Here is a 230,686-nt window from a genome sequence, read left to right as displayed (position 1 = left end):
TGACGGCGATGCGCAGCTGGTGCAGTTCGCGCAGGGGCTGGACCCGGCGCGTGCCAGCCAGGGCGTTGCGCAGGTGCGTGCACTGGGCCTGCAGGCCTATGCCGAAGCGACGCCCGGCGAGAGCGGGCAACGCCTGCGGGTGCGATTGCCGCGCGACCCGGCGACGCTGGATCCGGCGTTGCAGCAGCTGCGCGGGCTGGGATACACGCCGGAACTGGTGATCGGGCCGTGAGCGCCGCCGCGTCACTGCCGTACGCCTGGGTGCGCAGCCATGGCGTGATGCTGTCCGAAGTTGGCGGCGAGTCGGTGCTGCTGGGCACCGCCGACACCGCGGCGTGGGCCGTGGCCGAACTGCGCCGACGGCATGGCCCGCTGCCGTTCCAGGCGCTGGATGCCGCGACCTGGCAGCAGCGGCTGGGTGAGCAGTACCGTGACGGCGGCGATGCCGCTGCCGTGGTCGGGGCTGCTGAAAGTGAAGTGGATCTGGACCGGCTGATGCAGGACATGCCGGAGGTCACCGATCTGCTGGATGCACAGGACGATGCGCCGGTGATCCGCATGATCAACGCGCTGCTGGCACAGGCCGCACGCGATGGCGCCAGCGATCTGCACATCGAGCCGTTCGAGACCCATTCGGTGGTGCGCTACCGGGTGGACGGCACCCTGCGCGACATGGTGCAGCCACGGCGCGCACTGCACGCGGCGCTGGTGTCGCGCATCAAGATCATGGCCCACCTGGACATCGCCGAGAAGCGGCTGCCGCAGGACGGGCGCATCGCGATCCGGGTGGGTGGGCGTCCGTTGGACATCCGCGTCTCCACGGTGCCGACCGGGCATGGCGAGCGCGCCGTGCTGCGACTGCTGGAGAAGGATGCCGGCCGTCTGCAGCTGCAGCGCCTGGGCATGGCCGATGACACCCTGGCCACGTTCACCGGATTGATCCGGCAGCCGCATGGCATCGTGCTGGTCACCGGCCCGACCGGCAGCGGCAAGACCACCTCGCTGTACGCCGCGCTGGGCCAGCTCGACAGCAGCACCAGCAACATCCTCACCGTGGAAGACCCGGTGGAGTATGACTTCGCCGGCATCGGCCAGATCCAAGTCAACGCGCGTATCGGCATGAGCTTCGGCACGGCGCTGCGCGCGATCCTGCGCCAGGATCCGGACACCATCATGATCGGTGAGATCCGCGACCTGGAGACCGCGCAGATTGCGGTGCAGTCGTCGTTGACCGGCCATGGCGTACTGGCCTCCCTGCACACCAACGACGCGATCTCGGCGGTGACCCGCCTGGCCGACATGGGCGTGGAACCGTTCCTGCTGGCCTCGTCGCTGCGCGGCGTGCTGGCGCAGCGGCTGGTGCGGCGGCTATGCACGCAGTGCCGGCGCGTCGAGGTGGACGACGAGGGCCGTACCATGTGGCGTGCGGTGGGCTGCGCGGCCTGTGCCAACAGCGGCTACCGGGGACGCACCGGTATCCACGAACTGTTCGTGGTCGACGACCGCGTGCGTGCGCTGATCCACGAAGGGCAGGGGGAACCCTGCGCTGCGCGAGGCGGCACGACGTGCTGGCATGCGGACGTTGCGCCAGGACGGTCAGCGCTGGGTCGACAGCGGGGTGACCACGCTGGAAGAGATCCTGCGCGTCACCGGCGACGACTGAGGCTTGCATGGCGCTGTTCGACTACCAGGCCGCCAACGCGCAGGGCCGCATCGAGAAGGGTCAGCTGGACGCCGACAGCCCGCGCGGCGCGCGCCAGCTGCTGCGCGGTCGTGGCTTGACCCCTGTGCAGGTAAGCCCGGCGCGCAGTGCGGGCGGTGGCTGGGGCGCGCGGAGGCTTTCGGCAAGCGAGCTGGCGTGGGCCACGCGTCAGCTGGCCAGCCTGTTGGCTGCAAGCCTGCCGCTGGAAGGCGCGTTGAGCGCGGTCATCGAACAGGCCGAGCGCCCGCATGTCGCGCAGGCGCTTACTGCCGTTCGTGCCGATGTACGCGCTGGCCAGCGCCTGACTGTTGCATTGGCAGCGCGGCCACGCGATTTTCCGCCGATCTACCGGGCACTCGTGGGCGCGGGCGAAGACTCAGGTGATCTTGCGCGGGTGATGGAGCGCTTGGCCGACTACATCGAAGAACGCAATGCGCTGCAGGCCAAGGTACTGACGGCTTTCATCTATCCGGCGGCGATCAGCCTGGTGTCGGTGGCGATCGTGGTCTTCCTGCTCAGCTATGTGGTGCCGCAGGTGGTGACCGCGTTCGTGCAGGCACGGCAAACGCTGCCGATGCTGACCCAGGTGATGCTGGCGGCCAGTGCATTCGTTCGCAGCTGGGGAGTGTGGGCGGGGCTCGGCATCGCTGCGTTGGTGGTGGCATGGCGGTTGGCTCTGCGCAAGCCCGAGCTGCGCCTGCGCTGGGACGCGATGCTGCTGCGGGTGCCGATGGTCGGGCGTTTCGTACTGGGTGTGAACAGTGCGCGCTTTGCCTCGACCCTGGCGATCCTGCTGGATGCCGGTGTGCCGCTGCTGCGTGCACTGGAAGCGGCGCGACAGACCCTAGGAAACGCGCTGCTGGCGCGCTGTGCCGATGACGTGTCTGCGCGCGTGCGCGAAGGTGCGGCGCTGGGTGCTGCGCTGAAGGTGCAGAAGGTGTATCCGCCGATCCTGGTGCACCTGGTGGTCAGCGGTGAGAAGACCGGCTCGCTGGCACCGCTGCTGGATCGCGCTGCGCAGACCATCTCGCGCGAGATCGAACGTCGCGCGATGGCACTGACTGCGCTGCTGGAGCCGACCATGATCCTGGTGATGGGCGGCGTGGTGCTGACCATCGTGCTGGCCGTGCTGATGCCGATCATGGAAATGAACCAGCTGGTGCAGTGATGCGCAACGGACATCACGGGTAGCGCCGCGCCATGCCCGGCGAGCGCGCAGCGCGGCACGCTTCCGATTCTCCACACAATCCTCCACACCTTTTTTCGATCTTCCACAGGTTTCTTAAGCGGCCTGTCATCGGCGCGGACCAGCATGGACACGTCGCCGCAGAGTGGGCTGGGAGGCCCTCGGCGGCAGCAGGCGTGTAGTGACCGTTCCTCCCTTGGTGTTTCCCTTCGCAGTAAACCCTTCAGGAGAAGATCATGAACAAGTACAAGACCCTGGCCGCGCTGGTTGCTACCGCGCTGCTCGCTACCGTTGGCGCCGCCTCGGCCCAGCAGTCGCTCATCAACGGTGGCGGCGCCTCGCTGCCGGCCGACCTGTACAAGGGCCAGGCCGACAGCATCCTGCCGGCCAACTTCAGCTACGCCGTGACCGGCTCGGGCACCGGCAAGAAGGCGTTCCTCGAGAACACCATCGGCCTGTTCATCACCAACGGCACCGGCAACGTGCATTTCGCTGGCAGCGACTCGGTCCTGAGCAGCACCGAGATCACCAACTACAACAACTCGGCGCTGGCCTCCACGCTCGGCCCGGTGCTGCAGCTGCCGTCGGTCGCCACCTCGGTCACCGTGCCGTACAACAAGGCCGGTGGTGATCTGAACCTGGACGTGGCCAAGATCTGCGGCGTGTTCTCGGGCAAGATCAACGACTGGTCGCAGCTGGACAGCGCCCGCAGCGGCGCCATCAAGGTCATCTACCGCGGCGAAAGCAGCGGCACCAGCGAGCTGCTGACCCGCTTCCTGACCGCCGCCTGTGCCACCGAAGACCTGAGCGCCACCCGTCTGGTCGGCGGCAAGTTCCAGGTCAAGTCGACCTTCGCCGATCTGTTCACCCGCGATGCGCAGAACAACCTGCCGGCCTTCCTGGAAGCGGCTCCGGCCACTGGCGGCACCTCGCTGTACAACCGTGTCTACCAGGTTGCCGGCGCCATCGGCTATGTCGGCCCGGACGTGATCCCGAACCTGCAGGATGCGACCAAGATTGCCAAGGTGAAGGGCTTCTCGCCGGATGAAGTGAGCGTTGCCGCTACCCTGAATACCGTCGCCCCGCCGACCGGTGCCGACATTGCCAACCCGGCCAAGTGGGTGCCGGTGTTCACCAACCCGACCGCCGGCTACCCGATCGCCGGTTACACCAACCTGGTGTTCGCACAGTGCTACCGCACCCTGCCGCAGCGCCAGGCTGTCCGCAACTTCCTGGAAAAGCACTACAACCTGGGCGTGGATGGCAACAACGATGCTGCCGTGCGTGCGCACGGTTTCATCCCGCTGACCCAGACCTGGCGTGAAGCCGTTGCCAACAACCTGATCTCGGCCACCCCGGCCACCGGTCTGGGCAACGCCAGCACCTGCGCCGGCATCGGCCGTTGATCCACCGAACCTGCTGAACAGGGCGCCGACCGCGAGGTCGGCGCCTTTTTTTGTGGTCGCGCCGAATGTGAAGAAGCTGTCGTTTTTCCGGCGCGGACAACGTCTATCTGATAGTGCCCGGCGATGCCTGCGGGCAGTCGAATCTCTCCTATGCCGCAGACCGTCCGTCGGTCGCTCGAGGTCCTGATGTCGCACCTGCACACGCCTGTTCCGCACACTGCGCCGCACCGCCATCCGATGGCCTGGGCCATCGCGCTTGCGCTGGGCGCCACGCCCATGCTGCCTGCGCAGGCGCAGCAGGCATTTTCGCCGGGCTGGTTCGCCGAGCGCGGTGCAGCGCAGGGCGCAGCCGCGCAGAGCGGGCGCATGCCCAACGGCGTGCCGATCCAGTTCCAGCTGCCGGCCCAGCAGCAGGACGCCGCCCGGCAGAAGCTGCAGCAGTCGATCGACAATCTGGGCACCGCCGCGCAGGCCATTGCGCTGCAGCAGCGCTTGCAGGAGCAGGCGCGCACGCAGCAGCGCGCCGCCGGGTTCGTGATTGCTGACGGCCTCGGCAAGGACGGCCTGAAGGTTGATGAGAATCCGCTGACCCGTGGCTGGGTGAATGCGCGCGAAGCGATCCAGTCGCAGGGCAGCGACGGCAAGGTGCAGGTCAGCATCGAGCAGACCGCCGACCGCGCGATCCTGAACTGGGAAACCTTCAACATCGGCGGCAACACCACGCTCGATTTCAAACAGAATGCGGACTGGGCGGTGCTGAACCGGGTCAACGATCCGAGCGCACGTCCCAGCCAGATCCTGGGCCAGCTGAAGGCCAACGGCACCGTGTTCGTGGTCAACCGCAACGGTGTTGTGTTCGGCAACAACAGCCAGGTCAACGTGGGCAATCTGGTCGCGGCAGCGACACGGATCAGCGATGGCCAGTTCCGTGACAACGGCCTGTACAGTGGCGACAACAACACCGCTGCGCTCACCGATGCCTTCGGCAAGGTCCTGGTTGAGCAGGGTGCACGCATCACCACGCAGGCGCCTGCCTCGGCAACCCGCGCCGGTGGTTATGTGCTGCTGGCCGGCCACACCGTGGAGAATGCAGGGCAGATTGAAACGCGCAAGGGCCAGACGCAGTTGGCCGCTGGTGACGCGTTCGTGATACGACGTGGTGTGGGTACCGCGCAGAACACCGCATCGACCACAGCCGGCAACGAGATCGCGCCACGCATCGCGGCCGGCAGCAATGCCGGCAGCGTGCGCAACAGCGGCCTGATCCAGGCGCGCGAGGGCGACATCACGCTGGCCGGGCGCAGGGTGGAACAGGCCGGCGTAGCCGTGGCCACTACCACGCTGGACCAGCGCGGCACGGTGCACCTGCTCAACGCCATCAGCGACCGTGCCGGTACGGTCACCCTGGCCAGCGGCGCGACCACGGCGGTGCTGATCGAAGACGATGGCAAGAACACGGCCCTGGACAGCCGCCGTGATGCGTTGGTCAAGGCTTCGGCCGAGCAGGACCTGCTGCGCGGCGCCAGCAGCACTGGCACATTCGACAATCTCTCGCGCATGCAGGACCGGCGTGACCAGTCACGCGTGGAGATTGTGTCCGGCGGCGACGTGAATTTCCAGGACGGTTCGCTGACCGTGGCCACCGGCGGTCAGGTGGTAGCGGAAGCCGCACGCCGGACTTACGCCGGCAATGCCGCGCGCATTGATGTGTCCGGTGCGGTGGGCGTGCGGGTTGCGATGGAGAGCAACAACGTCCAGGTGAAGGTGCAGGGCAACGAACTGCGTGATTCGCCCGACAACCGCGACAGCGGCAAGCTGATCAGCAGCGAGGTCTGGATCGATCGCCGCCAGCTGCAGCACGTGGCCGCAGGCACCGGTGGCAACACCGCCGAGCGCTGGTATGCCGGTGGTGGCCTGCTGGAAGTCGGGGGGTATCTCGACAACCAGGGCCATTCGATCGGCGAATGGGCCGCGCAGGGCGGTACCGTGCAATTGTCCGGCAGCGAAGTGGTCACCCATGCCGGCTCGAGGATCAACCTGGCTGGCGGCAGCCTGGATGTGCAGAGCGGTGCCATCAAGCAGAGCTGGCTGCGTGGCACCGACGGTCAGCTGTACCGACTGGATGATGCGCCGGCCGAGATGCGGTACGACGGCTTGTATCGGGGCTTTGAAGTAAAGCAGGAGCGCTGGGGAGCCACCGATGTGTTCCGCAATCCGCTGATCGGTGCCGAACAGCGGGTGGAGAACGGCTACACCGTGGGCCGCGACGCGGGCCGTCTGCTGGTGTCCGCGCCCAGTGCGGTACTGCAGGGTCAGGTGGCGACCGATACTTTCCAGGGTGCGCAGCAATCGAAGACACCCGATGCTGCGCGCGACGGCTACGCACAGGCGCAGACCGCCGTAGCGCGCAATGCCCAGCTGTGGCTTGGGCGCTACGACGGCAACGGCAGAAACGCGGTGTTCGACACACAGGTGCGGATCGTCGATGGCGGGCTGCCTGCCGCCGACGTGTCCCTGCAGGCGCCGCTGCAACATGAACAGCGCAATACGCTGTGGCTGGATGCCAACCAGCTCAGCGCGCAGCAGTGGGGACGCATCGATCTGGCCAGCGGTGGCAGCATCGCGGTGGAGGGTGCGCTGCGCCTGCAGGACGGTGGCCAGCTGGTGCTCACGGCCGCCGATGTACTGCTGGGGGGTGACATTCAGATCGCTGGTGGACAGGTGCAGGCGGGCAATGAACTGACCCGCGTGGGCGCTCCCGCCGCCTGGCTGCTGCAGGGCGGCCGTTCGCACGTGGCCCTGGCGGAGGGCACGCGCATCGATCTCAGTGGCCGCTGGGTGAATGCGTTGCTGGAACCGGCGTCCAGCCCGGGCATGGCGTGGACTGACGGCGGCAAGCTACGGCTGCAGAACAGCCATGATGTTGTGGTGCCGGGCAGCGACGTGCGCGTCGATGGCGGCGGTCGGGTTGATGCAAAGGGCAAGGTCACGATCGGCAAGGGCGGCGACGTCAGCCTGCAGGCAGCGAGCGTGGCCGACAGCAGTGGACGGGTCGGTCGCCTGCAGCTGTCCGGCGACGCACGCTTGAGCGCGCTCGGCGGCGGCAGCGGTACGCTGTCGTTGGGCGATGGTGGGCGTATCGTGATCGGCGGGCAGCCGGCCGACGGCGCACTCACCCTGCAGGAGACCCTGTTCAACAAGGGCTTTGCCAGCTATGACATCAATGGCCAGCAAGGTGTGGAGGTGGCGGACGGAGCCATCGTCGCCGTGCGCATGCCGGGCCTGCGCCTGGCCGAAGCAGCGATGCAGGCACGCGACCGGCACGACGCATTGCAGGTCTGGTCGGCCCCCCTGTACAGCGCGGATCCGATCACCGGCAGGTTCAGTCAGCGCAACGGTGCGAGCCTGACGCTGCGTTCACAGCAGGGCGAGGCCGGTGGTGATCTGCGCATCGGTCGCGGCGCCCTGGTCAGCGTGGATGCCGGTCAATCGATCACCCTGCGCGGCGCGGGCAGCATCACGGTTGATGGCAGCCTGAAAGCGGCGGGTGGCCGCATCCGCCTGGATGACATTCGCGAACCGACCAGCCTGTTCGATTCGCAGCGCAACGAGCGCACCTACCGCATCGGTGCACAGGGTGTACTCGACGTCAGCGGTGACGCCTTCACTGCGCGTGATGCCAGTGGCCGCCTGCGCGGGCAGGTGCGCAAGGGGGGCAGCATCGAGATTGGAGGCGCGCTCGACTGGGACGGCCAGGACAACGTGCCTGACCGGCCGGTGGATGCATTCGTGGTGGTTGAACGCGGTGCGAAACTGCTGGCCAACGGCAGTTCGGCGCAGCTGGACATCGATGGCGCCGGCCGCCAGGATGTGGCCAGCGATGGCGGCACCATCGTGGTGCGATCGGCCAATGCGCTGTACTTGCAGGGCGCTCTGCAGGCCGCTGCAGGCGGCGCCGGCGCGCAGGGCGGAACCCTGGGTATCGCCTTCGGAGGCAGCATCCATGCGGGCGGTGCCAGCGAAGATGTGTTGGCGCCGCGCGCCATCGTGCTCAGCCAGGACGATCGAGAGCAGGCCGTGCCGGCGAAGCTGCAGTACGGGCACGCACGCCTGTCGGCGGCGCAGGTCGGTGCCGGTGGTTTCGACAATCTTTCGCTGTTCGGCAACGTGCGTGCCGAAGGTGATGTGGAACTGCGCCTCGGCCAGAGCCTGCGCTTCCAAGGTCTGCAACAGGATGGGCTGGGCATGCTGCAGGGCGGCAGCGCTGGCGGCCTGCTTGCGCTGAGCGCGCCCTACGTGCGCTTGGCGCAGAGCAGCTGGTTGAGGCTGCCTGGCGATACCCTGGTCGGTACCGCTGCCGTGGCGGTGGATACCGGTCGCCAGCATCGCTTCAGTGTGGATGCGGACCTGATCGACCTGCGCAATACCACCTGGCTGGCGGGGTTCGATGACGTGCAACTGCGCAGTCGCGGCGATCTGCGCTTCCTGGGCAGTGGCGCAGCGCTCGGCAGTACCGGCGCGCAGCTGATCGCGCCGCGCAGCCTGGACGTAACCGCAGCGCAGCTGTACCCGGTGGCCGATGCGGGCGGCGTGCTGGCGGCCGGTGTGTCGCAGCCGGGCAGTGCGATCAGCCGCTGGGATGATGCCGAAGGCATCGTGCGCATCCATGGTCTTGGCGGGGCGGTTCCAGTCCTGCCGTTGTCGGTGTCCGGCGGCCTGTCAGTGGTGGCAGCGACCATCGAGCAGGGCGGCATCCTCCGGGCGCCGTTGGGCGCCATCACCCTGGGTGGTACCGATGCCGACGGGCGCCGGGCCGGCTCGGTGACGCTGCTGCCCGGAAGCGTGACCTCCACCAGCGGCGCGGGGCTCAGTGTGCCGTTCGGTGGCACCGTCGATGGCGTGGACTGGCGCAGGGACGGCAGCGCCCATGCCATACCGCCGGTAGGCGGTGTCGCGCCCGGCGCGGACCCCAAGGGCATCGCCATCATCAGCAGCCGTACCGAGGTGGCCGAAGGGGCGCTGCTGGATCTCTCCGGCGGGGGCGAGTTGACCGGTGCTGCCTTTGTCAGCGGGCGCGGTGGCTCGGTCGACATCCTGCGCCATGCATTGGCCGATGCCAATCCGCGTTATGGCTTCAGCGAATCGGCCAGTCCGGTATATGCGATCCTGCCCGGCTACACCGGCAGTGCAGCGCCGCTGGGATTGAGTGACGGCTCGCTGGACCCTGGCATTGGCCAGCAGATCACGATTCCCGCAGGCGTGCCTGGATTGCCGGCTGGCACCTACACGTTGTTGCCGGCCAGCTTCGCGCTGCAGCAGGGCGCGTTCCGGGTGGAGCTGGGGCGCACCGGCGCGGTCGGCATCGGTGCACCGCTGGCCACCGGCACCGGCTCCTGGATGGTCGGCGGACACACGGGGTCGGCGCTGGGTGGCCTGCGTTCGCCCTTGCTGACCGCGTTGCTGCTGACCCCGGCCGATACCGTTCGCCGGCATTCCAGCTACAACGAGACCAGCTACAACGCATTCGTGACCACGTCGGCACAACGGTTGGGCACGCCGCGCGGCTGGCAGACCGTCGATGCCGGCACGCTGCGCCTCGGGCTTGGCAATGGCGCCGGCAGGGACAGCACGCCCGCTGTGAGTTTCCAGGGCCAGACCCGGTTTGCGCCGGCGGCGGGCAGCGCCGGCATTGGCGGTTCGGTGGAAGTGAACCTGGTCAACCGGCTGGGTGAACTGGAAGTGGTGGCGGCCGGTCGCACGCCCAGTTCTACTGGCAATGGTGCCACCATCGAGGCGGACGTGCTCAACGCGTTGCAGCCCTCGCGCCTGGTGCTCAACGCACAGGTCCGCGCGACCAGCAACCAGCGCCTGCAGGTGGCCGGTGTCGGCCAGAACCTGGTGTTGCGGGACGGCGCGGTCCTGCGTGCGCCTGAGGTGATTCTGGGGGCGGTGGCCGGAGGCAAGGGCGTGCGCGTGGAGGCAGGCGCAGGCGTCGACACGCTCGGTCGCGGCGCCGCTCCGTTGCCCGACAACGCCGGTTTCTACTACCAGGCCGAAGGCGGAGTGATGGTGGTGTCCAACGGGCGCACCGATCTGCTGGCCGCGCCCTTGCGCGAGGGAGCCGATCCGTCGCTGGTCAGCTTCGACATCGGCACCTGCGACCCGGGCCGTCAGTGTGCGGGCCAGGCACGATTGGTGTCGGAGGGAAGCATCAACGTCGCCACCAATGGCGGCCTGCAGCTGCGCGACACGGCCAGCTACGGCACCCGCCAGCTCGGCGTCAGCGTGGCGGCGATCAATCTGGGCAGCGACGATGCCATCGCGCAGGCCGCCGCGGCCGCCGCTTTGCCGCCGGGCATGCTGATGAACCAGCAGGTGCTGACGACCTTGCTGCGCGGCAATACCGCCACCGGCGCACCGGCACTGGAGACGCTGAAGCTCTCGGCGGCCGAGTCAATCAATGTATTCGGCAGTGTCGATCTTGATACGCGCGACAGCGCGACCGGCAAGTCGAGCCTGCGCACCCTGGTGCTGGGCGCACCGGCCATCCATGGCTATGGCAACAGCAGCGACCGTGCGCGCATCTTCGCCGGCAACCTCACCTGGGCCGGTGCACTTGCGGCAAGTGGGTTTGCGGATTCGAATGCCGCGCAGCCCGGCGGGGCGGCGATGGTCGACCGCCTTGGCAGTGGCCAGCTGGACATCATTGCCGATACGTTGCGGCTCGGCCCGGCGCCACAGTCGTGGCCCGCCTCGGAGGTCGTGGCCGGACGCCAGGTCCTCGGCTTCGCCGGGGTGAACCTGCGTGCCGCACAGCAGGTGGTCTTCGCCGGCAATGGTGCGTTGAATGTGCATCAGTTCCAGGGCGCCTACGACCCAGCCAAGGGCTGGACCTACAGTGGCGGCAACCTCGATATCCAGGCACCGCTGGTCACTGCCGAAGCAGGCGCGAAGCTGGCGGTGACTGCTGGTGGCACGCTGCGCGTGCACGGCGCAGGCGCCTCGACGGCGGCCGATGCTCTGGGCGCAGAATTGACGCTGGACGCCGACGATATTCTCCTCGACACCCGTATCGCGCTGGCCTCGGGCCGCCTGGCGGCCACGGCGGCCCGCTCGGTGCAGCTTGGCAGCAGTGCCAACCTCGATCTGGCCGGGCGCAAGGTCAGCCTGTTCGATGTGGATACCTACAGTGTCGGCGGTGACGTCACGCTGACAGCAACGGAAGGTGACGTGCGCAGCGACGCAGCATCGCGCGTCGATCTGTCGGCGCAGAACAACCGCGCGGGTCGCCTCACCGTGACCGCGCTGGGTACTGCCGGCGGGCATGTCGACCTGGCAGGACGGCTGCTTGGCCAGGCCAGCGGCACGCTGGACGCAGGTGGCAGCCTGGTGCCGTATGAGAACGGTGAGCTGGTGGTGCGCGCACGTGAACTGACAGACTTCAGTGGCCTCAACCAGCGCCTTACCCGCGACGGTGTCACTGGAGCGCGCAGCTTCCAGATCAAGCAGGGAGACCTGCTGATCGGCGACGAAGTGAAAGCGCGCAAGGTGGATATCAGCGTCGACGGTGGTGCGCTGCGGGTGCTCGGGCGCATCGACGCCAGCGGCGACCAGGTTGGCAGCATCCGCCTGGCCGCGCGCGATGGCCTGCAGTTGGACGGAAGCCTGGACGCCCACGGCAGGGCACTGCGTGTGGACAGCTATGGCAAGATCATCGACAGCCCGAACCGTGCCATCGTCGAGCTGGAAAGCCGCGATGGGCGCGTGCAGCTGGGTTCGGCGGCGCGGATCGATCTTCGCAGCGGCACCGGCGTTGCCGTCGGTACCGGAGCAGGGCAGAACGATGGACGCGCCCGCGGCACGTTCGTGCTGAACGTGCCGCGAGTGGGCAGCGACGATGCCGGCGTCGATACCGGCAGTGCCGTGCAGGTACTCGGCGCGCGCGATATCTTCGTGACCGGCGTGCGCCGCTATGACGACGCACCCCTGGCTGACACGGCGGATGTGAACGGCCGACGCGGCCAGCTGGTTACCCAGTCGTGGCTGGATACGGTGGTTGACCCAGCCAACACTGCATGGATGAATGCCGCGCTGGGCAATGCCGGGCTGTCGGCACGGCTGGCCACACTGGGGACCGTGCGCCTGCGTCCCGGCGTGGATGTCGTCGGCGCGATCTCGTCCAGCAACCCGCATGGTGATCTGACCGTCAGCGGCGATATCGATCTTTCCGGCTATCGCTACGGCCCGCAGGCCAATCGACAGGACCCCGCGCGACGCGGCTTCGGGGAAGCGGGTGCGTTGCGCCTGCGCGCAGCCGGCGACCTGTTCATCCATGGCAGCATCAACGACGGCTTTGCGCCGCCACCTGCCAGCCCGGATGATCGCGGTTGGCAGCTGGTGCCCGGACAGAGTTTCGGTGCCGGCATTACACCGTTCGGCAGTGACATCCTGGTGCCCAATGACAACGTCGTACTGGAGGCCGGCACGCGCTTCCCGGCGGGTGCCGTGCTGAACTACGCGATCGCGGTGCGCGATGCGGTCCTGCCTGCCGGCACCACGTTGCCGGTGGAGATGACGCTGGGGCAGGCACTTACGTTGCCGGCAGGCTACGTGCTGCCGGCCGCGGTTACGCTGGCCGATGGTCAGGTGCGTGCCGCAGGCAGCGTGCTGGCGCAGGCGCTGCAACTGCCCGCCGGCTCGCGCCTGGGCGCGGGCTTCCAGCTGCGCAGCGAGGCCAGCGTAAGGGCCACGACCTGGCCGGCCGGCGCGCGATTGCCGACGGAGCTGCGACTGGCGGCGCGCACACCGCTGGCACGAGGTTCGCTGATTCCGGCAATGACCACGCTGGAGCTGGCCGGCGGTCAACCGATCGACCTGCGCCCGGTGGGCAGCGATGGTCGACAGGGACGCAACTGGGCGTTGGCGCAGATGTTGCCCGAGGGCACCACCTCGTGGGATCTCACCGCCGTTGCGGGCGCCGATACCGAGGCGGCCGACCCGCGTGCGCGGCGCAATGGAAGCGGCGATCTGGTGCTGGCCGACACCCACTACGGCGTTGTGCGTGCGGCGACCATGGTCTCCACGTTCGTGCGCGAACAGCGGGTGACCGCCCTGGGTGCGCAGCGCGAAGGTGTGGATGCAAGCTGGGTCGGCAAACCGGTGAAGGCGCTGGCCGAGCATCTGGGCAAGCCTGAGTCTGCGATCTGCGCGACTGGCAGCAGCTGCGAGGCGGCACCTTACTTGTTCACGGCGCAAGGTGCCGATGAAATGGGCGATCCGTCGCTGGTCGGCATGCCCGTGAAGGAAATTGCCGAGATGTTCGGGATGACCGAAGAGGAGCTGTGCGGTTCGGTCAGTTCGGGCATCTGCGTGATGCCCGGCGAGATGCGTGATGTGGCGACCGTGGGTCAACCGAAACATGGCACGCCGCTGTGGAGCGTGCTGCGCACCGGCAGTGGCGACCTGCAGTTGATGGCCGGCCGCGATCTGTCGATGCGCTCGGTGTACGGCGTCTATACTGCGGGAACGCCGACCGCGCTGGGTAATGGCCTCGATGCCCGTTTCCAGTCCGAGCGCGCGTCGCCGTCCGGACGCGAGGCACTGCTCGGGTTGCAGCAGTCCAGCGGTGACTATGACGCGGCACTTGCCGCCTATCGCGCGTGGTATCCGGATCACGGCGGCAACCTGAGCATCGCGGCTGGCCGCGACGTGACCGGGGCAACATGGGGTGCGCTGTCGTCGTCCGGCTCGGCGGCGGGTGACCTGGCCAACCACGCCAGCAGCGCGGTTGCCAACTGGCTGTGGCGCCAGGGCACAGGTGCGGTTGCGGGCGTCGAGCAGCAGCCTGTCGCCTGGTGGATCAACTTCGGCACTTACGCCAATGTGTCCACGTTCTCCAACCCCAGTCCACGCATGGTCGGCTTCACCGGCTTTGGTACGTTGGGTGGCGGCAATCTGGAGATTGATGCGGGCAGGCATGCCGGTGTGACCGATGCCAAGGGTGACGCGCTGAAGAACACAAGCAGCACCCGTTTCTCCACCGCGATCAACGCAGCCGTGGGCTCGACCGGACGTGTTGATGATGGGCGGCTGGTGCTGACAGGTGGTGGCGATCTGAGCCTGCGCGCCAGCGGTGCACTCAACCCGAACCTGATGGCCACTACGATCAATCACGTCAGCAACGAGCAGGACCTGGAACTCAATGGCACATTCACGAACCTGCGCGGCAGCCTGAGTCTTGAGGCCTCCCGCATTGGCGGCAGTGCCGTCGGCATCTCCCAGTACACTGATCCCAGCAGTGGCCTGCGCCCCAGCGATCCGTTCCGCGCTTTCGGTGGCAAGGCGATGGGTGGTCCGGTGCTGGTGCTGGGCGACGCCGTGGCAAACCTGCACGCCCGGGGCGACGTCATCCTGGGCGGCGTCGCCGATGCCGGCCGTGTGGTGCAATTCAATGCGCCGCAGGTGGCGCTGGCGGGAGGCGGTCTTGCGGCGGGTACTACCGGCTTCTCGCTGTGGACCGCGGCCACGGCAGTAAATCTGGTTTCGTTCGGCGGCGACGCCACCCCGCTGACAGCGCATGCCAGCACCCCGGGGCAGAATCTGCGATCGGAATCCACCGGCGACAATTTCGCCTACTGGATCTATCCCTCCAGGCTGCAGGTGCAGGCCACCAGCGGCGACATCAAGTTGGGCGAAGGCGGTGAGAACAACATACTGCTTACCGCTCCTTCCCCTACGGGCAGCATGCAGTTGCTGGCTGGCAATTCGATCATCGCCGGCGATCGGTCACCGTACATCAGCAGCTCTGGTGCGGACACTCGCCTGCCATCCCCGTTCGATCCGGTGTTCACCGCACGGGACGCGAGGGGCACCGAATTGCTCGGCAACATTTCGCCCGATGGCATCAATGCTCGGGTACCCACATGGGGCGATGCCATACCGCTGTTCGCCTTTGGGCCGAACCGTCCCATGGCGGCGGTGGCACGCACCGCCGGGGGCACGCCGAACCGCTTCTACGCAGGCTCGGGCGACATCATCGGTCTGCGCACGGGCGAACAATGGATGCTGAACGCCGCCGGTGGCAGCCGCCGCACCGTTCGCGAGTGGATTGATGTGGCTGCGCCGGTGCAGCTGCGTGCAGGCCAGGACATCCTGTCCAGCACCGTCCTTGCGTTGAACAACAGTGCCAGCGATGTCACGGTGCTGCAGGCCGGGCGGGACATCGTGCATGCCAACGTCACCGTATACGGCAGCGGCAATGTCGATGTCAGCGCCGGCCGTCAGCTGCGCCAGGAAGACCGCGGCAGCATCGTCAGCCGCGGCGGCCTGGTGCAGGGCGACACGCGCCCGGGTGCCAGCATCGCGATGACCGCCGGCAACCAGCAGGTCGACTTCGGCGCCGTGCGTGCACGCTACCTGGATGCGACCCGGCTGGCCGATCCCGCGCAGACACTGGCGTCGCAGCCGGGCAAGGTGGTCAAGGTCTATGACAAGGAACTGAAGCAGTGGCTGCTGGAGCGTTTCAACATCAGCGCTGACGGCGCGCAGGCACTGGCCCTGTTCGACACACTGCCACAGGAGCAGCAGCGCATCTTCCTGCGCCAGGTCTACTACGCCGAACTGCGCGAGGGCGGCCGCGAGTACACCGATGCGGATGGCCCGCGCGTAGGCTCCTACCTGCGGGGCCGCGAGGCCATCGCCACCTTGATGCCGGACAAGGATGCAGCGGGCAAGACGATCCAGCGCACCGGCGATATCGTGATGTATGGCGGCGCCGGCGTACGCACCGAGGCCGGTGGCAACATCGAGCTGATGGCGCCGGGCGGGCAGATCGTGGTGGGCGTGGTTGGCGAGGCGCCGCCGGCAAGCGCGGGCCTGGTGACCCAGGGGCAGGGCGACATCCGGCTGTTCAGCCAGGACAGCGTGCTGTTGGGCCTGTCGCGGGTGATGACCACCTTTGGCGGTGACATCCTGGCCTGGTCCGAACAGGGCGACATCAATGCGGGCCGTGGCTCGCGCACCACGCTGGTGTATACCCCACCACGCCGCCTGTACGACCGTTGGGGCAACGTCAGTCTGTCACCGCTCGCACCGGTCAGCGGTGCCGGCTTCGCTACGCTGGACCCGATTCCCGAAGTGCCGCCGGGCGACGTCGACCTGATCGCGCCGCTGGGCACCATCGATGCGGGCGAAGCAGGCATCCGTGTCTCGGGCAACATCAACCTTGCCGCGCTGCAGGTGCTCAACGCGGCCAACATCCAGGTGCAGGGTGAGAGCAAGGGCCTGCCGGTGCTGGCCACGGTGAACGTCAATGCGCTGGCGTCGGCCAGTGCTGCAGCGAACAGTGCAAGCCAGGCCGCACAGGACGTGATGCGCAAGAGCCAGGACGACGCACGGCGCAACCAGCCGTCAGTGATCAGCGTGCAGATTCTCGGCTTCGGCAGCGGCACCAGCAGCATTGCGCCGCCGGCGCGCGGCACGACCGCCAACAGCGGCTACGACGCCAACAGCGCCTTCCAGTTCCCGCAGGCAAGCCGCGACGAAGGCACGCAGCGCCGATAGGCATAGCACGCCCCGGTAGGTGCCGACCTTGGTCGGCACGCATTGCCCGATGCAGCGCATCGGGCTGCAGCATCGGGCCAGCCGCCAGGGAACGGTGGCGGCCCCAGCCAAGACGGCACGGAGGGCAGGGAGCGGCCATCAGCGGTGAGGACCACCGACACAGCGCCGCCGGGTGCAGGAGAGCACCCGGCGGCAGGAGGGACGCGCGCATGTGTCACGGTAGATGCCGACCTTGGTCGGCAGTAGATCCTCGCCATGCGTGGATGCCCGGACAGCCTCAGTGCCGACCAAAGGTCGGCACCCACCAGAGCAGGCGTGGCAGCAGGAGCCGCCCGGCCGTAGGTCCACGCCATGCGTGGATGCGCTACCACGACCGAATCCTACAACTCCAGCACCCGCCGGTAACTCAACGGCCCACGCCCATCGCGCAGTCCCAACCGCAGTTCAAGTCCGGTGGCCGGCAATACCTCGCCCTCGCTCGGCAACACGGCCCATCCCGTTCCAGGCTGCCACGCCCGCACCTCGAACCGCTGCACATCGCGCGCCACCGCAATGCCCTTCGACGGATCCGGTGCGGGCAGGGGATACCGGTCCGTAGCCGCACCACTGGCCCGCCACAGCGTGCTGCCCTGCCGCCACCAGCGCACCCGCTGCCAGTGCAGCCCATCACTGCCGACACTGCGGGTGATCTCCAGCGCGAAGCTGCCATCCGGGTGCCGCTCGCTCACCAGCGACGGGGGCAGCAATCGCTGCGGACGATCTGCCGGGCGCACCGCGCCATTCATCAGCGCATCGTCGGCACGCATTTCAATATCGCGCTGGAACTGCTGCAGCACGCGCAGCGCCGTCGTGGTCCCGGCATCGGCCTGGCGCAGGCGCTGGTCGCTGTTGGCCACGCTGTTCAGCGCACGCCAGCAGATCAGCGCCAGCACGCCCATGATGGTGATCGCGATCATCACCTCGATCAGGGTGAAGCCGCGTGCGGCGCGCCTCATTGCGCCGCCGTCCACGGCAGCTGCATCCGCGCCAGCGACTGTCGCGGTGCATCTTCGGCCACCACGGTCAATTCCAGTTGCGGCTGCCCGTCGCTGCCAGTGCCCAGATGCTGCAGGACCAGGAAGCTGCCGCGTCCCTGCACACAGCGCTGCCGCGCATCCTGCGGTGGCTGCCCGGCGAGGCGCAGCTCCTGCCAGCGGTCCTGCGCGCACAACAGCGCCAGGCGACGGTCGCGCAGCCGTGACTGATCGTCGGTCGCCACTGCCACCGAGCGCATCACCGCAGCCAGCGCAATCGAAACGATCGCCAGTGCGATCAGCACTTCGATCAGGGTGAATCCGCGCATATTCCGCTTCACTGCACGACCTGCAACTGTCCGCTGCCATCATCACGAAGACGCAGTGCGCGGCCGTCCAGCGACAGTCCAAGCTCCCAGGCGGTACCGATCCACTCCGGGCTCAGCTCGATGGCGTTGGTGGGCTGCACCACGATGCCTGCAGCCTGCCACTTCTGTGGACGCAGCAGATCATCGCGTTCAACGGTGACCCAGCGGCTGCCTTCGAGGCGGCTGAAACGATAGCCGGCTGCGTCGGCCTGCCAACGCAGGGGGCGGCCATCGATGCGGGCCTCGTCGCGCGCCACCTGCAGGCGCTGCGCCAGTCGTTCGCCTTCCTGCCGCAGCTGGCGCGCGGGGTCTAGCAGACTGCCCAGGCCCAGGCCGATGCCTGCCGTGCAGATGCCGATGATCACCAGCACCACCATCAGTTCCAGCAGGGTGAAACCACGCGGGATGCGTCGCATCGACATTGCCTCCTGTCCCTTGCCGATGCGTGCCAGCGTAGGCCCGCATGATGAAACAAAAGCGTCAGCCGCACCTGCTAGCGTAGGCGGACACGAACGTGGCGATGATGTGGAACATGGACGGCAGGCGCTGGGATCGGAATCGGATGTTGACCCTGTTGGCGGCGACGCTGCTGCTGGCCGTGGTGGCCTATTGGAGCGTCACCCTGTCTGCGGTGGCGCCAGCGGCGGCCGCAAGCGAAGCGCATGCCGAGGCGCCGGTACGGCCGATGTTCGATGCAGTGGCCAGCCTGCCACTGGTGCGGCTGCTGTCTCCCGGCGCGGTGCAGACCGAGGTGGTCGTGCTGGGCGTGATGGCGGGTGACCATGCGCCATTGGCCCTGCTCTCGGTAGATGGACGCCCAGCGGAAGCGTATGCGCCCGGCCAACGACTCGGACCCTGCACGGTACTGGCCAGCATCAGTGCCAGCGCAGTGGAACTGAACCAGGCCGGGCAATCGCGCAGCCTGCCGGTACCCGCGCTGCCAGCGGTGCCGACCGATGGCATCGTGCCCGCCAGCTCCCTGTAGAGCCGAGCCCACGCTCGGCTGCGTCTGGAAGAACAGTCGAGCAAGGCTCGACTCTACAAAATCCAGTGGAGCATGGCTCGACTCCACAAAATTCTGCCGAGCGCGGGCCCGGCTCTACAGCTGCGCAGGCTCAGCGCGCCGGACGCTGCGGTTCCACCGAACGACCAAAGGCATCGCCCATGCGCTGTCGTGTGCCTTCCAGGTTGTACTGCATCAGCTGGTTGCCCGGCTGCCGCATCAGGCGTTCGGCTTCAGGCAGCGCCGGTGACTTCGCCGATTTCGGCGCCGGGGCCAGTTTGCGTTGCAGGCACTCCCAGGCGGGGATGCGCTCGCCGTTGACCTGTACTTCGATGCAGGGTGCGGCATCGTCCTGTTTCTTCGCCTCTACGGCCCAGGCCGATGGCAACGCCAGCAACAAGGCAAGGGCGAGGGTAGGGCGAAGGCCCGCCTCCAACGACTCACTCATCTTGAATCTCCTACGACAACCGACGTTCTGCAATGAAGACGTGTGGCGGGGGCAGTCTCCGCCCGCGAATGTTCCGGCGCTGTCAAAAGATGACAGTGCTGTCACAAAACTATTGGCGGCTTTGACGCGACGTACACGTCCTGTTGATAGACCCACGCGCCGCTCCCTGGCCACTCCCTTCGATACGACGCGATGCCTTCGATGACTCCTGTTCCGTGCCGAGCCGTCCGCCTTCCGCTGCGCCTGCATCCGCTGGTGCTGGCTCTGGCCGCGATGCCGCTGCCATTGTTCGCGCAGGACGCGGCGCCTGCGCCCAGCGTGAACATCAATGAATACATCGTGCGCGGCAACACCGTGCTCGATCCGCGCCAGATCGAACGTGCGGTGGAGCCGTTCCTCGGCCCGGGCAAGACCCTGGCCGATGTCGAGAAGGCGCGCGATGCCGTCAATGCGCTGTACCAACAGGCAGGCTACCAGTCGGTCTACGTCGAGCTGCCCGAGCAGCAGGTCAGTGGCGGCGTCGTGCTGCTGAAGGTGCAGCAGACGCCGATCGGGAAGCTGCGGGTCGTAGGCACGAAGCACGAATCGCCCGAACGCATCCGCGAACGCGTGCCGGCACTTGCCGAGGGCAAGGTGCCGGACTTCGACCAGGCGCAGAAGGAACTGACCGCGCTGAATGAAGGCGGACGTCGCCAGGTGATGCCGCTGGTGCGCGAGGGCCAGGTGCCGGGCACGATGGATGTGGACCTGCAGGTCGAAGAGAAGTCGCCGTGGCGTGTCAGCGCGGCGCTCAACAACGACCACAGCGCCGACACCGAGAAGCTGCGCCTGAGTGCATCGCTGGCCTACGACAACCTGTGGAAGCGCGGGCACAGCGCCAACATCGGCGTGTACCTGGCGCCGGAAGATACAAAGCAGGCCAAGGTGTTCTCGGCCTCGTACATGATGCCGTTCGAAGGCACGCCGTGGAGCCTGGAAGCGTCCGGCTACAAGTCCGACAGCCGCGTGCTGAACGCGGGTGGGCAGGTGGGTACCGGCACCGGTACCAACGTGATCGGCAACGGCCATTCGATCGGTCTCAAGCTCAACTATCGACTGGCCGGCAGCAGCCAGTGGTGGCGCCAGCTCAGCCTCGGCGTGGACTTCAAGGACACCGAGGAAGACACGCAGATGGGCAAGGAGAGCCTGAAGACGCCGCTGAAGTACGCGCCGATCACCCTGGCGTTTGTCGGTGTGCGCCAGGGCGAGCAGGATCAGTTGAGCATCAATACCCAGCTGGTGGCCGGTACCCGCCGCCTGTTCGGCTATGGCAGCGATGCCATCGGATTCGGGCAGAAGCGCTACTGGGCGGACCCCAGTTTCATCGCGTTCAAGGCCGATGTGGCCAACACCCACACCTTCGGCAGCGATTGGCAGTGGTACGCGCGCGGCTCGCTGCAGGTGACCGACGCACCGCTGGTGTCGGCCGAGCAGTTCGCCGCCGGTGGCATGTACACCGTGCGCGGCTATCTGTCGGCCGAGGCGATCGGCGACTACGGCGGCCTGGCCAGCCTGGAATGGCGTACCCCGGCGTGGTCGCTGTGGAGCGGCACGGATCTGCGCGTCTACAGCTTTGCCGACGCCGCCTACCTGCGCCTGCGCCAGCCGCTGCCCGAGCAGCGTGACAAGTACAACCTGGCCTCGGTCGGCCTGGGCGCGCAGCTGCGCCTGGGTGAGCACCTGCAGCTGCGCCTGGACTACGCCTGGCCTTATGCCGATGGCCCGGTCACGCGCAAGGACGACCCGCGCCTGCATTTCAACATCAGCACCAGCTACTGACCCTTCCCTTGAACATGCGTTCTCCGGAGACCCTTCGCATGGACCGTTTGCTTTCCCGAGTGTTGTTGCTGCTGGCCGCGCTGGTTGCGCTGCCTGCTGCTGCGGCCGATGCCAATTGGTGGCAGGCCGAATGGAAGTACCGCAAGCCGATCACCGTCGACGCCGGTCCGCAGGGCGCGGGCCTGGCCGGTGACCCGGGCCGCACGCCGCTGCTGCTGCGCCTGCATACCGGCAACTTCGGTTTCGACGGTACCCAGGACGCGGGCAACGACCTGCGCTTCGTGTCGGGCGATGGCCGCACCGTGCTGGCCCATCAGATCGAACAGTTCGATCCCAAGCTGGGCCTGGCCCTGGTCTGGGTGGACGTGCCGGCAGTCAGCGCCGCGGCGCCGCAGACGATCTGGATGTACTACGGCAACGAGAAGGCCCCGGCCAGCGGCAACGGCCAGCAGGTGTTCGACCCGGACTACACGCTGGTCTACCACTTCGCCGAAGCCAATGCGCCTGCACGCGACACCACCGCCTACGGCAACAATGCCGGTGCTGTGGTGCCGCCGTCCGAAGGTTCGGTGATCGGCCGTGGCGTGCAGTTGGGCGCAGGCCCGCTGCCGTTGCCGGCCAGCGCCTCGCTGGCACAGGAAGCGGGGGCGCCGTTGACCCTCTCGGCCTGGATCAAGCCGGGCAGCAACAATGCGGCGCAGGCAATCTATGCCCGTCGCGATGGCGCCTCCGAGCTGGTGGTCGGTATCGAGAACCGGGTGCCGTTCGTGCAACTCAATGGCCAGCGCAGTACGCCGGCACAGCCGATTCCGGAAGGGCAGTGGGCGCACGTGGCACTGACCGCGGAGAAGGGTGCGCTGCAGCTGTACCTCAACGGCCGTGTAGTGGCCCAGCTGAGCGGCGAGCTGCCGGCGCTGGGTACCGCGCCGGTGGTGGGCGCCGATGCCCCGGGTGCTGCACAGCCTTTGGCCAACTTCGAAGGCGCTCTGGATGAGCTGCGCATCTCGCGGGTTGCACGTCCGGCCGCGCTGCTGCTGGCCGATGCCACCGCTCAGGGCGCCGACTCGCGCCTGATCAGCTACGGCGCCGATGAGCAATCCGCCGGGCAGAGCCACTTCGGCTTCATTCTCAAGGCGATGCCGTTCGATGCCTGGGTGGTGGTCGCCATCCTTGGCCTGATGATGCTGCTGTCGTGGGCGATCATGATCGCCAAGAGCCGCCACTTCGGCCGTACCAGCAAGGCCAATGCGGTGTTCACCGAGAGTTTCGGCAAGCTGTCCGGCGTGCCGCTGCGCACCCTGTCGGACATGGATCGCCAGGGCAAGGCGCCGACTGCGATGCACGATGGCTCGTTGTGGCGCATCTACCAGGTGGCCATCGATGAAATGCAGCAGCGCCACCAGCGCGACGGCAACAGTGGCTACCTGAGCGGCGCCACCATCGCCGCGATCCGTGCCTCGATGGATGCGGTGATGGTGCGCGAGCAGGAAGCGATGGCACGGCGCATGAACTGGCTGTCGACCACCATCGAAGGTGCGCCCTACGTGGGCCTGTTCGGCACCGTAATCGGCATCATGCTGGTGTTCGTGGTGGCGGCGATGGCCGGCGCGGTGGACATCAACTCGGTGGCGCCGGGCATGGCTGCAGCGCTGCTGTGTACCGCAGCCGGCCTCGGCGTCGCGATCCCGGCGCTGTTCGGCTACAACTACCTGGGCGCGCGCGCCGAGGCGATCGGCGCCGACATGGCGGTGTTCATCGACGAGTTCGCCGCGCGCCTGGCCGAAGAGCAGGACGGGCGCGGCCCGGCCGCGGTCCAGGGCTGAGGGGCGCGCCATGGGCCAGAAGGCGAAGTTCGGCATCAAGAAGCGCGAGAAGGGCATCAACGTGACGCCCTTCGTCGACGTGCTGCTGGTGGTGCTGGTGATCTTCATCCTGACCAGCAACGCCTCCATCCCCGGCATCGAGGTCAATCTGCCGAAGGCCAGCAACAGCGTGGCCCTGGAAAAGCCGAAGACCAAGGCGATCACCATCGACCCCAGTGGCCAGGTGTTCCTGGATGCCTACCCGGTGACGATGGCCGAGCTGGAAGACCGCCTGCGTACCGAGCGCGCGACCACACCGGATTTTCCGGTGATCGTACGCGGTGATGCGCAGGTGCAGTACGCCCGCGTGGTTGAGGTACTGGACCTGCTGCGGCGGCTGGAGCTGGCCCAGGTCGGCCTGGTCACCGGCAAGGCGCAGGGCTGAGGCATGACGGCCCATCAACCCCCTCGACCGGAGCCCGGGATGCGCGGTCGCCAGTTGCTGGTGACCGTGGCACTGGTGCTGGCCGCGTTGCTGGTGCTCGGTATCGCGGTGTGGTGGCTGTTGTTCAAGGACACCGCCAGCACCCGCCGGCCGGTGGTGCAACCGCCGATGTTGGCGCTGCCAGCCCCTCCGCCGCCGCCCCCGCCGCCCCCGGAAAAACCCCCGGAGCCGGAGACGCCGCCGGAAGAGACGATGCCCGAACCGGAGCCGCTGGATCAGCCGACGCCGGCCGAAGAGCCGACGCCGACGCCGGATAACAGCGATCCGGTGACGATGAATGCCGACGCGCAGGCCGGTGGTGACAACTTCGGTATCCAGTCCGGCAGTGGTGGCGGTTCGTCCGGCGTTGGCCGTGGTGGCGCCGGCAACGCTACCTACGGCCGCTACCTGGGCTACCTGATGCAGCAGGCGATCTCGCACGACGACAAGGTCAAGCGCCTGGCGTTCCAGCTGCAGGTGAATGTGTGGCTGGCCAACGACGGCCGCCTGGAAAAGGTCGAACTGGTACGCGGCAGTGGCAACGAGGAGGCCGACGCGGCCGTGCTCGATGCCCTGCGTCGCATCGGCAAGGTTGACCAGGCACCGCCGCCGTCACTCGATTTCCCCGCCCGCGTCCTGATCCAGGGCCGCCGGCCCGGGGCCTGACTCCGACTTCCGTGATTTCCCTTCTTTCGATGAGAACCGTGATGAACGACCACGTCCGCGCACGAACCGACTCCCGCCGCCCGCGGCCGGCCCGACGGGCGCTGCTGTGCTGCGCCGTGCTGCTCAGCCTGGCCGCCCCGGCCGGTGCGATGGCTGCCGAAACGACCATGGTCAAGCTGATCAAGGGCCTGATCGCCAGCGGTGCACTGAAACCCGAAGACGGCCAGGCGTTGCTGGTGCAGGCCGAGGCCGAAGCGGCGGCCGCACAGCGCACTGCAGCCACGGGCAGCACCGCGGCGAGCGGTGGCGTGGCACTGGAGGCCGGTGACGTGCGCGTGCCGTACGTACCGCAGAGCGTGCGCGACGGTATCCGTGACGAAGTGCGCCAGGACGTGATGGCGCAGGCGAAGTCGGAAGGCTGGGCGGCACCCAACGAAGTGGCCGAGTGGACCAAGCGCATCAAGGTCACCGGTGACATGCGTGTGCGCAGCGAGTCGCGCTTCTACTCCGAGCGCAACAGCGACATCGTGAGCAACTGGTCGTCGATCAACGCCGGCAACGGCTTCGACACCAACACCAATACCAACCTGCAGCTGCCGCCGCTGCTGAACACCCGCCAGGACCGCCGCAACCTGTGGCGCATCCGTGCCCGCCTGGGCATCGAGGCAACCATTGGCCAGCACACCACGGCCGGCGTGCGCCTGGCCAGCGGCAGCAGCAATGGCCCGGTGTCGACCACCGAGCAGCTCGGCGGCGGCCTGAGCAAGAAGGACGTGTGGCTGGACCAGGCCTGGCTGGCCTACAGCCCGGCGGACTGGGTGACGGTGCGTGGCGGCCGCTTCGGCAATCCGTTCTGGACCAGCGACACGCTGTTCTCCAGCGATCTCAACTTCGATGGCCTGGCCGCGAACCTGAAGTATGACTTCGATGGTGGCGACCTCGACCTGTTCGGCAACCTCGCGGTGGTGCCGCTGGAGTACACCTCCGACAGCTCGCCGAGCCAGAGCAAGGTCAAGACTCCGAACGAGAACAAGTGGCTGTCCGGTGCCCAGGTAGGCGTGAACTGGCGCTTCAACGATGACAACGCGCTGCGTGCCGCGCTGGGCTACTACGACTTCAAGAACATCAGCGGCCGCCTGTCCTCAACGTGCTCGCTGTATTCGGGCGCGGTAGGCTGCGACACCGACTGGTCGCGCCCGGCGTTCATGCAGAAGGGCAACACCCTGATGCTGATCCGCAACATCGCGCGCAATCCGGTGGATCCGGCCGGTACGCCGACCCCGCAGTATGTCGGCCTGGCCTCGGCCTTCCGCCTGGCCACGCTGAACCTGCGCTGGGATACACAGCTGGCGCAGGGCATCGGTCTGCGCCTGGATGGCGACTACATCCGCAACCTGGCCTACGACAAGCAGGCCATGTTCAGTCGTGCCCAGAACGGCATCGTCAACAACTACGGCGCCGGCGATACTGTCGGCATCGATACCTTCCGCAGCGGCGACACCGCCTGGATGCTGCAGGCCACCTTCGGTGCCACCGAGCTGAAGGAGAAGGGCCAGTGGCAGGCACTGCTGGGCTACAAGCACATCGAGGCCGACGCGCTGCCCGACGCCTACAACGATCCGAACTTCCACCTGGGCGGCACCAACGCCCGCGGTTATTACGTGGGCGGTGCCTACGCGCTGGACGCGCGCAGCTGGATCAGCGGCAAGTGGATGGCGGCCAAGGAAGTGTCCGGTGCGCCGCTGTCGATCGACGTGTTCCAGCTGGAGTTCAACACCGGCTTCTGAGTGGCGGGCGTGATGCGGATCACGTAGTGCGTGGCGGGGGCGCAGCGATGCGCCCGTCTAAGGAAAGGAGACCACGCGTTGTTCAAAAGGAGGAGTGGATGAGCCGTCGCAAACTGTTCGAGAGTCCCGAACCGTCCAGCCAGATGCTGGGTGTTGGACCGGCCTATGTTTCAGTGGAGGGCCTGCGCCAGCACCTGGCCGAGTTCCTGCTGTATGCGGGCCGGCCGGTGGTGATCATGCGCGGGCGCAGCGAAGTGGGCTATTTCCTGCCGGCGCGCTGCTGGCGCCAGCGTGACGATGATCCGCTGGCGGCGGCTGCCGCCGACCAGCTGCTGGATGCGGCCGGTTTCCAGGCCGAGGACATCCAGCAGGTGGAGCAGGAATTCAACGCGATGCGCCAGCGCACCGTGCTGCATTCGCGGCGCTGAGCCTTCCGTAGAGCCGAGCCCATGCTCGGCTTTTCGGGCGGGTGCACGCGACGTTGGCAACAGCCCCTGCCGTTGCCTTCGGCTCTACAGTAGATCCACGCCGTATGTGGATAGGCCACACTCGGCCGCAGCTACAACGCCAGCACCTGTCCCGGTTCCAGCGCCTGCAGAAACGCGTCGTCATGCGACACCACCACCAAAGTGCCCGGGAACACCCGCAGCACCTGCAGCAGGTGCATCCGCAGCGTCATGTCCAGGTTGTTGGTTGGTTCGTCCAGAACCAGCAGCGCTGGGGGCTTGGCCGCCATCAATGCCAATGAAAGCCGCGCCCGTTCGCCACCGGACAATGCGGACACGGGCGTCTGCGCCGTGGCATCGCCGCGGAACAGGAAGTCGGCCAGGTGCAGCCGGCACTGGGTCTGGCTCCAGTCCGGCATCTGGGCAGACAGCGCCTGGAGAGGCGTGGCCTGCATCGGCAGGTCCCGGTAGTGCTGGTCGAGCAGGGCGATCTGATCAGCTGGCGGCAGCAACCAGTCACCATCACGGCGGATGCTTGGGTCGCCGCACAGCGCGCGTGCCAGCGTGGACTTGCCGCTGCCGTTGTCACCGGTGATCGCCAGGCGATCGCCGACATCCAGGCGCAGATGCAGTCCACCCAGCACCGTTTCCGTGGCATGCGCCACGCTGGCGTCGGTCAGCTGCACCACCACTCCCTCACGTCGCCAGCCGGCCGCCAACGCGAAGGTAGGCTCGATGATGGTCTCCCGCTGCAGGTCATTGCGACGAGCCACGATGTCTTCCTGCTGCTCACGGATCAGCAGTTGCTTGCTGCCGGCGGTGGTATTGCCACGGCCGAGCTTGGTGGCTGAACGCACGCCGCCCCACTTGCGCTGTTCCACCTTGCGCACACCGCGTTCCCGCGAGCTGGCAGCGCGCTGCTGTTCGCGCATCAACGCCTCATGGGCCTGGCCGCGCTCCTGATCCAGCTGGCGCAGCTGCCGGTCGCTGGCCTCGCGTCGCTGCTGCAGGTCCGCCCGATAGTCGCGGTAGCGGCCGCCGAAGTGGCTCACGCGCCCGCCACGTATGTGCCAGAGCTCATTACAGAGCGCATCGATCAGGGCTTCATCGTGGGTGGCCACCAACAGCGCGCCATGGAACTGGCGCAGGCGCGCGATCAGCGAGCGGCGTGCACTGCGGTCCAGGTGATTGCTGGGTTCATCCAGTAGCAGTACGTCGGGGTCGGCATCAAGCGCGCGGGCGAGCGAATGGCGCATCTGCTCGCCGCCGCTGCGAGAGGAGTCATCCAGTACGTGCTGCGGCACGTAGGCGATGCGTGCGCCATCGCGCCGGATGATGGTCCCGCCACTGGGCACCAGAGTACCGGCCAACATCTGCAACAGGCAGCTCTTGCCGCTGCCGTTGTCGCCGATCAGGGCGATGCGGGCACCTGAGGGCAGGTGCAGGTTGACGTCGGCCAGCAGGGCGCGGCCGTTGAAATCCAGATCCAAAGCATGGGCACGTAACATCGCGTGCGGTCCTCCTGTTGCTGCGCGCTCACTGCATCCGAACGCGGACGCGCAGCTTGGAACAGGGGCGAGGCCGGAACAAGCGAGGAACCGGCCAAGATCCGCCGCAGGTGGGCCAGACCTCCTTCAGCCGCGCTCACTGGTGATGCGCGCACCTTCACGCATCACCAGCGTCACCGGGGTCTTCTCCACCACCTCCAGCAGGCGCTGCCATTGCGCATCGCTAAGCTCAGCGCTGGCGTGCAGCACGCGGTGCACGTGGAAGCGTCCATCTTCGTCGCGTTCCGAGCGCAGCTCGGCATGGAACTCGCCCAGTTCCCAGCCCTTGCGCTGCGCATACATGCGCAGAGTGATGGCGGTGCAGGCCGCCAGCGAGGCCAGGTACAGATCGAAGGGCGCGAAGCCCTTGCCCTGGCCGCCCAGCGAGGCGGGCTCGTCCGCGTCCACATCAAAGCTGCCATTGCTGATGTGGTGCAGGTAGTTGTCGCCGGTCGAAACAATGCGCGCGTAGGCCATCACATTCTCCATCTGTCTCTAGCGTCGAGCCACGCTCGACCAAACCCACTGTAGCGTCGAGCCATGCTCGACTGCTCCAAAAGGCGGCGTCGGCCAGGACCGGCGCCGCCACCCGATCACTCGGTACGATCGTACGAGAACTGGATGCCTGCCGTACCACCGGTTTCGATGAAGAGGTTCATGAACGCCGGCACCGTTTCTGAGCGGGCCCAGTCGCGCTGCAGCTCGCAGAACAACTGCGGCACGCTGATCAGCTGGCCCCCGGCCTGTTCGATGCGGCGCAACGCGGCATCATGCGCCGCCAGCGAAGTGCCACCGACGGCGTCGACCACCACATACACCTCATAGCCTTCCTTCAACGCGTCCAGGGCCGGGAAAGTCAGGCAGGCCTCGGTCCACAGTGCGGTCATGATCAGCTTGCGGCGGCCGGTGGCTTCAACTGCCTTGCGGAACTCGACGTCCTCCCAGGAATTGATGGTGGTGCGGTCGTAGGTGGGGTAGTCGCCCAGCACCTTGCGCAGCTGCGGAATCGGCGGCTTGTTCAGGCCGGTCTTGACGTTGACCGTCGAATGCACGATCGGCAGACCGTAAGCCACAGCTGCCCTGGCGGTGCCGACGATGTTGTTGACCAGCAGCTGGCGGTCCATCGAGGCGATGGAGTTCACCTGCACCGGCTGGTAGTCGATGATGATGAAGGTGGAATTCTGCGGCGTCAGCAGATGATCGCTGGCCGGGTCTCGGATCGGTTCACTGGACATGATGGGTCTCCGGTTGAAAGGAGTGCCGACAGCGGGCCGGCACCCGGGGGCAGCTCAGCTGCGCTGCGAATCCAGCTGCTCCTGGTTCTTCTGCACGTCCTGCGCCTTCAGGTAGCTCTCGATCAGCAGCTGGTAGTTCGGGAAGATCTTCGTGTAGACCTCGGCCCACTGCTGGGCATCGTCGCGGTTCCAGGTGCGCTGGATCTCCGAGGCCACCGCAGCGGTGTCCATCGGTACCACGCCGGCCTGCACCACGCGGGCCAGGGTGATCTCTTCGGCCATCTTCGAATAGGTGCCCGAGGCATCGATCACCGCGAACACCTGGTAGCCATCGGCCACGGCGGCGATCGACGGGAAGGCCATGCACACGCTGGTGATAGTGCCGGCGATGATCAGCTGCTTGCGGCCGGTGGCCTTCACTGCAGCAACGAATTCCGGGTTGTCCCAAGCGTTGATCTCACCCTTGCGCGCCACGTACTGAGCATGCGGGGCCGCGTCGTGGATCTCCGGGATCAGCGGGCCGTTCGGGCCCTGCGGGACCGAGGCGGTGGTGATCACCGGCATCTTTGCCAGCGTGGCCATCTTCGCCAGCGCAGTGGCGTGGGCGCGCACGCTGGTGAATGGCATGTCACCGATGGTCTGGAACAGGCCGCTCTGGTGGTCGATCAGCAGCATCGCGGCGTTGTCCGGATCGATCACCGGGCGGGCACCGTTGAAGTTGGCGGGGGTACTCATGGTCAGTCTCCTGGGGAAGGTGGGCGATGGCCCGTTGGCGCGGCGGGTCATCACCCGCCGCGCGGAAGCGCTCAGTGCGCGATCCGGCCGAAGCGGCCGCTGTTGAAATCGTTGACCGCCTGGCTGATCTCGGCCTGGCTGTTCATCACGAACGGGCCATAGCCCACCACCGGCTCGTCGATCGGCTCGCCGCTGAGCAGCAGCACAGTGGCGTCGCTGTCGGCGTCGACGAACACGTCCTCGCCGCTGCGATCGAAGGTGACCAGCTGCGCCTCGCCGACCGGCTGGCCGCCGTTGATCCGGACCGAGCCCTTCAACACCACCAGCGCCAGCGTGCGGCCATCGGCCACCGGCAGTTCGGCGTGGTGGCCCTGCTGCAGGCGGATGTCCCAGACATCCATCGGCGTGTGGGTACGTGCCGGACCGGCGTGGCCGTCGAAGCGGCCCGCGATGACACGCACGCGGCCGGCGCCCTCAGGCAGATCCACTGAGGGGATCTCTGCGTCAAGCAGGGTCTGGTAGCCCGGTGCGCCCATCTTGTCCCGCGCCGGCAGGTTGACCCAAAGCTGGACCATGTCCAGCGTGCCGCCACGCTTGCTGAATTCCGGCGTGTGGAGTTCCTCGTGGAGGATGCCGGAGGCAGCGGTCATCCACTGCACGTCACCCGGGCCGATGGTGCCGCCGGCCCCGGTCGAATCGCGGTGGGCGACCTCGCCCTCATAGACGATGGTGACCGTCTCGAAACCGCGGTGCGGATGCTGGCCGACCCCACGCGGGGTATCGCTGGGGGCGAAGCTGTACGGGCCGGCATAGTCCAGCAGCAGGAACGGGCTCAGGTGCTGGCCGTGGGTGTTGTAGGAAAACATCGAGCGGGCGGGGAATCCATCGCCCACCCAGTGCGGGCGGGGGGCGCTGTAGGTACCGGTGACACGCTTCATGGCGATCTCCTGGCCGGGGCTGCCGGCCGCTGTTCTTCGTTGCAGGAGACGATATCGCCGCGACAATTGGGCCGGTAGACGCCAATATTTGCCGTCATAGTCCTATCTGGTGAACAATGGCGGCAGGCCGTGGGCCGCAGGAGATCGCCCCGTGTTCATCGCAGATATCCGCCGTTGTGACCTCAACGACCTGTTCTATTTCGCCATGGTGGTCGAGCACGGCGGCTTCTCGCAGGCCGGGCGGGCGCTGGCGATGCCCAAGTCGAAACTGAGCCGGCGCATCGCGCTGCTTGAAGAACGGTTGGGCGTGCGCCTGATCCAGCGCTCGACCCGGCGTTTCTCGGTCACCGAGGTCGGCCAGGACTACTACCGCCATTGCAAGGCAATGCTGGTCGAGGCGGAGGCGGCCGAAGAAGCGATTGCGATGTCGCGCGCCGAGCCGCGCGGCACCATCCGCCTTGCGTGCCCGATCGCGATCCTGCACGCGCGCATCGGCCCGATGCTGGCCGACTTCCTGGCCCTGCACCCGCAGGTGACGGTGCAGCTGGACGCCACCAACCGCCGCGTGGACGTGGTGGGCGAGGGCGTGGATGTGGCGATCCGGGTACGGCCGCCGCCGCTGGAGGACAGCGATCTGGTGGTACGCGTGCTGGCACGCCGGGTCTGGTGCACCAGTGCCAGCCCGGCGCTGCTGCAACGGTTGGGCACGCCGCAGGTGCCGGCCGACCTGGCGATGATGCCGACCGTCGATCTGGCCTCGCCCAGTCAGCAGCATGTGTGGGAATACAGTGGGCCCGGCGAGATCCAGGCCAGCGTGCATCACCGCCCGCGCCTGGTCAGCGATGACATGATCGCGTTGCGCGCAGCCGCGGTGGCCGGGGTCGGGCTGTTGATGCTGCCGCGGATGATGATCACCGATGAGCTGGAGAGCGGGGCGCTGCTGCCGGTGCTCCCCGAGTGGGTGCCGAAACACGGCATCGTGCATGCGGTGTTCCCTTCGCGGCGTGGGCTGCTGCCGGCGGTACGCGCGTTGATCGATTACCTCGCCGAGCGTTTCGAGGCGTTGGACGAACCGTAGGCTCCGCATCCACATCCACGCATGGCGTGGATCTACTGGATCCGGCGCTGCCTGGGAGATCCACGCCATGCGTGGATGATCCTGGTGCCGCGCGACGGGCTTTCGCTTGCCGCCTGCGGCCGCGCAGCCCACAATCCATGTCCGGACCGTCGCCATCACGCCCATCATTCCCCGGTCCGGCTTTGGCACCTATGTCTCCCAATGCCCTGGCGCTGGTCGAGCTGCTGATCCGCGAGCGCCGTGCGTTGTCTCGCTTCATCGCGCGCTATCTCGACCCGGCCAGTACCGAGGACACCCTGCAGAACCTGTACCTGAAGGCCAGCAGCGTGCCCGGTGATCCACCGATCCTGGAGCCGCGCGGCTATCTGTACCGGATGGCCTATCACCATGCGCTCAACCGCAGCCAGGCCGACGCCCGCGAGCGGCGCGCGATGGCCGAGTACGCCGCCGACATGGCCGAGGCGGGCCACGACGGCGAGGCGCAGGCACTGGACCAGGCACAGCTGCGCGAGATCACCCAGACCATCCTCGCGCTGCCAGCGCAGGTGCGCGAGTGCTTCGTGCTCAACCGCTACCTGGGCCTGAGCGAGCGCGAGATCGCGACACGACTGGGTATTTCCAAGAGCCTGGTCGGCAAGCATGTGCTGCGCGCGGCACTGTTGATCCAGCAGCACCAGCAGGGAATGCATCGATGAGCGGCGATTGCCGTGGGCAGATCGCGCCCGCCGTTGTCACAACAGGAAAGCGCACCCGTTCGTGGTGCGGCAGGCCACAACCATGACCACGTCCGAACCCTCGCCGCGTCAGGCCAGGCAGGCGTTGCGCTGGGTGATCCAGTGCAGTGCAGGCCCGCTGCCGGAACGCCATCAACGAGCCCTGCAGCGCTGGCTGCGGGCCGATCCGCGCCATGCGCTGGCCTGGCGCCAGCAGCAGGCCTTCTGGCAGGGGTTGGATGCCGCCGGGCCCGACGTGCTGGCGGCGCTGCCCGAGCTCACCACCGATCGCGAGGGCCTGCGCTCGATCGCGCCGCGCCGTCGCCTGCCATGGCTGTTGGCCAGCGCCGCCGCTGTGGTGCTGATGGTCGCGGCCGCACCGCAGGCGCTGTTGCTGGCGCGCAGTGACCTGCGCAGCAGCGATGCGCCACGCGTGGTGCAACTGGAAGACGGCAGCACCGCCGTGCTCGATGCGGGAACCGCGCTGGCGCTCGAGTTCGACGGCCAGCAGCGTCGCCTGCGCCTTCTGCGCGGGCAGGCCTGGTTCCAGGTGGCGCACGAAGCTCGCCCGTTCCAGGTCGAGGCCGCGGGCGGCCGGGTCCGTGATATCGGCACCGCCTTCAGTGTGTCGATGCAGGACGCCACGGTCACCACCCAGGTCAGCGAGGGTGTGGTCGAGGTGCGTCCGGGCGATGGCAGCGTACAGCGCCTGCATGCGGGGCAGTCACGGGCGTTCCGTGACGGTCGCTGGCTGCAGCCTGTGCGGCTGGAAGATCCCGAGGCCGTGGCGCCATGGCGGCGGGGCGAGGTAGTGATCGATGATCAGCCGGCCACGCAGGCCATCGCCGATCTGGCGCGCTACCGTCGTGCCCCGGTCTGGGTACTGGGTGGGCAGGGTGCCAGCGTACGGGTCAGTGGCTTGTTCCACCTGCAGCAGCCGGAGACGGCCATCGATGCCGTGGCCGCACAGGCTGGACTGCGCGTGCAGCGCTTGCCCGGCGGCGCGTTGGTGCTGTGGTGAGGTGCCGCCGGTTCATGGCGGAATACGCGGCATGAAAAAAACATGAAAAAGCCGTGGGCACCTGCAGTGCCCCGTTGTCTATAGAGGTATAGCCAGAGCGAAACACCGTTTTTCCTCAAGCCAGACACACCACCGGCACCGGATGTGCCCGTGGTCCAGCCACGCTTGAGGAGTTCCTGTCCATGCCGTCCACGGCATCCGCCTGTCATCGTCGCGCCACCGTTCTGGCCCTGGCCGTTTCCACCGCATTGCTGCCGCTGGCCTGGGTGCCGGCCGTGCAGGCACAACCGGCGATCGTCGCGCCGGTGCGCCAGTACGCCATCCCGGAGCAGCCACTGGCTGATGCCGTACGTGCCTTTGGCCGCCAGGCCGATGTGCAGGTGGTGTTCCGCAGTGACCTGGTGGAGGGCCGCCGCTCCAGTGCGGTGAGTGGCGAGTACAGCCAGATGCAGGCCCTGCAGCAGCTGCTGCGCGGCAGCGGCGTGCGCGCACAGCGTGGCATGGACGGTACCTGGAGCCTGCGGGCCGCAGCGGAGGCGGGTGAAGGGGAAGGGGTGCGGGTGACCGAAACACTGGACGTGGCCGGTCGCCTTCAGTCGGAAGGGGGTGAGGCGCGCGATCGGCGCGGCTACGATGATGTGTTCGCGCTGGACCTGACCACGGCGTATTCGGGGCGCGACCGGGTGGAGCGCTATCGTGGTTCCAATCCGGCCGACGTGGTCAAGGATCTGGTCGGCGTGTTCAGCGGCGATGCGCGCAACAGCGGCGCGCTGGACGTCAACATCCGTGGCATCCAGGGGCCCGGGCGGGTGCCGGTCAGCATCGACGGTGGCGAACAGGCGCTCACGGTCTGGCGCGGCTACAACGGCGTCAGCAACCGCAACTACATCGATCCCAACCTGATTGGTGGCATCCAGGTCATCAAGGGGCCAGGGCTGGTGCGCGATGTGCACAGCGGGATCGGCGGTGCGCTGGTGATCAAGACCATCGACGTTGACGACATTGTTGCTGCCGGCGAGCGCTTCGGCGGGGAGCTGAAGATCGAAGGCAGCAGCAATGCGGTGGCACCGCGCCTGCCGCGCCTGCACACCGGCGAGGATTACCGCACCGTGCCGGGGTTCCCGCAGGGCTCGCCGAACTCACCCTATGACGACCGCACCCTGGTCGTGCCGGTGAAGTCGCGCAGCGGCAACAACCCCTTCGATGGCGAAGACCAGGCCTGGCGGTTGGCACTGGGCGTACGCGGCGACAACGTCGACCTGATGGCCGCCTACGCCTGGCGCAAGCGCGGCAACTACTTCTCCGGCAGCAAGGGAAGCGCGTACTACGACCAGGACCGGCGCGAGCAGTACGAGTACCAGGGCATCGACTACATCACCACGCTGGCGCGTTACTTCAAACCGGGCGATGAAGTGCCCAATACCTCCAGCGAACAGGAGTCGTGGCTGGTCAAGGGAACCTGGCAGATCAACGACGATCAGCAGCTGAAGGCGACCTGGCGGCGCACGCTGTCGCACTACGGCGAGATCATGCCGTCGCGCATCCTGTCCGCGCCCGACTACGGGCGCATCCAGTGGCCGCTCAGCCGGGTTGCGTCCGATGCCTGGAACCTGGAATACCGCTTCCAGCCGGCCGGCAGCCGCTGGCTGGACCTCTACGCCAACCTGTGGCGCACGGAGACGGACAGCGATACCTACAGCGCTGGCGGCTTCCCGAACTTCGCAGTGGGTAATCCGGCATGGAACCCGGACGCAAGCCCGATCCTGCGCAACACCGCGCTGGCCAACGCGCGCAACGACCGCACCGGCCTGATCCTGAGCAACCGCTTCGCCCTGCATTCGACCCTGGACCTGACCGTGGGCGGCAACTGGCAGTACGAGAAGCTCGGCTCGAGCGATCCGTACTTCGGTACCACCGATGGCTGGCGCATGTTCCCGCGTGCCGGGCGCCGACAGGAGGGCGAGGGCTACCTGACCCTGGAGTGGCGGCCGGTCGACTTCCTTACCCTCAATGCAGGCGTGCGCTACAGCCGCTACTGGGCCTTCGACGATTTCCTCGAGGCGCACCCCGAGCTGCTGACCAAGGGCGTAGGTGGCAAGGAAGCGCAGTACACCGTAAACGAGTTGCCGCCCCGTCCCGCCAATCTGCAGGCCCGCATCGACGCGTTGGAAGCACGCCGCGCCGTATGGGAAAAGCGCGGCATGGGCTGGTTCATCGATGACAGCATCCGTGCCTTGCTGGCACCGTACGAGACGCCGCGTCCGGTCAGGTACACGCGGCCCTGGCTGCCCGATGCCGATGGCAACTACACCCGCGCCGGCAATCCCTGCCTCAATGGCGAAGTGGCGGCCATTCCCGGCGTGCAGCCGGTGTTCGCCGGCAGCGACCAGGTCTGCAACATCGGCAACAGCGTACAGTCGCAGCCGGTCGATGCACGCAACAGCCGCCGCCGCGACCATGCCTGGCTGCCGACCTTCTCGGCCACTGCACACCTGTCCCCGGCCGCCCGTGCCTACGTGCGTTACAGCGAAGCGGTGCGCTTCCCGAGCATGTTCGAAAGCACGATCGCTTTCTCCGGCAGCCTCAATCCACTGCATGCGCTCAAGCCCGAGCACGCCTACAACTACGAAGTGGGCTACGTGCACAACCTGTCGGCCCTGTTCGGCAACACCGCCGATGCCGACGTCAAGCTGGCGTACTACGTGCACAAAACCCGTGACGTGATCGAGCGCGATGGCAACTTCCTGTTCGACAACATCGACAAGCAGACCATCCGTGGCATCGAACTGCAGGCCCGCTTCGACAACCGGCGCTTCTTCACCGATCTGGGCATCACCCGCACGTTGGAAAACGAGGTGTGTGACGAGAGCACGGCGGTGCTCCTGGATGCGAACCGCGGCCTGGTCCCGAACTGCGTGCAGGATGGTTTCGTTGGTGGCTACCTGCTGACCCAGGCCATTCCCAAGCTGTCGATCAACTGGTCGCTGGGCACGCGCCTGTTCGATGAGCGCCTGGAGCTTGGCAGCCGCATCGTGCACTACCAGCGCCACGAGAACCCTGATCTGCAGGCCTACCGTGACCGTTTGCTGAGCGGTGGCAGCGGCCTGCTCTGGCAGAACGTGCCGTTCACCTGGGGAAACATCACCACCGTCGATGCCTATGCGCGCTGGCGCTTCAACGAGCATGCCAGCGTCGAACTGGTCGGCAGCAACCTCGGCAACCGCTACTACGTCGATCCAGCCACGCGGTCCACGCTGCCGGCCCCGGGTCGCACCCTGAAGCTCGGCGTCACCGCGCGCTTCTGATCTCCCACCTTCAAGCGTTGTACCCGTAGTTCCCTCAACCAAGGAGCAATACCATGAAAGTGATCTCCCGTTCGGTTCTCGCCGTTGCTGCCTCGCTGGCTCTGGTCGGTGCCGCGCATGCTGCCGATATCGTCGGTGCCGCCAGTGCCAAGACCGATGCCGAGCTGTATGTGGCGGTTGGCGAATCGCAGGTCAATGGCGGCCCGCACCGCGCTGGCAAGGCCGGTATCGGTGTCGGTACCGTGTCCCAGGCCAAGCCGGTGGACTTCCAGGGCCTGAGCGCCTACTCGGCACCGACCACCGTCAATGGCGTGACGGTACGTACCCTGGCCATGCCGATCACCGGCGCACCGGGCAGCCACGCCGGTATGGGCCACTTCAACTTCGTCAAGGTCGGCAGTGGCGATGTCTGGTTCGGTGAGTGGTCCAAGGATGGCGCCGCCGGTGGCTTCAACAACCGCCAGGTCTACTTCGTTGGTGACCGCGCCGGCACCACGTTGCCTGCTGGCGTGGCGTCCTACACCGTGGCTGGCCTGAACAAGTTCAACGGTAGCAACCTGCTGAGCGGCACCTTCGACGCCGACTTCGGCGCCGGCACCCTGGATGGTGCGCTGTCGGGCAACGGCCTGAACCTGGCCATCGTTGCCAACATCAACAGTGCCGACGCATCGTTCGCCGGTTCGGCCACCGCCAACGGCAGCGTTGCCGGCACCACCCAGGGGCAGTTCTTCGGCGCCAACGCGGCCGCCCTGGCCGGTATCGCCACCTTCAGCGGCAACAGCCAGTACGACACCGCCTTCGGCGGCAGCAAGAACTGATTGCCACACCCCTGACGGGGCAGGGCAGGGACAAGCCGCGATCCGCCAGTCCCTGCTTCGGCCCGCTGCATGCACCACCACGGATCGACCATGCGCCATCCCATCTTCCTTGTCGTACTGCTGCTGGCGGCCGCCGACGTGCGCGCCCAGCAGGACGATCTTCGCCGCGTGCTCGAACAGGGCACCGACCTGCGCCACCAGCAGCAGGACCAGCAGCGCCTGCAGCAGGCCGAGTCGGAGCGACCGACCATCACCATCGACGGCCAGACCCTGCGCGTGGAGCGCACGGTCGATGATCTGGGCCAGGCGCTGTACCTGTCGCTGCAGCATCAGCAATGGGGCGCCGCGCAACGCTTCCTGGATGAATACATCGAACTGCCTGGCCACGACCCGTTGCTGCGCCACTATGCGCAGGGCGGCCTGGCGCGGGTGGCCGGCAATCACCATCGCGCGGCCAACGAGTACGAGGCGCTGCTGGAGGCACAGCCGGATTTCCTGCCGGCCCGCCTTGAACTTGCGCGCGTCTACGCCGAAGACCAGCGCGATCGCGATGCGGTGGCGTTGTTCACGGCGATCGCGGATGGCATCAGTGCCGATGACCCCGCCACCGCAGGTGTACGCGGACGGGTGGACGCCTATCTGGCTGCGCTGCAGGCGCGCCAGCGCTGGAAAGGCGCGCTGTCCGCCGGCCCGGCATGGAGCGACAACATCAACCGCAGTTCGGCCAGCCGCACCTGCCTGTTCGGGGTAGGCGACACCTGCATCATCCAGCGCAATCTTCCCGATGCCCAGCGCGCCATGGGCCTGGACTACGACGGTAACCTCGAACGTCGCTGGGCCTTGAAGGGCCACCATGGCGTGTACGTGCGTGGCCTCGCATTCGGCCAGGCATGGCGTGGGCACAGCGCCTACAACGAGCTCAATGCCAACGTGCAGGCGGGTTACAGCTGGCGTAGCGCACGGCATACCCTGCAGATCGCCCCCAGCTATGACTATCAGGGCCTCGGCAACCGGGCCCTGCAGGGCGGCAGCGGGCTGCATGGCGAATGGCAATATGCGCTGGACGCGCGCAGCCTGCTCAAGCTGGAGGCCGACTGGAAGCGCCAGCGCTATCGCCAGCGTGGCCTGGCCGCCAATTACGACGGTGAGCTGGCCGCGGTGTATGCCACATGGTTCCGTGCGCTCAACCCGCGCTGGACCCTCTTTGCCGGGCTGGACCTGAGTGACAGCAGCGCCGCCAACCCAGCCAACGGCTACCGCCAGCGCGGCGTGCGGCTGGGTGCGGCGCGGCAATGGAGTGGCACCACCGCCACCGTATTCGTCTCGTTGCGCGAGCGCGACTACGACGCGTGGAGTCCGCTGCTGGAGGCGCGGCGTGAGGACAGCGAACAGAACCTGATCGCCATCGTGCGCAGCGAGCGCCTTGCCGTGGCCGGGCTGGTACCCAGCCTGAGCCTGCGCTACGCGCGCATCGACAGCAACGTTGGCTGGCTGTACAGCCACGACCGCAGCCTGCTCAGCCTGAAGTGGGAGCGGGCCTTCTGAACACGCCGCTGCAATGCCGCGGTGAACGGGCCGTGGCCGCGATCTTCATCCATCATCACGCGCTCTTGTAGCCCGGTTCGCGCATCCTGCGGGCGTTGCGGCAGAGCTGGGCCGCGTGTATCGAGGAGCGCCGGTCGTGCTGGAAGCGGGCAGCAAACCAGAGGGCCTGAAAGGGCTGCGTGTACTGGTGGCGGAGGATGAGTTCGCCATCGCGATGTTCCTGGTCGACTATCTGGAGCTGAAAGGCGCACAGGTGGTGGGGCCTGCCGGTGACCTGCAGGCGCTGGGGCAGCTGGTCGATACCCATCCCATCGATGTGGCATTGCTGGACATCAACCTGGGCGGTGAGCAGGTCTATCCGCTGGCCGACCGGCTGGCCGAGGCGGGTACGCCCTTTCTGCTGACCTCCGGTTACGACGACAACCTGCCCAGCCGCTTCGCCAGCGCGCCGCGCTGTACCAAGCCTTATCACATCGAAACCCTGGTGCAGCAGCTGGCCGGGCTGGTGGCGGCGCCGCAGGTCTCTGCGGGCATCGCCTGATTGCGCGGCATGTCGCGTCGTCCTGAAGGCATCCACGCCGCCAAGCTGCGTGGCTCGATGCCACCTGCGCCGCGCCTGCATGCGCGCCACGATGGCATGGCCGCGCGCATCGCCCGTCACGACTGGTCGTCCACGCCATTGGGTGCCTGTGAGCAGTGGCCGCCCCACCTGCGCGCCACCGTCGACCTGATGCTGGCCCATGGCTTCCCGATGATCGTGCTGTGGGGCGAGCAGCTGGTGCAGCTCTACAACGATGGTTATGCCGAGATCCTGGCCGACAAGCATCCCGGCGGGCTCGGCCAGCCGACCCGCGAGTGCTGGCCCGAGGTGTGGCACATCAACGGGCCGCTCTATACCCGGGTTTGGCAGGGCGAGACGCTCACCTTCGAAGACAAGCTGTACCCGCTGGTCCGGCGCGGCCGGCTGGAAGACATCTGGTTCACGATCACCTACAGCCCGATCCGCGGCGAGGAAGGGCGGATCAACGGCGTGCTGGTGACCATGTTCGAAACCACCGCCGCGCATCTGGCGCTGGCCGCGCGCGAGCGCGAGGAACTACGGCGGCGCGAGAGCGAGCGGCGCCTGGAGCTGGCCTTCAGGATGCTGCCGGTCGGCCTGTGCATTGTTGATCTGCAGGGCCGCATGCTGCTGTCCAACGATCAGATGCGCGCCTATCTGCCCACCGGCAAGGTGCCTTCCAGAGACGCCGACAACCAGCATCGCTGGCACGGCTGCCATCCCGATGGCACCCCCATTGCACCGGACGACTTCGCCATCGCCCGCGCAATGCGCGGCGAGACCGTGGTGCCGGGGCTGGAGTTCCAGTACCTGCATGATGATGGCCGCGCGCGCTGGACCCGGGTCGCTGCCGCGCCCCTGCGCGATGGCGACGGTGAGGTCAGCGGGGTATTTGCCATCGCGGTGGACATCGACGACCTCAAGCGTGCCACTGAGCGTCAATCGGTATTGCTGGCCGAACTGCAGCACCGGGTGCGTAACATCATGTCGACCATCCATGCCATTGCCTGGCGGACCCGCGAGTCGGTCAGCAGTGTGGATGAATACGCTGAACGGTTGTGCGGGCGACTGATGTCGCTGGCACGCACGCAGAGTCTGCTGACCCGTGGTGCCAATGCCGGCGTCTGCCTGCGTGGCATGCTCGACGAGGAGATCGCTGCGCAGACGCCGGCAGCGGCCGCCTACCGCCTGCAGGGCGAGGACGTGCTGCTGCCGCCGAAAGCAGCCGAAGTACTGTCCCTGGCGATCCACGAATTAGCGACCAACGCGCTGAGGCATGGCGCGCTCACCCATGAGGATGGCCGGATCGAGGTCACCTGGGATCTGCAGGTTCAGGCCGGCCAGCCATGGCTGGGCCTGCACTGGTGCGAGCGTCATGCCGAGGTGGAGGACTGGGAGCTGCCCCGCCAGCGCGGCCTGGGCCGGGCGCTGATCGAGCAGCGCGTGCCGTACGAGCTGGCTGGCAGCGGGGAGCTGCGCTTTGGCCCACAAGGCCTGGATGCCTGGATCCGCTTCCCGTTGCGGGAGCGCGACAGCCTGCTGCAGACCGATGCTCCGGGCGCGGCGGCGGAGGGTTCCGTCAGGTAATGGTCCATTTATCCCCAATTGGGCCAAATTGGGCATAATGGCCTCAACCATCCCCGTCTGGAGCCGTGCCATGACCCTGCCGTTGGATCTGCCAGGCCTTGAGAAGGCCCCGGCCTCGTCGGTGAAGACCCGGGGCTGGCCGAGCCTGATGCGCACCGTGCGCGAGAAGCAGGCGCTGGTCATCACCAACCATAATCATCCCGAAGCGGTGATCGTGGATATCCGCACGTATCAGGAGCTGCTGGCCAAGGCCGCCGGCGGTGACGCCGGTGAGCGCAGTGAAGAACTGCTGCGCCTGCGCGGTGAGTTCGACCAGACCCTGGCCAGCCTGCAGCGCGGTGAGGGGCTGGGCAAGGTGCTGGGCCAGCCGATCCGCCGTGGCCGCAAGGTCACCCTCGGCCGTCCGCTCTGAACGATGGGGCGGATCCTGGTGCTGGCCGGCGTCAATGGCGCCGGCAAAAGTTCGCTGCTGGGTACCTGGCTGGAAGCCGAAGGACTGAGCTGGTTCAACCCCGATTCGTTCACCCGCCGCCTGGTCGAGGCTGGCTGGCCGCTGCCCGAAGCCAATGCCGAGGCCTGGCAGGAAGGCACCCGCCGCCTGCGCCAGGCCATGGCTGATGGCACGGACTTCGCCTTCGAAACAACGCTGGGTGGCAACACCATTCCGCGCCTGCTGCGCGAGGCCTGCGAGCACCATCACGTCGCGATCTGGTTCTGTGGCCTGGCCACGGTCGAGCTGCACATCGCCCGCGTGGCGGCGCGGGTAGAGGCCGGTGGCCACGATATTCCGGTGGAAAAGATCCACGCCCGCTTCGATTCGGCGCGCGAGAACCTGTTGGACCTGCTGCCGCACCTGGCTGAGCTGCATGTCTACGACAACAGTGCGCCGGCCGACGCAGAAGGCTGCGCCGCGCCCCTCCCTGTGCTGGCGATGGAGCGCGGCCAGCTGCAGTACCCGGTCTCGGTGGCCGAACTGCTGCACACGCCGGACTGGGCCAAACCCATCGTGATGCGTGCGATGGAGTTGGACACCCCGCAGTAGATCCACGCCATGTGTGGATGTCTTTCACGCATCGCGCGAAACCGCGCCGTGCACGACTGGGCGCCACCGGAGCTGCGGTTAGACTGACCGCACACTCATGGAGGACGACATGCACGGACCTGCGACGTTCCGCTCCACTTCGATCTGGCTGGTGCTTGCTGCGCTGGCACTGTCCAGCCTGACGGCGACGGCCGCACCTGCCGCGTCCAAGCGGGTGGTGCCGCCGCCCAGCCTGGTACAGGCCTACCTCGCCGCCGAAGCCAACCTGCGGCTGATTCCCGGCGACGACATTGAATCCGATTTCCGTCCGGTGTGGACCGCTGTTGCCGACCTCGATGGCGATGGCCGAGCCGAGATCGTGTATTTCTACACGTCCACCTACACCGGCGGCAGCTTCGCGCAACGCAATGTGGTGGCGGTGATGACGGCGCTGACGGCAAACGATCCGCGCGGCCAGGAGAACCCGAACAGCCTGTCGCCGGTGGAAGCAGAGGACTATGCCGCCATCCGCCAGTATGGCTATGGTGACGACGCGGTTGAACAGATTCCAGGCGCCATCCGCGCGATCCGCATCCAGGGTGATCGCATCATTGTCGATTTCACCGTCAGTGCCGGGGCGACGGTCTGCGAATGGAAGAGCCCGAACCGCCACGTCTGTCCGCCGGACGGAAACTACACATGGACGCTGCGTTGGACGCCGGGGAAGCTGACCCGCATCAAGAAATAGCGCCAGGTAGCGCCGGGCGTATCCGCCCGGCGCCACAGGCCCCATGTAGATCCAGGCCATGCGTGTGGCATTTCGCGGCGAGCCTCAGGCCGGCTTCACCTGCTCGGGCTCAGCAACGTCCGGCAGCGGCGGCAGGCTCGGGTCCACCGTGACCGGCACATCGCTCTTCAACAGCGCCGCAGCTTCCCTGTCGCTGCCGACGGCCGGCGGTGAACCACGCAACGGCAGGCCGGCGGTTTCCTTCACGAACAGCATCGTGATCAGGCCGACCACCGCCGCGCCCATCAGGTAGTAGGCCGGCACCAGCGGGTCGCCGGTACGTTCCACCAGCCATGCGGTGACCAGCGGCGTGGTGCCACCGAACAGCGACACCGAGACGTTGAAGGCGATCGACAGCGCGCTGTAGCGCACCGGTGTGTAGAACAGCGCTGGCAGCGTGGATGGCATCGAACTGGTGAAGCACACCAGCGCCAGGCCCAGCAGCATCAGGCCAAGGAAGATCATCCAGTCGTTGCCGCTGCCGACCAGCAGCAGGCATGGAATCGCCAGTACCAGCAGCGCGATGCAGGCGCCGATGATCATCGGCCGGCGGCCCAGCCTGTCACTGAACAATCCACCCACGATGTTCAACGGCATCATCACCAGCATCACGATGATGATCAGCAGCAGGCCCTTGCTCTCGGCGTAGCCCATGGTGACGCTGAGGTAGCTGGGCATGTAGGTCAACAACATGTAGTCGGTCACGTTGAACACCAGCACCAGGCCCATGCACACCAGCAGCTGGCGGCCGTGCACCTGGAACAGCGCGGCCAGCCCGGGCCGGTCGTGCTCGCGCTTCTCGGCTTCCTCGGCGAAGGCGCGGAATGCCGGGGTCTCTTCCAGCTTCATGCGCATGTACAGGCCGAGCAGGCCCAGCGGGCCGGCCACCAGGAATGGAATGCGCCAGCCCCAGTCCAGCATCTGCTCGCTGCTCAACAGCATGTGCAGTGCGGTTACGGTACCGGCACCGGCTATATAGCCGCCCAGCGTACCGAACTCCAGCCAGCTGCCCATCAACCCGCGGTTGCGGTCGGTGGAATACTCGGCGATGAAGGTGGCCGCACCGCCATACTCGCCGCCGGTGGAAAAGCCCTGCACCACACGCGCCAGCAGCAACAGCACCGGTGCCCAGATGCCGATCCGCTCGTAGGAAGGAATCAGGCCGATCGCAAAGGTACCCAGCGCCATCAGGATCATGGTGAACGCCAGCACTTTCTGGCGCCCGTAGCGGTCGCCGAGTGGGCCGAACACCAGGCCACCCAGCGGGCGCACCAGGAATGCCACGGTGAAGGTGGCGAAGGCCGCAATCACCTGCGCGGTGGGATTGCTCGACGGGAAGAACACCTGGCCGATGGTGACGGCCAGATAGCCGTAGACACCGAAGTCGAACCACTCCATGGCATTGCCGAGTGCAGCGGCACCGACGGCGCGCTTGAGCATGGGCTTGTCGACGACGGTGATCTCATCGACCTTCAGGTGGCGGCGGCGTTTGAACCAGCCGAAGTGGGCATGGGAATCGGGCGTGTCCTGCATGGGGCTCCCTTGTAGGTATGGAATAGGGGAATGGGCGGTGTGGTGTTTCCCGGAAATCGGAAACGGCGATGCAGGCGCAAGTGGCGCAGGGGCATCGAAGCGCGGCGTGGGGGCCGGGGAATGTGTGCAGGCACGAGGGCGCGCGCACGGCAAAGCACCGCCGCAGGGGCGGAAACGCGGCAACGGGATCACAACGGCCGCGCAGTTGGCAGCCGCGTGTCACATCAGCGTGTGGGGAAGGCAGGCCGTGGGCCTGCGGGCGTCATCCGCCGGGATCCAGCGCGAGGCGATGGAAATGCAGGGCGGGAGCAATCGTGGCAAGCGAAGCGCCGGTCGGCAGTGCTTCCCACGTAACAGGTGCGCCCGTCACGTAGTGGGTCGTGTCGATCATCCGTTCATCATAACGGCACCGGCGTGAGCGTGCAGCGAAGCGGGCTGATCTGCACGCTGTGTTCCACGTCGCCTGTTCAGAAGGCTCAGGCTGACTTCGCCAGCAAACCGAACACCGTGCAGGCCATCGCCAAGGCGCCCGGCAGTGCCAGTTTCCGCGTGACCAGTGCGGCGCCGGTCATGGTAAGCACCGAGAGCATGATGGCCAGGGCGAAAAACGGTTGGCCCTGCAGGAACTGGTGGATGCATCCGGCGCAGCCGGCAATGGCCAGGCTGGTGGCGAAGCAGACGTGGAACAGTGAGCCAGCGTGCACAGAGGTTCCTCGCGATGATGGAGGCCATAGCGGCAGGCCTCCCGGTAAATTTAGGGCGGATTTCAGATTGCGATGACGGAATCACATCCTGTGCGCGCTCTGGTGACATCGGCGTGCATAAGGTGGAGCACACACCCACTTTTCAAATTGATGGAGGATGCAATGGCGCGGACGATTCCCGAAGGAACGCTGATCGTGGTAGCCGACGGTGGTTCGGCACGGGTGTTTACCAACGTGGGCAGCAACCATCAGTTGACCCTGAAACAGGAGGGCGAGCTGCGCCTGCAGGACATCAGTGAGCAGGGCGTGTCCGGGCAGGGGCCTGCGGGTGCCGTGCCGAAGGACATGTCGGTCTCGCAGCTCAACGAGGCGACGTTCGCCAAGCAGGTGGCCGAACAGCTCAATGAGGATGCCTTGAAGAACCGCTATGCGCACCTGGTGTTGATCGCCGACCCGACCACGCTGGGTCGCATCCGTCCGCTGCTGCATAAAGAGGTCCAGGCGCGATTGCTCGGGGATATTGCCAAGGATCTGACCAACGCGCCGCTGGAAGACATCCAGAAGGCACTGGCGGCGTAGCGCTCATGCCGTTCATGCGTGATCACCTTCCGAACGAGCCCACCTCTGCGGGGGTGGCGGCGCAGGCTGGGTGGCAGGTGCTGGAGTTCGGTGCGCCCTGGTGCGGTCATTGCCAGGCCGCGCAGCCCGCGTTGCAGGCCTTCGTCGAAGCGAACGATCTGGCGCATTGGAAGATCGAGGATGGCAAGGGAAGGCCATTGGGGCGAACGTTCAAGGTGAAGCTGTGGCCGACAGTGGTGCTGCTGCGCGATGGAGAAGAGGTCGCGCGGGTGGTGAGGCCGCTGGACAGCGCGGACCTCATGTCGTTGCAGAACGCGCTTCCCGGTTGACGATTGAACCCGGCGCGGGACACCGGGCAGTCGCACTGCAGCATGCGGCGTGACAGGCCCGGTGCTAGCATCCGGCTACCACCTGAATCGATCCAAACGCCGATGCCCACGCTGGACCGTCGTCTCCTGATCGCTGTCGCCGCCACGGCAATGCTCGCTTCCGGCCTGGCGTCGGCCGCTCCCGCCAAAACCGCCGCCGACAAGGCCTACGCCTCGGTCGACCCGTTCATTGGTACTGGAGGTGAAGGCCACACCTACCCGGGTGCCACAGTGCCGTTCGGCATGGTCCAGCTCAGCCCGGACACACGCATCCAACCACGCGAAAAGGCCTATGGCTGGGCAGCCGGATATCGCTACGACGACAGCAGCATCGTCGGCTTCTCGCACACGCATTTTTCCGGCACCGGTCATTCGGACCTCGGCGACATCCTGCTGATGCCGTTCACCGGCAATCCCGGCCTGGAGCGCGGTGATCCGGAAAAGCCACGCAGCGGCTACGCCTCGCGTTTCCGCCACGACGACGAGAAGGCCGAGCCGGGCTACTACGCAGTCACCCTGGATGACTACAAGGTGCGCGCGGAGCTGACCACCAGTGCGCGCGTGGGCGTGCACCGCTATGCTTTCCCCAAGGGCACCGATGCCAAGGTGCTGCTGGACATGCGCACCAGCATGTACGACTACCCGGGCAAGGTGCTGTGGTCGCGGGTGCGGGTGCGCGCCGATGGCACGGTGACCGGCTTCCGCGAAACCCGTGGTTGGGCGCCGGGCCGCCAGCTGTATTTCGCGATGCGTTTCTCGCGGCCGCTTTCCGGGCATGAGCTGCACAACACCGAGCAGGACATTGTCTACAAGGGCTTCCCGCCGCCGGGCGAGAAGGATCCGGCGCAGCGCGCACAGATCGAGGGGCGCCAGCTGGTCGGCACCTTCGCCTTCGGCAAGCTGGATGCACCGCTGGTGGTCAAGGTGGCGATCTCGCCTGTCAGCGAAGCCGGTGCCATTGCCAACCTCGACGCGGAAGTGGCCGGCTTCGATTTCGACCGCGTGCGTGCGCAGGCAAAGCAGGAATGGACGCAGGCGCTGTTGGTGCTCGATATCGATGCGCCGGAACATGCGCGACGCAGCGCCTATACCGCGCTGTACCACACGATGCTGGGGCCGACGTTGTTCATGGATGCCGATGGCCAGTACCGCGGTTCGGACAACGCGGTGCACCAGGCCAAGGGCTACGCCAACTATTCGACGTTCTCGCTGTGGGACACCTACCGTGCGCTGCATCCGCTGCTGACGCTGGTGCAGCCGGAGCAGCGCAACAGCGACTTCGTCAATTCGATGCTGGCCCACCATGAGCACAGCCCCTACGGCATGCTGCCGGTGTGGTCGTTCCATGGCCTGGAAGACTGGTGCATGATCGGCTACCACGCCGTGCCAGTGATCGCCGACGCCTACGTGAAGGGGATCCGCGGCTTCGACGCCGACAAGGCACTGAAGGCGATGGTCGAGACCGCCAACTACGGGCCCTACGACGGCATCGCGCAGTACCGCGAGCTGGGCTATGTGCCGATCGACGAGGAAGGCGAAGCGGCCAGCAAGACACTGGAGTACGCCTTCGACGACTGGACCATCGCGCGCATGGCACAGGCGATGGGCAAGACCGATGTTGCGGCCACCTTCGACAAGCGCGCCGGCAACTGGCGCAACGCCTTCGACAAAGACACTGGCTTCATGCGCGCACGCAAGCGCGATGGCAGCTTCCGCACGCCATTCGACCCCAGCGCCAGTGGATACGGCACCGACTACACCGAGGGCAATGCCTGGCAGTACTCTTGGTACGTGCCGCAGGACGTGGCCGGACTGGCCGCAGCGCACGGTGGCAGCGACAAGCTGCTCGCGCGCCTGGACGAGGTGTTCAACGCCAAGGTCGATCCGTCCATCTTCGAGCACATGGAAGACATCACCGGCCTGATCGGCTGGTATGCGCATGGCAACGAGCCCAGCCACCACGTCGCCTACCTGTATTCGTATGCCGGCCAGCCGTGGCGCACGCAGGCGCGCCTGAAGCAGATCATGGACACCCAGTACGCCGACCGCCCCGATGGCCTGGCCGGCAATGATGACGTCGGCCAGATGTCGGCGTGGTACGTGTTCACCGCCTTGGGCTTCTACCCGGTGGCCCCGGGCTCGGGCGAGTACATCCTGGGTCGCCCGTTCCTGCCGAAGACCGCAATGCGCCTGCCGAACGGCAAGACGTTCACCATCGTGGCCGATGGGCTGGATGACAAGCACACCTATGTGGGCAGCGTGAGCCTCAACGGCAAGCCGCTACAGCGCACCTTCCTGCGCCACGACGAGATCCTGGCCGGTGGCGAACTGCGCTTCAGCATGCAGGCCGAGCCGAACAGGGACTGGCCGGGGCAGGGCGCGCAGGCGCCGTATTCGATGAGCCGATGATGGGTTGCGAGTTGGCGTACGGGGATCCCGCTTCTGGTAGGTGCCAACCTTGGTTGGCACGCGGGAGGTCAACAGCGCCCACCAAGGTGGGCGTCTACCGGATGGCGTGACCGGGTAGGTGCCAACCTTGGTTGGCACGCAGGACGTCAGCGGGATCGAAACCGCATCCCCACCCGCGCGCCACCGATCGGGGCGGTATCGATCACCAGCGCCGCATCATGCCGCTGCGCGATCTCGGCCACGATCGCCAGTCCCAGCCCACAGCCATCACCTTCACTGCTGGCCCGGTAGAAGCGTTCCGTGACGCGCGCGCGCTCGGCCTCGGCAATGCCGGTGCCGTCATCGTCCACCCACACCTGCACGCCCTCGGCATCCTGCTGTAGTCCCAGGGTGATCACGCCTGGCACGGCACCGTAGCGCAGCGCGTTGTCCAGCAGGTTGCCCAACGCCTCGCGCAGCAGCTGCGGATCGCCCTGTACCTGCACGCCGTCGTCGGGCCCGTCATAACCCAGGTCCACGCCTGCAGCCAATGCACGGTCCGCATAGCGCTCCACCACGCCGCGCGCCAACGCGGCCAGGTCCACTGGCTGCAGCTGCAGTGCACTGCCATGCGGATCTTCGGAGCGGCTCAACATCAGCAGTTGGTTGACCAGATGCTGCAAGCGGGCCAACCCGGCCAGCGTGCCGGACAGCGCCAGCTGCTGGGCCTGCGGATCATGCTGGCGCAATGAGCTCTCCAGCTCCACCTGCATGGCCGCCAACGGTGTGCGCAGTTGATGTGCGGCGTTGCTGACGAAGCGCCGCTGCGCATCCTGCATCGCGTCCAGGCGCTGCAGCAGGGCGTTGTAGGCCTCAACCGCCGGCCACAGTTCGCGCGGTGCCTCCTGCGCCGGATCCAGCGGTGCCAACGGATCCGGCCGCGGGCTGGCCAGCTTCCGTGCGACCAGGTTGGCGTGGCCTGCGGCGGCGCCGGTGCCGGACCAGGCCAGCCACGCCGCCAGTGCCAGGATCGCGGCCTGGAACGGAACGCTGGTCAGCAGCAGCTTGCGTTCCAGCCGGTGGCGCTTGCGCAGTGTTTCGGCCACGCGCAGCCGGATGTCATGGCCCGGCCCGGCGCTGACCACCACTTCGACCATGCGCACCGGTTGACCACGCAGGCGCGCATCGTAGTAGACCGCATCGTCATTCGCGGCGGCGCTCGCCGGACGTGGCAATGCCTCGGGCAGGTCGCCATACAGGCGCCCGCCATCCGCATCGACCACCTCGCCATGCACTTCGTCGGCGGTGTCCCAGGTGAACATGCGTGATACCGCCGGGGTGATCTCGATGGATGCGCGGCCGTCCTGCACCGTCACCAGCTCGGACAACGACATCGCCGAATCCAGCAGCCAGCGGTCGTAGACCTGGCCGGCATAGAAGCGCGCCAACGCGAATGAACCCACCGCACTGCACAGCAGCAGCACCAGCAGCGGCAGCCACAGGCGCCGCAGCAGCAGGCCACGCAGGCTGTGCACGCGCTCAGTCACCCACGGCCTCCAACCGGTAGCCGAGGCCGCGCAGCATGCGGATGCCGACGCCGGCACGCGCCTGTTCCAGCTTGCGGCGCAGGCGGCTGACATGCACCTCGATCACCGACAGGTTGGCCTCGTGGTCCCAGCTGTAGAGCGCATCGAACAGGCGCTGCTTGGTCACGGTGCGGCCGGGGTGCTGCATCAACGCTTCGACCAGCGACAGCTCGCGTGCGGTCAGCTCGATGCGCTGGCCTTCCACCTGCACTTCGTTGCGGATGCTGTCGAAGCACAGCCGGCCCAATCGCTTCTGTGCCGGTGCGTCACTGCGGCGGCGCGACAACGCACGCAGGCGCGCTTCCAGCTCGCCCAGCGCGAATGGTTTTGCCAGATAGTCATCGCCGCCACGGTCGAGGCCAAGGATGCGATCCTCCACGCCATCGCGTGCAGTGAGAATCAGCACCGGCAGGGTGGCGCCATCGTTGCGCAGGCGCGAGAGCAGGTCGAGGCCATCCACGTCCGGCAATGAAAGGTCCAGCACCATCACGTCATAGGGTGCACTGGCCAGCGCCGCAGGTGCGTGCAGTCCGCGCGAGAGGTGGTCGCACAGGTGGCCGGCACCCTGCAGGGCGCGGATCAGTCCATCGGCCAGGGCGGCATCGTCTTCGATCAGCAGGATTCGCATTGCAAGCTTCGTGCAAGGTTGGGGCAAGTTTGGCGCAAGTCCGTCACCTTACCGTGACGTGCATGAATTTCTCCCCTCGTCTTGCGGCCTTGCTTGCCGCCCTATTGTGCGCGCCTGCGGCTTCGGCGCTGTCCCTTGCAGAGGCGCAGCGCGCAATGGAAGCACACAACCCGGACCTGCGCGCGGCGGCACTGGAGCTGCGCGGTGTGCAGGGCGATGCGCAGACGGCGGCATTGCGCCCGGCCACCGAGCTGTCGATCGGCACCAGCAAGATCAGCTCCAAGCATGGCATCGGCCCCGGGCGCTGGCAGGACAAGCGCGTGGACAGCACCGTGGGCCTGGGCTGGACCTGGGAACGTGGTGGCAAGCGTGCGTTGCGCATCCGCCAGGCCGACGCGCTGCTGGAAGTGGCAGGGCTGGAGATGCTCGATACCCGTCGTCGACAACAGGTGGCACTGCATGAAGCCTATTTCGGCCTGAAGGGCGCGCAGGAGCGGGCCCAGATTGCCGACGCCAACCGGCAGAGCTCGGTCGAGCAGATGGCGGCTGCCGACAAGCTGGTCGCGACAGGGGCGATGGCGCCGGTGGATCGCGCGCGCCTGGCGGTGGACGACCTGGCTGTGGCGGATGCGGCGCGCGAGGCAGCACTGGATCTGCGTGACGCGCGGAGTGTGCTGGGGATGCTGCTCGGACGTGACGACAGCCATGACCTCAGCGCCGATGATCCTTGGCCAGACCCCGCAGCCAGGGCCGATGAGCGCGCGTTCGATCCGCAGCAGCGCGCGGATCTGCGCGCTGCACGCTCGCGCCTGGCAGCCGCCGATGCCGGCGTGGCACTGGCGCGCAGCGAGCGCCATCGCGATATCCAGTTGGGCGTGGAGGCCGAACGAGAGCCGACCGACATCAGCGGTGTCACCTGGGGCGTGTCATTGACCATTCCGCTGGGTGGGCCGTCGCGGGCGCGCGGCGCGATCCAGCGTGCCGAGGCCGACCGCGACAGCGCCGCACTGGAAATGCAGGTGCTGCAGCGCGAAGCACGCGCCGAACTGGACCAGCTGCAGGCCAGTGCGCAGTCCGCCGCACAGCGTCGCACCGAGTACGAGGGGCTGCAGTCAGACGCCGCACGCAAGGCCGTGCAGGGCATCGAGCTGGCCTACCGCCGCGGCGCCGCCAGCCTGACCGATCTGCTGGATGCGCGCCGCAGCTGGCGCGACTTCGAGGCCGCGCTGATTGAAGCGCGTGCCGACCATGCCATTGCCGTGGCGCGCTGGGAAGCGGCCACATCTGTTGCTGAAGGAGAGTCCCGATGAAGTCCACCGTCGCCTATCGCCCGCAGGCGCGATACGCCGTGCTGCCCGTCTTGCTGGCGCTGATCCTGCTGGGCGGCTGTGGTCGGGAGCCAGCTTCCTATCTTGAGGACGCACCTCGGGTCAGCGCCGGCCAGATTCAGTTTCCTTCCGACAGCCGCCAGCTGGACGTGCTGCGCAGCGAGACAGTGAGTGCCGGCGCCAGCGCCAGCCTGCAGCTGCCGGGCCGGGTGGTCTGGGATGAGACGCGCTCCAGCGCACTGCACACGCCGCTGTCGGGGCAGGTAGCGCGCATCGAGGCACAGCCGGGGCAGAAGGTGAAAGCCGGCCAGGTCATCGCCTGGATCACCTCGCCCGAGTTCGGCCAGGCTCAGGCTGAAGGTGCCCGTGGTCGCGCCGAGCTGCAGCAGGCACGCAAGGAACTGGACCGTACCCGCGAACTGCATGCGGCGGGAGTGGCGTCGGGTCGTGAACTGGACGAGGCCGAGGCAAACTTCGCTGGCAGTCAGGCTGATCATGCACGCGCGGCCGCCTTCGCCAAGGCCTATGGCAACGGCCAGCACGTCGACCAGCGCCTGCCGCTGCGCGCTCCCATCGATGGCGTGCTGGTGGAGCGGCGGATGAGCCCGGGCATGTCGGTCAGCCCCGACAGCGATCAGCCGTTGGCAGTGATCGGCGATCCGGACCGCCTGTGGCTGTTGCTGGACATTCCCGAAAGCCTGGCTGGACGCTTGAAGGCCGGCATGCAGGTGAGCGTGCCCGGCGCCGATGGACAGTCACTTCAGGCGACCCTGCAGCACGTGGATGACTTCGTCGACAGCGAACGCCGCGTGGTGCAGGCACGCGCCGAGCTGGACAATCGCGCACGCGCCTTCAAGGCGGGACAGTATGTGCGCGCCCAGGTGGCGTTGCCGGCCGAGGGCGGTGTCTCGTTGCCCGATGCGGCGGTGCTGCTGATCGACGGCAAGCAGGTAGTGTTCGTGGAAGAGGGCAAGGGCCGCTACGTGCGCCACGCCGTGCACGCCGAGGAGCTGGGTGACGGTCGACTGTGGGTGCGTGACGGTCTGGCGGCTGGCAGCAGGGTGGTGGTCGAAGGGGGCCTGCTGCTGCAGCAGCTGGTCGACAGCGCGCCAGCGGCCGCCAGCACCGGCGCGGGGCATGCCGCCCCATGATCGATCGCCTGATTGCCTATTGCCTGCGCCAGCCGCTGATGGTGATGCTGGCACTGCTGTTGTTCATCGGCGGCGGCATCGCCGCGTTCCGCGTGCTGCCGGTGGAGGCCTTCCCGGACGTCTCCGACACCCAGGTGACGGTGGTGTCGCTGCACCCGGGCCGCGCCGCCGAAGAGGTGGAACGCGAAGTGACGATGCCGCTGGAAGTGGCCTTGTCCGGCATTCCGCATTCGGTGCGGGTGTTCTCGCATACCCAGTTCGGCTTGTCGATGATCATCCTGACCTTCGACGACAAGGCCGACGACTATTTCGCGCGGCAGCAGGTGCTGGAGCGCCTGCAGGGCGTGGAGCTGCCGGAGGGCGTGACCCCGGAGCTGGAGGCGATGAGTTCGGCGGTGGGCGAGATCTACCGCTACGTACTCAAGGGCCCGCACATGACGCCGACCCAGCTGCGCACGGTGCAGGAATGGACGATGGAGCGCAGCCTGCGCACCGTGCCGGGCGTGGCCGATGTGATCAGCTTCGGCGGGTTCGCGCGCACCTTCCAGGTCAAGCCGGACCTGGACAAGCTGCGTGACCGCGGCATCAGCCTCGGTGAATTCGCCGAGGCGCTGGAGAAGGGCAGCTCCAATGCCGGCGGCGGCTACGTGGAGCGCGGCCAGCAGCAGTTCCTGATCCGCGGCGTGGGCCTGATGCGTTCGCCGGGTGACATCGGCAACGTGGTGGTGGCGCAGCGCGGCGGTACGCCGATCCTGGTGCGCGACCTGGCCAGCATCGCCGATACCGGCCTGCCACGGCAGGGTCTGGTCGGCCAGGACGACAATGACGATGCTGTGTTCGGCATGGTGCTGATGCGCAAGGGCGAGAATCCGTCCGACGTGCTCGACGCCCTGCATGCGCGCATCGCCGAGATCGAAGCGAACCAGCTGCCGGCCGGGGTCAGCATCGAGCCGTTCTACGACCGCTCGTGGCTGGTGTCTACCACGCTGAAGACCGTCTTCCGCAACCTGCTGGAAGGTGCGGTGCTGGTGTTCCTGGTGCTGTGGCTGTTCCTGTACAACGCCCGCGCCGCACTGATCGTGGCGGCAATGATGCCGCTGGCGCTGCTCTCGACCTTCCTTGGCCTGCACTTGTGGGGCGTGCCGGCCAACCTGCTGTCCTTGGGTGCGATGGACTTCGGCATCATCATCGATGGCGCAGTGATCGTCACCGAGCACATCGTGTCGCGATTGTCGAAGCTGCCACCTACGGCCGATCGGAAGACGCGCTTCTCGACCATTCTTTCGGCCGCATCGGAAGTGGGTCGCCCGACCTTTTTCTCGATGCTGATCATCATCGCCGCGCACATCCCGATCTTCACCCTGCAGCGGCAGGAAGGCCGCATGTTCGCGCCGATGGCGTACTCGGTGACCTCTGCGCTGATAGGTGCGTTGATCCTGGCGCTGACCGTGGTGCCGCTGTTCTGCTACTGGTGGCTGCGACGGGACCGCATGCGCGATGGCAACCCGCTGATGGACCGCCTGACCGACTGGTACCGGCCGATCCTGGAGCGCGCACTGGCCCGGCCACGTGCGGTGGTGCTGACCGCAGTGGCGTTGCTGGTGGGTACGTTGGCACTGGGCACCCGCCTGGGCTCGGAGTTCCTGCCCGAGCTGGACGAAGGATCGATCTGGCTGACCGCCACACTCGACCCCAGCACCAGCCTGGCCGAAGCGCAGCAACAGTCGCGGCGCATCCGTGAGCTGGTCGGCAGCTTCCCGCAGGTGTCGACGGTGGTGGCCAAGCTGGGGCGCCCGGAAGACGGCTCCGATGCCAAGGGCGCCAACCAGATCGAGGCGCTGGTGGCGTTGAAGCCGGAGAAGGAATGGCCGAAGGGCGTGGACAAGCGGCAGCTGGTGAGCGACCTGCAGCGCACGCTGGAGCAACGCATTCCGGGGCCGGAGTTCTCGATCTCGCAGCCCGTGCGCGACAACATCCTGGAGAGCATTTCGCAGATCAAAGGCCAGGTGGTGATCAAGGTCAGTGGCTCGGATCTGGACGTACTGAACCGGCAGGCGCAGGCGATCCTGGGCCAGGTGCGTGGGGTGGAGGGCGTGGAGAGTGCCTTCATCGACCGCGATGGCTCCTTGCCGCAGCTGCAGATCGAGATCGACCGCGACCGCGCCGCACGCTATGGCCTGAACGTGCGCGACATCGACGAGGTGATCGAGACCGCACTGGGCGGGCGCCAGGTCGGCGAGCTGTGGGAAGGCGACCGCAAGTTCCCGATCACCCTGCGCCTGGACGATGCCGATCGTGACCTGCAGCGGCTGCGCACGGTGCCGGTGGGCATCGGCGATGGCCACACCGTGACGCTGTCCGACGTGGCCGACTTCCGCATGGCCAGCGGCGCGATCAACATCTCGCGCGAGAACACGCAGCGGGTGAAGGCGGTGAGCATCTTCATCGCCGGGCGTGACATGGGCAGCGTGGTGGCCGACATGCGCAAGCGTGTGGACGCCAGCGTGCAGCTGCCGGAAGGCTACCGGCTGGAATGGTCCGGTGAGTTCGAGAACCAGCAGCGTGCGATGAAGCGGCTGGGCTGGGTGATTCCGCTGTCGGTGCTGATCATCTTCGTGTTGCTGTTCGATGCCTTCAAGGACATCAGCAGCGCAGCACTGATCCTGGCCAACGTGCCACTGGCGATGATCGGCGGCATCCTGGCGTTGTGGCTGACCGGGATTCCGCTGTCGGTATCGGCGGCCATCGGCTTCATTGCATTGTTCGGGCAGGCGGTGCTGAACGGCGTGGTGATGCTCAGTCGCTTCGCGCAGCTGCGCGAGCAGGGCATGGACCTGCTGCAGTCGGTGGTGCAGGGCTCGCTGCAGCGCCTGCGTACGGTGCTGATGACCGCGCTGCTGGCGATGTTCGGCCTGCTGCCGATGGCGACCTCGCATGCGATCGGTGCCGAGACCCAGAAGCCGCTGGCGGTGGTGGTGATCGGCGGCCTGCTGTCGGCGATGCTGCTGACCCTGCTGGTACTGCCGACGCTGTATTACTGGGTGCACCGGCGCCGCGAGGCCCGCGCCGGATGATCGGCACCGTAGATCCACGCCATGCGTGGATGCGACCCGGCCGCCAGGCATGGCCCGGTAGGTGTCCACCTTGGTGGGCACGCGGCGACGCGCCCACCAAGGTGGGCGACTACCTACACCATCCCGCCATTGGCGCGCAGCACCTGGCCGTTGATCCACCCGCCATCGGCACCGGCCAGGAAGGCCACCGCACCGGCGATGTCCTCCGGCGTACCCAACCGTTCCAGGGGATTCATCTTCGCCAACCGCTCGATCAGTTCCGGTGACTTGCCCTCCAGGAACAGGTCGGTGGCGGTCGGGCCGGGAGCTACTGTGTTCACGGTGATGTTGCGCCCACGCAGCTCCTTGCTGAGGATCGCTGCCATCGTTTCCACCGCCGCCTTGCTGGCCGCGTACACGCTGTAGTTCTCCAGCCTGATGCCGACCACGCTGGTGGACAGGCTGATCAGGCGGCCGCCGTCGCGCACCCGTCGCGCGCTCTCGCGCAGCACGTTGAAAGCGCCTTTCAGGTTGATCCCGATCACCCGCTCGAACAAGGCATCGTCGCTGTCGGCCAGCGGCGCCAACTGCAGCACGCCGGCACTGTTCACCACTACGTCGATACCGCCGAAGCGCGCCTCGATGGCGTCGAACAGCTGGCGCACCGCCTGCGGGTCCGCCACATCGGCCTGCAGCGCGACGGCGTGTGCGCCAGTGGCCGTGAGTTCGGCGGCCAGTGCTTCGGCGTAATCGCGGCGGCCGGCGTAGTTGATCGCCACGGCATGGCCGTCGGCGGCCAGGCGGCGCGAAATGGCCGCGCCGATGCCACGGGAACCGCCGGTGACCAGGGCGACGCGGCGGGCGGAGGAGGTGGGCATGGTCGGTTCCAGCAGGACACGCCGGAGTGGCGCAGTGCCATCTTCGCCATCTCATCAGTTCGGATAATCATGCATAATCCGCCAACATAATCCGGATTGCCGAACATTGGACCGATTCACGGCCATGCGTGCCTTCGTCCGTATCGTCGAGCGCCGCAGCTTCACCCGTGCCTCCGAGGACCTCGGCCTGCCGCGGGCCACGGTGACCGATGCGATCAAGGCGCTGGAGAATCGGCTGGGCGTGCGCCTGCTGCACCGGACCACGCGGCTGGTGGTGCCCACCCTGGAAGGCGAGGCGTTCTATGGGCGTTGCCTGCGCCTGATCGCCGACATGGACGATGCCGAAGCCGCGTTCCGTGACGTGCCGCCGCGTGGCCCGCTGCGCATCGAAGTGCATGGCACACTGGGCCGGCATCTGTTGTTTCCGCATCTGCCGGACTTCCTGCAGCATTACCCCGAGATCGAACTGGAGGTCAGCGAAGGCGACCGCTATGTTGACCTGCTGCGCGAAGGCGTGGATGCGGCGTTGCGGGTGGGGACGCTGGCCGACAGCGATCTGGCGGCGCGCCGGTTGACCATGCTGCGGGAAGTTACGGTGGCCGCACCGGGTTATGTGCAGGCGCACGGTGTGCCCGAGACCATCGAATCACTGGAGCAAGGCCACCAGATGGTCGGCTATCGCTCCAGCGCCACCGGCCAGCTGATTCCGCTTGAGTTCCAGCAGGGTGGGCAGGTGCGCTATGTGCCGCTGCCCGCGCGGGTGAGGGTTTCCGGCGCGGACGCATTCCTTGGTGCCGCCTTGGCGGGTCTCGGCATCATCCAGGCACCGAGCTACCGGATGGACCCCTACATCGCGCGCGGGCAGCTGGTCGAGCTGTTGCCGGACGCGCCGCCGACACCGAGTCCACTGAGCCTGGTCTACCCCCGCAACCGCACACCGTCGCCGCGGCTGCGGGTGTTCATCGACTGGGTGGCCGGGGTGTTCGACCAGATGAGGTAGTGCCGGCCGCTGGCCGGCAACTGCAACACGCGTGATGTGCCAAGGTTGCCGGCCAGCGGCCGGCACTACCGGGCTGATGCGCTTGGCAGCACCAGCTCGAACACGGTGCCGGTTTCATCGGAGGTCACGCTTACCGTTCCGCCATGCGCCTGTGCAATCGCACGGGTGATCGCCAGGCCCAGTCCGGCACCTTCGTGGCGGCCACGCTCGCCGCGATAGAAGCGATCGAACAGGCGCGGCAGTGCTGCTTCGGCAATCGGCGGGCCGAGGTTGTGCACGCGGACCCTGCACATGCCATCGGCCTCGACCAGCTGCACCCGCACCTCGCTGCCCACGGCTGCGTGCTTCAACGCGTTGGACAGCAGATTGCCGATCGCCCTGTGCAGCATCAGACGGTTGCCTTCCACGCTCGCCACGCCGTCGCGGCGCAGGGTCAATTGCCGGTCCTCGGCCAGCAGGTCATAGAACTCCAGCAGCGAATCCACCACCCCATCCAGTGCCACCGGCTCGCGCGAAGGCAGTGCGCCCGGCGCCTCGGCCTGCGCCAGATACAGCAGGTCACCCACGGTCTGCGCCAACTGCTGCAGCTCCTCGGCGCACGAGGCCAGCGTCTCGCGGTAGGCCTCGTTGCTGCGCGGGTGGGCCAGCACCACCTGTACCTGGGTCAGCATGTTGGTGATCGGCGTGCGCAGCTCATGGGCCAGATCACCAGAGAACTCAGTCAGGCGCGCGAAGTCCTGCTGCAGGCGCGCCAGCATGCCGTTGAGTGTCTGTGCCAGCTGTTCCAGTTCGGCCGGTGCCGTGCGCGCGCTCAGACGCCGCTGCAATCGACCGGCGGTGATCTGCCGGGCTTCATCGGCCAACGTGCGCAGCGGTCGCAGCGTGCGTCGCACTACGTAGCCGCCGAGCAGGCTGCTGGCCACGGCGGCGCCGATGATGGCGATCGCCAGAAGATGGCGGAAGCGTTGCAGGAAATCGGCATGGCGGTCGTCATCGATGGCCAGCAGGGTGACCAGCTGGCTGCCGTCGGCCAGGGTCTGCCGCAGGTGCAGGGCATGCATGCAGCGACCATCGTCGAGAATCCAGTCGTGCCGCCGTGGCGCGGCGTCGATGGGCTGGCTGCGTGCGTGCTCGCGCAGCAGTGCCGGTGCGGTCGAGAACAGCACGGCTCCGTGGCCATTGACGATGTGGAAGGCGATATCGGGATGATGGCTGAGCGCCTCTGCCAACCGCGGGCCGCGTGCGGCGGCGGGCCCATTGCCAGCAATATCGCGGATCAACGCAACCTTGTTCTCCAGTTCGATGAAGTCCTGGGCAACAAGGTCATGGCGGGCACTGACATAGATCGCCACGCCCAGTGCGGCCAGCACCAGCGTGGCCACGATGGCGAACAGCAGCGTCAGCCGCACCGCGATGGAACGGCGGAGGCTCATCCGTTGCTCACAGCGCCGTCGTCTGGTGCTTCGAGCACGTAGCCCATGCCGCGCACGGTGACGATCAGCTTGGCGTCGAAGTCATCGTCGATCTTCGCGCGCAGGCGGCGGATCGCCACGTCGATCACATTGGTGTCGCTGTCGAAGTTCATGTCCCACACCTGCGAGGCGATCAACGAGCGCGGCAGTACTTCACCGCGCCGCCGCGCCAGAAGTTCCAGCAGGGTGTACTCCTTCTGGCTGAGCGCGATGCGCTGGCCGCCACGCTCCACCCGGCGGCGCTGGGTATCCACCACCAGGTCGGCGACGACGATGCGTTCGGCCTGCGGCAGCGCCTGGCCACGGCGCAGCAGCGTGCGCACGCGTGCCAGCAGCTCGGCGAAGGCGAACGGCTTGCCCAGGTAATCATCGGCCCCAAGCTCCAGGCCCTGCACGCGGTCGGCGATGCTGCTGCGCGCGGTCAGGAACAGTACCGGCACCTGCCAGCCGGCCTCGCGCAGCCGCGACAGCACATTCCAGCCATCCAGACCGGGCAGCATCACATCGAGAATGACCAGCTGGTACTCGCCGCTACCGGCCAGGTGCAGCCCGTCGACGCCGTTGCAGGCGAGATCGACCACGTAGCCGGCCTCGATCAGGCCCTGGCGCAGGTAGTTGCCGGTCTTGGGTTCGTCTTCGACGATCAGCAGTTTCATGATGCGCCCATCATCGCAGCTTGGGCGTGGGCTGGCTGCGCAGTCTCATGCCAGCGGATCCAGCGTGCCGAGAATCGCGACACAGGCCAGCACCAGCACGGCCAGTACCGATTCGCAGGCCAGGCTGTGGCGCAGTGAACGCAGCGGCCTGGGCTGCCAGCCACCCCGGATGGAGACCGCCAGCGCCGGCACCAGCCGCCAGCGATGCAGCGCGGCCAGGCCCAGCATGCCACCCACCAGTGCCAGCTTGAGCAGCAGCCAGCGTCCATGCGCGGCGCCGGTCAGGGTCTGTATGGAACCGCCGAGATCGACATAGGTATAGGTGCCGGTCATCGCCAGCAGGGCGACGATGATCGTGCCGGGCACGGCGAAGCCGTGCGCGGCCTGCCATAGTTCGTGGGTGCGTTCGCGCAGGCGCAGGCCCTGGCGGCGCAGTGCCAGCTGCACGATGGCGGCGATCGCACCGATCCAGGCGCCGGCCGCCAGCAGGTGCACGATGCCGGCAGCAAGACGCAGCCTGCCAGCGATCCCATCGCCAGCAGCGGCGTGGCCGTTCCAGGCGAGGCTGGCCAGGGTCACCGCCGAGAGTGCCAGCAGTGCAGGACGGCGCAGGCCCTGCACCGGGCGATTGACTGCCAGCAGCGGCAGCATCGCCAGCAGGGCCAGGATGCGCAGCAGTCCCGCCTCGCCCACCGGCGTACCGGTAAGAAACCAGCGCGCTGTCTCGCCATCGATGTCGACCGGTGATATGCCAAGCACGCCGGACAATCGGGTCACCGCATCGATGCCGACCAGCACCAGTGCCACAAAAGTGAGGCCCAGCGAGACGCTGCGCGGCAGTCCGGGGCGGACGAACAGCATCCGCCCGAACAGCAGCATCAGGGCCAGATACAGCGCCAGCCGCAGCGCATACGGCGAAAGCTCGGCCACAGCAGCGGCCTTACTTCACGGTGAAGCGGTAGGTGCCGGTGATCGGATGGCTGTCCTGGCCGACCGCGCGCCACTGCAGCGCGTAACTGCCGGCGGGCAGCGGCTTGGCAAAGCGCGCGCGCAGGGTGTGGCCGTCCTCGGAGATCTCCTGCGCCGTGGTTGGCATCGCCATCTTCATGCGGCCGTGGTCCATGCTCAGTTCGATGCGGGTGGCACGCGGCATCACCTTCTCACTGAACTGCAGCTCGATCTGGCTGGCCGGGGCCACGGTGGCATCGGCCGCTGGCGTCGAACGCACCAGGCTGGGATGGGCCAGCGCCAGCGGCGCGGCCGAAAGGCCGGACAGCAGCAGGGCGAGCGGGGCGACGCGGAACAGGGAGCGGGTCATATGCGGATCACCGATGAGGAAGTGGCCTGCAGGGTGACGTCCACCGCCTTTCGAGGCCCTGACCTGGACATTACCAGTTCGTAATGTTGGCGGCCGGCACTACCGGGCCCGTGACTGCGCGATCCATGCTGACGGCGAACAACCGACCACACGCCGGAACGCCGCGCTGAACTTGCTGGGATTGGCGTAGCCACTGGCCAGCGCAACCTCGGTGACGCTGCATCCCTGGGCCAGTGCCCCGCGTGCCCATCGCATGCGGCGTCGGGTCAGGAACGCATAGGGCGGCAGGCCGGTGGCGGCGCGCAGCGCTCGACCGAAGGTGGACGGTTCCATCTGCACCGCAGCGGCCAACTGTGCGACCTCAAGAGGCTGGCCGTGCTGTGCATCGATGTAGGCCTCTAGCTGCTGCAGCCGCCGCGTGGACAGTGCCGTGTCCCTGCCGCGTTCCGTGCAGGCAAGCCCGGCAAGCTGACCCAGGCGGTGCAGCAGCACCTGCGCGCCATGCTCGAGGAAGCCGGGCAGGCAAACATCAGCCTGCGCGCTGCACCACAGCGCCTGCAGCACCGAAGTAATCACCGGGTCGTGGTGCAGCCGCGCCGCCAGCGGCTGCAGCTGTTGCAACTGCTGCGGATCCTGCGGATGCAGGTGGGTATCGATGGCGATGCCGAGCAGATCGACCGCGGGGCTGGCATAGGTGCCGGTGTCTCCCGGCAGCACCAGATTGAACTGGCCGGGCCGCCACGGCGCCTGCAGAAGACCGCTGAGGGTGCGCTGCTGCAGCCGACCGCCGCCGCCCACGGCCAGGCCCAGGCGCAGTTGCTGCGGATGTCCCATCTCACCTTCGCTGGCATCGAATCGATGACGCAGCAGCACCGCCGCACCATCGTCGCTGGCGTAGGCCGCAGGGGCCTGCGACCGGGTTTCCTGCAGCAGCTGGTCGGCGAGGGCGGGCATCACGGATCCGGGAATGGAGCGGCGCTGCCGGAAATGGAGTGGCGGCAGGGCTCTAATGTTACAGGATAACACTCTTGTCCCGCGCTGCTGCCGCCCGCGCGTCCGCCACTCCATCCGTCGAGGTTCCCGCTTTGAAGTCGTCCACGCCTGCTGCCGCGCTCATCGCAGCATCCCTGCTCGTTCCTGCCTTGCCCGCCCTTGCCCAGCAGGCCGACCCGGCCACGCTCGACGGTGTCCGCGTCACCGGTTCCAAGCGCGATACCCCTTACCTGAAGAGCGATCTGTCGGTGACGGTGCTCGACAGGCAGGCCCTGAAGGAAGCGGGCGTCACCGAGTTCCGTGACCTCGACAAGCTCGCGCCCAACGTGAAGTTCAACGCAATGGGGCAGCTCAGCAACATGTTCATCTCGATCCGCGGCATCGAGTCCAATCCATTCCTGGTCAATCGTGCCTCGGTCTACATCGATGGCATTCCGTTCCGCGAGCTGAGCAATGCCGTGCTCAACCAGGTCGAGTCGGTGGAGGTGCTGCGCGGCCCGCAGGGCACGCTGTACGGCGCCAACAGCGAATCCGGCCTGGTACTGGTGCGCACACGCGGCCCGGCTGATGCACGCGAGGGCGAGATCAATGTGCGCAGCACCTGGTTCGGCAACGGCAATGGCACCGCTCTCGATGGCTTCCTGGCAGGGCCGCTGAACAAGACGGGCAGCCTGTCCGGCTCGGTGGCGTTCATGGGCTCCGATGAGGACGCCTACCTGAAGAACCTCACACCTTCCGGTGCGCGCGGCAAGGTCGGCGAAGGCTACCTCCAGGGCAAGCTGCGCTGGCGGCCGAGCGACTACGTTTCGGTGAACGCGCTGGCCTATCACCTGCGCACCCGCGCGCCGGGCATGTTCGAGTATGAATACCTGCCGCTGGATACCGGCCTCTACAACCGCACCTACGGCACATCGCTCAATGGCGGCCGCCGTGCCGGTGACTTCACCTACATCAACGATACCCCCAAGCGCACCGAAAAGGACGAAACGGTGGCCGGCCTCAGTGCGCAGTGGCAGCTGCAGGCCGGTACGCTGGACGTGGCCGCTTCCTGGCGGGACGAGGAGGTGACCTCGGCCGGCTACGACTTCGACATGACCAACAGCCCGGCATTGGCCGGCCGCATCTACGACAGGAAGAAGGAATGGACGGCCGAGGCGCGCTTCAGCTCGCCCAGCGACCAGGCGCTGACCTGGATGGCCGGTGTGTCGACCTACCGCAACAGCAAGGATTCGATCCTGGGCACTTTCGTCGGACCGGCGCTGCATGGGCTGGACAGCTACAACCTGGCGCCGCGGCAGACCTCCAAGGGCGAGGACTACAGCGTCTTCGCCACCGCCAGCTACACCTTCCCGGCGTTGCCGAAGCTGACCGCCAGCGCCGGCCTGCGCCATGAGCAGGCACGGCGCTCCACCGAACAGCGCGCCGGTGCGCTGGACCTGGGCGCCGGTGGCCGCGTGCTGTATCGCGATGCCGCATTGGCGCACACCTTCTCGGCCACGTTGCCGCGGGTGTCGCTGCGCTACGACGCCACTGACGACCTGTCCTTCTACGCGGCCTCGGCCAAGGGCTATATTCCGGGTGGCTTCAATCTGGCCGCGGCGCAGAGCGATGTGGTCAACGACAAGGTACTGCGCTACGAATCCGAGCGCATGTGGAGCCATGAGCTGGGCTTCAAGATGAACCTGGCCGGCGGCCGTGGCCACATCGGCGGCGCGCTGTTCCACATCACCTCGGACAACTGGCAGGAAATCCAGGTGGCCACCGATGGCAACGGCCGCCCGATCTCGTCGGACTACGTGGGTTCGGATGCCTCGATCCGTTCGCGCGGTGCCGAGCTGGAGGGCGTGTTCGAAGTGCTGCCCGGTTTCACCCTGATGGCGAATGTGGGCTACGTCGATGCGAAGTACACCAGGTTGTGGGTCAGCGTGGACCAGAACCTGGATGGCAAGCGGGTCAAGCTGACCCCTCACTACACTGGCTATCTGGCGGCGCGCTATCAGTTCGACTCCGGCATCCATGCACGGCTGGAATCGCAGTTCACCGGCTCCAGTGCACTGGATGAACGCAACCGCGCGTTCCAGCCCGCAGTGGCCGTGCTCGGTGCGCAGCTGGGCTACGAGACCGGGCCGTGGAGCGCGCGGGTGTTCGTACAGAACCTGACCAACAAGCGCCGCATCAATGGCCTGATCTTCGACAACCTGGCCTTCGGGCGCGACGGCAACTATTACGGCCCGGTCGACAGCCCGCGCATCTTCGGCGCGGAAGTGGGTTACCGCTTCTGAGGAGGCGGGCCGCGCGCCGGCCAGCGGCCGGCGCTACCGGTCCAACGAAACGGTAGTGCCGGCCGCTGGCCGGCATCTTCGGAACGCTACCTGTGGCCGTGCAATGCCCGCCGGTTGCCGATGTGCGCGCATGCCAGCAGCACGCCACCGCAGGCGGTGGCCACGCCATGCCAGAGCAGCGATTCCTTCAAAGGCAGGTACAGCGACGCTGACACCAGCAGGATCGCGCCAACCACGGCCAGCCGCACCGGCAGCCAGCGCCCATGCCGGTGCAGCCCGGCCGTGGTACTGGCCAGCGCCAACGTTGAGGCCATCAATGCGAACAACCATTCCCAGCGCGACATCATCAACAGCAGCGTCATCACGCCGTGGCCGGGGTGCTGGAACGAGCGCAGCGCCATCATTGCCGCCGGCACGAAGGCCAGCAGCAGGGGCAGGGCGATGCAATGGGCGGCGCAGGCCAGCGACAGCCAGGCACCGGCCAGATCGAAACGGGGATGCCAGCGTGCCGAAGTTGGCGGCTGGGCCAGGGCCCTTGCGGGGGTCGGGGGGATGTGGTCCATTATGTTACATAGTAACAATTGGAGTCTCCCCCATGAAGCTTCCTGCTGCTCTTTTCCTGCTGCTGGCTGCCAACGCGGCCCAGGCACACGATGTACGCCAGCACGCGCCACACGTGCACGGCCAGGCCACCGTTGATCTCGCACTCGACCAGGGAACGCTGGAGTTCGCCCTGCAGGCGCCGGGTATCGGCATTCTTGATTTCGAGCGGCCGCCCGCCAACGCGACCGAGCAGGCGGCACTGTCGCGCGCCACGGCATTGCTGAAGGGCGGCAGCTGGGTGACCCTGCCCACCGCCGCCAACTGCCGCCTGGCCAGCAGTGACGCCAGTGCCGAAGGCTTCGCTGCGACCGCCGCTGTGCCAGCGGCCGGGCAGCATCGCCACGCCGGTTTCACTGCCAACCTGCAGTATCGCTGCACGAATCCGAGTGCACTGCGCGCCCTGGTCGTGCGCCTGCCGGTGCTGTTCCCCGGGTTGCACGAAGTCATCGTCAACAGTGCGACGGCCAACGGCCAGGACCGCAGCGTGCTGAGTGCCGACAACCTGCGCGTGGTGCTGGCGCCGTGAGCACGCCAGCGGTGATCGCCCTGGAGGATGTGCAGTTCGGCTACGCAACACGCCTGGTGCTGGATATCCCGCAGCTGCTGATAGAGCAGGGCAGCAGCGTGCTGTTGCGTGGAGTGAGCGGGGGCGGCAAGAGCACCTTGCTCGGCCTGCTGGCCGGCGTCCTGCTACCCGGCAGGGGGCGCGTCGAAGTGGCGGGTCACGCGCTGCAGATGATGCAGGGTGCCGCGCGCGATCGCTTCCGTGCCGATCACCTGGGCGTGATCTTCCAGCAGTTCAACCTGCTGCCGTTCCTCAGCGTGCGCGACAACATCGCGCTTGGCCTGCGCTTTTCTCCGGTGCGCAGTGAGCGCATCAGCGGGCCGCTGGACGACGAGATCCTGCGCCTGCTGGAAGCGCTGCAGCTGGATCCGGCGTTGTCCAAGCGTGCGGCCGGTACCCTGAGTGTCGGCCAGCAGCAACGCGTGGCCGCCGCACGCGCCTTGATCGGCCGCCCCGCAGTACTGCTGGCCGACGAGCCGACTTCGGCGCTGGATCGCCAAGCTGCGACCGCCTTCCTGCAGCTGATGTCCGCACAGTGCCGGGCCGCCGGTACCACGGTTCTGGTGGTCAGCCACGATGAAAGCCTGCAGCCCTTGTTCGACCGCACCATCGCGGTGTCGCAGATCAATCACGCAGGTGGCACTCATGCTTGAGCTTGCCTGGGCCAGCCTGCGCAGCCGCGCATTGAGCGTCAGCCTCACCGTGCTGGTGATCACCCTCAGCGTGGTGCTGCTGCTCGGTGTTGAGCGCGTGCGCACGCAGGCGCATGAAGGTTTTGCCAGCACCATCTCAGGCACGGACCTGATCGTCGGTGCCCGCTCCGGGCCGGTGAACCTGCTGCTGTATTCGGTGTTCCACATCGGCGACCCGACCAACAACGTATCCTGGCAGTCCTACCAGGAGCTGTCCTCGCTGCCGCAGGTGAAGTGGGCGGTGCCACTGTCGCTGGGCGATTCGTGGCGCGGCTACCGGGTGGTCGGCACCAGTGGCGGCTATTTCGAGCACTACCGCTACGGCGCGGGGCATGCGCTGGCATTTGCGCAGGGGCGGCCGTTCGACGATCTGTACGACGCCGTGATCGGCGCAGAGGTGGCGCACGCGCAGAAGGTCGGCATCGGCGATGAGATCGTGCTGGCGCACGGCACCGGCGCGGTCACGCTGGCAACGCATGCCGACAAGCCGTTCCGTGTGGCCGGCATCCTGCAGCGCACCGGCACGCCGGTCGACTCCTCGGTGCTGGTCTCGCTGCCGGCCATCGAGGCGATCCACGTCGACTGGCGCTCCGGCGTGCAGCTGCGCAGCCAGAGCGTCAGCGCCGAGCAGGCGCGCCATCTGGACCTGACCCCGACCAGCATCACCGCCTTCATGCTTGGCCTGAATTCGCGCATCGCCACGTTCCCGGTACAGCGCAGGATCAACGAGTATCCGGATGAGGCGATGCTGGCGATCCTGCCCGGCGTGACCCTGCAGCAGCTGTGGCAGTCACTGGGCACCGCCGAGCGGGCACTGCAGCTGATCAGTGCGATGGTGGTGCTGCTGGGCATGGTCTCGCTGGTGGCGCTGCTGGTCTCGACCCTGCAGGAGCGCCGGCGCGAGATGGCGGTGCTGCGTGCCATCGGTGCACGCCCTGGCTATATCGCCAGCCTGCTGGTGGTGGAGGCGGTGGCGACCAGCGCGCTTTCCTGCGTGCTCGCACTGGCCGCACTGGTGGTGGCCAGCCTGGCCGGGCGTGGCTGGGCGCTGGCCTGCTTCGGCCTGCCGATCACCCACATCTGGCCGGATGGCCGCGAACTGGCGTGGGTGGCGGGTATGCTGGCGATCAGCGCGGTGGCCGGCCTGGTACCGGCGCTGCTGGCCTATCGGCGCACGCTGGCCGATGGCCTGTCACCCGGGGGCTGAGCATGCGCTGGTTGCCGCTGTTGCCAATGTTGCTGGTGCTGACCGCCTGCGAACGCCCGGTCGATACCGGCGTGCAGGCGCTGCCACCGTCACCGGTGGTCGATCGCGATGCCCCGGCAGCTGCCGAGGAACAGGAACTGGACTGGTTGCAGATGATGCCGAAGGAAGAACTGGCGGCGCTGGAGCGGGGCGAGGGGCCGGAGGTCGAGCACAACGGCAACCGGCGCATGCCGCAGTTCGGTACGTTCCGCACCGTGGACACCGTATTGCAGCGGCCGGTGCGCTTGCCGGGTTACGTGGTGCCGCTGGCCAACGCGCAGGACGGGCGGCTGACCGAATTCCTGTTCGTGCCGTACTACGGCGCCTGCATCCATGTGCCGCCGCCACCGCCGAACCAGATCGTGCACGTGGTGCTGCCGCGCCCGATCGAGATGCCGGACATGTATTCGCCGTTCTTCCTGGCCGGTACCCTGCGTGCCGAACGGCTGGACGATGATCTGGCCGGCTCCGCCTACACCATGCGCGATGCGCAGCTGAGGCCGTATGAACCGTAGCGTCCTGATCGGACTGACCTGCTGCCTGGGCCTGTTGGGGTGTACGCAGGCGGGTGGGGGAGCCACCATCGGCGCCGCAGCACCGGCACAGCCGGCCACGACCGAGGCACCCATCGACCGCTGGGATGCACTGCGGCCCGACGAAGTGACCTACCAGCGTCCGCCGCCGCAGATCGGCCTGTCACGCAATGGCATGGACGGGGTGGGCGGGCTGATCGACGACACCGGCTCGGGCACGCCACCGGGACAGGAGATCGACCATTCCAGCCCGGATCGCGCCAAGCAGTTCGGCTCTTCGCAGGTGGTCGATGCCGCCGATGGCCGCGCCGTTGACCTGGATGGCTACGTGGTGCCGCTAGGCACCAACGACGCGGGACTGGTCGAGGAACTGTTGTTCGTGCCGTTCTACGGGGCCTGCATCCATGTGCCGCCACCGCCACCGAACCAGATCATCCATGTGACCCTGGCCACGCCGATCGCACTGGGAGACCTGTGGGACCCATACCGGCTTGCCGGCCGCCTGCAGGTCAAGCGTTTCGATGCGGATATCGCCAGCGCGTCCTACGACGCCGCAGCGGCGACGCTGACGGCGATCCACAACTGATGCGTGCGCGCTGGATCATCGCTGTGGTGGTGTTGGCGGCAGCAGGCGTGGCGCTGGCGGTGTGCTGGCAGCAGCGCGCCGTAGTCCCGGAGCCTCCGGCGGTCGCGTTTCCGGCACCGGCAGCCGATGCCAGCCAGCGCATCGAACAACGCCTCGGCGAAGACCACGCCTTTCGCAATGATGTGCTGTTCCTGCTGGCGGCAACGTTGCGCGACCGCTGCCAGCCGGCACAGACGGGGCTGCTGGCGCGCATGGCCAATCGTGCATCGTTGCCGGTGTTGGCGGCGGTCAGTGCGGTGACCCAGCAGGATCCAACGCTGGACCGGCCGATCTACCAGTACATCCAGCATCGTGCAGACGCCACGCGTTGTGGCCAGCCGCTGCAGATGCCGTTGGCCGGTGGGCGCAGCATGCAGGTGGACATCGAACAGTACGCGCGCACCTTCCCGGACAGCTATTTCGATCCGCTGCGCAGCAGCGAACCGCGTGATTTCGGCGGCCTGTCGCTGCAGCAGCGGGCCGGTAACGCCTGCAACAGCGTGGTGTATTCGGTGTTGCCGCTGGGTGGCACCGATTGGCGATGCAGCAGCCTGCGCGCCAATGCGCGTGCGCGGGTGCGTGGGCTGTGCGAGGACGAACTGCGGCGCCAGCATGGGGGAACGGGCGGGGAACTGGACATGGCCGTGGGGCAGGGCATGCAGGGTGCGGTGGTGTCGGCGATTGCCGCGCTGCCGGAAGACTGCCGATAAGCGTTTACCAGTAGAGCCAGGCCATGCCTGGCTGGCGGTTCAGCCAAGCAGACTTGCCCCTACAGACCCTGAACTGGTGGATTCCGAAAGTCATAACTATACAGGACATCCGGTATAGTTATGACCGTATTCCACCCCCACCAGGTTCTCCCATGGCTTTGTCCCAGCCCCTGGCCGGTGCTCCGGCCCTGTCGCGTGCCCGTCGCTGGGCGCTGTTGTTCACCGTCGCCGCCGGCCTGCTGCTGGTTACGCTCGACAACTCCGTGCTCTACACCGCACTGCCCACCCTCACCGAGGAACTCTCGGCCAGTGCCGGCCAGGCACTGTGGATCATCAACGCCTATCCGCTGGTGATGGCCGGCCTGCTGCTGGGCGCGGGCACGCTGGGCGACCGCATCGGCCACCGCCGCATGTTCCTGATCGGCCTGGTGGTGTTCGGCATCGCCTCGCTGGCAGCGGCGTTCGCTGGTACAGCGGCGCAGCTGATTGCCGCGCGCGCGTTCCTGGCGATCGGCGCGGCCGCGATGATGCCGGCCACGTTGGCGTTGATCGGCCTGAGCTTCCACGAAGAGCGCGAGCGCAACATTGCCATCGCGATCTGGGGCTCGGTGGCCATCGTCGGTGCAGCGCTGGGTCCGATCATCGGCGGCTGGCTGCTGCAGCACTTCTGGTGGGGCTCGGTGTTCCTGATCAACGTGCCGGTGGTGGTGGTCGCATTCGTGGCCACGCTGCTGCTGGCACCGGAAGGCCAGCGCGATACCTCGCGGCCGTGGGATCTGGTGTCTTCGTTGCTGGCATTGGCGGCGCTGTCCGGCCTGGTGCTGGCGATCAAGTCACTGATCGCTACGCCGCCGTCGTATGCGCTGGGCGCAGGCGCGCTGCTGCTGGCCGTCGTCACTGGCGCGGCGTTCGCACGTCGCCAGCAGCAGTTGCCGTACCCGTTGCTGGACTTCGCGATCTTCCGCAATCCGGCGTTCCTGGCCGGCACGCTGTCGGCGGTGTTCACCCTGTTCGCGATGGCCGGCCTGCAGCTGGTTACCACCCAGCGTTTCCAGCTGGTGGCGGGCTTCACACCGCTGCAGGCAGGCCTGCTGGTATCGGTGGCGGCGCTGGGCAGCCTGCCGAGTGCACTGCTGGGCGGCAGCATCCTGCACCGCGTGGGCCTGCGTCCGCTGATCTGTGGTGGCCTGGCGGCTGGCGCCGTGGGTGTCGGTGTTGTGGCGTTCGGCTTCCCGCACGGCCTCGGCTGGGTGGTGGCGGGCATGGCGATCACCGGTTTCGGCATGGGCTCGGCCATCTCGGTGGCGTCCACTGCCATCCTCAACAACGTACCGGCGCACCGCGCGGGCATGGCCTCGTCGGTGGAAGAGGTGTCCTACGAGTTTGGTGGCCTGCTCGCGGTGGCGATGCTGGGCAGCCTGAGTGCGGCAATGTACGGTGCCTTCCTGCCGGTCTCGGCGGACATGCCCGAGCTTGCCCGAGAGGGCTTCACGCAGGCGCTGCATGCCGCACGCGAAAGCGGGCAGGGCGAGTGGTTCGCGCTGGCTGCGGCCGCATATGACCGTGGCTACCAGATCGTGCTGCTGGTGATCACGGTGGTGCTGGCAGTGGGTGCGGCGATCATCGCGCGCCTGCTGCGGGGGCGCGTCGGTGGCCGCGAGGGTGCGGCCGATCGCGTAAAATGACGCGATGAGAACCAGCAAGCGCGACCGCATCCTCGACGCCGCCGTCAACGTGATCAATCGTGACGGCGTGCGCGCGGTGACCTTCGAGTCGGTGGCCGCCGAGGCCAAGCTGACCCGTGGCGGCCTGCTGTACCACTTCCCGTCGCGCGAGGCACTGCTGCGCGGCATCGACGAGCACCTGGTGCAGGCCTGGGAGACGTCGATGGAATCGCTGCTGGGCAAGCGTGCGGAGGAAGCATCGGCGCTGGAGCGCTACCAGACCTTCGTGCGCGTCTCGGCACAGAGCGCCACCCGTGCCGAACTGATGTTCATGCTCGAATCGGCCGACCCTGATGCTGACGAGCGTCCTTGGGGCCCGGCGGTCCGGCGTTGGGCGCCGTTGCCGCCGTCGGCCGGGCAGAATGACCCGGCCGCGCTCGACAATTTCGTGGCACGGCTGGCCGCCGATGGCCTGTGGATCTACGAGGCGATGTACGAAGGGCAGCTGGATGAAGGCGTGCGCGCCCAGGTGGCCGAGCGCATCGCCGGGCTGCTGGCGAAGCCCGACGGGTCACCGCCCTTGTAGAGTCGAGCCATGCTCGACTGCTCTTCGCTCTGACCACGAAATCCCGCGCTTCGCGCGATAGTCGACCAGCGGTCGACTCTACCCCTCATCCATTTACCCAGCCTGCGCTGCGCTCGCCGCCAACCACGCCCTGGGCGACGCCCCCAACCGCTTGCGGAACGCCTTCGACAACGACGCGGTATCGGCAAACCCCACCTCGATCGCCACCTGCTTGACCGCCACACCTGCCCGCAGCTGCGCGCAGGCCAGGCTCAGCCGCCAGTCGAGCAGATAGCTTGCCGGCGTCGCCTGCATCACCTCCTTGAACACGGCTGCGAACGCGCTACGCGACATGCCGGCGGTCGACGCCATGCGCGGCAGCGTCCATTCGTCCTGCGGCGCCTGGTGCATCGCCACCAGCGTGCGTGCCAGCCGCGCGTCGGACAGCCCGCGCATCAGCCCGTGGCTGACCCCGGCCGCATCGGGATGATCGACCACCCAGCGCAGGATCTGGATCAGCGCCACCTCGAACAGCCGGTTGGTCAGCAGCCGCGAACCGCAGCGTTGGCGGTCGGCCTCGGTGAACAGCAGATGCAGGGTGTCGTCCAGTTCGCTGATCGCGGCCAGCGGCACCACCATCACCGGCGGTAGCGACTGCACGATAGGGTTGCGCGCGCCACCATCGAAGTCGAGCGTGGCGCAGGTGAAGTCGGGGCCATCCAGCGGCGCATTGAAGAACACATGATGCAGCGGCTGCGGGTACAGCAGCAGGCTCGGGGTGTCGATCTTCAACCGCGGCAGCGCGGTATCGCCATCGGGATGGCGGACCTCCATCTCACCCTGGCGCAGGATGTGCAGGAACGCACGACCGGGCTGCGGCTCGAAGACATGGCGCCCGCACAGCGGACCGCTGTGGAACAGCGCGGCCTGCACCCGGAAGCGTTCCAGCAGAGAGGAGAGGCGGTCGGGCGCGGTGGTGTCGAGGGAAATGCTCATGGACGTATGGACAAAAAATGTGGCTTCTGCGGCCTGATTCGTCCAATAAGTCTACCTAGGATGAGCGGGTCGTCCAATCCCGGGCGCTTTCCCAAGGAGATCCACCATGTCCCGTGTCCCCCTGATCGATGCCGCCAACACCACCGCCGACCGCCAGGCCCTGCTGGGCCAGGTCCACGCCGCGTTCGGCGCCACTCCGGCCATGTTCCGCGCGGTGGCCAACTCGCCGGCCGCGCTGCAGAGCATGTGGGGCTCGTTCGGCGCACTGGGCGGCGGTCGCCTGTCGCCGCTGCTGGGCGAGCAGATCGCCGTCGCCATCGCCAACCGCAATGCCTGCGAATACTGCCTGGCCGCGCACACGGCGCTGGGTCGCAAGGCCGGCGCCAGCAGCGAGCAGATGGCCGCCGCGCAGATCGGCCAGTCCAGTGATCCGGCCACTTCGGCGGCGCTCGACTTCGCGCTGAAGGTAGTTGAGCAGCGTGCACAGATCACCGACGGTGATGTGCAGGCGTTGCGCGCAGCCGGCTTCGATGACGAGCAGATCGTCGAGATCCTCGCCCATGTGGCGCTCAACCTGTTCACCAACTACGTCAACGTGGCGTTCGACGTGCAGGTGGACTTCCCGAAGGTGGCGCTGCGCTGAGGTACGGTCTGGCCCGGGTGGCAATGGGCCGCCCGGGCCGGTCGAAATGGAGCAGACGGGGTGGTCGGCGCTACCTGTCGTCCGCCTGCAGCCGCTCGGGGTGCGTATACACATTGAACCCGCTCTCCCGCGCGAATCCGACCAGGCACAGTCCGGCACTGCGGGCCAGGTCGATCGCCAGCGCGGTCGGCGCCGACACCGCTGCCAGCACGCTGGCACCCGCACGTATCGCCTTGCTGACCATCTCATAGCTGGCGCGGCTGGAAATCACCAGCAACCCACCGTCGATGGCGTGCTCGTTGTGATGCAGGGCGCCGATCAGTTTGTCCAGCGCGTTGTGACGGCCCACATCCTCGCGCACCCAGCCGATGCGCCCACTGGCATCGGCCCAGGCCGCGGCGTGCGTCGATCCACTCACCGCATTCATCGGCTGATGCTGCGCCAGCGTGGCCAGCGCCCGCTGCAACGCGGCATGAGGATAGGTGCGGCGCTCGCGGATCTGCGGCAGCGGGCGCAGCACATCCTCCAGCTGGCGCGTGCCGCACAGGCCGCAGCCACCGCGACCGGGCAGCAGGCGGCCATTGGCCGGATCCAGATCGGCACCGGGTGCGTCTTCGGAAACGGTCATCTGCAGTTCGATGCCCTCCAGCTGCGGGCGGACCTCGATCGACAGCAGTTGCGAGGGCGTATTGATCAGCCCCTCGCTGAGCGAGAAACCCAGCGCGAAGTCTTCCAGGTCGCAGGGCGTGGCCATCATCACTGCGAAGGCGGCGCCGTTGTAGCGCAGTGCAACCGGCACTTCCTCGGCCACCACGTCGACCTGCTGCTGGTGCCCCTCGCTGCGCCAGCGCTGCAACGGGCGCTGGGCCGTGCCGGCAGGCGGGGTGTGCGGCGGGGTCGAGTCAGGCATGCAGCGCGTCCGGGCAAGGGAAATACGCAGGTGGTGGACCACCCACGGCTTCGAGAATAGCGCAGTGGCCAGGCGCTGACGCGGGTGTAACCGTTGTCATGGCAGGCTGCCCTGAAAACAGCATCTGCCTCTGGCGAAGCGGCCTTGTCCGTGCTTGACTGCGGGGCTGGCCGCGCTGCAGACGCCGCATCCCGCCCATCCCGCGCCGTTGATTGTTGTGCTCCTCCCGCCAGGTTCCCGAACATGTCCGAGCAGAAGCCGCCGCGTTACAAGCCCTACAACCAGCCGGCCGGTGGCTGGGGTGCCGCCGGCGCCACGGCCAAGGTGCTGTTGCAGCAGAGTGTGATCGGCAAGGGCTCGAAGGCGCTGCTGGCGATGAACCAGCCCGGTGGCTTCAAGTGCCCCAGCTGCGCGTTCCCCGATGCCGACGAACGCAAGAAACTGGAATTCTGCGAGAACGGTGCCAAGGCGCTGGCCTGGGAAGCCACCCAGTTCCGTGCTGGCCGCGAGCTGTTCGCCCAGCACACGGTCACGGAGCTGATGGCGCAGACCGACTACTGGCTGGAGATGCAGGGCCGGCTGACCGAGCCGATGCGCTACGACGCGTCCACCGATCATTACGTGCCGTGCAGCTGGGACGAGGCGTTCGCCTTGATTGGCCGTCATCTGCAGGCGCTGGACAGCCCGCACCAGGCCGAGTTCTACACCTCCGGCCGCACGCCCAACGAAGCCGCGTTCCTGTATTCGATCTTCGTGCGCGAGTTCGGCACCAACAATTTCCCGGACTGCTCGAACATGTGCCACGAGCCGACCAGTCGCGGCCTGCCGCCGGCCATCGGCGTGGGCAAGGGCACCATCGTGCTGCAGGATTTCGAGCACGCCGAGGCGATCTTCGTGATCGGCCAGAACACCGGCACCAACTCGCCGCGGATGATGAGCAACCTGGTCGAGGCGCGCAAACGCGGCATCCCGATCGTGGCGGTCAACCCGATGCCCGAGCGTGCGCTGATCCGTTTCGCCGAACCGCAGGACATGGTGCAGATGGCCACGTTCGGTTCGACCGAGATCACCAGTGAGTTCGTGCACATCCGCATCGGCGGCGACCTGGCCCTGATCAAGGGCATGATGAAGGTGATGTTCGAGCGCGAAGCGCAGGGCGAGCGCGTGCTTGACCATGAGTTCCTGTCAGAACACACGGTGGGCCTGGAGGCGCTACGCGAAGACGTGCTGGCGCAGGACTGGGACGAGATCGTGGAGGTCTCCGGCATCACCCAGGCGCAGATCCGCCGCTGCGCCGAGATCTACATCCGCTCCAAGGCCACGGTGATCTGCTATGGCATGGGCCTGACCCAGCATCAGTATGGTTCGACCCTGCTGCAGCAGGTGGCCAACCTGCTGTTGCTGCGTGGCAACTTCGGCAAGCCCGGCGCCGGCATCGGGCCGATCCGTGGCCATTCCAACGTGCAGGGCGACCGAACCGTCGGCATCGACGAGAAACCCAAGCCGGCCTATCTGGACCGCGTGCAGCAGGTATTCGGCTTCGATCCGCCGCGCGAGCACGGTCATCACGTGGTCGAATCGATCGAGGCGATGCTGGACGGCAGCGCCAAGGTGTTCATCGGCATGGGCGGCAACTTCATCCACGCCGTGCCCGATACACCGCGCGCGTACGAGGCCATGCGTGGCCTGGAGCTGACGGTGGGCATCGCCACCAAGCTCAATCGCGGTCATCTGGTACACGGCCGCGATGCCTTGATCCTGCCGGTGGTCGCACGTTCGGAGCGCATCGTCACGCCGGCCGGTGAGCAGTTCGTCACCATCGAGGACGCGATGTCGAACGTGACCGCTTCGCGCGGCGTGCTCGAGCCGGTCAGCACGGACGTGCTCCCGGAGGTCGAGATCGTCTGCCGCATGGCGATGGCAACATTGCCGCACAGCAAGGTCGACTGGGCGGGGTGCATGCATGACTACGCACCCATCCGCGAGCTGATTGCGGCGGTGTATCCGGAGATCTACACCGGCTTCAACGAGCGGATCCAGCAGCCGCATGGCTTCCACCTGGACATTCCACCGAGCCGTCGGGTGTGGCCCACGCCCAACGGCAAGGCCAACATCCTGGTGATGCCAGGCCTGCACGTGGACGCGCCGGTGGACGACCCCGGGATGCTGCGGTTGGCCACAGTGCGCTCGCACGACCAGTACAACACCACCATCTACAGCTACAACGACCGCTACCGCGGCGTGTACAACGATCGCATGGTGCTGTTCATGAACATCGAGGACCGGCTGGCACGTGGGCTGGAGAAGGAAGCGCTGGTCAGCCTGGAGACGATCAGCGGCGACGGCGTGAACCGGCGCATCGAGGGCCTGACCGTGCTGGACTACCCGATGCCGCGCGGCGCGCTGGCCGGTTACTACCCCGAGTTGAACCCGCTGCTGCCGCTGGACTATTACGATCGGGTCAGCGGCACCCCGGCGGCCAAGTCGATTCCGGTGCGGATGCGGGCGATGGCCGAGGCGATTGCGTGATGCGTTCATCGGCTATCATCGTCCGGTGAACCTGCCTGGCCTGCTGCTGCGATGGATGCTCCTCCTTGCCCTGGTGCTGAACGCACCGGCGCTTGCGATTGCCTCATCCTCGTACGCGGCGCAGTCCAGCGCGGACCACTGCGCCGCGCCGCACTCCGCTGCCATGGCCGGGTGCTGTGACGAGGCAGCATCTACGGTCTGCCAGAGCAATGAGTGCGAATGCCCGCCGGCCAGCGTCGGCATGCTGGCCACCCTGAGCGGAACGCCGGCGTCACCCTGGCGTGAGGCGCCTTTGCCAGCCAGCGCCCAGCAACGCGCACCGCCGCCGTTGCCGGATCCGCTACGGCCTCCCATCGTGTGATTCCGTGCAGGCCTCAAGCGCCTGCCGTAGCTGCTCGACTCATTCTCGACTCTGCCTGTGCCTTCGATGCGCAGGCAGCGGGCCGCGTTGCCCGCATCTGCAAAGGAATCAACACCATGAACCGTTCTCTCTCCCTCGGTCTGCTGCTGGGCACCGTGCTGGCCAGCACCGCCTGCGCACGTGCAGCTGAAGAATCGCCTGCCGCACCGGTTGCCAGCCAAGCCCCGGCGGCACCGATCAAGGCCAGCCCGTCGCAGGTGGATCCGGCACTGCCCATTGCCATCGTGCACAAGACCGCCAGTTGCGGCTGCTGCGGTATCTGGGTCGACCACCTGAAGGCCGAAGGCTTCCAGGTGGATGTACGCAATACCGATGACATGAACCCGATCAAGGTCCGGCTGGGTGTGCCGGTCGGCAAGGCCTCCTGCCACACCGCCGAGATCGGTGGCTACGTGGTTGAAGGCCATATCCCGGCCGAGGACATCAAGCGACTGCTGGCGGAGCGGCCGGCAGCGCGCGGCCTGGTGTTGCCGGGCATGCCGGCCGGCTCGCCGGGCATGGAAATGCCGGACGGCTACGTGCAGCCGTATACCGTCGAGCTGGTGCGCACCGATGGCACCACCGAGCCGTTCGCGCAGCACGGCCAGGGCGGCTGATGGTCGGGGGTGCCGGTCGTCCTGACCGGCACCCTTCGGAGAGCCGAGCCCACCCTCGGCGTGCTCTTTGTAGAGTCGAGCCATGCTCGACTGCTCTGCTTCAGTCGAGCAAGCTCGACTCTACAGAATCAGCGGGCGCGGGCTGTTTCCTTGGCCAGCTGTGCGTCGAACTTCTGTTCGGCCGCATCCGCGTAGGCCTTGCAGGTCAGTGCCTTGGCGCTGGCCTTGCTGCCGGAGGCGTAGTCCCAGTTGCTGGCACCCGGATGAGGGGTCAGCAACACATCGCAGGGCAGCGCCCGCACCGTCGCGAAGCTGCGCCTGTAGTCCTCGATCAGGTGCGGATAACGGGGGTTGCCCTGCAGCTGGTAGCCCGGTGCACTCAGGCTGTCGGCGTAGGCGATGCGCACCGGCTTGCCCTCGCGGGTATCGCTCCAGGTCCAGGCGGTGCTGCCCGGGGTGTGTCCCGGCATGAAGTGCGCGGTGAATTCGATGCCGCCCACCTCGACCACCTCGCCATCCATCACGATGCGGTCTGCACTGGCAGGCGGGTAGGTGATGCCATCGCCGAAGTGCAGATCGTCGCTGCCACCGCGCGCCAGCAGCACCGCCGATTCGGCGTTGGCCGCTACTTTGGCGCCCGTACGGCGCTTCAGCTCCGCCACCGGCCCGGCATGGTCGGCGTGTGCGTGGCTGAGCAGGATCAACCGCAGGTCCTGCGGGGCCACGCCGCGCGCCTTCATGTTGTCCAGCAGGTGGCCGGCCATCTGTGGCATGCCACCGTCCAGCAGCACGGCGCCCTCGGAGGTCTGCACCAGCAATGCGGTCAGGTTCTCGGTGCCGATCTGCCAGGTGTGGTCAGCAATCTGCAGCGGTGCCATCGGCTGCAGCCAGGAAGCATCCACGGTGTAGGCCCGCAGCTGCGGCAGTGGTGTCTCGGCGCCACTGGCGTGCGCGATCGGGAGAGCAGTGACCAGGGCGAAGGCGAGCGGGGAAAAACGCATGGTTCACGTCCGTTTGAAGGAGGCCCAGAAACTAGCATGGGCCTCCTTCATGGCGTCGCGCATAGATTTCATGGCTCCCATAAGGGCGCCATGGATCAGTACCGGTACTGCCACCCCAGCGTCAGCACCCGGCCGCGGCCCGAGAAATAGCTTGGGTTCGACGGTGTGGTCTGCGAGTAATAGCTGATGTACTGCTTGTTCGCCAGGTTCTGCACGCCCAGCGTGAAGGCGTGCTTGTCCAGCGCATAGCGTGCGACCAGATCCACCGTGGTGTAGCCCTTGAACTCCGCCACCCGCGCGCCACGCAGGTCGAAGTCGCGGTCGAAGGCGTGGCTGGCCTGCAGGCGGGTGCTCAGCTGTGGTGTCCAGCTCTGTTCCCAGAACGCGGTCAGCCGGTTCGGCGCGATGTTGACACCGGCCAGGTCGCTGTCGAGGCGGCCATCGACGTCGGCATCGTAGCGGCCGTTGGCGCGTGCATAACCCAGGCCCAGCCGGCTGTCGCTCAGGCGCAGGCGCAGGTTGCTTTCGAAGCCCTCCACGCGCGTGGCCTGGCGCTGGACCGCATAGGCGTCGATGCCCGGATCGTAGATCAGCACCGAGCCCAGCTTGGATTCGGAGGTGTAGTAGGCGATGTCACCGCTGAAACGGCCATCGTCGTACTCCAGGCCGATCTCGCGGTTGTCCGACACCACCGGTGACAGATCAATCAGATTGTCCACGCGTTGGCCGTCGCGATTGATTGCACGCAGCACGCGGCCGACGTCGGCCACGGTGTAGCCTTCGGAGTAGGAAGCGTAGGCATTGAGGCGATCGTTGATGTACCAGACCGCGCCGAAGTTGGGCAGGGTCTCGCTCATGGTCGGCTTGCCGCCAGCCACCTTGCGCGCGCCGTAGCGGGGCAGGGTGGTGTAGTCGCCTACTTCCAGCTCGCCCTTTTCGTAGCGCAGGCCGCCGGACAGCATCAGGTGGTCGGTTGGCCACCAGTGCAGCTGCAGCAGCGGCGACAGGCTTTGATAGGTGGTCTGCGGTACCCAGTTCATGCTGCTGGCCAGCAGCACCTGATGGGTGCGGTCGCGCAGGCCGTCCAGGCCCAGGGTCACGTCCAGCGTGGTGTCGGCGATGCGGGCCCAGCTCTGGGTCAGCTTGAAGCCGCGCTTGTCCGATTCGTTCTGGGTCTGGTCCCAGGCGGCGTTGGCGCCGGTGTTGCCCCACGGGTCCCACTGGCTGGCGCCATAGCGGCCTTCGAAGTCCACCGCGAAGGCCTGCGCCTGGAAGCGGCCACCGAGCAGATCGGCGGCGCTGTAGTCCAGCGTCAACGAACGCGAGCGGTTCATCGGCGGCTCCAACGGGGTATCGCCGGGCACCGAAATGGTCGGGCGACCGGTGCGGTAATCACCGTTCACCGCCAGGTAGTTGTCCAGCCCGCGCAGCTCGTAGCGGTTGGCCATCAGCTGCAAGCGGTGGCCCTCGGCAATGTTCCAGCCCAGCTTGGCGAACACGTTCGACGCGGTCGAATCCATCAGTTCGCCCTGCGCGTTGGTACCGATCGAACGGCCCTCACCGTCGTGGTACAGGCCCTGCTTCTCATAGGCCAGGCCGGCCACCAGATCGAACTGCTCGCCGCGCACGCCGACCAGTGCCGAGCCGCGCTGGCCGTTGTCATCACGGCGGCTGGGCAGCGCCGAGCTGTAGCTGACGTTGGTGTCGAGCAGGAAGGCACCGGGCTCGCTGGGCGCGCTGCGGGTGATGATGTTGACGATGCCACCGGTACCGCCGATGCCCTGCAGTGCGTTGGCACCGTGGATGACCTCGATGCGTTCGATCATCGCCGGATCGATGGTGTGCGAATCACGTGAGCCATCGCGCAGCGGCGTCGACTGCGGCACGCCGTCGACCATGTACAGGATGCCGCGGCCACGCATGGTTTCGCCGTAGTTGGACATCTTCTCGCGCGCCGGGGCAAACGCCGGGATCTGCGCCGACAGCACGCGCGAGACATCCGAGCCCAGCGCCAGCTGCTGCGCGATGTCCTCGCGGGTCAGCACGGTGATGGTGTTGGGCATCGCAGTCTCACCCTGCGGCATGCGCGCGGTCGAGGCCGATACCGTGACGCGGGCCAGCGACGTGGTCGTGGCAGGGGACGCTGCCGATGACGCGGCCCGGGCCGGAGCGCGGGGCTTGGGCGATGCTGGCGCGGCACTCACCACGAACACCCCCGGCGAGCGCTCCTGCATCGCCAGGCCTTGCCCGGCCAACAGGCGCTGCAGGGCGTCGTGCGGGGTGTAGCGGCCGTCGAGGGCGGGCGCGTTGCGGCCGCTCACGCTGTCGGCAGCGAACAGCAGCTGGATGCCACTCTGGCGCGCCAGCGAGTTGAGCGAAGCCTGCAGCAGGCCGGCCGGCAGGCGCAGTTCGACAGGTGCGAACGCAGCGGTCTGCGCGGTGGCGGGCAGCGCCGCACACAGGCAGGCGGCGAGCAGGGTAGGGGCCAGCCGGCGCAGCGCGGCGGGCGGAACAGGGCGGGTCATGCGGGGGTCCTTCGGAAGGGTTCAAGCACTTGCCGGATGGGACGGCGCGCAACCCACCCTCGGCGTGGCAATCAATCGCGGGCGCGCAGATGCAGGCTGCCGTCGGCGGCGGTATGCACCTGGACCGGCAGGATCTCCGGCAACAGCGCGACCGCCGTCTCGGCACGATCGGCATCGAACACACCCGACACCTGCAGCGGACCCAGTGCTGGGTCGTCCAGCACGATCGGACGGTCGTGATAGCGCTGCAGGATGCGCAGCACCTCGCTCAGTGGCATGCGGTCGAACTGCAGCCGGCCGGTGGTCCAGTCGGCCCGGTCCGGATCCACGGCTTCCGGCGGAGACAGCGACCCCGGCTGGGCCAGCAGGCGCTGCCCCGGCTTCAGCCGCTGCTCGGTGCCGCCGCCATCCACGCTGACACCGACCTCGCCGCGCCACAGCGTGACTTCGCTGAGATCGCCCTGGCGGTCAACATCGAACACCGTGCCGTAGTTGCGTACCTGTACCGGCCCGGCATCGACCTGGAAGCGGCGCCACGCCGAATGCTGCACCTCGAAGCGCGCATGGCCCTGCGCCAGCAGCACCTGCCGCGAACGCAGATGGCGACGAACCTGCAGGCGGGTTCCCGCGTCGAGCATCACGCGGCTGCCGTCCGGCAGCTCGATGTCGCGGCGCTCGCCGACGGCGGTCTGGTAGTCACGCACCTGCCAGGCCGGGTCGGCCAGCAGCAGCGCTCCGGCCGCAAGCAACAGCACCGGCAGTACCCGTTTCGCGCCAGATCCACCGCGGCGCCGCTGCAGCTGTTCCGGGCCTGGCAACGGGAAGCGTTCCTTCAGCGCCTCCCTGTGCTGATCGAGCGTGTCCTCGGTGGACGGTTCGGCGGGCGCCGACGGCGGTGCCGGATCGGGTGATGCAGGACTCACCGCAGCGCACCGTGCAGCCGGCAGTCGGCCATGGCCAGGCGCAGATGACGTTCCACCGCCTTCAGGCCGATGCCCATCCGCTGCGCCACCTCGGCCTGGGGCAGCTCGTGGATCTTGTGCAGGATGAACACCTGCTGCCGCCGGCAGGGCATGCGCTCGATGCTGGCGGTCAGCCGCTGCAGCGCCTGCTGACCCTGTGCCTGGCGCTCAGGTCCGGGGCGCTCGCAGGCGCCTTCGGGAAGCTCGGCGCGGGGCTCTACCCAGTGCCGGCGCAGGTCCTCGGCGCGGCAGCGGTCGACCGCCGCATCGTGGGCGATCCTGCGCAGCAGCGCGATCGGTTGGCGGGCGTCATGCGCAGCCGGGCGTTCCAGCAGGCGCACACAGACATCGTGCACCACTTCGCGGGCCAGCCCGGGCGAGCGGAACCGGCGATGCAGGTAGTCCACCAGTTCCTCGTAGTGGCGCACCAGCGAGGTCACCAGCGGCAGCGCAGGTGGGCGGGGAGGTGTCGGCTGGGACATCCGGACGGGCAGCAAGGGTGAAAGGCGGGTGCCGGGAGGTCATCCCTGCGCAATGACGCAATACTAATGGGAACTGTTCTCGTTTGCCATGCCGCGATCATCAGGGCGATTGTTCGCCGCGCCTGGAAAGTGAATCCACGATCATCGGCTGGAGCGCAGAATCGGCCACGGCTAGCCTGCCTGCAGGCTCAAGGAGGTGGACCATGCATGTGCTTCTGGTGATGGTGGGTGGCGTCGTGTTGCTTGGGGTGTTCCTGCTGTTCGGGCGGCTGTGGAGCGTGGGCACCTCACAGCTGCCCGCGGCCCTGATCGCGTTCATTGCCACCTGGCTGCTGGTGACGGTGGCCAACCTGTGGGTGGGCGTCAGCAAGGCCGGCTACGGGATGCGCGAAGAACTGCCGATCCTGCTGCTGGTGTTCGCGGTGCCGGCCCTGCTGGCCGGTCTGCTCTACTGGCGCCTGGCGCGCTGAAGGACAGCCATGAGTACACGACTGCGATTGCCGGCCCTGCGCCAGCGCGATGGCCACCATGCGCGCGTGACCTACGAAGAGCTGTTCTTCGACCTGGTCTACGTGTTCGCGGTCACCCAGCTCAGCCACCACCTGCTGCATCACCTGGATCTGGCCGGCGTGCTGCAGACCCTGGTGCTGTGGTTTGCGGTGTGGCTGGGCTGGCAGTACGCATGCTGGGTCAGCAACTGGTTCGATCCGGAGGCACCGCGCATCCGTGGCCTGCTGTTTGCCACCATGCTGCTGGCCTTGTTGATGTCCTCGTCTATTCCCGAGGCGTTCGCTGACCGCGCCTGGGTGTTTGCCGGGGCCTACGCCACCATGCAGGTCGGGCGCACCGCCTTCGTGCTGCTGGAGGTCGGTCGCACGCACCCACTGGCACCGAACTTCCGTCGCATGCTGGCCTGGGTGAGCGTGTCGGCCTGCTTCTGGCTGGCAGGTGCGGCAGCCGAGGGCAATACGCAGTTGGCGCTGTGGGCGGTGGCGGTGGCGTGCGAATACATCTCGCCGATGTTCGGCTTTGCATTCCCGGGCATGGGCCGTTCGCACACCCGCGAGTGGACCATCGAGGGCGGGCACCTGGCCGAGCGCTGCCAGCTGTTCGTCATCGTCGCACTGGGCGAGACGTTGCTGGCGACCGGTGGCGTGCTCAGCGAGGTCGAACAGTGGAGTGGGGCGGTGGTGTCCGCAGTGCTCGCCACCTTCGCCGGCACGATCGCCATGTGGTGGCTGTACTTCGGCATCTCCAGCCGCGACGCCACCGAGGCCATCAGCCATGCCGAAGACCCGGGCCGGATGGGGGCCAACTTCCACTATGTGCACGCGTTGCTGATCGCCGGGATCATCGCTACGGCGGTGGGTAATGACCTGGTCATGGACCACCCGCATGCCGCGGTGACGTCGATGTATGCGGCCGTGCTGGTGGCCGGGCCGTTGATCTACCTGCTGGGCAGCGCGCTGTACAAGCGGGTGGTGTACGGGCGCGCACCGTACTCGCATCTGATCGGTGCAGTGGCACTGGGCGTGATGGGTTTCGTATTGCCGCAGACCCATCTGCTGACCGCTGGCTGGTTGACCAGCGCGGTGCTGCTGGCGGTGGGGTTGATGGATACGCGAATGAAGCACCGCCTGCAACGGGCGTGATCTTGTCCGGTATCCAGCCCGTGCCGGGGAGAGTCGACTGTTAGTTGTGATCTCTCTGTAGGTTGTTCATCCGGGACATCTTTGGAAAATGGTGGTTACCACACCGTTCCAGCCCCCAAAGAGCCCGGATGAACAATCATAAAAATGCCCGTTTGACGCCGTTTAGTCGAGCGCTTCTGGTCCGCCGTATCCTCCACGAGGGCCTACGCCCGGAAGAAGCAGCTCAAGCGTGTGGCGTAAGTGTGCGTACGGCCTACAAGTGGCTGGCCCGATTCCGCCAGTTCGGGGCACCGGGCCTGGAAAACCGCAGCTCACGGCCTCACCAGACGCCGCATGCCACACCTGCTCCGGTAGTCGAGCAAATCAAGGAGCACCGCCGTAAGCGGCAGACCTACCTGACCATCTCCAAGGCGCTGGGGGTCGGCCACAGTACGATTTCAAGGCTGATGCGCGCCCACGGCCTCAATCGGTTGTGTCGGCTTGATCCGCCCAAGGAGGTCATCCGATACGAATACGATCAGCCCGGAGGGCTGCTGCACTTGGACATCAAGAAGCTGGGCAACTTCCAGCGGCCAGGGCACAGAACCGATGCCAAGCGCAGGGGAAACGCCGCCGGCGGTGGCTGGGGCTACGTCCACGTGGCCATCGACGATCACTCCCGGGTCGCCTTCAGCAGCATCCACCCCAACGAACAGGGCGAAACCGCCTGTCAGGCGTTGCTGGGCGCTCTGGAGTACTACGCCAGCCTGGGAATCACCTTCAAGCGGATCCTGACCGACAACGGTGCGTGCTATCGCTCCACTGCATTTGCCAAGCTGCTCAAATCCCTTGGGATCAAGCACATCAGAACCAAGCCCTACACGCCGCGGACCAATGGCAAAGCCGAGCGCTTCATCCAGACCAGCCTGCGCGAGTGGGCTTACGCCTGCGAGTACGCATCCTCGGACCAGCGCAATTCCGTGTTGAACCAATGGCTGCACTACTACAACTGGCACCGTCCCCATATGGCGATCGGCGGCCAGCCACCTATCTCAAGAGTGCCGCTGAACAACGTAGTGGGTTTACACAGTTAGTCGACTGCTCTTCCACAAGGTTGCGGAAAATCCCGCGCTGCGCGCGATAGTCGACTGACAGTCGACTCTACCGCCGCCCTCTACCGTCTGCGGTGACCTGGCCGAGCGCGGCGGCCATTGCCGCAAGCTTGCCGACCGTGTTGAGGTTGCGGGCGGTGCCTTGCTGGGCATAGGGAATCCGCAGGCGTGAGTCGGCCATGCCGTCGCCATAGTGGACGAAGAGCTCGCGGGTACCCAGCGCCAGCTGCTCATCGCGCAGGCCGGTCACCCCGGTCAAGGGATCGGCGGGCAGTACCTCATCAACGAACAGCGCGACCACGCGATTGCCGGCGGCATGTGGGAACGGATTGCCGGCGGCAACCGCCGCGATCTCGGCTGCCGAGCGCACCAGCACACCCACCGGTTTTCCTGCATAGGCCTGCAGCCGTTGGCCAAGGGCCTTCCGCACGCCGGCTTCGTCAAGTCCGCTGCGGAACACCACGTTGCCGCTGGCGATATAGGTGCGGACGTCGGTGAAGCCCGCGTCCTCGCACATCGCCACCAGTTCAACCATCGGCAGCTTGCCGGTACCGCCGACATTGACTGCTCGCAGCAGCGCGACATGCACGCTCATGGGGAACCTGCCTGCAAGCGGTCGTACATGCGCACCAGGTCAACCAGCGTACGCGCGCCCATCTTGCGCATCACCTGTGCGCGGCGCACCTTCACCGTGATCTCGCTGACCCCGAGGTCGCCGGCGATCTGCTTGTTGAGGCGGCCGCGCACCACACCGTCGACCACCTCGCGCTCGCCGGGGTTGAGGGTGTTCCAGCGCTGCTGCAGGGCGTCCAGCGCCTCGCCGTCACGGCGGCGCTGGCGGTCGATCTCAATGCCCTTGTGGATCGCATCCAGCAGTTCCTGGTCACGGAACGGCTTGGTCAGGAACTCGATGGCACCGTCCTTGATCGCGTTGACACCCATTGCGATATCGCCGTGGCCGGTGATGAACACCACCGGCAGCTGCAGGCCGTGGCTGCCCATCGTGCGATGGAACTCCAGCCCGCTCTGGCCGGGCATGCGCACGTCCAGCACCAGGCAGGCCGGTGCATCTTCCAGTTCGTGTTCGAGGAACGCCTGGGTGGAAGCGAAGGCCCGTACCTGCAGGCCCATCGAGGCGAGCAGGTCTTCCAGCGCGGCGCGCACCGACGGATCGTCGTCGATCACGTAGACGATGGGCGCTGGATCGGCGGCGGGTGCAGCGGGCTTACGCATGACGGCGTTCCGTGGCAACGGGCAGGTCAAACACAAAGCAGGCACCTCCGCCGCTGGGGCGCTCGGCTCGGATCCTGCCTTCGTTGGCCTCGATCATCGACCTGCTCAGGCTCAATCCCAGCCCCAGCCCGTGTGATTTGGTGGTCCAGAACGCATCGAACACACGCTCGGGATGATCGGCGGGCAGGCCGACACCGCGGTCACGCACGCTGAGGCTGATCCGCTGTCCGTCGCGTTGGGTCAACAGGGACAGGCGGCGATCGGCAGCCGGCACTGCTTCCATCGCGTCCACCGCATTGAGGATCAGGTTGCCGATCACCTGCTGCACCTGCACGCGGTCGGCCTGCACCAGCGGCAGGTCGGCATCGAGCAGCAGGGCCACGGCCACGCCGTGCTGGTCGAGCTCGCTGCGCGACAGCGCCAGCATTTCCTCCACCGCCTGGTTCAGGTCGAACGCGCGTCGTTCCGGTGCCGCACCCTGGGTCAGGCCGCGGATGCGGGCGATCACGTCACCGGCGCGATGGGCATCGGCCAGGATGCGGGCCACGGTCTGCCGTGCCTTGTCCACGTTCGGTGGGTCCTGCGCCAGCCAGCGCTGGCAGGCTTCGGCGCTGCTGGCGATGGCCGCCAGCGGCTGGTTCACTTCATGTGCGATGGAGGTGGTCAGCTCGCCCACGGTCGACGCGCGCGCCACCCGCAGCAGCCGGCCCTGTGCTTCCTGCACCGCGGCCTTGGCCGCCTCCATCTTCAACGCGAGGTAGGTGGTGATGCCGATCACCAGCATGCCGATCACCGAGTTGACCAGGCCGATGCGGTAGGTGCCGAAGCGGGTGAGGAAGAAGCTCAGGGCGGTGAGTGCGATGCAGGCGATGGCCAGGCTGATCAGCCCGCGCGCGGCGAGTACGCGCGATGCGGCGAGGATGACCGCTGCGTAGAAGCAGGCGGCGGCGACCGCGTAATCGGTGACGGTGTCGATCAGGAAGATCGCCGCCATCACGACGATCAGGGCCAGCAGCACCAGCGGGCGACGGGGCGACAGCGATGGCATCGGAACGGCTCCCGGGCGTGGGGGGAAAGGATAGCAAAGCTGCCTCAGGCAGATGCCGACCGTGCTTGGCGTGCTCCTGTGCTGTCGGCACCCACCAAAGCGATGCCTGGTAGTGCCGGCCGCTGGCCGGCAGCTGCAGGATCGTCCCGGAGTCTATGAGGTTGCCGGCCAGCGGCCGGCACTTCCCAGGTCTGTGCCGACCAAGGTCGGCACCTACCAAGCGGTGCACGATGTTGCCGGCCAGCGGCCGGCACTACTCCTCCAGGCTGGCGTTCCAGAATCCCTGCAGCACACCAGGCGTGGTCGCCAGCGTGGCCAGCACCGCATCCAGTTCACCGGCATCCACCGTGGTGGCATACAGCACCGCTTCTATCTCCACGTCGCGCTCGCCGAACGGGCGCTGGTCCACCGCGCGTACCGGGTAGTGCGCCTGCTCAAGCAGCAGCAACAGCTGGTCCAGCACCTCGGCCTGCTGCTCACGCTGGCAGACCACGTTGATCGCATAGGTTGCCTCGCTGAAGGCTTCCGGCAGCGGCTGCCGCTGGATGCGGTTAACCACCGGCCGCAGCAGCGTGTTGGCGGCCAGCACGAACACGGCCGCCAGCACCGCCTCCGGCAGCAGCTTGATACCCGCACAGGCGCCAACCGCCGCCGAGCCCCACAGGGTGGCGGCGGTATTGAGGCCAGACACCTGCGCACCGTCCTTCATGATCGCGCCGGCGCCGAGGAAGCCGACACCGGAGATCACATAGGCCACCACGTGCAGCGGTGAGGGCGGACCGCCGTACAGGTCGTGGAAGCGCACGGCCAGGTCCACGAACACGGCAGCACCCACCGCCACCAGTGTATTGGTGCGCAGACCGGCGGTGCGTTGACGCAGCTGCCGCTCCAGGCCGATGACGGTGCCAAGCACGAAGGCCACCGAGAGGCTGATCAACGAGCTCAGGGTCGCGCCGGCGTTGAACGCCGGCAGGTTCGGATTGATGTCCATTGTGTTTCTCCCTGGACCAGGCGGCGGGCACTTACTGCCAGCCGTAGCGACGGATGTAGAATTTCTTCAGTGCGGTGGTCAGCACTGCATAGCCGAACAGGATCGCCACCAGGAACGGCCAGTAGCCGGTCGGCAGGGCCTGCAGCTTGAAGTAGCCGGCCAGTGGGCTCATCGGCAGGGCCACGCCGATGGCCATGATCAGGCCGGTCATCACCAGCAGCGGCGGCGCGGCGATGCTCTGCAGGAACGGCACCTTCGGCGTACGGATCATGTGCACGATCAGGGTCTGGGTCAGCAGGCCCACCACGAACCAGCCGGACTGGAACAGGCCCTGGTCGGCCGGCGTGCGTGCATCGAACACGTACCACATCAGTGCGAAGCAGCTCAGGTCGAAGATCGAGCTGATCGGCCCGAAGAACACCATGAAACGGCCGATGTCCGCCGGGTTCCACTTCAACGGCCTGCGCACCAGCTCCTCGTCCACGTTGTCGAACGGAATGGCGATCTGCGAGATGTCGTACAGCAGGTTCTGCACCAGCAGCTGCAGCGGCAGCATCGGCAGGAACGGCAGGAAGGCCGAGGCGACCAGTACCGAGAACACGTTGCCGAAGTTGGAGCTGGCGGTCATGCGGATGTACTTCAGCATGTTGTTGAACGTGCGCCGCCCCTGCACGACGCCTTCCTCCAGCACCATCAGGTTCTTTTCCAGCAGGATGATGTCGGCGGCTTCCTTGGCGATGTCCACCGCGCTGTCCACGCTGATGCCGATGTCGGCCGCGCGCAGCGCCGGTGCATCGTTGATGCCGTCGCCGAGGAAGCCGACTACCTTGCCCTGCGCGCGCAGCTCGCGTACCAGGCGCTCCTTGTGCAACGGCGTCAGGCGGGCAAACACGCGGTGATGGTGCAGCGCCCGCGACAGCGCGCCGTCATCCATGCGCTCGATCTGCGGGCCGGTCAGGATGGTGTCGGCCTCAAGCCCCACCTGCGCACAGACGCGGGCGGTCACCAGCTCGTTGTCGCCGGTGAAGACCTTCACCTCCACGCCATGCGCGGCCAGCGCCTGCAGCGCCTGTGCAGCCGACTCCTTCGGCGGGTCCAGGAAGGCCACGTAGCCGACCAGGGTCAACCCGCACTCGTCCGCCTGCGAATAGGTCGTCTGGCTGGCGGCGGTTTCCTTCATCGCTACCGCCACCACGCGCAGGCCCTGTTCGTTCAGTTCCTCGGTGGTCTGCCGCACGCGCGCCAGGCGGCGCTCGTCCAGGGGCATGTCCTGGCCGTTCTCGCGCACCGTGCTGCACACAGCCAGCATCTCCTCCACCGCGCCCTTGCAGATCAGCTCGTGGTGGTCCTCGCGCTCGGACACCACCACCGACATGCGGCGGCGCTCGAAGTCGAACGGAATCTCATCCACCTTGTGGTAGTCCTGCGACAGCCGCAGCGAACTCTGCAGTTCCACGTGTTCGAGCACCGCGCGGTCCAGCAGGTTGATCAGCCCGGTCTGGAAGTGGCTGTTGAGGTAGGCGAACGTCAGCACGTCCTCCGAATCGTGGCCGAACACATCGGTGTGGCGCTCCAGTGCGATCTTGTCCTGGGTGAGGGTGCCGGTCTTGTCGGTGCACAGCACTTCCATCGCGCCGAAGTTCTGGATGGCGTCCAGGCGCTTGACGATCACCTTGCGCCGCGACAGCAGCACCGCGCCCTTGGCCAGGGTGGAGGTGACGATCATCGGCAGCATTTCCGGGGTCAGGCCCACCGCCACCGACAGCGCGAACAGGAACGCCTCGGTCCAGTCACCCTTGGTCCAGCCGTTGATCAGCAGCACGAACGGGACCATCACCAGCGCGAAGCGGATCAGCAGCCAGCTGACACTGTTGACGCCGGCCTGGAAGGCGGTGGGCGCACGGTCGGTGGCGGTGCTGCGCTGGGCCAGGGTGCCGAAGTAGGTGCGGTTGCCGGTGGCCAGCACCACGGCGGTGGCGGTGCCGGACACCACATTGGTGCCCATGAACAGCAGGTTGTGCTGCTCCAGCAGGCCGGCCAGGCCGTCGCCCGGGTGCGCGAACTTCTCCACCGGCAGCGACTCGCCGGTCATCGCTGCCTGCGCCACGAAAAGGTCCTTGGCGGTCAGCACGCGGCAATCGGCCGGAATCATGTCGCCGGCCGACAGCACGATGTGGTCACCGGGCACCAGCTCGCGGATCGGAAGGTCCAGCAGCCGCGCCGGGCGACGGCTGTGCAGGTGCGCACCGAAGTACTGGTCGGCCACATCGGCGGCCTCGGTACCCGGATTGCGGCGCAGCACGCGCGCTGTGTTGCCGACCAGTGCCTTCAGCCGCTCGGCGGCACGGTTGGAACGGCCTTCCTGCACGAAGCGGATCAGCGTAGACAGCAGCACCATGGCGCCGATCACGATCGTGGCCTTGATGTCCTCGGTCAGCCAGGACACCGCCGCCAGCACGGTCAGCAGCAGGTTGAACGGGTTGCGGTAGCACTGCCACAGGTGCCGCCACCACGGCAGCGGCTTTTCGTGATCCACCTCGTTGGGGCCGAGCGTGCCCAGCCGCTCCTCGGCCTCATGCGGGCTGAGGCCATCGGCATGCGATTCCAGCGTGGCCAGCAGCTGGGCTTCATCCTGCTGGGCAAGGGTGACCAGGCCGGTGGTGAGCGCGAACGGCGCGGCCTCGGCGCTGCCCGGGCCGAAGCCGGCTTCGGGCATGGCGCGGCGGCGGAACAGATTGCCTGCGCGACGGCTGCGCAGGAAGGCGTTGAACCAGGCGTTGAGCAGGCTCATGGGACTCTCCTCGAATGTCAGAGCCGGCCGGGGCCGGAACACGAACGGAACGGATGGAACAGGTCAGGCGTGGCGCATCGCCAGCACCGCCGGCGACCACGGCTGCATGTGCAGGCGCTGGCTGCCGCCAATGCACAGCGGCTTCATCGCATCGCGCAGCGGGTAGGGCAGGTGGCGCAGCACGTTGATGCGCTCGCTGATCGGCAGCAGCGACAGCGCGTCGGCCACTACGCGGGGCGAGCCGAGCGACAGCGAACGGGCGAACATGACCGGGCCGTGCTGCAGCAGCTGGCTGCGCAGGGCAGAAACATCGCGCTCACCGATCAGGCGGCGCAGGGTGATGTAGAGGATCTTGTAGGACATGGGGGCGATCTCCAGGCAGGCGGCACCTGGCGATCCCCCGTCACTCAGGCAGGCAGGGACCGGCGGGCAGGCGCCAGGAACAGGCAACAAGCGGGCATCCGGGGCGCGGTGCGCCCGGCCGGGTCGGGGTCCATCTGCGTCTCCATGAGGTGGGAGTGCCGGCCAGGGTTGCCCAGGCCAGTGGCGCTATTGTCCGCCCCTGAATGGGGTAGTCCTAGAGGCTCGTGGGTTAGCCCGGCTATACCTTGGTATAGCCAGACCCCGCGAAGTGCCAAGGCGCGGATCAATGGGCGGCCGGCGTGGTCTGCTTGCAGACGTCATATTCGCCGGATGTGAGCGTCTTGTCGCGATCGGTATCGCAGGCGTGCAGGCGCTCGGCCCAGTCGGGTGCCACGGCATCCACTTCGGCCAGGGTGACGATGCCGTCCTTGTCCTTGTCCTTGTCCTTGTCCAGCGACTCATAGGACGGAATCAGCTTCACTTCGGTTACGTCCTCGGCCGCGGTGGCCTTGCTGGCTTCCTGGGTCTTGGAGCACGCACCGAGCAGCAGGCCCGCGCGAAGGGTGAGGGCGACGGGAAGATAGCGGACCTCGGTCATGACAGGCTCCAGAAGTAGAGGTGCGGGCCACCGTTGTGGTGACCACGGCCGGATCTTCTGCGCGGGACCGTAAGTCGGTTGCGAAGAATGCAGGTAAGCGTGCAGGCAAGTTGGTTGCCGTTCACCGCGTGCGTGCAGGTCCTGCAGACCAGGAGCGGCAGACTAAGAATGTTTTCAAACGAGTAGGACATGTTTGATTTTTGCAACTTCTTGTATGTCGAGGTTGTGACGCCGCCGTGAAAATTCGCACTCGCCTTTCCCTGCGGGCTCGCCATGCGTCGTCTTCTCTCATTGATTCTGTTGGTCATCCTGTCTGGCAGCGCGCACGCATCCACACCCCAGATCAACGTAGGCGTGCTGTTCGACTATCTGCAGCCCACGCACAGCAACCTGCTCAAGCGCATCCGCAACACCGGTGACGCCACGGCTTACGTGCGGGTTGAAGTCACCCAGATGCACTTCGATGCAGACGGCAAGGCCAGCGAAACGCCGGTGGATACCACCGCGCTGGTCCGCAATACGCCGGATGCCCAAGGGGTCATTGCCAGCCCCAGCCGCCTGATCATCGCGGGCAAAGGACAGCAGGCCACGCGCCTGGTGTATCGCGGTGCGCGTGACCAGGAGCGCTACTACCGGTTGCGCTTCATCCCGGTGGTGCCGACAGCCGGGGAATTCTTGCTCAGCGAAGACCAGGCCCGGGAGGCAGCGGAGCTCACCTCTGCCATCCGCGTGTTCACCGGCTACGGCACGATCTTCTTCGTCGCTCCGGAGAACCCGCACTACGACACGCTCATCGAGCAACAGCAGGTGCGCAATCGCGGCAACGCCACTGTGGTGCTGGACAACCTGCGCCAGTGCGAGCGCGATCGTCCAGATATCTGCACGCCGGGAATCATCGCCCATGTGCGTCCTGGCAACAGCTATGCGCTGCAGGCTGCCGAGCATCAGTTTCTGCGTTTCGAGCTTCGCGAAGGCGATAGCCAGCGCAGCATCGACTCACGCCGTTAAGCCCACTTCCACCCTTGGATCAGTTCCGAACGGGCCTGCCAGGCGCCCGATGGGATGGCGTTGCCCTTGCCTGGCACCTTGATTTCCACCCTTGAACCTGGAGTGCATCCATGTCCCTGAAGACCACCCTGCTGGCAGCGGCCACCGCCCTGCTGATCACCCCGGCCGTTACGCTGGCCGCCACCGAAACCAAGTCGATCACCATCAATGTCACTGCCGACGTACCAAACTCCGCCGGCCTGCAGGTGTCCACCCCGGACGGCTGGGAAGGCCTGCCGCAGAACCTGCCGTGGGATACCGCCCGTCAGACCCTGGGCGATCTGACCGGCCGCGTCATCAACATCAAGTCGCCGGCGGCGATCAGTGCCTATCTGTCGGCACCGGCGCAGATGGCATCGGCCGCCGACGTGGTCGACCTGGCAGTGAAGCTGGACAACGTGGTGGTGCCGGCCACCTCGGCCGCCAAGATAACGGTGGCCAATGCCGCACAGGCCGCGGCCGGCAAGTCGTTGGCGTTTGCCATTGCCCCCACCGTGCCGACCGATGGCTACAAGCAGGGCAGCTACGGCGGCCAGTTCCACATGATCTTCGAAAGCGACATCTGACGATCATGCAGCTTCGAGCCCTTCCTACCGCGTCGGCGATGCGGGGGGAGGGCACTGGTATCCGCCCATGAGACTTCCCCTCGCTCCCGCATATCCGGCCCTTGCGCGATTGGCTGCTGGTATCGGCGCCGTGGTGTTTGCCGCGTCCAGCCATGCCGCCGGTCTTGCGCTGGGTGAACTGCCCAGCCTGCTGGAGCAGCGCGAGCGCATGCCTGCGGAGTTCCGTGAGCATCTGTTCGGCAATCCGCTCACCGTGCGGGTGGAGCTGGACGGGCGCTACCTGGGGGACGCCGAGGTGCTGCTGCACGAAGACAATCGTGTGCAGCTGGTCGGCTTTGGCGAAGCGCATGACAGCCCGCTGCCGCAGACAGAACGTGCACGCTGGGCCGAGGTGCTGGCCGAGCCGATGGGACTGGGCGTCTGCAGCCAGCAATGTCGCGGATTGGCGGCGCTGCACTACAGCCTGTCCAATTCCCTGCTCAGCCTGCTGACCCCAGCGGGTGCGCACAAGGAGGGACGCCATGTCGCGCTGCCGGAGCGTGGCAGCCATGGCCTGATCGTGCGCAACAGCGTGGCCGTGCATGGCGGCCAGGAACAGCAGACATCTGCACGCTACAGCGCCGAGCTGCGTGGCAGTGTTGGCCGCTGGAGCACGGTCGGCAGCTACCAGTATTACGCCCAGCCGGGCAGCCGCGAGCACTATCTCAGTGCCCTGTATGCGCAGCGCGAGCTGGGCGACCATTTCGTGCGTGCGGGCTACTTCCTGCCCACCTTCGAAGGCATCATCCGCCAGCCGCGCGCACCCGGCACGCAGAACGATACCGCGCTGGGCTTCATGCTCGGCTCGTCGGACGTGCTGCTGGCCGACACGCGCAGCCCCAGTGTGTACCCGGTCTATGTCACGGCCAGCCGCGAAGGCGTGGTGGAGATCCTGCGCGACGGCAATCTGCTGTCCACGCAGGCCGTCAAGCCGGGCATCCAGGAAATCGACACCCGCCGTCTGCCCGGTGGCATCTACGACGTGGAACTGCGGGTCATCGAGGATGGCCACGAGGCCTCGCGTGAGATCGCGTCGATCCACAAACCAAGTCGTTGGAGCGACCCCAGCCGCCGCTGGCGCTACAGCGTGTTCGCCGGTCAACAGCGTGGCCTGCTCGATAGCGGCCGCTCAGCGCAGGAGAGCAAGGTCGCCGCAGGTGCGGTGGTCAATTACCTGGTGCACCCCCGTGCTGTGGCCGGTGCCACGGTGCAGCAGATCGGCACGCGTCACGCGGCTGGGCTGTCGATGGACTGGCAGGCCAGCGATCGCTTCAGCACCTACACCAATGTCTACACGTCCAGCGACGCCGGGCGCGGTGTGGACCTGCAGGGCCTGTACCGTTACCGCGCCGGTTCGGTGGTGGCCAACCATGCGCGCAGCTGGGCCGAACAACGCCAGCGCGTCCTGCCCGGTGACGGCTCGGCACCGCGCTGGGAAACCCGTGGCGGCTGGCAGGACACAACTGCCGTGTCGATCACCCATCGCTTCAGTCATCGCGACAACGCCAGCGTGCGGGTAGCGCGCAGCTCGGGCATCACCAAAGGCACCGGCATTGATGTGTCCTATGGGCGCCGGGAGACCCTGTTCGGCAGGCACGACGTGAACTGGCGGGTTTCGGCCTACGACCGCCCCGGCAGCCGCTTCACCCACTACCGCCGCCAGCGCGGTGTCGACCTGACCGTCAGCGTATCGCTGGGCAGCGAGCGCCGCAGCTACAGCGGCAGCCTGGGCAGCCGTACCGGCGAGGCCGGCCAGCGCGATACCTATGTCAGTGCGGCTGCCACTCAGCGTGTGGACGGCAAGCTGCTGCAGAGCGTGAACGGCATGATCAGTGCCGAGCGCAGCGGCATCGGCGCAGGCGCGGGTGCCTATCTGCAGAGTTCGCTGCTGGAAGGCGATGTGCAGTTGTACCGGGGCGCGGGCGCGGGCCACGTGAGTGGCAGCGCCAACCTGGACAGTACGCTGGTGATTGGCGGTGGCCGAGCAGCGGTGCTTGGCCAGGGCCGCAGTGGCAGCGTGGATGCCGGCATCATCGTCGACGTGCGCAGCGACTACCCCGACGTGATGCTGCGCGGCGACGACAGCCGGGGCGGAGGCGTGGAACTGAAGCCGGGGCGCAACTTCGTGCCGGTGACTGCCTACCGCGCGGGCCACGTGCAGTTTGATTTCCAGGGCCGCCATGCACCCGCGGCCACGCTGCAACCGGCAACCATCAGCTACCACCTCAACAAGGGTGGAGTGATGCACGCCACCGTGGATGTGCTTCGGACGTTCACCGTAATGGGCCAGGTGCAGGATGCCGACGGCAACGGCGTGCGCGGTGTGCAGGTGATCAACCATGCAGGCCGCAGCGCCAGCCAGGAGGAAGGCTTCTTCACATTGGAGCTGAGTGCGCGCGCGCCGGTGCTGGAACTGCGCTACCCGAATCAGATCAGCTGCGTGCTGACGATGGAGGAGGGGCGCTATCCGCGAGAAGGCGATGTGCTGATGGTGGGGGGCGTTGGCTGCCCAGCACCCCTTGCTGGCCCGTGAGTAATCCGCTGAGAGACCACTCCATGTCCATGATTGAACGCTTCATTTCCGCTTTGTCACCGTGTGGTCCGCTTGTGCGGGCGAGTGGGCTCCTGGTCGTGCTGATGGCCTCGGCGGGAGCCGCCGAGTTACAGATCAGGGCGGAGTTTCGTCCAAGCGCCTTGGACCCTTCGCACAATCGGTTCGTTAATACTACGCCCCAGTCTGGCTACTGCGCACAGCATTCGAGCTACTGCAGAGTTGGCGATTTCACGATCGACACCGGGATGAACGTGAGCCAGCGGCGCCTGTTTGGCGGTGGCGAGGATCCGCGCGAAAAATGGTACCTGTCAGTTGACGGAAACTGGCGTGATGTAGTCGTGCGCAACGCGAACAACCACGAGCTGAGGGCCCGGCTACGTCTGTTCCTGATCGGCATGCAATGGGGCTTGCCATCTGATGGCACCGCGCCCGGGGCATACGGAGCAGCCACTGGCGGCTGCCGTGGTCGACTGGGTGTTGGTGGTGGTTCATGGTATCGGTATGCGTGGGGTATTCCGGAAGGCAATCCTGTCTGTGTGAGGAGCCCAAGGGCAACCACCGATCGAGTTGCGAACTATCTGAACTTCTCGATTGGCTATCACCTTGAAGCGCCCAACCCGCTTCAGGCCCAGGACGGTCAGTACACCGGAAGCGTGACTTACACGGTTGGCAATGGGCAGCAGATCGATCTTGGTCAGGGTGACTACTCGGATTCAGAGCTGACACTGCAGCTGCAGCTGAACGTATCTCACGATTTCCACGTCCGATTCTCTAGCGAATCCCCCAGCGTGAAACTGGCGCCAGATGGAGGTTGGAAAAAATGGATGGACCAAGGCCTTCCACCGGCACGCCTGCGTCAGGAACTGACGTTCCGCCTTACCACGTCAAGGAACCTGAGCTTGAAGCTACGCTGCGAGCATGAGGCCGACGATCGTTGCGGAATCCGCAATCTGCGCGACGACATGGTGGTGCCGGTGGATGTGGACGTGACCATTCCCGGCATGAGCAATGTGGGTGACGGGCGTCCGGCACAGGACATGCCGTTGCTGCCGGATGATGGACGAGCGCCACGCTTCACGCCTGATGGCTACTTGATAGAGCGGCGTTCTACGCTGCGCTTCACCGCTGGTAGTGATGCGGTGATGGAGATGCTGAAGTCACCTGGTTCGCACTGGGCAGGCAACATGACCGTGGTGTTTGATGCCAATCCGTGACGAGGGGGCAGCTGGCATGGGTAGAGTCGACTGTCAGTCGACTCTGCCTGCAATCGCAGGGATGCCGGCCAGCGGCCGGCACTACCTCGTGCTTTCAGAAGCGGTCGGCGAACGCGTCCGTGGCGCGCACCAGCGCATCCACCGTCGCCGGCTCGTTCGCGCTGTGGCCGGAGGTCACCATCTCCAGCCTGGCTTCCGGCCAGGCCTTGGCCAGGTCCCAGGCGCTGCGCGGCGGGCAGATGATATCGTAGCGGCCCTGCACGATCACGCCGGGTAGGTGGCGGATGCGGTCGATGTCGCGCAGCAGCTGGTCCGGCTCCAGGAAGATGCCGTTGCGGAAGTAATGCGCTTCGATGCGGGCCTTGGCCAGCGTATCCAGCGGGTCATCGGTGGACACGGCATCCACGTCGTGCTGCAGGGTGGCGGCGTTGTCCTCCCAGCCCAGCCAGGCCTGCGCGGCGGCGATGCGGGTGGCCTCATCGGCGCTGTCCAGGCGCGTCCAGTAGGCCGCAATCATGTCGCTGCGCTCCTGCTCCGGGATGTAAGCCTCATAGCGGTCCCAGCGCTCCGGGAAGATCCAGCGCGCGCCACCGCTGGTTTCCGCGAACCAGCGGTTCTCCATCTCGCGGCCGAGGAACACGCCGCGCACGATCAGGCCGGTGGCGCGGTCGGGATGGGCCTGGGCGTAGGCCAGCGACAGGGTCGAGCCCCAGGAGCCGCCGTAGACCAGCCAACGTTCGATGCCCAGGTGCCCGCGCACCTTCTCGATGTCGGCCACCAGGTCCTGCGTGGTGTTGTCGCGCAGCTCGCCGAACGGCGTGGAGCGGCCGCTGCCACGCTGGTCGATCAGCACGATGCGGTAGCGCGCCGGATCGAAGAAGCGGCGGTGCGTGGGCGAAATGCCCGCACCCGGACCGCCGTGCAGGTACACCACCGGAATGCCCTCCGGCGTGCCGCACTCTTCGATATGCAGGGTGTGCAGATCGCTCACCGGCAGGGTGAACTGGCGGTAGGGTTCGATGGCGGGGTACAGCGTGCGCATGGCGGGCATCTCACAAACAGAGGCCACCAGCATAGCGCCGCCGCCTGCGGCCTGCAGTGGCGTGCACCTTCCCGGCGCTGGAAATGCGCTGGCCGATGCGCATAAGCTTCCGCGATGCAAGCGACCACGACAGGGACGTCCACGCTCAGACCCACGCTCAGCAGCGGCGGCCGCGAGCTGCTGAAGTGGCTCGCGCTGCTGGCCATGACCGGCGACCACGTGGCAAAAGTGGTCTACGGTGGCTACCTGCCGGTCGTGAGCGAACTGGGGCGCATCGCGTTCCCGCTGTTTGCGCTGGTGATGGCCTGCAACCTGGCCCAGCCGGGTGCGGACCTGCGCAAGTCGATCAGCCGTTTGGCCGCATGGGGCGTGATCGCGCAGCCGTTGCATGCACTGGCCTTCGGTTACTGGTTGCCGCTCAACATCCTGCTTACCTTCGCGCTGGCTGCGGTGGCCGTGCATGCGCTGGCCAGTAGCCGCCCACTGCTGTTGCTGCTTGCTGCTGGCATGGCGCCGATGCTGGTGGATTACCAGTGGGCCGGCGTTGGCTTCGTGCTGCTGGGCTGGCTGGCGTTCCGGCATCGCGCGTGGTGGCTGTTGCTGGTCGGCTGGGCGGCAGTGTGCTGGGTCAACCACAATGGCTGGGCGCTGCTGGCCATCCCGGTTGCGTTGGCGGTGGCGCGCGTGCAATGGCGGCTGCCGCGCTGGCGCTGGGCGTTCTATGGGTATTACGTCGGGCATCTGGCGCTGCTGGCCGTGTACGTGCATCTGCACGGTTGAGTGCGTGCGTGGCGGCTGCAACGCTATCGTCGCTGTCCGATGGAAGGCCTGCGTGCCGGGGTAGAGGATGGAACGGTGGCGGGACAGACCGCCACCTGTCCACTCAACCCACCGGAGCATTGCATGAGCATCGAATCGATCCTGTACTCAGCCCAGGCCACCGCCGTCGGCGGGCGCGAGGGCCGCGCCACCTCGTCCGACAAGATGCTGGACATCGCCCTGTCCACCCCCGTCGAACTGGGCGGCACCGGCGGCACCGGCACCAACCCGGAACAGCTGTTCGCCGCCGGCTACTCGGCCTGCTTCCTCGGCGCGCTCAAGTACGTGGCGGGCCAGGAGAGCATTGCCATCGGCGATGATGCTTCCGTGACCGGCCGCGTCGGCATCGGTGCGGTCAGCACCGGCTTCGCCATTGACGTTGCGCTGACCATCTCGCTGCCGGGCGTGCCCACCGTGCAGGCCGAGGACCTCGTGCGAAAGGCACACGTCGTCTGCCCGTACTCGCATGCCACCCGCAACAACATCAACGTATCGCTGATCATTGCGTGATGAAGCCCGCCGCAGCACGGAAACGTGCTGCGGCCAGTTGCGGCGGCTACCTGTCCAGGTCAGCCCAGTCATGCGGGGCAGTGGCAAGAAAGGCAAGCGCCGCAGCCCGGAGCGAGGCGGCGCCGCCGGCCATCGACTCGGCGCCGAATTCGCCCAGCACGTGCAGTGTCCCGGCCTCGCTGTCATCACAGCGGTGGCCCAGCAGCAACACGGGCACCTGCGCCAGGCGGGCAAGCCGCAATGGCCCAGGCTCGCGGCCATCTCCGCTCCAGGGGTCGAGTTTGGTCACCACCGAGGCGCCGCGTCGAAGATGGCGCCAGGCCTGGCCGGACTGCCCTGATTGCCCGATATCCAGGCGATGGCCCTGCCGCTGCAGCGCCGCCAGCACGCGATGGCGAGGTGACCCCTGCCGGTGGTAGGTGCTGATGAAGTAGTGTGACGGCGCGCCCGGGCGATCCAGCAGCGCCGCCATGGCCAGCTCCATGTCGCCGCTGGGCAGTACGCAGATGACCCGTCGCCGGCCGGCGGCGGCGGCCCACAGCGCGAGCGGGTCGTGCCACCTCATCGCACGCAGCACGTCCTGCTGGGCAGGGAACGGCAGATGCCGCAGGCGATGGAACCTGGCCTGGCGGATCCAGCTGGTGGCCAGGAAACGCGCGGCCAGCCGGGTTGCTGCCGAGGATTTGTGGCCCAGCTGCTGCAGCGCTCCGAGGGCGCGAGTGTGGCGATGCGGTTGCAATCGGGGCCCGATCCAAGCGAAGGCCTCTTCCGCCATGCGGTTCTGCATCCGGGGCGGCAGGCAGGGAAGCAGGGCCGCGCCCACCCGCAGGCTTGCACGGTGACAGGCATGGCCTGCCATCAGGCGCACTGCCCAAAGGCGTTCGCGGTTCCATGCAGACTTCATCGCGATGTCCTCGACAACGGGGGGAGCATCAGCGTCCCCAGTCCCGGCCCTCACAGGAACAGGACAAGTTCGAAATGTGGGCAGCGCCCTCTGGTGGGATGAATGCGTCATGCATTGGCGCGTTTTTGGATCTTGTCCTACATCGGCTGCCAGCCCTGCCGCGCATGCTGGCGCTCCATTCTTCCCGCCGCGCGCTTCCCGTCGCTCGATGCCATGCCCTCTGCGTCGCCGTCCCCTGCAGATTCCCTGCGCCGCCTGCACACCCGTGCAGGGCCGGGCGCCGTGGACGCCGGTGAGCTGCAGGCGCTGAAGCAGTATCCGCGCCGGCTGATGCTGGCCTGCGGCGCGGTGTTGAGCCTGCTGTCGCTGAGCGTGCTGATCACCCTCATCGTGGTCCAGGTCAATGGGTACGAGGCCCGGCGCATTGCCGAATTCCGCCGCGCCCACACTGCGCTGCAGATCCAGCTGGCGCGCCAGGACGCCAGCTACGCCCGCCTGGCGAACATGGCCGAGTACGCCTGGGACCGCAACATCCAGCTCGGTGACGCCAGCGCCGACGATCTGCGCCGTGCCTATCTGCAGGGTGGGCAACGGCTGGTGGTGGTGGCCGATGACAGCAGCCGCCCGCAGATGGCGCTGGGCCTGGACACCGCCCAATGGCGCCCCCGGGAGCTGGAGCGCTACCTGCAGCTCACCACGGCGGTGTCACTCATCCAGCGCCTGACCGCCACCAGTGGCGAAGGTGAGCCAGCCAGCGCCTCCTATTTCTTCGATCCCAGCGGCCAGTACCTCTCCCTGGACAAGGGCCTGACCGAGCGCAGCCTGATCAGCGCGCTGGCGGCCACTTCGCGCCGCGAAGTGTTCGAGCACCTGCGTGCACCCGCCCAGCTGCTGGCTCCGGCCTCCGGGCACGACCAGGTGCCCCTGCTGGAGAGTGTCGAACGCAGCGACAGCCCGCGCAGAACGTTCGGCCGCCACCCGATCACCGGCGAGCCGTCGCTGGTGTCGGTGTTCCAGGCCAGCGTTGCCGCTGCGCCCATCGCAACCTTCGTGGCCTACGAACCGATGGCCCGCCTGCAGGCGCTGCTGCGCCGGAACAGCCAGGGCCATATCGCGCTGCTGGATCGCGATGGGTTGCGGGTGCTGGCCTCCGATGACGTGGGCGGCGCGCCTGGCCATCGGGCGGATACTGACTGGGTGCTGCTGGGCGATGCCACCCGTGCGCGCTTCCACAACGGTCGTTTCACCCTGGCGTTGCCGGTCACCGGTACGCCGTGGACGCTGGTGGAGACCTACCGCTGGGGCGACATCCTGCGTGACATCGCGTCGATGCTGCTTACCGGCGTCGCCTGCCTGGTGGCCGCGCTGGCACTGCTGTGGTTCCTGCTGCTGGGGCTGCACCGGCGCATGTATACCCCGGCGTTCCGCCAGGTGAAAGCCATCTACGCCCGCGACCGCCGGCTGCGCCTGCTGCTGGAGCACGTGCCGGTGGGCGTGGCGCTGCTGGAGGCGGGTACCGGCCATGTGCAGGATTGGAATGGACCGCTGCAGCGCATGGACCGGGCCGCCGGTGGGCGGCTGATGCCGCAGCTGCGTGAGGCGATGATGCAGGCCGACGTCCGCCACGGTGCGGTGAAGGTGGAGGGCGAGCTGCCGCTGGCCAACGATCCGCAGCAACGGCTCTCGCACCGCACGCACATCCACTCAGGAGGGGACGCCTGGCCGGGTGGCGTGCTGCTGATGGTAGAGGACATCAGCCACGACAGGCGTGAGCTGCAGGCGGAGCAGAAGCGGACCGCAGAAGCAGAAGCCTGCAGCCGCGCCAAATCGAATTTCGTGGCGGCGATGAGCCACGAGATCCGCACGCCGCTGCACGGCATCATCGGCCACCTGGAGCTGCTCGCACGCAGCCCGTTGCAGGCCGAGCCCGCCGAACGCGTGTTGCGCCTGCGCCAGTCTGCCGATTCGCTGATGGACGTCATCACCGACGTGCTTGATCTATCGCGTATCGAGTCGGGCCAGTGGACCCTCACGCCTGAGCGCTTCTCGCCATCGGCGCTGGTGGAGCGCGTCGCCGTGCTGTACGCCCCGGTGGCGCAGGCCAAGGGCCTGCAGCTGGATTGCGTGGTGGACGCTGATGTACCCGCTGCCGCGGTCGCACCGATGGCGGCCATCGAGCGGGTACTGCGCAACCTGGCCAGCAACGCGCTGAAGTTCACCGCCTCCGGGCGGGTACAGCTTCGCGTGTCCCACCAGCAGAGCGGGCAAGGCCAGTACCTCTGCCTTGAGGCCACCGATTCCGGTATCGGCCTGAGCGCCGCCGAGCGGGAGCGGTTGTTCCAGCCCTTCGTGCAGGCCGGGCCGGATATCGTGTCGCGCTTCGGCGGCTCCGGCCTGGGGTTGGCGCTGTGCCAGCAGCTGTGCCAGCGCATGGGCGGGCGGATCTGGGTGGAAAGCACGGCAGGGGTGGGCAGCCGGTTCGTGGTCGAGGTGCCGTTGTTGACGTCGATTGCCATTCCGGTGCCGCTGCCGCTGGCCGGGAAGCGGATCAATCTGCTGGCCACGCCCGGGCCATGGCGTGGGGAACTGGAAAGGCGGCTGCGCAGCTGGGGCGCGTACGTGCATCCCATACACAGCCCAGCGGCGGATGCGGCGCCGGCGGCGGCGTGGTTGTTGTTCGAGGCGCCGGACGAAGACGCCCGCTGGGTGTGGCGCAGCGGGCAGCCCTGGGTCCGGGTCTCCCGCGAGGGGCCCTTGCGCCCGCAGCCAGCGCACGGTGGCTGGACGGTGTCCTGCTACGCCAGTGAAGCCCTGCGCCAGGCACTGCTGCAGGCGCTGCGCCGAAACGAGTCAGATACGCCAGCTACTGACGCAATCGGATAAATTGCATGGGCACCCACCTCAGGATCACGTTTATGGCAGGTACTGAAGCCGCGCAGCGCCCTGGCGGTCCGGCGGTTGCCGCGCGCCTGGACGACCTGCGGCGGTTGCGCCGCCGCCTGCTGTTCGGCGGCGGTGCCCTGATCACGGTGCTGGTACTGTTGGCCGCCATCGTCAGTTCCATTGCCGATGTGGAAGAGTTCCATGCCCGCGAACGGCAGTCCTTCCTGGAGGCCCGCGCGGCGCTGGACTACTTCCTCTACCAGCGCGACCGCGCCTACGCCACCTCGGTCAATGGCAACGACGTGCTGTGGCGCGACCAGCGCCCCGCGCTGACCGCGGTCGGAACCCCCCTGGCCGAGCGCTTCCACGCCCAGGGCGCGGAAGTGGTGGTGCGGGCCGAAGGGCGTACCGCCGTGCCATGGCTGGTGCTGGGCGCCCGTGACAATCCGTTGCCGCCCGAGGAGCTGAAGGCCTACCTCGGCATGATCGACATCTACTCGGCCTACACCGCCGATTCGATCACTTCGCAGGATGCGCCCGGGCCGGTGGCCATGTTCGCCTACGAGCCGCAGGGGCGGCTGCTGGCCGTGTCCAACATCCGCGACGAGGCCCAGCTGCTGCAGACGCTGGGCGTGGCCACCCGCCAGCAGGCCTTCGCGCGGTTGCTGCGTGACGAGCACGAGGTACGCAAGCTGCTGCCACGCCCGGGCCCGATCCGCTCGGCCTCCCGCGAGGGGCGGTTGCTGTCGCGCTTTGCAGTCAACCCGCTCAACGGCCAGCGGTCGCTGGTCGGCGTGGTGACCATGGCCGAAGGCACCACGGCGTACTTCCGGCGCGTGGTGTTCGAGTCGATCGACACCATCAAGGCCCGGCTGGAGGCGCGCGAAGAAGGGCGCTACCTGGTGATGGCCGGCAACCGGCAGGTGGTGCTCAGCAGTGGCGGCTTGACGCTCCAGGAGCAGGCGCTGCTGTTGGGGGCGCTGCCCGGCGCAGCGGCGACCAAGCCCGCACGACAGCATGCGCAGGGGCGCTTCATCCTCAGTTGCAGCCTGCCGGGCGTGGACTGGACGCTCAGCCACGTTTACGACTGGTCGGACATCTGGAAAGCGCAGGGCCCTTATCTTCTGGCGCGCAGCCTCAGTGCCCTGGTGATCATCGGCCTGCTGTGGTGGCTGCTGCTGCGCATCGACCGCCGCGTGTTCAAGCCCGCACTTGCCGACGCATCACGTGTGTATGAGAGCGAGGCGCTGAGCCGCGCCATCATCGGCACCGCGCCGATCGGGCTGGCGCTGATTGCCCGCGACACAGGCATGCCGCTTCTGCAGAACGAAACTGCACGGCAGCTGGTGGGCGACCAGGCCGATGAAGAGGGCAACGCAATCGCAACGCTGTATGCGCGGTTGGCCGAGCTGGGGCGCAGCAGCCACGGCGAGGAGGCGTTGGAACTGCAGTGGTCACCCGAGGAAGAGGGCGCCGGCACCCAGCTGCAGATCAGCATGGCGCTGGCTACCTACCACCACCAGGCCGTATGGGTCTGTGCCCTGCGCGACGTGACCGCCCAGGTGGAGCTGGAAGACACGCTGCGCCGTGCCCGCGAGGATGCCGAGGCTGCTCGCCAGGCCGCCGAGGCGGCCACGCGTGCCAAGTCCGCCTTCGTCGCCACGATGAGTCATGAGATCCGTACCCCGCTCAACGGTGTACTGGGCCACCTGGAACTGCTGGCCCGTTCGCCCCTGCAGCCGGGCCAGCGCGAACGGCTGGACCGCATCCGCTTCTCGGCCGACGCACTGATGCGGATCATCAGCGACGTGCTGGATTTCTCCAAGATCGAAGCCGGGCAGCTCGATGTGGAGCCGGCACCGTTCGCCTTGCGTCCGCTGATCGAAGGCGTCGCACTGCTGTATGCGCCCGATGCCCTGCGCAAGGGCGTGCGCCTGTTCTTTGCGGTGGACGCGCCGGCCGGGCAGGACTGCATTGGCGACGCACACCGCATCCGCCAGATCCTCAACAACCTGGTCAGCAACGCGGTCAAGTTCACCGAATCCGGTCGCATCATCCTGCGGGCCGAAGTGCAGAATGTGGACGGCAAGGGCACGCTGCTGCGCGTGCAGGTGGTGGACTCCGGCATCGGCATGAGCCCGCAACAGGCCGGGCAGCTGTTCCAGCCGTTCCAGCAGGCCGATGCCAGCGTCTCGCGCCGCTACGGCGGCAGCGGCCTGGGCCTGGCGTTGTGCCAGCAGCTGGCGCAGGCGATGGGCGGGCAGGTGGCGGTGGAAAGTACCGAGGGCGTGGGCAGCAGCTTCAGCCTGCTGTTGCCGGTGCGCCTGCAGCCCGCCGCAAACCCGGCGTCGCAGCCGCTGCGTGGGCAGCGCATCACCGTGCTGTCGTCCACGCCGGAGTGGCGCAATGAGATCGGGCGGCTGCTGACGGAGTGGGGCACCGAGCCCGTGCTGCTGGACGCCCCGCAGGCCGACGCGACGGGTGACGTGCTGCTGATCGTGGGCGACCACCGGCCGTGGACCCGCGAGGAGGAACAGCACCTGTCCGCGTCCCATCGCCACGTGGTGTTCGCCCATGCACAGGGGCCGTTGACCCCCGAAGTGCGCGGCGACCGTACCGAAGTGACCTGCTATGCCAGCGACGCCTTGCTGGCCGCCATCGGCACGGAACCGCACAGTGCATCCTCGCTCCCGCCAGTCGAGCAGGCGCCAGCACCACGCTCGCGCGGGCGCGTGCTGCTGGTGGAAGACAACGCCGTCAATCGCGAACTGATCCAGCAGCAGCTGGAAGAACTCGGCTACGACGTGGATGCCGCCGAAGACGGTGCCGCCGCACTGGCGGTGTGGCGCAACGACGCCTACGTGGCGGTCCTCACCGATATCAACATGCCGGTGATGGACGGCTATGCGCTGGCGCGCGCGCTGCGCCAGCGCGGGCAGTCGCTGCCGATCCTGGCCATCACCGCCACCGCACTGGCCAGCGAGCGTGAGCGCTGCCTGGCGGCGGGCATTGACGACCTGCTGCTGAAACCGCTCAATCTGGATCGGCTGGAAGCCGGGCTGGGCAAGGCCAGCAAGGCGGCGGTTGCGCCGGTTTCCCCCGCGCCAACGCGTCGTGCACCCAGCAGGGTATCGGCGGCCATCCGCCGCCTGTTCGTGGAAACCGGCGACAAGGATCTGCAGGCCATGGCCGAAGCGCGTGCCGGCAACGACATGCAACGCCTGCTCGATCGCGTGCACGCCTTCAAAGGGGTGCTGCAGATGCTGGGCGAGCAGTCGCTGGGCGAACACTGCGGCGAGGTGGAACAGGCGCTGCGCGACGGCCTGGCAGTACCGCCATCGCAGCTGGATGCATTGCAGGCGGCGTTGCGGGCATGCCTGGATGACTACCGGCACGAACTGGAGAAGGAATCGTGACCTGCCCAGGAAAGAACGTACGCTCAGCGCTTCGGGTCAGTCTCCTTCAATCCAAGATCGGCAGCGAACGAGAAGATCTCAGAATCCTTCACAATGCCGAGCTTGCGCATGGCGTTGACTTTCTGCGTGCTGACGGTCTGCTTCTTGCGTTTCAGGCGTTGCGCGATCTCGGTGACGGTCAATCCGTCCAGGAACAAGGCCACAACCTCCAGTTCCTTCGGCGAAAGCGTGGTTACCCGGCGCTGCTCCCTGTGCCGCATCATGTCCACCACGGACGGGGAGTGATAGCGGCGATGCGCATAGGCCGCCATCACCGCCGCCTCTATCTGCCCAAGGTCGTCGGACTTGCTGAGAATGCCGGCCACGCCGCTGCCATCAAGCCGGTGAATCAACCCGGGTTGATCCAATCCGGTCATCACCACAATGCGCAGGGAAGGGAAGTGCAGCATCAGGTAGCCCAGCAGTTCCAGCCCATCACCGAACGCACCGCCGGGCATCGCGTAGTCGGTCACCAGCACATCGCAGGGCTCGCGCTCAAGCAGAGCGACCAGCTCGGTCGAGTCGGCCACCGCACCGACGCAGTGGATGGTCGGCACGCTCTCAAGGATCTTCCGCACTCCCAGGCGGATCACCGGGTGATCGTCAGCAAGCGCAACGCGAATGGCCAGCGAGTTCATCAAGGCGGGTATCCGATGGAAGCAGGAAGGAACGGCGTGCCGGCTACCGGCACCGACAGAACAGTGAAGAACCGCAAGGACATCATGTCATGAACATCCGCATTGTCATCGCCGATGACCATCCCGTCATTCTTGCCGGGGTGCGTGAATCGCTGGCCCAGGAGCCTGGAATCGACATCGTCGCCACTGCCGGCGATTCTACGGCATTGGTCGAGGCCCTGAGCAAGCATGGGGTGGATGTGGTCGTGACCGACTTCTCGATGCCGGGCGGCGAGTATGGCGACGGCGTGGCGATGCTGGGCTTCCTGCGGCGGCGCTTTCCGAAGCTGCCCCTGGTGGTGCTGACCAGCATCTCCGGTGTGCAGGTGCTGGCCAGCATCGGCAAGGCGGGCGTGGATTGCATTGTCGGCAAGCTGGATCCCGCAGCGGACCTGGCGCTGGCCATCCGCGCCGCCTTCCGCCGCGACGGCTATCTGTCCGCCAGTATCGTGCAGCAACTGGAGCAGTTGCAGGACGTCGCGTTGACCAAGCGCGAAATCGAAGTGCTGCGCATGATCGCCCATGGCATGAGCCAGAAGGAGATTGCCGAACAGCTCAAGCGCAGCCGGCAGACCGTCAGCACGCAGAAGCACTCGGCCATGCGCAAGCTGGGCCTGAAGCGTACCAGCGAGATCTTCGACTACGCGCTGGACCAGGGCATGGTCTCGGCCTCGCAGGTGGCACGTGGCCTTCCCGAGGGCAGCGATGATGGATGAGCACCTCGCAACCCGACATTGTCCGATGGAATCGCAGGATGAGGGCGCTACGGTGGAAGCATCGATTGCCGACCTGCGTGGAGTCGCCGTGCCGTCACTACTTGATGCCCATATCGCGTCGCTGATGTGGAGCTTTGCCCAGCTGACTCCGAGCAGGCAGAAGCGCTTCATGGAGCTTCTCAACGATTATCTGTATGCCTCGCCGCTGAAGCGCAGGCAGATGCGGGGAGAATGGGAAACCGAACTGGCGGCGCCGTGTACCTGTGGGCATGAACCACACCCGATGCCATTGCACGCGCGGCACAAGGCATGAGCGCAGATTGGGAATGGGACAGGTCAGATAGCTTCATTGGATGATTCCGCGCACGTTGGCGATGCCGGTGGCAGCACAGATGCGTAGCGGTATCTGGCGGCCGGTGTCCTCTCGATGGAGCCGTCTTGATGAAGAGAACACGTTGCACTGGCCTGGCTGTGGCGTTGATGGCAAGCCTGTCCCCAGGGCTGGCCTGGGCTGCAGACGTCCATCTGACGCCTGCAAGCAAGGACGGCAGTGGCGCCTCCCGTGCGGCCGCACCGGCGTGCCTGGATGCCGCGGACTCAACGCTCCCGGCGCTGGAGGAAATGACCTCGCGCCCGCTGACGCCGGCACCCGACGAGCATGACGCGACCCTCCAGGCGCGCGGCCTCACCCTCATCCAACTGCACGACAAGGGAGGGGCGCACACGGTGCTCAGGCTGCCGGTGCAGGCACCCGCCAGCGCACAGCCTTCGCCTAGCGGCACCCAGCGCAACGACATCGAGCTTCGAGACGGCAGTGACGCGGCGGGTCGTCGGCGGTGCCGCGAGTGAGCAGCGGAATCCACGCCTTCCATTTCGATGCCCGCAGGAAAATCTGGATGCTTCAACCGAAGTAGGGGCGTTGGCGCACGCAGGCGTGGCCGTTCCTGGCCTCGCCCGCATGCAGTGAAGATTGAGTGAAAATTCGGACGAGTCAGACAGCTTGAAGGGAGGGATTCGGCCATCGTGGCCGGGCTGTGCACTGCTGCACGCGCTGCGTCGCAGAGTGCCGGCCTATCCCGTATCGAGAGAACTGTTCTGATGAAGAATTCGCGTCGTAATACCCTGCTCGCCGCCCTGCTGGTGTGCCTGGCCCCGGCCGCCGCTTCGGCCGCTGAAGGCTACCTGACCCCGTCCACCAACAACGGCAGCGGTAACATGCCGTCGGGCTACACGAAGCTGTACTTCGAGCTGGCCTCGAATGACTTCGCTGCCGAACTGGCGCTGCCCGCCAATCCCCGTGACCATGACAGGGTCATCCTCAGCACCCTGGCCGATCGCAATAGCCGTCTGAATGCCAAGGGTACGTCGGTGGAAGACCTTGTCTACATCCCGGTCGACTCGCTCAGCAACTTCGAACTGATCAAGACCACCTACGCCGGATGGGGCGCGGCGGGTGGCCTGAGCGCCGGCCGCGTGGTCCTCACGAGTGGTGAGCACGGCGTTGCACCGATGACGGAAAAGCTCATGACCGACATCAATGTGGGCGGCAACGTAAAGACTGTCCAGCTGCCGGCCTCGGCACCGGCAGGCGCGGTGGCCGGCGTGCATAGCTTCAACGGCCAGGACGTCACCATCACTGGCCTGGCCGGCGGCGCTTCGGTCTGCCTGCAGTCCACGACCTGTGGCTTTGTGTTCGACGCTGCGGATGGGCGCTGGCACGCTCGCCGCGGCCGAGCACATTACCAGCCGACCACTTCGCAACTGCCGAAGATGGAGCAGCGCTGGACCGACATCGTCACCGGCAGCCCGGCCGAGGATGTCACGACGCCGCAGCACATGGTGCTGCCGACCTCGGCTGTCGAGGGAGACATCATCCAGCTGACCGATCCGTCCAATTCGCGGTTCTATACCGTCAATAATGCGACCTCCTATCTGAGCTCGCAGCCGCGGACCTACCGCTACAGCTCCCAGGCCGGTCGCTGGATTTACCAGAAGCCCTGAGTTCCCTTGAATCGTACCCAGGCCGGGCGCATCAGCGCCCGGCTTGCTGGCCGTTTCTCTTCTGCAAGGATCCCCCATGAAAATTCACCTGTTGACCCTTCCGGTCATGGCGGCCTGCTGCCTGCCGCAGTTGGCCAGCGCTGAAACCGCCAACGGTTACTACGCCACCGCCCGCATCATCGATGCCGACCACCGTGCCAACAACATGGATGCCAGCGCCCGCCCGGGCATCGGCCGCTTTGTTGCGGGCGACGAGCACCAGCGTTTCGTCACCGGCGCCATCGGCTTCGGTCATGCGCATGGCAATGGCTGGCGCACCGAAGGCGAATACACGCTGCGCCGCAACGATACCTATACCAGCGGCTCCAGCCTGTTCGCCACCAGCTTCAACAACCATGAAGTCAGCTCGCAGCGGCTGATGCTCAATGCGTATCGCGATTTCGCCATCAACGATGCGTGGTCGGTATACGGCAGCGCCGGTGCCGGCCTGGCCCAGCTGAAGTCCGGTGGCTGGCAGGGCAATACCAGCCGCCGCTACGACACCACCACCCGCACTGGGTTGGCGTGGTCGGTCGGCGCCGGTGTTTCGGTGGCCGCCTCCGACCGCATGACGGTCGACCTGGGGTACCGCTATGTGGACATGGGCACGACCGAAAGCGGGTGGAACACCTTCGGCAATGCCCGTGGCCTGCAGGACGAAAAGATGCGCCTGGACCTGACCTCCAGCGAGTTCCACCTGGGCGCTCGCCTGGCGTTCTGAACGGCCTGCCGTGCATGGGCAGGTGCGACATAACTCGTCGTTGTCCTATGCCTGCCCACGCACGGCGTCCGTAGCATTTCCTCTCGAAGGGAATGCCCTTCGCTCAAGCCCATGAACGCGCGGCTTGAACGCAAAACCACAAACCCTAAACAGGAATTCAACAACATGAACAAGCTTGCAATTGCTCTGTCCGCCGCGCTGTCGCTGGGCGCTGCGGCCTCGGCCTCGGCCCAGGACGCCACCATCAACTTCACCGGCAACATCACCGCCGCAGCCTGTGCAATCGACATCGGTGGCGACGCTTCGTCCAACACCGTAACGATGCGTACCGTCACCGCGGCTGGCTTGAAGACCGACAATCCGGGCCATCGCAATTTCAGCGTGACCGTGGGTGACGGCACTGTGGCGGGCTGCGAGGGCAGCATCGCTGAACTGATCCTGGACACCGCTTATGTGAACAAGTCGAGCGGCAACCTGCTCAACACCCATGTGGATCCGGGTTCGGGCGATCCGGCAGCCGAAGGTGTTGAAGTGCGGATTCTGGATGAATCGGGCGCAACCATCAATCTGGCGACCGACACCATTGAAGCCGCGAAGGGTTCAGACAACAACTTCACCTACAAGTTCCAGGCGATCTATCACGTCGACGACCACGATAAGGTCTCGGCCGGCAAGTTCACCTCTGCGTTGCCGTTCATCGTCTCGCACTACTGAAGCCTGGTGCGCGGTTGGGACTCACGGGTCCCAACCGTCTTCGCCAACTGTTTCCCGCTGACCTGGAGTACATGACATGAACGCAATGCATCGCTCGCTTCTACGCACATGCCTGGCGCTCACCGCCCTGTCGATGGCAACGGCCGTGTATGCAGGCGTGAGGATCGACGGAACGCGCGTAATCTTCAATGAGGGCATGCCCGAGGCAACGATTCGGGTAAACAACCCGGGCACCACGCCGGTTCTGCTGCAATCGTGGGTGGACACGCTGACCGAATCAGCCACCCCGACGACGACCAAGGCACCTTTCGTGCTGCTGCCGCCGATCTCGCGTACCGAGCCCGGCAAGAGCCAAGTGCTGCGCATGAAGATCGCGAGCGGTGACCTGCCGCGTGACAGGGAAAGTGCGTTCTGGCTCAACGTGCTCGAGGTCCCTGCCATCAAGGCCGAGCAGTCCGAGGCTGACGGCTATCTGCAGGTAACGGTCCGCAATCGATTGAAGATTTTCTATCGTCCCAAGGGTCTGGACACACGAGGTGCGGGCAAAGCAGCAGCGAACGTGCAGTGGAGCCTGCTGCCGCAGCCTGGCGGTGTGGCCCTACAGGCCAAGAATGACAGCCCCTATCACGTCAGCATGGTCAAGGCCTGGCTGGTGGAAGGGCAGAAAGAAACCGAAGCACAGGGCATGCAGATGCTCGCGCCCCATAGCACGACCTCCTTCACCGTGCCAGGTATCGGGCGCCTGCCGTCCAACGCCACGCTGATGGTCCGCTACATCAATGATTTTGGCGGTGTGGTCAATACAACCCTGCCGCTTGCGATGCCCTGACCGCATCTCCCCGTTTTTCCCACCGCACAGTTTCCCCTGACAGGGCTTCCCTGTCGGTAGGGGCCGTGCACCCCGAAGCCAGGAACCCGTCATGAATCAACTTCATTCGACCGCTGCTCCGAAGCCCTGCCGCCTGGCGAGCGCGGTGCTGGGCGTGCTGTTGCCGATGGCAGGGTTCGCCGCACCCAACGTGGAATTCAATACCGACTTCCTGCTGGGCGGAAGTGCGATTGATCTCAGCCGCTACCAGCGGGGGGCGTTCTGCCGGGCACCTACATCGCCGATGTCCGGATCAACGACATCATCGTGGGTCGCCGCGAAATCACGGTTTCCGAGGACGACCAGGGCCTTGGCCAGATCTGTTGGGACCCGGAACTGCTCGGCATGATCGGCCTCGATGCTGAGCGCCTGGCCGCTGCCATTGCCGACCATGCCAACCGTGACGACTATCTGGCATTGCCGGAAGGGCGCACCTGCGCCGCTCTGGATACCTATGTTCCTTCCGCGTCTGCATCGCTGGATGCCGGCGAGCAGATCCTGGACGTTTCCGTGCCTCAGGCCTATCTCTCGCGAGCGCCTAAGGGCTGGGTGGATCCGGCATCCTGGGATCATGGCATCAATGCCGCCACGCTCAGCTACAGCGCAAATCACAGCCGTCAGCAGAGCCGTGGCAACAGCCGCAACAGCACCAGCGTGATGCTGGACGCAGGCGTCAACCTGGGTGCATGGCGCCTGCGCCATAGCGGCTATCTGAACCACGGTGAGCAGGGAACTGGCTATGCGGCCAGCCGCAGCTTCATACAGCGCGACCTGCAATCCATCGGCGCGCAGCTCACGCTGGGCGACGCAGCGACCAACGGCGACATGTTCGACGGCGTTTCCTATCGCGGCGTGAACATCAGCACCGACCCGCGCATGCTGCCTGACTCGCAGCGCCTGTATGCACCGATCGTGCGCGGCGTTGCGCAGACCAATGCCCGTGTGGTGATCCGTCAGCGCGGCTATGTCGTGCATGAGAGCACGGTGGCGCCGGGCCCCTACGAGATTGATGATCTGGAGGGAACCGGGAGCAGCGGTGATCTTGAAGTGGAAGTGACTGAGACCGATGGTCGTGTGGAGCGCTTCACGCTGCCGTTCACGGCAATGCCGCAGTTGCTGCGGCAGGGTCAGCAGCGTTTCAGCCTCACAGCGGGTCAACTGCGCGACCCGGCAACCGGCAATGCAGGGTTTGCCGAGGCCACTGTGCGCCGTGGCCTGGGTAATCAATTCACCGGTTTTGCCGGCGTTACCGTGGCGGATGGCTATCGCGCCGCGGTGCTCGGCGGCGCGCTCAATACCCGTTTTGGCTCCCTCTCGGGTGACGTCACGCTCAGTGATGCCTGGCTGCCGCAGGCCGCCGACGCTGCGGCCGAACGCCGCCGGGGGCAGTCCTATCGCCTTGCGTACAGCAAGAGCCTGTTCTCGTCCACCACCAACATCACCATGGCGGCGTACCGCTATTCAACAGCGGACTTCCTGTCGCTGTCCGATGCGGCGCGGCTGCGCGAGCAGCGCGCGCAAGGCAGCGATGCCTTTGCGCAGATGCGCCAGCGCAGCCGCCTGGACCTGACCGTCAGCCAGAAGCTGGGCGACAGGGGCGGCAGCCTGTTCGTCAATGGCAGCACGGCAGACTACTGGGATCATGGCAAGCGGCAGACCAATTTCTCGGTGGGGTACAGCAACCGAATTGGTCGTGCGTCCTACAGTCTCACCGCTCGCCGCACCCTGGAAAGCTCGCTGTTCACCTCGGGCCCTGCGCGGCAGAGCAACAGCATCCATCTTGGCGTCAGCATGCCGCTTGGCGTTGCGCCATCGGCGCCGCGTGCCACGGCGAATCTCAGCCACGAAAGCAATGGCCGTTCGTCGCGCCGCCTCGGCGTGGCCGGCTCACTGGGCGCTGAAGCCCAGGGCAACTACAACGCGTCGGTGAGCGATCAGGGCAAGGGCACCAGCTTCAACGCCGGCCTGAACTACCAGCTTCCGGTCGCTACCGTTGGCGCAAGCTACGGGCAGTCCCAGGGCAACCGGCAGTTGTCCTTGTCCGCCAGTGGCGGCCTGGTGCTGCATGCCGACGGCATGACGCTGGCGCAATCGCTGGGCGAGACCATCGGGATTGTCCACGTGCCGGGCGCCGAGGGCGCGGGCGTGGGCAACATGGACCGCATCCGCACCGACCGCCGCGGCTATGCGGTGGCCCCGCACCTGAATGCCTATCGCCGCAACGAAGTGAACATCGACCCGGCAGGCCTGCCGCTGGACGTCGAGCTCAGTGCGGGTTCGGTCTCGGCCGTTCCTACCGCTGGTGCGGTGGTGAAGATGGTGCTGCCCACCGCCGTTGGCCGCAATGCGCTGATCGAGGCGTTCACGCCGGATGGCACGCCGCTGCCGTTTGGTGCCGATGTCTACAACGAGGCCGGCGACGTGGTGGGCGTGGTGGGGCAGGGAAGTCGCCTGTGGGTGCGTGGCCTGGAGGAGCGCGGTGTCCTGGCGGTCCGCCAGGGCGATGACCTGCGTTGCGAGATTCCCTATGACTTGAGTGCAGGGTCGGGTGATGAACTGCGCGTCAGTGCCTGTGGTCCGCAGAGTCTGTCGGCGCAGGCTGACACCCAGCTACCCGCATTGCGTAATTGAGAGGATCAGTCTGTGAAAACGATCAAGAACAGAATCGCGCGACAGGCCTTCGTGGCCCTGTGTGGCGTGGCGGCAGTCACTGCAAGCGGCGTGGCGATTGCTCGGTGCGACAGGTGGACCGACGCAAGCCATGACGTTTACGATGCCACCGTCACAGCCAATGGCATGGCTGTAGAGCGTCCAGTAAGTTCTTGGCAAGCGTCTTCCGAGGACTACTCAGGAGCATGCGGGCCCAGCTTCGGTGGACCCGCCGTGACCCTGAGCGCCTCTGCGAGGGAAGTTGGGATCTACCGCGCAAGCGCGAGGGAAATCTACAGCATTTATGACTCAGGCGTGCCTGGAATAGGCTACATCGTCGGCTTCCGCGCTCCTTTGGGTACGCGCGGATTTCAGGCAGTCAGGAACGGGGCTCCGGTGACGGATGATGACGATCGGGATAGCGGTACCGCCGACACGGAACTACGAGTCAGGTACATCAAGACGGGTGACACAACTGCAGGCACTTATGACACCACCCCTCTGCATCTTGGGAGTCTGCGGGTGTGGGACGGAAGCTCCATTGGCTACACGGTCCCGATGACCATCAACTCTGCCAGAATCACCGTTGTGCATCGGCCGGTCTGCTATCCGGAGCCTGTGACCGTACGCATGGGCAGCGTGTCCAGAACGCTCTTCGACGGGAAGTACAGCGCCGGACCCGCGCGCGGATTCCATGTTGCGATCAACTGCGACGCCTTCGATGGGGATGTGAACTACTATCTGGAGGGAACGGAAAACAGCCCTGTTGTCGATACGGAGCGCGGGATCATTGAAGTGAGTGGCGGGGCGGTGGGGGTAGGCCTGCAAATGCTGCGCGATACGGCGGGCTATCCGCCGATTCCCTTGGAACGGGCCCAGAATTTCGGCGCCAACAGAGGCGGCGGAAGGATCAGCCGATACTTCAAGGCACGGTACGTGCAGACAGTGGACAAGGCGGAGGATATTGTGCCGGGAACCGCCAATGCCGCCATGCGAATTGTTATGGATTATCCTTGAACCGCCTTGACGCCTGATAGGCAGGGTAACGATGGATTCGCGGTTCCCCAGTGAGGATGCCATGAGTGGAATGAATTGGTTGGCCTGCTCTGCGCCGGCCCGGCGGATCGTCTGCTGGGGTCTTCTATCGCTCAGCGCGTTGGCCCCGGTGCACGCCCAGGTTGCCGTTGACGGTACGCGGGTGATTTTCCCTGCTGGCGCAGGCGAGGTGACCGTTGGCATCCAGAACCGCAGCGAGCAGCCTGCCTTGGTGCAGGCCTGGATCGGCGGCGAAGACGCGAAACTGCCCCCGGAAGCCTCGACCGCCCCTTTCGTCGTAGGGCCGCCGCTGCTGCGGCTGGATGCCGGCAAGGACCAGAAGCTGAGGGTGCGCCTGATCCGCGACCGGGCCCCGGATGATGATCGGGAGCACATGTATTGGCTCAACGTACTGGCTGCGCCACCGCAGTCTGCGCCCGCAGATGATGAGAACCTGTTGCAGGTGGCCATTCGTAGCCGGTTCAAGGTGCTGTACCGACCGTCGGCACTGGCTGCGAGTCTTCCTGCAAACTTTGCGGACCGCATGACATTTGCCATGCGCAGAAGCGATTCGGGCCTGCAGCTCGTTATCAGCAACCCGACCCCCTATCATTTCAATCTGGGGAAACTGGCCCTGGAATCTGACGGCAAGCTGCTGCCGCTCGACAACCCCTATGTGGCACCATTCTCCGAGAAGCCCGTGCCTTTACCGGCTGAGGCCGGCCAAGGCCCCAGCAGCGTGAAATTCGCCTGGCTTGATGATAACGGGCAGCTGCAGGACGGGAGTCGGGCATTGGAATCCCCATGACGCAGCTGCCAGCCCCAGGAGGGGGTGGCGTCAGGCGCTGATCTTCTACATGATGCCCGTTACATGTCCCTGATCCCGGCGCTTAGGCAGCCCGGTGATGGCGGTATTCCTGGCTGAGTGCTGCAAGTGAGAGCCCGCATGGCGAAGCTGGAAGTGCAAGCAATGAAGCGCTGGACCGCAGTCGTGGGAATGGCCGGTCTCGGGCTGGTGTTCTCTGGCGCGGCGTGGGCGCGCTGTGACAAGTTCAGTGACGCGTTGAGCGAAGTTGTGTCGACCACCTTGGTTACCAACGGCACCAGCAACGGCCGTCCCGTCTCCCCGTGGCTGCCGGAGCATACAGATGACCGTTACATAGCCGGTTGCACATCGGGGGGGACCGTCTTCTTCTTCGGCCATCGCGATCAGATTGGCAGTTACTCCGAAAATGGACTCGCCTACAGCGTTTATGCGTCGGGCATTGAGGGACTGGGCATGATCTTCGCCGTTCGCTCACGGGACGACGGGGGCCCGTTCGTGCCGATCCATGCGGACCGTTCGAGTACGATCAACTTTCGCCAGCAGTGGATGTTCCCGCAGGTGCGTGCGCGCTTCATCCGGATGACGGACATCGCCGCCGGAACCCATGCAACGCGGGCGTTCGAGTTCGGCAGCGGGTTGTACAGCGACGGGACGTCCATCAAGGCGACGGTCAATTACGCGGTTTCCAGCACCACGGTTACGGTTGTCCACCGGCCACTGTGCAGGCCCCAGCCGGTTGTGGTTCGAATGGGCAGCGTTCCCGCGACAGATTTCCGCGGCCAGTACAGTGGCAGCCGTAGCCGGGGCTTTCAGATCCAACTGGATTGCGAGAGCGGCGTAGGGGAGGTGCGTTACTACCTGGAGGCCACCGACACGAGTCCGATTGTGGATGTGGATCGAGGTATCGTCACTGTCACTGGGGGCGCGGCAGGGGTCGGGCTACAGATGCTCCAGAGTGATAGCGGAACGCCGATTGCGCTTGAGAGAGTCCATCCGTTTGGCACAAGCACGGATGCCGGGCGGATCAGCAGGCAGTTCCATGCGCGGTACGTGCAGACGGCCGAGGAAAGCAAGGATATTCAGCCCGGGGCGGCCAATGCATCCATACGGATTGTGATGGACTACCCCTGACTGGGCCCAGGCAAACAGAAGACATGAGTGCGTTGTCGCTATCGAGCCGCAGGGTGCTCGGATGGCCCGGGCTGCGCGTCATGCAAGCGGCTCCGACCAAGATCGGGGCGCGCTCAAGGATGGGCTTCAAAGCGCTGAAAAAAGGCATTTTCCCCATTCGGGCGGTATGCGACAATGCGGCCCGCTGCAAGTATGTCTCCGTCTGTGCTGGCGCAGCGTTTGGATTTGCCGCGCTGCTGTGTGCATGATGGATTGCCGCCGAAAAAGGGTGGCCGGGCCTGGAAACCCGTAGTGACTGTAGTAATACGCTTGCCAGCCGGCGTCGCCTTGTGCGGCGCCGGCTGGCAATCCGTCTGCGCGTTATGGCGGGGCGGTGCGTGGGGGTGCGTGCAAGCGCGCCCGCCGGCAATGACTACAGTCCTCCGGTTTCCAGCCATGCGCCGTCCCGCCGCCTTTGTTAAGGCCGGTGGCTCCTTATGCCTTGCACGGAGACTTGCCATGAACGCATCGGATATTCCCCATCTGCGCACCCAGTACGCCCCGGCCAATGCCGAAGAGGGGGGCGCCGCAACACCTGATCCCAACAACCTGATCGCTTTGCTGCACCAGATCGGCCGTGGCGCAGCGGCTGATGGCCAGCCCTGGCCAGAGCGCCATCAACTGCCCGGCCGATGCCTGGCGCTGGCCGATGCCGATGGCGCATTGGCGGGCCTGCGCGTCGTCCAGGAAATTTCGCTGGCGGCCGAACGCGCCCGGCAGAATGGCGGCCCCGAACAGTACGTGGGCGACCGCGTGATGGAAGGGCTGAAACTGGCCGCGTTGGCGTTGACGAACCACGCCATCTACCGCCTGCACCCGGAATGAAATGGGCGGCTCAGGTTCAGTAGATCCACGCCATGCGTGGATGCTTCCGGTGGATCAACGTGTCGGCAGCCAGGCATGGCCTGGCTCTACCGAGGAGCGAGGTGGCGCGTGTCCAGTAGATCCACGCCATGCGTGGATGCCTCTCAGAAATCCATCGTGGCCGACAACAGCACCGTTCTCGGCGCACCCAGTGCCAGGCTGGAAAGCAACGGCATGCCCCAATACGCCTTGTTGGTCACGTTGTTCACGCTCGCTCTGAGGGCAAGCGGTCGGCCCGCCATCGTCGTGCTGTAGCGCGCCCCCACATCAAACAGTGTGCGCCCCGGCACCGACAGGCGGTTATCGGCACTGATGTACTGCTTCGACATCGCCGTGGCATTGCCGGTCAGGGTCACGCCTTCCAGCGCAGGCACATCCCATTCCACACCCAGCTTGGCCTGGCGCTGCGCAACCGCCGTGGCGATGCGGCCTTCATTCACGCCGCCGGCCGTGCGGGTCAGCTTCGGCTGTACGTAGGCCACGCCGCCCAGCAGGCGCACGCCGTCCATTGGGGAACCGAAGAAGCCCCATTCCACGCCGCGGTTACGCTGCTCGCCACCGAACGAGAAGATATTCGTGACCGGGTCGGTGTAGCTGCTCGGGCGTTTGATCTCGTACACGCTGAAGGTGTGCGCGAAGCTGCCCAGGTCCAGCTTCAGGCCCAGTTCCTTCTGCTTGGTGCGGAACGGTGCGAACACATCGCCGGCATTGGCGGCGGTCATTGGCGCGGTGGCGCCCTGGCTGAGGCCTTCGATGTAGTTGGTGTAGACCGAGAGCGTGTCGGTGGCCTTCACCAGCAGCGCGGCGGCCGGGGTGGTGGCGCTCTCGTCATAACGCGAGGTGCGTGCGCCGCTGGCCACGTTGAAGGTCTCGCTGACCACCTGCTGGCGACGCACGCCCAGTGTCAGCTGCACGCGGTCATCGGCAAAGGACAGGGTATCGGCGAAGCCGAGGCTGTCCAGCCGCAGCTCGGTGTGCGAGATATGCGGTGCCACGAAGGGTGCGGCCGGGCCCCACACCGGGTTGTAGAGGTTGGTGGTCCAGTCCCAGCCCGGCACGCTGCGGCGGCCGTAGTCGTTCTGGGTGTGCTGGTAATGGGTCACGTTGGCAGCCCACTGGTGGCCGACAGCGCCGGTGCGGAAACTGCCGCGCAGGCCGGCGTCACCGGACTGCTTCCTGATGTCGAAGGCCAGCTGGCCCATCACCGTGGTGAAGTCACCGCCCGGGTTGAGGATCTGCGCACTGATCGAACCGTTGTAGCGGTAGTCGGTCTTGCTGGTGCCATAGGCCAGGTAGGCCATCAGGTGATCGTTGATGTCCAGCTCACCGCGCAGCATCGCGCCCTTGTCCCGGCTGTCCACGTAGGCCCAATCCGGGTTGATCAGGGTGTCGCCACGCGGTGGCCGCGGAATCGCCACGCCCGGTGCCAGGCCGACGCCACGGGCCGGGCCGTCCACGCGGTCGTCGGCGCTGTACAGATCGGCCGACAGGCGGGCGCGCTCGCCGCGCCAGTCCAGTGCTAGCGAACCCAGCTGCACCTTCTTGCGCTGCTTGCCCACCGCGCCGTCGCCATCACGGTAGGCCCCGTTGAAGCGGATGCCGAACTGCTTGTCGGCACCCATCCGGCGGCCCGCATCCACATGGGTGCCGAACTGTGCATCGGAGGCGAAGTTCGCGCTGACCCGCAGCAACGGCTGATCGCCGGCACGCTTGGGCACCAGGTTGACGCTGCCGCCGACCGAGCCGCCCGGTGGCATGCCGTTGAGCAGGGCGGAGGGGCCCTTCAGCACCTCGATGCGCTCGAACATTTCCGGCGAGGTGCGGTAGTACGGCGCCATGCCGCTGAGGCCGTTGAAGGTGGTATCACTGGTGCTGGAAGCAAAGCCGCGGATGGCGTAGTTCTCGCTCCAGGCGCCGGTCACGCCGTTGCTGAACACCGTGGGGTCGGTGGTGGCGATGACGTCGGTGAGGTCCTTGGCCTGGCGGTCGCGGATGAAGGCTTCGGTGTAGCTGACCGTACTGAACGGCGTGTCCATGAAGTCCTTGTCGCCGAGCAGGCCGACCCGGCTACCCGAGGCCACCTGGCCGCCGGCATAGTCGCCGGTCACCCGGCGCTGTTCCTGCACCTGCACCGAGGGCAGGGTGGACGGCGCCGGTTCGGCCAAGGCGGCACACGAGGCCAGCAGCCCCAGTGCCAGCGCAGACACGCGGTAGCGCCGGGCCATGCCGGGCGGATGGTTCAGCACGCGGGTCGTGCCGGCGGCGGCGCGCTGCAACGGGGAGGGAAGGTCGTACACGGTCATGCCAGGTTCCTGTGAATCGCAGGTGCGAGCGCGCCTGGCGCGCTGCCATCGGCAAGCACGGGGGAGGGCGCAGCGCAGGGTTGTCGGCTGGGTGGGGACCTGGCGGGAAGTGAGCCATAGGCTCGATTGCGGACGGCGGCGGGGTTGCGAACCCGGCGCATTCCTAATTAGTTGAGTAAAGTAAACTAAATCAATGGAAGCGGACAAGAGGGTCCCTTTGCTGGCACCCTCAGCAGGGTATGAACACACCCCGTAAGAGCACGTACCCCGATCCAACGGCGCCGACCCGTGGCCGCCCACCCACCATCACCCCGGAGCGCCTGGCCGACATCGGCATCCGCCTGGGCCTGCCCAACCTGACCATGGCCAACGTGGCCGCCGAACTGGCGGTGACCCAGGCGGCGCTGTACAAGCGCGTGGCCAACCTGGAGGCACTGAAGCGCCTGGTGGCGGAGGCGGTGTTCCAACGCTGGCAGATTCCGCGCGCGTCGGTCGACGCACCGGGCGGGCTGGAGGCTTACCTGATGGGGTTCGTGGAGTCCCTGTGCGAGGTGGTGAAGGCGCATCCCGGGCTGCCCCCGTACCTGCTGCGGCGCACGGTGGCGACCGCGCCGATGCTGGAGAAGATCGCCTCGCATCAGGCGCACGTGGCCGAGGTGTTTGGCCTGCCGGTGGACAAGGCGCGCTGGCTGCTGGCCACGATCGCGTTCTACTGCATTGCCGGTGCGGATACGGTGTATGGGATTGCGGACGACGAAGAAGGCCAGGTGATCACCGAGTTCAAGCAGGGCATGCGTGCGCTGGTGATCGGTTCGCTGGAGGTGCTGGAGCTTCGGTAGATCCACGCCATGCGTGGATGCCGTTACACGGTTCGCCACGGCCCCATCCACGCATGGCGTGGATCTACAATGCGGCCATGCCTGCCACGCCCACCCTTGATGATCTGCGCCGCCATGCGGTGGCGCGCACGCTGTTCAAGCCCACCACGTTGCTGACCGCGATCCGGCGCCTGGGCTTCGTGCAGGCCGACCCGATCCGCGCACCGGCACGCGCACAGGACCTGACCCTGCGCCACCGAGTGAAGGACTATCGTGCAGGCGATCTTGAGCGCCGTTATGCCCGATTGCCGGTGGAAGAAGATTGCCTGGTGAACTACGGCTTCCTGCCGCGTGAGCATCTTGCGCTGATGCACCCGCGTGTGTCCAAGCGCGCGTGGGACACCGAGACCCAGCGGCGTGCAGCGGACGTGCTGGCCTTCGTGCGCGAGCGCGGCAGCGTGCACCCGCGCGAGGTCGACCAGGCGTTTGCGCATGGCCGGGTGACCAACTACTGGGGCGGCACCAGCAATGCCAGCACGCACCTGCTGGAGGGCATGCACTACCGCGGCCTGCTGCGTGTGCAGCGGCGCGACAGCGGCACCCGCATCTACGCGGTGGCCGAGCACGCGGAAGCCGATGCCAGCGCGCAGGCGCAGATCGAACGCGCCGCCGCCCTGATCGACCTGGTGGTGCGCAAGTACGCGCCACTGCCATCGGCCAGCCTGACCTACCTGGTGCGTCTGCTCGGCTATGGCGCACCGCATCTGGCCGAACAAACCCGGCAGGCGTTGATGCTGGCCAAGCAACAGCTGGCCAGCTGCACGCTGGACGGCACGACTTGGTACTGGCCGGCAGACGAGAACCCGCGCTCGCGCCGTCACGCACCGGATGAGCAGGTGCGCCTGCTAGCCCCGTTCGATCCCGTGGTGTGGGACCGCCGCCGCTTCGAGCTGCTGTGGGGCTGGGTCTACAAGTTCGAGGCCTACACACCTGCACCGAAGCGCCAATACGGCTACTACGCGTTGCCGGTGCTGTGGCACGACCAGGTGGTGGGCTGGGCCAATCTCAGCGTGCGCGACGGTGAACTGGCGTCCAGCGTGGGCTACGCCGGCAAGTCACTGGCCCGCGACAAGGTGTTTCGTGGTGCGTTGGAAGACGAACTGCAGCGCATGGCGGAGTTCCTGTAGCGCCGAGCGGCGCATGGGTGCCTGTAGGTCCAGGTAGCCGCCAACCTTGGTTGGCGTCGCTTTCATCAATGCCCACCAAGGCGGGCATCTACCGATCCCGCCGCCCTTGCACCACCATCGCCAACACCACCACGCCCGCGGCAACGCTGGTGTGACCGGACAGCGCAGCCAGACCGAAACCCACGCCCAACCCGCGCATGGCAAACACGGTACTGAACACCAGCAATGCCCAGCCAATCGCGCGCAGCTGCTGGGTTGCCTGCGCGCTCAGCACACGACGCAATACGTCCCGCTGATGACGCTCCATCGCCAGTGCCAGGCAGGCGAACGCGGCCAGCGACAACACGAACAGAATGACGTGGATCATGCGCTGGCCTCCGGTGCCGCAGTGCGTGACGCAGCAGACGGCCGTGCACGCTTCACCTTCGGCGCATGCCGCCAGGTGCGCCAGGCCAGCAGCGTGTGCAGGGCGGCCAATGCCAGCAGGGTCAGGTCGGTGCCAGCGAATGCCCAGTCGCCCGCAGCCAGCGTGCGCCACAGCGGATGCAGCGTGGTCACCGCAGTCAGCACCGGCAGCAGCGCCAGCAGCAACGCCGCCAGCAGGAACTGTTCGATCCATGCACGCTTGGGTGTGCGCATCGTGGCGTGCACGAACATGGCCGCCCAGGTCAGGAAGAACACATGCACCTCCCACGCCGCGCGCCCGTCCATGGTGATGGGCAGCAGGCGGTTGGCCCATAGATAGGCCGCCATCGCCACCGACAGGCCGGCGACGGTGGCGATGTTGAGACGCTCGACCAGGCGGAAGCCGAAGTAGGGGCGCTGCGGATCGGGCAGCTGCGCGCGGCGCTTGACCGTCCACAGCACCAGCCCGGTGCCCACCATGGCGGTGCCGGCCAGGCTGACGATGAAGTACAGCCAGCGCAGAGCGGCATCGGCGAAGCGGCCCAGGTGCAGGCCATACAGCACGCCCTGGGTATCGGCGGCAACGCCCGAGTGTTCCTTGATCTGCAGCAGCTGCCCACCGCTGCCGTCGAACAGCAGATAGTTCGGGGTGGTCGAAACACGGCTGGACTGCGCACGCACCACGGCCACGCGTGCGTTCTCGTCGCCGGGATTCTGCACCTGCACGCTGCCCACCGCGCCGGCTCCCCAGCGCTGCTCGGCCTGCTGCACCAGTGCACCGACGTTGGTGAGCGGAGCAGGGTGGCCGGCGGCCTTCTGCGGCGGCGGGAACAGGCGCATCTCGCTGACCACCTCGGCCTGCTGGCGCTTGTCCGGCAGCTTGGCCAGGCCCCACGGCATATACAGTACCGCCAGCATCACCAGGCCGCTCCAGGTGATCATGAAGTGGAACGGCAGGCCGAGTACCGACAGCGCCGCGTGTCCATCCAGCCAAGAGCGCTGGCCCTTGCCCCAGCGGAAAGTGAAGAAGTCGGCGAAGATCTTCTTGTGGGTGATTACGCCGCTGACGATGGCGACCAGCATGAACATCGCGCACAGGCCGACGATCCAGCGGCCCCACATCGCCGGCATGTAGTGCAGGTTGAAGTGGAAGGCATAGAAGAAGTCGCCGCCGCTGGTGTCACGTGCCTGCAGCGGTGCACCGGTGCTGGCGTCGAACAGGCCCGAGTCGAAGCCATGCCGGCCACGCCCGCCCGGGCTGGCCCACATCGCCGACACCCACGGCATGCGCGTGCTCGGCAGGCTGAGGTTGATCTGGCTGGCCGCAGGCGTGTCGGCCATGATCGCCGTGACGGTACGCTGCGCAACCACAGCGGCGTCCGGCAACACGGACGGTGTGGCGATTTCCGGGCGGGTGTAGCGCGAGAGCTCGTCGCGGAAGTAGCTGGCGGTGCCGGTGAGGAATATCGCGTACAGGATCCAGCCGGCCAGCAGCCCCACCCAGATATGCAGGTCGGACATGGTCTGGCGGATGCCGCGTGGCTTGGGGGTGCGATCGACCTTGCTCATGCAGCGCCTCCGTTGCCGACCGTCTGTGCGATCAACCACAGCGGAAGCGCGGCGATGATCAGGCCCAGCCATGCGCGCCACGCCGAGCGCACCGCGAACACCCAGACCACGGCACCGGCGTACAGCAGGAAGCTGGCCAGCATGCCGGTGAACACGGCCTGGCGACCATCAATGGGCAGCGCCAGTGCCGCGATGCTGCACAGTGCGGCCAGCACATAGCCGCCGAACAACGCGGCGATGATGCGTGAGACCAGGGGCAGCCAGGCCAGCACGGAAGCGGTACGGGAAACGGTCAAGGCACTTCTCCAGGACACCACGCGACATGGCGTGGTGCCCTTGCAACGAGGATCAGAAGTCGACGGTGGCCGACAGCAGGGCGGTGCGCGGCGTGCCCAGGCCGGAGCCGAGGCTGCCCGCCCAGTACGCCTTGTTGGTCAGGTTCTGCACGGTGGCGCGCAGTACCAGCGGGTGGCCGGCCGCTTGCGTCGCATAGCGGGCACCCAGATCGAACACGGTGCGGCCCGCCACCCACTGGCTGTTGTCAGCAGTGATGTAGCCCTTGGACAGGCTGACCGCGTTGCCGGTGAGGGTGAGGCCGGCAACGGTCGGCACGTCCCATTCGACGCCCAGCTTGCCCTGCCATTGCGGTGTGGCCGTCGCCAACCGGCCTTCGTTGATACCGCCCTGGGTACGGGTCAGCTTCGGCTGCAGCCAGCCGATGCCACCGAGCACGCGCAGCTGTTCGGTGGCCTGGCCGAACACGGTCCATTCCACGCCCCGGTTGCGTTGCTGGCCTCCGAACGAGAAGACATTCGTGGTCGGGTCGGTATAGGAGCTGGGCTTTTCGATCTCGTACACGCTCAATGCGCTGGCCAAGCGGCCGAAGTCGAGCTTGGCACCGACCTCGCGCTGGCGGGTCTTGAACGGCGGGAACACGTCGCCCGCGTTGGCGGCGGTTGCCGGGGCGGTGCTGCCCTGGCTCAGGCCTTCGATGTAATTGGCATACAGTGACAGGCGGTCGCTGGCCTTGAACAGCAGTGCACCGGCCGGGGTGTTGGCGCTGGCGTCGTAGCGTGCGGTGCGCTTGCCTGTGCCGCCATCGAAGGTATCGCTGAGCACGGTCTGGTGACGGATGCCCAGGGTCAGCTGCACACGATCATCGATGAAGGACAGCGTATCGGCGATGCCGAAGCTGGTGGTGCGCACTTCCGCGGTCTTTGGCAGCGACGCATCACTGAAGCTGCGGTCGATGGCAGGGCCCCACTGCGGGTTGTAGATATTGGTTACCCAATCGCGGGCCAGCAGGTTGCGCTTGAAGCCGAACTTCTGGTCGTGCTGGTACCAGGCTGCACTGATGGCCAGCGCGTGATCGACCGCGCCGGTGCGGAAACGCGCCGACAATCCGGCTTCGGCGGTGTCCTTGCTGTAGATGAAGCGTTGGTGGGCGAAGTTGTTGCGGAAGTCGCCGGCGGTGTTGGTGATCAGCGTGGTGGCACTGGCGATGGAGTCGAAATCGGTATGGCCGTGGCCGTAGCTGGCATGCGCCTGCAGGTAGTCATTGATGTCGAACGACCAGCGCAGTGCGGCGGCCTGGTCCTTGACGGTGCTGAAGGTCCAGTCCGGTGCAAACAGGGTGCTGGCTTTCGGCGGGCGGGGCACGGCCAGGCCGGGCGCCAGCGAGACGCCACGGTTGAGGCCATCCACATGGTCGCGGCTGCTGAACAGGTCCAGCGACACCTGCGAGCGCTCACCACGCCAGTCCAGGCCGAGCGATGCGAGCTGCGTCTTGTGCTGCTGGTGGTCGGTGGCGGTGTCGCCGTCGCGATGCACGGCATTGAGGCGTACGCCGAACTGCTTGTCCGCGCCGAAGCGGCGGCCGACATCCAGGTGACCGCCCCACTGCGCGTCGCTGCCGTAGCTGGCGGTGAAGCGGGTCAGTGGTGTGTCGCCTGCACGCTTGGGTACCACGTTCACCGCACCGCCCACCGAGCCACCGGGCGGCATGCCGTTGAGCAGCGCGGACGGGCCCTTCAGCACTTCGATGCTCTCGGCCAGTTCGGGAGTGACGCGGTAGTAGGGGATCAGCCCGTACAGGCCACCAAAGCCGATATCCGACGAGGCGACACCGAAACCGCGGATGTTGAAGTAGTCGGTGATGCCACCGCTGGAGCCACTGTTGTAGACGCTGGGGTCGGTCAGTGCGATGACCCGCACCAGGTCCGGCGCCTGGATGTTGTCGATGAAGTCGGCGGTGTAGCGGGTGGTGTTGAACGGCGTGTCCATGAAGTCGAGCTCGCCGAGCAGGCCGACGCCGCTGCCGCGCGTGACCTGGCCGCCGGCGTAGGTATCGGTGGGTGCGGTCTTGTCGGCGCGCACGTTCACGGTGGGCAACTGGCGGGCGCCATCGGGTGCATCGTTGGCGTGTGCGGCGGTGGCGAGCAGCAGGGTGGGCAGCAACGCCGCACGGGCGGCCAGAGACAGCGCCGAGCGGCGTGGGAGGGGCAGGGTTCGCAGGGGGAGGGACATGGCGGTTCTCGTGTGGTGGGTCGTGCGATCGGCCAGCACGGCGCCGTCTGTGACCTGCAGGGGCAGGACGACGCGGGCTGTGGAATGGCTGGCAGAGGGCACGGCACTGCCGCTGTGGCAGTGCTGCACGCGAGGTGCGTGGGCGATCTGTGGCTGGGTGGAACGAAGCGCGGGGCGCGGATACTGCGGGGTGGATCAGATATCGTCGGCGAGGTCGTCGAGGTCCTGCAGGCCACCGCCGCGTGCCAGCACGCGCTCGTAGTTGCGGCGGCGACGCTGGTCGGTCTCGGTGGTGGTCTCGCCACGTTTCCAGTAGCCGGCCACGGCAACGTCGCTGCGTGGCAGGCCGACCGTTTCGATGAAGTGGCGGCGCAGGGCACGCATTTCCTCGCGCTCGCCGGCCGCCCAGACCGTGCTGCCGGGTTCCGGCCGCAGTTGGCGCGCCTGCTGCAGCAACGGCACGTCACCGGTGGCGAGGCGGAGCACGCGGACACCTTCAATGGCGGGCAGTTCGTCTACCGGGAATGCATCATCCGAGGCGATCCAGGCCTCTGCGCGCAGGTCGGCCGGCCACTGCTGCAGCAATGCAAACAGGGCAGGGATGGCGCTTGGGTCGGCGAACAGGAGGGCGCAGGTGCCCTCACGCTGCGGTACCTGCAGATGGGGGCGCGGTCCGGTCAGATCGAAGGCATCACCGGGGCGCAGCGCACGTACCCAGGCCAGCATCGGCCCCGGCGCCTCGTGCAGCACTACGTCCAGGGTGAACTGGCGGGTGTTGGGATCGAGGCTGCGCACGGTGTAGATCCGTGACACATCGCCGAACGTGGCGCCGAGCTGGATGCGCACGGCGGTGTTGGCACGCCGCCAGGGCGCGAGTTCTGCATGTTCCGGCAGCTGGACCACGAGGCGCAGCAGGCTGGCGCACGGCTGTGCAACCGCGACCACCTGGACCTGCAGCGCCTGCAGGCCGCGATCATGGTCGGCGCCGCGCAGCGGCCCGGCCGGGGTGATTGAAGTGGGGGACGCGGACATCGACAACGATCCTGGACACTGCAAATGCGAATTAGTTACATCATAGTAAACTAAATTGATCGTGCCGCAACCGGGGCCTGTCCACGGACCGCAGCGACGCGTTGACCACGGCGTCGCTGCGGACCACCATGACAGCCCTTGCCCGCGCACTGCGCAGGAACCGTTACCGCATGGCTGCACCGAAAAAGACCGCTGCCCGTGGGCGACCGCCCAGCATCACCCGCGAGCGCATCGCCGACGCCGGCATTGCCATGACGCTGCCGGGGCTGAGCTTCGTGGGCGTGGCGGCGGCGCTGGGGGTCAGCCACATCGCGCTGTACAAGCATGTGGCGAATCTGGCGGCACTGCGCGAGCTGGTGGCCGAGGCGATCTTCGAGCGTTGGCAGGCACCGGCACTGGATGCCGCTGGCCGGCGCAGCATCGAGGAGGATCTGCGTGCGTTCCAACGTTCACTGCGGACGCTGGTGGACGGGAACCCGGGGCTGGCGCCGTTCCTGGTCAGCCACGGCGCGAAGACACCGGAGATGCTGGCGCGCATCCAGCGTCACCATGCCGAATTCAGCCGCGTGCATGATCTGCCGCTCGAGCAGGCGGCGTGGCTGCTGTCGACCGTGGCCTATCACGCCGTGGCGTTGGCCGACACCGTGTACTCGCGGCATGCGGTGGTGGATACCACGCGACGCCCGCTGGATCGGAAGGCGCAGGAGGCCGAGTTCGACCGCAGCATGGAGGCGTTGATCATCGGTGCATTGGCGATGTGCGGGCGCACGGCAGCCTCCGGGTAAGCCCCATTCCAGGTTGGCGCCGTTGCCGTGGTGGTGGCCAACCTTGGTTGGCCCCGCGATGTGTCGGTGCCCACCAAGGTGGGCGTCTACCGGTCAAGCGGCGTCCCTGCGCTCAGCATCCTCCATTCCGGGGCTGACGCGGCGGCCGATGTCCTTCAGCGAGGTAATCGCCAATCCTGGTTGGCACCGTTGCGCCGGTAGTCGCCAACCTTGGTTGGCGCCGCTATACATCGTTGCCCACCAAGGCGGGCATCTACCGGTCAAGCGGCGTCCTTGCGCTCCGCATCTTCCATGCCGGGGCTGACGCGGCGGCCGATGTCCTTCAACCGCGCCAGCTGATCCACCATCGACGGTGCGTCATCCAGGCTGCCGACGAACGTCCACAGATAGGTCATCACCGCATACACATGGCCCGGGGTAACCCCGTCGGTGGTGGCGAGACGGCCGATCGTCAGCGCGAACAGCACCGCTGCCGCCGCGCCAACTACCACAAAGGCACCGGCTTCGCGATCGGAGAGCAGGATGCGCAGCCGCGACAGCGTGGTGTAGTGGCGACGCAGCACCGAGGGACTGACCCGGTCGACCAGGCGGATTTCATGTTCCAGCCGGTTGTTCAGACGCCCATGCAGCTGCTCGTTGCGGCGTGCGAACGACGGCATCAACAACACTGCGCCGAGCAGGGCGATCAGGCTCGCGGCGCCCACCAGCGGTTCGATCACCAGCAGCATCACCGCCGCACCAAACATTGATACGAGCGCGGTGGCGATGATCGGCACGTGCTTTTCGAAGAAGTCGACGAACTCACGGGCCAGCACAACGCGCGCGGCCGAGGTGGAGGTGGCCTGGCCCAGCCTGCGCTGTGCCTGCACCACGTTCACCGCCAGGTCGGCATAGATGCGGGTGAAGGTACGGGTATCGACCGCACGGCGGGCAGCACCGACCAGCCAGAACAGCAGTACCACGCCGGCGTAGGAGATGGCGTGGCCGATGTTGCCGCGGATGATCGCGTCCACCGCGAAGCCGGCAAACAGCGGATAGGCCAGCAGCAGCGCATTTTCCAGCGCCACCAGCGAAAAGGTGCCGGTGAGCTGCCACGGATAGGTTCGCAGGATGGCCTTGAGAGTGGCGGCCGCGTTCTGCTGGCCGATGCTGCCGGCGGCGGCCGCCGGATCGTGTGGGGGGGTCATGGGGATGCCTGGGTGGGTCGGAGTCAGGGCAGGGGACGGATGCCTGCCATCTCCCGGATCGCGCCCAGTATCTGCAGCCCTTTGGAGAAGGCATGGAGGGACGATGGAGATTGCGTGGAGAAACCGGCGCCGTTCAGCGATGCGAATGTCCACCAAGGTGGGCCGCTACCAAGGCAGTGTCTACCGCCTCAACGGCGGGCATGCACCGGCCAGCGGATTTCGAAGGCACTGCCACCACGTTCGGTGGCCCGGCATAGCGCTGTTCCGTGATGGGCCACGGCAATCGCACGCACCACGGCCAGGCCAAGCCCGGAGCCACCACTCTGCCGCGAACGCGAGACATCCGTGCGCTGGAAGGCTTCGAAGATGCTGTCGCGAAGGTCGTCCGGCACACCGGGGCCGCCATCTTCCACAGTGACGGTGCAATGGCCTTCTGCCAGCGTCACGTACACCCGCAGCGGGCAGGGAATGGCATGGCGTCGTGCATTCTCCAACAGTGCCAGTACTGCTTGGCGGATGCGTGCAGGATCGCAGTCGGCCAGCGAAGGTCGTGCGTCCAATTTCACCGAGAAACCACTCTCGGTCAGTGCCTCGGACATCGCTTCAACCACCGCGGCCACCTGCACACTGACATCGCTGCGCTGCAGGCGCAGATCCAGGTGGCCACTCTCGGCCAGGCTGACCACGCGCAGGTCCTCGATGATGCGGGTCAGGCCTTCCAGCTGGGTGAGCATGCTGTTGAACTGCTCAGGCCCCGGCTCGAACACGCCTTCGGCGATGCCCTGCAGGCGGCCGCGCAGGATGGTCATCGGCGTGCGCAGTTCATGCGCGATCGCCGCGTTCCAGAACACCCGGTTCTCGGACATCCGGCTCAGCCGTTCTGCCATGGAGTTGAAATCGCTGACCAGCGTGGCCGCTTCGGCCATCGTGGTATCACCTCCGCGTGCACGCGCTTCCAGATCGCCACTGGCGACCCGGCGCAGGCTTTCGGCCACCGAGTTCAACGGCGTGATGATGCGCCGGGTCAGGCGCGAGGCGACCAGCGTGGCGAAGATGACGACCACGGTGGCGGTCAATCCGATCCACAGCCATTCCAGCCCGGACGGCATGATCGTTTCCGGCTCGTCGTACCAGCGCGGATAGAACACCTCCATGAGGTAATAGAACAGGTAGAAGCCGCTGATCGACAGCACCGTCGAACACAGCGAGGCCACCGTGATGGACAGCGTGATCTGGCGTCCGATGCTCTTGCCTTTGGGGTTCATCATTCAGTCCAGGAAGCGGTAGCCGACGCCGCGAATGGTGGCGGGAATGCCGATCACGCCGACATCCTCCAGCTTGCGCCGCAGTTTGCTGACATGGCTGTCGACGGTGCGTTCCTGCGCGTCGCCCTCGGGCAGGCAGGCATGCAGGAGATCGGCGCGCGCATGCACCTGCCGTGGCGCACGCGCCATGTGCACCAGCAGCCGGAACTCGGTGAGGGTGAAGTTCAGTTCGTGCACCTGCTCGCCATGGCGCACGGTCACCTCGTGGCTGCGCAGGTCGATCTCGAAGGGCCCTTGGCGGATCAGCCCGTTGGGCGCTTCGACCAGGGGCCGGGAACTCCGGCGCAGCACGGCCTGGATGCGGGCGACGATCTCGGCCGGATTGAACGGCTTGGCCACGTAGTCGTCGGCGCCCACGCGCAGGCCGGTCAGCTTGTCCACGTCCTGGTCGAGCGCAGTGAGCATGATGACCGGGGTGTTGCCGATCCGTCGCAGTTCGCTCAGCACCTGCCAGCCATCCAGTTTTGGCATCTGCACATCCAGCAGCACCAGGTCCGGACGCAGTTGGCGGTGGCTGGCGAGTGCCGCCTCACCGTCGGCGGCGCGGGCGCTGCGCAGGCCGGAACGGGCCAGGTAGGCACTGAGGATGTCGGCGATTTCGCCCTCATCTTCGGCAATCAGCACCAAGGGTGCCTGTCGGCTACGGAGATCGTTCATTGCGTGATGCGGGTTCGGGGCAAGGGTGGGCAAGGGCGGGATCTGGGGCAGGGTCATCGTCGGCACTGCATGTCCTGCGCCTCTTCGTTGGCAGCCCAGGCCAGGGTGGCCAGCACCAGCGTGCGCCGCAGACTCGGTTCCACTGCACCTGCGCCGCGTAGCTGCTGCAGCATCAGGGTGGACACCGCCGCCGGCAGCTTGCTCCAGCGCGATGCCATGGGAGTGGCATCTACCCGGGCCTGCAGCCGCAAGGCCATGCCCAGGATGGCGCGCAGGCGCAGTGCCAGCAGGGCGACGACCACGAGAGTGGCTAGGGCGAGCAGCAGATGCAGGGTGGCATCGGCGACCGGGTGCGTTGCCGCCCAGACCGCCAGACCAATCAGCGCCAGCGACGCGAGTGCGCCGGAACGGCCAGTGCCACCGGGCCCATCGCTGCGGAACCCCACCAGGGCGGCCGCCCCGAAGCCCGCCAGCAGCGGGGGTAACGGATCCGGCGCGGCCAGCATCCAGCTGGTGGTCGATGCGAACACGACGGCGGTCAACCACGGCGAAGGCGCACACCACGCCAGGTAGGCGCGGCGCACATCGATGGGTGGCAGGTCTGGATGGGAAAGGGACACGGCAGGCGGGCAGTCGGCGAGGCCGACGAGGCTAGCGACCGTTGATGGAGACTCGGTCGAGATTGTGTCGAGATTGCGTGGACGCGGGCCGCAGCATTCAGGCGCGGGGCTGGTGCCTGAACGGCTGCCGCGCCTCCATGCAATCTCCACAGTGGCTCCAAGAAACGTCCATCCGCGGCTTCCAGACTGCGGTTTCGGCGGTCGCACTGGGCGACTGCACGCAGCCGGGCGTTTCGATGAGTAACCGCAGGACCTGGATCATTGCCGCTACGGTGGCCACATTGGCCGCCGGCGCTGGATGGTGGGCGTTTGCCGGCGGCGATGATGCCGCGCTGATCACCGCACCGGCAAGGGTGGCGGATCTGGAGAAGACCGTACAGGCGGTCGGCCGGGTCCATCCCAAGGAGCTGGTGGCGGTGGGTGCGCAGGTGTCCGGCCAGGTCAAGCGCCTGCATGTGGTGCTGGGCCAGCGCGTACAGGCCGGTGACCTGATCGCCGAGGTCGATTCGCAGCCGCAGCGTATCGCGCTGCGCAGTGCCGAGGCGGCCACCAACACGCTGCGCGCCCAGCATGCCGCCAGCCAGGCCCGCTATGCGCAGGCCAGTCGTGCTTACCAGCGGCAGTCGCAGCTGGTGGCGTCGCGCCTGGTGTCACAGGAAGGTTTCGAAGCCGCACGCGTGGCGCGCGATGCGGCACGCTCAGAGGTGGCCGCGCTGCAGGCGCAGATCGACCAGGCCGTGACCCAGGTCGAAACCGCACGGATCAACCTGGGCTATACCCGCATTGTTTCGCCCAGCGACGGTTACATCGTGGCCATCGTTACCAAGGCCGGGCAGACGTTGAACTCGATGCAGACCACGCCGACCATCGTGATGCTGGCGCAGATGGATACGATGACCGTGCGCGCCGAGATCGCCGAGGCTGATGTCGAGCTGGTGGCACCGGGACAACCGCTGTGGTTCTCGACACTGGGGCCGAGCGGCCGCCGCTATGAATCCCACCTGCAGCAGCTGGAACCGGCGCCGTCCTCGATTGCCGACGTCGCCACCGGCAATGCGGGTGGCTCTGCGCAGACGCCGAAGGCGGTGTACTACGCCGGCCTGTTCGACGTGGCCAATCCCGGCCTGAAGCTGAAGCCCTCGATGACGGTGAAGGTGACCCTGCAGCTGGCGCGGGTCGCCAACGCGCTGCAGGTGCCATTTACGGCGCTGGTCGATTCGGATGGCAAGGACGGCAGCCGTGGAACCGTGCGCGTGGTGGACACCAAGGGCCGCCCCCAGCAGCGTGCGGTGACGACCGGCCTGCGCACCGCCACCGCCGTGCAGATCCTGTCCGGCCTGCGCGAGGGCGAGAACGTGGTGGTCGGCCAGGCGCCCAGCGGCGGCGAATCCGAACCGACCAGCCTGCTGGGGATGTGAGCATGGCCGACGCACTGCTGGAACTGCATGGCGTATCGCGCGCCTATCGCTCCGCCGCCGGCGAGGTGGTGGTGCTGAAGGACGTTTCGCTGCGCATCGATGCCGGCGAGTTCATCGCCATCATCGGCCCCTCGGGCTCGGGCAAGTCCACGCTGATGAACATCCTTGGCTGCCTGGACCGGCCGACCGAGGGCAGCTATCGGGTGAACGGCGAGGCCAGCGAGCAGATGGCGCCGGACGCGCTGGCACGCCTGCGCCGCGAGCATTTCGGCTTCATCTTCCAGCGCTACAACCTGATGGAGAACCTGAGTGCCACCGAGAACGTGGCGCTGCCGGCAGTCTATGCCGGCGTGGAGGCGGACGTGCGCACTGCCCGTGCACGCACGCTGCTGGAAACGCTGGGGCTGGGCGAACGCATGGCGAACCGGCCGAGCCAGCTGTCCGGCGGCCAGCAGCAGCGCGTGTCCATTGCCCGTTCGCTGATGAACGGCGGCGCGATCGTGCTGGCCGATGAACCCACCGGCGCGCTCGATCACGCCAGTGGCCAGCAGGTGATGGCCGAGCTGAAGCGCCTGCATGCAGAGGGCCACACGGTGATCCTGGTGACACACGATGCGGCGATTGCCGCCAACGCGGCGCGGGTGATCGAGATCGCCGACGGCCGGGTGGTGACCGACCGCGGCGAGCGGGGATCGCGTGCTGTGGCTGAAACACCCGGGACCGAACGCGGCGTGTCGCCGGTCACCGAGCGCCGCGCACGCATGGATGCGATTCGCGAAGCCGCGCGGATGGCCGTGCGCTCGATGCTGGCCCATCGCCTGCGCACGCTCCTGACCATGCTTGGGATCATCATCGGCGTAGCGGCCGTGGTGACCGTGGTTGCGCTGGGCAAGGGTGCACAGGCGCAGGTTGAATCACAGATCAACGAACTGGGCGCCAGTACGCTGGAGATCTTCCCGGGCTCGGATTTCGGTGACCCGCGCTCGGCGGAGATCGAGACGCTGGTGGTGGGCGATGCGGACCATCTTGCGGCGTTGAGTTACGTGGACAGCGTGAGCCCGAACCTGAGCGGATCGGTGGCGGCGCTGCAAGGCAACCGGCGTGCCAATACCCAGGTGCTGGGCGTGGGGGCCGACATGCCGCGCGTGCGTGGGCTGCGGCTGAAGGCCGGCCGTTTCTTCACCGACGCCGAAGTGGATGCGCACCGTGCCGTGGGCGTGGTCGACCAGAAGGCGGCCAAAGCACTGTTCAGCGGCAGCCCGATCGGCAGCACGGTACTGCTGGGCGGCATGCCGGTGGAGGTGATCGGTGTGGTCGGGGCCAATGCGTTCGCGGGCGGTGCAACCCCGACGGTCTACGTGCCGTATACCTCGGCGGCCTCGCGGCTGCTGGGCAGCGAGCGCCTGGAGAGCATCACGGTGCGCGTGCGCGACAACGTGCCCACCAACGCCGCCGAAGCCTCGCTGGGGGCCGAGCTGGAGCGGTTGCATGGCCGTCGTGACTTCTTCATCTACAACGCCGACCAGATCCGCAAGGCGGTGATGAAGTCCAGTCAGACCATGGCAGCGTTGGTTTCGGCCATCGCAGCAGTGGCGCTGGTGGTCGGCGGGGTGGGGGTGATGAACATCATGCTGGTCTCGGTGAAGGAGCGCGTGCGCGAGATCGGCGTGCGGCTGGCGGTGGGCGCGCGGCAGGGCGACATCCTGCGCCAGTTCCTGATCGAGGCGGTGCTGATCTGCCTGTTCGGTGGCGTGCTGGGGGTGCTGTTCGCGTTCGGGGTGGGTGCGCTGTCCAGCCTGCTGTCGCTGGGTGTGCCGTTCCTGTTCACGGCGGGCCCTGTGCTTGCCGCGCTGGCATGCTCGTCTGCGATCGGGCTTGGCTTCGGCTACTTCCCGGCGCGCAGCGCGGCACAACTGGATCCGATCCAGGCGCTGGCAGCGGAGTAGGCGCAGGCCCGGTGCGGGCATTTGTGGAGCCGAAGGCAACGGCAGGAGCCGTTGCCTTTGGCTCCACAGGAGCAGCCTCAGGATGAGGGGCGCGGATGCGTGCGCACGCGTGCACGCTCGCGATACAGACGGCTGTCGGCGCGCTGCAGGGTGTCGGCCACCGTCTCGCCGGGTGCATGATGGGTCGCGCCCAGCGAGAAGGGCGTGGGTGACTGCCCGGCATGCTGCGCATACCACTGCTCCAGCGCGGCCAGCCGTCCCGGTTCCGGTGCAGTCAGCACCACCATGAACTCGTCGCCACCCATACGCACTACGCTTTCCATTGACCCCAGTGGAGCGCGCAGGAAGGCGGCGAACTCGACCAGCACCGTGTCACCCCGTGCATGGCCCTGGGTGTCGTTGATCTGCTTGAAATGATCCAGATCGAACATCAGGCAGGCCCAAGGCTGGTCGATCAGTTCGTCCAGGCGGGGCAGGAAGCGGCGGTTGTAGCTCTGGGTGAGGGGATCCTTGAAGGACATCTCGCGCAACTGCTGTTCCTGCATCCGCAGTGCGGTGACGTCCTGCGCATGGCCGAGCACGTAGGGTGGGGTGGCCTCGTTGTCGAGCACGTTGTGATACGCCCAGAAATGCCGGGTACCATCGGCGGCGATCAGCTCGATGACCCCGGCATCGGTGTGGTTGACTGCGATGCGTTCCAGATACGCCTTGAACGCGGCCCGCTTCTCCGGCGGCATCAGGTCGCACAAGCTGCGCCCGATCATGTAGCTCTCATCGAAGCCCAGTGACTGCACGGCCGCTGGGTTCACCGAGGTCAGCACGCCCTCCAGCGTGTGGGTGCAGATCAGGCCAAGGCTGTAGTGGAACAGCCGCCGGTAGCGGGTTTCGCTGGCTTCCAGTGCATCCAGCGCGGCGCGCTCCTCGGTGATGTCCTGTATGGCCCCGACCAGCCGCGGCCGGCCATCGACCTGCTGCCGGCCTCCAACCACGCGGGTCCAGATGGCTCGTCCGTCGGCGGTGGTCATCGGCAGCTGCACCTCCCACGACGTGCCTTCATCGATGCAACGCTGCACCGCCGTGTGGATGATGTTTCGGCTGTCCTCGCGATAGAACGAGAGCGCAGTTTCGAGCGTCGGTTCGAAGTTGCTGCGCACGCCGTGGATCTGCTTGGTTTCGCGGGTCCAGCGGACCTCGTTGCTGACCAGGTCCATTTCCCAGCCACCCACCCGGGCCGCGCGGTTCGTGCGCTCCAGGAAGTCCTCGCTGCGCTTCAGCTCACGATGCAGGGCCTTGGCCTGGCCGACCTGGGCCATCAGCGTGCTGCGCTGCTCCAGCACCTGGGTGGTGACCCGGGCCAGATGCACCATCAATTCGCGCTGGGAGGGAGACAGAACGCCCGGCATCGGGTCGAGCAGGCACAGCGTTCCTATGCGCGCGCCATGCGCCGAGCCCAGCGAGATGCCCGCGTAGTGGCGGATGCGCGGGCCGCCGGTGACCAGTGGATTGCTGGCGAAGCGCGGGTCCTGGCGCGCGTCCGGAATCTCGAACAGCGTGTCCTGCTGTATGGCATGGGTGCAGAATGAAATCTCGCGCGCGGTTTCGCTGACACCTTCCAGCCCGATGTTGGCCTTGAACCACTGGCGCTCGTCGGCAACAACTGAAATCAGAGCCATGGTCATGCCGGTAGCGGCACGCGCGGCGGCGACGATCGCATCGAAAACGGGCTCTGGCGGTGTATCGAGCAGATGCAGGCGGTCGAGTTCAAGCAGTCGTTCGGCTTCGTCCATGGCGCGTTTCAAGGCTGGGGTGGCGAGGGCGGCTTCGGCGGCTGTCATGCACCACGCTAGTGCGTAGCGCGTTATGTATCGCCACGACGGGGTGACGCCGACGTGACGCATCCCGGTCAGGGCTTGCGGGGCCCGCGCGAGGGGCGCACCGAAACGTGACGGTGGTCGCGAACATGCCAACGCCAGGGAAAGTCCACCGCACGGGTGATGCCGATGCGGGGCCCGACCACCGGATCCTCGGGGGGAGGCACGCCATCGCAGGCAATAACAATGCCGTGGCTGCCGGTCACCAGGTCTGCGCCATCGAAGCCGCGGTCCAGCCCGAAGGCCTGCGAGAGCTTGCCGGGGCCGCTGGCCAGATCATGGTCACGTCGGGCCGCCGGGCGCAGTTCGCGCATTCGTTCCAGCCCCGCCATCGGCTCGGCGGCCCGCAGCAGGACGGCGACGCCCTCGCCGATTTCGCCGCAGACCACGTTGCTGCCCCAGTGCATGCCGTAGGTGAAGTAGACATACAGATGGCCGGCCTCACCAAACATGCTGGCGGTGCGTGGCGTCTGCCCGCGATAGGAGTGCGCGGCCGGATCGATGCTGCCGGCATAGGCCTCGACCTCGACGATGCGCGCCGCGCGACCATCGTTGCGTACCAGCAGCTTGTAGAGCAGCTCGGGCGCAACGTCGGTCGAAGGGCGCTGGTAGAAGCGGCGCGGAAGGATCTGCAGTGAAGCGGGCAACCAGTCCGGCACGGTAGTGGCAGGCTCGGGTGAAAGACGGTGGCACTGTGGCATCGGTCAGGTGAAACGGGCGCAGACGCAGCATCATTCCGGCGCACGCGGCGCGGCCAGTGCCGCGCGCCGCGCGGCATAGACTTCGGGCGTCTGCGGCTTGATGAACAGTGCAACCAGTTCCGGATACTCCCGCTTCACCGCCGTTTCGATGCGGGTGATGCAGGCTTCAATCTGCGGGGTCCGCCGATCGTCCTCGAACTCGGCACTGAGCATCGCCACGACCTGTTCCGGCCCCATCTGCATGGTGGTCACGCCGTTCGCGCGACGCAGGTCCGGATCGGTTTCGGCCACCGCCATGATCCGCTCGGCCACCGCGGGGTGGGCAGGCTCTCCGACCAGCAGGCCCTTGGTCTCACGCGCCAGAAGGAAGGCGGTTGCGGCCAGCACGCCGGCAATGCACAGTGATGCAACGCCATCAAGCACCGGCATTTCCAGCAGCTGGGCGGCCAGCAGCCCGATCAGCGCGAAGCCCAGCCCCAGAAGGGCGGCACTGTCCTCCAGCAACACGGTGAAGGTGGACGGGTCCTTGCTGCGGCGGAATGCTTCGAAGTAGCCGAGTTTGCCCTTGGTACGCCGGAATTCCCGCAGCGCTACCCACCAGGAAGCACCCTCGAACAGGATGGAAATGCCCAGCACGCTGTAGCTCAGCGCGTGGTTGCTGGCCGGTTCCGGCCGACGGATGTGCTGGATGCCCTCGTAGGCCGAGACGCCAGCACCAGCCGCGAACACCAGCAGGGCGACGATGAAGCTCCAGAAGTACAGCTCACGGCCATAGCCGAACGGATGCACGGGGTCTGGCGCCTTGCCGGCGCGGCGCAGACCGTACAGCAACAGGAGTTCATTCAACGTGTCGACCAGCGAATGCACGCCCTCACTGAGCATGGCCGAGCTGCCGGAGATGCCGGCAGCAATGAACTTTGCGGTGGCAATGGCCAGGTTGCCCGCGAGGGCGGCGTAGATGACCAGACGGGAACCGGTGGGGGCAGACATCAAGGCAAGGGGGAGGGCAGGTGGATGCCTGATCTTGCGGACGGGCATGTCCCCGAGATGTGCACGTGTCCGATGTGCCGGGGCCGGGCAGGCGCCCAACTGCCGCTGCGATCAACCCGGTTAGGAGGCAGGAATGCAGACGCCAGGCCCTACGCTGGGGTCAGTCCTCGTGGCCAACCGTGTTCGAAGCGACGTTGACTATTCTCCGTAACCTGAAGAGACTTCGATGAATCACAAATTTTCCTGGTCCGCCCTCCTCAGTCTGTTGCTCTGCGCCAGCGTCGCGCGGATCTCCAACACCCTCCTGCTCGCTGCGGGTGGCAAATTTTTCGTAGCGGCAAGCGCAGGCCCGATCGCAAGCTGGGGACGCCCTGGATACGGGCTGCTGATCGTCATCGGGTTCCTCGCGCTGGCGACCTGGTACTTCGGCGAGCGCGCGAAGGCCGTGCATAAGGCTCTGCCCGCCCGTTTCTTCATCTGATACCACCGTTTTTGCCCGGGGTGCCGGCCAGCGGCCGGCACTACCGTTCAATCCGCCATCACACGACCAATCGCATCGGCCAGCAGCGCCCGTACCCGTTCCGGCGGCAGGTCGGGATCGCGCACGGCGCGCATCGCTAGACCTTCCACCAGCAGTCGCAGAAGCAGGGTTCGGCTGGCAATCCGCTCTTCGTCCACGGCGCGGCCCAGATTGACGTCACGCTGGCGCAGCCAGGCATGGATCGCGGCGCTGGTCTGTTTGTCATGGGTACGCAGCACCTCGGCCAGCATCGGGTCGCGATGCGCCTCGGCGTTGATCTCCGCATACAGCGCCACGCTGGCGATGGCATTGCCGTGGATCGGCAGCACTTCGCCGCGCGCCCATTGCTGGTAGCACTCCAGCAGCCCATCAATCAGATCGGACGCCACCGGCATCTCGCTGATCGAGGCCTGGTCGTGGCGCAGCTGGCGCTCGATCAGGGCCAGGATCAGGGCGCGCTTGTTGGCGAAATAGCGGTACATCAGCCCCTGGCTGATCTCGGCCTCGGCAGCGATATCGCCGATCGAACCGGCATGGAAACCACGGGTGATGAAGCATTTCTGGGCGGCGTCGAGGATGCGCCGGCGCTGGGCTTCGGCATGGGCGGCGGCAGGGGCGTCAGCGGGTGCAGCTACGGCGGTTTTCGGCGTCATTGCATGAAGTCGGGGCGTCCAGAGGCGGGATAGTACGTCACAAAAGGTGTGAATGAACGGTCATTCATTTGTAATTCCCGCCTCCCAGACTGCGCCGGCCTTCTCCTTCCGCGAATGAGTCCGATGCGCCACGCCCTGCTGCACCGCCCGCTGCTCACCCTCGCCATTGCCGCCGCACTGCCGGCGCTGGCCCATGCCGAAGACAGTCCCAGCGCCGACGCCGAGGCATCCGCCGATGCCGCGCGCACCGTGGTCGCCCTTGACCAGGTGATGGTGACTGCGCAGAAACGCGCCACCAACCTGCAGGAGACCCCGATCTCGGTATCGGCGGTCGATGCCGAAGCGCTGAAGGACCGCAGCGCGATTTCGCTGGGCGGCTTGTCCGATGGCTCCATCCCATCACTGCGGGTCACGCCGTTCGCTACCCGCAGTTCTGCGCTGAACATCGGCATCCGTGGCATCGGCGCCTCCGGTGATGCCAACCAACCGGCCCGCGATGCAGGCGTTGGCATCTATGTCGATGGTGTGTTCATGGGCCGTGCGCAGGGGCTGGGCAGCATGCTCTACGACGTGGAGCGCATCGAAGTGCTGAAGGGGCCGCAGGGCACGCTGTTCGGCCGCAACACCGAAGGCGGTGCAGTGAGTATCGTGACCAAGCAGCCGACCGGTGAATTCGGCGGCAGCGTCAGTGCCGGTGTGTCCAACTTCAGCGGCTACAACAGCGCGCTGCACCTGGACCTGCCCAAGGTGGGCGATGTCAGCTTCAAGATCGATGCAGTGCAGGCCAGGCGTGGCGGCACCACCGACAATCCGATGCGTGGCGAGCGTGACTTCAACAGCTACGACAAGCGCGGCGCACGCCTGAGTGCGCTGTGGCAGCCGAGCGATGACTTCTCGCTGCTGTACGCGTTCGATCGCTCCTACGACGCCACCACGCCGTACCACACCCAGGTGCTGGTGCCGGGCGCGTACCTCAGCCCGTTGCAGAAGGCCGGTGCCAGCCCGGATCGCCGCGACAGCGCGATCCTCGGCGGCCCGCAGGAAGACAATACCGGCCGCACCAGTGGCCATCTGTTGAACCTGTCGTGGACGCTGAACGACAACCTGGAATTGAAGTCGATCAGTTCATACCGTGAACTCACCCAGGGCCAGTTCGACATGGGGCTGGTCGATGCGATTTCGGCCTATGGTGGCGCAGGCACACCCTTCGGGCGTTACAGCCTGGCCCAGGTCTACCAGCACCAGTACAGCCAGGAATTCCAGCTGATCGGCAACACCTCGCAGGTGCAGTTCCTGGGCGGTGCCTTCTATTACCACGAGACCGCTGGTGACAATGCGCAGACCCCGAACATGCTGGTCTGGGGGCCGGGTGGCAACAGCTACACCGTGAATCCGGCGACCAACCCGCTGGATCTCTCGCGGGTACGCATCGACCGCGCCAGCAAAGCGTGGACGGACAGCCTGGGCGTGTTCGGCCAGGCCACGTGGACGCCGGAAGCACTGCAGCGCCTGCACCTGACTGCCGGCGGTCGCTACACCCGTGACGACAAGAAGGGCAGTCTGTACACCGTCAACGGCGCGGCGACGAATCTCGCTTTCAAGGACCGCTGGAGCCGCTTCGACCCGATGGTCAACATCGCCTACGACCTCGGCGAGCACACGATGGTCTATGCCAAGTACAGCACCGGCTTCAAGGCCGGCGGTGCCAACTCGCGCTCGACCAACTACACCGCGTTCGGTCCTGAAGAAGTGACGGCCTATGAGCTGGGCTTCAAATCGCAGTTCTGGGACAACCGCGCGCGCCTGAACCTGGCGGTATTCGATTCGACCATCGCGCACAAGCAGATGGACTTCTCGCTGCCGTTCGACCCGAACAGCGGCGAAACCCGCACCACCATGGTCACCACCAATGCACTGAGCGATGGCAAGTCGCGCGGCGCAGAGCTGGAGTTCAACGTGATGCCGGTGGACAACCTCACCCTCGGCCTCAACTACGCCTATACGAAGATCGACGCGCAGACCGCGACGGACCCGTTCGGTGCAGGGGTGCAGGTAACGGTCCAGCCGCTGCTGGCGCCGAAGAACGCCGGCAGCCTGTCGGTCGACTACCTGGTGCCGTTCGCGAACTTCTCGGCACTGAAGTTCCATGTGGACGGCAACTGGTCCGATGGCTACTACACCAGCGAGTACGACCAGATGCTGACCGACAGCTCGTTCGTGGTGAACGCACGGGTGGCGCTGGTGGATGTGCCGGTCAACAGCACTGGCACCACCATGTCGTTCTCGTTGTGGGCACGCAACCTGCTCGATGAGCAGCATCTGTTCTACAAGATCAACAGCGCGGCGCTGGGCCAGAGCGGCATCTTCAACGACCCGCGTACCTTCGGCCTGGAAATGGCCGTCAACTTCTGATTCGAACGGAGAATTCCATGAAGCACCGCTCTACCGAACTTGTCCTGGCCCTGATGCTCAGCCTGCCGATGGCTGCGACGGCTGCTGCCGCTGATGCGCCGCAGGTCGCCGCCGCGAAGCCGACGGCCGTTGCGAACGTGAAGCCCGTCGCTGCCGATGCGCAGCGCGTGATCCCGCTGCAGGGCGCCTGGAACGTGCGTACCTTCGCCGGCCTGCAGGGCCGCCACGGTCCGATTCCGGCCGATGCGTTCGTGCGCACCGCAGACCTCGGCCGCCTCACCGATGCCGACCGTGATGCCCTGGCCGCGGCCGGCGTGAAGCTGGATATCGACCTGCGTACCGCCGATGAAGAGGCGCAGTCGCCGGACCTGCTGGCCAGGGATGATCGCTTCGCCTACCAGCGCATCTCGCTGATGGGCACCGAGAAGATGGACCTGCAGAAAATGATGGGCAGCTTCCCGGACACGCTGGGCGAGGCCTATGTGCAGTGGTTGGGCCACAGCCAGCCGCAGTTCAAGCAGGTGTTCCAGCGTATCGCCGCGCAGCAGGATGGCGCGGTGCTGTTCCATTGCACCGCAGGCAAGGACCGCACCGGCATCATCGCCGGCCTGCTGCTGGACCTGGCGGGTGTGCCGAAGGCAGAGATCGTGCACAACTACGCGATCTCTGCGCACTACCTGGAAGGGCAGCCGAAGGACAGCGCGATGAACGCGCAGATCATGGCGTTGATCAAGCAGAATCCGGAGATCGGCCGCAAGATGGCCGGCATGTCCGGTACCGCGCCGGACAACATGGAGCAGTTCCTGGCGGTACTGCACAGCCAGTACGGTGGTGCAGAGGGTTACCTGAAGTCGATCGGGGTCAGCGAACAGGAGATCCAGCAGTTGAAGGTGCGGCTGGGGCAGGCTGGCTGAAGACTGCCAGGCTGAAGGCAGGTGCCGGACAGCCCGGCACCTGCCGTGCGTCATCACGGCTGCTGCGGTGCTACCAGGATGGCGGCATCCAGTACCGGGAATGTCTGCGGTGCCTGGCCGGACGATGCGACCAGGCGGATCTCCAGCGTGGTCGTTCCCCCATCGGCGGCATTCAGCGCCTGCAGGGCCCCCAGTTTCTGCGGCAGCGGCACCGCGAACGTGGTTGGGTGGCTGTGATCCATCCCGGCCATGGTCGGCCCGAAGAACGATACGGTGCCGGCGTAGTACGGACTGTCGGCCGCCACGGAGGCGGTGCCCTCCGGTGCGTTGATCAGCACGTCGAACTCGCGTGTATTGTTCAAACCGCGTGGTCGCTCCAGGGTCACTTCGGCAATCAACTGGCGCGGGCCCGATGTGGTCAGGTGCGCGCGCACCGCCTCATTGGGGACAGCTACGCGGACGGCGCCATCGGAGCGTGTGCCGCGCACCAGCCGCACCGCGCCGGCAGCTGCGGGCAGCGTGACCGCCTCCAGCATGTCGTTGCGGCGCGCGTAGACGTAGTCGTAGTCGAAGGCCGTGGTGGAGAAGAACGCACTGGCCGGACGCTCGCCAACGGGCTTGCCCTGTGCATCGACGAAGAACCGGAACGGTTCGTTCATGAACTGACGCCGCTGGTCGACGTTGATGGGCATGATCGGCTTGCCGCGGGATTGCTGCAGCTGGTTCCACACATCCCACAGGCGGTCCATGTTGGCGTGGTGCAGGTAGAAGATCGGATCGAGTGGTGACAGGAAGTTGGTCATGTTGCCGTAGGGGCCGGGATCGACCGCGCCGACGCCACCGATGCAGTTGTGCACCTTGTTGTGCGGGAATCCTTCCAGTACCGAGAATTTCGTGGCGCCGTCAGGCTGCACCACGTGCGAGGCCGTACGCGAGCTGGTGAAGCTGCGGCTGACATCGTCGTTGTAGAACTCGACCGGCGACAGCCCCGCGTGGATGGTGTCGGGAGACACGGCCGAAGCGGTCTTTGCATCGAAGCCGGGATTCTCGCGCCAGAGGTAGCGGGCGCCGCAGGTGATCGCATAGGCCGCATTGCCCGAGATGCCGGTCTTTTCCGCGACGCTGTAGCCGGTTACATCGTTCCAGACATCGTCCGCAGTGAGGTAGCCGCGGAACTTGAGCTGGCCGCGTTGGCCTGCATCCAGCGTGTCCCAGTAGCGCTGCAGCGCCGGGCGCATGAACCGGGTGAAGACCGCCAGGTTGCGCGTATACGGCGCATAGGCGCTGTCAGTGGGCGTCAATACGCCGTCGAACATCGCCGGGGGAATCCGTGGCAGCTCGGTCCAGTCCCAGTAGGGCATGGCGAACTGCGGATCACCGCTGAGCGTACGGATGGTCTGTTCGAAGTAGCCGACATAGCCCCGGTGCCAGACATAGAACCACCAGTTGCCGTGCGGGCAGTCCATCAGATGCACGAAGGCGTTGCGGAACCAGTTGCGTGGATCGTCTGCCGGCAGTGCCAACATGGCCTTGATGCCACGCGCGTAGCTGGCCAGCATGCGCTGGCCTTCGGGGCTGGTGACGTTGTAGCGGTGGTAGCGCGCCTGCGCGGCCTTTCCGGCCGGTGCGGCGCCGCTGGCCCAGGCTCCGGGCGCCACCAGTGACGCCAATGACGCGCTGGCGGTGGTGGCAAGAAAATCACGACGTGTGTAGCGCATAGCCTTCCCCCTGGTGATTGGTTGAACCGCGTTGGGTTACAAATCACTGGCAGGACCGGCGGCAGCGTGGCGGCCGGCCCGACGGGGACATCCAGCCCCGCCGCTTCCACCGGCAGGTGCAACGATGGCAGGGGTGGAAGCGGCGGTAGTATAGGCATGGCAAACAGAGCTGATCTGCGAAGCAGGCCACAGTCGCAGGCGCGTACACATCTGCCCGGCTGAAGCTGTTCACCGTCGTCGTTGCTGCGTTGTCGATCAGCCAGGCATGGCCTGGCTCTACTGGTCGGGTTTCACCCTTGCCACCCGTTTCCGGTACTCGTACACGTTGTCACCGCGTATGCGCTTTTCCTCGGTGCCGGTGACCCGGCCCACCTGCTGGTCTGAACCGGTCACGGGCTGCGCCTCGATTTCGGTCTCGTGCTCGAAGGAATGCGATTTGTCGGTGTTGCGGTAATAGCGGTACAACGCCCAATACAGCGCGGTTGCGCTGGCCGGACCTGCCGCCAACAGCCAGAGGCCACTGTCGTCGCTCATGTCGATGCCACCAGGAAGGCAATTGCGAGGGCTTCAATGACGGTGCCGGTGGCAAGGGCCGCCAGCAGCATCTTCCATTGCTGCACGGGCACGCTGCCCATGGTTTCGCCGGTACGGCCGTTCACCGCGATGTAGTGCAGCATGCCGCCGTTCTTGCCAGGCTGATGGTACGAGTACAGCCAGACCGGCAGGTACATCGACACCCAGCGGGTGCCATGCACCTCCAGCTGTTCCTGCTCCCAGCGCACGCCGCGGTTGTAGCGCTTCACCGAGCCTTCCACCTGTGCGCGGGCAATCGACAGCAGCTGGTCTTCCAGCCGCGGCCGCAGCTTTTCCACATCCAGGTTGCGCTTCTCCGAAGTGAAGCCGGCCAGGTAGGAGGCGTTCCATTTCACCGCGTTCTTGGTATCGAACGGCAGGATGGTGTTGATGATGTTGTTGGTGTTGGCGCGGGTATCCAGGTTGCCGCGCTCGGCCGAGGATTCCAGCGGAAGATCGTCGACGGTGAAATCGACCTGGCGTTCGACCTGGTAGACATCGGCGTCGTAGAGGGTGCGCTTGTTCTTCTCGCTGCCGACCGTGTACTCACGGGTCTTGATCTCGCCTTTGCCGGCCACCGCAGCGCTGACATTGCTGTCGACGATCATGTAGGGCAGGAACACGCCCACCACGTTTTCAGGGGTGAACTGGTCCTTGAACGCCTTCAGCGCGAACATCCGGCGCTTGTCGACGAACTGGCGGATGCGCGCGACCGCATCGTCCTTCTTGATGTGGAAGGGCAGCACCGCATCGGGTACCGCGCCATTGGCAATCTGCTCGTTGACGCCGAAGACGTGGCGGCACCAGTGGCAGCGCGCCGTCATCGTGCTTTCGGTGTTGACCGTGACTTCTGCGCCACAGCCCGTGCACTTGAAGGTCATCAACGCCGAGGTGTCGGCATCGATGTCGCGTGCGCCGGAGGCGATGACGGTGCCGCGCAGCTGGTCGATGGCCTCGCCCAGCCCGAACTCCTCCTCGACGCGTGCGCCATGCCATTCGTGACGGCAGTACAGGCAGACCAGGATATCGGTACCGGCCTTGGGCCGGATGTCGGTGGCGCCGCACTTCGGGCAGCGGTTGAGGCCGTCCTTCAGCTCGCTGGCCGAAGTATCGATGGCCACAGGATCGGGCGCTTCCACTTCATCGCGGATGGCCTGTGGCAGTTTCGAGGTGTCCTGCGGGAAGCTGCCGGGCAGGGGAGGGACGTCCTGCGGCGAACCGGGCCCATCCAACGACGCCGCCGGCAAGGGCGGCGGCGGCGCGGGCGCGGATCCGGGCAGCGGCGGTGGGCCGTTTCGGGGATCGGACATGTTCGTTGTGCGTCCTGCTGTTACAGGCCCAGTGCCTTGGCTTTCATGGCGTCATAGTCGCTCTGGGTGATCAGGCCCAGGTCCAGCATTTCCTTGGCCTTCTTCAGCTTGGCGACCGGGTCGTCGGCGGCCGGGGTGACCGGCTGCTGCATGCCACCCACTCCGAACATGCCAGAGGCCATGCCGACACCGACCAGGCCGGCCGCTCCGCCGTTCTCGCCGGCCGACTGGATGCCCTGGGCGACACTGGCCTGCAGGTTGGAATTGCCGCGCGAGCCCGACAGGGCATCGGCACGCTGCACGGTCTTCAGCAGTTCGCGGGTATTGGCGTCGTACTCGATGGAGACGATGGCGGTCTTGACGATGGCCAGGCCACGGTCCGACTTCCACTGGTAACCCTGTTCGACCGCAGCCGACAGGCTCTGCGCAAAGCCCAGCGAGTCCTGCTGCAGCTTGGTGATGCGGTTGCCCTTGCCCGGGTCGTTCGTATACAGGCTGAAGGCCGGGGCCAGCGAACCGACCACTTCATTGAACAGCTGGCTGGCGGCGGCGTTGTCCAGATCGGTGAAGTCGAACACCTGGCCAGGACGCAGATAGCTGGCCGGCACGAAATTCTTCACGAACAGGATCGGGTCGACGATCTTCAGCGTGTACGAACCACGCGTGACCGCGCCGACCTGGGTATTGAGGAAGCCGTCGTCCCAGTAGATTTCCGATTGGGTGCCGAAGCGGTTGTCCGGCAGTTCCTTCAGCGAGACGAAGTAGGCCGCCTGCTGCGAGCCCGGCTGGCCGCCGAACTTGAAGCGCTCCCAGCTCTGCTTGATGAAGGTGCTGACCAGGCCGTCACCGGCGAAGATCGACTGCGAGTTCAGGTCGTCCGAACGCCACTCGTAGCCGCCCGGTTCGGCAACGAACGCGGTGATCGCGCCGTCCTGGAACAGCAGCAGACCGTAGCCCTCCGGCACGATGATCTTCGAGCCGTTGGTGATGATGTTGGACGAGCCGCTGGTGTTGGAGCCGCGGCCGGCATTGGTGCCCTGCGGCACGGCCGCGAACAGGGCCGCCGTGGACGGCAGGCCCGCCGGCACGGTGTAGAAGTCCTTCCACTGGTCGGCCAGCACACCGCCAACCGCACCCTTCACCGCCTGTACCAGACCCATGACCAACTCCCTGTGATTCGAGGGCAGGCACCATGCCTGCCGAGCTGGACTGAATATAGCAGTGGCCGGGGGCGGCTGTGGTGCCGGTGGGTGAATGGGCACCGTGGAACCTCTGTAATAGTCCGGTCGTTGATTCCGCCGCCGACTCCGGGCCTAATCGGCGGAGGGGCAATGACGTCCCAGCCGACGCTGTGTCGGGTCTAGCCAAGGAGTGGAGACATGATGTCGAACAGTGATTCCGCAGAGCGCCGCATCCAGTACTACGCGTTGTTCGAACCCACAGAAGTGCTTGAGGATGGGCGGTGGAACCCGGAAGCGCAGGTTCTTGTCGACGCGATTCCAGTGTCAACTGCTGAAGCTCTGGCGGGGTTGGAAGGGATGCCGAGATCCATTGACTTTCTGTTGGGCAGCGTGCCTGCCGGTAGTATCCCGGTGCAGTGGCAAAGTGATGCGGAATGGCATCTCATCACGCTCACTGGCACGCCGACCGAAGATGCGATTCCGATGTCCACGGCTGTCCTTGGTCCGAACGCTGAAGGGCAAGATCTGACCTTGTTCCTGACGATCCAGAACATGTCCTCGCACGACGTTTCCATCACCGGAAAGATCGGAACGTTTCTTGCTGGAAAAGAAGCAGCACCTGGCACCATCGAAGAACTGCTTGATCGGATCGACGCAGAGTCAATTCATGGTGTTGCGATTTACGACGTGGGGCAGGCAAGCTTCAGTGCACTAGTCGATGAGCTGGAGCACCCGCACCTGTTTTTTGACATCGGTCGTCCACTCGGATTCAACGCATATACAAGACCGATGCTTCCAGCATTCGACCCGCTGGTATTCGCTCCCAGTGATACATATCCGCAACCAATCATCCTTTCCCATCTGGACCAGGATCATTGGCTGTTCGCTGTACAGTCTGGAGCTGCTGTTTGGGATCCGGCAGCAGGATACTGGAAGACGACTCCAATCTATCGCCAAGCGGCTCTTGAACGCGTATGGGTTGTAAGGCTTCCGCTTGGAATTCTCTACGGAGGCAGCCATATTCACTTCCTGCTGGAGCTGCACAGCCTCGGCATTCTGCTCGTCTGGCCGGAAGCATGCGCATTCATTAAATCGGGCGACCTTTCCATCTGGCAGTGCACTCCTTCAGTTGGCGCGCCGGCCACACAGCGATACATGAAAAACAACACTTCGCTGGCACTCAGGGTTGATTCTGCACATTCCGCCGCCGTGCTGTGTGGTGATGCCGACTACGGCTCATTCGCCCCAGGAGTTTTCGTTGATGTAACTGCTGTAGTCGCTCCACACCACGGCGGTTATATCCAGTTCGGAGCGACACCAAATGTGCGGGGCCCGGGCCGCATGGTCCTGTCGACGTATGAGAATGCCTACCCGAGCGTGCCCCATGACCAAACCATCGCCGATGCGCTGAACAACGGCTGGTTCGTAACTCGCACGGATGCAAGACATAGCTGTGGCCGATGCGGCAACGTTCATGGCCACAAGTACATTCCACTCGCTGGAACCCAGCCAGAATGTGGATGTGGAGTTGTCACTTCTGCGCAGATCTGCCTGCCGCACGTGCAATAGGACTCCAGCTGGCTACAACATGTACGGAATCTTGAACGCCAACGTGAAGTCCGGCGCATCCGGGGTCAACCCGATGCCCAGCAGCGTCACCAGCGTGGTGTGCTGGTTCAGCGCATAGGTCACGCCCAGGTTGAGTGATGCCGCATTGGCATCACTGCCGATTACCTTCATCCACTTGCCGCCCTGGAAGCGGGTGGAAGCGCGGGCGCTGATGCGGTCACTGAAGGACAGGCTCAGGCTGGTCCGCTCGTTGAATGCGAAGGCCACGCCTGCGCCGAAGTACACCGAGCCGCCCAGCTTCACATCGCCCGGGTTCACCGTGTCCGGATTACTGTCGATGTCGTTGAACCCGCGCGGGATGGAGTGCACGTAGCCGATGTTGGCAAACAGGATGGCCGGGTCGGCGGTCTTCACCATCGACAGGCCCAGGTTGGCCTGCCATACGCCATTGCCAGTGGGTTGCTCGCGCGGCACGGCGAAGCGGATGTAGTCGTCGTCATCGCGCTCGATCACCTTCCAGTCCAGGCCGTAGGGTGCGCGCCCGGTGGGGGCGGTGACGCCGGCGGTAAGCACGGTCTCAGGGCGCCAGCCGCGTTCGCCGAACAACCGGTAGTTCGCACTGAGCCCGATATCGCCCAGGCCGTTGCCGTTGGTCTCTTCCTGTGCAATGGCGGCCGCTGCTCCGCCGGCGCCGCCCTTCTGGTATACGGTGCGCCGGGCCAGGTAGGGCACGTCCAGGTTGAGCGTCAGGTTCGGGCTGACACCCCAGCGGGCCGCCACGTTGTAGGTCAGCGAGTCGGACTCCACGTTCTCGATGGCGATATTGCCGAGGAAAATGGCGTCCAGCGCGAGGAAGCCGTTGAGGGTGAGCTGCTTGCGGTCGTAGCGGGCGTAGGTGAGGCTGTTCTCGATGGTGAAGCGGCGGGAGAACAGGGCCGATTGCTGTTGCTTCACGTCGTCCACGCTGCGCCGCGACTCCTGCTTGGCCTGTTGCGCCTCGGCGGCGGTACTGGCGTAGCCCTCGCTGCTCGGAGGGACCGCGGCGGCGGCCGCCTGCGCCAATGGCGCGGCCGGTGGGGCTGTGACCGGGCCAACCCGCCCGCTCAAGCGCGCCTGCATGGCCTGGACCTGCATGTCCAGTTCGCGCAACCGCCGCACTTCCTGTGCGTAGTTGGCCTTCAGCTGTTCCAGCTGGTTGGCCAGGGCCTGCACGTCAGCGCCATCGTCAGACGTCGGCGGTGCGGCAAGGGCGGTGCCCGCCAGCGCCGCCAGCGCCAACGGCGTGATCCTCATCAGGGTGTGCATGTTGGTGTCCTGCGTTGTGGAGCGTTTCCCCCAATGCCAGGCCCTGTTACTGGCCTGGCCCCATACCGCGGTTCAACGCAATCGCCTGGGCCACGTTCTGGCTCAACGGCAGGTTGCTGCCCACGGCGTTGCGCACCAGCTCCAGCCGCAGCTGGTTACTGGCGATCTGGCCGTCACCGGCGAGGGCGATACCCTGGCCGACGCTGCCATTGCGGATCCACTGCTGCACCAGCCCCAGGCCATCCACCTGCAGCAGCAGGCGTGCCTGGTTGCCTTCCAGCACGGCGGTCGCGCTGGCGCCGGCCTGCTGCGCGGTGACGTTGCCTGCGCCATCAGAGAGAACGGCTGGCACGCCACCCTCGCGGATGGTCAGCGTGGTGACGTTGCGCGCGACATTGCCATCGCCGGCCACCTGCACGCTCTGCACCAGGCCGCTGGCGTTGGCCAGACCGCTGCTGTCGATGCTGCGTCCGTGGGTATCGGGCAGCGGCGCATCGGCTGCCGTGACATGCACGCTGGGCTGGAAACTCAGCTTCGGCACGCCACCACCACGGAAGTCCATGCCCAGGGTGAGGCTGCCCTGCAGCGTCGCGCCGTTGCTGGCCTGCCACTGCGACACCATGGTGACCCCGAACCAGGCAACGTTGTTGCCACCCACCGTGTAGCGCCCCCGCATCAGGCTCAGTTCCGGGTCCGGAATTTCCTTCAGGCCGCGACCGGGAGCGCCCTCTGCCGCCTGCAGGGGCAGGGCAGGGAAGGCCAGCAGCAGAGCCATCATCATCGGTTGGCGGAACATGGTCGAACCTCCTTCAGAACAGGTCGGCGTGGCTGAAGCCGAAGTCGACCAGTTCGGCATCGGTGATCGGCCCTTGCCGCGCGTAGAGCGCGCGGGCGCTTGGCCGTTCGCTGGGTTGCAGAAGAGCGGTGTTGCGATCGAAGTCGCTGCCGATCACCACGAAGACCGCGCGCGATGGCCAGGCGGCCAGGAACTCCGGAAGGGCCAGGCTGCGGTTGCCCAGGATCGGGTCGGCCACTTCCACGATGCCGTTGCGCACCTGCTTGAGCACCACGAAATGGCGGAAACCGCGCACGTCCATCAACACCAGCCCTGGCACGCGAAGGGTGCGCAGTCGTGTTTCATCGATGCGGTAGCCCCGACCGCGCATGCCCAGCGATTCCACGTAGCGCTTGATGTCGAGCAGCGAGAAGCCGCGCTCGGCTACCAGAGCGGGATCGGAGACCCCCATCATTCCCTCGATCACCGTCGCCTCGTCGGTATCAAGGTGGTAGGCGTGGCGCAGGATGGTGGCCAGCGCGGCGGCCCCGCAGCTGTAATCGGTGTGCTGCCGCACCACGTTGCGGTAGCGCCGCTCCTGCATGCTCTCCACCTTCTGCTGCAGCAACGCGCCATTGGGCAATACGCCGCTGAAGCGCACCTCGCCCGCCCACACGGAGGCGGTACCCAGCAGCAACAGCATCGCCAGCAGGCGCAACGAGAGGCGGCAACGGATCATCACGTTCTCCGGCAGCAGGGGGGAGCCCCTGTCCCAAGGGGGAGGAGGAACAGGGGCTCCCGGGAACCCGGCCATTGGCGGACGGCCGGGGTGTTGCGCTTACTCGCCGCTGCCGCCACCGCCGCCGGTGCTGGGCTGGGCGACGGCCAGGGCCAGGCTGTTGGCCTGCAGGTTGCCGGTGCCCGCAGCAACGTTCACGCCGATGTTGCCGGAGGCGCCGGAGAAGGCACTGCCGGACAACGCCGAGGTGTTGGTGGCGTTGACGTTCACCCAGCGCGTGGTGCTGACCGTGCCGCTGAGGCTGGCGTACAGATCGGCCACGCCCAGTTCGACGAACTGGCTGGTGCCACTCTCACGCGTATCGAAGCCCAGGCCGCCCACTCCCGCCCGGTTGGGGTTCATCGTGGCGTTCTGGATCTCGTTGTCCAGGTCGATGTGGCCGGTGCTGTTGCCACCCGGATGTGGAAGCTCGCCATTCCATGTATCCAGATAGTAGTTGGCCATCTGGTAGGCGTTGCCGGTGCCGCGGTAGGTGCCCGCGCCATAGGCCAGGGTCAGGCCGCTGACGCCGCCACGCATGCCGACCTGCACGGTATCCGTGTAGGACTGCACGAAGCCGGCATTGCTGACCGTGTTGCCGGTGGAGACCTGGTTGGAGCTGATGCTCGACTGCGCCACCGCGGTGGTCGCTACCGAGGCCGCGAGCGCGTTCTTCTGCTCGTTGTTGTTGCCCGAGGCGATGTTCACGCCGATGTTGCCCGAAGCACCACCGAAGGCGTTGCCGCCGAGACCTGCGGCGTTGGTGACGCCGGAGTTCATGGTGGCGTTGCCGAAGCCGGCCTGGTTGACGAACACCTCGGCGTCGGCCATGCCGAAGCTGAAGGACGCGTCGGCAGCGGACAGCGACGCGGCATTGTCCTGCGCGTTGTTGTCGCCGGACACCACGTTGAAGCCGAGATTGCCCGAGGCGCCGGCACCCACGCTGTCACCGATGGAAGCACTGTTGGTGACCAGGCTGTTGCTGGTGGCGTTGTTGCTGATCGACTGGCGGTTGTCGATCACGGCAATGGCCGCCGAGTCGAGGTCGATGTCGCCGGTGATGTTCGGGTCACCGGAGAAATTGATGTCGGTGCTCAGCCGCAGGTCCTTCTCCAGGTTCACGTCGACGCCGTGGTTGTTCTTTTCCTTGCGTTCGTCGGCCTGGATGTTGCTGTGTTTCTGCACATTGACGTTGACGGTGCGGTTGCGTACGTCGTTGTCGGTGTGGTTGTGGGTGTCGTTGCGGGTCTCGCTGACGGTGTGGTTGTGATTGATGTTCGCGTTGGCGTTCTGGTTGTCCCAGCCATTGGCCGCAGCGGCGGTCGAGGCAGTGGCAATCGCCATGGCGAGCATGGTCTGTTTGACGGTCGCTTTCATGGTGCCCTCTCTCTCATCAGGTGGTGCATCGGTTGGGTGGTTGTCACGGGCGGTCCTGCACGACCAGGCCCAATACGTTGGCCGTGTCGTTGCCGTTGCCCGCGATCTGATTGAGTTGCAGGACCCCGTCGAATCCCCGCAGTGCGGTGCTGGCTACACCTGCGCTGCGGGTGCCCGTCGCGACGCCGTGACCGGTGTCGTCCCGCCCCCCTGCCAACGCGGAACCCTCGGCGGCCAAGGCCGTATCGTCGGTTTCGCGTATGCCCTGTCGGGCCAGCGTCGCGCTGACGACGTTGAGCGTCGTGTTGGCGATGCCGCTGGCCTGGTTGATGGATGCGATGCCACTGGCACCGGCCAGTGCGTCACCGCCAATGAATGCAGTGGCCTGCAGCGGCCCGGACAGCACGCGGTTGCCCTGCTGCAGCTGCCGCGCATTGATCGCGACGTCGGCGCGATCACCCTTGGCGATACCCCGTAGGTTGGCCTGCACGTTGAGGTCGCCGGCGGCCTGGTTCACGGCGATGGCGCCATTCGTTCCGGCAATTGCGTGGCCGTCGATGCGGGCCACGTCGAGATAGGCGAGCATGCCGCTGTAGTCATCGGCCCGGGTCGCCCAGGGCGCGGCAGCGAGCAGCAGAAGCAACCCGTGCAGCGCCTTCATTTTCCACCTGCCGGGGCCGTGCCCTGCAGCGGGAACTGGGCCAGTGCGCCGCGCACGGTATCGGCGATACCGCGGGTGCTGCTGCCCACAGCACCGAGCGGTCCACTCATGGCACCCCCCAGATTGCTGCCGACCATGCCGTCGCCACTGCGGCCCAGCGTGCCGCCCAGGGCCTGCTGGGTGACCCGTTCAACAGTGGTGCCACCCGGCGCCGTGATGGACGCGGCCTGGCCGGCGCCCATGCCGGCATAGTCCTCATCGCTCAACTCGTCCATGCCGGTTGTTGTGCCGCCGGCACCCAATGCGGTGGCGATCTCGCGCTGCGGCTTCGGGTCGGCAATCAGCGCCATGCCCGGCGGTGCCATGCGGTATGCCGGGCGCGCGGATACATCCCGCAGCAGGACGATCTCGCCCGGTTGTGCCTTCACGCCTTGGCGGGCGCCGGATGCGGATGCGCCCGCGCCAACCGACAGCAGGGCCACTGCCAGTGCTGCGGCCAGGCCGCGAATCAGGGTGGAGCCGTCCATGCCGATCTCCCGCGATGGGTGCGGCGGAACCACGCATCAACCGTGCCAACTCCGAAGTGCCCACCGGCCAATGTCGGCACCGTGCCGCACCTGACCGGGCTGCTGCCACGCTGTTACAGGCACGTCGTGGAATTGTTGGGATTTCGAAGCCCCAGGCACCGCAGGGCAAGGGCGGCGGGCGACTGTCGCATCCGTGTTACAGGTGGCGTCGCGGTCTGCAACGGTGCCGCTTCAGCCAGGAATTTCTTGACGCACTGCTCATTGCGCCGCCGTTTAGGGAAGCGCTAGGATCCGCCCAACAAAGGCCGCCCCGGTGGCCGTAGAGGTCCCGGCGGGGGGCGGCACGCCGGTGATTGCCTGACAGTCCGCCGACGGTGTCCGGATGCTGGGGGAAGCATGGCAGCGGTCCCGGAGGCTTCAACGTCACGTTGCGTGCTCTGGTTTGGCGAGCCGTTGGCGAACGAGCGCAGTGCGCTGGCGGCAGCAGGCTGGTATGTGCGCAGCATCCGTCCCGATCCCGCCATGGCGATTGGCCTGCGCGGGCGCGATCGCTTGCTCGCCGTGCTCGATCTGCGCCACCTCGATGCGGTCGCGCTGCAGCTGCTGGTACCGTGGATCGAGCAGCACCAGCATCTACCCTGGCTGGCGGTACTGCCACCGGGTGCCGGACCTGCTTCAGCGGCCTGGCTGCCGTTGCTGCAGCGATGCTGTGCCCGCTTCACGCTGCCGTTCGGCCTGCAGGATCTGGTCTGCGCAATGCGCCAGCAGTTCGACGCAGATGATCCGCCTGTCGACGCAACCTGCAGCGGGCAGGGACCGCGCGCATTGATTGGTGAAAGCGCTGCGCTGCATGCGGTGCGCACGGTGCTGCACAAGTTCGCGCCGGTGGAGCTGCCGGTGCTGGTCACCGGCGAAACCGGTACAGGCAAGGAACTGGCCGCACATGCGCTGCATGCGTTGTCGGGGCGTGCTGGCAGGCCTTTCATTGCGGTGAACTGTGGTGCGATTCCGGCCAACCTGGTGCAGTCGGAGCTGTTCGGCCACGAACGTGGCTCGTTCACCGGTGCCGACAAGCGGCAGATCGGCGTGTTCGAATCCGCGCACGGCGGCACGGTGTTTCTGGACGAAGTCGGTGACCTGCCGTCGGAGGCACAGACCAGCCTGTTGCGTGTACTGCAGGAAGGCACCTTCGAGCGCGTCGGCAGCAGCCAGCCGTTGCGGGCGGATGTGAGAGTGCTGGCTGCCACCCACGTGGAACTGGAACACGCGGTGGCGCAGGGCCGGTTCCGCAGCGATCTCTACTACCGTCTGAACGTGCTGCGCCTGCTCATGCCACCATTGCGTGAGCGCGGTGCCGATGTGCAGCTGCTGGCCGAACACTTCCTGCGCTGTTTCCGGCAGCGCCACAGCGTGCGTGCACGCGGCTTTGCGCCGGCCGCACTGCAGGCCATGCGGCGTTTCGAATGGCCCGGCAACGTACGCGAACTGCTGAACCGTGTGCAGCGTGCAGCGATCATGGCCGAGGGCGAGCTGATCAGCGAGCGTGACCTGGAGCTGGGCGCATCCGTGGCGGTCCTGCCTGGGGCGATGCTGCACGATGCGCGGGGCCAGGCCGAGCGCGATGTGCTGCTGCAGACCCTGCGCCAGACCGGCTACAACGTTTCCGAGTGCGCGCGGCAGATGCAGATCTCGCGGGTGACGGTGTATCGCCTGTGCCGCAAGCACCGGTTGGAGCTGCCTGCGCAGCGCTGATCAGCCGGCCGCCAGGTGCTTGAACAGGCGCAACGGCTTGCCCGTGACGCGCTCGATCACGCCCTTGGCTTCCAGGTCCAGCTGCACGGCCTTCAACCACCAGCCGGCGGTGGCGCCTGCCGGGAACAGGGCGGTGGGCAGGTGCGGCAGCAGCGCCTGCTTGGCCTGCGCAACGGTCAACCCTGGCGGTTTCGCAGGCAGGGTCTGCAGCAAGGCATGGCGCATGGCGAGATACTTGGCACGATCCACGCGCTGGATGTGCCCGGGCGTGGTGATGCTCTCGATCTCGATCCGCTCGGGCTCAGACATGGCTATCTCCCGCGACTTCGATGCGTGGGCTGCGGAAGCCCATGGCGATCCACGCCTTCATCAACCGTGCATAGAACCGCAGCGACCGGGTCTGCAGGTTCGGCACATCGTCCGGAAGGACAGACGCATCAGGAAGATCACTGACCATCGTCCGCATCTCCACGGCGGGTCTTGCCGATGCGGGCCACAGCAGGCCATACAGGCTCAGCCAATGGCCGCCACTGAACTCCAGGAACAGCGGCGTATTGCAGCAGCCCGCCAGGACGCGGCGGCTGCCGCCCCTGCTGGACAAGCGCAACGCACGCAGCGTGGAATGTCCGGCGTCGATGCTGACGCGATCCTTGCGGTGCATTACGAAAAGCGTCTGGCCATGCGGGCCCAGTACTTCGGGTGCTCGGGGCAGCGACTGCAGCATGGCGCCGGCCTTGCGGCAGCTTTCGCAGCAGCATTCGACGGTGGCAATGGGTTGGCCCGTGGCGGTCAGGCGGACCTGGCCGCAGGCGCAGGCAAGGGACTGATGGGAGGGCATCTGCATTTTCTCCTGGGGTATTCATCCTCTCGACGAACCGGGGCGCCGGGAATCGACAACATCCGCCTTCAAGGGCGCTTCATCCGGTAGCGGATGCGGTACAGGTCCAACCCTGCACCGTCCGCACGCCGCGCCGAATAGGTCAACGTGCCGGGCTGCGAGCCATCCAGCATCGCGCCGTAGCTGTCGCCGGAGGTTTCGTTCAAGGGCGAGGGCAATGCATGGCCCGCGTCATAACGGCCTCCACGTTCGTAGGCAATGAACTGGCGCACCGGTGCGCTGCCGAAGTCGAGAGCGCGGGCAAAGACCACTGTACGGGCATCCCCGAGGAAGGTGGCATCGAACTCCTGCGCCGAGGTATTGAGGTCTCCGGGCAGTGGCCGCGCGGGCTGCGCCTCACCACGGACCATCGTTGCGACGTAGAGGTCATGGCCACCCGCACCGCCTGCACGATTGCTGGAGAACAGCAGCGTGGCTGCGTCTGGCGAGAGCATCGGCGCAAACTCATCGGCCGCGCTGTTCACTGCGGGGCCAAGATTGACCGGCTTCCCGAATCGGCCGTCGCTCCCCACGCTGACCCGATACAGATCGTCTCCGCCCTGGCCGCCTGCTCGATCCGAACAGAAATACACCACGCGGCCATCGGCGGAAAAGGCGGGATCGAAGTCACGTCCCGACGTGTTGAACGAGACCGGCTTCGCCGGCCGCCAGCGCTGTCCGTCGTGGTGTGAAACCCATATGTCATACCCGCCCGGACCGCCGGGCCGGTTGCGGCTGAACCACAGTGCGGTCTTTCCGTCCGGGCTCAAAGTCAGTCGAATCTCGTCGTACTGCGTGGATGCAATGCCCGGAGCAAAGCGCTCGGCCGGGCCGACGATCTGCAGCACCCTGGATGGAGACGCGCCAGGCGACGCAGACACCAGCAGCATCACGGCCAGCAGCGCCTTCATGCCTGCCGCTCGAAGTCGCTGACCCAGTTGGTTTCCCAGCTGCGTCCACCATCGGTCGAGGCCGCCTGTTCCCAGCGCGCCGAACGCGGGGTAATGCGTGACCAGATCACCCGCGTCTGGATCGCTCGTCCGTCGTGCTGGTCTTCGCCGAAGAAGCGACCGACACCGGCCTCGAAACCACCGCGCATCGGCGCGCCGATCCGGGTCGGCTCCCGGCCATCCAGCCACCAGCTCAGCCAGTGCCGCTCAGCCGCATTCCAGGCGCGGATGCCCATGCCGCGCAGCGGCGCTCCTGGCACGTCCATCAGATTGTCACCTGCGTTGCCGAATCCTCCCAGTACCGGCCAGTTGTGCAGGGTGCCGTTGAACGCGTCCCACGCATCGCTGCCTGCCAGTCGGGCGCGCAGGCGACGATGGCGCACGTTCCAATGGCCCACCAGAAAATCAAAATCGCCCGGTGCGTCCGGCAGCTTCGCAAGCGGCGAGGGGGCCGCGGCCGTGCGGCGGAACCAGTTGCGCCAGTTCACCTCCCAGTGCGCACCGGCGTCGTCGGAGAATGCCTGTTCCCACCACGGCTCCTCGCCATGGATGGCGTGCCACCGGAACCACACGTCGATGGGGCGTCCGTCGATCTGGTCGGTACCGCGAAAGTCGCCGGCATCGCCCTTGAAACCGCCGCGTACGGGGGCTTCGATATGGGCAGGATTGCGGCCATCGATCCACCAGATCGACCACGTGGAAGACACCGGATCAAAGGCACGCACGCCCAGGCCCCTGTAGGGACCCGAGGGCAGTTCCATGACGTTGTCATCGATGGTGCCGAGCCCGCCCAGGGTGAGCCAGACCGCGCTGGCGCCGGTGAAGGCTTCCCAGCGGGTATCGCCCACCAGCCGCTCCTTCAGGCGTTGGTGCCGGACCTGCCAGTTGCCCTGCAACCATTTCCAGTCTTCGCTGTGACTGGCCAGGGCCCACCCGGCGGGCAGGGCGGTGGACGCGGCCGTGGCGGCCAGGGTGACCAGGAACTGCCGTCGATCCATATGCGTGATCCCCTACCGAAGGTGCCCCCATGGTTGCGGGTACGAAGGGGATTGACCACGCAGATATCGGGGCTCAGGCTAAGTCACACTTATGGTCACCCAACGCCAGCTGCCATCGCTTGCCGCCATCCGCGCCTTCGAGGCGGCGGCGCGGCTGGGCAGCTTCGCGCGTGCCGCCGAGGAGCTCGACACCACTGCGGCATCGGTGAGCTATCACGTGCGGCGGCTGGAGGCCCAGACCGGTACCTGCCTGTTCCTGCGCCACGCACAGCACGTGGAACTGACGGTGGTGGGTGCCAGCGTCGCGCGGGAAGCCACCCGGGCATTCGACGCACTACGCGCCAGCTTCATGCGCGCCGCTGGCATGGATGCGGCGCGACTGCGCCTGTCCGTACTGCCAACGCTGGGCACCAGTTGGTTGACGCCGCGGCTGGGTACGTTCCGCGCCCGCCATCGGCAGCTCCTGCTGGAACTGGATCTGTCGGCAGAGCCGCAGGATCTTGCCGCCGGCCACTTCGATGCCGCCATCCGCAACGGGAATGGCGAGTGGCCTGGGCTGCAGGCCACGCCCTTGTTCCCCAGCGTTTTCATGCCGTTGTGTGCGCCGGCGCTGCTGCCGGCGGCCCGTGGGCTGGGCAGCACCACGCTGGAGATTCCGCTGCTCGGTCGGCCGGACTGGTGGGCCCTGTGGTTCGCCGCGCACGGGCACCTTCCACCGCCGGCACCAGGGAGTCTGGTCACGCCCTTCGCCGTCGAGCATCTGGATGTCGGTGCCGCGATCGCAGGGCAGGGCATCGCCATCGGTTCGCCGATCCTGTTCCAGGCCGAGCTGGAGAGCGGGCGCCTGGTGCAGGCGCATCCGGGTGTCGCCAGCGACGGTCGCAGCTTCTGGTTCGTGGCGCCCTCGGCGCGGAGTGGGAGCGCCAAGGTCATCGCATTCCGTGACTGGGTGGTCGAACAGGCCGCCGAGGCACGGCACGCAGCACGCCATCATCTGGCCCAAGCGGTGACGCCGTGAACCAGAGCCCCGAACTGCTGCGACGCCTGCTGCGTGCCAAGGACCGGATGGACCGGGCCAGCCATGAGGAATGGCCAGTCACACGCCTGGCCGAGGTCAGTGCGGTGTCGCCGGCGCACTTCGCCCGCTCGTTCAAGCAGGCATTCGGGCTGCCGCCGCACCGGTATCTTCTCAGCCGCCGCATCGAACGGGCCGTGGCGATGTTGCGTGACACCGACCTGCCGGTGACCGAAATCGCCGTGCAGACCGGGTGGGGCAGCCTGGGCACCTTTGGCCGCATCTTCCGTGACATCACCGGTGACAGCCCGGGCAATGTGCGTGAGCGTGAGCGTGCAGGCCAGGCGGCGTCGGCCAGCGTGCCGGAATGCCACGCACGTGCCGCACAGCGACCGGACCTTAAGATCGCAGTTTTGGAGAAGCGTCGCCGCGAGGCGGTTGCTAACGTGGACCCCACCTGAGGGAGGTCCCATGACGAACACTGTGAACACGGTCGGCCTGTATGTGCGCGACCAGGATGAGGCGCTCGCGTTCTATGTCGGCAAGCTCGGCTTCGAAGTGCATACCGATGTACGCAACGGCAGCTACCGCTGGCTGACGGTACGCAGCCCGGGCCAGGACGGTTTCCAGCTGGGCCTGTTCGTGCCTGGCCCGCCCACCCACGATGCGGCCACCGCGCTTTCGCTGCAGCAGCTGGTGGCCAAGGGCGCAATGCCGCCGCTGGTGCTGGCCGTGGATGACTGCCAGGCGCGCTACACGCAATGGCTGGCGCTGGGCGTGGAATTCACCCAGGAGCCGATCGAGCGCTATGGCGCCGTGGACGCCGGATTCCGCGATCCATCAGGCAATGGCTGGAAGATGATCGAAGCCCGCTCCGAGACGAGGCGCCGGCAATGAGCCGCGGTGGCTGGGCACGGCCCGTGCACCGTTGGACCTCGATCGTGTTCACCCTGGCGGTGATCGCCAACTTCGTAGTGCGCGCGATGGGACAGGGCGAGCCTGCGGCGTGGCTCACCTACTCGCCGTTGCCACCCCTGTTCCTGCAACTGTTCACCGGCCTTTACCTGTTCGTGCTGCACTACGCCGGAAGGCGCCGCAGCGCCGCACTCGGCGCTGCGGGCTGAGGCAAGGTCAGGCGACCGCGTCGACCGCATGGGCGGCAAGCAGGGCGGGCAGGTCTTCCATGCGCTGGAAGATCACCTGTGCACCCGCTGCACGCAGGGCCTCCGGCGTACTGTGGTGCGGACCGCCTTCACTGAAGCCGAACACGGTTGCGCCAGCGGCCACACCGGCCGTTGCACCGGTAACAGTGTCCTCGATCACCGCGCAACGCTTCGGGTCCACGCCCAGCGCAGCGGCGGCGGCCAGATAGACATCCGGATGCGGCTTGGTGTGCGGCATGTCCTGGCCGCTGAACACGTGGGCCCCGAAGGCATCAAGGATGCCGACCTTGCCCAGCTGCAGCTTGACCTTGTGCAGATCGGCGCCGGACGCGCATGCAATCCGGCCGCCGGTGAGCACCGCGATCGCACGCACCGCCTCGGGCGCACCCTGGATGGCAACCAGCTCACGTTCCAACGCGCGGTTGCGCTGCTGGCGGAACTCTTCCAGCCATTCCTCGGTGAACGGCTTGCCGGTGCGTTCTTCGATCAGGCCGGCCAGATGGGCCACGGACTGGCCCAGGAACACCTCACCGGCCTGCGCCGGGGTCAGCGGCCAGCCGCGCTCGGTCAGCATTTCCGAAAGCACGCGGGCGACCAGCGGCTCGGAATCAACGAGTACGCCATCGCAGTCGAACAGCACGGCATCGAAGGGGAAACGGGACATCTACAGCTCCTTGAAACAACAGCCATGGGGGCGATCAGCGGGTATTTTCCCACGGTGGAGACGGAACGAACGCCTCGACCAGCGCATCCACTGCGGCACGCACCTTGGGAGCAAGGTCGCGGGTGGTAGGCCAGAGCGCATGCAGGGGCGCGCCCGCGCTACCCGTGGCAGGGAATACGGCCACCAGTGCGCCGCTGCGCAGCGCGTCCCCCACCAGCCAGGTGGTCGCTTCTGCAATGCCCAGCCCGGCCAGCAATGCGCTACGCAGCGCATCGCCGTCACTGATGCGGTGGCGCCCTTCAATGCGGTGCTGGACAAGCCCGCCGCAGCCGTCCGGCACCGTCCAGGGCAGCGCGTGCCCCTGCCGGCCGAAGGTGATGCAGTCGTGTCCGGCAAGATCCTGGGCGCGCACCGGGACGCCACGTGCCGCCAGGTATCCGGGTGCAGCGCATATCACGGCATGCTGGCGGCCGAGCGCCCGGGCAGAGAGCGAGCTGCTGTCGTCAAGCGGCCCCAGGCGGACGGCCAGATCGACGTTTTCCTCGAGCAGATCGACCCTGCGGTCGGTGAAGCTGACATCGAGCTGCAGCCGCGAATGGCGTTGCGCCAGTCCGATCAGTACCGGCATCACCCAGCGCTGCCCGAACGCTACCGGCAGGCTGACCCGCAACAGGCCGGAAACCTCCTGCCGCCGCGACGCTGCGTTGGATTCGGCTTCGTCCAGTTCGGCCAGGATGCGCCGGCAGACCTGGTAGAACTCGGCGCCCTCGACAGTGAGCGCCAGCCTGCGCGTGGTGCGATCCAGCAACCGGGTGCCCAGTCGCCGCTCCAGCGTGGCCACACTCTTGCCAACGGCCGATTTGCTCAGCCCCATGCGCAGACCGGCTGCGGTGAAGCTGCCGGCGTCCACGGCCTGGACGAACACACTGATTCCCTGCAGGCGCGCCGCACTGTAGCTGGTCATATGCGTCAATTGGGGAATTTATGGATTCAGTGTATCGACAATATCCCGTCACTGAACACCTCCATGCGTCAATAGACTTTCCTGGCGCACTTCCGCGCGCCAATGAGTGATTTCCCATGTCTGTTTCGACCATGAAGGTCTGGGAGCTCGATGCCCCGGGCCTTGCTCACCTGCGCTGCGTACGGCGCCCCATTCCCAGGCCAGGCCCTGGTGAGGTACTGGTCAAGGTCGGTGCCGTGTCGCTCAACTACCGCGATCGCCTGGTGATCGACGGCGGACTGTTGTCCGGTCCGCTGCCACACCCGTTTGTTCCCGCTTCGGACATGGCCGGCGTCATTGTCGAAACCGGAAGCCCAGCGCGACGCTTCAGCGTTGGCCAGCGGGTGATGGGCAATTTCTGGACGCAGTGGCTCGATGGCGCGCCTCCGCCCGAGATGCTGCAGCACGGACTGTCCCTGGGCGGTCCGCTGCCGGGCGTGCTGGCGGAGTATGTGGTGCTGCCGGAGGACGTGGCAGTCGCTACGCCCCCCTCGTTGTCTGACCTGCAGGCCAGCACGTTGCCGGTGGCGGCGCTGACGGCCTGGTTTGCACTGGTCGAGGCCGGCCAACTCGCTCCTGGCCAGACCGTGCTTGTGCAGGGGACCGGTGGTGTTTCCTTGTTCGGGCTGCAGTTCGCCCAGCGGCTGGGAGCCCGGGTAATCGTGACTTCACGCAGTGACAGCAAGCTTGCCCTTGCAGAACGGCTGGGTGCATGGGCGTCGATCAACACGCGGCAACATCCTGCATGGGGCGCGCGAGCGATGGAGCTGAGCGGAGGGCAGGGCGTCGATCATGTGCTTGAGCTGCTCGGAGGCGGCAACCTCGCCCAGAGCGTGGAGGCGCTCGCAGTGGGCGGGCACATCCTGCAGATCGGCTTCCTCGAGGATCCCGACCTGCACATGCCGGCGGTTCCCCTCATGCTGCGCCGCGCGACGCTGAAGGGGGTTTCGGTTGGCCATCGCCAGGCCTTCGAGGCGATGAACGTCTTCATCGAACGCGAGCGCCTGCAGCCTGTCATCGACAGCGTGCATTCGTTCGCCGGCCTGCCTGCGGCACTGGCAGCACTGCAGCAGGGGCCGTTCGGCAAAGTGGTGGTGCAGGTGGCAGAGCACTGAATCCAAGTGCGCCGTACCTGTCCAGGCGAAGTGCGCCTGTGCGGCCGGAATCGCGACCGCACGGGCGTCCTGGCAGCTCAGCCCAGATCACAGCCCGCCGGCTGCGGCCAGGTGGTGGCCGGCAGCATGTTCTTCAGCGAAGCGGGCGCGTTGATCGCCACATAGCTGGCGCCCAGCAGCTCCTCGAGGTCGGCGATGGTCACCAGGTAGCTGTCCAGGCTGCCCAGGTTCGCTTCATTCGGGATGATCCAGCTGATCGCCTTGGCGGTACCGGTGTTCGGATCGCGGGTGATGATCGTCTTCCAGAAGAATTCCGGGGTCGGAATGCCGTGACTGGCGAGGAAGTAATCGTTGGAGGCATCGCCATAGACCACGCCGCCATAGACATCCACCGGCGCGATGTCGCGGTAGCACTCGGCCACGTTTTCGGCTTTGACCCAGACGCCCTGATTGAAGCTGGAAACCTGCGGAACGATGTTGGTCATGTAGTTTGCGCGACGGATGTAGGTCGCGTTGTAGTCCATGTGGTTGGAGGTCACCAGATGGCCGCGGTCATAGCCGCTGCGGATGCTGGCATACGACGCGGTGCTGTTCTGGCCGAGGCAGCCGGCCGGCAGGTCCGGGTCTTTGTAGAAGCTGGACGGGCGCGCGGCGGAGCCGGTGTCGGCGGTGAGCGTGTACTCGTAGCGGGTGGCGCTGTGGATGTTGCAGTCGTAGGTGAGCACGAAGCCGCCCTTGTTGAGGGTGACGACCTGGGCCTGGGCGGCACCGGCGAAGGTACTGAGGACGAACGCGAAGAAGAAACCTGCAAGGCGCATTGCGATTCTCCAGCAGAGGATTCAGGACGCAGCCGCCCGCCACGACCGGGCGGGAGCGAGGTCATGTGAGGACACTGCGTAGTCGGGTAGTGCGGAATGCGTGGGACGTGACCGCGATGACAGGGCCGCGGAGGCCGTGCGGTGTCGTAAGCGTCACAAGCTGTCGTCTTTCGGTCAATGGCGAAACGACGAAGCTGTGACAGCGCGCAAGCACTGGAGATGTGTCAGATCATGCGGCGCGTGGATGAAACGCAGGCGTGCTAGGACATCGCGCTGCCTGTAGCGATGGTCAGGGGTTCGTCTTCAACACGTAGTCGCCCTTGCGTGTTCCCGGCAGCAGCGACCATCCCGGCTTCAGGCTCAGCGACCACCCCGGCCCCTCCAGTGGCGGTTCAGCACTTGCCGGGGCCTGCACGAATACGACCTTCCAGTCGCTCTGCAGCAACGCACCGTCGGTGACATCCAGGCTGCCCCAGATGTCGGACAGCCGCATTGCTGGATACACCATGCCTTGCCCTGGCAACGGCTGCATGGTGTTGGGATCGAACTGGATGCGCATGTTGCGCAGATCCAGGCGCACGACCGGGCCTGTCACGAAGCGCGCACGGTTGTGTTCCAGCTGCGCAAGGCGCTGCTGCTCGCGCAGCGTTTCGGCTTCGTGCAGCTCCGGCCCGTCATAGCGCGCGGCAGCCGCTCCCAGCGTGGTCGCGTCCAGCTGCAATGGGGCCTGCGTCACTTCGGCCAGACGCGTGCCGAGATCGCGAGCCTGGTGGGCGAGGTCGCCGCGCCAGCCAGGTGCCGCCTGGTCCAGCAGCAGGCCATAGGCCGGGCCGGTGGCATAGGCGAAAGAGCGGACGAAGCTGCGATCACCCACGTGTGCGCGAAGGTCATGCAGTGCCGCCTGGATACGTGTCGACGGCGTCGGATTGCCGACGAACACGCCGGTGTACTCGGCCAGGCCCTCGTTCAATTCCAGCGCCGCTTCTTCCTGCGCGGCCGCAGGGAACCGGCGGTAGCGCTCGGCGCGGAATGCGAGCGCGTCCGTCATCGCAGTGTGCTGCGCTACTGCATCGGTGGATTCAAGTGCGTCCGCAAGCGCGCGCCATTCCAGCTGCAGCCAGTAACGTCCTTCAAGCGTGTCGAGGTGTTCGTTTCCACCCTCCGCCGGCGCGATGATGGGCAGCGCCGGCTGCAGGCGATGGAACATTTCGTGAGCCAGCAGCGTACTGCGTCTGGACGCGTCCTGCGGCAATGGCCAGAGCAGCTGCGTCCAGCGTGTGCCGGACCAGTCCACGGCGGTGTTGGCGACGATCGCATCAGACGGAAGCTGGCCTGCGAACACATCGCCGCGCTGCTTCAGCGCACCATGTGCGTCTGCCTGCGAGGCGATGACCTGCCGGCTCTTTGGATCCACCAGCATCATCGGCCCGCACAGGGATTGACCCCACAATCGACCCCGGTCTCCGTTGCAGAGCTGTTCGGCGCGCCGGAAGACCTCGCGGGCCGCCGCATCGGAGAACGCCTGCTCGTTGGCCATCACGGTTCGTTGCGCACATAGCGCCAGTACAGCGAAGAGCAGGAAGCGTGACCTCATGACGTCCATTCATCCTTGGGGCCCAGCTCTCATAGCATCGATCCCATAGGCCGGCAATGCAGCAAACGTCATGTTGCGTCGCAAGGTGCCACCCACCATTCGCACTGGTACGGTCCAACCCGTTGCACCACCACCGACGGGGACAGACGACGATGCGCAAGGTATTGCTGCTGTTGATCCTGCTGACCGGACTGGCGCCCACCGCCTGGGCCGCTACGGTCAAGACCACCCACCGGACCATTCCCAGCTGGGATGGAACGCCTCTCGGGGCCTTCGTCATCGAACCGCAGGACGCGGGCAGCGGGCGCTATCCACTGCTGGTGATGCCCAGCAGCTGGGCGGTACCCAGCGTGGAGTATGTGGGGGTGGCGCAGTCGCTGGCGCGGCGCGGCTATGTGGTGATCAGCTACAGCTCGCGGGGTTTCTGGGAGTCCGGCGGCAGCATCGACATCGCAGGCCCAGCCACGGTCGAAGATGTCAGCGCCCTGATTGATTGGGCGCTGGACAACACCCGCGCCGATCCGGCCCGGATCGGCGTTTCGGGCATCTCCTACGGCGCAGGCACCAGCCTGCTGGCGGCGGCGCGCGATCCACGCATCAAGGCCGTGGCGGCGCTGAGTGGCTGGGCCGATCTGCAGGCCTCGCTGTACAGCAACGACACCCCCAGCGCGCAGGGCATCGCCTTGCTGGTGGCAGCCGGCCTGGCCACCGGCCGCCCGGGACCGGAACTGACGACCATCAATCGCAATGTACTGGTCGGCAACTACCAGGGCGCGGTGGATTCGCTGTTGCCGGTGGCGGCGCAGCGCAGCCCCGGGTCCAGCATCGATGAGATCAACGCCAACCAGCCAGCGGTGTTCCTCGCCAACGCCTTCAACGATAGCCTGTTCCCGCCGGGCCAGCTGGTCGATTTCTTCACCCGGTTGAAAGGCCCCAAGCAGTTGCAGTTGCGCCACGGCGATCATGCGCTCAACGAAGCCTTTGGCGCTCTGGGTGTTCCCAACGAGGTCTACGATTCGGTGGGCGACTGGTTCGACCATTACCTCAAGGGTGAAGCCAATGGCATCGACCGCCAGCCTGCAGTACAGCTGAAATCGCAGAAGGGCAGCTGGAGTACCTATCCGAACTGGCAGGCGACCAATGCCGGTGCTGTCAGCTATGCGCTGAGCGCACCCAAAGGACTTCTGCTGCCCACGGGCGGCCTGGTCGCGAGCGGCAGCAGCACCGGCTGGAGTTACCGGATCGGCAGCGGGCTGCTGACCGCCGCCAATTCCGGCGTGGCGATGGCCTCCGGTGCATTGCAGATGATCAACCTGCCGCCGGGTGCCTATGTGCCCTTCGTGGGCCGCAACGCCGCAGGTGTCTGGCAGGGGCCGATCCAGTGGAGTGCGCAGCGCCTGGATGGAACGCCGGAGGTACGCTTGACCGTCACGCCCAGCCGCGCCAACACCACGCTGTACGCCTACCTGTACGCCGAGGATGTGCTGGGCAACGGCCAGCTGATCAGCCACAAGCCCTATACGCTGCGTGGTGCCACGCCGGGGCAGGCGAAGACCATCGACCTGCGGTTGGAAGCCAGCAGCTGGAACCTTCCGGCCGGCAGCCGCCTGACCCTGGTGGTGGACACCGTGGACCTGCGGTACGCGGGCATCAGCCAGCTGGGTGGCACGGTGACCTTCAGTTCGCCGGCCAATGCGCCTTCGGTGTTGAAGGTGCCGCTGCATTGATGGAAGGCCGCGCCCGTTGCGGCGGGCGCGGTACGCCAGGCAGTAGAACTGCGAGACTGGCGTTTGTTCCGGGGAAGGGAGGAATCCATGGTCATTGCATGGCTGTTGCTCGGTGCAGTGCTTGCGGCACCTACCGCGCAAGGCGCGCCGATCGACTGGTCGGATACGCTGTTGAAGGATCTGGACGCTGCCGACGCCGCCATGCGCGGCAGCCATCCGGGCGCCGTGGACCTGCGCAATCCTGGTTTCGGCGCACAGCTGGACGATGCCCTGGCGCTTGCACGCTCGCGCGCCGAACGGGTCGCCAGCTACCCGGGCTACTGGTGGACGATGAAGGGCTATGCGGCCTCCTTCAACGATGGGCATGTCAGCCTCAACGCCCTTGCCGATGCTCCCGATCTTCCAACGCAGTGGCCGGGCTTCCTGACCGGCTTCGACGGCGATGCGCAGGTGGTCATGACCGTGGATGGTGGTCCGGGCCATCCGCCGCTGGGCGCGCAATTGCTGTCGTGTGACGGCATTGATGCGCAGACGCTGGCTGTACGCCGGGTGGGTGACTTCAGCGGTCGCTGGAACCTGCAGGCCAGCCGCATCCAGGGTGGTGGTGAAGTGCTGCTCGAACAGGGCAATCCATACGTGCCTGCATTGCGTACCTGCGTTTTCCAGGTGGGCGGACGCGAGACATCCTATGCACTGCGGTGGCAGCCGCTGCAGGCAGCACAGCGCAAGGAGCGCTTGGCTGATACCCGGCGCAGCTTCCGTCCCCCCAACGGCTGGCACGCGATGCCCGATGGCAGTTACTGGATCACCACCAGCAGCTTCAATGCCGACCCTGCGGAGCAGAACTTCAAGGAACTGACCGCGCTGCTTGAGCAGCTTGAACCGCAAGCCGAAGGGCTGCAGCAGGCACCGACGGTGGTGCTGGACGTGCGTGGCAACACTGGCGGTGCTTCGCAATGGAGCATCGAACTGGCGCGATTGATCTGGGGCCGGGCCGCTGTCGACGCGCTGCCCGACCGCAGCTGGGTAGAGTGGCGGACCTCGGAGGGCAACATCGCGCAGCTTCGCGGTTTCCTGCAGAAGCTGGAACAGGTGCCCGACGCGTCGCCCGAGCTGCGTCGCATGCTGGAATCGGTGACGGCAGGCATGGCGCAGGCTCGCGGCCGGGGTGAGGCTTTGTGGCGCGAGCCATCCGAGGCCAGCACAGATCCAGCATCCGCCGCAGGCCAGGCCGGACCTGTGCGCAAGGGCAGGGTCCTGGTTGTGGCCGATGCTTCCTGTGGCTCGGCCTGCCTGGATGCATTGGACCTCTGGAAGCGGCTGGGCGCGGTGCAGGTGGGCGTCGAGACCTCGGCCGACAGTCTGTACATGGACGTGCGGCCGGAGCGGTTGCCCAGCGGGCTGGCCAGGATCTCGGTGCCGATGAAGGTGTTCCGTGGGCGGGTACGTGGTTCGAATGAACCGCACGTGCCCGATCATCGCTATACGGGCGACATGCGCGACACCCGGGCGCTGGAAGCGTGGCTGCTGACGCTGTAGATGCGCGCAGGACCTCGTGCAGGGCTGAATTCCGCAGGAGAGGATCGCATGAGCATCCCGCCACCCAGCGCTGCCAGGCCGCCATCGCGGGCAGGAGCCTTCCGTCGTTGGATGCTGACACCCGGTGCATTGCTCGGCGTGGCGCTGCTGATGTACATGGTCGGCGTACGTGTGCCGCTGGCCAGGCTGCGCGGCCTGTAGGGCGGAGCGAGATCAGCGCCGGACGTCGAACTGGTCACTCTCCAGCAGCGCCCAGACATCGGCCTCGCGCACGGGACTGAAGTCTCCGGGAATGGAGTGCTTCAGCGCACCTGCCGCCAGACCGAAGCGCACGGTGCTCTCTGCATCGAACCCGGACGCCAGCCCGTGCAGGATGCCTGCCGCGAACGCATCGCCGCCGCCGATGCGATCAACGATACCGGGCAATGGCCGCGAGGGGGCCTGCGCACGGGTACCGTCGCGTCCCAACAGCAGCGCGCCCAGGATGTGACGGTCTGCACTCACCACGTCGCGCTGGGTGCAGGCCAGCCACTGCAGGTGCGGGAGCGCCGCGAACGCGGCCGCTGCAGCCGCCTCGGTCCGCGCGATGGGGCTGTCCTCGGCGAAGCGCAGTCCCAGCACCAGTTCGATATCGCGATGGTCGGCAAAGACGATATCCGCCTCTGCGAACAGTTCCCGCAGGATGGCGGCGGCGTTGCCGCCCCAACGCTGCCAGAGCGAAGGTCGGTAGTTGCCGTCGAAGGACACACGCACGCCTGACCTGCGTGCGGCCCGTGCAGCGCTCAAGACGGATTCGGCCACATTGGCACCCAGTGCCGGACTGACGCCGGAGAGGTGCAGCCACTGCGCATCACGCAACAGCGTTGGCCAATCATGGTCGGCAAGTGCAGTGTTGGCGAATGCCGAACCTGCCCGGTCATACACCACTTCACTGGCGCGCTGCAGCGCGCCGGTGGCCAGGAAATACAGGCCCATGCGGTCTCGGTCGACTTCACGCACACCTGCCACGCCCACACCATGCCGCCGCAGCTCGGCCACGGCATGCCGGCCCAGCGCGTTGCCGGGCACCGTACTGACCATCTGCACATCGTGGCCGAAACAGGCCAGTGAGACCGCCACATTGGCCTCGGCGCCCCCCACGTGGACCTGCAGCTGCGGTGTCTGCAGCAGCAGTTCACGACCGGGTGCGCCCAGGCGCAGCAGCAGTTCACCGAAACAAACGACGCGGCTCATCGGTTCTCTCTCATTCGGTGGGGGTGCAGCCCAGCATGCGCAGATCGATGGCATCGGCCATGCGCCGGTAGCCTTCGTCATTGGGGTGCAGGTGGTCGCGGGTGATGTCGTTGGGCAACGATTCCACGGCCTTCGGGTCACGCAGCGCGGCATCGAAATCGATGATGCCATCGAACCCGGTCTTCCCACCGCGTGCCCACTGGTTGATCGAGGTGCGGGTCGCTGCGGACACGGGCTCGTAGCGCTCGGAACCACCGAATGGGGTCAACGTACCCAGCCAGGCGCGGATGCCGTGCGCATGCAGTCGCGCTGCAACCTGCTGATAGCCCAGCAGCATGTCCGCCGCACTGCGTCCAGGCAGCGGCTGCGTGCCACCACCGTGGCGGATGTCATTGATGCCCTCGAACAGGATGACCTGATCGGCATCGGCCACCGCAATCACATCGCGATCCAATCGTGACAGGGCGCTGTGGCTGCGGCCATGGTCGAGCAGCTTGTTGCCGCTGATGCCCTGGTTGAGCACCACGAACCGGTTCGGGCAGGCCTGCTGCAGGCGCTGCGCCAATCGCTCCGGCCACTGGTTGAAGGTGCCGCGACGGGCAGTGGCACCTTCCGTGATGGAATCGCCGATTGCCACGATCACCTGGGGACGATCAGCGCGCTGCACCATCACGGCCGAGAACACGTTCTGCTGGTAGCTCAGCCGCACGCTGTCGGCAACCGATGTCTGCCTGCCGTCCGCTACCCGCACTTCGGTGCGGCGCACGGCGGGACGGGTAGGCTGCGGGAAGTAGGCCGTCACGCTGATCTCCTGCAGCGGCGTCACCGGCATCGGTACCGGGTCGCTCAGCAGCGCGGCACCCACCGGCACCTCGATGACCGCGCGGCCATCCACCGTTACCGGCAGAGGGGCGGACGTGCCGTTTTTCACTCCTGCGCGCAGGTCCTCGACCCGTAACGGCGCCGTGCCGAGTTCGTTGCTGATGCGCAGCCGCAACGCATCGCCACGGCTGCCGATGCGCATGTCCTGGCGCACGGTCTGCGCGGCGACCTGTACGGGGGCCTCGGCGGTGCCATCCTTGCGGTCCGGTGCCGGCGAGGCGGTCCACGCGGTGACCCAGACCGGTGCGGCCAACGCGCCAGGCGCGGCCGCGGCGGAACAGATCGTCAATGAAAGCAGGAGCGTCCAGCGCTGCATGGTCAGGATTCCAGTCAGGAGAAGTAGGTGCCGCCGTTGACGTCCAGATTCGCACCGGTGATGAACGCCGCCGCATCCGAGGCCAGGAATACGGCAGCGTCGGCGGCTTCGTCCGGTGCCCCTTGGCGGCGCAGCGGGGTAGCGCCAGCAACGGCCGTGCGTACTTCCGGCTTGGTGAACTCGTCATGGAAACGGGTGGCGATCATGCCGCAGCACAGTGCATTCACGCGGATGCCCTTCGGCCCCAGCTCCTTGGCCATGGCACGGGTGAAGGTCATCACTGCCGCCTTGGCGGTGGCGTAGATCGATGCCCCCGGGCCGCCGCCATCACGACCTGCCTGCGAGGCGAAGTTGACGATGGCCGCGCCGTCACGCATGTGCGGCACCACCGCGTGCGTGGTCAGGTAGGTCGAGGTCAGATTCAGGTCCATCACGGCGTGGAAGAACGCCGGGTCGATGTCAGCCAGCGGCCGACGCTGCACCATGCCACCGGCCACGTTCACCAGCAGGTCGATACGCTCGCCGAACGCGGCCTGTACCGCAGCGACCAGGCCGGCCACGGCGGCGGCATCGGTGACGTCGGCGCGATGCACGATGGCCTGGCCACCGGCCGCCTGGATCTGTGCCAGCGTTTCCTGGGCACTGGCTTCATCATGGGCGTAGTTGATGCAGACGCGTGCACCGGCGGCAGCCAGTTTGATCGAAACCGCGCGGCCGATATCGCGGCCACCACCGGTGACAATGGCCACCTTGTCCTGGAACGACATGCGGAAAACTCCTTGGTTTGCGGGGGAATGGATGTACTTGGAAAAGGAGACCCAGGCTCAGCCGCCGCGACGGTCGAGCTTCTGGATAGGTCCGGTCCACCACCACAGCGCAGCCAGCGACAGCGGCACCAGCGCGGCAACGAGGATGAAGATCGGGGCGTAGGAGTGGCGGGTCAGCACCGGCACCAGCCAGGTGGTGATCAAGGTGCCGGCGACCGCCGCCAGGCCACCCAGGCCTGCCAGCGTGCCCACCGAACGGCCGTCGAACAGGTCGCCGGGCAGGGTCTGGATGTTGCCGATGGCTACCTGGAAGCCGAACAGCACCGCAGCGATCGCCAGCACCGCCAGCAGCGGCTGGTTGGCCAGCACAGCACCCAGCAGGGCAGGCGCCATGATCACGCACCCCAGGGTGATGGCCAGCTTACGGGCGCGGTCCACGCTGTGTCCGGCGCGGATCATGCGACCCGACAGCCAGCCGCCACTGAGGCTGCCCAGCATCGCGCCGACGAAGGGTACCCAGGCGAACAGGCCGATCTGCTTGATGTCGAAGCCGAAAGTTTCAGCGAGATAGATCGGCAGCCAGGACACGAACAGCCACCAGATGGGATCCAGCAGGAAGCGGCAGGCGAGCATGCCCCAGCTCTGGCGATGGGCCAGCAGCTCGCGCACGCTGGCTTTGGGCGCCGCCTCTGTCTGCTGCCCGGCCTGGTCTTGCTGGATCAGCCGGCGCTCGGCATCGCTCACCCACGGATGCTTGTCCGGCCCGGCGCGGTAGACAAACAGCCACGGCAGCAGCCACAGGAAGCCGATCGCACCGACCAGCACGAAGGTGCCGCGCCAGCCCAGCCACAGGTACAGGCCTGCGATGGCGGGTGCGGAGACGATCGCGCCGATCGACGCACCCGCGTTGAACACGCCCTGCGCCAACGCGCGTTCGCGCGCAGGGAACCACTCGGCATTGGCCTTGACCGCGCCGGGCCACGCACCCGCTTCGCTGATGCCGAGCATCGCCCTTACCAGGCTGAAGGAAAGCATCGAATGGGTGATCGAGTGCAGCGCGATCGAGATCGACCACACGCTGATCGACAGGGCGAACCCCAGGCGCGTGCCGATCATGTCGAACAGGCGCCCGAACAGGAACTGGCCGGCGGCGTAGAACAGCATGAACACCGTTACCAGCAGGGCATAGTCGTCCTTGGTCGCGCCTACTTCCCTGGCGATTTCCGGCCACATCACCGCCAGTGCATTGCGGTCGATGTAGTTGATGACCGTAGCGACGGCGATCAGGCCCACGATCAACCAGCGCACTGCTGAACGCACCGGCACCTTGCGCAGGTTGGCCACCACGGCAGGGCCGTTCATTTTCCGTCACCCTTGCTGCGGTCCATGCGCGCATGGCTGCCGCTCCAGCGGTAAGCATGGCCGTCCACGGTCACGCTGTGCTCGCCCTTGGCGCTGCTGTCGTCGGCCACGCCGAGGGCGATGCGTGCACCGCTGGCCAGGCGCAGTTCGATCACCTCTGCATCGCTGCCCCGGCTGCGCACGATGTCCTTGATGCGGCTGTCCGCGCCGTGCACGTACTCGGCGGTGCCGTTGTACTCGCCATGCGGCTCCAGCACACTGAAGAAGGTCACGTCCTTCTGGCCTTCCACGCGCTGCAGCAGGGCCGGTTCACGGCGCAGGTTGAACTCGGGATCGTTGGCACCACTTTCCACCAGCAGCGCCTGTGCCGGCGCACTGCTGCCGAAGCGGTAGGTGTAGAAGCGCCCATCCAGCAGCCACGCCAGCGAACGCGATTCGCTGCCGGGCGTGCTGCGTGCATCCAGCCACAGGTGCTGGTAGCCGTTGTCCTTGCCCAGCACCGGGCGCTGGGTGGGGAAGTGTTCTGCCTCGAAGCCGGTGGTGACGATGTGGCCGTTGAAGTGCAGCGGCAGGTCGTAGCGCGCGGCCTTGTCGCCGTGCACCTGCAGCAGGTCCAGCACCACCGGCAGGCCCAGGTCGGGGTGGCGCAGCAGCGCCTGGGTGCGGGTGAACACCACGCCGGGGTAGGCATCGCGCATGGTCGCCGAGGCAACCTGGGTATCGGCATCGGCCTGGAAGAAGCGCACCTGCGGGGCATGCGCCTCGCCGCGCTTCCAGTCGCCCTTGAAGTGGCTCTGTTCGTCCACCACCAGGGTGTTGTGGGCCACGGTCTGTTTGGCCCAGCTGCGGTTCTCGGCCAGGTAGATGCCACCCCGCTTGGCTTCCACGTTGAGGAAGCGGGCAGCGCCGTAGTCAGTCACCACCGGATTGCCGTTGTCGTAGAACAGCCAGTTGAGTTTGTCGAAGTGGCCATGGCCCATGCCCTGCATCGTGTCCTTCTGCACCAGCGTCTGGCCGCGTTCGCCGTTCATGCGCAGGATCGCCAGGCCACCGCGGTCGCCGTCCGGGCCATCGCGCAGCAGCATCGGACGGTAATCGAAGGGCTTGGCCTTGTTGGCGGCCAGTGCTTGCGCCACCTGTAGTCCCTCGGGGGACAACAGCAGGCGTTTCTGCTGCTGGGCCACCGACAACAGGCGGTCGTCAGCGGTGCGCGCATAGGCAATGCCGATACCGGCCACCAGTTCCTCGGTATCGATGCCCTTGTCCAGGATGGCATCGTTGATCGGGAAGAACAGGCCGTCATAGCTGGACTGCACCAGCACATCCACGGCCTTCAGCAGCACGCCGTCGCGGCGCGCGAAGATCCTGCGCTGCGGCTCGTTGCGTTCGATGGCGTTGGCGAACAGCAGGAACGGTGCCAGTGCGTAGCGCTGGTAGTACGGACCTTCCTCGTAATAGCCATCGGGCGAGAACAGCAGGTCGATCTGGCGAAGGAAGCCGAACTGATCGTTCTTCTGGCTGCCGCGCAACGATTTCTCCACCAGCTCAGGGTCGCGCAGCACGTAGCCGGTCATGCCAGTGGCGGCCACCGCCCAGGTGGCGTGGTTGTGGATCTGGTCGTAGTTCTTCGGCTCGCTGACGAGGAACTCAGCCATCGGCCGGAACACCTTCGATTCGATGGTGTCGCGGTCCTCGGCGGACAGCGCGTCGCGGATCGCGTCGTAGCCCTGGATGGCGTTGACCAGCCACACCGAATCGTTGAGCACCTGCCAGAACACGCGGCCTGGAATCTGTCCGCGGCCTTCGGGGTGCGGGCCCAGGGTGGGGTAGAGCCTGGCGTACTGCAGCAGTATGTCGCGCGCGTAGTCGACATAGACCTTGTCGCCGGTCAGCCGGTACAGGGTGCCGGCCGCCATCAGGGCCTGGTAGTTCCGCTTGTGCTGTTCATGGGTGCGGCCGCCGCCCTTGTCCTTCGGTACCGGCACGTCGATGCCGGCCTTCATCATCTTCTTCAGCGATTTTTCCGTGCGCGCCTGTTCCTTGGCGAACCACGGGTAGCGGCCGCCTTCGCTGGCCATCCGCTGCCACTGCGCTGCGGTCACCAGCACCGGCGCGGTGTCGGCCTGCCTCGCTGCGGCAGCGGGGGCTGCGAACAGCGGCGCGGCCGGCAGCAGGGCAAAGGGGGTGGCCAGGGCCAGGGAGACGAACAGCGGCTGCAACCTCATCGATCAACTCCATTGCGGGTGCGTGACAGGGCAACTTCGCCCACCTTGGGATACCAGTCGACGCCGGTCGCCTCGCGCGCGGTCATCGCCAGGGCAGGATCGGCGCCCACGGCGGGCAGGGCAGGCGCGGCCACCCACAATCCGCTGGCAGCCTGCAGCAGGCTGACGCCACGCCCCTCTACGCCGCCCGGGAATACGGTGTTGGCTGCCGGTGACTGCACGTTGCCACTGAAGTCGATGCCGGCCAGCGAACTGGCGGCATTCGGCGGGTTCCTGCTGGTGCGGTTGACGATCAGGTTGGCGCTGAAGCGGCTGTTGCTGGCGGCGACCACGATGCCCTTGGCCTCATCATGGCCGACGCCGAAACTGATCTTCGCCACGTCCACGAAGGTATTGCGGCTGATCGTGGCATTCACCACCGGCGCATAGCCGGACAGCGGCGGATCGGCCTGCGCGTCCATCACCGCCAGCGCGGAACGGTTGCTGGAGCCGGCCAGTCGTTCGAAGTAATTGTTGCTGACGGTCTGGTCGGCATTGATGATGCGCACGCCGCCGGTGCCGGTCTTGTCGTCGCCCAGGAACACGTTGTCGATCACCCGGTTGCCGTTGCCATGGCGTAGCGTGAGCGCGCCGGCCGAACGGTAGAACACGTTGCCGCGGTAGGTATTGCCGCCGGACTTGTTGCTGATGATCTCGGTCTCGCCGTCGCAGCCTTCGAACCAGTTGTTCTCCACCGTACTGTTGGAATCGCTCAACGAAGTGTCGCTGGTGCCGACGCGGAGGGTTTCGCCGCCGTTGACGCCCAGCGCCGGGCGCGGTCCGAACCAGTTGTGGTCGATGCGGTGCTGGTTGTCCAGGCCCTGGGTGGCATCGCGCACCACCACTACCGTGGGCCCGGCGTTGGTCTTGCCGCGCAGCTGGCTGTGATCCAACCGGTTGTTGCTGCCATACAGCGATACCCAGTAGTCCTGGTCGCTGGCATCGGGGTTGGTGTAGTCATCGATCACCAGGCCGGTCACCCGGCTGTGGCGGGCCACCGCCTTGCTGGATTCGCGGAACGCCACCACCGCATCACCCGGCGTATAGCCGTTGCGGAACACCAGGTTGGACACCTGCAGGTAGCTCCCCGCCAGGCGCAGGTCCGAACGTCCGCTGAGGACGACCTTGCCGGCGGTCTGCGCGCGCAACACGATCGGCGCGGCTGCCGTGCCGTGGCCTTTCAGCAGCAACCGCGCGTCGGTCCAGGTGCCGTCAGCCAACACGATCTCATCGCCGGGCTGCAGCGCCGAGGCGGCGGTAGTGAACTCAGCGACATCGTGGACGAGCCAGCTGGCTGCACTTGCCGCTGAAGTGGTCAGGCACATGGCCAGACCAGTGGTCAGGCAAAACAGTGATGGCTTGCGGAGCGGATGTCGAGCAAGCGGACGAATGCGCATGAAATCCTTCCAGAGACGGGCGGGCCGTCGTTTCAGGGTGGGTCTGCATACCACTTTCGAGTCCGTTGTAAGCCAGCTTTCGCGCAAAGTCATGCTGCATGAGCACATTAAATTGCGTTCAACTGGTATGGATCAAAGGCATTTGAACGTTCGCATACCAATTGGTTGACATTTTCATGTCGCCGTGCCGAAGCTGCGTCCCACGCCTGGCATGCAGGCGATCCTTTGGGAGGAGGAAACCATGCGGCGACCCGCCGGAGCAGTGCACAGCATCTCGTTGTCCCCCACACCCCTGATCGTGGCGCTGCTTGCCGTGCTGGCAGGCATGCCCGCGGCCCAGGCGCAGTCCAGCAAGGACGCGTCAGGGCAGGATCCCGCCACGCTGGACCAGGTGCGGGTCACCGGCATCCGCGAATCAATGCAGAGTTCGATCAACAAGAAGCGCGACGACACGGTCATCGCCGACGTGCTCTCGGCCGATGACATCGGCGACCTGCCGGCACCGTCGCTGGCTGATGCGATCGAGACCTTGACCGGCGCCGCCTCGACCCGCGACAAGACCGGCGCCTCGGAGATCTCCATCCGGGGCCTGGGCGCCTTCCTCAGCAGCACCAACTTCAATGGCCGCGAGATCACCAACGGCAGCGGCGACCGCTCGGTGAACTTCAACATGTTCCCGGCCGAGCTGATCAACACGGTGGCCATCTACAAGACCCAGCGCGCCGACATCGTCGAAGGCGGCGTGGCCGGCACCATCGGCCTGGAAACAGTGCGCCCACTGGAGTACGGCAAGCGTGCAGCGCAGCTGGACCTGCGCGGCAGCTGGGCGGAGTACGACAGCAAGTACCGTGACAAGGACGGCATCGGCTATCGCGGCACCGCCAGCTACATCGATCAGTTCGAGTTCGGCAACGGGCAGAAGCTTGGCATTTCGCTGGGCTTCCAGCGCCTGGATGGCACCGATCCGGAAGAGAGCATTACCAGCGGTTCCACCTGGTATGCCTGCGATGGCACGCAGAACGTGGGCAATGCCAACTGCAACGAAGTGTCCGCGCAGGCCATCGCCAACGGCGCGCCGTACTACCTGGTGCCGAGCAGCCGCATCTACCGGCTCAAGCAGGAGCGCAACGACCGGCAGAGCGAGTTCGCCGCACTGCAGTGGCGGCCAAATGATGTGGTTGAACTGAACCTCGATTTCGAGCACACCGAGCGCAACTGGTATGAGAACCGCAGCGATCTGAGCCTGTCCAACGCACGACGCGGCATCACCCAGCGCGAGGTTGACGAAGACGGTATCGTGCGCCACCTGCACGGCAGCACCTCGATTGATTCCACCTCCAACCGCTACTGGCGTGGCGAGGAATACACCGGGGGTGGCCTGAACCTGATCCTGCGCCCGACCCCGGCCTGGGAGCTGTCTACCGATCTTTCCTACTCGCACACCAATCGCCTCGACAGCGAGCGCATGACCCGTCTGCGCGCCAACCAGCGCGATGTCAACAATGCCGTCGTGCCCGGTATCAGCAGTGGTGCCACCGGCTACGTGGACTATGACTGGGACTGGCACGGCGAAGTGCCCAGTGTTGCCCTGGCGCCGAACTTCGACCCGAACAACTGGGACGCCTATACGGGGGCGGCGCGGGTGACCTCCAGCGCCACCGAGAATGACCACAGGATCAAGGCCGGCCGCTTCGATGCCAGCTTCATGCCGGAGTCCGGTTTCTTCACCCGCATCAAGGGCGGCGTGCGCGCCAGCCAGGCCGACTACCGCCTGCGCGACAACACCCTGGTAACCGACTACGACCAGCGCGTGGCGGCCGACAAAGCGAAGATCATCGCCGCCAACCAGGCCTGCCGTGCACCCTTCCCGCAGGATGACTTCATGGATGCCGCCAGCGGCAACACGATCTCCTCGTGGGCGTACTTCGATCCGAACTGCCTGTACCAGTCGTTCCGCGGCAGCCTCGACAGCGGGCTGGATCCGGGTTTCCAGGATCCGAACAATGTCGATATCACCGAGAAGACACGCGCGCTCTATCTGATGGGTGAGTTCAGCAGCACCCTGTTCGGCTTGCCGGTGACCGGCAACCTCGGACTGCGCTGGGTCAAGACCGATGTTCGTTCTGAAGGCGTGCGAACCGGGCTGCGCATCGAGGACAACGGTGACGGGACGATCCGCCTGCAACCCACCGGCGAGTACAGCACGCAGGTGTTCAAGGCGGGCAACGACAAGCTGCTGCCCAGCCTCAACGCGGCCTTCGAGCTGCGCCCGGACGTGTTGCTGCGGGTCGGTGCATATCGCGCGATGTCACGGCCGGACATTGCCGCGCTGGGTGCCGGGCGCACCATCAACGTGAGCAGTGATGGCACCTACGGCAACCTGGCCGACGCGCTGGATGACATCAGCGCCAGCGGCAACCCCGCCGCGCAGCCGCTGATGTCCTGGAACGGCGACCTTTCCCTGGAGTGGTACCCGAACCCGGACACGATGCTGGCCGGCGCGGTGTACTGGAAGCAGTTCAACGGCGGCACCGCCACTGCGTTGGTGCCTGAGACCTACACCATCGACGGCCAGAGCGTGACCGTGCCGGTGCGGCAGCAGGTAACCACCGACGAGAACAGCACGCTGACCGGCTTCGAGCTGACCGCTACCCATCGACTGTCGTACCTGCCCAAGCCGTTCGACGGGCTGGGTTTCAAGCTGAGCTACAACTATGCCGATGCCGACTATCAGACCCAGGACTCGCGACTGGGCGAGCAGCTGGCCAGCGATGGCACGATCATTCCGGCCATCGTGCCACCGGCTGGCCTGAGTGGTTTCTCGCGGCACGTGCTGTCCGGCTCGATCTACTGGGACGTCGGGCGCTTCAACATCCAGGCCATCGGCAAGTTCCGCTCGCACTACTACCAGGACTTCACCGGCAACACCGCGCAGCAGAACCGCTACTACGATGACAACACCAGCGTGGACCTGCGCCTGCGCTACCGGGTGAACAAGCAGTTGTCGCTGTCGCTGGAGCTGATGAACCTGACCAACGAGCCGCGCGTGGCCTACCAGCCGCTTTATGGGAACTTCCGCGAAGTGGTGACCTACGGGCGGCGTGCGTATTTCGGTGTACGATACAAGTTCTGAACAGGGCGGCGCGGCCAGTGGTCGCGCCGTCGCTCCAACCGGACCCTTGCCGGCCGCGGTGGCAGGGCAGGGACCCGGAAGGAATCGCCAAGGGTCAGCCGCATGTCCGCCAACCGCCTTTACCAGACCATCGCTGCCAAGCTCCGCAAGCTGATCGAGGACGGCGAATTTCCGCCGGGCTCGCGGCTGCCGGGCGAGCGTGAGCTGGCCGAACGGTTCGGTGTCAGCCGGGTCACCATCCGCGAAGCCGAGATCGCACTGGAAGCGCAGGGCTGGATCGCCATCCGCATCGGCTCGGGCGTGCATGTGAAACCGCGCCCGACGCAGGCGTCCGGCGGGCTGCCGGATGTCAGCGCCTTCGACCTCACCGCCGCCCGCGCGGTATTCGAGGCCGAGGCCGCCGCTCTGGCTGCCAGCAATCTGGATGATGCCGGCATTGCCGAGCTGCAGGCGTTGGCCGAAGCGCTGTGCCGTCGCGACCTGAGTGACGCGGAAGCCGGCGAGTACGACCGCCGTTTCCACCTGGCCATCGCGCGGCTTTCCGGCAACCCGGTGGTGGAATTCTTCGTGCAGCAGATCTGGCGCATGCGCAGCGAACTGCCGCGGGTGACCGAGGTCTATGCCCGGGTCTGCCATGATGATGGCGCCAGCCGTGCGGACGAGCACATGGCGATCTTCGAAGCCCTGCGCGCGCGTGATCCGGTGGCCGCGCGCAATGCGATGCGCCATCACTTCCAGCGCCTGTTCGAAGCGATGCTGCAGGCCACCGAAAGCCAGGCGCTGGAGGAGATCCGCCGCCGTACGCAGCAGGACCGCGAACGGTTCATGGCAACGACGCGGATCTGAGCGCCGCGTTCAACACAATCGGCGCTGCGACCTTCAGCAGGGCAGCTCGCGCTCGAAGCCTGATGGATATGAGAAATGGGCATGACTGCGCCGATGCCCAGCCTGTCCGCAATGCCTACACTGCCCGCGGGTCATAGACGGCCCGTTGAGAAAGCTGCATACACACAAGGAGCAGGGTATGAAGTTCTCGCTGTTGGGCGCGGCGCTGCCATTGGTGCTGGCACTGAGTGGAGTCCCCGGTGGAAGCGTCAATGCAGGACCGATCGCGGGCACCGCGACCGCCACTGTAGTTACGAAGGCCACGTACGCGCCGGATTCGCTGGAAGCCGGCTACATCGTCGATTGGATCAAACGGAATTCGCCCGCCTACGCGCCGGCGTTGCAGACGGGCGAACTGGCCATCTCGCACAGCTATCAGTCTGCTGGCAGCCTGAAGCCGGCCGGTGCGGCGGGCCCGCCTGTTCCATTGCCTGCACGCGGTGTGGAGGGCGAGGTCATCTCGATCTCCAATACCTTGCCGAGCGGTGCGTCCGAGTCGTGGACATACCGGTGGTCGAGTGGGGCGTGGAAGCTGATCAAGTACAGCTTTGATGCATGCCAGGGCCCGGCCAGCATCGGTGCGAAGGGATCCGGCACGGAGATCGCTGCGAAGGGACCTTGCATCGACTGAGGGTGACCGGTCCTGGCGGAACTGAACCAGGTCTGCTGCAGAGCAGTGGTGCCCCGGGAGATCATCGTCCCGGGGCGCCGCTCCATACCTTGGCGTGCCCTGCATCGTGTCCTTCGAGCATTGACCTCGGCGATCGGGCGGAGATCACCCACGGCCCGAGCCAGTCGCTGGGTCATGCAACCCACGCAGCTTCTTCTTGTTGATCTTGCCCACGCTGGTCCGCTCGATCGATTCCACGAAACTGACCCGTTCCGGAATCGCATACCGTGAGATGTCCCCTGAGCGGCTTCGCGCGGCGACCAGTTCGATGATCTCCGCTTCGGTCACCTCTCTGCCAGGCTGCCTGACCACCAGCGGCAACGGCCGCTCGCCCCATTTCGTGTCGGCGATGCCGATCACCGCGACTTCGCTGACCGCCGGATGCAGGGCGATGATGTCCTCCAGGGCGAGCGAGGAGATCCACTCACCGCCGGTCTTGATCACATCCTTGATCCGGTCGGTCACCCTCAGGTAGCCGTATTCATCGATGTTGCCGATGTCCCCGGTATGCAGATAGCCTCCTGCCCACAGTGCTGCAGATGCATCCGGATCGTGCAGGTAGCCCTGGGTGAGCCAGGGTGCGCGCACCACGACCTCTCCGGTGGCGATGCCGTCGTGGGCGACATCCTTCATGTCCGGATCGACGATGCGCAGGTCCACCAGCGGTACCGGTATGCCGGCCTTGGTGCGCAGCGACAGCACCTCATCGGCATCGGTCACGCTGTCCACGTCGATCTGGGCGATGGTGAGCAGAGGGCAGGTCTCGGACATGCCATAGCCGCCGAAGATGTCGATGCCCCGCGTCAGTGCACGCTGCGCCAGCGCACGCGGCAGGGCGGCACCGCCGATGATCACCTTCCAGCCCTCCAGGTCGGTCTGCGCCGCGTCCGGATGCTCCAGCAGCATGTGCAGGATGGTTGGCACGCAGTGCGAGAAGGTCACCTTCTCACGGGCGATCAATGCCAGCAGCGTCGCAGGCAGGTAGCGCCCCGGATAGACCTGCCTGATGCCCATCGCCGTAGCCACGTAGGGCAGGCCCCACGCGTGCACATGGAACATCGGGGTGATGGGCATGTAGACATCGTCACGATGCAGGCGGCCTTGACGGGGTGCACCGCCAAGCGCGGCCATCGCCGCCAGCGAATGCAACACCAGCTGCCGGTGGCTGAAATACACGCCCTTGGGCAACCCGGTGGTTCCAGTGGTGTAGAACACCGTGGCACGGGCGTTCTCGTCGAAGTCCGGGAAGCGGACGATCGGCGTGGCATCGCGCAACCCCGCTTCGTACTCGGTGGTGAAGCCTGGCGGCAGCGGACCGCCTGCATCGTCCAGCAGGATGCGCGTGCGCAGGTCCGGCAGCTGCTCGTCGATGGCGTCCAGCAGCGGCAGGAACTCGCGGTTGGCCAGGATCACCCGCGCCCCGCTGTGGTTCAGCGTGTAGGCGATCTGCTCTGGGGCCAGGCGCACGTTCACCATCATCAGCACCGCACCGATCATCGGCACGGCGAAGTAGGCCTCCAGGTAGCGGTTGCTGTCCCAGTCCATCACCGCCACCGTGTCGCCGTGGCCGACTCCCAGCGAGGTCAACAGGCCGGCCAGCTGGCCGATGCGCGCCTGCAGGGTGCGGTAGTCGAATCGGACCTGGTCGCCGTAGACGATCTCCTGTTCAGGGCTCACCGCCAGCGGCATCAGCAGCAGCTGCTTGATCAGCAGTGGATAGGCATTGGCATCGGGAGTGGGGGCAGATGACATGGCATTTCCTCGTGGGCGGCGTTGCGGTCGCCGGCCTTCTCCGCACCACACTAGCAAGCCCTTCCTGCTGCACCAGCGTACCTAGGTACCTGTTCCCGCGCGCACCCGATTTGATAATCTCGCCAGGACATGCCCACCCTGCTCATCGCCGACGATCACCCTTTGTTCCGCGCGGCACTGCATCGCGCGGCGGAAGAGGCGGTCGCCGATCTGCAGATCAGCGAAGCTGATTCGCTGGACAGCGTGCTGGAGGTGATCGAGAACCAGTCGATCGATCTGATGCTGCTGGACCTGCACATGCCGGGCAACCACGGACTGGCCGGGCTGGCCACGATCCGTGCGTTGCAGCCGGGCCTGGCGATCATCATCGTCTCCGCCAACGAGGAGCCGCAGGTCATCCGGCGTGCCATCGACCTTGGCGCCGCGGGCTATCTGCCCAAGAGCTCGGGTTTGAACGAGCTGCAGTCCGCGCTGCAGTCCGTGCTGGAGGGCGAGCGCTGGATCCCGGCGCTGCTGCGCGAACCGGTGGCACGGGTGGCGACGTTCAGCAGGGATGCCGACCTGGCCGCACGCCTGGCCAGCCTGTCGGCACATCAGTACAAGGTGCTGGGCCTGGTGGCCGAGGGCCTGCTCAACAAGCAGATTGCCGACCGGCTGGGCGTACAGCTGCGCACGGTCAAGGCGCACATGACACGCATCATGGAGCGGCTGGGCGTGCGCAACCGCGCGCAGGCCATCCGCGTGTTGCACGAAATGGGATTGGCCGATCCGTCCCGGCAGATCGAAGAACTGCCTGAGCCCTGACCGGTCAGGGCGTGGTACTGGCCGCCAGCAGGTGGTTGATCGCCCAGCGCAGCGCCAACGGTTTGAACGGCTTGTTGAGCAGGGACAGCCCAGCGCCGCGCACCGCCTCGCGCGTATCGCTGCCGGCATCCGCACTGAGGATCACCGTCGGCCGCGGCCCATGCATGCCTACCAGCCGCTTCCATAGCGCAACACCGGTATCGCCATCATCCAGGTGATAGTCGAACAGCCACAGCGCCGCCTCGTGCGCTGACGGTCCGATGTCATCGGCTTGGCTTGCCGCGATGACATCGCAACCCCAGGAAAGCAGCAGCTGCCGCATCGCCTCCAATGCGTCCGGGTCGTTGTCGACCACCAGCACGCGGACTCCCTTGAGCGCGCTGCTGCCGGCTGCCGGCGGCGAGCTGCGCGGGGTCGCAGGGGGTGCTGCGCGTTGCACGCTGATCGAGAAGGCCGAGCCGTGCTCGGGCACGCTGCGCAGGTGCAGGGGTGCGTGCAGCAGGTCGGCGATGCGGTGTGCGATGGTCAAGCCCAGGCCCAGTCCCTGGCCGTTGCTGCGATCGACCCGGTGGAATTCCTCGAACACCACCGCCTGCTGCTCCGGAGCAATGCCGGGGCCGGTGTCATGCACACCGATCAGCAGTGCCTGTCCCTGGCGGCGCACACCGAGCAACACACCGCCATGGCGGGTGTAACGAATGGCATTGGCCAGGAAGTTCTGCAGCACCCGGCGCAGCAGCAGGGGGTCGCTATGGACCCAGGCCTGGCTCCGTACATGGCGGAACTGCAGGCCGCGCGCCGCCGCCAGTACCGCGAACTCCTGCGCGAGCGGATCCAGGACGGTCGACAGCGCGAAGGGGCGCGGATCGGCGACCAGTCCACCCGCCTCAAGACGGGAGATATCCAGCAGCCCGGACAGCAGGTCGTCGGTGGAGTCCAGCGCACCACGGATCTGGCGCAGGAAACTGTCGAGGAACTCCGATTCGATGTGCTGCGACATCGCATCGGTCAGCAGCTGAGCCGCATGCAGTGGCTGGATCAGGTCGTGGCCGACCGCCGTCAGGAAGCGTGTCTTGGCAACGTTCGCGCGCTCGGCTTCGTGCACTGCCTGTTCCAGCCGTGCGGTGCGGTCCTGTACGCGGCGCTCCAGGGTTTCATTGCTGCGCTTGAGCGCTTCCTCGGCGCGGCGGAAGGCGGTGACGTCGGTGAAGGTGGCCACGTAGCCACCGCCGGGCATTGGATTGCCACGGATCTCGACGATGGTGTTGTCGGGGAAGATCCGTTCGGACAGATGCGGCGTGCCACGCCGCATGTGTGCGGCGCGACGCTGCAGGGCCTTGTCGCGAGAGTCACCAGGGCCGTCGCCGATCTTCAGTTCGGCCAGCGCCCACGCTGTCAGATTGACCACCGGCTGCCCGACCTGCAGCAACTCGGGCGGAAACTTGAACAACGCGGCGTAGCGGCTGTTCCAGGCCACCAGCTGCAGCTGCGCGTCGACCACGCTGATGCCCTGGCTCATGTTTTCCAGCGCCGCTTCCAGCAGGCGCTGGTTGAAGCGCAGCGCCTGGGTGGCTTCGCCTACAGCACGGGTTACCGCATCCAAGGGCGCGGCACCGCCATCGCGAGCGGCCTCCACCAGCAGGCGCGCCATGCCCGCGCCGACCACGGCGCTCAGTTCGCGTTCGATGGTGATGACCCGGTCGTCGTCCAGCAGCTGCCCGGCATGCCCATCCATCAGTTGCCGGGCCCGCTCCTGGCCGAGGAAGCGTCCGGCCGTCCTGCGCAGCGAGGCTGCCGCCACCGCATCCCGTCGTCGCGGCAACGAGGGACGCACCGCGCGCGACACCAGCGCAACCGTCAGCAGGTTGACCGCCAGACTGGCGCCCATGCTGATGGCGATATGGCCCGATTGCAGGCGCAGCGAGACCACGGACAGCCAGTGCAGGTCATCGGGCCCCGAGGCGGGGGGCGTGGCAGGGATCACCATCGGCAGCAGCACCAGCCACAACCAGGCCAACGACCCCAGCACGATGCCGGCGATGATGGCCGGAGAGGGCGTGCGCGGGCGATACACCGCCAGCAGGACCGCCGGCGCCAGCTGCGAGAGGGCGGTGAAGGACATCAGGCCGAAATCGCTGAGTGCCTCGGTGTCGCTCATCGCCCGGCTGTACAGCCACGACATCAGGAACACGGCGAGGATGCCGGCACGGCGGAAGGCCAGCACGCGTGGACGCAGGTCGGCCGCCGTGGCACCGCCGGCTATGCCGTCCAGCAACCGTGAGCCGAAGCCATGGTTGCCGAGCATGATCGACAGGGTCAGCCCCGAAAGAATCATCATGCCGGTGGCGGCGCTCAGGCTGCCCAGATAGGCCAGCAAGGCCAGCAGGTGGTGGCCACCGGCCTGCGGCAGCGCCAGCACGTACAGGTCAGGCGACACCGATGCGGGCAGCTGCGCGGCACCGGCCAGCGCCATCGGCACCGACGGCAGCCCGATCAGCAGCAGGTAGACCGGGAACAACCAGCGTGCCGTCCTCAGGTCCGAGGTCTGACGCAGCTCGACCACGCCGACATGGAACTGGTGCGGCAGGGTGAACGCGGAGATCGCGCCCAGCGCGACCATGGTCAGATAGTCCGGCATGATGGCCGGTGGCGGCAGCTGCGCCATCTTTTCCAGCAGCGGCGTGCCCGCCTGGCGCACCGACAGCGCCGCATAGAGGCCAATGGCGAGCAGCGCCACCAGCTTCAATACCGACTCCAGCCCCAGTGCGACCACGATGCCACGGTTGGGCTCGGTGGCCGATGCCTTGCGTGCACCGAACAGCAGGGTGAACGCGGCCATCGTCAGGGCGAACCAGAACGACATGTCCAGCTGCGCGGCAGCAGGCGCGAAACGATCGCCCAGCAAGGCGCCCAGGCCCTGACTGACGGCTTTCAGCTGCAGGGCGATGTAGGGAATGATGCCGAACAGTGCCACCAGGGTGATGGTGAAGCCGAGGCCGCGATCGGCACGCAGTCGTGCGACGACCAGATCAGCGATGGTGGCACTGTTGTGCTGCTTGGCCAGCCGCCCCAGGCGGAGGAGGAAGGGCAGGCCGAACGCAAAGATCAACGCCATGCCGGCCAGGGTGGGTGGAATGGGGAAGCCCCATTGCACCCCCTGCGAGGCCGCGCCGTAGTAGGTCCACGCGGTGCAGTGCACGGCCAGCGACAGCGCATAGATGAGCGGCCATGCCTTCGAAAGCCGGTGCCCCCGGCGCTCACCCCACAGCGCCACGCCAAACAGCAGTGCGGTCCATGCAATGCAGGCGAAGAGGACGATGGAGGGCGTCAACATCGCTCCAGTGTAGGGAGAGAACCGGGCAGGGTGGTGCTAGGGAGCGACCACGATCAGTGACAGCTGCTCAGCGACCAGTGCCAGCTCGCCATCGGCAACCCGCTCGACGGCCTTGCGCTGGGTCAGCAGCCACTGGCCCGGCTGGCGCGCGTCCAGTGACAGCATCTGCGAGCGTACCCGCACCCCGGACCCGCTGGGTACCGGCGCCAGGAAGCGGACCTTGTTGAGGCCGTAGTTGAGCACATGGGCGATGCCGGGGAAGCCGGCGAGGGCGGCCACATCGTCCTGAACGGTGAGCGAGAGCAGCAGGAAACCGTGCGCGATGGTCTGCCCGCCCGGCAGCTGCGTCTGCGCACGGCCTGGATCGACGTGGATCCAGTTGTGGTCGCCGGTGGCGTCGGCAAAGGCATCGATGCGCGCCTGGTCCACGTGGGTCACGCCACTCACCCGCTCGCTGGCGGCCCACTGCTGCAACGCCTGCAGCGCGGGAGGCAGGTTGCTGTCTGCACTCACGCCACACGCTCCAGCAAGGTCAGGATCGCGTCACGTGCCTCTGGCTCGGACAGCATCGGAGCATGTCCCACATCCGGCACTTCCACCAGGCGGGCACTTTCCGAGGTGGCCGCCATCTGCCGCGCGACATCGGCCGGCAGGATGTCGGACAGCGCACCGCGCACCACCAGTACCGGCACCCGTGCGGTCAGCCCACGAACCGCACGCCACAGCACCGGCCGCAGCAACCACAGCAGCCACGGACGTGTCGTTCGGATCACGGCCGGATCGTAATCCAGCTCCAGCAGCCCATCGCTGCGCGGGCGGAAGGTGCGCACCGCCATCTGCCGCCAGTCGTCGGTACTGAAGCGAGGGAACGCGGCCTTGCCGATGGATTCCACGTAAGCGGTGGCCTGCACCAGGTCCATCGGCGGCACCGGCTTGCCGGCGTACTTGCCGATCCGTGCCAGCGCCTCACGCGGCACCTTGGGGCCGGCATCGTTGAGCACCGCGCCCGCGATCCGCTCGGGCGCGCGCGAGGCAAGGGTGATGGTCACCAGCACGCCCAGCGAGGTGCCGACGAATACCGCCTTGGCGATGTTCTGCGAGCGCAGCAGCGCAACCATGTCATCCGCATAGGCACGCGGGTTGTAGCTGGACGGGTCATATGCGCGTTCCGAGCCTGCGCGACCGCGCAGGTCGACCGCGATCACGCGCCAGCCCTCGGCGGTGAGCACATCGGCAAGCGCATCGAAATCGGCGCCATTGCGGGTCAGCCCGGGAATGCAGACCACCGTGCCACGCGCTGCCTGCCCCGCATCGGGTGCATGGTCGCGCGCGTGCAGGCGCAACCCATCATTGCTGTTCCAGTACAGGTCGTCGTAAGACTGCGTCATGCAGAAGCTTCCTGGAGATCGTAACGGATGCGCTAGAAATCGTAACGGACGCTGAGGCTATATTGGCGTGGCGGACCATAGAAGCCAATCAGCGTGCCGACCGCCGGGATGTTGTAGCCGGTGGTGCGGTATTCCTTGTCGGCCAGGTTGGTGCCCTGCAGCGAGAAGGTCCACGCATCATCCAGGCGCCAGATGACGCCGGCATTGACCAGCCCGTATCCCTGCTGGCGGATCACCGGGCTCAGGTCGGTGGTCGGCCACACCTCGCTCTGGTAGCTGTAGCTCACCCGTGCCGACAGGTTGTTGCCATTGGCCAGGTCGGTGCGGTACTCCACGTTGAACGCGCCCGAGAACTCCGGCGCGTTGGTGAACTTCATCTGCCTGGCGACATTGACGCCACGATCCATGTACTCGTCGTACTTGGTGTCCAGCCAGGCCAGGTTGCCGGAGATCAGCCAGTGCTGGCTGGGCAGGTACTGGTACTCGACCTCCAGGCCCTTGACGGTACCCGCGCCGGCATTGGTGAAATCGCCGAAGAAGGAATCGTCGATGCCATCACCATTGGTATCCAGGCCAGTGAAGACCGATAGCTGGATGTCCTTGTACTTGTTGTAGAAGGCCGACAGATTGAGGAACAGGCGCTGGTCGAGGAAGGCCATCTTGCTGCCGACCTCGTAGCTGTCCACGGTCTCGTCGTCGAACGGTTCGGCCGAGCGCGGCACGGCCACAGCGTTGGCGCGGATGTTGTAGCCACCGGACTTGAAGCCACGCGTGGCCAGGCCGTAGACCATGATGTCCGGAGTGATCTGGTAGTCCAGCGAGACCTTGGGCGAGACGTTCTTGAAGTTGGTCTTCTTGTCGAAGTCCGCGGTCACCGCCACCGGCCGGCTGAAACCTGGGTCGGCGTACAGGCGGTTCAGCACGATCGCGCGCTTGTCCTCGTCGGTGTAACGGGCGCCTACATCCAGCTTGAGTTTGCTGGTCAGGTCGAAGGTCCAGTCCGCGTACAGCGCGATGCTGTCGGTCAACACCTTGCCCTGGTTGTCGGCGAACTGCGCACTGAAGTAGTTGTTCTGGATCTGGCCGCCCGCCTCGCCACTGAACTGGTACAGGCCGACCACACCGCGCACCCGGCCGCCGGCATCGTAGTTCAATTGCACTTCGTTGCTGACCTGGTCGTCGTGATAGGTGCCACCCACGTCGGCCAGCTTGACCGGCGCGGTATCGAAGTCGATGTTGGCCTCGCTGTCCGATTCACGCTTGGCGACCACGTACTTCAGTGCAATGTCGTCGTTCGGCCGCCAGTTCACCGTGGCCGAGGCACCCTTGCTCTCCACGTTGTTGAGATTGCGCATGCCCGAGCGGATGTCGTAGCGGCTGTCCATCGGTGGATAGGCGCGCAGGAACGGATTGGGCGCCAGCATCTTCGAACCGCGCATGCCGGACTGATCGTCGATCCAGTCCAGTGCGAACTGCACGTCGAAGTCATCGCCCGCGTACGCGCCCAGGTTCAGGCGTGCCGCGTTGATCTGCTTGTCACTGACCGGCTGGCCGTTGAAGGTGTTCTCGCCAAACCCGTCGTGGTTCATGCTGGCCACCGCCACACGGGCGCGCAGGCCACTGTCGGCGCCGCCAATCGGGCCGCCGATGGCCGCCTTCGCATCCAGCTGGCTGTAGTTGCCCACGGTGATCTGGGCGAAGCCCTCGGTCTGGGTGGGCAGGCCGCGCGAGATGTACTTGATCGCGCCGCCGATGGTGTTCTTGCCGTAGAGCGTGCCCTGCGGGCCGCGCAGCACCTCGATGCGCGAGACATCGAACACATCCAGCAGCGCACCCTGCGGGCGTGCGATGTAGACGTCATCCAGGTAGATGCCTACACCCGGATCGGCGCCCCAGGTGGGATCGGACTGGCCGATGCCGCGGATGTAGGCGGTGACCGTGCTGCTGGCGCCGCGCGCCGCGTAGATGGTCAGGTTGGGCACCTGCGCGTCCAGGTCGCTGATGTCCTGGACATTCATCTTGTCCAGCGCCTCGGAGGTAAATGCGGTGACGGCAACCGGCACTTCCTGCAGGGTTTCCTCACGCTTGCGCGCGGTGACCTTGATGCTGTCCAGGTTGGTCGGCGAAGCGGATCTGCCTGCCGTCGGTGATTCCTGTGCCAGTACCGGCCCCGTGGCCAGCAGCGCGCCGATCATGAGACTCAAACAATTCCGTTTCATTCGGTCCTCCCCCAGGCATGAGCGTGCGGATGGCCCATTGCCACCCCTGCAGCCAAGGCTAGCGGTGTCATGGGCCAGCAGCGAGTGGACCTAGGTCCAGTCGGCAGCGGCCGGTGGATGCGGATACTGGGCGCGCCCCCAGCCGGAAGCGGTCCCCGGTACTCCTTCATCCACGACTCACGCACGAGGATCAGGTCATGAAATCCGGAATCGATTCGATCAAGGCGGTACTGCTGGTGTTGTGCAGCTGGCTGGCGATGGCGGGCAGCGCGGTTGCCGCTGGCCCGGCCGGGCATTGGGATATCGGCCTGTACGGCAATCTGTTCGGCGCCCGCGAGTACCAGGTATGGGTGCCGGCCGGCTATGACGACAGCCGGCCGCTGCCGCTGCTGCTGGTGCTGCATGGCTGTGTGACCGGGCCGAACCTGATGGGCGAGGCGTCAGGCTTCAATGATGTGGCCGACACGGAGGGGTTCATCGTGGTCTACCCCCGGCAGAACGTCACCTCCAATCCGGCCCGCTGCTGGAACTGGCAGCTGCCGATCAACCAGGCCCGCGACAGCGGCGAAGCATCGATCCTGGCCGGCATCGTGGACAAGGTGAAAGCGGGCTACAGCGTGGATCCGCACCGGGTCTATGTCACCGGCATTTCCGCGGGCGGCGCGATGACCTCGATCATGCTGGCTTGCTATTCGGATGTGTTCGCTGCCGGCGCCATCCATTCCGGTGGCATGTTCAAGGGTGCGACCACGATTTCCGGTAGCGCCTATGCGTTGCTGGCCGGCAGCATCTATTCGCCGGACAGCAATGGCCGTCTGGCCTGGCAGTGCTCGGGATCGCCGTCGCCGCGACCGCTGCCGGTGCTGGTGTTCCATGGTAGCGCCGATCTCACCGTCAATCCGGTGAACGGCCAGCAGGCCGTGCGCCAGTTCCTGCAGACCAATGATCTGGCCGACGACGGCCTGGACAACGACTCGGTGAAGTACGTGCCGACCAGCACCTATCACGGTCAGGTGTCGGGTGGACGTGCGTATACGGTGGATACCTACGCCTACGGTGGCAGGACGCTGGTGCAGCACTATGTGGTGCAGGGCATGGGCCATGCGTGGAGCGGCAGCCAGTCCGGCCTGCCGTTCACCGACCCGAAGGGGCCGGATGCCACGCTGATCACCTGGTTGTTCCTGAAGGACTACCAGCGCTGAGGGGAAGGGCAATCCTTGCCGGTGCGGGAGCCACGCGCTCCCGCATCCATCAGCGTGGCTCCTGCGGCCGCTGATCGTCGGCGTCCGAAGCCCGCTGCCGAGTGCCTCGTTCCGCCAGGAAGCGCTTGGGTGGTGCACCCACGGTCTTGCGGAACATGGTCACGAACGCTCCGGCACTGTCATAGCCCAGGTGGTCCGCAACGGCCTGTACTGTCCTGCCTTTGGCCAGCAGCGGCAGCGCGACCACCACATGCAGCTGCCTGCGCCAGCGCCTTACGCTTAAACCGGTTTCTCCAGAGAACAGGCGCGACATGTTGCGCTCGCTCATTCCAATCCGGCTCGCCCAGACTTCAAGCGTTGCCCGTTCGGCTGGCGTGTCCAGCATTGCGTTGGCCAGCCGGCGCAACCTTGCATCGGATGGCATGGGCAGATGGAGCCACTCCGGTGGCGCGGCGATCAGCTCATCCAGGAACACGGCCATCAGGCGGTCCTGCGCACTGCCGGGCTCGTAGTGCCCGGGAAGGGCGGATGCCCGCTCCAGCAGGGCCTGCATGAACGGGGTGATCGCCATTGCAGCGCAGTGCGTCGGCAGCCCCGGCACGACACCGGGTTCCACGAACACCACGAACCCATGCGGCCGCCCACTGCTGCTGGCCCGATGGGAAAGGCCACCGGGAATCCAGATCGCGCCCTGCGGGGGAACCACCCACAGGCCGGCTGCGGTCTCCAGCATGATCAAGCCGCGCGTGGCAACCAGCAGCTGTGCCTTCCGGTGCGCATGGAAGGGCATCTGCCAGGCATCTGGAATGGGGTCCAGCCCAAGCACCATCACCGGAAGATCGACACGGTCCGGGTAGTCGGGCCCAACCTCGCTCAGCCCCGCAATCGAGATCTCCACGCCGGACCTACGACTCAGAACTACGCCGGGCAGTACGGCGGCGCTTACTCGTCACCGCGTGCCGATCCCGCTTCGCGCCTGTGCCAGACACAGATCAGTCCCATCAGGACATGGACGATCGGCGCGTCCTTTCCTGCGGGTTCGGTGGTCCGTGGCTGTTCAATCACGCTGACATCCTCTCTGGTTGAGGATGGGAAGCGTATGCGGCAAGCCCGCAGGCGTCATTCGACAGTTCCGCCAGGTGATTCACCAATCCGGCCATATCGACCGCACGACATCGAAGCGGCTGGACAGCCTGGCCTACAAGGCCGGAACCGTGATCCTCTGCAGGTCGAGCTTGGCCCTCAGAGCGTAGTGCTTGCGGGTGACCGGCACGACGCAGGTCAGGCGAGGATCGACATAGTCCTTGAACAGCGGCGGACGCGGGGAAGACAGGTAGAACCCGCGATCCTGCTTGACCGCCGCCGGCAGCAGAACCTCGCTGAGGTCGCTGTCGGAGGCATCGGTGACGAGGCAGGGCGCATGGCGGAACCCGAGCCGGCGCAGCAGGTACAGGCGATGGGAGCCATTGGTCAGCACCATACGCTTGCCAAACCGGGTGGCGCTGATCAGGTTGTCACTGAAACCCAGATAGATGACGACGGCGTGGCTGGCTGCGCCGAACGGCTCGTAGTCGGTGATGGCAGCCGGATCGAGGGTCGCCACATCGAGGAAGCGCAGGTCGTTCGAGGTGGACGCGAAGGTGTAGCTGCCATCGGACTGGGTGAAGCGCACTTCCGGATGTGCATGGCTGCCGCTGCGCGCGACAAGCTGCATGACCTCCTGCGCGGTGGGCGAGGCGGTCAGGGACGCCGCCAACTGGTCGATGTGACGCAGGTTGATGCACTCCTGGAAGATCACCAGTCGATCGATCTCGACCATCTGCCAACTGCGTGGCAGAACACTCGTCATGCGGTGCATCGAGGGTTGCCGCAGCGCCTGCTCAGCCAGCGGCAGCATCTCATCCGGCAACGCATGGACATTGATGACGTCGGCCTCACCGGCTTCCTCCTGCTGCAGCCTCAGCACCTCGGCACGTGCCGTCCGCCATTCCTCCACCAGCGCAGCCTCGTCGAAGCGTCCCGGGGGGCAACGCTCCCGTACGAAGCGGATGAGCGTCGGCAGGGGAAACATCCCCTTCAGCAGAAGCGTGGGATCCAGGCCGTCGTATCTGATCTCGCTGCTCATCCCTCTCGCCTCTCGTAGGTCGTATCGACAACGGGCCGCTGGCGTCATTCGTCACGCCAAAATAATATGTTATATCGTAACATTTCGGTGCCTTGGCGGCAATCGCCCTGCAATGTCGCGGCGATGGTGGCTTGGCTGCTCCGTATCCAATGCAACGCGATCCAACGCAATGCGCGGGTACATCCACTGACGATAGGAGATGTTCATGAACGAGCTGATTGAGCTGGGTGTAGTGGCAGGACAGCAGAACCCTGAGGATCAGGGCATGGGTGGCGAACTGATCGAGCTGGGCTCGGTGGTTTCGGAAACGAAGGCGCACAACCACGGCACGTTGTGGGATGGCGTGTTCCCGACCACGTCGCCCTGATCTACCGCGCAATGTCGCATCTGCGGTGCATGCCCTGCATGCACCGCTTCTCCGGTTCCGGCGCAGGAGCGCATGATGGAGCAGGCTGCCGCCCCGTATTTCCTGTCAAAGCACGCCCACGTCTGTGTCACCGGCGATGCGATGGTTATTCTGGACCAGGCCACGGGAAAGTATCTTTCCCTTGAAAAACGCGGCGCCGCAGGCCTTGGCAAGCTCGTTCTCGATTGGCCCTTGCAGTCCGATGACGAAAGCACGCCAAGGCTTCTGCAGGCCTTGATCGACCGCCGCTTGATCACCGCGGATCCGCAGCAGGGGAAATCCGCTGCCAGCCCTGCCATTGCGCTGCCTCGGTACTGGGCGCGCGAAGGCGCGCCGCGAGGCCGTCCGCCCATCATGGCGCGCGACCTGCGTCGATTCATCGCCTCGTGCGCCTATGCCGCCTGCAGCAGAACGTTCCTTCCTTTCAGTTCCACGGTGTCGGCCGTGCGCCGCCGGGCGGATCGCGGCGACAGCCGGCCGGTAAGCGCTGAAGAACTGGCCTTGCGGGTGCGGGTGTTCGACTGGCTTCGACCCCTGGCCTTCAGGAAAACCGATGAGTGCTTTCTCTACTGCCTGGCGATGCGCGGATTCCTGTCGAACTACGGCATCGCTCCGGCCTGGGTGTTCGCGGTCAGAACCCAGCCGTTCGCCGCGCATTGCTGGCTGCAGCACGGCGATCAGGTGTTGACCGACATTCCCTTCAACCTGCGCCGGATGGTTCCCATCCTGGTGCTGTAACGAAACCTGCCATGTACCGATACATCGCCGTGCTCTGGAACACCCACTCGGAATCCGCGACGGCGCAGGCGGAACGCATCGTGGAAAGGATCGGCGCCAGGCTGCCCGGCATCGCCTGCGTGTTGAACGACAATGGCGCGGCGATCCATGTGCAGAGCGACAACCACGGCTATTTCGAATGCAATCGCTCGAACTCGCTGGTGGTACTGGGCAAGCTGTTTCACAAAACGTTCGGCGAAGGCAAAGTGCCTTGCTGCGTGAACCTGGATCCCGCCACAGCGGACGCCGCCTGCAGCAGCCAGGGCCGCAGCATCGTAGAACACTACTGGGGCCGCTACGTGGCGTTCGGCTTCCAGCAGGAAACGTCGAGCTGGTTCGTCCTGCGCGATCCCACTGCGGAGATCCCGTGCTACATGACCACGGTGGGCCAGTTGACGCTGGTCTTCTCCAACATGGAAGACTGCCTGATGCTGGGTCTGCGTGAATTCAGCGTTGACTGGTCCTTCCTGTCGTACTCGCTGCTGTACCCGTTTCGTGATGGCCTGCAGACCGGCTTCCAGGAGGTCACGGCGGTCGAAGCGGGCGAAGCGGTTTCAATCCGCAATGGTGAGCCGGTGGGCCGGCGCTGCCAGTGGGACGTGGTGCGGCTGGCCCGCGACGCGCCGATCGAAGATCTTCAGGAAGCCGTGTCGCTGGCGCGTTTCACACTGCTGGGCTGCATCGGTGCACTGGCCAGCCAGCACCGGCGCATCCAGCTGCAGCTGTCGGGCGGGCTGGATTCCTCGATCATCCTGGCCGGCCTGTTGCAGGTGCCGTCGGCACCGGAGGTGACGTGTGTCCACCACTACGATGATGGCATCGGCGCCGACGAACGGCTGTTCGCGCGGATGGCAGTGCAAGGGGCCAGTGATTCCTCGGGCAGGCGTTGCGAGTACATCGAGTATCGAAGGCAACCTCACTGCGCGCTGGAAGAGATCATGGCCTTCCCGCGTACAGCCCGGCCGGCGCACTGTTCCGGCTATCTTCTCCACCGCCGTGAAGTGGCCTTCGACGGTGACACCGTGCAGTTCACCGGCGTTGGCGGTGATGCGGTGTTCCTGCGTTTCAAGGGCAATGCCGCTGCGATCGACTACGCCTGGCGGCGCGGCATCGACCGGGATTTCTTCCGCGTCGCCTTCGAAACCGCGCAGTCCGGCGATTCACTGTACGGCGTGCTGAAGGATGCGATGGTCCATGGTCTGCTCAAGCGGCCAGGCAGCATCAATGGCCGTTGGGGCAAACCCTGCCCATGGGTGCGGGTGGACCGCGCCGAACAGGATGGCCTGCAGCCGGCCTGGTTGCGGCATGCGCAGGCGCAGGGCCATCGCGTATCACCCTACAAGCTGGCCCATATCGGCCGGATGGTGTTCCCGACCAGCGTCCTTGATCCGTTCGAAGGCGCCGGCCACTGGCATGGTGTATCGCCGATCAGTGCGCAGCCGCTTGTCGAACTGTTCGCGCGGATTCCGCTGCACCTGCTCATCGCGGACGCGGAAGACCGCACCATCGCGCGGCGTGCAATGAAAGGCCTGTTGCCGGAGGTGCTGCTGTCGCGGAAGGTGAAATCCTATCTGGATGATCACTCCGTGGCGGTCACCCAGGGGCACCAGCAGTTCATCAGGAATCTGCTGGTCGATGGAATGCTGGCCAAGCGCGGCTATCTCGACAGCGCGCTGGCCGATGCGGGCATCCAGCAGGTCAGCCCGGACCACTCGTCGCAGGTGCTCGGCATCTTCGGCCCGCAGATCAACATCGAAGCGTGGCTGCGGCGGTGGTCAGGCGGGCATGGCCCGCAGGCGGCCGCCGTGGCCTAGGTGCTGCGGCTCATCTCTTCCAGGTACAGGCTCTCAAGATCGTTCGCGGTGATCGTGCTGGCATCCAGTGTCCTGCGCAGGCGACCGGCCCGCATCAGGCCGATCGTGGTCGCCACTTCCCGGGCGCGGAACAGATCGTGGGTGGCCATCAGGATCGCCGTGCCGCGATCGCGCTGCCGCACGATCAGCTCGTGGAACTCGGCTGACGCCGTAGGGTCCAGGCCCGAGGTGGGTTCATCCAGCAACAGAGCCCCGGCTTCCTTGACGATGGCCAGTGCGATGCCGACCTTCTGCCGCATGCCCTTGGAATAGAGGCCCACGCGTCGCCCGAATGCGTCGGTCGCCAGACCAGCGGACCTGAGTGCGTCCTTCAACCGCGCTGGCGAGCGTTCCTCGACACCGGCCAGGCGGGCGAAGTAGTCCAGATTCTCGTAGCCGGTCAGCTCGTCGTACAGCGCCACGGTCTCGGGGATGTACAGCAGCCGCCGGCGTACCTCCCGCGGCTGCTGGTGCGCACTGAGACCGTCCACTTCGGCCGCACCGGAGGTGGGTTTCAGAAAGCCAAGAAACAGCTTGATGGTGGTCGACTTGCCGGCGCCGTTGGCGCCCAGCAGGCAGAATATCTCGCCCGGCTTCACCGCGAAGCTGACGTCATCCAGTGCCCGATGTGCACCGTGTTCCATGACCAGGCTTTTTGCAGACAGCATGTGGACGTCTCCTCAGGGCGTTGCCAGCCGGCTGCGCAATGCACCGGCTGCAAGCAGGACAAGCAGGGTGGCAATGATCAGTGCGGCGAGATCGGCGAGGACACCACGTTGGGCGACGCCGGCTGTTTCGTGAAACTGGAAGCGGGGCAGGGTGTCGTACTCTTCGAAAGTCTGCGGCGCGTCACGATCCAGATAGGCCTTGTGCAACAGCCGCCGCGCCTGCCAGAAGGAGTGGACCTGCCCCTGGAAGTCGAGCGCGCGGTCGGCATCCGAGCCTGCGATGCGGTCGAGCGCGTCCTGTGTCGCGACGGCCGGCAGCAGCAGCCGCACCTTGTCCAGAACCTGGCGATGTGCGGCCTCGGCCTGCGCATGCGAGGCGATCAGGCGTTCCAGTTCCCGGTCAGCTGCAACCCGATCGGCGTAGGCCTGGCGCACAGTGTCGGAGATGACGGGGGACGGCGAATTCACTGGCGCCGACCTCGCATGCTCGCGCTGCTGGCGCGTGGCGATATCGGACTGCATCGCCTTTACTTCGGTGGCGAACTGCATCTGTGACGGCGGCGGCGCGATCAGATTCACCGTGGCCAGCGCCAGCGACGGCGCCATGACCACGATCAGCAGCCACAGCGCGCCGGCGGCGATGGCCGCCTCGGTGGTGCGCCGGGCAAGGCAGCCGATCAGCAGTGCAAGGGCCAGCCAGAACGCGCCGTACAGGAGGACGGTCAGGGCCAGCATGGCCAGGCCCGCAGGACTGCGCGCGCCGGCCCCGATCGTCACCGCCAGGAGGATGGCGAGTGCGGGCAGCAGCACCATCAGGCCACGGGCCAGCACCTTGACCACCAGCAGGCGCGTTGCCGACACCGGCTGTGACAGCACCAGCGCCGCGATGCCGCGCTCGCGCTCACGGGACCACAGATCGTGGGTGGCCACGAGAATGACCAGCGGCAGCAGGAAGACGATGACGAAGGCGAGGTCGAACCGTCCCGCAGCCCGTGCCGCTGGATTGCCGATGTCGGCCCAGACGTGCTTGAGCAGCTGGGTCGGATCGCCCAGCGCGACCACATCGGCGGTGTAGGGGTAGGCGTCTGCCTGGCCGATCGACAGCGGTGCCATGGCGGCGGGCGCAAGCACCGGCTGAGTGCGGGGCAGCACCGAGGGCGCCTTGCCGACGAATGCCCGGCTGCGTTCCTTCGTCTGTTGTTCTTCCTGCTTGATCAGGGCGATGGCCGCCTCCCGCTGGTCCACCCATGCGCGGCCGTTCCACGCGGCGTAGGCACCCAGCCCGAGCAGCAGGACAAGCAGCACCGGCAGCGCTCGATCGCGCAGCAATCGGCGGATCTCATAGCGGGCAATCGACACAACGTTCATGGCGATCTCCCCAGCTTCCGAGCGGAGATGAGCACCACCACGCAACCCAGCATCAGCCAGACCAGCAGAATGACGAGATTTCCGCGCTGCGCGGCAGCGGTACCGGCCAGGGTCTGTTGCGGCGGCCGGTAGTGCACTGAACGGGTGATGCCGGCGATGTCGGCCACATGCTTCCCGCCTTGTGGTGCCTTGTGCAGCTTCACTTCCTGGTTGAGTGCCTGGATCAACCGATAACGGTAGTCCTCCACGCCGCGCAGGAACGCCAGATGCGCCGGGAAATCCGTGCCGGCGAAGGCGCGCGACCAGGACTGCAGCGCCAGCGTCGGCGAGGCAAGGCCAAACAGGCGCTGGGTGGCGTCCTGCTGCTGGTAGGTGGCATGCAGGCGATCGAAATGGCGGTTGTAGACGCGCGTCGAGTTGGCCTCGGCAAACTCCAGCGCCACACCGCGGAAGTTCAGCGGCAGGTCGTCAACGCTGTCGACCCGGTAACGTGCCATCAACGCCGTGCGCAGGGCATCAAGGCGTTTGTCGGCCGGGTCATGGCCATCCGTGCCGTTCTCCGCTTCTTCGGTCACGCCGGTCCTGAACGCCGGTGCCGAAGGGGTCGGGTACAGGGATTCGGCAACCGCAGGCGCCACCCTCGGCAGCAGCAGTGTGGACACCACCCAGAAGCCGAGCAGCACGACCAGTGACGTCCGTGCCGAGCCGGCAAGTGCCGACACCCCCACGGTAAGTGCACAGAACACCAGCAGATAGAGCAGGTAGGCGGCCGCCAGTGCGAGCAGGGCGGCAAGATCCGTGGCGTCGCCGTACTGGATGGACAGCCCCGGAAGACTGATCAGCAGCATGGCCAGCACCAGCAGCAGCGAGGCGGCCATCAGGGCAATCAAGCGTCCACAGATCAGCACGCCGGCCGAGGCGCCGGTGCCGAGTTCCTGGCGCAGCGTCTCGCGGGCCACATCGCCGGACAGTGTGGCGAACCCGGCCAGGATGATCAGAAGCGGCGCCACCACCTGCAGCGCCCACGCCGCAGAGAAGCCCTCGAAGCGGCTGAGTGCGGTGCCACCATCCACGGCAAGGTGCCGGGCCGGGTTCTGCGCGTGGCCTTCGATGAACACCGAGGTTCCCAGGTAATCCGTCAGCCCCGGGTCCAGTGCAGCCAGTGGCCGCACGGGGGCAGCAATGGCACGCCCCACATGTGCGGCGCTATGCGGGTCGATTGTGCCCTGGCTGTCCCAGAGCCGCGCCTCTTCCTCGCTCATTGCCTGGCGCTCCTGCGCCTGCAGGGTCAGGCGTGCAGCACCACTGAGCACCGATGCTCCCGCAATCAGCAACAGGGCAAGGGCAAGCCACAGCACGCGCCGCTCGCGCCACATCAGCGTGAGCTGGGTTGCCGCAACAGCAAACGCCTGCTGGATGGCCATGACGGACCGGGACAGGGCAGGGGCTTCGGCGCGCATGGCGGCTTACCAGCGGTGCGTCAGCGTCATGGACAGGAAGCGACCCAGCGCTGTTGCATTGGTGGGGTCATAGCCGGTGTTGATGCTGTTGACGATGAACGGCGGATCCCGGTCGAACAGGTTCTGCACGTTGAACGCAAGCGATGTGCCACGCTGCGGGTCCGCCGATGCACCGAAGTGGTAGGCGAGGTTCAGATCTACGGTCGTCCAGGAGCTGACGTGGGGCCGGACGACATTGGCGGGGTCGCGATAACTGTCCACGTAGTTCACGAAGATCCCCGCCGCGGCCTGTTGCCGGCTCAGCGCGATGCCACCGCGCATCTTGAGGTCCACCGGGTAGTAGACCGAATTCACCGCATCCACCTCGGGCGACGTACCGGTCACGCGCCGCTTCGACTCGATGATGTACTGCCCGGCCAGGTTCAGCCCGATGTGGGTCTGGCCGGCATCGAAGCCATAGGATCCGCTGAAGTCGACACCACGCTGCCGGGTGAAGGCGTTGTTGCGGAAGCGGTTGTCGAGGATCACCTGGCTGTTGGTTTCGTCCATGCCTGGCGGCAACGCATACGGTCCCACGCGCGAGACGAACAGGCCCAGCCCCGATACGCCCAGCTGGCGTGCCTGCTGGATCTGCTGCTGCGTGGGATTGGTGGTCAGGATGTCTGCGTAAGGTGCGGTGGACTGCAGGAACAGCGACGGGAAGCTGCCGCCGAAGCCGCTGCCGATACGGTCGGCGTATTCGATGTGGTAGTAGTTCGCATCGATCTTGAGCCCCGGCAGCGACGGCGGCGCGAACGAGAAACCGCCGGTCCAGGTCTTGGCCCGTTCGGGGCCCAGATCGGGATTGCCATTGGAGAGCATCATCAGGATGGTGTTGCCATTGGCTGCACTCGGGTTGGGCACGTTCGCCACCACCACGGTGTTGTTCAACTGCATGTCCTGGTACACCGGCGCCCGGTAGGAGCGGCCGTAGCTGGTACGGAGCGAAAGCCCCTGGGTCGCCTCCCACAGCAGGCCGAACTTGGGGTTCAGCGTGGAACCGAAATCGCTGTAGTCGTCATAGCGCGCTGCGGCGGTCAGGGACAGGCTGCGCACGCCCGGCAGATCCTTCAGCAGCGGAACGTTGAGCTCGGCAAAAGCGGACCTCACGGTACGCTGCAGGTCGAGCGGCTTTTCCAGGCCGCGGTGATCGATCAGTTCATAGCCATCGCGGCGGTAGCCCGCGCCGAATGCCGCGCGAACCCCACCGGCGGGCAGGCTGAACAGCTCACCGTCGGCGACCAGGTCCAGGTAACGCGATTCGGAGTTGGTATTGGTGGGCGGCGCGGTACTGGCCGAGCTGCCGGTGATGGTGGTGCGCTGATAGGACACATCGCTCCTGCCGAACCCCGAATCCAGGCGCGCCTGCCACTGACGCGGAAGGTCCAGTGTCAGGCCGGCGAACAGGTCGAACTGGCGCGTATGCGGGAACAACCGGGTTTCGTCGGCCGTGCCGGAAATGGTGGTGTCCATCTCGCGCTTGGCGAACGAGCCGGTCACGTTCAGGGTCAGCACATCGCTGAGCTGCTGCACGCCGTCCACGTACAGGCTGTGGCGCTTCGAACCGGGGTAGAGGTCGTACGGCTTGACCCGCACGTTCTTCGAGAAATCCTTGTCCACCGCCGGCAGGTTGCTCTGCTTCAGGAACTCGTAGCTGGCCAGCACTTGGCCACCATCCCACGACCAGCCTGCCGACTGCGAGGCCTGGTATTCCTCCATGCCGCCGGTGGTCACGGCGCCGTAACGCACAGCGGTCTCATACCCGGTGAAGTCGCGGCGCAGGATGATGTTGACCACACCGCCGACCGCATCGGTGCCATAGATGGCCGAGGCACCATCGGTGAGGATCTCCACGCGTTCCACCGCACTCAGCGGTATCAGCGAGACATCCACGTACTGGTAGCGGTTCGACGAGGTCACGCGGTGGCCGTTGATCAGGGTCAACGTGGTGCCGGTTCCCAGGCCGCGCAGGTTGATGGCGGTGCCCTGGCCGAAGTTGTTGCCGGTATCGCGGTCGACGCCAAGGTTGGCGACGTTGGCACCATTGGCGCCACCGCCGAAGTTCTGCGGCAGTTTCTCGAACAGCTGCTGCACGGTGGCCACGCCGGTGCGGTCGATGGCCTCCTTGTCGATCACGATCACCGGCGAGGCGCCTCCGCCAATGGCATCGCGGATGTTGCTGCCGACCACCAGCACCTTGTCCAGGGTGGCGGTCGGCGCCTCGGGTGCTGCGCCTGCGGCCCGCGAGCGCCGGGCATCGCCGGGGTTCTGGGCGATCGCAGGCACGCTGGCCAACAGTGCAGCGGCAATGCTGAGGGCCATGAGCGCGCGTGGCATGGCAGCGGATACGTTCGTCATTCCCCGGTCCATCGATCCCATCCGAAAGTGGCCTGCGACGTGGCTACGTCGCTCCTGAATGGATATGTTATAGCATAGCATTATGGGGTTGAGTCCACGCCGGAACCAGGCCGATGAAGAAGACTGCTGTTCCGCCGCCCGTCGCTGAAATCCTGGGCACGTACTGGAAGGCTGACCGCAGGCTGCTGCTGCTCATCGCCGGCAGTGTCGTGCTGTCCAGCCTGGCCAATGTTGCGGCGCCCTATCTTTTCTCACGCCTGATCGACCGTCTGCCCATCGACGGGGTCGGCGCTCTCGCGGGCGGCTTCCTGCTGTATGCAGTCATGCTTGGCGCTGGCAGCGCCCTGCAGAACACCGTGCAGTACCTGTCGTTCCTCAGCGGCGAGAATCTTGGCTTCATCACCAGTACCCGCTACTTCGCCCGTCTGCTGAAGAAGACCAACAGCTTCTTCCTGGAGTACAACGCCGCCGAGCTGCAGGTTGCAGGGGAGAAAGGCCGTGGCGCGCTGAAGATCGTGGTGCAGCTGGGGCTGGTGGCCTTCATTCCCAGCGCACTGCAGATCCTGCTGACGCTGATAACGCTGGGTGCGTTGATCAACCTGCAGGTGGTGGCCATCGTGCTGGCCTACGGCACGGTAGCCGTCACGCTTTCCGCCATCGCTACCCGGCGCGCACGCATCCATCGCGAAGCTGCGGTCGAGGCCGGCCAGCAGAACGCGCGCTTCGTCGGCAATGCCATGAATGCCATGGAGACGCTGCGCCAGTTCGGCGGCAGCGCCTGGATGGTGCAGCGCTTCGAGCAGAAGGCCCAGGAGGTGCGCGACAGCTGGCGCGCCTACGTACTGCAGCGGATCGGCTTCATTGCGCTGCTTGGCATCGGCCTGGCGGTCGAGTTCATCGTTACCTTCCATCTGTTGCTGCCGCGCTACCAGAGCGGCGGTCTGAGCGTCGGCGACATCGTCCTGTTCAATCTGTTGCTGCTCCAGCTCAACATGCCGTTCGAGATGATCGCCCGTTCGATCGATGACGTCGCGCGCTCGTGGAGCATGCTGGCTCCGCTTTCCACCTTGTGGGCGGCGCCCGAGGAGCAGCAGGTGGCCGATGCCCAGCGCTTTGCGGGTGAAAGCGGCCGGCTGGCGTTCGAGCGGGTCAGCCACCGCTATGGCAACGGTCGCGGGTTAAGCGATGTGTCCTTCGAGGCCGAACGTGGCGGCATCAATTTCCTGATCGGGCCGACCGGGGCAGGGAAGTCGACCCTGTTCAAGCTCGCCCTGAAATCGATCGATCCCCAGCGTGGCCGGATCCTGGTCGATGGCCTTGACCTGTCCCGGATCGACCGTGCCGCCTGGCATGCCGCTGTCGCGGTGGTTCCGCAGGATGTCATCCTGCTCAACGAAAGCCTGGCCGACAACATCCTGCTCGGGCGCGCGCGTGATGATGATCGGCTGCGGCATGCCGCACGCAAGGCTGCGATCCTGCCGTTGATCGAGGCGCTGCCCGAGGGGCTGGAAACCACGGTGGGCGAGCGGGGCCTGAAGTTGTCCGGCGGGGAACGCCAACGCATCGCGATTGCCCGTGCACTGTATGGCGAGCCGGCGATCCTGTTCCTGGACGAGGCCAGCTCCGCGCTGGATGAGGCCACTGAACGCGAGATCATGGACCACATCCGCGCACTGGCGAACGATGTAACCGTGGTGGCCATCACCCATCGGCGCGGTATCGTGAGCCCGACTGACCGGGTGATTGATCTCAGGGGCGATGCTTAGGGCCAGGAGGCGCTCCGCAGCCAGCGTGTTCGCCTCCACAATCGGCTATCGTGGGCGCTCTTTCCTGATCGCCCTTCAAGCGCCAACGCATGGAAGCCACTTCGATGACCGTCCGAAACAGACGTTGGTTTCATGCCCTCGTTGTGTCCGTCGTACTCCTTGGTACCGGATGCACGGGTGGGAAGTCGCCATCGAAGGAACCGGGAGCGGAGATCGACGAGGTCGCGCAGACCCTGATCGAGCAGCCCTTGCTGCACTCGGCTTCCATCGGCGTGGTGTACCGGGGCAGGACCTTCATCCGCCATCGCGGCGATATGGTGGCCGGTACAGCCGGCGCGCCGACCGATGCCACGCTCTATGAGATCGGCTCACTGAGCAAGACGCTGGCCGGCACCTTGATGGCCAATGCGGTGCTGGAAGGCAGGGTGGGCCTGGAGGATGACGTTCGCACGTACCTGCAGGGCGACTATCCCAACCTGCAGTACCAGGGCCAACCCATCCGCGTCCGCCACCTGCTGTCGCACACCAGTGGCCTGCCGAACATGCTGCCGGAGCGCGCGAACACTGTACTGGAGGACTTTACCGATCACCGCACGCCGGGCGAGCTCAATGCGCTCTACGCGCACTACGGCAAGCCGGATTTCCTCCGGGACCTGCACGCCGTACAGATCCCGCGGATGCCAGGGAAGGAGTACGCCTACTCCAGCGCAGGGACCGAGCTGGCGGCGCATGTTCTGGAGGTGGCCTACAAGACCGACTACGCGTCACTGCTGCGTGGCTTCTTCAGCGACTCCGCGGCGATGACCGGCCTCCGGATCAGGCTGGATGATGCCGAAGCGCCGCGGTTGGCGGCCGGCTATCACAGCGACAATCCCGTACCGACCACGCCGATGCCACAGTTGCCATGGGGCGCTTCCGGCAACGTCAAAGCAACCGTCCCGGACATGGTGAAGTACCTTCAGTTCCAACTGGCCAATGGGCCGGTGGTAAAGCAATCGCATCGCGCCCTGGCCAGATTCGACGACGAGTTCAGCATCGGCTACTTCTGGAACATCGTCGCCGGCGATCGCCAGAAGGGCGTCTACTATGCCCATCACGGTGGCGTACCGCGCTCACAGTGCTACATCTACATCATGCCCGAGCACGATCTGGGCATCTTCGTGATCACCAACCAGAGTGGCGACCAGACCGCGCATGCCATGGAAGCGGCGATCGATGCCCTGGTCGGGAAGATTGCTGCAGGCAAGACCCCATAGTCCGGGTGGCGCCCGGCAGCCCCCGGCTAGAGCAGCAACAGCGCCCCGATCAGCGCAGGCGGCATCACCAGCGCGCCGACGCGCAGGAAGTCGAGCGCGCTGACATGCTCGCCCTCGCGGCGCAGCGCCACCAGCCACAGCATCGTGGCCAACGAGCCGGTCACCGACAGGTTGGGGCCCAGGTCCACGCCGACCAGCAATGCGGCGCGGGTCTGTGCCGGCAGATCGGCCATCTGGCCCAGCGAGCCTGCGGCGAGGCCGACCGGCAGATTGTTGGCCACGTTGCTCAGCAGCGCGGCCGCGGCACCGGCCAGCCAGCTGGCCTGGTGTGGCGATGCCTGCGCCACGGCCTGCAGCGCGCTGGCTGCCGTCTGGATGACACCGGTCTGTGCCACCGCTTCCACCAACACGAACAGGCCGGCCACCAGCGGCAGTACGCCCCATGACACATGGCGCAGCAGTGGCAACGGACTGCGCCGCTGGCGCATCGCCACCACTGCCACGCTCAGCGTGCCTGCGCAGAACGTAGCCAGGCCGAGCGGGCCATTCAGTGCGGACGTCACCAGCAGCACGGTGCCGGTGAACAACACGCCCAGCGCGCTCAGCCGGCCACCTTCGGTCAGCGGGCGATGCGCCGGCGCCGCCACCAGCGGCTGCGCGATCTCGCGCCGATGCACCCAGCGCAGCACCAGATAGGTGGCACCGATCGCGGCCAGTGACGGCAACGCAAACTGTGCCAGCCACTGCATCAAGGGCGGCATGTGCTGGCCGTACACCACCAGGTTGGCCGGGTTGGAAATGGGCAGCACGAAGCTGGCCGCATTGGCGATGAAGGCGCAGACGAACAGATAGGGCAGGGGGTCGGCGCGGGCGGCCTTGCAGGCGGCGTAGACCGCCGGGGTCAACACCACCGCCGTGGCATCGTTGGAAAGGAACACAGTCACCAGCGTGCCGACCAGGAACACCAGGTCGAACAGGCGTCGTCCCGAGCCTCCCGCATGACGGACCGCGTACAACGCCAGCCAGTCGAACAGGCCTTCGCGCCGGGCCAGCTCGGCCAGCACCATCATGCCGACCAGGAACAGATAGACATCGCGGCCCTCGGCCACCGCGTGCAAGGTCGTGCCGAACGACATCGCTCCCAGCAGTGGAAGCAGAAGGGCAGCCCCCAGTGCCCACACGTACTCCGGAATGCGGAATGGCCGGAACAGCAGGCCTACGGTGGCAACGGCCACGGCCGCCCAGATGAGGAAAGAGGTGTAGGAAACGAGCATCGGGCGGGGTATCTAGGCGGCGCCGACGCGTACCTCGCTGGGACGCGCCCGCTGCAATCACGGCAGTTCGGGGGAGGCGGCATCATACCCTGCGAGCCGCGCCCGGGCTGTAGCGCCGAGCCCAGGCTCGGCTGTTTGCCGCGTGCCGCTGGCACGCACGCTCCGCGAACGTTTTCTTCGGGCGTTCTTCACCACCACCCCGCATAAGGTGGGAGCCATTCAAGGCGTTGCGGTGGACTCAACGATGTTCGAATACCAGGACTGGACCTTCAACGCCAATGGCCGAACCCTGGTGGCCCGGGTGGAACTGGATGGCGACGGCGGCGGCACCATCAATCGTTACCAGTTGACCCCCGGGCCCGCCCAGTCCGGGCTGTGCATCAAGGTGGCCTCGCAGGAGGAAGCCGCCAAGAGGCTCGAAACCGAGGTGGAGAAGCTGCTCGGCCCAGAGTGGTAAAGAGGGCTTCACTGCGGCAGAAGCATTGTGAGGTTGCCAGCGCCACTCCGCAATCTCAGTCCATGCGACGGCCGACCGTATTCTTCCGGCCATGCATTCCCCCTCCAGCCCTCCCGATTTCATGACGGCCCGCCGGCCCTCCGGCTGGGTGCAGCGCGGTGACCACTGGGACCTGTGGTGGAACGGCCGCTGCGTGGCCAACATCGTGCCGCATGCCGTGCTCGGTGTCCGCCTGTTCCTCGACGCGCGGAAAATGTCACAGACCAAGGTGGTGGCTGCCGCAAATGCGCGGCAGGCCAAGCGCTACGCCGAACGCTGGTGCGCCGCCCGGCTCTGCCCGCAGTTGCGGTTGCGCGATGCGGTGGCGCGGCTGCTGGATGCCGGCACTCCACCACCTTCCACGCTCACGCGGGAGCAGCGGCAGCAGGCCCGCCGCCTGGCCGAGGCCGGGTCGCGCGAGATGGGCCGGATCAAGGAGGCGCTCGCGCTGAGACGGCCCCCTGCGATGTCGCGAGCGCAGGAGCAGGCACGCCCGCTACCCAGATAGAACCTCGGCCACGTGGTCCTGCGCGCACCTATAATGCCGCCCCCAGCCTCGATCACTTGCTGATCGAGGCACCTGCCGGGTCTACCTGCGGCATCCATCTGGAGTTGATCAAGAATGCAGACGTTCACGGAAGAATGGATTGGCGCCCTGCGGCGCGTTGCACTCTGTGCGGGGCTGGCTGCCCTGGCCTCCAGCACTCCGGCACTTGGCAATGACAACGCGGCCGAGCGGGATCGCGTGATGGCTGCGGCGAAGGCCGGCAACGCGGAAGCCCAGAATGAACTTGGAGACAGGTATCTGCGCGGCGCAGGCGTCGACAGGGACGCAGCGAAGGCAGCGGACTGGTACCGCAAGGCGGCCGATCAGGGCTATGCGCCGGCACAGTCCATGCTGGGTGTGCTGTATCTGCGAGGCAATGGCGTGCCGAAGGATCCCGCTCAGGCCCTGCACTGGGTACGCAAGGCTGCCGATCAGGGCAATGCGGACGCACAGTCCGATCTCGGGATCATGTACCTGCAGGGCCTGGGCCCGCAGCAGGATGATGCCCAAGCTGTCCTGTGGCTCCGCCGAGCCGCTGAACTCGGCTCGCCGGCCGGGCAGTACAGCCTTGCCAATCTCTATCAGAAGGGACGCGCCGGCCTCACGAAAGACGAGGCCCAGGCCATGCAGTGGTATGCCAGGGCAGCCGTGCAGGAGCTCGGCCTAGCGGGAGTCAAGGAGGCCCGTCTGGAGCTGTGCCTGAATCGCAAGGAGAACGAGGTGTGGTGTGCCGAGATGGACACGCCCGGCGCGTTTGGCCCGGTTGAAGCATTCACAGCGGCTGCCGATGGCGGTGATGTGGAGGCGCAGACCAGGCTCGCCCTGATGTATGCCAAGGGTATCAGCGTACAGAAGGATGAGGCCCGATCCGCCGACCTGTATCGCAAGGCGGCAATGGCGGGCTACGCGCCTGCACAGGCCGAGCTGGGATACCTGTACTCCATCGGGCGCGGGGTGCCCAAGGACCAGGAAGAGGATATCTACTGGACCTGTGAGGCTGCAGCGCAGGGAAACCGCAGGGCGATCCGCAATCTGGCCATCAAGCAGACCTACGATCTGTTCGATCCGAAGGAGTGCCCCGAGCGGCGCGCGCGCAAGCGCTGAGTGCCGATGCGTCCGGACCCCGCACAGAGGTCCGGACGCAGATCGCTTGCAGCGGTTACGCCGAGAGCTCCTCGCGCACGATCCTGGCCCCTTCGCTGAGCGCACGCAGCTTGCCCCGTGCCACGTCACGGGCCAGCGGCGCCATGCCGCAGTTGGTGCTCGGGTAGAGCTTGTCGGCGTCCACGAACTGCAGCGCCTTGCGCAGAGTGTTGGCCACTTCCTCGGCCGTCTCCACCGTGCTGGAGGCCACGTCGATGGCGCCCACCATCACCTTCTTGCCGCGCACCAGCTCGATCAGGTCGATCGGCACGTGCGAGTTGTGGCATTCCAGCGAGATGATGTCGAGGTTGGAGGTCTGCAGCTTCGGGAACGACTCTTCATACTGGCGCCACTCCGAGCCCAGCGTCTGCTTCCAGTCGGTGTTGGCCTTGATGCCGTAGCCGTAGCAGATGTGCACGGCGGTCTCGCACTTCAGTCCTTCGATCGCACGCTCCAGTGCGGCCACGCCCCAGTCGTTCACTTCGTCGAAGAACACGTTGAAGGCGGGCTCGTCGAACTGGATGATGTCGACGCCAGCGGCTTCCAGCTCCCTCGCTTCCTCGTTGAGGATCTTCGCGAATTCCCAGGCCAGCTTCTCTCGGCTCTTGTAGTGCGCGTCGTACAGGGTGTCGATCATGGTCATCGGGCCGGGCAGGGCCCACTTGATCGGTTGCGTGGTCTGCCGGCGCAGGAATTTCGCATCCTCCACGAACACCGGCGTGGGGCGGCTCACGGCGCCGACCACGGTCGGCACGCTGGCGTCGTAGCGGTTGCGGATGCGCACGGTTTCGCGCTTCTCGAAATCGACGCCGCTGAGGTGCTCGATGAAGGTGGTGACGAAGTGCTGCCGGGTCTGCTCACCGTCGCTGACGATATCGATGCCGGCGTGCTGCTGTTCCTGCAGGGACAGGCGCAGGGCATCCTGCTTGCCTTCGGTCAGGCCTTCATCCTGCAGCTTCCAGGGCGACCAGAGCTTTTCGGGCTCTGCCAGCCAGGAGGGCTTGGGCAGGCTGCCGGCGGTGGAGGTAGGGAGCAGTTTCTTCGTCGACATTGCGTTCTGTGTCCTGGGGCGAATGGGGAATCGGTGGATCAGCGGGCAGCCCACTGCTCAAGCACGGCGCGATACGGCTTGATGAAGTGCTCTTCGGTGAATTTGCCTTGCTTGACCGCCAGCTGGCTGCGCTCTTCGCGGTCGTAGACGATGCGGGTGGAGGAGTAGTCCTGGTGCTTCAGGCTGGGCTGATAGACCTTGCCGGCCACGGAATTGGCGTTGTAGATCTCCGGCCGGTAGATCTTCTGGAATGCCTCCATCGTGCTGATGGTGCCGATCAGTTCCAGGTTCGAGTAGTCGCCCAGCAGGTCGCCCTGGAAGTAGAACGCCAGCGGCGCGACGCTGCCCGGTGGCATGAAATAGCGCACCCGCAGGCCCATCTTGTCGAAGTACTGGTCGGTGGGGGAGAACTCGCCCTGGCGATACTCCACGCCCAGGATGGGATGGTGGTTCTCGGTACGATGGTAGGTCTTGCTGCTGGAGACGCTGATGCAGATCACCGGCCCCTTGCTGAAATTGGCGCGGTAGGCCTCCGATTCCAGGAAGTGCTGGAACAGCTTGCCGTGAAGATCACCGAAGCCTTCCGGAATGCCGAAGGTGGCCTTTCCCTCGTTGCTGGCCGGCAGTACCACGCTGAAGTCGTAGTCGCGCACATAGGACGAGAAGTTGTTGCCGACGATGCCCTCGGTGCGCGCGCCGGTGTGCGTGTCGACGATGGTCGGGCGCAGCACTTCGATCAGCGGGAACGGATCGCTGCCGTCGGCTCCATCGATGTGCATCTCCACCGATATGATGTCCAGCTCAACGGCGTAGCGGTCCGCACTCGGGTTGTCCCAGTGCGCCAGATCGTTGAAGCGGTTGTTGATCATGCTGATCGTGTTGCGCAGGTTCTCCTGGCGGGACTCGCCGCGAGCCAGGTTGGCGAAGTTGGTGGTGATGCGCGTGCCGTCAGCGGGCTGGTAGTCCTCGTTGAAAGGGATGCGCGTGATGCTGAAGGTGAAGTTCTCGGTCGTCATGGGCGGCGTTCCGGGTTGCGGGGGTGACATCCGAATGCGGGTCGCTGGCATTCGGCATTCAAAGGACTGCAGCGGTCTCGGCAGTGGCAGGCGCTGCGCGATGGGACAGGGCAAGCAGGGGCAGTGCCCGCTGCACTGCCAGCCGTGCGCGCTGGATCAGGGCCTCGTTGTGCACGCGGCCCTCGGCGAAATCGCGGTCGGTGGCGTAGACGCCGAGGGGCAGGGTGCGCGCCTGGAAGAAGCTGAAGAGCGGCCGCAGCTGATGATCGATCACCAGTGCGTGGCGCTCGCTGCCGCCGGTGGCGGCCAGCAGGATGGGGGTGTCGACCAGCGCATCTTGGTGGATGAAATCGAAGAAGTGCTTGAACAGGCCGGTGTACGAACCGCGGTAGACCGGCGTGGCCACCACCAGCACGTCTGCCTGTTCAACGGCCACCAGCTGCCGCTCCACAGCTTCGGGCAGCTGCGAGCGCCACAGCGCACCGGCCAGCTGCGGCGCCAGTTCGCCCAGCTCGATCAGGTGCGGCTCGCAGGCAACGTCCTCGCCGATCAGGTCCAGCAGGTACTCGGCCAGGGTTGCAGCCCTGGAGGGGCGCTGCAGTCCGCCTGAAACGGCGACGATACGGAGGGGGCGGGTCATCTGTTCGCTTTCAGCAGGGGAGGGAGCTCCTTCGGGCGATCTGCGGGGGCGCAGTCCTGCAGGCCGGCGAGGTGACCGGGCTGGCAGGCAACCGAAGGCATGACCCGATCCTAGTCATGCCCTTCCATGACGTAAAATGGTATTACTTCACCAATCCATGAGCGGGATTCATCGTCATGCTGGAACGGATCCACCTCAGCATCGTGCAGCAGGTCGAGCAGCAGGGCTCGCTGACCGCTGCCGCCGGCGTACTCAACCTGACCCAGTCAGCCCTGAGCCACAGCATGAAGAAGCTGGAGCAGCAGCTCGGCACCGACGTCTGGCTGCGCGAAGGCCGCAGCCTGCGCCTGACCCAGGCCGGGCAGTACCTGCTGGCGGTGGCCAATCGCGTGCTGCCGCAGCTGGACCTGGCCGAGGAGCGGCTGGGCCAGTTCGCCCAGGGCGAGCGCGGCGCGCTGCGCATCGGCATGGAATGCCACCCGTGCTACCAGTGGCTGCTGAAGATCGTCTCGCCGTACCTGGCGGCTTGGCCGGACGTGGATGTTGACGTCAAGCAGAAGTTCCAGTTCGGCGGTATCGGCGCACTGTTCGGCTACGAGATCGATCTGCTGGTCACGCCCGATCCGCTGCTGAAGCCGGGCCTGAAGTTCGTGCCCGTGTTCGACTACGAGCAGGTGCTGGTGGTGGCCAAGGACCATGCACTGGCCAAGGTGGACCACGTAAAGCCGCGTCAGCTCGGCCAGGAAGTGCTGATCAGCTACCCGGTGCCGTTCGAGCGCCTGGATATCTACAACCAGTTCCTGCTGCCGGCGGGCATCACGCCGCGGCGCCACAAGACCATCGAAACCACCGACATCATGATGCAGATGGTGGCCAGCGGCCGTGGCGTGGCCGCCATGCCGCGCTGGCTGGTGGAGGAATATGCCGCACGCATGGATGTGGTGCCGGTGCGCCTGGGGGCGAAGGGCATTCCCAAGCAGATCTACCTCGGCGCGCGCGAGGCCGATACCGGTATCGACTACCTGCAGGCCTTCGTCGAACTGGCGCGTAACAGCACGCCGGTTGCCGGCAATGCAGGCGGAGCCCGTTGATGCCCGCACCTGGATCGCAACGGGCGGAAGCCTTCATCAACGCGTTTTCTCTGGAAGTGAGCGCGAAGGCCATGCTGGCACTGCGCGCGGAAGCGGATCGCATCGCTCCGGGAACGACGATCTCGATCCCTTACCTAGCGAGCGAGGACGACGACGCCCGGCTGGCGGCCGCGCGCACGGTGCGAGAACTCGGCTTCGAGCCGATGCCGCATCTCTCTGCCCGCCGCATCGGGTCGCGTGCGGCACTTGAGCGGTTCCTGGAACGCGCCGCCAGCGAAGCGGGGGTAGAGACGTGCCTGCTGATCGCCGGTGATCTTTCCACGCCCGCAGGTCCGTATGCCGACAGTACTTCGATCATCGAGACTGGCCTTCTTGAACGTTGCGGCATCAAGGTTGTTGCCATGGGCGGGCATCCGGAAGGGCATCCGGTGATGAACGCCGAGGACCGTTGGCGCGTGCTGGAGCGTAAGTGCCAGGCCATCGAGGCGCGGGGCATGGCACCGCTGATCATCACTCAGTTCGGCTTCGATGCGGACATCGTGCTGGCTTGGCTGGATGCGCTGCGGGCCCGTGGCATCACCGTTCCGGTGCTGGTCGGCGTGCCGGGGCCGGCCAGCATTGCGCGGTTGGCGCGCTACGCCGCGATGTGCGGCGTGAGTGCCAGTGCATCGATGCTGGCGCGGTATGGCATCTCGATCGGCCGGCTGCTCGGCACGGCGGGGCCAGAGGTGTTTGTGGATCGCCTATTGAGTGGGCTGACAGACGCCCATGGTCCGGTCAGCCCGCACTTCTTCCCGTTCGGTGGCATTGCGCCATCACTCGGCTGGATAGAGCGGTACCGGCGGCGCACGTCGGCCGCCAGCGTTTGATGCTCTATCGATGATCGCGTGGCTGGGCCCTTCAGCCCGGCAGTTCGCACTTCATCTTGCCGTCCACGTAGTACGGCTTGGGTACGTTTGGGTTCTCGCTGGTCTTCTCGAAGACCACCTCGAAGGAAGCCGCATCGGGCGAGCCCTTGCGGTCGGTGCACGCGTCCTGCAGCTTCTTCTTGACCGCCGCGATGCCCGCATCGCGATTGGCGCCGTCGGCGCTGTTGGTCAGGTTCACGCTCTCGGCGGAGGCCAGGGGGCTCAGTGCCAACAGGCAGCCGGTCAACATCAGGGTGTGCAGCTTGGTCATGGTCATACCTCGTGGGTCTGCAATGAGGTCCCAGCATAGAGGCAGGCTGTTAAAGGCCCGTGGCCGCCCCGGTTTCGTAGCCGGTTCTGCGGCATTCGTCGTCGAACACGTGAGGTTGGTCGGACGTTTTCCCTTCGCGGGAGGTGTTCGGCTAGGCTGCAGCGACTGACCGCAAGGATGAAGACACCCATGATCCGCTGGCTGTTCCTCGCGCTTGCCGCGCTGCCGCTCGCTGCCGGGGCCGTGGTCATCCGCCACGACGTGGACGATGCCCGCTACCGGATCGAGGGATCAGAATTTCCCGCCCTGGCCGACATGCCGGGTGAAGGGCAGGGCGTTCTGATCGCCCCACAGTGGGTGCTGACGGCAGCGCATGCCGCACCGATGGAAGGGATGGGGCTGACCATCGCCATCAACGGCAGGGACTACGGCGTGGAGCGCGTGTTCGTGCACCCCGGCTACAGCAGAATGCCTGACGCATTGGGCAAGGAGGCTATGGCAACGGGAAGCCCGGCGAAGATCCACGCGTTCCTGGCCGGATCGGATGACATTGCGCTGATCAGGCTCACAGCCCCAGTGAGCGACGTGCAGCCCGTGGCGCTGTATCGCGGCAGCGCCGAGGTCACGCAGATCGCCGCCTTGATCGGGAAGGGCGCCACTGGCAATGGTGCGATGGGACTGGTGCCGGGCGGACCGCATCGCACTACGCTGCGGCGGGCATACAACGCCATTACCGGCGGCAATGATCGCTATCTCTGGTATCGGTTCGATGCCCCGCCACAGGGCCTGCCGCTTGAAGGTGTGCTCGGTAACGGGGACAGCGGCGGCCCATTGGTGATCAAGGATCACGGCGTCTGGCAGCTGGTGGGGCGGGCTCCTGGATCACCGCGGTTCCCGAGCATGCCCTTGAGGCCGGCTTCTACGGGCAGGTGGTGCACAACGTTCGGGTATCGCGCTATGTGGGTTGGATCGAGAGCGTCCTGAGTGCGCCCGATTACCGCCCCGTAACACTCGAAGACTGACAGCTGTCACTGGCTGCAACCCGGGCGGAAGCGAATAGTGGGCGCCAAGGCGAGGGCACCTCGCCACCAACCACCAAGGCGACCGCTCATGAACATGCTCCAGCAACTCACCACGCAGACGCCGATCTGGGTCTGGCTGCTCCTGGCGTTCCTGGTCACGCGTGGCATCGCCGCCATGAAACCGGGTGAGACTTCGTTACAGAAGCTGGCGATCGTGCCCGTCCTGTTCGCCGTGTGGGGCGCGTGGTCGATCAGTCATCGCTTCGGCGCCTCGCTGACCGCCTGGGGCGAGTGGTTGGCCGGCATCGGCACCGGGGCAGCACTGGGATGGCTGCTGCTGGGCCACGTGAAGCTGACCCTGGAGGGCGCTACCGGAAAGCTCTGGCGCAACGCGGACTTCAGCCTGCTGCCGCTGCTGCTGATCACCTTCCTGGTGAAGTACGGCTTCGAAGTCGCATTTGCGGTGTCGCCGTCGCTGACCGGCAACGCCGGCTTCAGTGCCGCCTACCTGCTGCTGTCAGGCGGATTCACCGGCATCTTCGTCGGCAAGTACTGCCGCTATCTGGCTTCGCTGCGACTGGATGCGGCCGCTAAGGGCCTGGAGACCGCAGGCTGAATTCGCGGCGGCGTGACGCGTCACATTAATACCCCCCCTCACGGCCCGTTCGACTCGTTGGCGCACGATGCCAGCGAACTTCGACCGCCCCGGAACGTAAGCGCACTGACAACGGCCAGGGCGCAGGCACAAACGCCCGCGTAAACCATGGCCAGTCGGTAGCCGAAAAGCAGCGACTGATGCGCAACGTCACGGGACACCGCCTGGCCACTGGCCGCCAGCGCATCCAGCCGCGCAGTACCTGCGGACAACCCCTCCGCAAGCGATCGCAGATGCGAAGGGTCGCCGCCGGGCAGGTTCGTTTCAAGTGCGTAGTAGGTACCTTTCACCAGAATCAACCCCACCACCGCGATGTTGATGGCCAGGCTGATGAATCTGGCGCTGGTGTCCATGCCGGATGCCATGCCGGCGCGATCGCTGGGCACGGAACTGGTCGTCGTGTTGGTGATGGGTGTATTGATCACGCCCAGGCCCGAGCCTGCAAGAATGCAGCCTGGCAGCAGGGTCAACCAGCTCGCGTTTTCCGCGCCTGCACCGATCGCCATCATGAGCATCCCGCCGCCCATGGCAAACATCCCAGCGGGGATCACGCGTTCAGGCCCGAAGCGCACAGCGAGACGCTCGCCGTAAGGCGGCAGCAGCAGCGACGGCAATGTGTATGCCAGGACAGACAGGCCGGTCGCGATGCTTGAGTAGCCAAGTCCGTGCTGGAAGAACAGTGGCAGGTACACCATCAGTGGCCAGAAGCTGAAGTTCATGCCCATCGAGCCCAGCAATGCGCCGGAGAAGCGCCGATTGCCGAAGATGGAAAAATCGAACATCGGGTCCGGCACCCTGCGCTCGACCGCGATGAATACCGCCAGGCTGATGACGGCAACCAGAGCGGCCACCATGGAAGAGGCGCTTGCAAGGCCTGCAGGAATACCTTGGGTGATGTACCAGGTGAAGGAAAAGACGGCCACTGACAGCGAGACGATTCCTGCAAGGTCCAGTTTCCGCTGGCTTGGCGCCCACGATTCCCGGATGCCCAGAACGGCGAGAGCCGTCGCGCCCACTGCCAGGGGCGCATGCACCAGGAACACCCAGCTCCAGCTGCTGATGACAACAACGCCAGCACCAATGACCGGCCCGAAACCCAGCCCTATGCCAAAGACCACGCCCCAGATGCCAAAGGCCTTGGCGCGCTGTGCGGAGTCACTGAACTGATGGGAAAGCACTGTAAACACGCAGACCAGCATTGCGCCTCCCGCCGCACCCTGCAGTGATCGAGCCACGATCAACGCCGTTCCGCTTCGAGCAAGGCCGCAGGCCAGGGATGTGATGCCGAACAGCAACAGGCTGATCACGAAGATGCGCTTGCGCCCGTACCGATCCGCCAGAGCGCCCGCCGCCATCAGCACCGTCGTGCAGGCGAGGGTATAGGCATTCATGATCCACTGCAGGCCGCTGAAGCTGCTGCCAAGCTCTGTCTCCAGAATCGGCAGGATGACTGGCACGCTGGAGATTTCCAGCCCGAACATCAGGGAAGCCAAGCACGCCGCAGAAAGCGTCAGGCGATCTCGAGCGGCAGGTGAAAGGGAAGTCATGGGTCTCCTCAGGCAGGTCCGGGATCTGGCGCACTGCCGGGGCGACTGCAGCTGCGCGTTTCAAGTGAGCGGCCATCTTGGAGGGACTTCCATGATGATAAAAATGATTTGATTTAATAGAATTGATCAATCTTCATCATGGATTGCCACGGTGTTCTTTGACCCCGACCTGCTGCGCGCCTTTGTCGCCGTCGTAGAGACCGGCGGCTTCACCAAGGCGGGTGAGCGCATGAACCTCAGCCAGTCCGCCATCAGCCACCAGATCCGGAAGCTGGAAGAGCAGGCGGGCAGCGCCTTGCTGAAACGGACCACGAGAAGCGTGACACTCACCGAAGACGGCGAAGACTTCCTGCGACATGCCGAGCAGATTCTTGCTGCCCAGAGCCTGCTGGTTCGCCGGTTCCAGAGGGCTCCTGTTACCGGGGCAGTGCGACTGGGTGTGCCGGAGACCTATGCCGGCGACCGGCTGACGGCAATGCTGTCGCGCTTCTCCCGCAGGTTCCCCGCGGTGCGGCTGGATGTAGCCGTGGAGTCCTATGGGGCACTGAGCGAACAGATACAGGCGGGAACACTTGATCTGGCGGTGAACCTGTTCCTGCGGGAGGACGTTGAGTGGCCGGTTCTGAGGCGGACACGTTTCGTCTGGGTCATCGGTTCGGGATTTGAGCACGAACCGGAAAAGACGCTGCCACTCGCACTCGCGCCCAGCCCGTGCATGCATCGCGACGTGTGCATCGGAGCACTTGTTGAAGCCGGCCTGGAATGGCGCGTCACCTTTACCTCGGCGAACCAGCAGGGCCTGCGATCGGCTGCAAAGTCCGGGCTCGCCATCACTGTCGCTCTTCAGGATGACATCCAGGATGGCCTGATGATTGCGGGCAGTGGATTGGGGCTTCCTGTGCTCCCCGCCGCGAGCTTCCGGCTGATGCGCAGTGCAGCCGTGCGGACGCCTGCGATCGAAGCGTTGGAGGAACAATTGCTTCGCGCAGGCGATGGCGCGTGTTCGGTCCGCGCACTCGGCGCGGTGGGCTGAAGCGCAGCGCACGCACATTCCAGACCAAGCAGTCCATAACCGGCCTTCCACGTCGAAGTAGCATCGACGCTTGGAGCATTGAGCACTTCCGCTGAATGCGTTCGGTCTACGGAAGCTATTGGATGAACATGAAGCGGACGACGGCGGGCGGCCCCGCTCCCGTGCGCGGTGATCGGCGGGATACCGAGATCCGGAACTACGTGATGAACCTCGGCCCCCAACATCCTGCGGCACATGGGGTACTGCGCCTTGTGCTTGAGATGGATGGCGAGACCGTTGTGCGCGCGGATCCGCATGTGGGCCTGCTGCACCGGGGTACCGAGAAGCTGGCGGAGTCCAAGCCCTTCAACCAGTCCATCGGCTACATGGATCGGCTGGACTACGTATCCATGATGTGCAATGAACATGCCTACGTACGTGCGATTGAAACCCTTCTGGGAATCGAGGCGCCCATCAGGGCACAGTACATCCGCACGATGTTCGATGAGATCACCCGTATCCTCAATCACCTCATGAACATCGGAACGGGCGCGCTGGACCTGGGCGCCATGGCCGTGATGCTCTATGCATTCCGGGAACGCGAAGAGCTGATGGACTGCTACGAGGCGGTATCCGGCGCTCGAATGCATGCCACGTATTACCGGCCCGGCGGTGTGTACCGTGATCTGCCTGACCAGATGCCGAAGTACAAGGAGTCACGCTGGAAGAAGGGGAAGGAGCTGCGGCGGCTGAACGCCGCGAGAGAAGGGTCGCTGCTCGATTTCATCGAGAATTTCACCCGCGAATTCCCGAACCGCATTGATGAGTACGAAACCCTGCTCACCGACAACAGAATCTGGAAGCAGCGCACGGTTGGCATTGGCGTTGTGAGCCCGCAGCAGGCCATGGACTGGGGCATGACCGGGGTGATGCTGAGAGGCTCGGGCGTGGCGTGGGACCTGAGGAAGAAGCGCCCCTACGCGAAGTACGATGCCGTTGACTTCGACATTCCGGTCGGCAGCGCCGGTGACTGCTATGACCGCTACCTGTGCCGTGTCGCGGAGATGCGGCAGTCCAACCGCATCATCCGCCAATGTGTCGACTGGCTTCGCGCCAACCCCGGCCCGGTGATGGTCCAGAACTTCAAGGTGGCGCCGCCGTCCCGGCAGGAGATGAAGTCCGACATGGAAGCGCTGATCCATCACTTCAAGCTCTTCAGCGAAGGCTACCAGGTGCCGGCAGGTGAGACCTACGCAGCGGTCGAGGCGCCCAAGGGCGAGTTCGGCTGCTACCTGATCTCCGATGGCGCCAACAAGCCGTTCCGGGTGCACCTGCGTGCTCCCGGCTTCGCTCATCTCTCTTCTCTGGATGAAATCGTCAGGGGCCACATGCTGGCGGATGTCGTCGCCATGATTGGCACCTACGACATTGTGTTCGGCGAAGTGGATCGATGAGGAACCGGCTCAGCCCACACATGGGCTGAGCCACGCTCCGGCGGCCGCGAAGGGAACAGCCATGTGCAGCCTGAGCAGGTCTTCCACGGTGCGTGCCCCGCCCATCTCCAGGTCGAGGATGCCGGGCTCCAGGATTGATCCCAGCAGAACACCGACCGCGATCGCATGAAGGCTGCGGGCCGCAGTGGCTGTATCAACGCCCTCACGGAGCTGGCCCAGTGCTCCTGCACGCTGGTATACAAGCTCCAGCATGCGGACCTCCGGCATCGCGCACGCCGCGAGCACGTCGCCTATGCCGCCCAGCTCATGTGATGCACCAGAGCGCAGCAGAAGCTCAACCGTTCGGCGAACGCGTGGGGTGCGGCGCGTGTGATCAAATACCCTGACCAGGTCCGCAAACAGAAGCTTGAACGGGTCACTGCACTGCTGGATGGCGGCTTCCCGCAGTCCTTCGGGTGCATCTGGCCGCCCTCGCGCGGAAAGTTCACCCAGCAGGTTCTGACGGGACCCGAAGTGCCAGTAGATCGCGCCGCGCGAATGGCCGCACTCGGTGGCGATCAGCTCCAGCGTGGCGCCCGCGGGCCCATGGCGCAGCAGGCACACCAGTGCGGCATCGAGGATCCTCTCACGCGTGGCGTGTGCGTCCTCCCTGGTTCTTCTAGCCATGGCACGGTTGCATCCCTGCTGTTCGATGAGCGCGCGACCGCGCGTCCTGAGCGTCCTTAGACAAGGCGATGGGACGGACCGTGGCCACAGCGCTGCACCGGGATCTGCGGCGTTTGAATGTCGATCTTCGGTTCATTGGCGGGGGCAGGGCAGGACAGTGAGCCAAGCCACAGACCATCGGCGGCGAGACGCGCAGACCTCAGCGTGGGATCGTCGGCCTCGGACGGCTCGGTGGCCAGCTTCTTCTTCATCCACTCGATCCACTGCGACGCGGATACCTGGGTCAGGTCCAGGCGGATGATCAGGGCCGAGAGCATTGCAACGTCGTGCCGCCTGCAGCCCTCGACCACCGATTCCACGTAGGCGTTGGTGAATGCGCCGGAGCGGAGCCCGTTGGCACGCATTCTCCGTTCCACATCCTGATTGAAGTTCTGCAGCCAGCACGAGAAAGTGGCGTCGATGAGATCCTGCTTGCAGTAGAAGTGATGGAACATCGCGCCACGGCTGACGCCCGAGCATTCGAGAATCTCACTGACGGTCACCGAAGACCGGCCATTGCGGACGATAAGCGCTGCCGTTTCGCGGATGAGTATGCCGGGCACACGCACGGACGAACTGTGGGTAGCGTTCAAGAGAGTTTTCCTCATGTAGCGGGCGACGAACGATCCGCCAGGCCGGTACGGCCTGGCGGGTTGCCGTTCGAGCCAGTCAGTGATGCGCAACGGATGCTTCGCTTTCGGCGCTCTTCCGGGAAGCGATGGGCCTGCCGATTTCAATCTCCGGGTCCCCCTTCTCGGGCTGCCATGCCCCCAGTGCCAGCTGCACCTGCACGTGGGCCATCAGCAGCTCGGCCTGTGCCGCGGCAAGCGCTCTGCGCGCCTTCTCGAGCAGCGCCTGCTGCTGCAGGCCGGCATCCTTCGGTTCGATTCCGGCGTCCACGCGGGAAGAGGCATAGGCCGAAGATCTGCTGCTGAGTGCCTCGGCATTTACTGCCTGCTGCATCCTGACCTGGGAACTCGTCCACGCATGCAGGGAGTCCTCACTCTCCTTCAGCGCCGTCAGCACGGTCTGCTCGAAGGCATGCCAGTTCTGATCACTGCCGGCGCGAGCGGCTTCCTCCCTGGCCTTCTTCCGGCCAAAGCTCAGCCACTCCCACTGAAGCTCCGGGCCGGCCGAGAAGCGCTTTGCACTGGAATCGCCCAGCGAACCGAACGGTGCAAGGATGCCGCCGAAAACATTCAGCGTGAGGCGCGGAAGGTGCGCGCGCTCGGCGAGTACGACGTTGCCAAGGCTTGCTCGCAGGAGTGCATCGGCCTTGGCGACGTCCGGCCGCCGCGCCAGGAGGTCGGTCGGCTGCGCAAGCGATGCAAGATCCGGTGGGGCCGGCAGTGGAGCCGGGGCCAGCAACGCCTCCCAGGCGTCATCCTGCGCGGTCGGCGAGCGGCCTGCAAGAACCGCCAATGCGGCCCTGTCCGCCTGCAGCCGGGTAGCGGTTGCCGCCTCCTGCGCCACCAGTTCGGCGTGTTCGGATTCGACCGCAAGTGCCTCCCTGCGATCGACCAGCCCGGCCGCATACCGGGCCTTCACACGCACAACGCGCGCCTTGCTCAGCTCAACCTCCCGCTCAAGAGAGGACAGGTTGATCTGGTCCATCCTGAGCAGGAAGTAGTTCTTCGCAACCTCGGCCTGGAGCACTGCGGCAGCTGATCTCGCGTCAGCCGCCGCGGCATCGGCCTTGCGATCGGCCATGGCTGCGGCGGTGCCAATGCGCCCAAACAGGTCCAGTTCCCAGGAGAACATCTGTCCAGCGGACAGCAGCCTCTGGGAAGGCGGCCGGGGAAGATCCTGGCGATAGGGATCCGCTTCGATCTGGGCGGACTGCATGGCTTCGGCCTTGACCTGCAGCGCACCGCTCGGCAGATAGTCCTTGCGCGCCGCGCCTGCCAGCGCCCGCGCTTCCACCACGGCGGCAAGGGCAGACTTCAGGTCATGATTCCCGCGCATGGCCAGGCTGACCAGCGCATCCAGGTTGGGGTCGGAGAAGTCCTTCCACCATTGCCTGTTGGGCGTCCCGGGCAGGACATCCGCATCCAGCGCCGCCGGCGTGGGGGCCTGGCCCACATGATGCCGGGCTGCGGCGTCAGGGATCTCGGTCCTGGGAGCCACAGAGGCGCAGCCAGAAGACAGGGCCACAAGCACAGCAATCGACAGGCAGGCAACTCGATTTCCAATAGCCATGATCATGCCTCCTCGGTCGGGTGAATGCGGTAGAGCGCGGCATACAGCGCTGGAATGAGACCCAGCGTGATCAGCGTTCCAAGGGCGAGGCCGCCGATCATCACGATCGACATGCTGGTCCACATGGAACCGCCAAACAGCAGCAGCGGGACAAGGCCGAGAATGCAGACCATCTTGGTCATGACGATGGGGCGCAGGCGCTTGGCCGCAGCCTCTTCAATGGCCTGGAGAGGAGGCAAGCCATCGCGCTGGCCTTCGTCGATCGCATCGATGAGCAGAATCGCGTTGTTGACGATGATGCCGGCAAGTGCGAGCAGCCCAAGTGTTCCGATGAAGGTCAGGCTGGTGCCACTCAGTTTGAGTGCCAAGGTCGCGCCGATGACCACGAACGGAATGCTCGCCAGGACGATCAAGCTCTTGCGGATGCTCTCGAACTGCCATACGAACAACAGGAACATGGCAGCAAGGCAGAGCGGGAGCAGCTTCTCGATGCCTTCGTTGGCACTCTTGCTCTCTTCGATCTCGCCACCGAGTTCAACCCGCACGCCCTGCTTGCGGAATTCGGAAAGAAGTGGCTCGACCTTGTCCGCGATCCCCTGGGCCGTCAGCTCGGAGCTCTTTGCAAGCACGGTGACCGCGCGCGTCTGGTTCACTCGCTGGATTGAAGACAGCTGCGGCGCCAACCGAAGCTTGGCCACCTGGCCCAGGGGCACGCTTCCGCTGCCATCCGCCTTCTGGATCGGGAGTGCCTCAAGCTGGCCGATATCCGTGCGCAGTGCCGCCTCTCCGCGGAGGATGACCGGGAGAACGGTGTCGCCCTCACGATAACGGGAGATCGTTGCGCCGGTCAGCAGCATGTCCATGCTCTTGGCGATGTCCGCGCTGCTGATGCCTGCGGCCTGGGCCTTGGGCTGATCGACGTCCACATCAAGCTGGACAACCTGGCGTTCGGCATCGCTGGATACATCCACCATCCCCGGCGTGTCCTGCAGCGTGCGCAGCAGCTTCTCGGCGGCAATCCGATGTGCGCCGTCGCTGCTGGAGATGCGGAACGTCGCTACGCCGGCATCCGAAGACCCCATCGAGAACCGCTTGGGCTCCACCCGCACATCCGGGAAGTGTGTTGCCATCACAGAACGCAGCCGCTCAATGGCCGCTTCATGCTTGACGCCCTTCGCAAGGGACAGCACGGCATACGCGCGGTGTCCTGCAGGAGTAGGGGGATTCAGTGCCAGAATGAAGCGTGGGCCACCATCGCCCATGTACAGGGCGTGGCTGGAGATCTCCGGAACGAGCTTCTCGTCGGCCAGCACCTTGCTGATCTGGTGAGCAACCGCCATCGTATTGGCCGGACTGGAATCCGGGGACAGCTCGATGGCCATCTGCAGCTGATGGCGCTCGGACGGCGGCATCAGCTCGTTGGGGACGGTGGTGAACAACCAGCCGGAGGTTGCCAGCAGTGCAACCATTACGCCGATGTAGATGGCCTTGTGCCCCAGGATCCAGCGGACCTTGCCGCGGTACCAGCCCGTCAGCCGCTCGACCGCGCGTGCGGTGCGGCTGAGTTCGGCATGGTGATGGGCAAAGTACTTGCACAGCAGCGGAATCAGGGTAACGCCGATGACCAGCGACAACAGCAGCGCGATGGCCATCACGATGCCGAGGCTGCGCAGATACTCGCCGGTTTCCGTGCTGGAGATGGCCAGCGGCATGAACGCGAGGATGATCGCCAGCGAAGAAACCAGAAGCGGCACGAACATCGTGCTGCCTGCGTGAGCAGCAGCCTGGTCCGGCGACTCACCCAGCGAGAGCCGCCGCTCCATGTCCTCGGCAACCACGATCGCGTTGTCAACGAACAGGCCCAGGGCAATGATGATTGCACCCACCGAGATCATGTGCAGATCGATGTTCAGGATCTTCATGATTGCCATCGTCCCCAGCACCGTGGTCGGCACGATGGCGCTGACAATCAGGCCGGTCCTCATTCCAAGGAACAGCACGACGACCGCCATGACGATGGCCAGGGTCTCCAGGAAAACCTTGGCAACACGTAGCAGCTGGGTGGAAACAACCTCGGCCTGATCCGTGATCTGGACAAGCTGCATGCCGGCCGGCAGCGTTTCCGAAAGCCGTTCAACATCACCTCGCAGCAGATCGGCGAAGCTGACTACGTTGAGTCCTGGCGCCATGGAGACCGCTATCACCACGGCCGGCGTGCCATTGACGAATGCACCCGTCATCGGCGGGTCCTGGGTCACCCGTTCCACTCGCGCAAGGGCACCCAGCGGCACCGAGCCAC

The 230,686-nt window shown here is 66.3% G+C and carries 197 protein-coding genes and 3 pseudogenes (2 of these 200 only partly in view); 103 read left to right on the top strand and 97 right to left on the bottom strand.

All coding sequences use genetic code 11. The features are described from left to right. The 5 genes and pseudogenes from gspD to ACZK33_RS13340 form a co-directional block, all read left to right on the top strand. On the top strand, positions 1-232 hold the 3' end of the coding sequence (gspD, locus tag ACZK33_RS13360) for a type II secretion system secretin GspD (protein ID WP_423174238.1). 2,150 nt of this gene lie to the left of the window's left edge; 232 of the gene's 2,382 nt are visible here — the last part of the coding sequence; its start codon lies off the left edge, out of view; it ends in the stop codon at positions 230-232. Further along, positions 229-1,663, top strand: a pseudogene (gene gspE, locus ACZK33_RS13355) (type II secretion system ATPase GspE). Before gspD ends, gspE begins: the two are co-directional and overlap by 4 nt. Before the next feature lie 7 nt (positions 1,664-1,670). Further along, positions 1,671-2,870 carry a type II secretion system inner membrane protein GspF gene (gene gspF, locus ACZK33_RS13350; protein ID WP_423174240.1) on the top strand — a complete coding sequence of 400 codons (1,200 nt, stop codon included), beginning with the start codon at positions 1,671-1,673 and terminating at the stop codon, positions 2,868-2,870. A 254-nt stretch (positions 2,871-3,124) separates the two neighbouring features. Continuing rightward, positions 3,125-4,294 (top strand): substrate-binding domain-containing protein, encoded by a 1,170-nt coding sequence (locus ACZK33_RS13345; protein WP_423174241.1) that lies wholly within the window; start codon positions 3,125-3,127, stop codon positions 4,292-4,294. A 186-nt stretch (positions 4,295-4,480) separates the two neighbouring features. Beyond that, positions 4,481-16,855 carry a filamentous haemagglutinin family protein gene (locus ACZK33_RS13340; RefSeq protein ID WP_423174245.1) on the top strand — a complete coding sequence of 4,125 codons (12,375 nt, stop codon included), beginning with the start codon at positions 4,481-4,483 and terminating at the stop codon, positions 16,853-16,855. Positions 16,856-17,235: 380 nt separating this feature from the next. Here the strand turns inward: ACZK33_RS13340 and ACZK33_RS13335 are convergent, their stop codons facing one another. The 3 genes from ACZK33_RS13335 to gspH are packed head-to-tail and all read right to left on the bottom strand — an operon-like array spanning position 17,236 to position 18,652. Next, entirely contained in the window at positions 17,236-17,850 is a 615-nt protein-coding gene (locus tag ACZK33_RS13335) for a prepilin-type N-terminal cleavage/methylation domain-containing protein (protein WP_423174246.1), read from the bottom strand. Further along, entirely contained in the window at positions 17,847-18,197 is a 351-nt protein-coding gene (gene gspI / locus ACZK33_RS13330; RefSeq protein WP_285303020.1) for a type II secretion system minor pseudopilin GspI, read from the bottom strand. The genes ACZK33_RS13335 and gspI overlap by 4 nt, the downstream gene beginning before the upstream one ends. An 8-nt stretch (positions 18,198-18,205) precedes the next feature. Further along, a complete protein-coding gene (gene gspH, locus ACZK33_RS13325) occupies positions 18,206-18,652 on the bottom strand; it encodes a type II secretion system minor pseudopilin GspH (RefSeq protein WP_121503635.1) in 447 nt (148 codons plus the stop codon). Between the two features lie 104 nt (positions 18,653-18,756). Here gspH and ACZK33_RS13320 point away from each other — a divergent pair, with 104 nt between their 5' ends. Next, positions 18,757-19,221, top strand: a complete 465-nt coding sequence (locus ACZK33_RS13320; RefSeq protein WP_180838024.1) for a general secretion pathway protein — start codon at positions 18,757-18,759, stop codon at positions 19,219-19,221. 130 nt (positions 19,222-19,351) lie between these two features. Here the strand turns inward: ACZK33_RS13320 and ACZK33_RS13315 are convergent, their stop codons facing one another. After that, positions 19,352-19,687 (bottom strand): hypothetical protein, encoded by a 336-nt coding sequence (locus ACZK33_RS13315; RefSeq protein ID WP_423174247.1) that lies wholly within the window; start codon positions 19,685-19,687, stop codon positions 19,352-19,354. Between the two features lie 201 nt (positions 19,688-19,888). On the opposite strand from ACZK33_RS13315, the gene ACZK33_RS13310 reads away from it, so the two are divergent. The 6 genes from ACZK33_RS13310 (at position 19,889) to ACZK33_RS13285 (ending at position 26,672) form a co-directional block, all read left to right on the top strand. After that, positions 19,889-21,505, top strand: coding sequence for a ShlB/FhaC/HecB family hemolysin secretion/activation protein (locus tag ACZK33_RS13310; protein WP_423174248.1), 1,617 nt, complete (start codon positions 19,889-19,891; stop codon positions 21,503-21,505). A gap of 38 nt (positions 21,506-21,543) precedes the next feature. Beyond that, complete coding sequence (locus ACZK33_RS13305; RefSeq protein ID WP_478453460.1) at positions 21,544-23,328, top strand: DUF2341 domain-containing protein; 1,785 nt, start codon at positions 21,544-21,546, stop codon at positions 23,326-23,328. Positions 23,329-23,338: 10 nt separating this feature from the next. Further along, on the top strand, positions 23,339-23,752 hold the full coding sequence (locus ACZK33_RS13300; RefSeq protein ID WP_005409874.1) for an ExbD/TolR family protein: 414 nt from the start codon (positions 23,339-23,341) through the stop codon (positions 23,750-23,752). Between the two features lie 39 nt (positions 23,753-23,791). Continuing rightward, positions 23,792-24,457: a TonB family protein gene (locus tag ACZK33_RS13295; protein WP_478453458.1), complete on the top strand. Its 666-nt coding sequence runs from the start codon at positions 23,792-23,794 to the stop codon at positions 24,455-24,457. A 41-nt stretch (positions 24,458-24,498) separates the two neighbouring features. Further along, complete coding sequence (locus ACZK33_RS13290) at positions 24,499-26,244, top strand: putative porin (protein ID WP_049462487.1); 1,746 nt, start codon at positions 24,499-24,501, stop codon at positions 26,242-26,244. Between the two features lie 98 nt (positions 26,245-26,342). Continuing rightward, positions 26,343-26,672, top strand: coding sequence for a hypothetical protein (locus ACZK33_RS13285; RefSeq protein ID WP_005409871.1), 330 nt, complete (start codon positions 26,343-26,345; stop codon positions 26,670-26,672). 131 nt (positions 26,673-26,803) lie between these two features. Here the strand turns inward: ACZK33_RS13285 and ACZK33_RS13280 are convergent, their stop codons facing one another. The 5 genes from ACZK33_RS13280 to ACZK33_RS13260 form a co-directional block, all read right to left on the bottom strand. Next, entirely contained in the window at positions 26,804-28,198 is a 1,395-nt protein-coding gene (locus ACZK33_RS13280; protein WP_423174252.1) for an ABC-F family ATP-binding cassette domain-containing protein, read from the bottom strand. A gap of 126 nt (positions 28,199-28,324) precedes the next feature. Next, positions 28,325-28,714, bottom strand: a complete 390-nt coding sequence (locus tag ACZK33_RS13275; RefSeq protein WP_032129425.1) for an OsmC family protein — start codon at positions 28,712-28,714, stop codon at positions 28,325-28,327. A 116-nt stretch (positions 28,715-28,830) separates the two neighbouring features. Continuing rightward, positions 28,831-29,472 (bottom strand): hydrolase, encoded by a 642-nt coding sequence (locus ACZK33_RS13270; protein ID WP_350259288.1) that lies wholly within the window; start codon positions 29,470-29,472, stop codon positions 28,831-28,833. 54 nt (positions 29,473-29,526) lie between these two features. After that, the gene (locus tag ACZK33_RS13265) at positions 29,527-30,207 is read right to left on the bottom strand and encodes a hydrolase (protein ID WP_164161901.1); all 681 of its coding nucleotides are present in this window, start codon (positions 30,205-30,207) and stop codon (positions 29,527-29,529) included. Between the two features lie 71 nt (positions 30,208-30,278). Next, positions 30,279-31,145 carry a pirin family protein gene (locus ACZK33_RS13260; RefSeq protein WP_423174253.1) on the bottom strand — a complete coding sequence of 289 codons (867 nt, stop codon included), beginning with the start codon at positions 31,143-31,145 and terminating at the stop codon, positions 30,279-30,281. A 151-nt stretch (positions 31,146-31,296) separates the two neighbouring features. Between ACZK33_RS13260 and ACZK33_RS13255 the strand changes: the two genes are divergently transcribed. The 11 genes from ACZK33_RS13255 (at position 31,297) to ACZK33_RS13205 (ending at position 43,540) form a co-directional block, all read left to right on the top strand. Then, positions 31,297-32,223 carry a LysR family transcriptional regulator gene (locus ACZK33_RS13255; protein WP_071227968.1) on the top strand — a complete coding sequence of 309 codons (927 nt, stop codon included), beginning with the start codon at positions 31,297-31,299 and terminating at the stop codon, positions 32,221-32,223. 191 nt (positions 32,224-32,414) lie between these two features. After that, positions 32,415-32,918, top strand: a complete 504-nt coding sequence (locus tag ACZK33_RS13250) for an RNA polymerase sigma factor (RefSeq protein ID WP_049462496.1) — start codon at positions 32,415-32,417, stop codon at positions 32,916-32,918. Positions 32,919-33,000: 82 nt separating this feature from the next. After that, positions 33,001-33,957 carry a FecR family protein gene (locus tag ACZK33_RS13245; protein ID WP_423174254.1) on the top strand — a complete coding sequence of 319 codons (957 nt, stop codon included), beginning with the start codon at positions 33,001-33,003 and terminating at the stop codon, positions 33,955-33,957. A gap of 182 nt (positions 33,958-34,139) precedes the next feature. Continuing rightward, positions 34,140-37,262 carry a TonB-dependent receptor gene (locus ACZK33_RS13240; protein ID WP_277778313.1) on the top strand — a complete coding sequence of 1,041 codons (3,123 nt, stop codon included), beginning with the start codon at positions 34,140-34,142 and terminating at the stop codon, positions 37,260-37,262. Positions 37,263-37,315: 53 nt separating this feature from the next. Continuing rightward, a complete protein-coding gene (locus ACZK33_RS13235) occupies positions 37,316-38,080 on the top strand; it encodes a Slam-dependent surface lipoprotein (RefSeq protein WP_423174256.1) in 765 nt (254 codons plus the stop codon). Positions 38,081-38,170: 90 nt separating this feature from the next. Beyond that, entirely contained in the window at positions 38,171-39,625 is a 1,455-nt protein-coding gene (locus tag ACZK33_RS13230; protein WP_423174257.1) for a surface lipoprotein assembly modifier, read from the top strand. Positions 39,626-39,761: 136 nt separating this feature from the next. Then, the gene (locus ACZK33_RS13225) at positions 39,762-40,166 is read left to right on the top strand and encodes a response regulator (RefSeq protein ID WP_423174258.1); all 405 of its coding nucleotides are present in this window, start codon (positions 39,762-39,764) and stop codon (positions 40,164-40,166) included. Between the two features lie 9 nt (positions 40,167-40,175). Next, on the top strand, positions 40,176-41,771 hold the full coding sequence (locus tag ACZK33_RS13220) for a sensor histidine kinase (RefSeq protein ID WP_478453452.1): 1,596 nt from the start codon (positions 40,176-40,178) through the stop codon (positions 41,769-41,771). Positions 41,772-41,841: 70 nt separating this feature from the next. Beyond that, entirely contained in the window at positions 41,842-42,183 is a 342-nt protein-coding gene (locus ACZK33_RS13215; RefSeq protein WP_005413623.1) for a type II toxin-antitoxin system prevent-host-death family antitoxin, read from the top strand. Positions 42,184-42,186: 3 nt separating this feature from the next. Continuing rightward, positions 42,187-42,813, top strand: coding sequence for an ATPase (locus ACZK33_RS13210; protein WP_132810239.1), 627 nt, complete (start codon positions 42,187-42,189; stop codon positions 42,811-42,813). Positions 42,814-42,922: 109 nt separating this feature from the next. Further along, positions 42,923-43,540, top strand: coding sequence for a hypothetical protein (locus tag ACZK33_RS13205; protein ID WP_423174260.1), 618 nt, complete (start codon positions 42,923-42,925; stop codon positions 43,538-43,540). Between the two features lie 84 nt (positions 43,541-43,624). Here the strand turns inward: ACZK33_RS13205 and proP are convergent, their stop codons facing one another. The 3 genes from proP to ACZK33_RS13190 all read right to left on the bottom strand — a co-directional run bounded on the left by proP (position 43,625) and on the right by ACZK33_RS13190 (position 45,816). After that, on the bottom strand, positions 43,625-45,112 hold the full coding sequence (gene proP / locus ACZK33_RS13200) for a glycine betaine/L-proline transporter ProP (protein ID WP_423174261.1): 1,488 nt from the start codon (positions 45,110-45,112) through the stop codon (positions 43,625-43,627). A 262-nt stretch (positions 45,113-45,374) separates the two neighbouring features. Continuing rightward, positions 45,375-45,503 carry a hypothetical protein gene (locus ACZK33_RS13195; RefSeq protein ID WP_256200907.1) on the bottom strand — a complete coding sequence of 43 codons (129 nt, stop codon included), beginning with the start codon at positions 45,501-45,503 and terminating at the stop codon, positions 45,375-45,377. An 85-nt stretch (positions 45,504-45,588) separates the two neighbouring features. Continuing rightward, complete coding sequence (locus ACZK33_RS13190; protein WP_182266179.1) at positions 45,589-45,816, bottom strand: hypothetical protein; 228 nt, start codon at positions 45,814-45,816, stop codon at positions 45,589-45,591. A 162-nt stretch (positions 45,817-45,978) separates the two neighbouring features. On the opposite strand from ACZK33_RS13190, the gene ACZK33_RS13185 reads away from it, so the two are divergent. The 3 genes from ACZK33_RS13185 to ACZK33_RS13175 all read left to right on the top strand — a co-directional run bounded on the left by ACZK33_RS13185 (position 45,979) and on the right by ACZK33_RS13175 (position 49,172). After that, positions 45,979-46,395 carry a baeRF12 domain-containing protein gene (locus ACZK33_RS13185; protein ID WP_019337746.1) on the top strand — a complete coding sequence of 139 codons (417 nt, stop codon included), beginning with the start codon at positions 45,979-45,981 and terminating at the stop codon, positions 46,393-46,395. A gap of 5 nt (positions 46,396-46,400) precedes the next feature. Beyond that, positions 46,401-46,724, top strand: coding sequence for a thioredoxin family protein (locus ACZK33_RS13180; RefSeq protein ID WP_423174262.1), 324 nt, complete (start codon positions 46,401-46,403; stop codon positions 46,722-46,724). A gap of 102 nt (positions 46,725-46,826) precedes the next feature. Beyond that, positions 46,827-49,172, top strand: coding sequence for a GH92 family glycosyl hydrolase (locus tag ACZK33_RS13175; RefSeq protein ID WP_423174263.1), 2,346 nt, complete (start codon positions 46,827-46,829; stop codon positions 49,170-49,172). Between the two features lie 146 nt (positions 49,173-49,318). Here the strand turns inward: ACZK33_RS13175 and ACZK33_RS13170 are convergent, their stop codons facing one another. Continuing rightward, positions 49,319-50,698, bottom strand: a complete 1,380-nt coding sequence (locus tag ACZK33_RS13170; protein WP_423174264.1) for a sensor histidine kinase — start codon at positions 50,696-50,698, stop codon at positions 49,319-49,321. Then, entirely contained in the window at positions 50,691-51,365 is a 675-nt protein-coding gene (locus tag ACZK33_RS13165) for a response regulator (RefSeq protein ID WP_005413615.1), read from the bottom strand. The genes ACZK33_RS13170 and ACZK33_RS13165 overlap by 8 nt, the downstream gene beginning before the upstream one ends. A 62-nt stretch (positions 51,366-51,427) precedes the next feature. Here ACZK33_RS13165 and ACZK33_RS13160 point away from each other — a divergent pair, with 62 nt between their 5' ends. From ACZK33_RS13160 to ACZK33_RS13150, 3 genes are read left to right on the top strand one after another with little or no spacing between them, the layout of a single operon-like run. Continuing rightward, positions 51,428-52,675 carry a TolC family protein gene (locus ACZK33_RS13160; RefSeq protein ID WP_423174265.1) on the top strand — a complete coding sequence of 416 codons (1,248 nt, stop codon included), beginning with the start codon at positions 51,428-51,430 and terminating at the stop codon, positions 52,673-52,675. Further along, positions 52,672-53,844 carry an efflux RND transporter periplasmic adaptor subunit gene (locus tag ACZK33_RS13155; RefSeq protein WP_423174266.1) on the top strand — a complete coding sequence of 391 codons (1,173 nt, stop codon included), beginning with the start codon at positions 52,672-52,674 and terminating at the stop codon, positions 53,842-53,844. Before ACZK33_RS13160 ends, ACZK33_RS13155 begins: the two co-directional genes overlap by 4 nt. Beyond that, positions 53,841-56,918, top strand: coding sequence for an efflux RND transporter permease subunit (locus ACZK33_RS13150; RefSeq protein ID WP_423174267.1), 3,078 nt, complete (start codon positions 53,841-53,843; stop codon positions 56,916-56,918). The genes ACZK33_RS13155 and ACZK33_RS13150 overlap by 4 nt, the downstream gene beginning before the upstream one ends. A gap of 113 nt (positions 56,919-57,031) precedes the next feature. On the opposite strand, the gene ACZK33_RS13145 is transcribed toward ACZK33_RS13150, so the two are convergent. Next, complete coding sequence (locus tag ACZK33_RS13145) at positions 57,032-57,775, bottom strand: SDR family oxidoreductase (RefSeq protein ID WP_423174268.1); 744 nt, start codon at positions 57,773-57,775, stop codon at positions 57,032-57,034. 106 nt (positions 57,776-57,881) lie between these two features. Here ACZK33_RS13145 and ACZK33_RS13140 point away from each other — a divergent pair, with 106 nt between their 5' ends. Beyond that, positions 57,882-58,775, top strand: a complete 894-nt coding sequence (locus ACZK33_RS13140; protein WP_423174269.1) for a LysR family transcriptional regulator — start codon at positions 57,882-57,884, stop codon at positions 58,773-58,775. 65 nt (positions 58,776-58,840) lie between these two features. Here ACZK33_RS13140 and ACZK33_RS13135 read toward each other — a convergent pair whose 3' ends face one another. The 5 genes from ACZK33_RS13135 to ACZK33_RS13115 all read right to left on the bottom strand — a co-directional run bounded on the left by ACZK33_RS13135 (position 58,841) and on the right by ACZK33_RS13115 (position 63,175). Then, positions 58,841-60,208 (bottom strand): heavy metal sensor histidine kinase, encoded by a 1,368-nt coding sequence (locus tag ACZK33_RS13135; protein WP_423175527.1) that lies wholly within the window; start codon positions 60,206-60,208, stop codon positions 58,841-58,843. Next, positions 60,205-60,903: a heavy metal response regulator transcription factor gene (locus ACZK33_RS13130; RefSeq protein WP_423175529.1), complete on the bottom strand. Its 699-nt coding sequence runs from the start codon at positions 60,901-60,903 to the stop codon at positions 60,205-60,207. Before ACZK33_RS13130 ends, ACZK33_RS13135 begins: the two co-directional genes overlap by 4 nt. Before the next feature lie 45 nt (positions 60,904-60,948). Continuing rightward, positions 60,949-61,833 (bottom strand): copper homeostasis membrane protein CopD, encoded by an 885-nt coding sequence (copD, locus tag ACZK33_RS13125; protein WP_423175530.1) that lies wholly within the window; start codon positions 61,831-61,833, stop codon positions 60,949-60,951. A gap of 10 nt (positions 61,834-61,843) precedes the next feature. Further along, positions 61,844-62,221 (bottom strand): copper homeostasis periplasmic binding protein CopC, encoded by a 378-nt coding sequence (gene copC / locus ACZK33_RS13120; RefSeq protein ID WP_049399735.1) that lies wholly within the window; start codon positions 62,219-62,221, stop codon positions 61,844-61,846. A 99-nt stretch (positions 62,222-62,320) separates the two neighbouring features. Beyond that, a complete protein-coding gene (locus ACZK33_RS13115) occupies positions 62,321-63,175 on the bottom strand; it encodes a helix-turn-helix domain-containing protein (RefSeq protein ID WP_423175531.1) in 855 nt (284 codons plus the stop codon). 188 nt (positions 63,176-63,363) lie between these two features. Between ACZK33_RS13115 and ACZK33_RS13110 the strand changes: the two genes are divergently transcribed. After that, positions 63,364-65,496 (top strand): TonB-dependent receptor, encoded by a 2,133-nt coding sequence (locus tag ACZK33_RS13110; protein ID WP_478453444.1) that lies wholly within the window; start codon positions 63,364-63,366, stop codon positions 65,494-65,496. A gap of 86 nt (positions 65,497-65,582) precedes the next feature. Here ACZK33_RS13110 and ACZK33_RS13105 read toward each other — a convergent pair whose 3' ends face one another. Beyond that, the gene (locus tag ACZK33_RS13105; protein WP_125893594.1) at positions 65,583-66,059 is read right to left on the bottom strand and encodes a MerC domain-containing protein; all 477 of its coding nucleotides are present in this window, start codon (positions 66,057-66,059) and stop codon (positions 65,583-65,585) included. 32 nt (positions 66,060-66,091) lie between these two features. Here ACZK33_RS13105 and ACZK33_RS13100 point away from each other — a divergent pair, with 32 nt between their 5' ends. The 8 genes from ACZK33_RS13100 to ACZK33_RS13065 all read left to right on the top strand — a co-directional run bounded on the left by ACZK33_RS13100 (position 66,092) and on the right by ACZK33_RS13065 (position 72,720). Further along, complete coding sequence (locus ACZK33_RS13100; protein ID WP_071227990.1) at positions 66,092-66,625, top strand: ZrgA family zinc uptake protein; 534 nt, start codon at positions 66,092-66,094, stop codon at positions 66,623-66,625. Next, positions 66,622-67,317: an ATP-binding cassette domain-containing protein gene (locus tag ACZK33_RS13095; protein ID WP_423175534.1), complete on the top strand. Its 696-nt coding sequence runs from the start codon at positions 66,622-66,624 to the stop codon at positions 67,315-67,317. Before ACZK33_RS13100 ends, ACZK33_RS13095 begins: the two co-directional genes overlap by 4 nt. Next, positions 67,310-68,563, top strand: coding sequence for an ABC transporter permease (locus ACZK33_RS13090; RefSeq protein ID WP_423175535.1), 1,254 nt, complete (start codon positions 67,310-67,312; stop codon positions 68,561-68,563). Before ACZK33_RS13095 ends, ACZK33_RS13090 begins: the two co-directional genes overlap by 8 nt. A gap of 2 nt (positions 68,564-68,565) precedes the next feature. Further along, a complete protein-coding gene (locus tag ACZK33_RS13085; protein ID WP_012511204.1) occupies positions 68,566-69,117 on the top strand; it encodes a DUF3299 domain-containing protein in 552 nt (183 codons plus the stop codon). Continuing rightward, positions 69,107-69,721 carry a DUF3299 domain-containing protein gene (locus ACZK33_RS13080; RefSeq protein ID WP_423175536.1) on the top strand — a complete coding sequence of 205 codons (615 nt, stop codon included), beginning with the start codon at positions 69,107-69,109 and terminating at the stop codon, positions 69,719-69,721. The genes ACZK33_RS13085 and ACZK33_RS13080 overlap by 11 nt, the downstream gene beginning before the upstream one ends. Beyond that, positions 69,721-70,470 carry a hypothetical protein gene (locus ACZK33_RS13075; RefSeq protein ID WP_423175538.1) on the top strand — a complete coding sequence of 250 codons (750 nt, stop codon included), beginning with the start codon at positions 69,721-69,723 and terminating at the stop codon, positions 70,468-70,470. Before ACZK33_RS13080 ends, ACZK33_RS13075 begins: the two co-directional genes overlap by 1 nt. Positions 70,471-70,622: 152 nt before the next feature. Continuing rightward, entirely contained in the window at positions 70,623-72,155 is a 1,533-nt protein-coding gene (locus ACZK33_RS13070; RefSeq protein ID WP_423175539.1) for an MFS transporter, read from the top strand. A 4-nt stretch (positions 72,156-72,159) separates the two neighbouring features. After that, positions 72,160-72,720, top strand: coding sequence for a TetR/AcrR family transcriptional regulator (locus tag ACZK33_RS13065; protein ID WP_423175540.1), 561 nt, complete (start codon positions 72,160-72,162; stop codon positions 72,718-72,720). 93 nt (positions 72,721-72,813) lie between these two features. Here the strand turns inward: ACZK33_RS13065 and ACZK33_RS13060 are convergent, their stop codons facing one another. Then, entirely contained in the window at positions 72,814-73,695 is an 882-nt protein-coding gene (locus tag ACZK33_RS13060) for an AraC family transcriptional regulator (protein WP_423175541.1), read from the bottom strand. A gap of 106 nt (positions 73,696-73,801) precedes the next feature. On the opposite strand from ACZK33_RS13060, the gene ACZK33_RS13055 reads away from it, so the two are divergent. Continuing rightward, positions 73,802-74,338, top strand: coding sequence for a carboxymuconolactone decarboxylase family protein (locus ACZK33_RS13055; protein WP_423175542.1), 537 nt, complete (start codon positions 73,802-73,804; stop codon positions 74,336-74,338). 70 nt (positions 74,339-74,408) lie between these two features. Here the strand turns inward: ACZK33_RS13055 and fdhD are convergent, their stop codons facing one another. Continuing rightward, positions 74,409-75,248 (bottom strand): formate dehydrogenase accessory sulfurtransferase FdhD, encoded by an 840-nt coding sequence (gene fdhD / locus ACZK33_RS13050; RefSeq protein ID WP_032129466.1) that lies wholly within the window; start codon positions 75,246-75,248, stop codon positions 74,409-74,411. Between the two features lie 243 nt (positions 75,249-75,491). On the opposite strand from fdhD, the gene ACZK33_RS13045 reads away from it, so the two are divergent. Together ACZK33_RS13045 and ACZK33_RS13040 are read left to right on the top strand one after the other, a co-directional pair. Continuing rightward, positions 75,492-77,777, top strand: coding sequence for an FdhF/YdeP family oxidoreductase (locus ACZK33_RS13045; RefSeq protein WP_423175544.1), 2,286 nt, complete (start codon positions 75,492-75,494; stop codon positions 77,775-77,777). 477 nt (positions 77,778-78,254) lie between these two features. Further along, positions 78,255-78,794 carry a DUF411 domain-containing protein gene (locus tag ACZK33_RS13040; RefSeq protein ID WP_423175545.1) on the top strand — a complete coding sequence of 180 codons (540 nt, stop codon included), beginning with the start codon at positions 78,255-78,257 and terminating at the stop codon, positions 78,792-78,794. A 128-nt stretch (positions 78,795-78,922) separates the two neighbouring features. Here ACZK33_RS13040 and blaL1 read toward each other — a convergent pair whose 3' ends face one another. From blaL1 to ACZK33_RS13020, 4 genes are all read right to left on the bottom strand, one after another. Further along, positions 78,923-79,795 (bottom strand): L1 family subclass B3 metallo-beta-lactamase, encoded by an 873-nt coding sequence (gene blaL1, locus ACZK33_RS13035; RefSeq protein ID WP_423175547.1) that lies wholly within the window; start codon positions 79,793-79,795, stop codon positions 78,923-78,925. Positions 79,796-79,890: 95 nt separating this feature from the next. Further along, the gene (locus ACZK33_RS13030) at positions 79,891-82,320 is read right to left on the bottom strand and encodes a TonB-dependent receptor (RefSeq protein ID WP_423175549.1); all 2,430 of its coding nucleotides are present in this window, start codon (positions 82,318-82,320) and stop codon (positions 79,891-79,893) included. A gap of 71 nt (positions 82,321-82,391) precedes the next feature. Beyond that, on the bottom strand, positions 82,392-83,243 hold the full coding sequence (locus ACZK33_RS13025) for a FecR family protein (protein ID WP_478453437.1): 852 nt from the start codon (positions 83,241-83,243) through the stop codon (positions 82,392-82,394). After that, a complete protein-coding gene (locus tag ACZK33_RS13020; RefSeq protein WP_423175552.1) occupies positions 83,240-83,764 on the bottom strand; it encodes an RNA polymerase sigma factor in 525 nt (174 codons plus the stop codon). The genes ACZK33_RS13025 and ACZK33_RS13020 overlap by 4 nt, the downstream gene beginning before the upstream one ends. Before the next feature lie 203 nt (positions 83,765-83,967). On the opposite strand from ACZK33_RS13020, the gene ACZK33_RS13015 reads away from it, so the two are divergent. The 3 genes from ACZK33_RS13015 to ACZK33_RS13005 all read left to right on the top strand — a co-directional run bounded on the left by ACZK33_RS13015 (position 83,968) and on the right by ACZK33_RS13005 (position 86,489). Continuing rightward, a complete protein-coding gene (locus tag ACZK33_RS13015) occupies positions 83,968-84,234 on the top strand; it encodes a hypothetical protein (RefSeq protein ID WP_423175553.1) in 267 nt (88 codons plus the stop codon). Positions 84,235-84,243: 9 nt separating this feature from the next. Further along, positions 84,244-85,416 carry a low temperature requirement protein A gene (locus tag ACZK33_RS13010; RefSeq protein WP_423175554.1) on the top strand — a complete coding sequence of 391 codons (1,173 nt, stop codon included), beginning with the start codon at positions 84,244-84,246 and terminating at the stop codon, positions 85,414-85,416. A 128-nt stretch (positions 85,417-85,544) separates the two neighbouring features. Continuing rightward, positions 85,545-86,489, top strand: a complete 945-nt coding sequence (locus ACZK33_RS13005; RefSeq protein ID WP_478453434.1) for an IS481-like element ISStma3 family transposase — start codon at positions 85,545-85,547, stop codon at positions 86,487-86,489. A gap of 67 nt (positions 86,490-86,556) precedes the next feature. On the opposite strand, the gene ACZK33_RS13000 is transcribed toward ACZK33_RS13005, so the two are convergent. The 7 genes from ACZK33_RS13000 to ACZK33_RS12970 all read right to left on the bottom strand — a co-directional run bounded on the left by ACZK33_RS13000 (position 86,557) and on the right by ACZK33_RS12970 (position 93,531). Continuing rightward, positions 86,557-87,102 carry a DUF1697 domain-containing protein gene (locus ACZK33_RS13000; protein ID WP_423174049.1) on the bottom strand — a complete coding sequence of 182 codons (546 nt, stop codon included), beginning with the start codon at positions 87,100-87,102 and terminating at the stop codon, positions 86,557-86,559. Beyond that, positions 87,099-87,740, bottom strand: a complete 642-nt coding sequence (locus tag ACZK33_RS12995) for a response regulator transcription factor (protein ID WP_125893554.1) — start codon at positions 87,738-87,740, stop codon at positions 87,099-87,101. The genes ACZK33_RS13000 and ACZK33_RS12995 overlap by 4 nt, the downstream gene beginning before the upstream one ends. Further along, positions 87,733-88,788 carry a sensor histidine kinase gene (locus tag ACZK33_RS12990; protein WP_423174048.1) on the bottom strand — a complete coding sequence of 352 codons (1,056 nt, stop codon included), beginning with the start codon at positions 88,786-88,788 and terminating at the stop codon, positions 87,733-87,735. Before ACZK33_RS12990 ends, ACZK33_RS12995 begins: the two co-directional genes overlap by 8 nt. A gap of 253 nt (positions 88,789-89,041) precedes the next feature. Then, complete coding sequence (locus ACZK33_RS12985; RefSeq protein WP_012511185.1) at positions 89,042-89,779, bottom strand: MgtC/SapB family protein; 738 nt, start codon at positions 89,777-89,779, stop codon at positions 89,042-89,044. 31 nt (positions 89,780-89,810) lie between these two features. After that, entirely contained in the window at positions 89,811-92,570 is a 2,760-nt protein-coding gene (gene mgtA, locus ACZK33_RS12980; protein WP_423174047.1) for a magnesium-translocating P-type ATPase, read from the bottom strand. Between the two features lie 63 nt (positions 92,571-92,633). Next, the gene (locus ACZK33_RS12975) at positions 92,634-92,933 is read right to left on the bottom strand and encodes a hypothetical protein (protein WP_088026117.1); all 300 of its coding nucleotides are present in this window, start codon (positions 92,931-92,933) and stop codon (positions 92,634-92,636) included. A gap of 283 nt (positions 92,934-93,216) precedes the next feature. Continuing rightward, positions 93,217-93,531 (bottom strand): hypothetical protein, encoded by a 315-nt coding sequence (locus ACZK33_RS12970; protein WP_423174046.1) that lies wholly within the window; start codon positions 93,529-93,531, stop codon positions 93,217-93,219. A gap of 273 nt (positions 93,532-93,804) precedes the next feature. On the opposite strand from ACZK33_RS12970, the gene ACZK33_RS12965 reads away from it, so the two are divergent. The 4 genes from ACZK33_RS12965 to ACZK33_RS12950 all read left to right on the top strand — a co-directional run bounded on the left by ACZK33_RS12965 (position 93,805) and on the right by ACZK33_RS12950 (position 98,951). Next, entirely contained in the window at positions 93,805-94,539 is a 735-nt protein-coding gene (locus tag ACZK33_RS12965; RefSeq protein WP_478453431.1) for a CS1 fimbrial subunit B flags: Precursor, read from the top strand. A 110-nt stretch (positions 94,540-94,649) separates the two neighbouring features. Further along, positions 94,650-95,144, top strand: coding sequence for a CS1 type fimbrial major subunit (locus ACZK33_RS12960; protein WP_201116229.1), 495 nt, complete (start codon positions 94,650-94,652; stop codon positions 95,142-95,144). Between the two features lie 67 nt (positions 95,145-95,211). After that, positions 95,212-97,716, top strand: coding sequence for a TcfC E-set like domain-containing protein (locus ACZK33_RS12955; RefSeq protein WP_423174044.1), 2,505 nt, complete (start codon positions 95,212-95,214; stop codon positions 97,714-97,716). A gap of 23 nt (positions 97,717-97,739) precedes the next feature. Then, positions 97,740-98,951, top strand: coding sequence for a hypothetical protein (locus ACZK33_RS12950; RefSeq protein ID WP_423174043.1), 1,212 nt, complete (start codon positions 97,740-97,742; stop codon positions 98,949-98,951). Positions 98,952-99,045: 94 nt separating this feature from the next. Here ACZK33_RS12950 and pip read toward each other — a convergent pair whose 3' ends face one another. Further along, on the bottom strand, positions 99,046-99,993 hold the full coding sequence (gene pip / locus ACZK33_RS12945; protein WP_423174042.1) for a prolyl aminopeptidase: 948 nt from the start codon (positions 99,991-99,993) through the stop codon (positions 99,046-99,048). A 114-nt stretch (positions 99,994-100,107) separates the two neighbouring features. Here pip and ACZK33_RS12940 point away from each other — a divergent pair, with 114 nt between their 5' ends. After that, on the top strand, positions 100,108-100,773 hold the full coding sequence (locus tag ACZK33_RS12940; RefSeq protein WP_423174041.1) for a TraX family protein: 666 nt from the start codon (positions 100,108-100,110) through the stop codon (positions 100,771-100,773). A 123-nt stretch (positions 100,774-100,896) separates the two neighbouring features. Continuing rightward, positions 100,897-101,322, top strand: coding sequence for an organic hydroperoxide resistance protein (locus tag ACZK33_RS12935; protein ID WP_423174040.1), 426 nt, complete (start codon positions 100,897-100,899; stop codon positions 101,320-101,322). A gap of 46 nt (positions 101,323-101,368) precedes the next feature. On the opposite strand, the gene ACZK33_RS12930 is transcribed toward ACZK33_RS12935, so the two are convergent. Continuing rightward, the gene (locus ACZK33_RS12930) at positions 101,369-102,226 is read right to left on the bottom strand and encodes a hypothetical protein (RefSeq protein WP_423174039.1); all 858 of its coding nucleotides are present in this window, start codon (positions 102,224-102,226) and stop codon (positions 101,369-101,371) included. A gap of 213 nt (positions 102,227-102,439) precedes the next feature. Here ACZK33_RS12930 and ACZK33_RS12925 point away from each other — a divergent pair, with 213 nt between their 5' ends. Beyond that, positions 102,440-105,109, top strand: coding sequence for an ATP-binding protein (locus tag ACZK33_RS12925; protein WP_423174038.1), 2,670 nt, complete (start codon positions 102,440-102,442; stop codon positions 105,107-105,109). A gap of 32 nt (positions 105,110-105,141) precedes the next feature. Then, on the top strand, positions 105,142-108,525 hold the full coding sequence (locus ACZK33_RS12920; RefSeq protein WP_423174037.1) for a response regulator: 3,384 nt from the start codon (positions 105,142-105,144) through the stop codon (positions 108,523-108,525). 23 nt (positions 108,526-108,548) lie between these two features. Here the strand turns inward: ACZK33_RS12920 and ACZK33_RS12915 are convergent, their stop codons facing one another. Further along, complete coding sequence (locus ACZK33_RS12915; RefSeq protein ID WP_423174036.1) at positions 108,549-109,202, bottom strand: response regulator; 654 nt, start codon at positions 109,200-109,202, stop codon at positions 108,549-108,551. An 89-nt stretch (positions 109,203-109,291) separates the two neighbouring features. Between ACZK33_RS12915 and ACZK33_RS12910 the strand changes: the two genes are divergently transcribed. The 13 genes from ACZK33_RS12910 to ACZK33_RS12850 all read left to right on the top strand — a co-directional run bounded on the left by ACZK33_RS12910 (position 109,292) and on the right by ACZK33_RS12850 (position 120,805). Further along, positions 109,292-109,957 carry a response regulator gene (locus ACZK33_RS12910; protein ID WP_100472590.1) on the top strand — a complete coding sequence of 222 codons (666 nt, stop codon included), beginning with the start codon at positions 109,292-109,294 and terminating at the stop codon, positions 109,955-109,957. Then, positions 109,947-110,270: a hypothetical protein gene (locus ACZK33_RS12905; RefSeq protein ID WP_478453423.1), complete on the top strand. Its 324-nt coding sequence runs from the start codon at positions 109,947-109,949 to the stop codon at positions 110,268-110,270. Before ACZK33_RS12910 ends, ACZK33_RS12905 begins: the two co-directional genes overlap by 11 nt. A 128-nt stretch (positions 110,271-110,398) precedes the next feature. Continuing rightward, the gene (locus tag ACZK33_RS12900; protein WP_423174034.1) at positions 110,399-110,806 is read left to right on the top strand and encodes a hypothetical protein; all 408 of its coding nucleotides are present in this window, start codon (positions 110,399-110,401) and stop codon (positions 110,804-110,806) included. A gap of 249 nt (positions 110,807-111,055) precedes the next feature. After that, positions 111,056-111,958 carry a hypothetical protein gene (locus tag ACZK33_RS12895; RefSeq protein ID WP_423174033.1) on the top strand — a complete coding sequence of 301 codons (903 nt, stop codon included), beginning with the start codon at positions 111,056-111,058 and terminating at the stop codon, positions 111,956-111,958. A gap of 76 nt (positions 111,959-112,034) precedes the next feature. After that, complete coding sequence (locus ACZK33_RS12890) at positions 112,035-112,718, top strand: outer membrane protein (RefSeq protein WP_423174032.1); 684 nt, start codon at positions 112,035-112,037, stop codon at positions 112,716-112,718. Positions 112,719-112,829: 111 nt separating this feature from the next. Next, a complete protein-coding gene (locus ACZK33_RS12885; protein WP_423174031.1) occupies positions 112,830-113,432 on the top strand; it encodes a fimbrial protein in 603 nt (200 codons plus the stop codon). A 76-nt stretch (positions 113,433-113,508) separates the two neighbouring features. Beyond that, entirely contained in the window at positions 113,509-114,261 is a 753-nt protein-coding gene (locus ACZK33_RS12880; protein ID WP_423174030.1) for a fimbrial biogenesis chaperone, read from the top strand. Between the two features lie 306 nt (positions 114,262-114,567). After that, the gene (locus ACZK33_RS12875) at positions 114,568-116,931 is read left to right on the top strand and encodes a fimbria/pilus outer membrane usher protein (protein ID WP_478453420.1); all 2,364 of its coding nucleotides are present in this window, start codon (positions 114,568-114,570) and stop codon (positions 116,929-116,931) included. Positions 116,932-116,943: 12 nt separating this feature from the next. Next, entirely contained in the window at positions 116,944-117,966 is a 1,023-nt protein-coding gene (locus ACZK33_RS12870) for a fimbrial protein (RefSeq protein ID WP_478453418.1), read from the top strand. 61 nt (positions 117,967-118,027) lie between these two features. After that, on the top strand, positions 118,028-118,792 hold the full coding sequence (locus ACZK33_RS12865) for a fimbrial biogenesis chaperone (protein ID WP_423174027.1): 765 nt from the start codon (positions 118,028-118,030) through the stop codon (positions 118,790-118,792). Between the two features lie 138 nt (positions 118,793-118,930). Beyond that, positions 118,931-119,941 (top strand): fimbrial protein, encoded by a 1,011-nt coding sequence (locus ACZK33_RS12860; RefSeq protein WP_423174026.1) that lies wholly within the window; start codon positions 118,931-118,933, stop codon positions 119,939-119,941. 23 nt (positions 119,942-119,964) lie between these two features. Beyond that, entirely contained in the window at positions 119,965-120,189 is a 225-nt protein-coding gene (locus ACZK33_RS12855; protein ID WP_423174025.1) for a hypothetical protein, read from the top strand. 250 nt (positions 120,190-120,439) lie between these two features. After that, positions 120,440-120,805, top strand: a complete 366-nt coding sequence (locus ACZK33_RS12850; protein ID WP_201116194.1) for a hypothetical protein — start codon at positions 120,440-120,442, stop codon at positions 120,803-120,805. A gap of 143 nt (positions 120,806-120,948) precedes the next feature. Here ACZK33_RS12850 and ACZK33_RS12845 read toward each other — a convergent pair whose 3' ends face one another. Further along, entirely contained in the window at positions 120,949-123,147 is a 2,199-nt protein-coding gene (locus ACZK33_RS12845) for a TonB-dependent receptor (RefSeq protein ID WP_423174024.1), read from the bottom strand. Positions 123,148-123,386: 239 nt separating this feature from the next. Here ACZK33_RS12845 and ACZK33_RS12840 point away from each other — a divergent pair, with 239 nt between their 5' ends. After that, positions 123,387-123,986: a TetR/AcrR family transcriptional regulator gene (locus ACZK33_RS12840; RefSeq protein ID WP_154263640.1), complete on the top strand. Its 600-nt coding sequence runs from the start codon at positions 123,387-123,389 to the stop codon at positions 123,984-123,986. Positions 123,987-124,039: 53 nt separating this feature from the next. Beyond that, complete coding sequence (locus ACZK33_RS12835; protein WP_423174023.1) at positions 124,040-125,152, top strand: DNA glycosylase AlkZ-like family protein; 1,113 nt, start codon at positions 124,040-124,042, stop codon at positions 125,150-125,152. A gap of 88 nt (positions 125,153-125,240) precedes the next feature. Here ACZK33_RS12835 and ACZK33_RS12830 read toward each other — a convergent pair whose 3' ends face one another. The 5 genes from ACZK33_RS12830 to ACZK33_RS12810 all read right to left on the bottom strand — a co-directional run bounded on the left by ACZK33_RS12830 (position 125,241) and on the right by ACZK33_RS12810 (position 130,684). Beyond that, complete coding sequence (locus ACZK33_RS12830) at positions 125,241-125,519, bottom strand: DUF3325 domain-containing protein (RefSeq protein WP_423174022.1); 279 nt, start codon at positions 125,517-125,519, stop codon at positions 125,241-125,243. After that, positions 125,516-127,126, bottom strand: a complete 1,611-nt coding sequence (locus ACZK33_RS12825; protein ID WP_423174021.1) for a PepSY-associated TM helix domain-containing protein — start codon at positions 127,124-127,126, stop codon at positions 125,516-125,518. The genes ACZK33_RS12830 and ACZK33_RS12825 overlap by 4 nt, the downstream gene beginning before the upstream one ends. Then, positions 127,123-127,422 (bottom strand): DUF3649 domain-containing protein, encoded by a 300-nt coding sequence (locus ACZK33_RS12820; RefSeq protein ID WP_201116180.1) that lies wholly within the window; start codon positions 127,420-127,422, stop codon positions 127,123-127,125. Before ACZK33_RS12820 ends, ACZK33_RS12825 begins: the two co-directional genes overlap by 4 nt. A 52-nt stretch (positions 127,423-127,474) precedes the next feature. After that, on the bottom strand, positions 127,475-129,652 hold the full coding sequence (locus ACZK33_RS12815) for a TonB-dependent receptor (RefSeq protein WP_423174020.1): 2,178 nt from the start codon (positions 129,650-129,652) through the stop codon (positions 127,475-127,477). Between the two features lie 195 nt (positions 129,653-129,847). After that, a complete protein-coding gene (locus ACZK33_RS12810; protein WP_423174019.1) occupies positions 129,848-130,684 on the bottom strand; it encodes a siderophore-interacting protein in 837 nt (278 codons plus the stop codon). A gap of 170 nt (positions 130,685-130,854) precedes the next feature. Here ACZK33_RS12810 and ACZK33_RS12805 point away from each other — a divergent pair, with 170 nt between their 5' ends. Beyond that, positions 130,855-131,469, top strand: a complete 615-nt coding sequence (locus ACZK33_RS12805) for a TetR/AcrR family transcriptional regulator (RefSeq protein ID WP_107433434.1) — start codon at positions 130,855-130,857, stop codon at positions 131,467-131,469. A 260-nt stretch (positions 131,470-131,729) separates the two neighbouring features. On the opposite strand, the gene ACZK33_RS12800 is transcribed toward ACZK33_RS12805, so the two are convergent. The 4 genes from ACZK33_RS12800 to ACZK33_RS12785 form a co-directional block, all read right to left on the bottom strand. Continuing rightward, positions 131,730-132,656 (bottom strand): ABC transporter six-transmembrane domain-containing protein, encoded by a 927-nt coding sequence (locus ACZK33_RS12800; protein WP_423174018.1) that lies wholly within the window; start codon positions 132,654-132,656, stop codon positions 131,730-131,732. Positions 132,657-132,844: 188 nt separating this feature from the next. Next, entirely contained in the window at positions 132,845-133,921 is a 1,077-nt protein-coding gene (locus ACZK33_RS12795) for an ATP-binding protein (protein ID WP_329810025.1), read from the bottom strand. A gap of 3 nt (positions 133,922-133,924) precedes the next feature. Further along, positions 133,925-134,695, bottom strand: coding sequence for a response regulator (locus ACZK33_RS12790; protein WP_423174017.1), 771 nt, complete (start codon positions 134,693-134,695; stop codon positions 133,925-133,927). Further along, positions 134,692-135,258 carry a hypothetical protein gene (locus ACZK33_RS12785; protein ID WP_423174016.1) on the bottom strand — a complete coding sequence of 189 codons (567 nt, stop codon included), beginning with the start codon at positions 135,256-135,258 and terminating at the stop codon, positions 134,692-134,694. Before ACZK33_RS12785 ends, ACZK33_RS12790 begins: the two co-directional genes overlap by 4 nt. Before the next feature lie 236 nt (positions 135,259-135,494). Here ACZK33_RS12785 and ACZK33_RS12780 point away from each other — a divergent pair, with 236 nt between their 5' ends. Together ACZK33_RS12780 and ACZK33_RS12775 are read left to right on the top strand one after the other, a co-directional pair. Next, on the top strand, positions 135,495-136,676 hold the full coding sequence (locus ACZK33_RS12780) for an efflux RND transporter periplasmic adaptor subunit (protein WP_423174015.1): 1,182 nt from the start codon (positions 135,495-135,497) through the stop codon (positions 136,674-136,676). A 2-nt stretch (positions 136,677-136,678) separates the two neighbouring features. After that, positions 136,679-138,622 (top strand): MacB family efflux pump subunit, encoded by a 1,944-nt coding sequence (locus ACZK33_RS12775; protein ID WP_423174014.1) that lies wholly within the window; start codon positions 136,679-136,681, stop codon positions 138,620-138,622. A gap of 77 nt (positions 138,623-138,699) precedes the next feature. Here the strand turns inward: ACZK33_RS12775 and ACZK33_RS12770 are convergent, their stop codons facing one another. From ACZK33_RS12770 to ACZK33_RS12760, 3 genes are all read right to left on the bottom strand, one after another. Then, the gene (locus ACZK33_RS12770) at positions 138,700-140,409 is read right to left on the bottom strand and encodes a sensor domain-containing diguanylate cyclase (RefSeq protein ID WP_423174013.1); all 1,710 of its coding nucleotides are present in this window, start codon (positions 140,407-140,409) and stop codon (positions 138,700-138,702) included. A 116-nt stretch (positions 140,410-140,525) separates the two neighbouring features. After that, positions 140,526-141,152: a DNA-3-methyladenine glycosylase gene (locus ACZK33_RS12765; RefSeq protein ID WP_423174012.1), complete on the bottom strand. Its 627-nt coding sequence runs from the start codon at positions 141,150-141,152 to the stop codon at positions 140,526-140,528. A gap of 72 nt (positions 141,153-141,224) precedes the next feature. Further along, positions 141,225-142,184, bottom strand: a complete 960-nt coding sequence (locus tag ACZK33_RS12760) for a cation diffusion facilitator family transporter (protein WP_423174011.1) — start codon at positions 142,182-142,184, stop codon at positions 141,225-141,227. Between the two features lie 226 nt (positions 142,185-142,410). On the opposite strand from ACZK33_RS12760, the gene ACZK33_RS12755 reads away from it, so the two are divergent. After that, positions 142,411-142,665 carry a hypothetical protein gene (locus ACZK33_RS12755; protein ID WP_032127210.1) on the top strand — a complete coding sequence of 85 codons (255 nt, stop codon included), beginning with the start codon at positions 142,411-142,413 and terminating at the stop codon, positions 142,663-142,665. A gap of 47 nt (positions 142,666-142,712) precedes the next feature. Here ACZK33_RS12755 and ACZK33_RS12750 read toward each other — a convergent pair whose 3' ends face one another. Continuing rightward, entirely contained in the window at positions 142,713-143,357 is a 645-nt protein-coding gene (locus ACZK33_RS12750; RefSeq protein WP_423174010.1) for a TetR/AcrR family transcriptional regulator, read from the bottom strand. A 123-nt stretch (positions 143,358-143,480) separates the two neighbouring features. Here ACZK33_RS12750 and ACZK33_RS12745 point away from each other — a divergent pair, with 123 nt between their 5' ends. Beyond that, the gene (locus ACZK33_RS12745) at positions 143,481-145,769 is read left to right on the top strand and encodes a TonB-dependent receptor (RefSeq protein WP_423174009.1); all 2,289 of its coding nucleotides are present in this window, start codon (positions 143,481-143,483) and stop codon (positions 145,767-145,769) included. A gap of 17 nt (positions 145,770-145,786) precedes the next feature. Then, on the top strand, positions 145,787-146,683 hold the full coding sequence (locus tag ACZK33_RS12740; protein ID WP_423174008.1) for a tyrosine-protein phosphatase: 897 nt from the start codon (positions 145,787-145,789) through the stop codon (positions 146,681-146,683). A gap of 53 nt (positions 146,684-146,736) precedes the next feature. On the opposite strand, the gene ACZK33_RS12735 is transcribed toward ACZK33_RS12740, so the two are convergent. The 4 genes from ACZK33_RS12735 to ACZK33_RS12720 all read right to left on the bottom strand — a co-directional run bounded on the left by ACZK33_RS12735 (position 146,737) and on the right by ACZK33_RS12720 (position 151,444). After that, the gene (locus tag ACZK33_RS12735; RefSeq protein WP_423174007.1) at positions 146,737-148,401 is read right to left on the bottom strand and encodes a tyrosinase family protein; all 1,665 of its coding nucleotides are present in this window, start codon (positions 148,399-148,401) and stop codon (positions 146,737-146,739) included. Between the two features lie 276 nt (positions 148,402-148,677). Beyond that, positions 148,678-148,935 (bottom strand): hypothetical protein, encoded by a 258-nt coding sequence (locus ACZK33_RS12730; protein WP_423174006.1) that lies wholly within the window; start codon positions 148,933-148,935, stop codon positions 148,678-148,680. After that, a complete protein-coding gene (locus ACZK33_RS12725; RefSeq protein ID WP_423174005.1) occupies positions 148,932-150,284 on the bottom strand; it encodes a TFIIB-type zinc ribbon-containing protein in 1,353 nt (450 codons plus the stop codon). Before ACZK33_RS12725 ends, ACZK33_RS12730 begins: the two co-directional genes overlap by 4 nt. Before the next feature lie 20 nt (positions 150,285-150,304). Next, positions 150,305-151,444 (bottom strand): SPFH domain-containing protein, encoded by a 1,140-nt coding sequence (locus ACZK33_RS12720; protein ID WP_423174004.1) that lies wholly within the window; start codon positions 151,442-151,444, stop codon positions 150,305-150,307. 219 nt (positions 151,445-151,663) lie between these two features. On the opposite strand from ACZK33_RS12720, the gene ACZK33_RS12715 reads away from it, so the two are divergent. Further along, the gene (locus ACZK33_RS12715; RefSeq protein ID WP_423174003.1) at positions 151,664-153,034 is read left to right on the top strand and encodes a ComEC/Rec2 family competence protein; all 1,371 of its coding nucleotides are present in this window, start codon (positions 151,664-151,666) and stop codon (positions 153,032-153,034) included. Between the two features lie 12 nt (positions 153,035-153,046). Here ACZK33_RS12715 and ACZK33_RS12710 read toward each other — a convergent pair whose 3' ends face one another. The 6 genes from ACZK33_RS12710 to ACZK33_RS12685 form a co-directional block, all read right to left on the bottom strand. Further along, complete coding sequence (locus ACZK33_RS12710) at positions 153,047-154,339, bottom strand: transporter (RefSeq protein WP_032127219.1); 1,293 nt, start codon at positions 154,337-154,339, stop codon at positions 153,047-153,049. Positions 154,340-154,385: 46 nt separating this feature from the next. Further along, positions 154,386-155,135, bottom strand: coding sequence for a hypothetical protein (locus ACZK33_RS12705; protein ID WP_423174002.1), 750 nt, complete (start codon positions 155,133-155,135; stop codon positions 154,386-154,388). Between the two features lie 13 nt (positions 155,136-155,148). After that, positions 155,149-155,853 carry a C39 family peptidase gene (locus ACZK33_RS12700; protein ID WP_423174001.1) on the bottom strand — a complete coding sequence of 235 codons (705 nt, stop codon included), beginning with the start codon at positions 155,851-155,853 and terminating at the stop codon, positions 155,149-155,151. A gap of 99 nt (positions 155,854-155,952) precedes the next feature. After that, positions 155,953-157,269 (bottom strand): adhesin, encoded by a 1,317-nt coding sequence (locus tag ACZK33_RS12695; RefSeq protein WP_423174000.1) that lies wholly within the window; start codon positions 157,267-157,269, stop codon positions 155,953-155,955. 43 nt (positions 157,270-157,312) lie between these two features. Continuing rightward, positions 157,313-157,930: a hypothetical protein gene (locus ACZK33_RS12690; RefSeq protein WP_423173999.1), complete on the bottom strand. Its 618-nt coding sequence runs from the start codon at positions 157,928-157,930 to the stop codon at positions 157,313-157,315. Beyond that, positions 157,927-158,457 (bottom strand): hypothetical protein, encoded by a 531-nt coding sequence (locus ACZK33_RS12685; RefSeq protein ID WP_049422221.1) that lies wholly within the window; start codon positions 158,455-158,457, stop codon positions 157,927-157,929. Before ACZK33_RS12685 ends, ACZK33_RS12690 begins: the two co-directional genes overlap by 4 nt. A gap of 396 nt (positions 158,458-158,853) precedes the next feature. On the opposite strand from ACZK33_RS12685, the gene ACZK33_RS12680 reads away from it, so the two are divergent. Beyond that, complete coding sequence (locus ACZK33_RS12680; protein WP_423173998.1) at positions 158,854-160,209, top strand: sigma-54 interaction domain-containing protein; 1,356 nt, start codon at positions 158,854-158,856, stop codon at positions 160,207-160,209. Here ACZK33_RS12680 and ACZK33_RS12675 read toward each other — a convergent pair whose 3' ends face one another. The 5 genes and pseudogenes from ACZK33_RS12675 to ACZK33_RS12655 form a co-directional block, all read right to left on the bottom strand. Then, positions 160,210-160,518, bottom strand: a complete 309-nt coding sequence (locus ACZK33_RS12675; RefSeq protein ID WP_049401493.1) for a DUF6958 family protein — start codon at positions 160,516-160,518, stop codon at positions 160,210-160,212. Further along, positions 160,511-160,933: a GFA family protein gene (locus ACZK33_RS12670; protein ID WP_423173997.1), complete on the bottom strand. Its 423-nt coding sequence runs from the start codon at positions 160,931-160,933 to the stop codon at positions 160,511-160,513. The genes ACZK33_RS12675 and ACZK33_RS12670 overlap by 8 nt, the downstream gene beginning before the upstream one ends. 45 nt (positions 160,934-160,978) lie before the next feature. After that, positions 160,979-161,047, bottom strand: a pseudogene (locus ACZK33_RS12665) (GFA family protein); the annotation flags it as partial. A gap of 68 nt (positions 161,048-161,115) precedes the next feature. Further along, on the bottom strand, positions 161,116-161,997 hold the full coding sequence (locus ACZK33_RS12660; RefSeq protein ID WP_423173996.1) for a TolB family protein: 882 nt from the start codon (positions 161,995-161,997) through the stop codon (positions 161,116-161,118). Continuing rightward, on the bottom strand, positions 161,994-163,034 hold the full coding sequence (locus tag ACZK33_RS12655; RefSeq protein ID WP_423173995.1) for a hypothetical protein: 1,041 nt from the start codon (positions 163,032-163,034) through the stop codon (positions 161,994-161,996). Before ACZK33_RS12655 ends, ACZK33_RS12660 begins: the two co-directional genes overlap by 4 nt. 91 nt (positions 163,035-163,125) lie before the next feature. On the opposite strand from ACZK33_RS12655, the gene ACZK33_RS12650 reads away from it, so the two are divergent. Genes ACZK33_RS12650 through ACZK33_RS12635 form a run of 4 tightly spaced genes read left to right on the top strand, consistent with a single transcriptional unit; the run spans position 163,126 to position 165,173 of the window. Beyond that, a complete protein-coding gene (locus ACZK33_RS12650; RefSeq protein WP_423173994.1) occupies positions 163,126-164,052 on the top strand; it encodes a LysR substrate-binding domain-containing protein in 927 nt (308 codons plus the stop codon). Further along, on the top strand, positions 164,049-164,510 hold the full coding sequence (locus ACZK33_RS12645; protein WP_107431935.1) for a helix-turn-helix domain-containing protein: 462 nt from the start codon (positions 164,049-164,051) through the stop codon (positions 164,508-164,510). Before ACZK33_RS12650 ends, ACZK33_RS12645 begins: the two co-directional genes overlap by 4 nt. A gap of 10 nt (positions 164,511-164,520) precedes the next feature. After that, on the top strand, positions 164,521-164,946 hold the full coding sequence (locus ACZK33_RS12640; protein ID WP_071228312.1) for a VOC family protein: 426 nt from the start codon (positions 164,521-164,523) through the stop codon (positions 164,944-164,946). Then, positions 164,943-165,173 carry a hypothetical protein gene (locus ACZK33_RS12635; RefSeq protein ID WP_121503346.1) on the top strand — a complete coding sequence of 77 codons (231 nt, stop codon included), beginning with the start codon at positions 164,943-164,945 and terminating at the stop codon, positions 165,171-165,173. The genes ACZK33_RS12640 and ACZK33_RS12635 overlap by 4 nt, the downstream gene beginning before the upstream one ends. Before the next feature lie 7 nt (positions 165,174-165,180). Here ACZK33_RS12635 and ACZK33_RS12630 read toward each other — a convergent pair whose 3' ends face one another. Together ACZK33_RS12630 and ACZK33_RS12625 are read right to left on the bottom strand one after the other, a co-directional pair. After that, a complete protein-coding gene (locus ACZK33_RS12630) occupies positions 165,181-165,876 on the bottom strand; it encodes an HAD family hydrolase (RefSeq protein WP_423173993.1) in 696 nt (231 codons plus the stop codon). A gap of 34 nt (positions 165,877-165,910) precedes the next feature. Beyond that, positions 165,911-166,840, bottom strand: a complete 930-nt coding sequence (locus ACZK33_RS12625; protein ID WP_423173992.1) for a LysR family transcriptional regulator — start codon at positions 166,838-166,840, stop codon at positions 165,911-165,913. A 116-nt stretch (positions 166,841-166,956) separates the two neighbouring features. Between ACZK33_RS12625 and ACZK33_RS12620 the strand changes: the two genes are divergently transcribed. Next, positions 166,957-167,994 carry a zinc-dependent alcohol dehydrogenase family protein gene (locus ACZK33_RS12620; RefSeq protein WP_032127236.1) on the top strand — a complete coding sequence of 346 codons (1,038 nt, stop codon included), beginning with the start codon at positions 166,957-166,959 and terminating at the stop codon, positions 167,992-167,994. A 77-nt stretch (positions 167,995-168,071) separates the two neighbouring features. Here ACZK33_RS12620 and ACZK33_RS12615 read toward each other — a convergent pair whose 3' ends face one another. Both ACZK33_RS12615 and ACZK33_RS12610 read right to left on the bottom strand, forming a co-directional pair. After that, positions 168,072-168,812: a DNA/RNA non-specific endonuclease gene (locus ACZK33_RS12615; protein ID WP_423173991.1), complete on the bottom strand. Its 741-nt coding sequence runs from the start codon at positions 168,810-168,812 to the stop codon at positions 168,072-168,074. Between the two features lie 289 nt (positions 168,813-169,101). Continuing rightward, positions 169,102-170,406, bottom strand: coding sequence for a hypothetical protein (locus tag ACZK33_RS12610; protein ID WP_423173990.1), 1,305 nt, complete (start codon positions 170,404-170,406; stop codon positions 169,102-169,104). 152 nt (positions 170,407-170,558) lie between these two features. Here ACZK33_RS12610 and ACZK33_RS12605 point away from each other — a divergent pair, with 152 nt between their 5' ends. The 3 genes from ACZK33_RS12605 (at position 170,559) to ACZK33_RS12595 (ending at position 173,873) form a co-directional block, all read left to right on the top strand. Next, positions 170,559-172,133, top strand: a complete 1,575-nt coding sequence (locus tag ACZK33_RS12605; RefSeq protein WP_121503340.1) for a S15 peptidase family protein — start codon at positions 170,559-170,561, stop codon at positions 172,131-172,133. A gap of 87 nt (positions 172,134-172,220) precedes the next feature. Then, positions 172,221-173,672, top strand: coding sequence for a S41 family peptidase (locus ACZK33_RS12600; RefSeq protein ID WP_423173989.1), 1,452 nt, complete (start codon positions 172,221-172,223; stop codon positions 173,670-173,672). A 48-nt stretch (positions 173,673-173,720) separates the two neighbouring features. After that, entirely contained in the window at positions 173,721-173,873 is a 153-nt protein-coding gene (locus ACZK33_RS12595; RefSeq protein WP_423173988.1) for a hypothetical protein, read from the top strand. Positions 173,874-173,885: 12 nt separating this feature from the next. Here ACZK33_RS12595 and ACZK33_RS12590 read toward each other — a convergent pair whose 3' ends face one another. From ACZK33_RS12590 to ACZK33_RS12565, 6 genes are read right to left on the bottom strand one after another with little or no spacing between them, the layout of a single operon-like run. Then, a complete protein-coding gene (locus ACZK33_RS12590) occupies positions 173,886-174,905 on the bottom strand; it encodes a sugar kinase (RefSeq protein WP_423173987.1) in 1,020 nt (339 codons plus the stop codon). A 10-nt stretch (positions 174,906-174,915) separates the two neighbouring features. Further along, positions 174,916-176,103 (bottom strand): GDSL-type esterase/lipase family protein, encoded by a 1,188-nt coding sequence (locus tag ACZK33_RS12585; RefSeq protein ID WP_423173986.1) that lies wholly within the window; start codon positions 176,101-176,103, stop codon positions 174,916-174,918. Positions 176,104-176,117: 14 nt separating this feature from the next. After that, complete coding sequence (locus tag ACZK33_RS12580) at positions 176,118-176,870, bottom strand: SDR family NAD(P)-dependent oxidoreductase (RefSeq protein WP_049461094.1); 753 nt, start codon at positions 176,868-176,870, stop codon at positions 176,118-176,120. A gap of 57 nt (positions 176,871-176,927) precedes the next feature. After that, positions 176,928-178,232, bottom strand: a complete 1,305-nt coding sequence (locus ACZK33_RS12575; protein WP_049461096.1) for an MFS transporter — start codon at positions 178,230-178,232, stop codon at positions 176,928-176,930. Next, positions 178,229-180,457, bottom strand: a complete 2,229-nt coding sequence (locus ACZK33_RS12570; RefSeq protein WP_423173985.1) for an oligoalginate lyase — start codon at positions 180,455-180,457, stop codon at positions 178,229-178,231. The genes ACZK33_RS12575 and ACZK33_RS12570 overlap by 4 nt, the downstream gene beginning before the upstream one ends. Then, entirely contained in the window at positions 180,454-181,893 is a 1,440-nt protein-coding gene (locus ACZK33_RS12565) for a polysaccharide lyase 6 family protein (RefSeq protein WP_423173984.1), read from the bottom strand. The genes ACZK33_RS12570 and ACZK33_RS12565 overlap by 4 nt, the downstream gene beginning before the upstream one ends. A gap of 241 nt (positions 181,894-182,134) precedes the next feature. Between ACZK33_RS12565 and ACZK33_RS12560 the strand changes: the two genes are divergently transcribed. The 3 genes from ACZK33_RS12560 to ACZK33_RS12550 all read left to right on the top strand — a co-directional run bounded on the left by ACZK33_RS12560 (position 182,135) and on the right by ACZK33_RS12550 (position 186,542). Then, on the top strand, positions 182,135-185,026 hold the full coding sequence (locus ACZK33_RS12560; protein WP_478453399.1) for a TonB-dependent receptor: 2,892 nt from the start codon (positions 182,135-182,137) through the stop codon (positions 185,024-185,026). A 102-nt stretch (positions 185,027-185,128) separates the two neighbouring features. Continuing rightward, complete coding sequence (locus ACZK33_RS12555; protein WP_032127248.1) at positions 185,129-185,872, top strand: FadR/GntR family transcriptional regulator; 744 nt, start codon at positions 185,129-185,131, stop codon at positions 185,870-185,872. Positions 185,873-186,050: 178 nt separating this feature from the next. Continuing rightward, positions 186,051-186,542, top strand: a complete 492-nt coding sequence (locus tag ACZK33_RS12550; RefSeq protein WP_423173982.1) for a hypothetical protein — start codon at positions 186,051-186,053, stop codon at positions 186,540-186,542. Between the two features lie 144 nt (positions 186,543-186,686). On the opposite strand, the gene ACZK33_RS12545 is transcribed toward ACZK33_RS12550, so the two are convergent. Next, positions 186,687-188,333, bottom strand: coding sequence for a fatty acid--CoA ligase (locus ACZK33_RS12545; protein WP_423173691.1), 1,647 nt, complete (start codon positions 188,331-188,333; stop codon positions 186,687-186,689). A 129-nt stretch (positions 188,334-188,462) separates the two neighbouring features. On the opposite strand from ACZK33_RS12545, the gene ACZK33_RS12540 reads away from it, so the two are divergent. Continuing rightward, positions 188,463-189,137, top strand: coding sequence for a response regulator transcription factor (locus tag ACZK33_RS12540; protein ID WP_032127250.1), 675 nt, complete (start codon positions 188,463-188,465; stop codon positions 189,135-189,137). 4 nt (positions 189,138-189,141) lie between these two features. On the opposite strand, the gene ACZK33_RS12535 is transcribed toward ACZK33_RS12540, so the two are convergent. From ACZK33_RS12535 to ACZK33_RS12520, 4 genes are read right to left on the bottom strand one after another with little or no spacing between them, the layout of a single operon-like run. After that, positions 189,142-192,471, bottom strand: a complete 3,330-nt coding sequence (locus tag ACZK33_RS12535; protein ID WP_423173981.1) for a hybrid sensor histidine kinase/response regulator — start codon at positions 192,469-192,471, stop codon at positions 189,142-189,144. Positions 192,472-192,507: 36 nt separating this feature from the next. Next, complete coding sequence (locus tag ACZK33_RS12530) at positions 192,508-192,984, bottom strand: MaoC family dehydratase (protein ID WP_423173980.1); 477 nt, start codon at positions 192,982-192,984, stop codon at positions 192,508-192,510. After that, positions 192,981-193,859 (bottom strand): alpha/beta fold hydrolase, encoded by an 879-nt coding sequence (locus ACZK33_RS12525; protein ID WP_049461116.1) that lies wholly within the window; start codon positions 193,857-193,859, stop codon positions 192,981-192,983. Before ACZK33_RS12525 ends, ACZK33_RS12530 begins: the two co-directional genes overlap by 4 nt. Before the next feature lie 32 nt (positions 193,860-193,891). Continuing rightward, a complete protein-coding gene (locus ACZK33_RS12520) occupies positions 193,892-196,078 on the bottom strand; it encodes a TonB-dependent receptor (protein ID WP_423173979.1) in 2,187 nt (728 codons plus the stop codon). Positions 196,079-196,275: 197 nt separating this feature from the next. Here ACZK33_RS12520 and ACZK33_RS12515 point away from each other — a divergent pair, with 197 nt between their 5' ends. Next, positions 196,276-197,280, top strand: a complete 1,005-nt coding sequence (locus ACZK33_RS12515; protein ID WP_423173978.1) for an extracellular catalytic domain type 1 short-chain-length polyhydroxyalkanoate depolymerase — start codon at positions 196,276-196,278, stop codon at positions 197,278-197,280. Positions 197,281-197,329: 49 nt separating this feature from the next. On the opposite strand, the gene ACZK33_RS12510 is transcribed toward ACZK33_RS12515, so the two are convergent. Next, a complete protein-coding gene (locus tag ACZK33_RS12510; RefSeq protein ID WP_100434674.1) occupies positions 197,330-198,178 on the bottom strand; it encodes an AraC family transcriptional regulator in 849 nt (282 codons plus the stop codon). 300 nt (positions 198,179-198,478) lie between these two features. Beyond that, positions 198,479-199,405: a hypothetical protein gene (locus ACZK33_RS12505; protein WP_423173977.1), complete on the bottom strand. Its 927-nt coding sequence runs from the start codon at positions 199,403-199,405 to the stop codon at positions 198,479-198,481. A 205-nt stretch (positions 199,406-199,610) separates the two neighbouring features. Here ACZK33_RS12505 and ACZK33_RS12500 point away from each other — a divergent pair, with 205 nt between their 5' ends. The 3 genes from ACZK33_RS12500 (at position 199,611) to ACZK33_RS12490 (ending at position 202,402) form a co-directional block, all read left to right on the top strand. Beyond that, positions 199,611-199,772: a hypothetical protein gene (locus ACZK33_RS12500; RefSeq protein WP_162292259.1), complete on the top strand. Its 162-nt coding sequence runs from the start codon at positions 199,611-199,613 to the stop codon at positions 199,770-199,772. 75 nt (positions 199,773-199,847) lie between these two features. Beyond that, a complete protein-coding gene (locus ACZK33_RS12495; RefSeq protein WP_423173976.1) occupies positions 199,848-200,549 on the top strand; it encodes a lasso peptide biosynthesis B2 protein in 702 nt (233 codons plus the stop codon). An 11-nt stretch (positions 200,550-200,560) separates the two neighbouring features. Next, positions 200,561-202,402 carry an asparagine synthase-related protein gene (locus ACZK33_RS12490; protein WP_423173975.1) on the top strand — a complete coding sequence of 614 codons (1,842 nt, stop codon included), beginning with the start codon at positions 200,561-200,563 and terminating at the stop codon, positions 202,400-202,402. On the opposite strand, the gene ACZK33_RS12485 is transcribed toward ACZK33_RS12490, so the two are convergent. The 4 genes from ACZK33_RS12485 to ACZK33_RS12470 are packed head-to-tail and all read right to left on the bottom strand — an operon-like array spanning position 202,399 to position 208,334. Next, positions 202,399-203,109: an ABC transporter ATP-binding protein gene (locus tag ACZK33_RS12485; protein WP_423173974.1), complete on the bottom strand. Its 711-nt coding sequence runs from the start codon at positions 203,107-203,109 to the stop codon at positions 202,399-202,401. The two genes, ACZK33_RS12490 and ACZK33_RS12485, sit on opposite strands and share 4 nt — an antisense overlap. 12 nt (positions 203,110-203,121) lie before the next feature. Continuing rightward, positions 203,122-204,477, bottom strand: coding sequence for an ABC transporter permease subunit (locus tag ACZK33_RS12480; RefSeq protein ID WP_423174053.1), 1,356 nt, complete (start codon positions 204,475-204,477; stop codon positions 203,122-203,124). Further along, positions 204,474-205,937 carry a DUF3526 domain-containing protein gene (locus ACZK33_RS12475; protein ID WP_423173973.1) on the bottom strand — a complete coding sequence of 488 codons (1,464 nt, stop codon included), beginning with the start codon at positions 205,935-205,937 and terminating at the stop codon, positions 204,474-204,476. Before ACZK33_RS12475 ends, ACZK33_RS12480 begins: the two co-directional genes overlap by 4 nt. 6 nt (positions 205,938-205,943) lie before the next feature. After that, entirely contained in the window at positions 205,944-208,334 is a 2,391-nt protein-coding gene (locus ACZK33_RS12470; RefSeq protein ID WP_423173972.1) for a TonB-dependent receptor plug domain-containing protein, read from the bottom strand. Positions 208,335-208,447: 113 nt separating this feature from the next. Here ACZK33_RS12470 and ACZK33_RS12465 point away from each other — a divergent pair, with 113 nt between their 5' ends. Together ACZK33_RS12465 and ACZK33_RS12460 are read left to right on the top strand one after the other, a co-directional pair. After that, positions 208,448-210,100: an ABC transporter ATP-binding protein gene (locus tag ACZK33_RS12465; protein ID WP_423173971.1), complete on the top strand. Its 1,653-nt coding sequence runs from the start codon at positions 208,448-208,450 to the stop codon at positions 210,098-210,100. 104 nt (positions 210,101-210,204) lie between these two features. After that, positions 210,205-211,356 (top strand): serine hydrolase domain-containing protein, encoded by a 1,152-nt coding sequence (locus ACZK33_RS12460; RefSeq protein WP_423173970.1) that lies wholly within the window; start codon positions 210,205-210,207, stop codon positions 211,354-211,356. Positions 211,357-211,382: 26 nt separating this feature from the next. Here ACZK33_RS12460 and ACZK33_RS12455 read toward each other — a convergent pair whose 3' ends face one another. After that, positions 211,383-212,630, bottom strand: a complete 1,248-nt coding sequence (locus ACZK33_RS12455; protein ID WP_423173969.1) for an arsenic transporter — start codon at positions 212,628-212,630, stop codon at positions 211,383-211,385. Between the two features lie 142 nt (positions 212,631-212,772). Between ACZK33_RS12455 and ACZK33_RS12450 the strand changes: the two genes are divergently transcribed. The 3 genes from ACZK33_RS12450 to ACZK33_RS12440 all read left to right on the top strand — a co-directional run bounded on the left by ACZK33_RS12450 (position 212,773) and on the right by ACZK33_RS12440 (position 214,777). Then, positions 212,773-213,087: a hypothetical protein gene (locus tag ACZK33_RS12450; RefSeq protein ID WP_423173968.1), complete on the top strand. Its 315-nt coding sequence runs from the start codon at positions 212,773-212,775 to the stop codon at positions 213,085-213,087. 91 nt (positions 213,088-213,178) lie between these two features. Further along, positions 213,179-213,634 (top strand): hypothetical protein, encoded by a 456-nt coding sequence (locus ACZK33_RS12445; RefSeq protein ID WP_423173967.1) that lies wholly within the window; start codon positions 213,179-213,181, stop codon positions 213,632-213,634. 114 nt (positions 213,635-213,748) lie between these two features. Next, positions 213,749-214,777 carry a tetratricopeptide repeat protein gene (locus ACZK33_RS12440; RefSeq protein ID WP_423173966.1) on the top strand — a complete coding sequence of 343 codons (1,029 nt, stop codon included), beginning with the start codon at positions 213,749-213,751 and terminating at the stop codon, positions 214,775-214,777. A gap of 55 nt (positions 214,778-214,832) precedes the next feature. On the opposite strand, the gene ACZK33_RS12435 is transcribed toward ACZK33_RS12440, so the two are convergent. Genes ACZK33_RS12435 through msuE form a run of 3 tightly spaced genes read right to left on the bottom strand, consistent with a single transcriptional unit; the run spans position 214,833 to position 217,523 of the window. Then, positions 214,833-215,867, bottom strand: coding sequence for a methionine synthase (locus ACZK33_RS12435; protein WP_423173965.1), 1,035 nt, complete (start codon positions 215,865-215,867; stop codon positions 214,833-214,835). 38 nt (positions 215,868-215,905) lie between these two features. Further along, entirely contained in the window at positions 215,906-216,883 is a 978-nt protein-coding gene (locus ACZK33_RS12430) for a DUF1852 domain-containing protein (RefSeq protein ID WP_423173964.1), read from the bottom strand. Between the two features lie 58 nt (positions 216,884-216,941). Then, complete coding sequence (msuE, locus tag ACZK33_RS12425; protein WP_032127268.1) at positions 216,942-217,523, bottom strand: FMN reductase; 582 nt, start codon at positions 217,521-217,523, stop codon at positions 216,942-216,944. 176 nt (positions 217,524-217,699) lie between these two features. Here msuE and ACZK33_RS12420 point away from each other — a divergent pair, with 176 nt between their 5' ends. Further along, complete coding sequence (locus tag ACZK33_RS12420; protein WP_049422266.1) at positions 217,700-218,614, top strand: LysR family transcriptional regulator; 915 nt, start codon at positions 217,700-217,702, stop codon at positions 218,612-218,614. After that, complete coding sequence (locus ACZK33_RS12415; RefSeq protein WP_423173963.1) at positions 218,614-219,483, top strand: methylenetetrahydrofolate reductase; 870 nt, start codon at positions 218,614-218,616, stop codon at positions 219,481-219,483. Before ACZK33_RS12420 ends, ACZK33_RS12415 begins: the two co-directional genes overlap by 1 nt. Positions 219,484-219,514: 31 nt before the next feature. On the opposite strand, the gene ACZK33_RS12410 is transcribed toward ACZK33_RS12415, so the two are convergent. Continuing rightward, complete coding sequence (locus ACZK33_RS12410; RefSeq protein WP_423173962.1) at positions 219,515-219,793, bottom strand: hypothetical protein; 279 nt, start codon at positions 219,791-219,793, stop codon at positions 219,515-219,517. Between the two features lie 189 nt (positions 219,794-219,982). Here ACZK33_RS12410 and ACZK33_RS12405 point away from each other — a divergent pair. Together ACZK33_RS12405 and ACZK33_RS12400 are read left to right on the top strand one after the other, a co-directional pair. Then, positions 219,983-220,815: pseudogene (locus tag ACZK33_RS12405) on the top strand (S1 family peptidase). 88 nt (positions 220,816-220,903) lie between these two features. Then, positions 220,904-221,431 (top strand): DUF6622 family protein, encoded by a 528-nt coding sequence (locus ACZK33_RS12400; RefSeq protein ID WP_423173961.1) that lies wholly within the window; start codon positions 220,904-220,906, stop codon positions 221,429-221,431. Between the two features lie 38 nt (positions 221,432-221,469). On the opposite strand, the gene ACZK33_RS12395 is transcribed toward ACZK33_RS12400, so the two are convergent. After that, on the bottom strand, positions 221,470-223,017 hold the full coding sequence (locus ACZK33_RS12395) for an MFS transporter (protein WP_423173960.1): 1,548 nt from the start codon (positions 223,015-223,017) through the stop codon (positions 221,470-221,472). A 151-nt stretch (positions 223,018-223,168) separates the two neighbouring features. Between ACZK33_RS12395 and ACZK33_RS12390 the strand changes: the two genes are divergently transcribed. Together ACZK33_RS12390 and ACZK33_RS12385 are read left to right on the top strand one after the other, a co-directional pair. Further along, positions 223,169-224,050: a LysR family transcriptional regulator gene (locus tag ACZK33_RS12390; protein ID WP_423173959.1), complete on the top strand. Its 882-nt coding sequence runs from the start codon at positions 223,169-223,171 to the stop codon at positions 224,048-224,050. Positions 224,051-224,178: 128 nt separating this feature from the next. Beyond that, entirely contained in the window at positions 224,179-225,483 is a 1,305-nt protein-coding gene (locus ACZK33_RS12385; protein WP_049401595.1) for an NADH-quinone oxidoreductase subunit D, read from the top strand. Positions 225,484-225,492: 9 nt separating this feature from the next. On the opposite strand, the gene ACZK33_RS12380 is transcribed toward ACZK33_RS12385, so the two are convergent. From ACZK33_RS12380 to ACZK33_RS12365, 4 genes are all read right to left on the bottom strand, one after another. Continuing rightward, positions 225,493-226,149 carry a TetR family transcriptional regulator gene (locus ACZK33_RS12380; protein WP_423173958.1) on the bottom strand — a complete coding sequence of 219 codons (657 nt, stop codon included), beginning with the start codon at positions 226,147-226,149 and terminating at the stop codon, positions 225,493-225,495. 56 nt (positions 226,150-226,205) lie between these two features. Then, positions 226,206-226,781: a TetR/AcrR family transcriptional regulator gene (locus ACZK33_RS12375; RefSeq protein WP_279911804.1), complete on the bottom strand. Its 576-nt coding sequence runs from the start codon at positions 226,779-226,781 to the stop codon at positions 226,206-226,208. Between the two features lie 76 nt (positions 226,782-226,857). Then, complete coding sequence (locus ACZK33_RS12370) at positions 226,858-228,393, bottom strand: TolC family protein (RefSeq protein WP_423173957.1); 1,536 nt, start codon at positions 228,391-228,393, stop codon at positions 226,858-226,860. Beyond that, positions 228,390-230,686: the 3' portion of an efflux RND transporter permease subunit gene (locus ACZK33_RS12365; RefSeq protein WP_121503300.1), read on the bottom strand. It continues 751 nt past the right edge of the window; 2,297 of the gene's 3,048 nt are visible here — the last part of the coding sequence; its start codon lies beyond the right edge, outside the window; its stop codon occupies positions 228,390-228,392. Before ACZK33_RS12365 ends, ACZK33_RS12370 begins: the two co-directional genes overlap by 4 nt.

The organism is Stenotrophomonas sp. 86156_Sma (assembly GCF_056481625.1).
The sequence above is the reverse complement of the archived record's forward strand: the minus strand, read 5'-3'. Positions and strand labels throughout refer to the sequence as shown.

Coding starts and splice junctions, on each gene's coding strand:
- gspF (WP_423174240.1), top strand. CDS start 1,671: ATGGCGCTGTTCGACTACCAGGCCGCCAACGCGCAGGGCCGCATCGAG.
- ACZK33_RS13345 (WP_423174241.1), top strand. CDS start 3,125: ATGAACAAGTACAAGACCCTGGCCGCGCTGGTTGCTACCGCGCTGCTC.
- ACZK33_RS13340 (WP_423174245.1), top strand. CDS start 4,481: ATGTCGCACCTGCACACGCCTGTTCCGCACACTGCGCCGCACCGCCAT.
- ACZK33_RS13335 (WP_423174246.1), bottom strand. CDS start 17,850: ATGAGGCGCGCCGCACGCGGCTTCACCCTGATCGAGGTGATGATCGCG.
- gspI (WP_285303020.1), bottom strand. CDS start 18,197: ATGCGCGGATTCACCCTGATCGAAGTGCTGATCGCACTGGCGATCGTT.
- gspH (WP_121503635.1), bottom strand. CDS start 18,652: ATGCGACGCATCCCGCGTGGTTTCACCCTGCTGGAACTGATGGTGGTG.
- ACZK33_RS13320 (WP_180838024.1), top strand. CDS start 18,757: ATGATGTGGAACATGGACGGCAGGCGCTGGGATCGGAATCGGATGTTG.
- ACZK33_RS13315 (WP_423174247.1), bottom strand. CDS start 19,687: ATGAGTGAGTCGTTGGAGGCGGGCCTTCGCCCTACCCTCGCCCTTGCC.
- ACZK33_RS13310 (WP_423174248.1), top strand. CDS start 19,889: ATGACTCCTGTTCCGTGCCGAGCCGTCCGCCTTCCGCTGCGCCTGCAT.
- ACZK33_RS13305 (WP_478453460.1), top strand. CDS start 21,544: ATGGACCGTTTGCTTTCCCGAGTGTTGTTGCTGCTGGCCGCGCTGGTT.
- ACZK33_RS13300 (WP_005409874.1), top strand. CDS start 23,339: ATGGGCCAGAAGGCGAAGTTCGGCATCAAGAAGCGCGAGAAGGGCATC.
- ACZK33_RS13295 (WP_478453458.1), top strand. CDS start 23,792: ATGCGCGGTCGCCAGTTGCTGGTGACCGTGGCACTGGTGCTGGCCGCG.
- ACZK33_RS13290 (WP_049462487.1), top strand. CDS start 24,499: ATGAACGACCACGTCCGCGCACGAACCGACTCCCGCCGCCCGCGGCCG.
- ACZK33_RS13285 (WP_005409871.1), top strand. CDS start 26,343: ATGAGCCGTCGCAAACTGTTCGAGAGTCCCGAACCGTCCAGCCAGATG.
- ACZK33_RS13280 (WP_423174252.1), bottom strand. CDS start 28,198: ATGTTACGTGCCCATGCTTTGGATCTGGATTTCAACGGCCGCGCCCTG.
- ACZK33_RS13275 (WP_032129425.1), bottom strand. CDS start 28,714: ATGGCCTACGCGCGCATTGTTTCGACCGGCGACAACTACCTGCACCAC.
- ACZK33_RS13270 (WP_350259288.1), bottom strand. CDS start 29,472: ATGTCCAGTGAACCGATCCGAGACCCGGCCAGCGATCATCTGCTGACG.
- ACZK33_RS13265 (WP_164161901.1), bottom strand. CDS start 30,207: ATGAGTACCCCCGCCAACTTCAACGGTGCCCGCCCGGTGATCGATCCG.
- ACZK33_RS13260 (WP_423174253.1), bottom strand. CDS start 31,145: ATGAAGCGTGTCACCGGTACCTACAGCGCCCCCCGCCCGCACTGGGTG.
- ACZK33_RS13250 (WP_049462496.1), top strand. CDS start 32,415: ATGTCTCCCAATGCCCTGGCGCTGGTCGAGCTGCTGATCCGCGAGCGC.
- ACZK33_RS13245 (WP_423174254.1), top strand. CDS start 33,001: ATGACCACGTCCGAACCCTCGCCGCGTCAGGCCAGGCAGGCGTTGCGC.
- ACZK33_RS13240 (WP_277778313.1), top strand. CDS start 34,140: ATGCCGTCCACGGCATCCGCCTGTCATCGTCGCGCCACCGTTCTGGCC.
- ACZK33_RS13235 (WP_423174256.1), top strand. CDS start 37,316: ATGAAAGTGATCTCCCGTTCGGTTCTCGCCGTTGCTGCCTCGCTGGCT.
- ACZK33_RS13230 (WP_423174257.1), top strand. CDS start 38,171: ATGCGCCATCCCATCTTCCTTGTCGTACTGCTGCTGGCGGCCGCCGAC.
- ACZK33_RS13220 (WP_478453452.1), top strand. CDS start 40,176: ATGTCGCGTCGTCCTGAAGGCATCCACGCCGCCAAGCTGCGTGGCTCG.
- ACZK33_RS13215 (WP_005413623.1), top strand. CDS start 41,842: ATGACCCTGCCGTTGGATCTGCCAGGCCTTGAGAAGGCCCCGGCCTCG.
- ACZK33_RS13210 (WP_132810239.1), top strand. CDS start 42,187: ATGGGGCGGATCCTGGTGCTGGCCGGCGTCAATGGCGCCGGCAAAAGT.
- ACZK33_RS13205 (WP_423174260.1), top strand. CDS start 42,923: ATGCACGGACCTGCGACGTTCCGCTCCACTTCGATCTGGCTGGTGCTT.
- proP (WP_423174261.1), bottom strand. CDS start 45,112: ATGCAGGACACGCCCGATTCCCATGCCCACTTCGGCTGGTTCAAACGC.
- ACZK33_RS13195 (WP_256200907.1), bottom strand. CDS start 45,503: ATGATCGACACGACCCACTACGTGACGGGCGCACCTGTTACGTGGGAA.
- ACZK33_RS13185 (WP_019337746.1), top strand. CDS start 45,979: ATGGCGCGGACGATTCCCGAAGGAACGCTGATCGTGGTAGCCGACGGT.
- ACZK33_RS13180 (WP_423174262.1), top strand. CDS start 46,401: ATGCCGTTCATGCGTGATCACCTTCCGAACGAGCCCACCTCTGCGGGG.
- ACZK33_RS13175 (WP_423174263.1), top strand. CDS start 46,827: ATGCCCACGCTGGACCGTCGTCTCCTGATCGCTGTCGCCGCCACGGCA.
- ACZK33_RS13165 (WP_005413615.1), bottom strand. CDS start 51,365: ATGCGAATCCTGCTGATCGAAGACGATGCCGCCCTGGCCGATGGACTG.
- ACZK33_RS13160 (WP_423174265.1), top strand. CDS start 51,428: ATGAATTTCTCCCCTCGTCTTGCGGCCTTGCTTGCCGCCCTATTGTGC.
- ACZK33_RS13155 (WP_423174266.1), top strand. CDS start 52,672: ATGAAGTCCACCGTCGCCTATCGCCCGCAGGCGCGATACGCCGTGCTG.
- ACZK33_RS13150 (WP_423174267.1), top strand. CDS start 53,841: ATGATCGATCGCCTGATTGCCTATTGCCTGCGCCAGCCGCTGATGGTG.
- ACZK33_RS13145 (WP_423174268.1), bottom strand. CDS start 57,775: ATGCCCACCTCCTCCGCCCGCCGCGTCGCCCTGGTCACCGGCGGTTCC.
- ACZK33_RS13135 (WP_423175527.1), bottom strand. CDS start 60,208: ATGAGCCTCCGCCGTTCCATCGCGGTGCGGCTGACGCTGCTGTTCGCC.
- ACZK33_RS13130 (WP_423175529.1), bottom strand. CDS start 60,903: ATGAAACTGCTGATCGTCGAAGACGAACCCAAGACCGGCAACTACCTG.
- copC (WP_049399735.1), bottom strand. CDS start 62,221: ATGACCCGCTCCCTGTTCCGCGTCGCCCCGCTCGCCCTGCTGCTGTCC.
- ACZK33_RS13115 (WP_423175531.1), bottom strand. CDS start 63,175: ATGCCCGCCCTCGCCGACCAGCTGCTGCAGGAAACCCGGTCGCAGGCC.
- ACZK33_RS13105 (WP_125893594.1), bottom strand. CDS start 66,059: ATGGACCACATCCCCCCGACCCCCGCAAGGGCCCTGGCCCAGCCGCCA.
- ACZK33_RS13100 (WP_071227990.1), top strand. CDS start 66,092: ATGAAGCTTCCTGCTGCTCTTTTCCTGCTGCTGGCTGCCAACGCGGCC.
- ACZK33_RS13090 (WP_423175535.1), top strand. CDS start 67,310: ATGCTTGAGCTTGCCTGGGCCAGCCTGCGCAGCCGCGCATTGAGCGTC.
- ACZK33_RS13085 (WP_012511204.1), top strand. CDS start 68,566: ATGCGCTGGTTGCCGCTGTTGCCAATGTTGCTGGTGCTGACCGCCTGC.
- ACZK33_RS13080 (WP_423175536.1), top strand. CDS start 69,107: ATGAACCGTAGCGTCCTGATCGGACTGACCTGCTGCCTGGGCCTGTTG.
- ACZK33_RS13075 (WP_423175538.1), top strand. CDS start 69,721: ATGCGTGCGCGCTGGATCATCGCTGTGGTGGTGTTGGCGGCAGCAGGC.
- ACZK33_RS13070 (WP_423175539.1), top strand. CDS start 70,623: ATGGCTTTGTCCCAGCCCCTGGCCGGTGCTCCGGCCCTGTCGCGTGCC.
- ACZK33_RS13065 (WP_423175540.1), top strand. CDS start 72,160: ATGAGAACCAGCAAGCGCGACCGCATCCTCGACGCCGCCGTCAACGTG.
- ACZK33_RS13060 (WP_423175541.1), bottom strand. CDS start 73,695: ATGAGCATTTCCCTCGACACCACCGCGCCCGACCGCCTCTCCTCTCTG.
- ACZK33_RS13055 (WP_423175542.1), top strand. CDS start 73,802: ATGTCCCGTGTCCCCCTGATCGATGCCGCCAACACCACCGCCGACCGC.
- fdhD (WP_032129466.1), bottom strand. CDS start 75,248: ATGCCTGACTCGACCCCGCCGCACACCCCGCCTGCCGGCACGGCCCAG.
- ACZK33_RS13045 (WP_423175544.1), top strand. CDS start 75,492: ATGTCCGAGCAGAAGCCGCCGCGTTACAAGCCCTACAACCAGCCGGCC.
- ACZK33_RS13040 (WP_423175545.1), top strand. CDS start 78,255: ATGAACCGTTCTCTCTCCCTCGGTCTGCTGCTGGGCACCGTGCTGGCC.
- blaL1 (WP_423175547.1), bottom strand. CDS start 79,795: ATGCGTTTTTCCCCGCTCGCCTTCGCCCTGGTCACTGCTCTCCCGATC.
- ACZK33_RS13030 (WP_423175549.1), bottom strand. CDS start 82,320: ATGACCCGCCCTGTTCCGCCCGCCGCGCTGCGCCGGCTGGCCCCTACC.
- ACZK33_RS13020 (WP_423175552.1), bottom strand. CDS start 83,764: ATGTCCCAGCCGACACCTCCCCGCCCACCTGCGCTGCCGCTGGTGACC.
- ACZK33_RS13015 (WP_423175553.1), top strand. CDS start 83,968: ATGCATGTGCTTCTGGTGATGGTGGGTGGCGTCGTGTTGCTTGGGGTG.
- ACZK33_RS13010 (WP_423175554.1), top strand. CDS start 84,244: ATGAGTACACGACTGCGATTGCCGGCCCTGCGCCAGCGCGATGGCCAC.
- ACZK33_RS13005 (WP_478453434.1), top strand. CDS start 85,545: ATGAACAATCATAAAAATGCCCGTTTGACGCCGTTTAGTCGAGCGCTT.
- ACZK33_RS13000 (WP_423174049.1), bottom strand. CDS start 87,102: ATGAGCGTGCATGTCGCGCTGCTGCGAGCAGTCAATGTCGGCGGTACC.
- ACZK33_RS12995 (WP_125893554.1), bottom strand. CDS start 87,740: ATGCGTAAGCCCGCTGCACCCGCCGCCGATCCAGCGCCCATCGTCTAC.
- ACZK33_RS12990 (WP_423174048.1), bottom strand. CDS start 88,788: ATGCCATCGCTGTCGCCCCGTCGCCCGCTGGTGCTGCTGGCCCTGATC.
- ACZK33_RS12985 (WP_012511185.1), bottom strand. CDS start 89,779: ATGGACATCAATCCGAACCTGCCGGCGTTCAACGCCGGCGCGACCCTG.
- mgtA (WP_423174047.1), bottom strand. CDS start 92,570: ATGAGCCTGCTCAACGCCTGGTTCAACGCCTTCCTGCGCAGCCGTCGC.
- ACZK33_RS12975 (WP_088026117.1), bottom strand. CDS start 92,933: ATGTCCTACAAGATCCTCTACATCACCCTGCGCCGCCTGATCGGTGAG.
- ACZK33_RS12970 (WP_423174046.1), bottom strand. CDS start 93,531: ATGACCGAGGTCCGCTATCTTCCCGTCGCCCTCACCCTTCGCGCGGGC.
- ACZK33_RS12965 (WP_478453431.1), top strand. CDS start 93,805: ATGCGTCGTCTTCTCTCATTGATTCTGTTGGTCATCCTGTCTGGCAGC.
- ACZK33_RS12960 (WP_201116229.1), top strand. CDS start 94,650: ATGTCCCTGAAGACCACCCTGCTGGCAGCGGCCACCGCCCTGCTGATC.
- ACZK33_RS12955 (WP_423174044.1), top strand. CDS start 95,212: ATGAGACTTCCCCTCGCTCCCGCATATCCGGCCCTTGCGCGATTGGCT.
- ACZK33_RS12950 (WP_423174043.1), top strand. CDS start 97,740: ATGTCCATGATTGAACGCTTCATTTCCGCTTTGTCACCGTGTGGTCCG.
- pip (WP_423174042.1), bottom strand. CDS start 99,993: ATGCGCACGCTGTACCCCGCCATCGAACCCTACCGCCAGTTCACCCTG.
- ACZK33_RS12940 (WP_423174041.1), top strand. CDS start 100,108: ATGCAAGCGACCACGACAGGGACGTCCACGCTCAGACCCACGCTCAGC.
- ACZK33_RS12935 (WP_423174040.1), top strand. CDS start 100,897: ATGAGCATCGAATCGATCCTGTACTCAGCCCAGGCCACCGCCGTCGGC.
- ACZK33_RS12930 (WP_423174039.1), bottom strand. CDS start 102,226: ATGAAGTCTGCATGGAACCGCGAACGCCTTTGGGCAGTGCGCCTGATG.
- ACZK33_RS12925 (WP_423174038.1), top strand. CDS start 102,440: ATGCCCTCTGCGTCGCCGTCCCCTGCAGATTCCCTGCGCCGCCTGCAC.
- ACZK33_RS12920 (WP_423174037.1), top strand. CDS start 105,142: ATGGCAGGTACTGAAGCCGCGCAGCGCCCTGGCGGTCCGGCGGTTGCC.
- ACZK33_RS12915 (WP_423174036.1), bottom strand. CDS start 109,202: ATGAACTCGCTGGCCATTCGCGTTGCGCTTGCTGACGATCACCCGGTG.
- ACZK33_RS12910 (WP_100472590.1), top strand. CDS start 109,292: ATGAACATCCGCATTGTCATCGCCGATGACCATCCCGTCATTCTTGCC.
- ACZK33_RS12905 (WP_478453423.1), top strand. CDS start 109,947: ATGATGGATGAGCACCTCGCAACCCGACATTGTCCGATGGAATCGCAG.
- ACZK33_RS12900 (WP_423174034.1), top strand. CDS start 110,399: ATGAAGAGAACACGTTGCACTGGCCTGGCTGTGGCGTTGATGGCAAGC.
- ACZK33_RS12895 (WP_423174033.1), top strand. CDS start 111,056: ATGAAGAATTCGCGTCGTAATACCCTGCTCGCCGCCCTGCTGGTGTGC.
- ACZK33_RS12890 (WP_423174032.1), top strand. CDS start 112,035: ATGAAAATTCACCTGTTGACCCTTCCGGTCATGGCGGCCTGCTGCCTG.
- ACZK33_RS12885 (WP_423174031.1), top strand. CDS start 112,830: ATGAACGCGCGGCTTGAACGCAAAACCACAAACCCTAAACAGGAATTC.
- ACZK33_RS12880 (WP_423174030.1), top strand. CDS start 113,509: ATGAACGCAATGCATCGCTCGCTTCTACGCACATGCCTGGCGCTCACC.
- ACZK33_RS12865 (WP_423174027.1), top strand. CDS start 118,028: ATGAGTGGAATGAATTGGTTGGCCTGCTCTGCGCCGGCCCGGCGGATC.
- ACZK33_RS12860 (WP_423174026.1), top strand. CDS start 118,931: ATGGCGAAGCTGGAAGTGCAAGCAATGAAGCGCTGGACCGCAGTCGTG.
- ACZK33_RS12855 (WP_423174025.1), top strand. CDS start 119,965: ATGAGTGCGTTGTCGCTATCGAGCCGCAGGGTGCTCGGATGGCCCGGG.
- ACZK33_RS12850 (WP_201116194.1), top strand. CDS start 120,440: ATGAACGCATCGGATATTCCCCATCTGCGCACCCAGTACGCCCCGGCC.
- ACZK33_RS12845 (WP_423174024.1), bottom strand. CDS start 123,147: ATGACCGTGTACGACCTTCCCTCCCCGTTGCAGCGCGCCGCCGCCGGC.
- ACZK33_RS12840 (WP_154263640.1), top strand. CDS start 123,387: ATGAACACACCCCGTAAGAGCACGTACCCCGATCCAACGGCGCCGACC.
- ACZK33_RS12835 (WP_423174023.1), top strand. CDS start 124,040: ATGGCGTGGATCTACAATGCGGCCATGCCTGCCACGCCCACCCTTGAT.
- ACZK33_RS12830 (WP_423174022.1), bottom strand. CDS start 125,519: ATGATCCACGTCATTCTGTTCGTGTTGTCGCTGGCCGCGTTCGCCTGC.
- ACZK33_RS12825 (WP_423174021.1), bottom strand. CDS start 127,126: ATGAGCAAGGTCGATCGCACCCCCAAGCCACGCGGCATCCGCCAGACC.
- ACZK33_RS12815 (WP_423174020.1), bottom strand. CDS start 129,652: ATGTCCCTCCCCCTGCGAACCCTGCCCCTCCCACGCCGCTCGGCGCTG.
- ACZK33_RS12810 (WP_423174019.1), bottom strand. CDS start 130,684: ATGTCCGCGTCCCCCACTTCAATCACCCCGGCCGGGCCGCTGCGCGGC.
- ACZK33_RS12805 (WP_107433434.1), top strand. CDS start 130,855: ATGGCTGCACCGAAAAAGACCGCTGCCCGTGGGCGACCGCCCAGCATC.
- ACZK33_RS12800 (WP_423174018.1), bottom strand. CDS start 132,656: ATGACCCCCCCACACGATCCGGCGGCCGCCGCCGGCAGCATCGGCCAG.
- ACZK33_RS12795 (WP_329810025.1), bottom strand. CDS start 133,921: ATGAACCCCAAAGGCAAGAGCATCGGACGCCAGATCACGCTGTCCATC.
- ACZK33_RS12790 (WP_423174017.1), bottom strand. CDS start 134,695: ATGACCCTGCCCCAGATCCCGCCCTTGCCCACCCTTGCCCCGAACCCG.
- ACZK33_RS12780 (WP_423174015.1), top strand. CDS start 135,495: ATGAGTAACCGCAGGACCTGGATCATTGCCGCTACGGTGGCCACATTG.
- ACZK33_RS12775 (WP_423174014.1), top strand. CDS start 136,679: ATGGCCGACGCACTGCTGGAACTGCATGGCGTATCGCGCGCCTATCGC.
- ACZK33_RS12770 (WP_423174013.1), bottom strand. CDS start 140,409: ATGGACGAAGCCGAACGACTGCTTGAACTCGACCGCCTGCATCTGCTC.
- ACZK33_RS12760 (WP_423174011.1), bottom strand. CDS start 142,184: ATGTCTGCCCCCACCGGTTCCCGTCTGGTCATCTACGCCGCCCTCGCG.
- ACZK33_RS12755 (WP_032127210.1), top strand. CDS start 142,411: ATGAATCACAAATTTTCCTGGTCCGCCCTCCTCAGTCTGTTGCTCTGC.
- ACZK33_RS12750 (WP_423174010.1), bottom strand. CDS start 143,357: ATGACGCCGAAAACCGCCGTAGCTGCACCCGCTGACGCCCCTGCCGCC.
- ACZK33_RS12745 (WP_423174009.1), top strand. CDS start 143,481: ATGCGCCACGCCCTGCTGCACCGCCCGCTGCTCACCCTCGCCATTGCC.
- ACZK33_RS12740 (WP_423174008.1), top strand. CDS start 145,787: ATGAAGCACCGCTCTACCGAACTTGTCCTGGCCCTGATGCTCAGCCTG.
- ACZK33_RS12735 (WP_423174007.1), bottom strand. CDS start 148,401: ATGCGCTACACACGTCGTGATTTTCTTGCCACCACCGCCAGCGCGTCA.
- ACZK33_RS12730 (WP_423174006.1), bottom strand. CDS start 148,935: ATGAGCGACGACAGTGGCCTCTGGCTGTTGGCGGCAGGTCCGGCCAGC.
- ACZK33_RS12725 (WP_423174005.1), bottom strand. CDS start 150,284: ATGTCCGATCCCCGAAACGGCCCACCGCCGCTGCCCGGATCCGCGCCC.
- ACZK33_RS12720 (WP_423174004.1), bottom strand. CDS start 151,444: ATGGGTCTGGTACAGGCGGTGAAGGGTGCGGTTGGCGGTGTGCTGGCC.
- ACZK33_RS12715 (WP_423174003.1), top strand. CDS start 151,664: ATGATGTCGAACAGTGATTCCGCAGAGCGCCGCATCCAGTACTACGCG.
- ACZK33_RS12710 (WP_032127219.1), bottom strand. CDS start 154,339: ATGCACACCCTGATGAGGATCACGCCGTTGGCGCTGGCGGCGCTGGCG.
- ACZK33_RS12705 (WP_423174002.1), bottom strand. CDS start 155,135: ATGTTCCGCCAACCGATGATGATGGCTCTGCTGCTGGCCTTCCCTGCC.
- ACZK33_RS12700 (WP_423174001.1), bottom strand. CDS start 155,853: ATGATCCGTTGCCGCCTCTCGTTGCGCCTGCTGGCGATGCTGTTGCTG.
- ACZK33_RS12695 (WP_423174000.1), bottom strand. CDS start 157,269: ATGAAAGCGACCGTCAAACAGACCATGCTCGCCATGGCGATTGCCACT.
- ACZK33_RS12690 (WP_423173999.1), bottom strand. CDS start 157,930: ATGAAGGCGCTGCACGGGTTGCTTCTGCTGCTCGCTGCCGCGCCCTGG.
- ACZK33_RS12685 (WP_049422221.1), bottom strand. CDS start 158,457: ATGGACGGCTCCACCCTGATTCGCGGCCTGGCCGCAGCACTGGCAGTG.
- ACZK33_RS12680 (WP_423173998.1), top strand. CDS start 158,854: ATGGCAGCGGTCCCGGAGGCTTCAACGTCACGTTGCGTGCTCTGGTTT.
- ACZK33_RS12675 (WP_049401493.1), bottom strand. CDS start 160,518: ATGTCTGAGCCCGAGCGGATCGAGATCGAGAGCATCACCACGCCCGGG.
- ACZK33_RS12670 (WP_423173997.1), bottom strand. CDS start 160,933: ATGCTGCAGTCGCTGCCCCGAGCACCCGAAGTACTGGGCCCGCATGGC.
- ACZK33_RS12660 (WP_423173996.1), bottom strand. CDS start 161,997: ATGAAGGCGCTGCTGGCCGTGATGCTGCTGGTGTCTGCGTCGCCTGGC.
- ACZK33_RS12655 (WP_423173995.1), bottom strand. CDS start 163,034: ATGGATCGACGGCAGTTCCTGGTCACCCTGGCCGCCACGGCCGCGTCC.
- ACZK33_RS12650 (WP_423173994.1), top strand. CDS start 163,126: ATGGTCACCCAACGCCAGCTGCCATCGCTTGCCGCCATCCGCGCCTTC.
- ACZK33_RS12640 (WP_071228312.1), top strand. CDS start 164,521: ATGACGAACACTGTGAACACGGTCGGCCTGTATGTGCGCGACCAGGAT.
- ACZK33_RS12635 (WP_121503346.1), top strand. CDS start 164,943: ATGAGCCGCGGTGGCTGGGCACGGCCCGTGCACCGTTGGACCTCGATC.
- ACZK33_RS12630 (WP_423173993.1), bottom strand. CDS start 165,876: ATGTCCCGTTTCCCCTTCGATGCCGTGCTGTTCGACTGCGATGGCGTA.
- ACZK33_RS12625 (WP_423173992.1), bottom strand. CDS start 166,840: ATGACCAGCTACAGTGCGGCGCGCCTGCAGGGAATCAGTGTGTTCGTC.
- ACZK33_RS12620 (WP_032127236.1), top strand. CDS start 166,957: ATGTCTGTTTCGACCATGAAGGTCTGGGAGCTCGATGCCCCGGGCCTT.
- ACZK33_RS12615 (WP_423173991.1), bottom strand. CDS start 168,812: ATGCGCCTTGCAGGTTTCTTCTTCGCGTTCGTCCTCAGTACCTTCGCC.
- ACZK33_RS12610 (WP_423173990.1), bottom strand. CDS start 170,406: ATGAGGTCACGCTTCCTGCTCTTCGCTGTACTGGCGCTATGTGCGCAA.
- ACZK33_RS12605 (WP_121503340.1), top strand. CDS start 170,559: ATGCGCAAGGTATTGCTGCTGTTGATCCTGCTGACCGGACTGGCGCCC.
- ACZK33_RS12600 (WP_423173989.1), top strand. CDS start 172,221: ATGGTCATTGCATGGCTGTTGCTCGGTGCAGTGCTTGCGGCACCTACC.
- ACZK33_RS12595 (WP_423173988.1), top strand. CDS start 173,721: ATGAGCATCCCGCCACCCAGCGCTGCCAGGCCGCCATCGCGGGCAGGA.
- ACZK33_RS12590 (WP_423173987.1), bottom strand. CDS start 174,905: ATGAGCCGCGTCGTTTGTTTCGGTGAACTGCTGCTGCGCCTGGGCGCA.
- ACZK33_RS12585 (WP_423173986.1), bottom strand. CDS start 176,103: ATGCAGCGCTGGACGCTCCTGCTTTCATTGACGATCTGTTCCGCCGCG.
- ACZK33_RS12580 (WP_049461094.1), bottom strand. CDS start 176,870: ATGTCGTTCCAGGACAAGGTGGCCATTGTCACCGGTGGTGGCCGCGAT.
- ACZK33_RS12575 (WP_049461096.1), bottom strand. CDS start 178,232: ATGAACGGCCCTGCCGTGGTGGCCAACCTGCGCAAGGTGCCGGTGCGT.
- ACZK33_RS12570 (WP_423173985.1), bottom strand. CDS start 180,457: ATGAGGTTGCAGCCGCTGTTCGTCTCCCTGGCCCTGGCCACCCCCTTT.
- ACZK33_RS12565 (WP_423173984.1), bottom strand. CDS start 181,893: ATGCGCATTCGTCCGCTTGCTCGACATCCGCTCCGCAAGCCATCACTG.
- ACZK33_RS12560 (WP_478453399.1), top strand. CDS start 182,135: ATGCGGCGACCCGCCGGAGCAGTGCACAGCATCTCGTTGTCCCCCACA.
- ACZK33_RS12555 (WP_032127248.1), top strand. CDS start 185,129: ATGTCCGCCAACCGCCTTTACCAGACCATCGCTGCCAAGCTCCGCAAG.
- ACZK33_RS12550 (WP_423173982.1), top strand. CDS start 186,051: ATGAAGTTCTCGCTGTTGGGCGCGGCGCTGCCATTGGTGCTGGCACTG.
- ACZK33_RS12545 (WP_423173691.1), bottom strand. CDS start 188,333: ATGTCATCTGCCCCCACTCCCGATGCCAATGCCTATCCACTGCTGATC.
- ACZK33_RS12540 (WP_032127250.1), top strand. CDS start 188,463: ATGCCCACCCTGCTCATCGCCGACGATCACCCTTTGTTCCGCGCGGCA.
- ACZK33_RS12535 (WP_423173981.1), bottom strand. CDS start 192,471: ATGTTGACGCCCTCCATCGTCCTCTTCGCCTGCATTGCATGGACCGCA.
- ACZK33_RS12525 (WP_049461116.1), bottom strand. CDS start 193,859: ATGACGCAGTCTTACGACGACCTGTACTGGAACAGCAATGATGGGTTG.
- ACZK33_RS12520 (WP_423173979.1), bottom strand. CDS start 196,078: ATGAAACGGAATTGTTTGAGTCTCATGATCGGCGCGCTGCTGGCCACG.
- ACZK33_RS12515 (WP_423173978.1), top strand. CDS start 196,276: ATGAAATCCGGAATCGATTCGATCAAGGCGGTACTGCTGGTGTTGTGC.
- ACZK33_RS12505 (WP_423173977.1), bottom strand. CDS start 199,405: ATGAGCAGCGAGATCAGATACGACGGCCTGGATCCCACGCTTCTGCTG.
- ACZK33_RS12500 (WP_162292259.1), top strand. CDS start 199,611: ATGAACGAGCTGATTGAGCTGGGTGTAGTGGCAGGACAGCAGAACCCT.
- ACZK33_RS12495 (WP_423173976.1), top strand. CDS start 199,848: ATGGAGCAGGCTGCCGCCCCGTATTTCCTGTCAAAGCACGCCCACGTC.
- ACZK33_RS12490 (WP_423173975.1), top strand. CDS start 200,561: ATGTACCGATACATCGCCGTGCTCTGGAACACCCACTCGGAATCCGCG.
- ACZK33_RS12485 (WP_423173974.1), bottom strand. CDS start 203,109: ATGCTGTCTGCAAAAAGCCTGGTCATGGAACACGGTGCACATCGGGCA.
- ACZK33_RS12480 (WP_423174053.1), bottom strand. CDS start 204,477: ATGAACGTTGTGTCGATTGCCCGCTATGAGATCCGCCGATTGCTGCGC.
- ACZK33_RS12475 (WP_423173973.1), bottom strand. CDS start 205,937: ATGCGCGCCGAAGCCCCTGCCCTGTCCCGGTCCGTCATGGCCATCCAG.
- ACZK33_RS12470 (WP_423173972.1), bottom strand. CDS start 208,334: ATGACGAACGTATCCGCTGCCATGCCACGCGCGCTCATGGCCCTCAGC.
- ACZK33_RS12465 (WP_423173971.1), top strand. CDS start 208,448: ATGAAGAAGACTGCTGTTCCGCCGCCCGTCGCTGAAATCCTGGGCACG.
- ACZK33_RS12460 (WP_423173970.1), top strand. CDS start 210,205: ATGACCGTCCGAAACAGACGTTGGTTTCATGCCCTCGTTGTGTCCGTC.
- ACZK33_RS12455 (WP_423173969.1), bottom strand. CDS start 212,630: ATGCTCGTTTCCTACACCTCTTTCCTCATCTGGGCGGCCGTGGCCGTT.
- ACZK33_RS12445 (WP_423173967.1), top strand. CDS start 213,179: ATGCATTCCCCCTCCAGCCCTCCCGATTTCATGACGGCCCGCCGGCCC.
- ACZK33_RS12440 (WP_423173966.1), top strand. CDS start 213,749: ATGCAGACGTTCACGGAAGAATGGATTGGCGCCCTGCGGCGCGTTGCA.
- ACZK33_RS12435 (WP_423173965.1), bottom strand. CDS start 215,867: ATGTCGACGAAGAAACTGCTCCCTACCTCCACCGCCGGCAGCCTGCCC.
- ACZK33_RS12430 (WP_423173964.1), bottom strand. CDS start 216,883: ATGACGACCGAGAACTTCACCTTCAGCATCACGCGCATCCCTTTCAAC.
- msuE (WP_032127268.1), bottom strand. CDS start 217,523: ATGACCCGCCCCCTCCGTATCGTCGCCGTTTCAGGCGGACTGCAGCGC.
- ACZK33_RS12420 (WP_049422266.1), top strand. CDS start 217,700: ATGCTGGAACGGATCCACCTCAGCATCGTGCAGCAGGTCGAGCAGCAG.
- ACZK33_RS12415 (WP_423173963.1), top strand. CDS start 218,614: ATGCCCGCACCTGGATCGCAACGGGCGGAAGCCTTCATCAACGCGTTT.
- ACZK33_RS12410 (WP_423173962.1), bottom strand. CDS start 219,793: ATGACCAAGCTGCACACCCTGATGTTGACCGGCTGCCTGTTGGCACTG.
- ACZK33_RS12400 (WP_423173961.1), top strand. CDS start 220,904: ATGAACATGCTCCAGCAACTCACCACGCAGACGCCGATCTGGGTCTGG.
- ACZK33_RS12395 (WP_423173960.1), bottom strand. CDS start 223,017: ATGACTTCCCTTTCACCTGCCGCTCGAGATCGCCTGACGCTTTCTGCG.
- ACZK33_RS12385 (WP_049401595.1), top strand. CDS start 224,179: ATGAAGCGGACGACGGCGGGCGGCCCCGCTCCCGTGCGCGGTGATCGG.
- ACZK33_RS12380 (WP_423173958.1), bottom strand. CDS start 226,149: ATGGCTAGAAGAACCAGGGAGGACGCACACGCCACGCGTGAGAGGATC.
- ACZK33_RS12370 (WP_423173957.1), bottom strand. CDS start 228,393: ATGATCATGGCTATTGGAAATCGAGTTGCCTGCCTGTCGATTGCTGTG.